The 224,925-nt window shown below is 66.6% G+C and carries 218 protein-coding genes and 2 tRNA genes (2 of these 220 running past the window's edge); 104 read left to right on the top strand and 116 right to left on the bottom strand.

The genetic code is table 11. The features are described from left to right. Positions 1-1,380, bottom strand: the 5' portion of a protein-coding gene (locus WG901_RS16930) for a hypothetical protein (protein ID WP_339588267.1). It extends 30 nt beyond the left edge of the window; the window shows 1,380 of its 1,410 coding nt (coding positions 1-1,380); the start codon lies at positions 1,378-1,380; its stop codon lies beyond the left edge, outside the window. Between the two features lie 243 nt (positions 1,381-1,623). After that, on the bottom strand, positions 1,624-4,563 hold the full coding sequence (gene uvrA, locus WG901_RS16925) for an excinuclease ABC subunit UvrA (protein ID WP_339588266.1): 2,940 nt from the start codon (positions 4,561-4,563) through the stop codon (positions 1,624-1,626). 296 nt (positions 4,564-4,859) lie between these two features. Here uvrA and WG901_RS16920 point away from each other — a divergent pair, with 296 nt between their 5' ends. The 12 genes from WG901_RS16920 to WG901_RS16865 all read left to right on the top strand — a co-directional run bounded on the left by WG901_RS16920 (position 4,860) and on the right by WG901_RS16865 (position 21,417). Next, the gene (locus WG901_RS16920; protein ID WP_339588265.1) at positions 4,860-7,340 is read left to right on the top strand and encodes an esterase-like activity of phytase family protein; all 2,481 of its coding nucleotides are present in this window, start codon (positions 4,860-4,862) and stop codon (positions 7,338-7,340) included. A gap of 146 nt (positions 7,341-7,486) precedes the next feature. Further along, on the top strand, positions 7,487-7,648 hold the full coding sequence (locus tag WG901_RS16915) for a hypothetical protein (RefSeq protein ID WP_339588264.1): 162 nt from the start codon (positions 7,487-7,489) through the stop codon (positions 7,646-7,648). A 208-nt stretch (positions 7,649-7,856) separates the two neighbouring features. After that, entirely contained in the window at positions 7,857-9,023 is a 1,167-nt protein-coding gene (locus tag WG901_RS16910; RefSeq protein WP_339588263.1) for a cell wall hydrolase, read from the top strand. A gap of 196 nt (positions 9,024-9,219) precedes the next feature. Further along, positions 9,220-9,483: a hypothetical protein gene (locus WG901_RS16905; protein ID WP_339588262.1), complete on the top strand. Its 264-nt coding sequence runs from the start codon at positions 9,220-9,222 to the stop codon at positions 9,481-9,483. A 77-nt stretch (positions 9,484-9,560) separates the two neighbouring features. After that, positions 9,561-10,502 (top strand): Coq4 family protein, encoded by a 942-nt coding sequence (locus WG901_RS16900; RefSeq protein ID WP_339588261.1) that lies wholly within the window; start codon positions 9,561-9,563, stop codon positions 10,500-10,502. 228 nt (positions 10,503-10,730) lie between these two features. Continuing rightward, positions 10,731-12,578 (top strand): putative bifunctional diguanylate cyclase/phosphodiesterase, encoded by a 1,848-nt coding sequence (locus tag WG901_RS16895; RefSeq protein WP_339588260.1) that lies wholly within the window; start codon positions 10,731-10,733, stop codon positions 12,576-12,578. 347 nt (positions 12,579-12,925) lie between these two features. After that, positions 12,926-13,885, top strand: coding sequence for a malate dehydrogenase (mdh, locus tag WG901_RS16890; RefSeq protein ID WP_339588259.1), 960 nt, complete (start codon positions 12,926-12,928; stop codon positions 13,883-13,885). Between the two features lie 60 nt (positions 13,886-13,945). Further along, entirely contained in the window at positions 13,946-14,836 is an 891-nt protein-coding gene (sucD, locus tag WG901_RS16885) for a succinate--CoA ligase subunit alpha (protein ID WP_339588258.1), read from the top strand. A gap of 120 nt (positions 14,837-14,956) precedes the next feature. Next, a complete protein-coding gene (locus WG901_RS16880; RefSeq protein ID WP_339588257.1) occupies positions 14,957-17,779 on the top strand; it encodes a 2-oxoglutarate dehydrogenase E1 component in 2,823 nt (940 codons plus the stop codon). A gap of 32 nt (positions 17,780-17,811) precedes the next feature. Then, a complete protein-coding gene (odhB, locus tag WG901_RS16875; RefSeq protein WP_339588256.1) occupies positions 17,812-19,050 on the top strand; it encodes a 2-oxoglutarate dehydrogenase complex dihydrolipoyllysine-residue succinyltransferase in 1,239 nt (412 codons plus the stop codon). A 93-nt stretch (positions 19,051-19,143) separates the two neighbouring features. After that, complete coding sequence (gene lpdA / locus WG901_RS16870; RefSeq protein WP_339588255.1) at positions 19,144-20,544, top strand: dihydrolipoyl dehydrogenase; 1,401 nt, start codon at positions 19,144-19,146, stop codon at positions 20,542-20,544. A 243-nt stretch (positions 20,545-20,787) separates the two neighbouring features. After that, complete coding sequence (locus WG901_RS16865; RefSeq protein WP_339588254.1) at positions 20,788-21,417, top strand: trimeric intracellular cation channel family protein; 630 nt, start codon at positions 20,788-20,790, stop codon at positions 21,415-21,417. Here the strand turns inward: WG901_RS16865 and WG901_RS16860 are convergent. The 10 genes from WG901_RS16860 to rplO all read right to left on the bottom strand — a co-directional run bounded on the left by WG901_RS16860 (position 21,414) and on the right by rplO (position 30,500). Continuing rightward, on the bottom strand, positions 21,414-21,941 hold the full coding sequence (locus WG901_RS16860; protein WP_339588253.1) for a hypothetical protein: 528 nt from the start codon (positions 21,939-21,941) through the stop codon (positions 21,414-21,416). The genes WG901_RS16865 and WG901_RS16860 overlap by 4 nt on opposite strands. A gap of 71 nt (positions 21,942-22,012) precedes the next feature. After that, positions 22,013-24,172 carry a prolyl oligopeptidase family serine peptidase gene (locus tag WG901_RS16855; RefSeq protein ID WP_339588252.1) on the bottom strand — a complete coding sequence of 720 codons (2,160 nt, stop codon included), beginning with the start codon at positions 24,170-24,172 and terminating at the stop codon, positions 22,013-22,015. A gap of 89 nt (positions 24,173-24,261) precedes the next feature. Further along, positions 24,262-24,684, bottom strand: a complete 423-nt coding sequence (gene rplQ, locus WG901_RS16850) for a 50S ribosomal protein L17 (RefSeq protein ID WP_339588251.1) — start codon at positions 24,682-24,684, stop codon at positions 24,262-24,264. Positions 24,685-24,805: 121 nt separating this feature from the next. Then, positions 24,806-25,873, bottom strand: coding sequence for a DNA-directed RNA polymerase subunit alpha (locus WG901_RS16845; protein ID WP_339588250.1), 1,068 nt, complete (start codon positions 25,871-25,873; stop codon positions 24,806-24,808). A gap of 118 nt (positions 25,874-25,991) precedes the next feature. Then, positions 25,992-26,381, bottom strand: a complete 390-nt coding sequence (rpsK, locus tag WG901_RS16840; protein ID WP_007011846.1) for a 30S ribosomal protein S11 — start codon at positions 26,379-26,381, stop codon at positions 25,992-25,994. Between the two features lie 77 nt (positions 26,382-26,458). Beyond that, on the bottom strand, positions 26,459-26,827 hold the full coding sequence (gene rpsM / locus WG901_RS16835; RefSeq protein ID WP_264445395.1) for a 30S ribosomal protein S13: 369 nt from the start codon (positions 26,825-26,827) through the stop codon (positions 26,459-26,461). Between the two features lie 322 nt (positions 26,828-27,149). Then, positions 27,150-27,743, bottom strand: coding sequence for an SRPBCC family protein (locus WG901_RS16830; protein WP_339588249.1), 594 nt, complete (start codon positions 27,741-27,743; stop codon positions 27,150-27,152). 25 nt (positions 27,744-27,768) lie between these two features. Then, positions 27,769-28,413, bottom strand: a complete 645-nt coding sequence (locus tag WG901_RS16825; protein ID WP_339588248.1) for an adenylate kinase — start codon at positions 28,411-28,413, stop codon at positions 27,769-27,771. A 41-nt stretch (positions 28,414-28,454) separates the two neighbouring features. Beyond that, the gene (gene secY / locus WG901_RS16820; RefSeq protein WP_339588247.1) at positions 28,455-29,804 is read right to left on the bottom strand and encodes a preprotein translocase subunit SecY; all 1,350 of its coding nucleotides are present in this window, start codon (positions 29,802-29,804) and stop codon (positions 28,455-28,457) included. A gap of 147 nt (positions 29,805-29,951) precedes the next feature. Beyond that, entirely contained in the window at positions 29,952-30,500 is a 549-nt protein-coding gene (gene rplO / locus WG901_RS16815) for a 50S ribosomal protein L15 (RefSeq protein WP_339588246.1), read from the bottom strand. A gap of 161 nt (positions 30,501-30,661) precedes the next feature. Here rplO and WG901_RS16810 point away from each other — a divergent pair, with 161 nt between their 5' ends. Beyond that, on the top strand, positions 30,662-32,128 hold the full coding sequence (locus WG901_RS16810; RefSeq protein ID WP_339588245.1) for a hypothetical protein: 1,467 nt from the start codon (positions 30,662-30,664) through the stop codon (positions 32,126-32,128). A gap of 6 nt (positions 32,129-32,134) precedes the next feature. Here WG901_RS16810 and WG901_RS16805 read toward each other — a convergent pair whose 3' ends face one another. The 27 genes from WG901_RS16805 to WG901_RS16675 all read right to left on the bottom strand — a co-directional run bounded on the left by WG901_RS16805 (position 32,135) and on the right by WG901_RS16675 (position 49,383). Next, positions 32,135-34,306, bottom strand: coding sequence for a putative bifunctional diguanylate cyclase/phosphodiesterase (locus WG901_RS16805; protein WP_339588244.1), 2,172 nt, complete (start codon positions 34,304-34,306; stop codon positions 32,135-32,137). 140 nt (positions 34,307-34,446) lie between these two features. Further along, positions 34,447-34,623, bottom strand: a complete 177-nt coding sequence (rpmD, locus tag WG901_RS16800) for a 50S ribosomal protein L30 (RefSeq protein ID WP_339588243.1) — start codon at positions 34,621-34,623, stop codon at positions 34,447-34,449. Between the two features lie 5 nt (positions 34,624-34,628). Next, positions 34,629-35,441, bottom strand: a complete 813-nt coding sequence (rpsE, locus tag WG901_RS16795; RefSeq protein ID WP_339588242.1) for a 30S ribosomal protein S5 — start codon at positions 35,439-35,441, stop codon at positions 34,629-34,631. Positions 35,442-35,443: 2 nt separating this feature from the next. Continuing rightward, positions 35,444-35,794, bottom strand: coding sequence for a 50S ribosomal protein L18 (gene rplR, locus WG901_RS16790; RefSeq protein ID WP_339588241.1), 351 nt, complete (start codon positions 35,792-35,794; stop codon positions 35,444-35,446). Continuing rightward, the gene (rplF, locus tag WG901_RS16785) at positions 35,794-36,327 is read right to left on the bottom strand and encodes a 50S ribosomal protein L6 (RefSeq protein ID WP_339588240.1); all 534 of its coding nucleotides are present in this window, start codon (positions 36,325-36,327) and stop codon (positions 35,794-35,796) included. Before rplF ends, rplR begins: the two co-directional genes overlap by 1 nt. Further along, positions 36,327-36,722, bottom strand: coding sequence for a 30S ribosomal protein S8 (rpsH, locus tag WG901_RS16780; RefSeq protein WP_339588239.1), 396 nt, complete (start codon positions 36,720-36,722; stop codon positions 36,327-36,329). Before rpsH ends, rplF begins: the two co-directional genes overlap by 1 nt. Positions 36,723-36,731: 9 nt before the next feature. Further along, positions 36,732-37,037: a 30S ribosomal protein S14 gene (rpsN, locus tag WG901_RS16775; protein WP_339588238.1), complete on the bottom strand. Its 306-nt coding sequence runs from the start codon at positions 37,035-37,037 to the stop codon at positions 36,732-36,734. Positions 37,038-37,066: 29 nt separating this feature from the next. Then, complete coding sequence (gene rplE / locus WG901_RS16770) at positions 37,067-37,648, bottom strand: 50S ribosomal protein L5 (RefSeq protein ID WP_339588237.1); 582 nt, start codon at positions 37,646-37,648, stop codon at positions 37,067-37,069. Further along, the gene (rplX, locus tag WG901_RS16765) at positions 37,641-37,961 is read right to left on the bottom strand and encodes a 50S ribosomal protein L24 (protein ID WP_339588236.1); all 321 of its coding nucleotides are present in this window, start codon (positions 37,959-37,961) and stop codon (positions 37,641-37,643) included. The genes rplE and rplX overlap by 8 nt, the downstream gene beginning before the upstream one ends. After that, positions 37,961-38,329, bottom strand: a complete 369-nt coding sequence (gene rplN / locus WG901_RS16760; protein ID WP_217406959.1) for a 50S ribosomal protein L14 — start codon at positions 38,327-38,329, stop codon at positions 37,961-37,963. The genes rplX and rplN overlap by 1 nt, the downstream gene beginning before the upstream one ends. Positions 38,330-38,391: 62 nt before the next feature. Next, the gene (gene rpsQ / locus WG901_RS16755; RefSeq protein ID WP_339588235.1) at positions 38,392-38,661 is read right to left on the bottom strand and encodes a 30S ribosomal protein S17; all 270 of its coding nucleotides are present in this window, start codon (positions 38,659-38,661) and stop codon (positions 38,392-38,394) included. A 10-nt stretch (positions 38,662-38,671) separates the two neighbouring features. After that, positions 38,672-38,893 carry a 50S ribosomal protein L29 gene (gene rpmC / locus WG901_RS16750; RefSeq protein ID WP_339588234.1) on the bottom strand — a complete coding sequence of 74 codons (222 nt, stop codon included), beginning with the start codon at positions 38,891-38,893 and terminating at the stop codon, positions 38,672-38,674. Beyond that, positions 38,893-39,327 (bottom strand): 50S ribosomal protein L16, encoded by a 435-nt coding sequence (gene rplP / locus WG901_RS16745; RefSeq protein ID WP_339588233.1) that lies wholly within the window; start codon positions 39,325-39,327, stop codon positions 38,893-38,895. Before rplP ends, rpmC begins: the two co-directional genes overlap by 1 nt. 3 nt (positions 39,328-39,330) lie before the next feature. Then, on the bottom strand, positions 39,331-40,041 hold the full coding sequence (gene rpsC / locus WG901_RS16740) for a 30S ribosomal protein S3 (protein WP_339588232.1): 711 nt from the start codon (positions 40,039-40,041) through the stop codon (positions 39,331-39,333). A gap of 3 nt (positions 40,042-40,044) precedes the next feature. Further along, complete coding sequence (gene rplV / locus WG901_RS16735) at positions 40,045-40,422, bottom strand: 50S ribosomal protein L22 (RefSeq protein ID WP_264445378.1); 378 nt, start codon at positions 40,420-40,422, stop codon at positions 40,045-40,047. Then, positions 40,422-40,700, bottom strand: a complete 279-nt coding sequence (gene rpsS, locus WG901_RS16730; RefSeq protein WP_339588231.1) for a 30S ribosomal protein S19 — start codon at positions 40,698-40,700, stop codon at positions 40,422-40,424. The genes rplV and rpsS overlap by 1 nt, the downstream gene beginning before the upstream one ends. A 5-nt stretch (positions 40,701-40,705) precedes the next feature. After that, positions 40,706-41,542 carry a 50S ribosomal protein L2 gene (gene rplB / locus WG901_RS16725; RefSeq protein WP_339588230.1) on the bottom strand — a complete coding sequence of 279 codons (837 nt, stop codon included), beginning with the start codon at positions 41,540-41,542 and terminating at the stop codon, positions 40,706-40,708. Positions 41,543-41,552: 10 nt separating this feature from the next. Continuing rightward, positions 41,553-41,858 (bottom strand): 50S ribosomal protein L23, encoded by a 306-nt coding sequence (locus WG901_RS16720; RefSeq protein ID WP_339588229.1) that lies wholly within the window; start codon positions 41,856-41,858, stop codon positions 41,553-41,555. Further along, the gene (gene rplD / locus WG901_RS16715) at positions 41,851-42,477 is read right to left on the bottom strand and encodes a 50S ribosomal protein L4 (RefSeq protein ID WP_339588228.1); all 627 of its coding nucleotides are present in this window, start codon (positions 42,475-42,477) and stop codon (positions 41,851-41,853) included. The genes WG901_RS16720 and rplD overlap by 8 nt, the downstream gene beginning before the upstream one ends. 3 nt (positions 42,478-42,480) lie before the next feature. Continuing rightward, the gene (rplC, locus tag WG901_RS16710; protein WP_339588227.1) at positions 42,481-43,239 is read right to left on the bottom strand and encodes a 50S ribosomal protein L3; all 759 of its coding nucleotides are present in this window, start codon (positions 43,237-43,239) and stop codon (positions 42,481-42,483) included. A 270-nt stretch (positions 43,240-43,509) separates the two neighbouring features. After that, positions 43,510-43,821, bottom strand: coding sequence for a 30S ribosomal protein S10 (gene rpsJ, locus WG901_RS16705; RefSeq protein WP_091146544.1), 312 nt, complete (start codon positions 43,819-43,821; stop codon positions 43,510-43,512). Between the two features lie 275 nt (positions 43,822-44,096). Next, on the bottom strand, positions 44,097-45,287 hold the full coding sequence (gene tuf / locus WG901_RS16700) for an elongation factor Tu (RefSeq protein WP_339588226.1): 1,191 nt from the start codon (positions 45,285-45,287) through the stop codon (positions 44,097-44,099). A 90-nt stretch (positions 45,288-45,377) separates the two neighbouring features. Then, positions 45,378-47,471: an elongation factor G gene (fusA, locus tag WG901_RS16695; RefSeq protein WP_339588225.1), complete on the bottom strand. Its 2,094-nt coding sequence runs from the start codon at positions 47,469-47,471 to the stop codon at positions 45,378-45,380. Between the two features lie 90 nt (positions 47,472-47,561). Then, entirely contained in the window at positions 47,562-48,032 is a 471-nt protein-coding gene (rpsG, locus tag WG901_RS16690) for a 30S ribosomal protein S7 (RefSeq protein WP_339588224.1), read from the bottom strand. 91 nt (positions 48,033-48,123) lie between these two features. Beyond that, a complete protein-coding gene (gene rpsL, locus WG901_RS16685; protein ID WP_022675067.1) occupies positions 48,124-48,495 on the bottom strand; it encodes a 30S ribosomal protein S12 in 372 nt (123 codons plus the stop codon). Positions 48,496-48,778: 283 nt separating this feature from the next. Beyond that, a complete protein-coding gene (locus WG901_RS16680) occupies positions 48,779-49,246 on the bottom strand; it encodes a GFA family protein (RefSeq protein WP_339588223.1) in 468 nt (155 codons plus the stop codon). Beyond that, entirely contained in the window at positions 49,246-49,383 is a 138-nt protein-coding gene (locus WG901_RS16675) for an entericidin A/B family lipoprotein (protein WP_339588222.1), read from the bottom strand. The genes WG901_RS16680 and WG901_RS16675 overlap by 1 nt, the downstream gene beginning before the upstream one ends. A gap of 198 nt (positions 49,384-49,581) precedes the next feature. Between WG901_RS16675 and WG901_RS16670 the strand changes: the two genes are divergently transcribed. After that, the gene (locus tag WG901_RS16670; protein ID WP_339588221.1) at positions 49,582-49,767 is read left to right on the top strand and encodes a hypothetical protein; all 186 of its coding nucleotides are present in this window, start codon (positions 49,582-49,584) and stop codon (positions 49,765-49,767) included. A gap of 530 nt (positions 49,768-50,297) precedes the next feature. On the opposite strand, the gene WG901_RS16665 is transcribed toward WG901_RS16670, so the two are convergent. Further along, entirely contained in the window at positions 50,298-50,678 is a 381-nt protein-coding gene (locus WG901_RS16665; protein WP_339588220.1) for a winged helix-turn-helix domain-containing protein, read from the bottom strand. A 133-nt stretch (positions 50,679-50,811) separates the two neighbouring features. Here WG901_RS16665 and sthA point away from each other — a divergent pair, with 133 nt between their 5' ends. After that, positions 50,812-52,290, top strand: coding sequence for a Si-specific NAD(P)(+) transhydrogenase (gene sthA, locus WG901_RS16660; RefSeq protein ID WP_339588219.1), 1,479 nt, complete (start codon positions 50,812-50,814; stop codon positions 52,288-52,290). A 17-nt stretch (positions 52,291-52,307) separates the two neighbouring features. Here the strand turns inward: sthA and WG901_RS16655 are convergent, their stop codons facing one another. Further along, complete coding sequence (locus tag WG901_RS16655; RefSeq protein WP_339588218.1) at positions 52,308-53,219, bottom strand: LysR family transcriptional regulator; 912 nt, start codon at positions 53,217-53,219, stop codon at positions 52,308-52,310. 119 nt (positions 53,220-53,338) lie between these two features. Here WG901_RS16655 and WG901_RS16650 point away from each other — a divergent pair, with 119 nt between their 5' ends. Together WG901_RS16650 and WG901_RS16645 are read left to right on the top strand one after the other, a co-directional pair. Next, a complete protein-coding gene (locus tag WG901_RS16650; protein ID WP_339588217.1) occupies positions 53,339-53,668 on the top strand; it encodes a nuclear transport factor 2 family protein in 330 nt (109 codons plus the stop codon). Next, the gene (locus WG901_RS16645; RefSeq protein WP_339588216.1) at positions 53,665-54,444 is read left to right on the top strand and encodes an SDR family oxidoreductase; all 780 of its coding nucleotides are present in this window, start codon (positions 53,665-53,667) and stop codon (positions 54,442-54,444) included. The genes WG901_RS16650 and WG901_RS16645 overlap by 4 nt, the downstream gene beginning before the upstream one ends. A 46-nt stretch (positions 54,445-54,490) precedes the next feature. Here WG901_RS16645 and WG901_RS16640 read toward each other — a convergent pair whose 3' ends face one another. After that, positions 54,491-54,826 carry a hypothetical protein gene (locus tag WG901_RS16640; protein WP_339588215.1) on the bottom strand — a complete coding sequence of 112 codons (336 nt, stop codon included), beginning with the start codon at positions 54,824-54,826 and terminating at the stop codon, positions 54,491-54,493. 448 nt (positions 54,827-55,274) lie between these two features. On the opposite strand from WG901_RS16640, the gene WG901_RS16635 reads away from it, so the two are divergent. The 3 genes from WG901_RS16635 to WG901_RS16625 are packed head-to-tail and all read left to right on the top strand — an operon-like array spanning position 55,275 to position 58,099. Beyond that, entirely contained in the window at positions 55,275-56,600 is a 1,326-nt protein-coding gene (locus WG901_RS16635; RefSeq protein ID WP_339588214.1) for a peroxidase family protein, read from the top strand. 8 nt (positions 56,601-56,608) lie between these two features. Then, positions 56,609-57,907 carry a ribosome small subunit-dependent GTPase A gene (gene rsgA / locus WG901_RS16630; RefSeq protein WP_339588213.1) on the top strand — a complete coding sequence of 433 codons (1,299 nt, stop codon included), beginning with the start codon at positions 56,609-56,611 and terminating at the stop codon, positions 57,905-57,907. 36 nt (positions 57,908-57,943) lie between these two features. After that, positions 57,944-58,099, top strand: a complete 156-nt coding sequence (locus WG901_RS16625) for a hypothetical protein (protein ID WP_339588212.1) — start codon at positions 57,944-57,946, stop codon at positions 58,097-58,099. A gap of 76 nt (positions 58,100-58,175) precedes the next feature. Here the strand turns inward: WG901_RS16625 and WG901_RS16620 are convergent, their stop codons facing one another. The 4 genes from WG901_RS16620 to WG901_RS16605 form a co-directional block, all read right to left on the bottom strand. Then, entirely contained in the window at positions 58,176-59,918 is a 1,743-nt protein-coding gene (locus WG901_RS16620) for a B12-binding domain-containing radical SAM protein (RefSeq protein ID WP_339588211.1), read from the bottom strand. 91 nt (positions 59,919-60,009) lie between these two features. Then, positions 60,010-61,260, bottom strand: a complete 1,251-nt coding sequence (locus WG901_RS16615) for a DUF3526 domain-containing protein (protein ID WP_339588210.1) — start codon at positions 61,258-61,260, stop codon at positions 60,010-60,012. Then, a complete protein-coding gene (locus tag WG901_RS16610) occupies positions 61,260-62,696 on the bottom strand; it encodes an ABC transporter permease (protein ID WP_339588209.1) in 1,437 nt (478 codons plus the stop codon). The genes WG901_RS16615 and WG901_RS16610 overlap by 1 nt, the downstream gene beginning before the upstream one ends. Next, positions 62,693-63,427, bottom strand: coding sequence for an ABC transporter ATP-binding protein (locus WG901_RS16605; RefSeq protein WP_339588208.1), 735 nt, complete (start codon positions 63,425-63,427; stop codon positions 62,693-62,695). Before WG901_RS16605 ends, WG901_RS16610 begins: the two co-directional genes overlap by 4 nt. Before the next feature lie 138 nt (positions 63,428-63,565). Here WG901_RS16605 and WG901_RS16600 point away from each other — a divergent pair, with 138 nt between their 5' ends. From WG901_RS16600 to WG901_RS16580, 5 genes are all read left to right on the top strand, one after another. Continuing rightward, a complete protein-coding gene (locus tag WG901_RS16600) occupies positions 63,566-65,647 on the top strand; it encodes a TonB-dependent siderophore receptor (RefSeq protein ID WP_339588207.1) in 2,082 nt (693 codons plus the stop codon). Further along, complete coding sequence (locus WG901_RS16595) at positions 65,644-67,557, top strand: TonB-dependent receptor domain-containing protein (RefSeq protein ID WP_339588206.1); 1,914 nt, start codon at positions 65,644-65,646, stop codon at positions 67,555-67,557. The genes WG901_RS16600 and WG901_RS16595 overlap by 4 nt, the downstream gene beginning before the upstream one ends. Before the next feature lie 78 nt (positions 67,558-67,635). Beyond that, the gene (gene ku, locus WG901_RS16590; RefSeq protein ID WP_339588205.1) at positions 67,636-68,550 is read left to right on the top strand and encodes a non-homologous end joining protein Ku; all 915 of its coding nucleotides are present in this window, start codon (positions 67,636-67,638) and stop codon (positions 68,548-68,550) included. A gap of 1 nt (position 68,551) precedes the next feature. Further along, a complete protein-coding gene (ligD, locus tag WG901_RS16585; RefSeq protein WP_339588204.1) occupies positions 68,552-71,086 on the top strand; it encodes a DNA ligase D in 2,535 nt (844 codons plus the stop codon). Positions 71,087-71,235: 149 nt separating this feature from the next. Next, positions 71,236-71,583: a hypothetical protein gene (locus tag WG901_RS16580; protein ID WP_339588203.1), complete on the top strand. Its 348-nt coding sequence runs from the start codon at positions 71,236-71,238 to the stop codon at positions 71,581-71,583. A gap of 76 nt (positions 71,584-71,659) precedes the next feature. Here WG901_RS16580 and WG901_RS16575 read toward each other — a convergent pair whose 3' ends face one another. Further along, a complete protein-coding gene (locus WG901_RS16575; protein ID WP_339588202.1) occupies positions 71,660-72,544 on the bottom strand; it encodes a TIGR03620 family F420-dependent LLM class oxidoreductase in 885 nt (294 codons plus the stop codon). 53 nt (positions 72,545-72,597) lie between these two features. Here WG901_RS16575 and WG901_RS16570 point away from each other — a divergent pair, with 53 nt between their 5' ends. After that, positions 72,598-73,047 (top strand): nuclear transport factor 2 family protein, encoded by a 450-nt coding sequence (locus WG901_RS16570; protein ID WP_339588201.1) that lies wholly within the window; start codon positions 72,598-72,600, stop codon positions 73,045-73,047. Then, the gene (locus WG901_RS16565; RefSeq protein WP_339588200.1) at positions 73,047-73,526 is read left to right on the top strand and encodes a nuclear transport factor 2 family protein; all 480 of its coding nucleotides are present in this window, start codon (positions 73,047-73,049) and stop codon (positions 73,524-73,526) included. The genes WG901_RS16570 and WG901_RS16565 overlap by 1 nt, the downstream gene beginning before the upstream one ends. A 38-nt stretch (positions 73,527-73,564) precedes the next feature. Here the strand turns inward: WG901_RS16565 and WG901_RS16560 are convergent, their stop codons facing one another. After that, a complete protein-coding gene (locus WG901_RS16560) occupies positions 73,565-75,946 on the bottom strand; it encodes a TonB-dependent receptor (RefSeq protein WP_339588199.1) in 2,382 nt (793 codons plus the stop codon). Between the two features lie 213 nt (positions 75,947-76,159). Here WG901_RS16560 and WG901_RS16555 point away from each other — a divergent pair, with 213 nt between their 5' ends. Further along, positions 76,160-76,888 (top strand): SDR family oxidoreductase, encoded by a 729-nt coding sequence (locus WG901_RS16555; protein WP_339588198.1) that lies wholly within the window; start codon positions 76,160-76,162, stop codon positions 76,886-76,888. Here WG901_RS16555 and WG901_RS16550 read toward each other — a convergent pair whose 3' ends face one another. The 4 genes from WG901_RS16550 to WG901_RS16535 all read right to left on the bottom strand — a co-directional run bounded on the left by WG901_RS16550 (position 76,889) and on the right by WG901_RS16535 (position 83,521). After that, complete coding sequence (locus WG901_RS16550) at positions 76,889-78,382, bottom strand: alpha/beta hydrolase domain-containing protein (protein WP_339588197.1); 1,494 nt, start codon at positions 78,380-78,382, stop codon at positions 76,889-76,891. 2 nt (positions 78,383-78,384) lie between these two features. Then, positions 78,385-80,148: a CocE/NonD family hydrolase gene (locus tag WG901_RS16545; RefSeq protein ID WP_339588196.1), complete on the bottom strand. Its 1,764-nt coding sequence runs from the start codon at positions 80,146-80,148 to the stop codon at positions 78,385-78,387. Further along, positions 80,148-82,811, bottom strand: coding sequence for a TonB-dependent receptor plug domain-containing protein (locus WG901_RS16540; RefSeq protein ID WP_339588195.1), 2,664 nt, complete (start codon positions 82,809-82,811; stop codon positions 80,148-80,150). The genes WG901_RS16545 and WG901_RS16540 overlap by 1 nt, the downstream gene beginning before the upstream one ends. Positions 82,812-83,026: 215 nt before the next feature. Next, entirely contained in the window at positions 83,027-83,521 is a 495-nt protein-coding gene (locus WG901_RS16535; RefSeq protein WP_339588194.1) for a MarR family winged helix-turn-helix transcriptional regulator, read from the bottom strand. Between the two features lie 141 nt (positions 83,522-83,662). Here WG901_RS16535 and WG901_RS16530 point away from each other — a divergent pair, with 141 nt between their 5' ends. The 9 genes from WG901_RS16530 (at position 83,663) to WG901_RS16490 (ending at position 95,106) form a co-directional block, all read left to right on the top strand. Continuing rightward, positions 83,663-84,199 (top strand): TRAP transporter small permease, encoded by a 537-nt coding sequence (locus WG901_RS16530; RefSeq protein WP_339588193.1) that lies wholly within the window; start codon positions 83,663-83,665, stop codon positions 84,197-84,199. Further along, the gene (locus tag WG901_RS16525) at positions 84,196-85,503 is read left to right on the top strand and encodes a TRAP transporter large permease (RefSeq protein WP_339588192.1); all 1,308 of its coding nucleotides are present in this window, start codon (positions 84,196-84,198) and stop codon (positions 85,501-85,503) included. Before WG901_RS16530 ends, WG901_RS16525 begins: the two co-directional genes overlap by 4 nt. Before the next feature lie 5 nt (positions 85,504-85,508). Continuing rightward, positions 85,509-86,555: a TRAP transporter substrate-binding protein gene (locus tag WG901_RS16520; protein ID WP_339588191.1), complete on the top strand. Its 1,047-nt coding sequence runs from the start codon at positions 85,509-85,511 to the stop codon at positions 86,553-86,555. Next, a complete protein-coding gene (locus tag WG901_RS16515) occupies positions 86,552-87,805 on the top strand; it encodes a CaiB/BaiF CoA transferase family protein (protein WP_339588190.1) in 1,254 nt (417 codons plus the stop codon). The genes WG901_RS16520 and WG901_RS16515 overlap by 4 nt, the downstream gene beginning before the upstream one ends. A 1-nt stretch (position 87,806) precedes the next feature. Then, positions 87,807-90,278 (top strand): 2-hydroxyacyl-CoA dehydratase family protein, encoded by a 2,472-nt coding sequence (locus tag WG901_RS16510; RefSeq protein WP_339588189.1) that lies wholly within the window; start codon positions 87,807-87,809, stop codon positions 90,276-90,278. Continuing rightward, positions 90,265-91,449 (top strand): CaiB/BaiF CoA transferase family protein, encoded by a 1,185-nt coding sequence (locus WG901_RS16505; RefSeq protein ID WP_339588188.1) that lies wholly within the window; start codon positions 90,265-90,267, stop codon positions 91,447-91,449. Before WG901_RS16510 ends, WG901_RS16505 begins: the two co-directional genes overlap by 14 nt. Then, the gene (locus WG901_RS16500) at positions 91,446-92,630 is read left to right on the top strand and encodes a CaiB/BaiF CoA transferase family protein (protein ID WP_339588187.1); all 1,185 of its coding nucleotides are present in this window, start codon (positions 91,446-91,448) and stop codon (positions 92,628-92,630) included. The genes WG901_RS16505 and WG901_RS16500 overlap by 4 nt, the downstream gene beginning before the upstream one ends. Further along, positions 92,630-93,748: a CapA family protein gene (locus WG901_RS16495; protein WP_339588186.1), complete on the top strand. Its 1,119-nt coding sequence runs from the start codon at positions 92,630-92,632 to the stop codon at positions 93,746-93,748. The genes WG901_RS16500 and WG901_RS16495 overlap by 1 nt, the downstream gene beginning before the upstream one ends. 68 nt (positions 93,749-93,816) lie before the next feature. Further along, on the top strand, positions 93,817-95,106 hold the full coding sequence (locus WG901_RS16490) for a glycoside hydrolase family 130 protein (RefSeq protein ID WP_339588185.1): 1,290 nt from the start codon (positions 93,817-93,819) through the stop codon (positions 95,104-95,106). 9 nt (positions 95,107-95,115) lie between these two features. Here the strand turns inward: WG901_RS16490 and WG901_RS16485 are convergent, their stop codons facing one another. Next, complete coding sequence (locus WG901_RS16485; RefSeq protein ID WP_339588431.1) at positions 95,116-95,337, bottom strand: winged helix-turn-helix transcriptional regulator; 222 nt, start codon at positions 95,335-95,337, stop codon at positions 95,116-95,118. After that, positions 95,319-95,501, bottom strand: coding sequence for a hypothetical protein (locus tag WG901_RS16480; RefSeq protein WP_339588438.1), 183 nt, complete (start codon positions 95,499-95,501; stop codon positions 95,319-95,321). The genes WG901_RS16485 and WG901_RS16480 overlap by 19 nt, the downstream gene beginning before the upstream one ends. A gap of 90 nt (positions 95,502-95,591) precedes the next feature. On the opposite strand from WG901_RS16480, the gene WG901_RS16475 reads away from it, so the two are divergent. After that, positions 95,592-96,170, top strand: coding sequence for an FMN-dependent NADH-azoreductase (locus tag WG901_RS16475; RefSeq protein ID WP_339588184.1), 579 nt, complete (start codon positions 95,592-95,594; stop codon positions 96,168-96,170). 49 nt (positions 96,171-96,219) lie between these two features. Here the strand turns inward: WG901_RS16475 and WG901_RS16470 are convergent, their stop codons facing one another. Next, on the bottom strand, positions 96,220-98,700 hold the full coding sequence (locus WG901_RS16470) for a TonB-dependent receptor domain-containing protein (RefSeq protein WP_339588183.1): 2,481 nt from the start codon (positions 98,698-98,700) through the stop codon (positions 96,220-96,222). A 216-nt stretch (positions 98,701-98,916) separates the two neighbouring features. Between WG901_RS16470 and WG901_RS16465 the strand changes: the two genes are divergently transcribed. Next, positions 98,917-99,264 (top strand): DUF6481 family protein, encoded by a 348-nt coding sequence (locus WG901_RS16465; protein WP_339588182.1) that lies wholly within the window; start codon positions 98,917-98,919, stop codon positions 99,262-99,264. Positions 99,265-99,294: 30 nt separating this feature from the next. On the opposite strand, the gene WG901_RS16460 is transcribed toward WG901_RS16465, so the two are convergent. Together WG901_RS16460 and WG901_RS16455 are read right to left on the bottom strand one after the other, a co-directional pair. Further along, the gene (locus WG901_RS16460; RefSeq protein WP_339588181.1) at positions 99,295-99,966 is read right to left on the bottom strand and encodes a hypothetical protein; all 672 of its coding nucleotides are present in this window, start codon (positions 99,964-99,966) and stop codon (positions 99,295-99,297) included. A gap of 33 nt (positions 99,967-99,999) precedes the next feature. After that, a tRNA-Arg gene (locus tag WG901_RS16455) sits at positions 100,000-100,076 on the bottom strand. 86 nt (positions 100,077-100,162) lie between these two features. Here WG901_RS16455 and WG901_RS16450 point away from each other — a divergent pair. Genes WG901_RS16450 through recF form a run of 3 tightly spaced genes read left to right on the top strand, consistent with a single transcriptional unit; the run spans position 100,163 to position 103,191 of the window. Further along, a complete protein-coding gene (locus WG901_RS16450; protein WP_339588180.1) occupies positions 100,163-101,287 on the top strand; it encodes an epoxide hydrolase family protein in 1,125 nt (374 codons plus the stop codon). Positions 101,288-101,296: 9 nt separating this feature from the next. Continuing rightward, the gene (locus tag WG901_RS16445; protein WP_339588179.1) at positions 101,297-102,076 is read left to right on the top strand and encodes a queuosine precursor transporter; all 780 of its coding nucleotides are present in this window, start codon (positions 101,297-101,299) and stop codon (positions 102,074-102,076) included. A gap of 17 nt (positions 102,077-102,093) precedes the next feature. Beyond that, positions 102,094-103,191 carry a DNA replication/repair protein RecF gene (gene recF / locus WG901_RS16440; RefSeq protein ID WP_339588178.1) on the top strand — a complete coding sequence of 366 codons (1,098 nt, stop codon included), beginning with the start codon at positions 102,094-102,096 and terminating at the stop codon, positions 103,189-103,191. Here the strand turns inward: recF and WG901_RS16435 are convergent. Then, on the bottom strand, positions 103,160-103,882 hold the full coding sequence (locus tag WG901_RS16435; RefSeq protein ID WP_339588177.1) for an arylesterase: 723 nt from the start codon (positions 103,880-103,882) through the stop codon (positions 103,160-103,162). The genes recF and WG901_RS16435 overlap by 32 nt on opposite strands. A 48-nt stretch (positions 103,883-103,930) precedes the next feature. On the opposite strand from WG901_RS16435, the gene WG901_RS16430 reads away from it, so the two are divergent. Together WG901_RS16430 and WG901_RS16425 are read left to right on the top strand one after the other, a co-directional pair. Beyond that, positions 103,931-104,620 (top strand): ABC transporter ATP-binding protein, encoded by a 690-nt coding sequence (locus WG901_RS16430; RefSeq protein ID WP_339588176.1) that lies wholly within the window; start codon positions 103,931-103,933, stop codon positions 104,618-104,620. Then, positions 104,617-107,142 carry an ABC transporter permease gene (locus WG901_RS16425; RefSeq protein ID WP_339588175.1) on the top strand — a complete coding sequence of 842 codons (2,526 nt, stop codon included), beginning with the start codon at positions 104,617-104,619 and terminating at the stop codon, positions 107,140-107,142. Before WG901_RS16430 ends, WG901_RS16425 begins: the two co-directional genes overlap by 4 nt. On the opposite strand, the gene WG901_RS16420 is transcribed toward WG901_RS16425, so the two are convergent. From WG901_RS16420 to WG901_RS16410, 3 genes are all read right to left on the bottom strand, one after another. Beyond that, complete coding sequence (locus WG901_RS16420; RefSeq protein WP_339588174.1) at positions 107,139-107,597, bottom strand: DUF805 domain-containing protein; 459 nt, start codon at positions 107,595-107,597, stop codon at positions 107,139-107,141. The genes WG901_RS16425 and WG901_RS16420 overlap by 4 nt on opposite strands. 65 nt (positions 107,598-107,662) lie before the next feature. Continuing rightward, positions 107,663-108,124, bottom strand: a complete 462-nt coding sequence (locus WG901_RS16415) for a DUF805 domain-containing protein (protein WP_339588430.1) — start codon at positions 108,122-108,124, stop codon at positions 107,663-107,665. 135 nt (positions 108,125-108,259) lie between these two features. Then, a complete protein-coding gene (locus WG901_RS16410; protein WP_339588173.1) occupies positions 108,260-110,851 on the bottom strand; it encodes a TonB-dependent receptor in 2,592 nt (863 codons plus the stop codon). Positions 110,852-111,206: 355 nt separating this feature from the next. Here WG901_RS16410 and typA point away from each other — a divergent pair, with 355 nt between their 5' ends. The 3 genes from typA (at position 111,207) to WG901_RS16395 (ending at position 114,134) form a co-directional block, all read left to right on the top strand. Beyond that, entirely contained in the window at positions 111,207-113,039 is a 1,833-nt protein-coding gene (gene typA, locus WG901_RS16405) for a translational GTPase TypA (RefSeq protein WP_339588172.1), read from the top strand. Between the two features lie 129 nt (positions 113,040-113,168). Next, positions 113,169-113,627, top strand: coding sequence for a hypothetical protein (locus tag WG901_RS16400; protein ID WP_339588171.1), 459 nt, complete (start codon positions 113,169-113,171; stop codon positions 113,625-113,627). Positions 113,628-113,786: 159 nt separating this feature from the next. Next, positions 113,787-114,134, top strand: coding sequence for a hypothetical protein (locus WG901_RS16395; protein WP_339588170.1), 348 nt, complete (start codon positions 113,787-113,789; stop codon positions 114,132-114,134). 145 nt (positions 114,135-114,279) lie between these two features. Here WG901_RS16395 and WG901_RS16390 read toward each other — a convergent pair whose 3' ends face one another. Next, on the bottom strand, positions 114,280-115,125 hold the full coding sequence (locus tag WG901_RS16390; RefSeq protein WP_339588169.1) for an outer membrane protein: 846 nt from the start codon (positions 115,123-115,125) through the stop codon (positions 114,280-114,282). A 251-nt stretch (positions 115,126-115,376) separates the two neighbouring features. Here WG901_RS16390 and WG901_RS16385 point away from each other — a divergent pair, with 251 nt between their 5' ends. Then, the gene (locus WG901_RS16385) at positions 115,377-115,697 is read left to right on the top strand and encodes a hypothetical protein (RefSeq protein ID WP_339588168.1); all 321 of its coding nucleotides are present in this window, start codon (positions 115,377-115,379) and stop codon (positions 115,695-115,697) included. Positions 115,698-115,706: 9 nt separating this feature from the next. On the opposite strand, the gene WG901_RS16380 is transcribed toward WG901_RS16385, so the two are convergent. The 4 genes from WG901_RS16380 to WG901_RS16365 form a co-directional block, all read right to left on the bottom strand. Continuing rightward, the gene (locus tag WG901_RS16380) at positions 115,707-116,246 is read right to left on the bottom strand and encodes a winged helix DNA-binding protein (RefSeq protein ID WP_339588167.1); all 540 of its coding nucleotides are present in this window, start codon (positions 116,244-116,246) and stop codon (positions 115,707-115,709) included. Further along, on the bottom strand, positions 116,236-116,574 hold the full coding sequence (locus WG901_RS16375; RefSeq protein WP_339588166.1) for a hypothetical protein: 339 nt from the start codon (positions 116,572-116,574) through the stop codon (positions 116,236-116,238). Before WG901_RS16375 ends, WG901_RS16380 begins: the two co-directional genes overlap by 11 nt. A gap of 332 nt (positions 116,575-116,906) precedes the next feature. Then, positions 116,907-117,620, bottom strand: a complete 714-nt coding sequence (locus WG901_RS16370; protein ID WP_339588165.1) for a CbtA family protein — start codon at positions 117,618-117,620, stop codon at positions 116,907-116,909. A gap of 9 nt (positions 117,621-117,629) precedes the next feature. Then, the gene (locus WG901_RS16365) at positions 117,630-117,857 is read right to left on the bottom strand and encodes a CbtB domain-containing protein (protein ID WP_339588164.1); all 228 of its coding nucleotides are present in this window, start codon (positions 117,855-117,857) and stop codon (positions 117,630-117,632) included. Between the two features lie 183 nt (positions 117,858-118,040). Between WG901_RS16365 and WG901_RS16360 the strand changes: the two genes are divergently transcribed. The 8 genes from WG901_RS16360 to WG901_RS16325 all read left to right on the top strand — a co-directional run bounded on the left by WG901_RS16360 (position 118,041) and on the right by WG901_RS16325 (position 126,891). Continuing rightward, a complete protein-coding gene (locus WG901_RS16360; RefSeq protein WP_339588163.1) occupies positions 118,041-118,619 on the top strand; it encodes a histidine phosphatase family protein in 579 nt (192 codons plus the stop codon). A 107-nt stretch (positions 118,620-118,726) separates the two neighbouring features. Further along, the gene (locus WG901_RS16355; RefSeq protein WP_339588162.1) at positions 118,727-118,987 is read left to right on the top strand and encodes a hypothetical protein; all 261 of its coding nucleotides are present in this window, start codon (positions 118,727-118,729) and stop codon (positions 118,985-118,987) included. A gap of 104 nt (positions 118,988-119,091) precedes the next feature. Continuing rightward, entirely contained in the window at positions 119,092-119,181 is a 90-nt protein-coding gene (kdpF, locus tag WG901_RS16350) for a K(+)-transporting ATPase subunit F (RefSeq protein ID WP_339588161.1), read from the top strand. Between the two features lie 13 nt (positions 119,182-119,194). Then, the gene (gene kdpA / locus WG901_RS16345; protein WP_339588160.1) at positions 119,195-120,895 is read left to right on the top strand and encodes a potassium-transporting ATPase subunit KdpA; all 1,701 of its coding nucleotides are present in this window, start codon (positions 119,195-119,197) and stop codon (positions 120,893-120,895) included. A gap of 27 nt (positions 120,896-120,922) precedes the next feature. After that, positions 120,923-122,935, top strand: coding sequence for a potassium-transporting ATPase subunit KdpB (kdpB, locus tag WG901_RS16340; protein WP_339588159.1), 2,013 nt, complete (start codon positions 120,923-120,925; stop codon positions 122,933-122,935). 10 nt (positions 122,936-122,945) lie between these two features. Beyond that, entirely contained in the window at positions 122,946-123,545 is a 600-nt protein-coding gene (gene kdpC, locus WG901_RS16335; protein ID WP_339588158.1) for a potassium-transporting ATPase subunit KdpC, read from the top strand. Next, a complete protein-coding gene (locus WG901_RS16330) occupies positions 123,542-126,205 on the top strand; it encodes a sensor histidine kinase (RefSeq protein WP_339588157.1) in 2,664 nt (887 codons plus the stop codon). The genes kdpC and WG901_RS16330 overlap by 4 nt, the downstream gene beginning before the upstream one ends. Continuing rightward, positions 126,202-126,891 carry a response regulator gene (locus tag WG901_RS16325; protein WP_339588156.1) on the top strand — a complete coding sequence of 230 codons (690 nt, stop codon included), beginning with the start codon at positions 126,202-126,204 and terminating at the stop codon, positions 126,889-126,891. Before WG901_RS16330 ends, WG901_RS16325 begins: the two co-directional genes overlap by 4 nt. A 19-nt stretch (positions 126,892-126,910) precedes the next feature. Here WG901_RS16325 and WG901_RS16320 read toward each other — a convergent pair. From WG901_RS16320 to WG901_RS16310, 3 genes are all read right to left on the bottom strand, one after another. Then, a tRNA-Thr gene (locus WG901_RS16320) sits at positions 126,911-126,986 on the bottom strand. A 62-nt stretch (positions 126,987-127,048) separates the two neighbouring features. Next, the gene (locus WG901_RS16315) at positions 127,049-128,203 is read right to left on the bottom strand and encodes a glycosyltransferase family 4 protein (RefSeq protein WP_339588155.1); all 1,155 of its coding nucleotides are present in this window, start codon (positions 128,201-128,203) and stop codon (positions 127,049-127,051) included. Positions 128,204-128,274: 71 nt separating this feature from the next. Continuing rightward, positions 128,275-128,649, bottom strand: coding sequence for a hypothetical protein (locus WG901_RS16310; protein ID WP_339588154.1), 375 nt, complete (start codon positions 128,647-128,649; stop codon positions 128,275-128,277). Between the two features lie 380 nt (positions 128,650-129,029). Here WG901_RS16310 and WG901_RS16305 point away from each other — a divergent pair, with 380 nt between their 5' ends. After that, a complete protein-coding gene (locus WG901_RS16305) occupies positions 129,030-129,482 on the top strand; it encodes a helix-turn-helix domain-containing protein (protein ID WP_339588153.1) in 453 nt (150 codons plus the stop codon). A 3-nt stretch (positions 129,483-129,485) separates the two neighbouring features. On the opposite strand, the gene WG901_RS16300 is transcribed toward WG901_RS16305, so the two are convergent. From WG901_RS16300 to WG901_RS16285, 4 genes are all read right to left on the bottom strand, one after another. Next, positions 129,486-131,030, bottom strand: coding sequence for an AMP-binding protein (locus tag WG901_RS16300; RefSeq protein WP_339588152.1), 1,545 nt, complete (start codon positions 131,028-131,030; stop codon positions 129,486-129,488). Between the two features lie 40 nt (positions 131,031-131,070). Next, positions 131,071-131,865, bottom strand: a complete 795-nt coding sequence (locus WG901_RS16295) for an enoyl-CoA hydratase-related protein (protein ID WP_339588151.1) — start codon at positions 131,863-131,865, stop codon at positions 131,071-131,073. Between the two features lie 82 nt (positions 131,866-131,947). Then, on the bottom strand, positions 131,948-132,721 hold the full coding sequence (locus WG901_RS16290; protein WP_339588150.1) for an ABC transporter ATP-binding protein: 774 nt from the start codon (positions 132,719-132,721) through the stop codon (positions 131,948-131,950). Then, complete coding sequence (locus WG901_RS16285; RefSeq protein ID WP_339588429.1) at positions 132,715-133,725, bottom strand: FecCD family ABC transporter permease; 1,011 nt, start codon at positions 133,723-133,725, stop codon at positions 132,715-132,717. Before WG901_RS16285 ends, WG901_RS16290 begins: the two co-directional genes overlap by 7 nt. A gap of 94 nt (positions 133,726-133,819) precedes the next feature. Between WG901_RS16285 and WG901_RS16280 the strand changes: the two genes are divergently transcribed. The 3 genes from WG901_RS16280 (at position 133,820) to WG901_RS16270 (ending at position 138,077) form a co-directional block, all read left to right on the top strand. Beyond that, positions 133,820-134,221, top strand: coding sequence for a DUF2946 family protein (locus tag WG901_RS16280; RefSeq protein WP_339588149.1), 402 nt, complete (start codon positions 133,820-133,822; stop codon positions 134,219-134,221). Between the two features lie 91 nt (positions 134,222-134,312). Beyond that, positions 134,313-136,664 (top strand): TonB-dependent receptor, encoded by a 2,352-nt coding sequence (locus WG901_RS16275; RefSeq protein ID WP_339588148.1) that lies wholly within the window; start codon positions 134,313-134,315, stop codon positions 136,662-136,664. 3 nt (positions 136,665-136,667) lie between these two features. Beyond that, positions 136,668-138,077, top strand: a complete 1,410-nt coding sequence (locus WG901_RS16270) for a PepSY-associated TM helix domain-containing protein (protein WP_339588147.1) — start codon at positions 136,668-136,670, stop codon at positions 138,075-138,077. Here the strand turns inward: WG901_RS16270 and WG901_RS16265 are convergent. The 7 genes from WG901_RS16265 to WG901_RS16235 all read right to left on the bottom strand — a co-directional run bounded on the left by WG901_RS16265 (position 138,063) and on the right by WG901_RS16235 (position 145,029). Beyond that, entirely contained in the window at positions 138,063-138,716 is a 654-nt protein-coding gene (locus WG901_RS16265) for a cytochrome b/b6 domain-containing protein (protein WP_339588146.1), read from the bottom strand. The genes WG901_RS16270 and WG901_RS16265 overlap by 15 nt on opposite strands. A gap of 76 nt (positions 138,717-138,792) precedes the next feature. Then, a complete protein-coding gene (locus WG901_RS16260; RefSeq protein WP_339588145.1) occupies positions 138,793-140,136 on the bottom strand; it encodes a DUF1552 domain-containing protein in 1,344 nt (447 codons plus the stop codon). 23 nt (positions 140,137-140,159) lie between these two features. Further along, positions 140,160-141,854, bottom strand: a complete 1,695-nt coding sequence (locus WG901_RS16255) for a DUF1592 domain-containing protein (protein WP_339588144.1) — start codon at positions 141,852-141,854, stop codon at positions 140,160-140,162. Between the two features lie 2 nt (positions 141,855-141,856). Then, the gene (locus WG901_RS16250; protein WP_339588143.1) at positions 141,857-143,050 is read right to left on the bottom strand and encodes a hypothetical protein; all 1,194 of its coding nucleotides are present in this window, start codon (positions 143,048-143,050) and stop codon (positions 141,857-141,859) included. A gap of 17 nt (positions 143,051-143,067) precedes the next feature. After that, positions 143,068-143,784, bottom strand: coding sequence for a COG4315 family predicted lipoprotein (locus WG901_RS16245; RefSeq protein WP_339588142.1), 717 nt, complete (start codon positions 143,782-143,784; stop codon positions 143,068-143,070). Positions 143,785-144,052: 268 nt separating this feature from the next. Next, complete coding sequence (locus WG901_RS16240) at positions 144,053-144,544, bottom strand: VOC family protein (protein ID WP_339588141.1); 492 nt, start codon at positions 144,542-144,544, stop codon at positions 144,053-144,055. Positions 144,545-144,567: 23 nt separating this feature from the next. Next, on the bottom strand, positions 144,568-145,029 hold the full coding sequence (locus WG901_RS16235) for a c-type cytochrome (RefSeq protein ID WP_339588140.1): 462 nt from the start codon (positions 145,027-145,029) through the stop codon (positions 144,568-144,570). A 144-nt stretch (positions 145,030-145,173) separates the two neighbouring features. Here WG901_RS16235 and WG901_RS16230 point away from each other — a divergent pair, with 144 nt between their 5' ends. Next, positions 145,174-146,061, top strand: coding sequence for an amidohydrolase family protein (locus tag WG901_RS16230; RefSeq protein WP_339588139.1), 888 nt, complete (start codon positions 145,174-145,176; stop codon positions 146,059-146,061). A 68-nt stretch (positions 146,062-146,129) separates the two neighbouring features. Here WG901_RS16230 and WG901_RS16225 read toward each other — a convergent pair whose 3' ends face one another. Then, positions 146,130-146,570, bottom strand: a complete 441-nt coding sequence (locus WG901_RS16225) for a phasin family protein (protein ID WP_339588138.1) — start codon at positions 146,568-146,570, stop codon at positions 146,130-146,132. A 367-nt stretch (positions 146,571-146,937) separates the two neighbouring features. Between WG901_RS16225 and WG901_RS16220 the strand changes: the two genes are divergently transcribed. Then, the gene (locus tag WG901_RS16220) at positions 146,938-148,590 is read left to right on the top strand and encodes a PHA/PHB synthase family protein (protein WP_339588137.1); all 1,653 of its coding nucleotides are present in this window, start codon (positions 146,938-146,940) and stop codon (positions 148,588-148,590) included. A gap of 92 nt (positions 148,591-148,682) precedes the next feature. Next, entirely contained in the window at positions 148,683-149,993 is a 1,311-nt protein-coding gene (gene phaZ / locus WG901_RS16215) for a polyhydroxyalkanoate depolymerase (RefSeq protein ID WP_339588136.1), read from the top strand. A gap of 34 nt (positions 149,994-150,027) precedes the next feature. Here phaZ and WG901_RS16210 read toward each other — a convergent pair whose 3' ends face one another. Together WG901_RS16210 and WG901_RS16205 are read right to left on the bottom strand one after the other, a co-directional pair. Further along, positions 150,028-150,570 carry a DUF2478 domain-containing protein gene (locus WG901_RS16210; protein ID WP_339588135.1) on the bottom strand — a complete coding sequence of 181 codons (543 nt, stop codon included), beginning with the start codon at positions 150,568-150,570 and terminating at the stop codon, positions 150,028-150,030. Positions 150,571-150,774: 204 nt separating this feature from the next. Further along, on the bottom strand, positions 150,775-151,317 hold the full coding sequence (locus WG901_RS16205; RefSeq protein WP_339588134.1) for a hypothetical protein: 543 nt from the start codon (positions 151,315-151,317) through the stop codon (positions 150,775-150,777). A gap of 121 nt (positions 151,318-151,438) precedes the next feature. Here WG901_RS16205 and WG901_RS16200 point away from each other — a divergent pair, with 121 nt between their 5' ends. The 4 genes from WG901_RS16200 (at position 151,439) to WG901_RS16185 (ending at position 157,080) form a co-directional block, all read left to right on the top strand. Further along, on the top strand, positions 151,439-153,544 hold the full coding sequence (locus tag WG901_RS16200; protein ID WP_339588133.1) for a TonB-dependent receptor plug domain-containing protein: 2,106 nt from the start codon (positions 151,439-151,441) through the stop codon (positions 153,542-153,544). 139 nt (positions 153,545-153,683) lie between these two features. Next, the gene (locus WG901_RS16195) at positions 153,684-154,628 is read left to right on the top strand and encodes an aldo/keto reductase (RefSeq protein ID WP_339588132.1); all 945 of its coding nucleotides are present in this window, start codon (positions 153,684-153,686) and stop codon (positions 154,626-154,628) included. A gap of 39 nt (positions 154,629-154,667) precedes the next feature. Beyond that, on the top strand, positions 154,668-155,720 hold the full coding sequence (locus WG901_RS16190) for a phosphotransferase family protein (protein WP_339588131.1): 1,053 nt from the start codon (positions 154,668-154,670) through the stop codon (positions 155,718-155,720). A 103-nt stretch (positions 155,721-155,823) separates the two neighbouring features. After that, positions 155,824-157,080, top strand: a complete 1,257-nt coding sequence (locus WG901_RS16185; protein WP_339588130.1) for a cytochrome P450 — start codon at positions 155,824-155,826, stop codon at positions 157,078-157,080. 19 nt (positions 157,081-157,099) lie between these two features. On the opposite strand, the gene WG901_RS16180 is transcribed toward WG901_RS16185, so the two are convergent. From WG901_RS16180 to WG901_RS16155, 6 genes are all read right to left on the bottom strand, one after another. Beyond that, positions 157,100-160,186: a xanthine dehydrogenase family protein molybdopterin-binding subunit gene (locus WG901_RS16180; protein ID WP_339588129.1), complete on the bottom strand. Its 3,087-nt coding sequence runs from the start codon at positions 160,184-160,186 to the stop codon at positions 157,100-157,102. Next, positions 160,183-160,686: a (2Fe-2S)-binding protein gene (locus WG901_RS16175; RefSeq protein ID WP_339588128.1), complete on the bottom strand. Its 504-nt coding sequence runs from the start codon at positions 160,684-160,686 to the stop codon at positions 160,183-160,185. Before WG901_RS16175 ends, WG901_RS16180 begins: the two co-directional genes overlap by 4 nt. Further along, positions 160,683-161,558 (bottom strand): FAD binding domain-containing protein, encoded by an 876-nt coding sequence (locus tag WG901_RS16170; RefSeq protein WP_339588127.1) that lies wholly within the window; start codon positions 161,556-161,558, stop codon positions 160,683-160,685. Before WG901_RS16170 ends, WG901_RS16175 begins: the two co-directional genes overlap by 4 nt. Continuing rightward, on the bottom strand, positions 161,555-162,283 hold the full coding sequence (locus tag WG901_RS16165) for a CoxG family protein (protein WP_339588126.1): 729 nt from the start codon (positions 162,281-162,283) through the stop codon (positions 161,555-161,557). The genes WG901_RS16170 and WG901_RS16165 overlap by 4 nt, the downstream gene beginning before the upstream one ends. Before the next feature lie 373 nt (positions 162,284-162,656). Next, entirely contained in the window at positions 162,657-163,433 is a 777-nt protein-coding gene (locus WG901_RS16160; protein ID WP_339588125.1) for an isocitrate lyase/PEP mutase family protein, read from the bottom strand. Positions 163,434-163,557: 124 nt separating this feature from the next. After that, positions 163,558-163,977, bottom strand: coding sequence for a UrcA family protein (locus tag WG901_RS16155; RefSeq protein ID WP_339588124.1), 420 nt, complete (start codon positions 163,975-163,977; stop codon positions 163,558-163,560). A 192-nt stretch (positions 163,978-164,169) separates the two neighbouring features. On the opposite strand from WG901_RS16155, the gene WG901_RS16150 reads away from it, so the two are divergent. The 4 genes from WG901_RS16150 (at position 164,170) to WG901_RS16135 (ending at position 167,250) form a co-directional block, all read left to right on the top strand. Then, positions 164,170-164,814 (top strand): PepSY-associated TM helix domain-containing protein, encoded by a 645-nt coding sequence (locus WG901_RS16150; protein WP_339588123.1) that lies wholly within the window; start codon positions 164,170-164,172, stop codon positions 164,812-164,814. An 11-nt stretch (positions 164,815-164,825) separates the two neighbouring features. Next, entirely contained in the window at positions 164,826-165,347 is a 522-nt protein-coding gene (locus WG901_RS16145; protein ID WP_339588122.1) for a DUF2271 domain-containing protein, read from the top strand. Between the two features lie 17 nt (positions 165,348-165,364). Then, complete coding sequence (locus tag WG901_RS16140; RefSeq protein ID WP_339588121.1) at positions 165,365-166,273, top strand: DUF4198 domain-containing protein; 909 nt, start codon at positions 165,365-165,367, stop codon at positions 166,271-166,273. A 68-nt stretch (positions 166,274-166,341) separates the two neighbouring features. Next, on the top strand, positions 166,342-167,250 hold the full coding sequence (locus tag WG901_RS16135) for an FAD:protein FMN transferase (protein WP_339588120.1): 909 nt from the start codon (positions 166,342-166,344) through the stop codon (positions 167,248-167,250). 7 nt (positions 167,251-167,257) lie between these two features. On the opposite strand, the gene WG901_RS16130 is transcribed toward WG901_RS16135, so the two are convergent. From WG901_RS16130 to WG901_RS16080, 11 genes are all read right to left on the bottom strand, one after another. Beyond that, on the bottom strand, positions 167,258-167,854 hold the full coding sequence (locus WG901_RS16130; protein WP_339588119.1) for a hypothetical protein: 597 nt from the start codon (positions 167,852-167,854) through the stop codon (positions 167,258-167,260). Positions 167,855-167,966: 112 nt separating this feature from the next. Next, on the bottom strand, positions 167,967-168,650 hold the full coding sequence (locus WG901_RS16125; RefSeq protein ID WP_339588118.1) for a Fe2+-dependent dioxygenase: 684 nt from the start codon (positions 168,648-168,650) through the stop codon (positions 167,967-167,969). A gap of 11 nt (positions 168,651-168,661) precedes the next feature. Further along, positions 168,662-169,408, bottom strand: a complete 747-nt coding sequence (locus WG901_RS16120) for an energy transducer TonB (RefSeq protein ID WP_339588117.1) — start codon at positions 169,406-169,408, stop codon at positions 168,662-168,664. A 123-nt stretch (positions 169,409-169,531) separates the two neighbouring features. Then, positions 169,532-172,060, bottom strand: a complete 2,529-nt coding sequence (locus WG901_RS16115) for a TonB-dependent receptor (RefSeq protein WP_339588116.1) — start codon at positions 172,058-172,060, stop codon at positions 169,532-169,534. A gap of 160 nt (positions 172,061-172,220) precedes the next feature. Then, entirely contained in the window at positions 172,221-173,675 is a 1,455-nt protein-coding gene (locus tag WG901_RS16110) for an efflux transporter outer membrane subunit (RefSeq protein WP_339588115.1), read from the bottom strand. Continuing rightward, positions 173,672-176,854, bottom strand: coding sequence for an efflux RND transporter permease subunit (locus WG901_RS16105; RefSeq protein ID WP_339588114.1), 3,183 nt, complete (start codon positions 176,852-176,854; stop codon positions 173,672-173,674). The genes WG901_RS16110 and WG901_RS16105 overlap by 4 nt, the downstream gene beginning before the upstream one ends. Positions 176,855-176,860: 6 nt before the next feature. After that, on the bottom strand, positions 176,861-178,066 hold the full coding sequence (locus tag WG901_RS16100; RefSeq protein WP_417603299.1) for an efflux RND transporter periplasmic adaptor subunit: 1,206 nt from the start codon (positions 178,064-178,066) through the stop codon (positions 176,861-176,863). Positions 178,067-178,179: 113 nt separating this feature from the next. Continuing rightward, positions 178,180-179,883 (bottom strand): pilus assembly protein TadG-related protein, encoded by a 1,704-nt coding sequence (locus WG901_RS16095; protein WP_339588112.1) that lies wholly within the window; start codon positions 179,881-179,883, stop codon positions 178,180-178,182. Further along, complete coding sequence (locus tag WG901_RS16090; protein WP_339588111.1) at positions 179,880-180,422, bottom strand: TadE/TadG family type IV pilus assembly protein; 543 nt, start codon at positions 180,420-180,422, stop codon at positions 179,880-179,882. The genes WG901_RS16095 and WG901_RS16090 overlap by 4 nt, the downstream gene beginning before the upstream one ends. Then, on the bottom strand, positions 180,422-180,946 hold the full coding sequence (locus WG901_RS16085) for a TadE/TadG family type IV pilus assembly protein (RefSeq protein ID WP_339588110.1): 525 nt from the start codon (positions 180,944-180,946) through the stop codon (positions 180,422-180,424). Before WG901_RS16085 ends, WG901_RS16090 begins: the two co-directional genes overlap by 1 nt. Before the next feature lie 100 nt (positions 180,947-181,046). Beyond that, positions 181,047-181,700, bottom strand: coding sequence for a PilZ domain-containing protein (locus WG901_RS16080; protein ID WP_339588109.1), 654 nt, complete (start codon positions 181,698-181,700; stop codon positions 181,047-181,049). Between the two features lie 136 nt (positions 181,701-181,836). Between WG901_RS16080 and WG901_RS16075 the strand changes: the two genes are divergently transcribed. The 3 genes from WG901_RS16075 (at position 181,837) to WG901_RS16065 (ending at position 184,248) form a co-directional block, all read left to right on the top strand. Continuing rightward, positions 181,837-182,460: a hypothetical protein gene (locus WG901_RS16075; protein WP_339588108.1), complete on the top strand. Its 624-nt coding sequence runs from the start codon at positions 181,837-181,839 to the stop codon at positions 182,458-182,460. A 127-nt stretch (positions 182,461-182,587) separates the two neighbouring features. Continuing rightward, positions 182,588-183,835, top strand: coding sequence for a thiolase family protein (locus WG901_RS16070; RefSeq protein WP_339588107.1), 1,248 nt, complete (start codon positions 182,588-182,590; stop codon positions 183,833-183,835). Next, positions 183,835-184,248: a Zn-ribbon domain-containing OB-fold protein gene (locus WG901_RS16065; RefSeq protein ID WP_339588106.1), complete on the top strand. Its 414-nt coding sequence runs from the start codon at positions 183,835-183,837 to the stop codon at positions 184,246-184,248. Before WG901_RS16070 ends, WG901_RS16065 begins: the two co-directional genes overlap by 1 nt. 1 nt (position 184,249) lies before the next feature. Here WG901_RS16065 and WG901_RS16060 read toward each other — a convergent pair whose 3' ends face one another. Continuing rightward, entirely contained in the window at positions 184,250-185,644 is a 1,395-nt protein-coding gene (locus WG901_RS16060) for an MFS transporter (protein ID WP_339588105.1), read from the bottom strand. Between the two features lie 194 nt (positions 185,645-185,838). Here WG901_RS16060 and gntA point away from each other — a divergent pair, with 194 nt between their 5' ends. The 7 genes from gntA to WG901_RS16025 all read left to right on the top strand — a co-directional run bounded on the left by gntA (position 185,839) and on the right by WG901_RS16025 (position 192,579). After that, complete coding sequence (gene gntA / locus WG901_RS16055) at positions 185,839-186,525, top strand: guanitoxin biosynthesis heme-dependent pre-guanitoxin N-hydroxylase GntA (RefSeq protein ID WP_339588104.1); 687 nt, start codon at positions 185,839-185,841, stop codon at positions 186,523-186,525. Then, positions 186,522-187,109 carry an urea carboxylase-associated family protein gene (locus WG901_RS16050; protein WP_339588103.1) on the top strand — a complete coding sequence of 196 codons (588 nt, stop codon included), beginning with the start codon at positions 186,522-186,524 and terminating at the stop codon, positions 187,107-187,109. The genes gntA and WG901_RS16050 overlap by 4 nt, the downstream gene beginning before the upstream one ends. Before the next feature lie 114 nt (positions 187,110-187,223). Next, positions 187,224-189,377 (top strand): RNA degradosome polyphosphate kinase, encoded by a 2,154-nt coding sequence (locus tag WG901_RS16045; RefSeq protein ID WP_339588102.1) that lies wholly within the window; start codon positions 187,224-187,226, stop codon positions 189,375-189,377. Positions 189,378-189,390: 13 nt separating this feature from the next. Continuing rightward, positions 189,391-190,890: a Ppx/GppA family phosphatase gene (locus WG901_RS16040; RefSeq protein ID WP_339588101.1), complete on the top strand. Its 1,500-nt coding sequence runs from the start codon at positions 189,391-189,393 to the stop codon at positions 190,888-190,890. A 9-nt stretch (positions 190,891-190,899) separates the two neighbouring features. Then, on the top strand, positions 190,900-191,214 hold the full coding sequence (locus WG901_RS16035; RefSeq protein ID WP_339588100.1) for a hypothetical protein: 315 nt from the start codon (positions 190,900-190,902) through the stop codon (positions 191,212-191,214). 107 nt (positions 191,215-191,321) lie between these two features. Further along, the gene (locus WG901_RS16030; protein ID WP_339588099.1) at positions 191,322-191,825 is read left to right on the top strand and encodes a nitroreductase/quinone reductase family protein; all 504 of its coding nucleotides are present in this window, start codon (positions 191,322-191,324) and stop codon (positions 191,823-191,825) included. Positions 191,826-191,868: 43 nt separating this feature from the next. Beyond that, positions 191,869-192,579 carry an EthD domain-containing protein gene (locus tag WG901_RS16025; protein ID WP_339588098.1) on the top strand — a complete coding sequence of 237 codons (711 nt, stop codon included), beginning with the start codon at positions 191,869-191,871 and terminating at the stop codon, positions 192,577-192,579. On the opposite strand, the gene WG901_RS16020 is transcribed toward WG901_RS16025, so the two are convergent. Beyond that, a complete protein-coding gene (locus WG901_RS16020) occupies positions 192,576-193,388 on the bottom strand; it encodes an AraC family transcriptional regulator (RefSeq protein WP_339588097.1) in 813 nt (270 codons plus the stop codon). The two genes, WG901_RS16025 and WG901_RS16020, sit on opposite strands and share 4 nt — an antisense overlap. 121 nt (positions 193,389-193,509) lie before the next feature. Here WG901_RS16020 and WG901_RS16015 point away from each other — a divergent pair, with 121 nt between their 5' ends. Further along, entirely contained in the window at positions 193,510-193,902 is a 393-nt protein-coding gene (locus WG901_RS16015; protein ID WP_339588096.1) for a cupin domain-containing protein, read from the top strand. An 81-nt stretch (positions 193,903-193,983) separates the two neighbouring features. Then, a complete protein-coding gene (locus tag WG901_RS16010; RefSeq protein WP_339588095.1) occupies positions 193,984-194,772 on the top strand; it encodes a DUF4198 domain-containing protein in 789 nt (262 codons plus the stop codon). Positions 194,773-194,775: 3 nt separating this feature from the next. Here WG901_RS16010 and virB11 read toward each other — a convergent pair whose 3' ends face one another. The 3 genes from virB11 to WG901_RS15995 form a co-directional block, all read right to left on the bottom strand. Further along, positions 194,776-195,801 carry a P-type DNA transfer ATPase VirB11 gene (gene virB11 / locus WG901_RS16005; RefSeq protein ID WP_339588094.1) on the bottom strand — a complete coding sequence of 342 codons (1,026 nt, stop codon included), beginning with the start codon at positions 195,799-195,801 and terminating at the stop codon, positions 194,776-194,778. Further along, positions 195,801-196,079: a TrbC/VirB2 family protein gene (locus WG901_RS16000; protein WP_417603491.1), complete on the bottom strand. Its 279-nt coding sequence runs from the start codon at positions 196,077-196,079 to the stop codon at positions 195,801-195,803. Before WG901_RS16000 ends, virB11 begins: the two co-directional genes overlap by 1 nt. Positions 196,080-196,234: 155 nt before the next feature. Continuing rightward, positions 196,235-196,591 carry a hypothetical protein gene (locus tag WG901_RS15995; RefSeq protein WP_339588093.1) on the bottom strand — a complete coding sequence of 119 codons (357 nt, stop codon included), beginning with the start codon at positions 196,589-196,591 and terminating at the stop codon, positions 196,235-196,237. A 508-nt stretch (positions 196,592-197,099) separates the two neighbouring features. On the opposite strand from WG901_RS15995, the gene WG901_RS15990 reads away from it, so the two are divergent. Continuing rightward, a complete protein-coding gene (locus WG901_RS15990) occupies positions 197,100-198,734 on the top strand; it encodes a hypothetical protein (RefSeq protein WP_339588092.1) in 1,635 nt (544 codons plus the stop codon). 80 nt (positions 198,735-198,814) lie between these two features. Then, complete coding sequence (locus tag WG901_RS15985; protein ID WP_339588091.1) at positions 198,815-201,532, top strand: TonB-dependent receptor domain-containing protein; 2,718 nt, start codon at positions 198,815-198,817, stop codon at positions 201,530-201,532. Between the two features lie 94 nt (positions 201,533-201,626). On the opposite strand, the gene WG901_RS15980 is transcribed toward WG901_RS15985, so the two are convergent. Beyond that, positions 201,627-202,559 carry a TauD/TfdA dioxygenase family protein gene (locus WG901_RS15980; RefSeq protein WP_339588090.1) on the bottom strand — a complete coding sequence of 311 codons (933 nt, stop codon included), beginning with the start codon at positions 202,557-202,559 and terminating at the stop codon, positions 201,627-201,629. Between the two features lie 134 nt (positions 202,560-202,693). Between WG901_RS15980 and WG901_RS15975 the strand changes: the two genes are divergently transcribed. Both WG901_RS15975 and WG901_RS15970 read left to right on the top strand, forming a co-directional pair. Continuing rightward, positions 202,694-203,350, top strand: a complete 657-nt coding sequence (locus WG901_RS15975) for a glutathione S-transferase family protein (protein ID WP_339588089.1) — start codon at positions 202,694-202,696, stop codon at positions 203,348-203,350. A gap of 80 nt (positions 203,351-203,430) precedes the next feature. Continuing rightward, complete coding sequence (locus tag WG901_RS15970) at positions 203,431-203,619, top strand: hypothetical protein (protein ID WP_339588088.1); 189 nt, start codon at positions 203,431-203,433, stop codon at positions 203,617-203,619. A gap of 15 nt (positions 203,620-203,634) precedes the next feature. Here the strand turns inward: WG901_RS15970 and WG901_RS15965 are convergent, their stop codons facing one another. Further along, positions 203,635-204,195: a GNAT family N-acetyltransferase gene (locus WG901_RS15965; protein WP_339588087.1), complete on the bottom strand. Its 561-nt coding sequence runs from the start codon at positions 204,193-204,195 to the stop codon at positions 203,635-203,637. A gap of 280 nt (positions 204,196-204,475) precedes the next feature. After that, a complete protein-coding gene (locus WG901_RS15960) occupies positions 204,476-205,150 on the bottom strand; it encodes a response regulator transcription factor (RefSeq protein ID WP_339588086.1) in 675 nt (224 codons plus the stop codon). Between the two features lie 294 nt (positions 205,151-205,444). On the opposite strand from WG901_RS15960, the gene WG901_RS15955 reads away from it, so the two are divergent. The 5 genes from WG901_RS15955 (at position 205,445) to WG901_RS15935 (ending at position 209,218) form a co-directional block, all read left to right on the top strand. Beyond that, positions 205,445-206,338: a UDP-2,3-diacylglucosamine diphosphatase gene (locus WG901_RS15955; RefSeq protein ID WP_339588085.1), complete on the top strand. Its 894-nt coding sequence runs from the start codon at positions 205,445-205,447 to the stop codon at positions 206,336-206,338. Further along, complete coding sequence (locus tag WG901_RS15950; RefSeq protein WP_339588084.1) at positions 206,335-207,408, top strand: glycosyltransferase family 4 protein; 1,074 nt, start codon at positions 206,335-206,337, stop codon at positions 207,406-207,408. The genes WG901_RS15955 and WG901_RS15950 overlap by 4 nt, the downstream gene beginning before the upstream one ends. A gap of 148 nt (positions 207,409-207,556) precedes the next feature. Next, entirely contained in the window at positions 207,557-208,171 is a 615-nt protein-coding gene (locus tag WG901_RS15945) for a PadR family transcriptional regulator (RefSeq protein ID WP_339588083.1), read from the top strand. Further along, complete coding sequence (locus tag WG901_RS15940; protein ID WP_339588082.1) at positions 208,152-208,436, top strand: DUF2218 domain-containing protein; 285 nt, start codon at positions 208,152-208,154, stop codon at positions 208,434-208,436. The genes WG901_RS15945 and WG901_RS15940 overlap by 20 nt, the downstream gene beginning before the upstream one ends. A gap of 77 nt (positions 208,437-208,513) precedes the next feature. Next, positions 208,514-209,218: an HPP family protein gene (locus WG901_RS15935; RefSeq protein WP_339588081.1), complete on the top strand. Its 705-nt coding sequence runs from the start codon at positions 208,514-208,516 to the stop codon at positions 209,216-209,218. On the opposite strand, the gene WG901_RS15930 is transcribed toward WG901_RS15935, so the two are convergent. Continuing rightward, positions 209,215-209,730 carry a YybH family protein gene (locus tag WG901_RS15930; protein ID WP_339588080.1) on the bottom strand — a complete coding sequence of 172 codons (516 nt, stop codon included), beginning with the start codon at positions 209,728-209,730 and terminating at the stop codon, positions 209,215-209,217. The genes WG901_RS15935 and WG901_RS15930 overlap by 4 nt on opposite strands. 113 nt (positions 209,731-209,843) lie before the next feature. On the opposite strand from WG901_RS15930, the gene WG901_RS15925 reads away from it, so the two are divergent. The 6 genes from WG901_RS15925 (at position 209,844) to ribA (ending at position 215,032) form a co-directional block, all read left to right on the top strand. Beyond that, positions 209,844-210,605 (top strand): HpcH/HpaI aldolase family protein, encoded by a 762-nt coding sequence (locus WG901_RS15925; protein ID WP_339588079.1) that lies wholly within the window; start codon positions 209,844-209,846, stop codon positions 210,603-210,605. Between the two features lie 106 nt (positions 210,606-210,711). Then, a complete protein-coding gene (locus WG901_RS15920) occupies positions 210,712-211,839 on the top strand; it encodes a GGDEF domain-containing protein (protein ID WP_339588078.1) in 1,128 nt (375 codons plus the stop codon). Between the two features lie 144 nt (positions 211,840-211,983). Beyond that, on the top strand, positions 211,984-212,151 hold the full coding sequence (gene rpmG / locus WG901_RS15915) for a 50S ribosomal protein L33 (protein ID WP_086490179.1): 168 nt from the start codon (positions 211,984-211,986) through the stop codon (positions 212,149-212,151). 42 nt (positions 212,152-212,193) lie between these two features. Continuing rightward, entirely contained in the window at positions 212,194-212,847 is a 654-nt protein-coding gene (locus WG901_RS15910; protein ID WP_339588077.1) for a LolA family protein, read from the top strand. Positions 212,848-213,173: 326 nt separating this feature from the next. After that, a complete protein-coding gene (locus tag WG901_RS15905; RefSeq protein ID WP_339588076.1) occupies positions 213,174-213,965 on the top strand; it encodes an exodeoxyribonuclease III in 792 nt (263 codons plus the stop codon). 29 nt (positions 213,966-213,994) lie between these two features. Further along, on the top strand, positions 213,995-215,032 hold the full coding sequence (gene ribA / locus WG901_RS15900; RefSeq protein ID WP_339588075.1) for a GTP cyclohydrolase II: 1,038 nt from the start codon (positions 213,995-213,997) through the stop codon (positions 215,030-215,032). Positions 215,033-215,219: 187 nt separating this feature from the next. Here the strand turns inward: ribA and WG901_RS15895 are convergent, their stop codons facing one another. The 3 genes from WG901_RS15895 to WG901_RS15885 are packed head-to-tail and all read right to left on the bottom strand — an operon-like array spanning position 215,220 to position 216,933. Continuing rightward, positions 215,220-215,519 carry a hypothetical protein gene (locus tag WG901_RS15895; RefSeq protein WP_339588074.1) on the bottom strand — a complete coding sequence of 100 codons (300 nt, stop codon included), beginning with the start codon at positions 215,517-215,519 and terminating at the stop codon, positions 215,220-215,222. Between the two features lie 57 nt (positions 215,520-215,576). Then, positions 215,577-215,930: a hypothetical protein gene (locus WG901_RS15890; protein ID WP_339588073.1), complete on the bottom strand. Its 354-nt coding sequence runs from the start codon at positions 215,928-215,930 to the stop codon at positions 215,577-215,579. Between the two features lie 46 nt (positions 215,931-215,976). Then, complete coding sequence (locus WG901_RS15885) at positions 215,977-216,933, bottom strand: right-handed parallel beta-helix repeat-containing protein (RefSeq protein ID WP_339588072.1); 957 nt, start codon at positions 216,931-216,933, stop codon at positions 215,977-215,979. A 127-nt stretch (positions 216,934-217,060) separates the two neighbouring features. Here WG901_RS15885 and WG901_RS15880 point away from each other — a divergent pair, with 127 nt between their 5' ends. Continuing rightward, positions 217,061-217,954: a DMT family transporter gene (locus tag WG901_RS15880; RefSeq protein WP_339588071.1), complete on the top strand. Its 894-nt coding sequence runs from the start codon at positions 217,061-217,063 to the stop codon at positions 217,952-217,954. Here the strand turns inward: WG901_RS15880 and WG901_RS15875 are convergent. Genes WG901_RS15875 through WG901_RS15865 form a run of 3 tightly spaced genes read right to left on the bottom strand, consistent with a single transcriptional unit; the run spans position 217,951 to position 221,188 of the window. Beyond that, positions 217,951-218,349: a nuclear transport factor 2 family protein gene (locus tag WG901_RS15875; RefSeq protein ID WP_339588070.1), complete on the bottom strand. Its 399-nt coding sequence runs from the start codon at positions 218,347-218,349 to the stop codon at positions 217,951-217,953. The genes WG901_RS15880 and WG901_RS15875 overlap by 4 nt on opposite strands. Next, positions 218,346-220,685 (bottom strand): xanthine dehydrogenase family protein molybdopterin-binding subunit, encoded by a 2,340-nt coding sequence (locus WG901_RS15870; protein WP_339588069.1) that lies wholly within the window; start codon positions 220,683-220,685, stop codon positions 218,346-218,348. Before WG901_RS15870 ends, WG901_RS15875 begins: the two co-directional genes overlap by 4 nt. Beyond that, positions 220,682-221,188 (bottom strand): (2Fe-2S)-binding protein, encoded by a 507-nt coding sequence (locus WG901_RS15865; protein ID WP_339588068.1) that lies wholly within the window; start codon positions 221,186-221,188, stop codon positions 220,682-220,684. The genes WG901_RS15870 and WG901_RS15865 overlap by 4 nt, the downstream gene beginning before the upstream one ends. Before the next feature lie 146 nt (positions 221,189-221,334). On the opposite strand from WG901_RS15865, the gene WG901_RS15860 reads away from it, so the two are divergent. Continuing rightward, a complete protein-coding gene (locus WG901_RS15860; protein ID WP_339588067.1) occupies positions 221,335-221,973 on the top strand; it encodes a LysE family translocator in 639 nt (212 codons plus the stop codon). Here the strand turns inward: WG901_RS15860 and WG901_RS15855 are convergent. Further along, positions 221,970-222,176 carry a hypothetical protein gene (locus tag WG901_RS15855; RefSeq protein ID WP_339588066.1) on the bottom strand — a complete coding sequence of 69 codons (207 nt, stop codon included), beginning with the start codon at positions 222,174-222,176 and terminating at the stop codon, positions 221,970-221,972. The two genes, WG901_RS15860 and WG901_RS15855, sit on opposite strands and share 4 nt — an antisense overlap. A 197-nt stretch (positions 222,177-222,373) precedes the next feature. Here WG901_RS15855 and WG901_RS15850 point away from each other — a divergent pair, with 197 nt between their 5' ends. The 4 genes in view from WG901_RS15850 to WG901_RS15835 are tightly spaced (at most 14 nt apart) and all read left to right on the top strand, a layout consistent with a single transcriptional unit that may run on beyond the window. Further along, positions 222,374-224,149: a DEAD/DEAH box helicase gene (locus tag WG901_RS15850; RefSeq protein ID WP_339588065.1), complete on the top strand. Its 1,776-nt coding sequence runs from the start codon at positions 222,374-222,376 to the stop codon at positions 224,147-224,149. A 14-nt stretch (positions 224,150-224,163) separates the two neighbouring features. Then, positions 224,164-224,625 carry a YaiI/YqxD family protein gene (locus tag WG901_RS15845; protein WP_339588427.1) on the top strand — a complete coding sequence of 154 codons (462 nt, stop codon included), beginning with the start codon at positions 224,164-224,166 and terminating at the stop codon, positions 224,623-224,625. A gap of 10 nt (positions 224,626-224,635) precedes the next feature. Continuing rightward, entirely contained in the window at positions 224,636-224,815 is a 180-nt protein-coding gene (locus WG901_RS15840) for a hypothetical protein (protein ID WP_339588064.1), read from the top strand. A 1-nt stretch (position 224,816) separates the two neighbouring features. Next, positions 224,817-224,925 carry the beginning of an NAD(P)/FAD-dependent oxidoreductase gene (locus WG901_RS15835; protein ID WP_339588063.1) on the top strand. It continues 1,514 nt past the right edge of the window, so the window shows 109 of its 1,623 coding nt (coding positions 1-109); the start codon lies at positions 224,817-224,819; the stop codon falls past the right edge of the window.

Below are 224,925 nucleotides of genomic sequence, written 5' to 3'. Positions count from 1 at the left end.
GCGCGCCGCCAACTGCCGGCGGCGCTGCGCGGGGGTGAGCCTCGGCAGACCGGCAATCGTGGCGATCTCGCTCGCCTTGATCACCTTGACCTCGCGGATCAGGCCCTCGCCCTTGAGGTCCGCAGGGATCGCCTGCCAACGCAGGATGCCGATGCCGTCGAGCAGCCCCGTGGTGTCGAGCCAGTTGGCCGCGCCCGGGTCCTTCGGCGCGATGACGTAGGTCACGCTGCCGTCGGCATTGGGCGTGACCTGGCTGCCGTTAAGGCAGACCTGGTTTGCCCTCGCGTCGGGCGCGATCATCCAGGGGTCGTTGAGCTGGAAACCCGTGTACCTGGCCCCACCCGTCGTGGTGGTGACCACCATCGCCTCGTCGGGCGCGAGGTGGAAGTTGAGGCCGGCGACGAAACCCCAGCCGCCGGGGCGCTGCTGCGGCGCCGAATGCTTGTTCGGCCCGAGCCCGCCGAACCAGATGTCGGGGAACTTCGACCAGAAATCGACATAGGCCTCGAGATCGCGCAGCGCGAGTTCGCGGACCTGGGCGAGGCCGAACGCGGGCGCATCGGCCACCGGGTCAAGCCGCCTCACGGTGAGACCCGAAGCGCGCTGCTTCCAGTCCGACAGGATGTCGCGCACGCCGATCGCCACCGGGCCCGAGGCGGGGATGACCAGGTGATTGGGGCTCGCCCAATTTTCGTTTCCTGGGCCCGCGCCCGCGTCGCTCGCCAGAGTGATGCGGAAGCGGCCCTGGGCGTCGACGACGAAGGCGTCCTGGTTGATCTGCGACTGCGCCTGCGGATCCGGCGCCTTCGTGCCGCCCTTGGCCGTGGGCGTCATCATCGTGCTGGGCCGCGCCTTGTCCGCGGTGTGGATCTCGATCAGCACCTGGGTCGGGCGGCTGTCGGGGTGGTACTGGCCGAGGATCTCGTAGCGACCGCCGCCGGCGATCGAAGCGGTGCGGTAGATCGCGTCGGGATTGTCGCCCGAGGTGCCGACGCCGCCGAGCCGGTAGCCGTTCCACTCGCGCGGGGTGTCGTCGGTGCCCCAGAGGAAGCCCGGCCGCGCGAGGTCCTTGTCGAGCTCGCCGAAGATCAGCGAATTGGTCCACTGCGCGAGCGCGTGATCGACCAGCCGCGCGGCATCGGGCAGCGTCTGGGCGCGCGGGCTGGCGGCGAGCTTGGCGCGGATCGTCGCCTGGAGCGCCTTGAGCGCGGGGTCCTGCAGAAGCTGGCGCAGGATCGCCTCGGCCCGGAGCTGCGGCGGGGTGGCGAGCCAGGGGCGTGCGGCGGTGGCGGCCAGTGCGATGTTGGGTGCGAGGCCGGCGGCGGTCGTGGCGCCGAATGCGGCGAGCGCAGAACGACGGGTCAGGTGGAATGGATTCACGGCGATGCTCTCCCTGCGGTGGCGAACGCCTGCGGTTATCCGCTCGTCGTTATTCGCCGCGAGGATGCGCAATCGGCAAGGCAGAGGCAAGAGGGATAGTGCACGCTATCCTCCCCGGTACGGGGAGGGGGACCGCGACGCGAAGCGGCGTGGTGGAGGGGGCCGTCGGCAAACCCGGCGGTTGGAGGCGAGCCCCCTCCACCAGCCTGCGGCTGGTCCCCCTCCCCGTGCCGGGGAGGATCCCTACTCCGCCGCGACGCTCTCCTTCGCGCGCTCGAGCAGCGGTGCCAGATAATGCCCGGTGAACGAGCGCGGGTTGGCCGCGACCTGCTCGGGGGTGCCCTCGGCGACGATCTCGCCGCCGCGCACGCCGCCCTCGGGGCCAAGATCGACGAGCCAGTCGGCGGTCTTGATGACGTCGAGGTTGTGCTCGATCACCACCACTGAATTGCCCTGATCGACCAGCCGGTGGAGCACTTCGAGCAGCTTGCGCACGTCCTCGAAGTGGAGACCCGTGGTCGGCTCGTCGAGGATGTAGAGCGTCTGCCCCGTCGAGCGACGGCTGAGCTCCTTGGCGAGCTTGACCCGCTGCGCCTCGCCGCCCGACAGGGTCGTCGCCTGCTGGCCGACCTTGACGTAACCGAGGCCGACTTCGACGAGCATCGCCATCTTGTCGCGGATCGGCGGCACGGCCTTGAAGAACGCCTCGGCATCCTCGACCGTCATGTCGAGCACGTCGGCGATCGACAGGCCCTTGAACTTCACCTCGAGCGTCTCGCGGTTGTAGCGCTTGCCGTGGCACTCCTCGCAGGTGACGTAGACGTCGGGCAGGAAGTGCATCTCGATCTTGATCAGGCCGTCACCCTGGCACACCTCGCAACGGCCGCCCTTGACGTTGAAGCTGAAGCGCCCGGGCTTGTAGCCGCGCGCCAGGCTCTCGGGGAGCCCCGCGAACCAGTCGCGAATCTGGGTGAAGGCGCCCGTGTAAGTGGCGGGGTTCGAACGCGGGGTCCGGCCGATCGGCGACTGGTCGATCTCGATCACCTTGTCGCAATGCTCGAGCCCGGTGATCCGGTCGTGCGCCCCCGCGATCACGCGCGCGCCGTTGAGCGTGCGCGCGGCGCCGGCGTAGAGCGTGTCGATCGTGAAGCTCGACTTGCCCGAGCCCGAAACGCCCGTGATGCAGCAGAAGGTGCCGAGTGGAATGCTCGCGGTCACGTTCTTGAGGTTGTTGGCGCGCGCGCCCTCGACCGTGATCTTCTTCTTGTTGCCCTTGCGGCGCTTTTCGGGAACCTCGATCCGCCGCGCACCGGTCAGGTACTGGCCGGTGAGGCTGTTGGGGTTGTTCAGGATATCGTCGAGCGTGCCTTCGGCGACGATCTCGCCGCCGTGGACGCCCGCGCCGGGGCCGAGGTCGACGACGTGATCGGCCATGCGGATCGCGTCCTCGTCATGCTCGACGACGATCACCGTATTGCCGAGATCGCGCAGGCGCTTGAGCGTTTCGAGCAGGCGATCGTTGTCGCGCTGGTGCAGACCGATCGACGGCTCGTCGAGAACGTAGAGCACGCCCGAAAGGCCCGAACCGATCTGGCTGGCGAGGCGGATACGCTGGCTCTCACCGCCCGACAGCGTACCTGAAGTCCGGTCGAGGTTCAGATAGTCGAGCCCGACATTGTTCAGGAATCCAAGGCGTTCGTTGATTTCCTTGAGGATGGCCTTGGCGATCTGCTGCTGGGTCGGGTTGAGCTTGGCTTCGAGCTCGGAGAACCAGCCATAGGCATCGGACACCGACAGCCGCGTGCCGAAGGCGATGTCCTCGCCCGCGACCTTGACCGACAATGCCTCAGGCTTGAGACGCTTGCCGTCGCAGGTCTCGCAGGGCTGCGCGGTCTGGTACTTGCTCAGTTCCTCGCGCATCCAGGCGCTCTCGGTCTGGAGCAGGCGGCGGTTGAGATTGCCGATCACGCCCTCGAAGGCCTTGTCGACCGTATAGCTCTTCTTGCCGTCGACGAAGGTCAGCGGGACCTTCTTGCCGCCCGTGCCGTGGAGGATGATCAGCTTCACCTCGCCCGGCAGGTCCTGCCAGGGCGTGGTCAGGTCGAAGCCATAGGCCTTGGCCAGGCTGGAGAGCACCTGCATGTAATAGGGGCTCGGCGGGTTCGACTTGGCCCAGGGCACGACCGCGCCCTGCTTGAGCGTCAGCGCCTCGTTCGGCACGACGAGTTGCGGATCGAACAGCAGCTTTTCGCCGAGGCCGTCGCAGGCCGGACAGGCGCCCATCGGCGCGTTGAACGAGAACAGCCGCGGCTCGACCGATTCCAGGGTGAAGCCCGAGACCGGGCAAGCGAACTTTTCGGAGAAGACGATGCGGTTCGCGGCGAGGCCTGCGCCTTTCATCGCCCCTCCAGTCACATTTGGGCCCTGCTGTGCCGCTTCCTCCTCGCGACCGGGCACGACACCGTCAGCCAGATCGACATAGGCGAGCCCGTCGGCCAGCTTGAGCGCCTGCTCGAAGCTGTCGGCCAGCCGCGTCTCGATGCCCTCGCGCACGGCGAGGCGATCGATCACCACCTCGATGTCGTGCTTGTACTTCTTGTCGAGCGCCGGTGCCGCGTCGATCTCGACCATCTCGCCGTCGATGCGCACGCGCGTGTAGCCGGCCTTCTGCCACTCGAGCAGCTCCTTGCGGTACTCGCCCTTGCGCTGGCGGACGACGGGCGCGAGCAGATAGAGCCGCGTGCCCTCGGGCAGGGCCATGACGCGATCGACCATGTGCGACACGGTCTGCGCCTCGATCGGCAGGCCGGTGGCGGGCGAATAGGGCACGCCGACGCGCGCCCAGAGCAGGCGCATGTAGTCGTAGATCTCGGTCACCGTCGCCACGGTCGAGCGCGGGTTGCGGCTCGTGGTCTTCTGCTCGATCGAGATCGCCGGGCTCAGCCCGTCGATATGCTCGACGTCGGGCTTCTGCATCATCTCGAGGAACTGGCGCGCATAGGCGCTCAGGCTCTCGACGTAGCGGCGCTGCCCCTCGGCATAGATCGTATCGAAGGCGAGGCTCGACTTGCCCGAGCCCGAGAGCCCGGTGATGACGATCAGCTTCTCGCGCGGGAGCGATACGTCCACGCCCTTGAGATTATGCTCGCGCGCGCCGCGCACGGTGATGTGGGTCAGACTCATGGGAGCGGTTTGTTCCAGATTTGTTCGAGCAAGGCAAGCGGGCGGCGGGACCTTCGCGGCCGGTCATGGCGAATGTGGGAAGCGTTCGGAAGGATGCAACCGGTTCCGCTTGCCGACGGCGCCACCGGGGATCTTCACCCGAACGCGCGACGACACCGCGCCTGGAACGTCGCCAGTCACACCACGGTCAACTTTCCGACCCGAGACCGCAACATCGCTCCCCTAGCCGCACGGACGGCGTTTAACAGGGGGACTCCATCATGAAACTTTTCGCGTTCAGAACGCAGGCATCGCTCGTGGCCATCGGACTCGGGCTGGCAACCACCTCGCCGGCCCTGGCGCAGTCGCGCCAGTCGACGACGGCCAACGTGACCAGCGCCGCGGGCCAGGTCGACGTCGTGCTCGGCGGCGTGACCTTCTCGAACAAGGGGCTGCAGGGCGCGGGCCGTCTCGATGCCAACACGCGCGACTTCCGCAACGAGACGCTGGGCAGCTTCTCGGGCATGGCGATCGACCTCAAGTCCTGGCGGCGCAATGCCGACGGCTCCTATGCCGGCGGCATCTACACCCTGCCCGACCGCGGACCGTTCGACGGCGCGATCGACTATCGCAACCGCGTCCACACCTCGAACATCACCTTCAAGCCGCTCGCCGCCGGCTCGGCCGCGCTGCCGCAGTCGACCGCGTCGCAGAGCCAGGTGACGATCACGCCGACCGGCGGCTTCGTGCTGACCGACACGACGGGCTCCTACATGACCGGCCGCGATCCGGGCGCGAATACCGTCACGCGCGGCGGCATCGTCTACCCGCTCGCGACCGACGGCACCGCCGCCGGCCACATCGCACTCGATGCCGAGGCGATCGCCTTCCGGCCCGACGGCACCTTCTACGTCTCGGACGAATATGCCGATGGCATCTATTACTTCGATGCGACCGGCAAGCAGATCGGCGCGATCCAGACGGTCAACGCGATGCTGCCGCGCAACGCGGCCGGAGCGATCGACTTCAACAGCACCAATCCGGGCGTGACCGGCCGCCGCAACAACCAGGGCCTCGAGGCCATGGCGCTGACCCCGGACAACAAGAAGCTGGCCGTGATCCAGCAGTCGGCGACGGTGCAGGACACCAACGGCGCGAACCAGCAGACGCGCAACAACACGCGCATCCTGGTCTACGATGTCAGCACCAACGCCACCCCGACCCAGCCGATCGGCCACTACGTCCTGCAGCTGCCCATTTTCAACAACAACGGCTCGGGCGGCGCTGCGGACCGAACGGCCGCGCAGTCGGAAATGCTGGCGCTCAACGACAGCCAGTTCCTCGTCCTCGCGCGCGACGGCCTGGGCCGCGGCGTGGCGGCGAACGCCTCGACCTCGACGACGCCGGTCTACAAGTCGATCCTGCTGGTCGACACCAAGGGCGCGACCAATCTCGCGGGCACGACCTACGAGACCGGCACCACCCCCGTCGCGACCAACGGCACGCTGGTGCCCTCGATCGTCTCCGTGCAGCAGGTCGAGCTGATCAACATGCTCAACCCCGTGCAGCTCTCGCGCGTCGGCATGAACATCACGCGCCTGCCCGTCTCGACCCCGACGACCATCAGCGAGAAGATCGAGGCGATGGCGCTTGCGCCCGTGCTCGAAGAGAACGCGCCGCAGGACTTCTTCCTGTTCGTCGGCAACGACAACGACTTCCAGGGCACGAACATCCAGTTCAACGGCACGCCCGGAACATCGGGCGCGCTCGACGGCTCGGGCAACAACGACAGCGTCATGCTCGTCTATCGCCTGACCCTGCCGACCTATGTCGATCCGATGGCGCTGGCGGCGCTCAACGCCACGGCCCCCGCGGTGCTCTACGGCACGCGCGCGGCGCTGACGGGGCTCGGCGCCAGCACCACGGGCCCGGCCATGCGCTTCCTCAACGCCCAGCGCGGCTGGGCGCCCGAGAACGGGCGCAAGCTGCAGCTCTGGGCCGACGCCAACTGGAGCCGGGTCGGCTCGGGCCTGGCGCCGCTCACCGGCATCAAGGGCGACGTGCTGGGCATGACCTTCGGCCTCGACCTGCCCGTGGGCGACAGCTTCCGGTTCGGCGTGACCGCGGGCTATCGCGATCTCCAGGGTTCGTTCGCGCCGGGCGTGCCGCTCGACGTCAAGGCCTGGACCGTCGGCGGCTATGCCGCGCTCGAACTGCCCTCGGGCCTCTATGCCCAGGCCTCGGGCGCCTGGCTCGGCGACGCCAAGTTCAAGCTCCGCCGCGCCTCTGCCTATGGCCAGACCGCCGAAGGCCGCAGCAAGGGCCGGGGCTGGGCCGCGAGCGGCGAGCTTGGCTGGACCTTCGCGCTCGGCGGTGCGGCCAGCTTCGCGCCGTTCGGCACGGTCGACTACGTCGACGTCGACCTGCCCGGCTACACCGAGAGCGGCGCCTCGGTCTCGAATCTCGCCTTCCAGGCGCGCAGCTTCCACAAGCTGACCGCGAGTGTCGGCGGCGAGCTCGCGGTCAAGTTCGGCGCGCTGCGCCCGGCGATCCGCGCGGGCTATGCCTTCGAGGACGAGCGGCGCGACGAGACCACCACGGTGCGGCTCGCTTCGGCGCAGCACACGATGGGCAGCGTGACCTTGCCGCTGGTCAATACCGAACGCGATGCCGCCTTCGGCGAATTGCGCGTCTCGATGCAGCAGGGGCCGTGGTCGGCCTTCTTTTCGGGCCGCGGCAAGTGGGGCCGCGGCGAAGACGAAGCTCAGGTTTCCATCGGCGCAGCGTTCGCCTTCTGAGACTGACCGAAGGCGCGGAGTGGGGTTCTCCGGAACCCTTCTCCCATCCCGACGTTATATATCCGACGGCCCCTTCTCCGGCGCATCCCCACCCCACCCCCCGCCGCGCCGAGAAGGGGTCGCAGCGACGAAACAGGAGTGAGACCATGTCCTTTGGCAAGCTTGCACCCTATCGCCGCCGCACGTTCGGCCGCGAGGGCGAATTCGCCACCGGTTCCCTGTTGTTCGACCTGCATCGCAAGATGCGCAAGGCGATGGGCCTGGAGCCGACCGAGCCGCACAAGACCAGACTTTTCCCCGATCTCTGACGTCCGTCAGCGGTCGTCGGGTCGCGCCCCTCCCCGCTTTGGCGGCGGAGGGGCTTTCTTTTGTCGGACGGCAGCGGCCGAGACCTGTTCCTTAAGGGATTAAGAGTAAGCGCCGAAGCTGTGCCGCTTCGGCACGGCCGGGATTCGCCGGCTGCGGAGCGCGGCGCGACACGGTACGGGCAGGATGCGCGTAGCGACAGCGAGGCCGATGACCGCGATTTCCATCCCCAACACCCTGTTCACCGGAGAGCCCGCGCCGCGCGACTTCTCCGCGCGGATACGGCGTGCTCGGGTGCGCAGCCTGCGCGCGGCCAAGGCACCGCGGCACTATGGCCGGCGGGCGCTGATTCTTCTGGCCGCAGTCGCGCTTCCCGCCTTCGCCGCCCCGCCCGAATGGAGCCCCGCCAACTGGGGCAGCGAGATCGGCGCCACCGGCCAAGTCGGAAACCAGGTCGCACCGATGCCCTTCGAGCGCCCCGGCGACAGCTTCCCCGGCGCGGCTTTCTATTACCTGGCGAACGATGCCGCGCCGCCGGCGCTGGGCGAAGGCGTGCACTCCGATGCCGAACCGGCACCGACCGAAGTGGCCGTGGGCCCCGCGGCCCGTGCGATGCGCATCGACAACAGCGGCGTCGATCGCAGCCGCGCGCTGCAGTGCCTGAGCGCGGCGATCTACTACGAAGCGGCGAGCGAGCCCGACGCCGGTCAGCGCGCCGTGGCCCAAGTCGTGCTTAACCGCGTCGCCCATCCGTCCTATCCCAAGACCGTCTGCGGGGTGGTCTTCCAGGGCTCGGAGCGCAACACCGGCTGCCAGTTCTCCTTCACCTGCGACGGCGCCCTGGCGCGCGTGCCCAACCGGATGTTCTGGCTGCGCGCCGAGAACGTGGCACGCGCGGCGCTGTCGGGCTTCGTCTATGCGCCCGTCGGCCTGGCCACGCATTACCATACGGTCGCCGTACATCCCTATTGGGCGCCCAGCCTCAACTATCTCGGCACGATCGGCGCGCATCGCTTCTATCGCTTCGGTGGCGCCGCCGGCGCGCCGGCGACCTTCCGCTTCACCTATCTGGGCGGCGAGCCGGTGGCTGCGCCGCATGCGCGGGCCGCCACGCCCGGCGCGGTCGAAGCGGCGCCGGACCCCGTCGCGATCCAGCGCGCCTACGATGCCGGCCTCAAGGCCGCGCAGAGCAATGCCTACCTGCCGGGCGGCACGATCGCCGCCGCGACCAAGGCGGCCCCGCCGCCGGTCTATTCGGCCGAACTGCAGCGCCGTGGCGGCGATGCCCTCTATCGCGGCGACGACCTGCCCACCTCGACCGGCGTGCTTCCCGAATACCAGCAGAGCGGCCGCTGGATCGCTCAGCCGGGCGCCTGACCGCCCCCCGCGCAGCCTATCGTGCGGGCGATCCGGCTCGTCCCGGCAAGTGCCCAGATAATATGGCAAACGCTTTGGCAACCATAGGCCAACACCAAGGCTTAGGCGCTGGGGACTAGAACGACGGCAAGAGTTTTCCGGAGTTCGCGCCCTAATGACCATTCGTTTCGCAGCAGCCCGTCGCGGGGATAGCTGCGTGGACCACGTCCTGGGTCGTGCCGCGCTTCTGCCGGCGGCCAACGACAACGTCCGCACCCCCAACGACGATCGCATGCTGCGCGCCGCGCTGCACCACTTTGCCGCGCATGGCCTCGGTGCCGCCGAGGCGGCGCGCGAAAATGCCGAAACCGCCTTCTTCGCCGGCGACCGCGAGCAATATCGCTGGTGGCTCGGCATCTGCCGCATGCTCGATCGCCGCATGGCCGATGCCGTGCGGGTCCGTCGCGAGGCGGCCCAGTAAGATCCGGCCGGGGCGCGGCCGCGCTTCGACCTTAGGATGATTGACGGCAAATTAACCATGGTGCAGTGTTTCGCGCTATGGGATCGGCCACGACTGTATCGGACATCGCGCAAGCAGGCTTTGCCGTTCAGGACGGCGAGCGCCCTTTCGTGCTGCGCGATACGGGCACCGGCGAAGGCGGAACGCTCGCATCGGACATGCTCCGGCCCAACATGCTCGTGCGCCGACATGCCGAGGGCACCGATGTCTTTCCGATCAGCCATCCGGACCGGCCGAAGGCGGTGTTTCGCTTCGCCAAAGCCTGGCATCATTTCCGCATCCTGATCAAGGACAAGGAGCAGACCGAGCAGATCGTCGCGGTCGTCGACGCGCTGCCCTGGCGCAAGCTCGCGGAAGAGGCGAGCGCCTTTCTCGCCACCGAGCGGGGGCGCGCCATTTTCCAGGCGGAGCCCTATCTGCCCGATTTCCTCGACGATCATGCCGCCCTGCGGCGCACCCCCAAGGGCAGCTTCGCCCATGCCTATTGCGATTTCATGGAGCGCGAAGGCCTGTCGGCGGCCGGAATGGTCGAAGCGACGAGCGCGCGGGACAAGGATCAGCGCAAGTTCGGCGATGGCGTCGCCTGGTACATCGACCGGCTGCGCGATTTCCACGACCTCGTTCATATCATGACCGGCTATGGCCGCGATCTTTTGGGTGAACAGTGCGTGCTCGCCTTCACCTATCACCAGCGCCCCTGCCCCGGGAACCTGTTCCTGGCCTGGGCCGGCAACGTGATGATGCGGACCAAGATGCGGACCAAGGCGCCCATCGTCCGCGCCCTGCTCGAGGCCCGTCGCAACGGCAAGCAATGCCCGCGCATCGTGGAACAGCCGATCCAGGAGCTGTTCGCGATGCCGCTCGATACGGTGCGCGAAATGTTCAACGTTCCCGAACCGCATTGGTATCGGAAAGTCCACGAGGTGCTGCGCGCGGATGGCATCGACGCTTACGCCTTCATGGCCAAGCAGGCCGGATAGGTGAGGCGGATTTCTGGCCGGAAATTCAAGATCGCCTCACGTCCGTGATCACGGGCGCTGCACCAGGTTCTAAGTCGTTGTTAACCATTTGGGGTTATCGCGAGCAACGGAACTAGCAGGAAAACGCCCATTCTTCGCGCACGCGCTCTCTTTTCTGGCCTCGGGGTGAGAAGCTCGATTGATCAGCAGGTTCGCAAGACCCTGGTGGCGTCGCTCTATTCCAATCCCATGAGTCTGGTCATCGGCGCGGTCTGCGGCAGCGTGATCTGCCTTGCGGCTGCGCTGTCGACCGACGATCTCGCGATGGAGATCACCGCCTGGTGCGTCGCGGTGATCGCCGCCATTCGAACGGTGATCGTGGTGGCCGCCAAGCGCTTCAAGCGCGCGACGTCCAACGCGCTGGAACTGCACTTCGAGCTCGGCGCCTTCGCCTATGCCGGCGCCGTGGGCGCGCTGGCCGCGCTGGCGACCGCGCACAACGTCCTGTTCGAAGCCCAGATGGTGATCGTCGGCTTTGCGGTGAGCTATGCCACCGCGATCGCGCCGCGCAATGCCGGGCGCCCCGTCATCGCAGTCGGCCAGTTGCTTCTTGTCCTTGCGCCACTGAGCGTGGCGCAATTGTCCAGCGACGAGCCTCTCATCCGCCTGTTTGGCGTCGCGACGCTTTTGCATATCCCCTCGGTCATCTCGATCGCGCTCAACGTCTACCGCTCGCTGCGGGATTCGATCTCGGCCGCCGAGACCAGTTCGCGGCTGGCGGAAAAGATGCAGGTCCTGGCCCGCTCGGACGTGGTCACCGGCCTGCTCAACCGCGCCGGCCTCAATCACCACTTGCTCGATCGCATGCCGACGCTCGATCCGGCGCGGACCTTTGCCCTGTTCTGGATGGATCTCGACCGGTTCAAGGAAGTCAACGACTCGCTCGGTCACCAGATCGGCGACAAGCTGCTCGCCGAAGTGGCCAGTCGCCTCAAGGCCGTCGCCCCCGCCGATGCCACGGTCGCGCGCTTCGGCGGCGACGAGTTCATCGTCGCCTGCGAGACCGGCGACCGCAATCAGACCGAACAACTTGCCAAGCGCATGATGGAAGAGATCGGTCGCCCGATCCGCATCGACGGTGACCGGCTGGAGATCGCGGCTTCGATGGGCATTGCGCTCTATCCCGAAGACGGCCAGGACTTCGACACGCTGATGCAGGGCGCCGACCTCGCGCTCTATCGTTCGAAGGTCAACGGCCGCCAGCAGATCACCTTCTTCGACCCGTCGATGACGCGCAACCTCGTCCGTCGCCGCGAGATCGAGAGCGAACTGCGCCTCGCGCTCCAGCGCGACGAACTGTCGATCTTCTTCCAGCCGCTGATCGATCTCGAAACCGGCCGCATCCGCAGCTTCGAGGCGCTGGTACGCTGGTTCCACCCCGAGAAGGGCGAACTGCGGCCCGACGAATTCATCCCCGTCGCCGAAGAGACCGGCGCGATCATCACCTTGGGCAACTGGATCACCGCCCAGGCCGCCAAGGCCGCAGCGCAATGGCCCGAGGACGTGACCATCGCGGTCAATCTCTCGCCGCTGCAGATCAAGGCGCCCGGCGCCGCCATGGCGATCCTTTCGGCGCTGCGCGAGGCCCGGCTCGATCCCTCGCGGCTCGAGCTCGAGATCACCGAGACCGTGCTGCTCGATCACAGCCAGAACACCGAGACCTTCATCAACGAGCTGGCCGAAGCAGGCGTCCGCTTCGCGCTCGACGATTTCGGCACCGGCTATTCCTCGCTCGGCTATCTCAACAAGTATCCGTTCTCGAAGATCAAGGTCGACCGCAGCTTCATCTCGGGCATCAACCAGGGCAAGAAGAGCGACGCGATCATCCGTGCCGTTTCCGGCATGGGCCAGACCTTGGGCATGGAGATCGTCGCCGAGGGTCTCGAGACGATCGAACAGGTCCGCGCAGTGTCCGAAGCCGGCTGCACGCTCGGCCAGGGCTACTACTTCAGCCGCCCGGTGCCCGACTATCTCGCGGCCATGCTACTCGCCAAGGAACGCGAAAAGCATACCGGCAAGGTTCGCAAACGCGCCTGAACGCTGGCCGGCGGCATCGTGCCGCGTCCGTGCATCGCCGACATGCCACCGACATCTGCATGACGCGGCGCTGAACCCGCAGGATGGCCTTTGTCCTAACATCGACGGACTGGTGCCCAGCAACGGCAAAACGATCGCGGAAACTAGGCTTCCTTAGCATCTATTGCTATTGCGAACCATTATACGATAAACCTTCGGGATTCCTCGATTTGCGGCCTTTTCGCGGTTGCAATGGCCGCAGCACGCGCCTAGGGCACCACTCGAAACCTCCGGCGCCTGCCTTCGAGAGGGGCATGCAGGCGCCTATGCCCGCTGCATGTCGCCCCGACTGAAGGACTTCCCCCATCATGGCTCGCAAGAAGATCGCCCTCATCGGTGCCGGCAACATCGGCGGCACGCTGGCTCACCTCGCCGCGCAGAAGGAACTGGGCGACGTCGTCCTGTTCGACATCGTCGAGGGCGTCCCCCAGGGCAAGGCGCTCGACCTGCAGCAGTGCGGTCCGGTCGAAGGCTTCGACGCCAAGGTCACCGGCACCAACGATTACAAGGACATCGCGGGCGCGGACGTCATCATCGTCACCGCCGGCGTGCCGCGCAAGCCGGGCATGAGCCGCGATGATCTGCTGGGCATCAACCTCAAGGTCATGAAGGCCGTCGGCGAAGGCATCAAGGCCAACGCACCCGACGCTTTCGTCATCTGCATCACCAACCCGCTCGACGCGATGGTCTGGGCGCTGCGCGAATTCTCGGGCCTGCCGCACAACAAGGTCGTCGGCATGGCCGGCGTGCTCGACTCGGCACGCTTCTCGACCTTCCTCGCCGAGGAATTCGGCGTCTCGGTGCGCGACGTCTCGAGCTTCGTGCTCGGCGGCCACGGCGACACGATGGTCCCCGTCGCCGAATATTCGACGATCAAGGGCATCCCCATCCCCGACCTGATCAAGCTGGGCCGTTCGACCCAGGAGCGCATCGACGCGATCGTCAAGCGCACCGCCGTCGGCGGCGGCGAGATCGTCGGCCTGCTCGGCACCTCGGCGTTCTACGCCCCGGCCGCTTCGGCGATCGCGATGGCCGAAAGCTACCTCGGTGACCAGAAGCGCATCCTGCCTTCGGCCGCCTATGTCGACGGCAAGTACGGCCTCGACGGCCTCTACGTCGGCGTGCCGGTTGTGATCGGCGCCGGCGGCGTCGAGGAGATCGTCGAGATCACGCTCGACGACACCGCCAAGGCCGGCCTCCAGGTCTCGATCGACGCGGTCAAGGAACTGCTCGTTGCCTGCAAGGGCATCGATCCCTCGCTGGCTTGATTTCCCGGGGGCGATGGACTTCGCCCCACGGACCTGAAACTTCCTCCCCAGGAGCACTGAATGTCCATTCTCGTCGACAAGAACACGAAGGTCATCACCCAGGGCATGACCGGCAAGACCGGCAGCTTCCACACCCAGGCGGCGCTCGACTACGGCACGCAGATGGTTGCGGGCGTGACCCCCGGCAAAGGCGGCACCGACCACATCGGCCTGCCCCAGTACGACACCGTCGCCGAGGCGAAGGCCGCGACCGGCGCCACCGCCAGCTGCATCTACGTGCCGCCCGCGGGCTGTGCCGACGCGATCCTCGAAGCGATCGACGCCGAGATCGAGCTGATCGTCGCGATCACCGAGGGCGCCCCGGTGCTGGACATGGTCCGCGTCAAGCGCGCGCTGTCGGGTTCCAAGTCGCGCCTGATCGGCCCGAACTGCCCCGGCGTCCTGACCCCCGGCGAGTGCAAGATCGGCATCATGCCCGGCAACATCTTCTCGAAGGGTTCGGTCGGCGTGGTCTCGCGTTCGGGCACGCTCACCTATGAGGCCGTGTTCCAGACGACCAACGCCGGCCTTGGCCAGACCACCGCAGTCGGCATCGGCGGCGACCCGGTCAACGGCACCAACTTCATCGACGTGCTCGAGCTGTTCCTGGCCGACGACGCGACCAAGTCGATCATCATGATCGGCGAGATCGGCGGCAGCGCCGAAGAAGAAGCGGCGCAGTTCCTCAAGGACGAAGCCAAGCGTGGCCGCAAGAAGCCGATGGTCGGCTTCATCGCCGGCCGCACGGCGCCTCCGGGCCGCCGCATGGGCCACGCCGGTGCGATCGTCTCGGGCGGCCAGGGCGGCGCGGACGACAAGATCGCGGCGATGGAAGAGGCCGGTATCCGCGTCTCGCCCTCACCTTCCGAGCTCGGCACCACGCTGTCGGGGCTGCTGAAGGAACTGGCATAAGCCGCCGAGGGTTTCCGGGGGGAAACGTCTTCGGGAGGAACATTCGCGGAGCGTCGCAAGATGCTCCCTCGCTAAAACCTAAGGCCCCGGCGCAAGCCGGGGCACGTGAGGCTGCGCGCCATGGGTAACGAAAACCACGACTTCCTTCCCGACGATCCTCAACCGGGTCCTAGCTGGCAAAAGACGAACTGGCCGCTGGTCGGCGGTGGGGACGAGGACGATCTCACCCAGGCGCTCGATCCGACGGTGATGAAGGCGGCGATCAAGGCCGCCACCGCCAAGTCGGCCGCCCCGCTCGACGAGAGCGCGATCGAGGCCGCGGCGATGGACTCGATCCGCGCCATGATGCTGATCCGCACCTACCGCGTGCGCGGTCACCTGGCTGCCGATCTCGATCCGCTGGGGCTTTCCAAGCGCGATCTGCCTGCCGACCTCACCCCCGAATATCATGGCTTCACCGGCGCCGCGCTCGATCGCCAGATCTTCATCGGCGGTTTCCTCGGCAAGCAGTGGGCGACGATCCGCGAGCTCGTGGGCATCCTGCAGGCGAACTATTGCGGCAAGGTCGGCCTCGAATACATGCACATCTCGGACGTGGAGGAGCGCCGCTTCCTTCAGGACCGGATGGAAGGCGCCGACAAGTCGATCGACTTCAGCGTGCTGGGCAAGAAAGCGATCCTCCAGGCCGTCGTCCGCGGCGAGCAGTACGAGAAGTTCCTCGGCAAGAAGTACGTCGGCACGAAACGCTTCGGCCTCGACGGCGGTGAATCGATGATCCCGGCGCTCGAAGCCGTGATCAAGCGCGGCGGCCAGATGGGCGTGCGCGAGATCGTCGTCGGCATGGCCCACCGCGGCCGCCTGAACGTGCTCGCGAACGTCATGGCCAAGCCTTACAAGGTCATCTTCCACGAATTCTCGGGCGGCACCGCCAATCCCGAGGACGTCGGCGGATCGGGCGACGTCAAGTATCACCTGGGCACCTCGACCGACCGCGAGTTCGACGGGATCAAGGTGCACATGAGCCTGGTACCCAACCCCTCGCACCTCGAAACCGTGGACCCCGTCGTGCTCGGCAAGGTCCGCGCGACCTTGACCATGCGCGACGACCTCGAGGAGATGGACCAGGTCCTGCCCGTGCTGCTGCACGGCGACGCGGCCTTCGCCGGCCAGGGCATCGTCTGGGAATGCCTGGGCTTCCAGGGCATCCGCGGCTACGCCACCGGCGGCTGCCTGCACTTCATCATCAACAACCAGATCGGCTTCACGACGAGCCCGCAGTTCGCGCGCAACTCGCCCTACCCCTCGGACGTCGCCAAGGGCGTCCAGGCCCCGATCTTCCACGTAAACGGCGACGATCCCGAAGCCGTGACCTTCGCCTGCAAGATGGCCGTCGACTTCCGCCAGAAGTTCGACAAGGACGTCGTGATCGACATGTGGTGCTATCGCCGCTTCGGTCACAACGAAGGTGACGAGCCGAGCTTCACGCAGCCGCTGATGTATTCGCAGATCCGCCAGCATCCGCCGGTGTCCGAGATCTATGCCAAGCGGCTGGTCGAGGAAGGCGTGGTCGAAGGCGGCTATCTCGGCGAATATGCCGAAGGTTTCGTCGCCAATCTCGAGGAAGAATTCGAAGCTTCCAAGACCTACAAGGCCAACGAGGCCGACTGGTTCGCCGGTCGCTGGAGCGGCTTCAACCGCCCCAACGATCCCGAAGGCGCGCGCCGCAACGCGCCGACCGGCATCGAGAACAAGCTGTTCGAGAGCCTCGGTCGCACCTTGACCACGGTTCCCGACGACCTGACGATCCACAAGACGCTGAACCGCGTGCTCGACGCCAAGCGCGCCGCGTTCAAGTCGGGTGAAGGCTTCGACTGGGCGACCGGCGAGGCCCTGGCCTTCGGCAGCCTGGTATCCGAAGGCTACGGCGTACGCCTGTCCGGCCAGGATTCGGGCCGCGGCACCTTCAGCCAGCGTCATGCCGTCTGGGTCGACCAGACCGACGAGCGCAAGTACGTGCCGCTCTCGACCGTGCCCCACGGCCGCTTCGAAGTGCTCGACAGCCCGCTCAGCGAATATGGCGTGCTCGGCTTCGAATACGGCTATGCGATGACCGATCCCAAGACCCTGGTCCTGTGGGAAGCGCAGTTCGGCGATTTCGCGAACGGCGCGCAGATCATCATCGACCAGTACATCGCCGCGGCCGAAGCCAAGTGGCTGCGCGCCAACGGCCTCGTCCTGCTGCTGCCGCACGGTTACGAGGGCCAGGGGCCCGAGCACTCTTCGGCGCGCCTGGAACGCTTCCTGCAGCTCTGCGCACAGGACAACATCCAGGTCTGCAACATCACGACGCCGTCGAACTACTTCCACGTTCTGCGCCGCCAGATGCACCGCTCGTTCCGCAAGCCGCTGGTGATCATGACGCCGAAGTCGCTGCTGCGGCATCCGCTGGCCAAGTCCGAACTCGAGGACTTCGTCGGCAACAGCCACTTCCGCCGCCTGATGGCCGATCGCACGCCGCCCGCGGACAAGGACGTCAAGAAGATCGTCCTCTGCTCGGGCAAGGTCGGCTACGACCTGATGGAGGCGCGCGACGCCGCCGAGCTCAAGGACACCACGGTGGTTCGCGTCGAGCAGCTCTATCCGTTCCCCGGCGAGCCGCTGACCGCGCGCATCGAGCGCCTGACCAACCTCGAAGAGGTCGTCTGGTGCCAGGAAGAACCCAAGAACCAGGGCGCCTGGTCGTTCGTCGAGCCCTTCATCGAGGAAGCGCTCGCCGCGGCCAAGTGCAAGATCGCGCGTCCGCGCTATGCCGGCCGCTCGGCCAGCGCCTCGCCCGCTACCGGTCTCGCCAAGCGGCATGAGAACGAACAGGGCGCGCTCGTTGCCGATGCCCTGGGCCTCTCGGTCCGCTCCGAAATTCGCCGCCGCACCGGCAAGAAGTGATCGCAGGCCCATAGGTCTCAGGAAGGTCCAGCATGTCCAGCGAAGTCAAAGTTCCCGTTCTGGGTGAATCGGTCTCCGAAGCGACGATCGGCCAGTGGCTCAAGCAGCCCGGCGAGGCCGTCGTGCTCGACGAGCCGATCGCCAGCCTCGAAACCGACAAGGTCGCGATCGACGTCATGGCCCCCGCGGCCGGCGTCATGGGCGCGCATATCGCCAAGGAAGGCGATACCGTCGCGGTCGGCGCGCTGATCGCCACGATCGAGGATTCGACCGCGGTCGCGGGCGCCGCTCCGGTTGCCCCGCGCGCCGAGAAGGCGATCCCGCCGGCCTCCGACACGCTGCCGCCCAAGGGCGAGGATGCCGGCGATGCCGCGCTCTCCCCCTCGGTGCGCCGCGCGGTGCTGGAGCACGGCATCGATCCTTCGAGCGTCAAGGGCACCGGCAAGGACGGCCGCCTGACCAAGGAGGACATCGTTCACGCCGCGCAGGCCAAGCAGGCCACGCCCGCTCCCGCCGCGACGGCTGCTGCTTCGCCGGCTCCGGCCTCGGTGCCCGCAGCTCCCGCCGGTGAGCGTCGCGAAGAGCGCGTCAAGATGACGCGCCTGCGCCAGACCATCGCCAAGCGGCTCAAGGATGCGCAGAATACCGCAGCGCTGCTGACCACGTTCAACGACGTCGACATGACCGAAGTGATCGCCGCGCGCGATCGCTACAAGGACCTTTTCGTCAAGAAGCATGGCGTGAAGCTCGGCTTCATGTCCTTCTTCGCCAAGGCCTCGGTCCTGGCGCTCAAGGACATTCCGGCGGTCAACGCCCAGATCCAGGGCGATGAGATCGTCTATCACGACTACATCGATCTCTCGGTCGCGGTCTCGGCCCCCAACGGCCTGGTCGTGCCGGTGGTCCGCAACGTCGACCAGCTTTCCTTCGCCGACATCGAGAAGGCGATCGCCGAATACGGCAAGAAGGCCAAGGACGGCACCCTGACGCTCGACGACATGAAGGGCGGCACCTTCACGATCTCCAACGGCGGCGTGTTCGGCGGCCTGATGTCGACGCCGATCATCAACCCGCCGCAGTCGGCCGTGCTCGGCCTGCACCGCATCGAGGACCGCGCCGTGGTCCGCAACGGCGAGATCGTCATCCGCCCGATGATGTATATCGCGCTGTCGTACGACCACCGCCTGATCGACGGCCGCGAGGCTGTGACCGCGCTCAAGACGATCAAGGAAGCGATCGAGGATCCGACGCGCCTGCTGATCGACCTGTAAGGCCGAGGCGTTTGCGCGACTTTTCTTCTGCCCAATAATTGCCAGACCCGCTCAGGCTGAGCTTGTCGAAGCCCGCGCGCCACGGAGGCCCAAATGGCTGAATACGACTACGACGTCCTCGTCATCGGTGCCGGCCCCGGCGGCTATGTCGCCGCGGTGCGCGCGGCCCAGCTCGGGCTCAAGACCGCCTGCGCCGAAAGTCGCGAGACGTTGGGCGGCACCTGCCTCAACGTCGGCTGCATCCCTTCCAAGGCGCTGCTCCACGGCTCCGAGCTGTTCGAGGAAGCCGCGCACGGCACGCTCGCCAAGTTCGGCGTCAAGACCGGCAAGGTCGAACTCGACCTGCCCGTGCTCCAGGGCGAGAAGGCCGCCGCGGTCAAGGAACTGACCGGCGGCATCGAATACCTGTTCAAGAAGAACAAGATCGACTGGCTCAAGGGCCGCGCCAGCTTCCAGGACGCGCACACCGTCGACGTCGCCGGCAAGACCGTGACCGCCAAGAACGTGATCGTGGCGACCGGTTCGTCGGTCACCCCGCTCCCCGGCGTCGCAGTCGACAACGAAAAAGGCCTGATCGTCGACAGCACGGGCGCGCTCGCGCTCGACCGCGTGCCCGACCACCTCGTGGTCATCGGCGGCGGCGTGATCGGGCTCGAGCTCGGTTCGGTCTGGCGCCGCCTCGGCGCCAAGGTCACCGTCGTCGAATTCCTCGACCAGTTGCTGCCCGGCATGGACGGCGAGGTCCGCAGGGAAGCGGGCAAGCTGTTCAAGAAGCAGGGCATGGAGCTCAAGCTCTCGACCAAGGTCACTCAGGCGACGGTCAAGGGCAAGAAGGTCACGCTGTCGCTCGAACCCGCGGCGGGCGGCGACACCGAGACGCTCGAGGCCGATGCCGTCCTCGTTTCGATCGGCCGCCGGCCGAACACCGAAGGCCTCGGCCTCGACAAGATCGGCCTCGAACTCAACAAGCGCGGCCAGATCGAAACCGACCACGACTTCCGCACAAAGGTCGCCGGCGTCTGGGCGATCGGCGACGTCATCCCCGGCCCGATGCTCGCGCACAAGGCCGAGGACGAAGGCATTGCCGTGGCCGAGAACATCGCCGGCCAGATCGGCATCGTGAACCACGCCGTGATCCCCTCGGTGGTCTATACCTTCCCCGAGATCGCCGGCGTCGGCCTGACCGAGGAACAGGCGAAGGAACGCGGCGAGATCAAGGTCGGCAAGTTCCCGATGCTCGCCAACAGCCGCGCCAAGACCAACCGCGAGACCGACGGCTTCGTCAAGGTCATCGCCGATGCCGAGACCGATCGCGTGCTCGGCGTCTGGTGCATTGCCTCGGTCGCCGGCACGATGATTGCCCAGGCCGCGCAGGCCATGGAATTCGGTGCGACCAGCGAGGACATCGCCTATACCTGCCACGCGCACCCGACCCATTCGGAAGCGATCAAGGAAGCGGCGATGGCCGTGCGCGGAAAGCCCATTCACATCTGATCGATGCGGCGGGCAAGTCCCGCCCTTTGATCTCGATCAAGGAAGCCCTCCCCGATGGACCGCACAAGGATGCGGTTCCGTCAGGGAGGGTTTTTCATGTTCGGCTTCGTAGGTGCGCATTTCGAAGTGCTGGTTCTGGTCGCATTCGGATCCTTTGCCGTCGTGCTCGGCGCTGCTTCGCTGCGCGATGCGCTGAAGCGCTAGAGATTGTCCTGCATGGGCGGGTCCGGTTATAGCCGCGCGATGCCGCTTGCCGACCTGCCCGCGATCATCCGTTTCCTCGACGTTGCCGGCATCGCCGTCTTCGCGCTGTCGGGCGCGCTGCTCGCGGCACGTCTGCGGCAGGACTTCGTGACCATGGCCTTCTTCGCGCTGGTCACCGGCGTCGGCGGCGGTTCGGTGCGCGACCTGCTGATCGGCGCGCCGGTGTTCTGGATCCGCGATCCGCTGGTCGCGCCGACCTGCCTCGCCGTCGCCGTGCTGGCCTGGCTCACCCCGCACCGCTGGTGGCAGGGCCAATTGCTCGAATGGGCCGATGCCGTGGGCCTCAGCGCCTATGCCGTGCTCGGCACGGTCAAGGCGCTCGGCTATGGCACGCCGCCGGTTCCGGCAGCGCTGATGGGCGTGATAACCGGCTGCGTCGGCGGCATCATCCGCGACGTGCTCGCCGGCCAGCCCTCGATCCTGATGCGGCGCGAACTCTACGTGACCGCGGCGGCGCTGAGCTCGGCGCTCGCCGTGGCGGGCGCGCTGCTGTCTCTGCCCAACGAAATCGTCTGGCCGGTCGCCGCGCTCGCGGGCTTCACGCTGCGCGGTGCCTCGATCCACTGGTCGCTGGCGATCCCCGCCTACAACCGCATCGCGGAAAGCTAGAGCCCGGCGACGTTCCGCACGCGACCGCTGCCATCGACCGAGCACGAGAAGTCGCCACCGTCGCGCACGCGGCCCGAGACGCGCCAGCCATCGCTCTCGCGGTTGACCGCATCGACGCTGTCGATCGATCGGTCGCGCTCGACCTCGCCAACGCAGGCATCGACCGCGGCGTCCACACTCACGCCCGAGCGCCACGAACTCGCCGGCGGTGCGCGATAGTCGTCGCGGCCGTAGTCGGCCCCTTCGTCACCGCGCGCGTCGCGATAATATTGATCGTCGTAGCGCGCCTGGTCGGGATAGTTCGCGTTATCGCGGACCTGACGATCCTTGTTCGACTTCGACACGGCGCTGGCGATGGCGGCGACGCCGCCGATGATCAGCAGGCCGCCGAACACGTCGCCGGCGTCGAGACCCCCGCGATCATGATGACGATTCCAGCCCCGCGCCATGGCGGGCGTGGCCGAGAGCGCAAGCGCGGCCGCGGCGGCGAGCGCGGCGGCGGTACGGGAACGGAAAAGCGTCATGGCCAGCAAACCCCTGATAGCCCAATCTGAAGGTCCATAGGCCAGGCGTGCTTTCGCAGGGCTGAACCGCTTCAGGGCAGCTTGAGGCCGGTCCACTGCGCCAGGAAGGCCAGGACGTCGGCCCCTTCCTCGATCGCCTTGTCGGTCGGCTTGCCCGAACCGTGCCCGGCGCGCGTCTCGACCCGGATCAGCTGCGGCCGGTTCCCGAGCTTCGCCGCCTGGAGCGCCGCCGTATATTTGAAGCTGTGCCCAGGCACAACGCGATCGTCGGTGTCAGCCGTGGTCACCAGCATGGCCGGGTAATCCTTGCCGGGGCGGATGTTGTGGTAGGGCGAATAGGCGCGCAGCACGCGGAAGTCCTTCTCGCGGTCGGGGTAGCCGTAGTCGTCGACCCAATAGCGCCCGGCGGTGAAGCGGTCGAAGCGCAGCATGTCCATGACCCCGACCGCGGCATTGCCTGCGGCGAACAGATCGGGACGCTGGTTGACCGCGGCGCCGACGAGCAGGCCCCCGTTCGAACCGCCCTGGATCGCGAGGCCGTCCCTGGGCGTGATCCCTTCGGCGATCAGGTATTCGCCCGCGGCGATGAAATCGTCGAACACGTTCTGCTTGTTCTCGCGACGGCCGCCGTCGTGCCAGGCGCGGCCATATTCGCCGCCGCCGCGCAGGTTGGCCAGCGCGAAGGCGCCGCCCGCCTCGAGCCAGGCCATGCGGATCGCCGAGAAACCCGGGGTCAGCGAGACGTCGAAGCCACCGTAGCCATAGAGGATCGTCGGGACCGGCTTGCCCGCACCGACCACGCTCTTCTTGCGGACGATGAACATCGGCACCCGCGTCCCGTCTTTCGACGCGTAGAAGCGCTGCTCGATCGCGAAGTCGCGCGGATCGAACAGCAGCTTGGGGCTGGCGAAAGGCGTGGACTGACCCGTCGCCAGGTTCATCCGATATATCGTCTGCGGACGGTTGAAGCTGGTGAAGGCATAGAACGTCTCGGGATCGCCGGGCTTGCCGCCGAAGCCGCCCGCCGTGCCGATGCCGTTGAGCGCGATCGAGCGCACCGACTTGCCGTCGAGTCCGAACACCAGCGCCCGGCTCGAGGCATCCTTCAGATACTGCAGGACAAGCTGATTGCCGATGATCGTCGCCTGTTCGAGCGTCTCTTCGGTCTGCGCGACGAGTTGGCGCCACTGCGGTGCGCGCTGGGCGAGATCGATCGCGACCAGGCGGTAACGCGGCGCGTCCTGGTTGGTCACGAACCAGAGCACCTGGCCCATGCCGTCGACCAGACGCCAATCGTGCTCGAAGCCCTTGACCAGCGCGCGCGGTTTCCAGCCATCCTTGCTCCGGCGGGTCAGGTCGACGGTGTGAACCTCGTAGCGCGCGTCGGTGCCGATCTGGCTGTGGATCACGACCAGGCGCCCGTCCTGGGTCACCTGGGCCGTATGGCCATAGTCGGGATGATCGGGCGTCGCGTAGACCAGCTCGTCAGCGGACTGCGGCGTGCCGAGCCGGTGGAAGTAGATCGCCTGGTTGTAATTGCGCGCCTGGAAGGTCTCGCCTTCCTTGGGCTCGGGAAAGCGCGAGTAGAGAAAGCCTTCGTCGCCCACCCAGGCGAGACCGGTGAACTTGGCCCAGCGGATCTCGTCGGCCAGCGGCGCGCCGGTCTTGACGTCGAGCACGCGCAGGATGCGCCAGTCGCTGCCACCGTCCTGAACCGAGTAGAGCAGCAGCTTGCCGTCGTCCGAGGGTTTCCAGGAATCGAGTGCAGTCGCCGCATCCTTGGCCCAGGCATTGGGATCGAGCAGCAATCGTGGCTTGCCGCGCAGCCCTTGGCGCACGAACAGCTGCGCCTGGTTCTGCAGCCCCGAATTGCGCAGGTAGAAATAGCGTCCGCCGGCCTTGGTCGGCAGGCCGAAGCGCTCGTAGTCCATCAACCCGCGGATGCGATCCTTGAACCAGGCGCGCTGCGGCAAGGTCTCGAGATAGGCATCGGTGACCTTGTTCTCGCGTTCGACCCAGTCGGCGACTTCGGGATCGTTACGAACGTCGTTCTCGAGCCAGCGGTAGGGATCGGCGATCGTCTCGCCGAACAGCGTCTCGGAGACGTCGCCACGGCGGGTTTCGGGATAGGGGATCAGCGTCGTGTCCTTGGCTGTCTGTTGGCTAGCCGGGGCTTGCGAGGAAAAGGTCAGCCACGCTGCGGCGAGCAGCGCGAGCGGGAACCGGGGCATCCTCTTCTCCAAAAGCAAAAGCGGCCGCGAGCCTAGCACTCGCGACCGCCTTTGCAATCTCGTGGCCGGGCCGAAGCCCGGTGCAGGACTTACGCCTCGGCGAAGTCCTCTTCCTCGCTGTAGACCGGACCCGAATCCTGGCCCTTGGCCGAGGTGTCGCGGTCGACCAGTTCGATCACCGCGATCGGGGCGGCGTCCGACTGGCGGAAGCCGGCCTTGATGATGCGGGTGTAGCCACCGTCGCGACCGGCGTAGCGCGTCGCCAGCGTGTCGAACAGCTTCACCAGCTGCGCGTCGTCGAGCAGACGGGCGTGGGCCAGACGGCGGTTCGACAGGCCGCCGCGCTTGCCGAGCGTGATCAGCTTCTCGACGTAGGGACGCAGTTCGCGCGCCTTCGAGGTCGTGGTGGTGATCTGCTCGTGCTTGATCAGTGCGGCTGCCATGTTGCGTAGCAGAGCGGCGCGGTGCGACGAGGTGCGCTGAAGCTTACGATGACCGTGTTTGTGACGCATGTTCTATACTCCGTTCGTTAGGGGCCCGTGTGAGGTAGCCCAGACCAGGCAGCGCTTGGGGCCGCCGCCGTCACCCTTCAGGTTCCCACCCCGACCGTCGCCGGGGTGAGACCTTGCGGCCTTAGCCGAGCAGTTCCTGCTCGAGCTTCTTGGCCATTTCTTCGATGTTCTCGGGCGGCCAGCCAGGGATGTCCATGCCGAGGCGCAGACCCATCGAGCTCAGGACTTCCTTGATCTCGTTGAGCGACTTGCGGCCGAAGTTCGGCGTGCGGAGCATCTCGGCCTCGGTCTTCTGGACCAGGTCGCCGATGTAGATGATGTTGTCGTTCTTGAGGCAGTTGGCCGAACGCACCGACAGCTCGAGCTCGTCGACCTTCTTGAGAAGGTAACGGTTGAGCTGGTTGGTATCGCCCTCGTCCGCAGCGGCGGCGCCGCCGGCAGCGATGCCGATCATCGGCGAAGCGCCGATCGGAGCCACGTCCTCGAAGTGGACGAACAGCGCGAGCTGGTCCTGCAGGATGCGCGCGGCATAGGCCACGGCGTCCTCGGGCGTCACCGTACCGTCGGTCTCGACGGTGAGGTTCAGCTTATCGAAGTCCAGCTCCTGCCCGATACGCGCGTTGTCGACCTTGTACGACACCTGACGGACCGGCGAGTAGAGCGAGTCGATCGGGATCAGGCCGATCGGCGCGTCGACCGGGCGGTTGCCCACGGCGGGGACGTAACCCTTACCCACGTCGGCGGTCAGCTCCATGTTGAGCGTCGCACCCTCGTCGAGGTGGCAGATCACGAGGTCCTTGTTCATGACCTCGATGTCGCCGGTCACGGCGATGTCACCGGCGGTGACTTCGGCCGGGCCGGTGGCCGAAAGCTGAAGACGCTTCGGACCTTCGCCCTGCATCTTGAGGGCGATCTGCTTCACGTTGAGGACGATGTCGGTCACGTCCTCGCGCACGCCGGCGAGGCTCGAGAACTCGTGCAGAACGTTCTCGATCTTGATCGAGGTGATCGCCGCACCCTGCAGCGACGAGAGCAACACGCGGCGCAGCGCGTTACCGAGCGTCAGACCGAAGCCGCGCTCGAGAGGCTCCGCGACGAAGGTCGCGCGGCGCTTGGGGTCGTTGCCCGCCTTCACTTCGAGGTTGTTGGGCTTCTTCAGTTCCTGCCAGTTCTTGATGTTGACAGTCATGGGTGTCCCCTAATGAATTTTGGCCCTAGGGCTTGTTCTTGCGGCTGCGGCCGCGGGCCCATTGCGGGCCGCGGCCGATCCGAAAAGTGGCGGAGACGAGCTCCGCCAAAAGACTCGATCAGACGCGGCGACGCTTGGACGGCCGGACCCCGTTGTGCGGGATCGGCGTCACGTCGCGGATCGAGGTGATGGTGAAGCCCACCGCCTGCAGAGCGCGCAGCGCGCTTTCACGGCCCGAACCCGGGCCCTTAACTTCGACCTCGAGGGTGCGGACGCCGTGTTCGGCGGCCTTCTTGCCGGCGTCGTCCGCGGCCACCTGAGCGGCATACGGGGTCGACTTGCGGCTGCCCTTGAAGCCCATCATGCCGGCCGAGGACCAGCTGATCGCATTGCCCTGGGCGTCGGTGATGGTGACCATCGTGTTGTTGAAGCTCGCATTCACGTGCGCGATGCCGCTCGTGATGTTCTTGCGCTCGCGGCGCTTAATGCGCTGAGGTTCGCGTGCCATGATCGGTTATCCTGTCGTGTCTCGGAAGGAAAAGAGGTTCGCTTCGATCCGCTCGTACTGAGCTTCTCGAAGTGAGCTTACTTCTTCTTGCCGGCGATGGGCTTGGCCTTGCCCTTGCGGGTGCGGGCGTTCGTGTGCGTGCGCTGGCCGCGGACCGGGAGGCCCTTGCGGTGACGCAGGCCGCGATAGCAGGCCAGGTCCATCAGACGCTTGATGTTCATCGCGGTTTCGCGGCGAAGGTCACCCTCGACCGTGTGCTCGGCGTCGATCGCTTCGCGGATGTGGAGGACTTCCTGATCGCTCAGGTCCTGCACGCGGCGGGCATGATCGATGCCCAGCTTGTCGACGATCTGGCGGGCCTTGAACGAGCCGATACCGTGAATGTAGGTCAGCGCGATGATCACGCGCTTGTTGGTGGGGATGTTCACCCCGGCAATACGAGCCACTTAATTCTCCTGCTCCACAGGGACAGCGGGTCCGCGATCCCTATCTCAACGCGTCATTCCACGGAAAACACAGGCAAAAGCCCGGTCGGCGTGCATCATGCAGTCGCCTGCCGGACTCAACCATTTCTGTCGAATGAAGGGCGCGCTTACGGCGATTCGCCGATACTGTCAACGCCGCGCGAGGAAAAACCCCAGCTCAACGCAGGGTTCCGGCGGCATCGCGCTTGGTGCATTCGCCATACAGGATCGGCCCCGCGAGGTCAAAGCGAGATCACCGTCGCCCCGCCCCATCCGCAGCCTTGTCCACCATATTCGAGGACGGTCAGCGGCCCGCTTCCATCCCCGGCTGCGGCTTCGGCGCCTCGGTCGAAACCTTGCGACCGAGCTTGTCGGCCAGGCGCGAGAGCTGATCGCCGAGCACCTTGTCTACCGCGGGCACGATCTGCTCGGGCTTGTAGCGCATGTAGCCGCCGACGACATATTCCCAGGTCAGCCGGGTGCCGCCCTCGACGGGCTTGAGCGTGATCGTCAGCGCGCCCCTGAGCGCTTCGGACTGCAGGGGACCGAGCGCGCCGCTCATGCGCAGCGCCTTGCCCTTGTCGACGAAGACCACGCGCATGTGCTCGACGCCACCGCGCGGATTGAGCCAGCCCTTCTCGCCTTCACCGGGCAGCGCTTCGCAGAAGCAGCCACCGGCGCGCGCATCGAGCGAGAGGTTCTTGGCGTCGCCCGAGAAGCTGTGCTCGCCGTTCCACCATTCGGCAGGATCGACGAGGACCTTCCAGGCTTCTTCGGGGCTGGCCGTGACTTCCGCGACCTGGCGCGAGACGAAACCGGCATCGGTCCTGGCAACGACCTCCGCCTGGGCGGGGACGGCAAGGGTCAGCGAGAGCAGCGCAAGAACCAGACCACGCATCTTCCCGTCTCCCCCTGCCCGGCCGCTAGCCGAGGATCTTCTCGATCGCTCCGGTGACATCGTCCATCGGCGCCATGCCGTCCACCCGCGAGACGATGCCGCGCGCTTCGTAGATCGGCAGGATCGGCGCGGTCTTGGCGCGATACTCGGCCATGCGCGTGCGCACGGTGTCCTCGTTGTCGTCGGGCCGGCGCTTGAACTCGTGACCACCGCACTTGTCGCAGGTGTTCTCGACCTTGGGCTGCTCGAACGTGTCGTGATAGCCCTTGCCGCAGCTCGCGCAGGTGTAGCGACCGGTGATGCGCTCGACGAGCGCGTCCTCGTTGACGTCGAGTTCGATCACGCTGTCGAGCTTGCGACCGCGGCCGGCCAGGATGTCGTCGAGCGAGTGAGCCTGGGCGGCGGTGCGCGGATAGCCGTCGAAGATCACGCCGGTCTCGGCCGGCAGGCCCGCGAGCTTCTCGTCGATCATGGCCGAGACGATCTCGTCCGAGACGAGCGCGCCCGAATCCATGACTTCGGCAACCTGGCGGCCCAGCGGGGTGTCGGCCTTGCGCGTCTCGCGCAGCATGTCGCCGGTGGAGAGCTGGACCATGCCGCGGCTTTCGACCAGGCGCTGCGCCTGCGTGCCCTTGCCCGCCCCCGGCGGTCCCAGCAGGATGATATTCACGTCATCGCCCCTTTTATCTTTTCAATCCGCACGCGCCCCGATCAGCGCATGCGTCCCTTGAGTTTGGCCTTCTTGATCAGGTCGCCGTACTGGTGCGCCAGCAGGTGCGACTGGATCTGGGTGATCGTGTCGACCGTGACGTTGACCACGATCAGCAGGCTCGTGCCGCCGGCGACGAGGAAGTGCACCCCCGTCTGCGCGATAACCCATTCGGGCAGCACGCAGACCAGGGTCAGGTAGCCGGCACCGATCACGGTGATGCGCGTCAGCACGTAGTCGAGATACTTCTCGGTGTTCTTGCCCGGACGGATGCCGGGGATGAAACCGCCGTTCTTCTTGAGGTTCTCCGACGTTTCCTCGGGATTGAAGACCACGGCGGTGTAGAAGAAGCTGAAGAAGATGATGCCTGCGGCGTAGAGCACCATGTAGATGGGCTGGCCGTGCTGCAGGTACTGGTTCACGCGCTGGACGATCGAACCGAAGGTGGTGTCGGGCGACAGCGAGGAACCGGCGAACTGGCTGATCGTCAGCGGCAGCAGCAGCAGCGAGCTGGCGAAGATCGGCGGAATGACGCCGGCGGTGTTGAGCTTGAGCGGCAGGTGACTGCGATCGGCCTGCATCATGCCGCGCTGGGTCGCGCGCTTGGGATACTGGATCAGCAGGCGGCGCTGGGCACGCTCCATGAAGCAGATCAGCAAGACCATGGCCACGAGCAGCAACAGCATGCCGGCGATGAGGAAGCCGTTGACCGAACCGGTGCGGCCACCTTCGAACATGTTGACGATCGCCGTCGGCATCTGCGCGACGATACCGGCCATGATGATCAGCGAGGTGCCGTTGCCGATGCCGCGCGAGGTGATCTGCTCACCGATCCACAGCAGGAACATCGTGCCGCCAACGAGCGAAATCAGGCCGGCGACGTAGAACAGCGTGCCCGGATTGACCGCGAAGCCCTGGACTTCGGCGTTCTTGAGAATCGCGAAGCCCTGGATCACCGCGAGCAGCACGGCGCCGTAGCGCGAATACTGGTTGAGCTTCTTGCGCCCCGAATCGCCTTCCTTCTTGAGCGCGGCGAGCGAGGGATGCAGCGAGGCTGCAAGCTGCACCACGATCGAAGCGGTGATGTAGGGCATCACGCCGAGACTGATCAGGCTGTAGTTCGACAGCGCGCCGCCCGAGAACATGTTGAAGAAGTCGAGGATGCCGCCAGCGCTGCGATCCAGGAACTGCTTCAGCGCCACGGGGTTGATACCCGGCAGCGGCACGAACGTGAGGAAACGGAAGACGATCAGCGCGCCGACCGTGAACCAGATGCGCTTCTTGAGCTCGGTGGCTTTCGAGAAGTTGGCGAGGTTCAGGTTGCTCGCGATGTTGTCGGCGCGTGATGCCATTTAGGGATTAGCCTTGCTTTGGGCGCCGGAGCCGAGTCTCGAAGCTTCGAGTCTCGGCAGGGCCGGTCATCCTCAGTCCATATGGGAAAGGCCCATATAGGGCGCGGGCGGGGATGCAAGAACCCCGCCCGGCTTTGTCCTGATAATTTAGGCCTTGGCGGCCTTCGGAGCGGCCTTGGCAGCCTTGTTGGCTTCGCGGCGCGCCGTCTTCTTCTCGTGCTCGCTCGGGCCGGCCTCGGGCACGGTCACCGAACCGCCGAGCTTCTCGACCGCCTCGCGCGCGCCCTTCGACACGCCGTCGACCTTGAAGCTGACCTTGGCGGTGAACTCGCCCTTGCCCAGCAGGCGGACGCCGTCCTTGCCGCCACGGGCAAGACCGGCCGCCTTCAGAGCGGCGTGATCGATGTCGGCCTTGGCGTCGAGCTTGCCGGCGTCGATCGCCTTCTGGATCAGGCCCAGGTTCACCTCGGCATAGTCCTTGGCGAAGATGTTGTTGAAGCCACGCTTCGGGATGCGCATGTGGAGCGGCATCTGGCCACCCTCGAACCCGTTGATGCTGACGCCCGAGCGTGCCTTGGCACCCTTCTGGCCGCGGCCGGCAGTCTTGCCCTTGCCCGAGCCGATACCACGGCCGACACGCATGCGGCTCTTGCGGGCACCGGCATTGTCACGGAGATCGTTGAGTTTGAAAGTCATGGGTCTGCACTCGCTTTCGCTTTGGTCGCGCTTGGTTGGAAAGGCGGCCCCTTAGGCGAAGCGGGGCGTCCTGTCACCCCTTTTCGGCAAGCCCGACATCCACGCCCTTTCCAGGCCCGGCCGACTGAGGCAAGACGGGGCACCAGGGGGAACCGTCGACAATGCCCAGTCCATCGATCTGGCCCGATCGATTCTCGCCGCTCGTGCGCTTCGCAATCCTCTTGCTGGTCGCGCTGGTCCTGCGCTGCGACACCTTCGGCGATCCCAATCTCCACGGCGACGAGGTGTTCTATCACACCGTCGGCATCGCCATGCATCATGGCGCCCTGCCCTATGTCGACCTGTGGGATCGCAAGCCTTTCGGGCTTTTCGCGATCTACTACCTGATCACCGCGATCTCGACCGCACCACTGGCCTATCAGCTCGTGGCGACGCTGTTCGCGGCTGCCACCGCCTCCACCATCGACAGCATCGCCACCCGCCTTCGTCCCGAGGCCGGGCGGGAAGTCGGGGGGCTTCTGGCCGGAATCTGCTACCTGTTGTGGCTCGCCCCTCTGCAAGGCTTCGGCGGCCAGAGCCCGGTGTTCTACAACCTGTTCATCGCCCTGGCCGCGCTGCTCGTGCTGCGCGCCATGCCCGCACTTCGCGAAGGCCGCGCACCGGCGGTCGCAGCGCTGGCGATGCTGCTTGCCGGGCTCGGAATCGCGATCAAGACGACGGCGCTGTTCGAAGGCGCCTTCCTCGGCCTGGTCTGCGGCTGGACTCTCTGGCGCTCGTCCGCCCCGCGCGGGCGCGTGGTCTGTGCCGTGCTGCTGTGGATGGCGCTCGGCGCGGTCCCCACTCTGCTGATCGCGGGCGGCTATGCGGCAAGCGGGCACTGGCCCGAATTCTGGCACGCGATGGTCGTCTCGAACCTCGCCAAGACACCGCACGCGCTGACCTCGCTCATCCGCCTCGGCATCATGGCCGTGATGCTCCTGCCGTTCCTGGCCATCGCGAGCTTCGGCTTGCGGCTGACCGCACCGGAACCACGACGCTTCGTGCTGCTCTGGCTCATCGCGGCTTTCGCGGGGCTCTGCGCCGTGCCCAATTTCTACCTGCACTACGGCATGCCGCTGCTCGTGCCGCTCTGCATCGCCGCCGCGCCCTTCCTGGCGCTGCGCGGGCGGCTGTGGATGGTGGTGATCGCCGCGCTGTCCTTCGTCCTCGCACCGCCTTTCGACTTCGCACATACGCGCCAGTCGCGCGCCGCGATCGCCGAGCTCGTCGCGACCGTGCGGGCCCACGTCGGCCGCGGGCCACTGCTCAGCTACGACGGCCCGCCGCAAATCTATCGCCTGACCGGGCAGCCGCTGATCACGCCGCTGGTGTTCCCCACCCACCTGAGTCACCTGATCGAGAAGAACGTCAGCCAGTTCTCGACCCTGGATGAAACGCGGCGCCTGCTGGCGCTGCGGCCGGGCGCGGTGGTCATGGCCGAACCGATCCGCAACGCGCCGGTCAACGAAGAAACGCACCGCCTGGTGCTCGACTACGTCGGACGGCACTGCCGGCTGATCAAAGCCGTGCGAGTGCCTGAGCGGCTGGGCACGGACGCCATCGTCGTCTGGGGCGATTGTCGAGGCTGACGCGCCTCAGGCGCTGCGCAGGTCGTCGCGGCGCGGGCAGAAGCACTCGGCAAAAAGCGCCGCGGGCACGGGCTTGCCGAAGGCATAGCCCTGCCCCTTCTCGCAGCCGTGCGCGCTCAGGAACTCGGCGTCAGCGCGATTCTCGATGCCCTCGGCCACGACCGTGAGGCCAAGCTGGTGCGCCATGTTGATCAATCCGACGACGATGACCTGGTCCTTGGGCGAGGTCTGCATGAGCTGGGTGAAACCCTTGTCGATCTTGATCTGAGTCACCGGGAAGTTGCGCAGCAGATTGAGCGATGCGAAACCCGTGCCGAAATCGTCGAACGAGAGCACGACGCCGAGCGCGCGCAACTGCTCGAGCTGGCCGAGCAGCGTGTCCTGCTGATCGAGGATGATGTTCTCGGTGATCTCGAGTTCGAGCGCCTCGGGCGGCAGTCCGTGCGCGGCAAGCGCAGAAGCGACCTTGCCGGGCAGATCGCCCTCGCGGAACTGCGCCGCGGACAGATTCACGCTCATGCGGAAGTTCGGTTGCGACTTGCGCCAGAGCGCTGCCTGGGCACAGGCGGTCTCGATCACCCATTGCCCGACGGGCGCGGCCAGCACGCCGGCCTCGAGCGCGGGCAGGAACGCGGCGGGCGGCAACAGGCCGCGCACCGGATGGCGCCAGCGGATCAGCGCCTCGGCGCCAGTCACCGTGCCGTCCGCGAGCCGCACCTGCGGCTGGTAGAACAGGACGAATTCCTTGCGCTCCCAGGCCCGGTGGAGTTCGGCATCGTACATGCGCCTGGCGACGGCCTCGGCCCGCAGGCTGGGCATGTAGAGCACGGTCGCGCCGCGGCCGGTGCTGTGGGCGTGGAACAATGCGAGCTCGGCACTGCCCATCAGGGCCTCGGCGGTCTGGCCGTGCTCGGGCGCGATCGCCATGCCCGAACTGCCGACGAGGCGGACCTCGTGCCCATCGACCAGGATCGGACGCGCCGCCGCGGCATTGATCGTGCGCGCTATCGCGCCGATGGTCCCCGGGTCGCAATCGGCCAGCAGGGTCGCGAACTCGGCATCGCCGACCCGCGCCAGAACCGCGCTGGCGGGCAAGGCGGCGCGAATCTGCTCGGCGGCCAGCGCCAGCACGCGGTCGCCGGCGCCATGGCCGAGCGTGTTGTTGATGTCGGTCAGCCCGTCGAGATCGGTGAAGATCACCGCCGCCGTGCCACCCTCGACAAGGGTTTCCTCCATCCGGCGATGGAGCAGATTCCGGTTCGGCAGGTCGGTCAGCGCGTCGTAGTTGGCGAGGTGGTAGAGCGCGTCGTGCTCGCGCCGCTTCTCGGTCATGTCCTCGACGATCACGCCGAAATGCATGTCGTCGCCTTCGTACCAACGCGACCAGTGGAGTTCGCCCGGAAACTGCGAGCCGTCGCGGCGCAGCCCGATCATCGGCGTGCCCACGTTGAGCGGCAGACCGCCGCTGCGAACGCGGGCAATGGCCGAATGGGCGAGCGCGCGGTCGCCGGAATCTATCAGAACGTCGATGGACTGCCCGACCATTTCGTCGAGGCTGCGATCGAACATCAGGCAGGCGGCGGTGTTGCAGGTGCTGATCAGCCCGCTTTCGTCGAAACAGAGGATCGCCTTGGGCGAAGTCGCCGCGCTCGCCTCGAAACGGTTCGGGCTCATCTCGGCCAGCGCTCCGATGCGGCGCAGTTCGAGCTTGTCGGAGACCAGCCCCGCAAGTTCGCGCAGCTGCGTACGATCGCGCTGCGAAAAGCCGGCACGCGGCTTGTCGTCTAGCACGCAGAGCGCGCCGAGCGCATGGCCCGAGGGCGACCGCAGCGCGACACCGGCGTAGAAGCGGATCATGCCGGCGGCGACGATCGGATTGTCGTGGAAGCGCGGATCGAGCGTGGCGTCCTCGACCACCATGACCTCGTCCTGATTGATCGCATGGGCGCAGAACGAGACGTCCCGGCGCAGGTCGCATTCGCCGATGCCGTGATTGGCGGCGAGGAACACGTGGTCGTCACCGATCATGTTGACCGCCGCAGCCGGGCAGTCGAACAGGCGCGCGGCGAGGTCGACGATGGGATCGAGGCTGGGCAAGCCCGCCTGCGGATCCAGGCCGTATTCGGCCAGGGCACGAAGCCTCTCGGCTTCGTTTTCCGCTCTATCAGGACACCGCACGATCGCCTCGCATGTCGGTGTTTTTGACAAAACTTGCCTAACAAAATCCTGAAATCGCCCTTTCGGAGAGAACGTAAGACAAACAAAAAGCCCCGACTTTCGTCGGAGCTTCCTGTTGTTTCGCTATGTCGGCGAAGCGATCAGTCGACCACGGCCACCATGTGCGGCAGCTTAGCGATCGCGCCACGAACCTCAGCGGTGTCCTCGAGCTCGACGACACGATTCATCTTGCCGAGGCCGAGGCCGATGAGGATCTTCTTCTGGCTTTCCGGCCGACGGATCGGCGAACCGATCTGCTTGATCTTGATCTTGGCCATCGCGCTTACTCCGTAATCGCTTCGGCGGCGGCTTCAGCCTCCACCGTGGTGGCACCACCGCGACCGAGCAGGTCGGCGACCTTCTTGCCGCGACGCTGCGCGACCGACTTCGGCGAGGTCTGCTCGACCAGAGCGTCGAAGGTGGCGCGGATCATGTTGTAGGGGTTCGAAGTGCCGACCGACTTGGTCACCACGTCGGCAACGCCCAGGCTCTCGAAGACGGCGCGCATCGGGCCACCGGCGATGATGCCCGTACCGGCCGGAGCCGAGCGCAGGTTGACCTTGCCGGCGCCGAAACGGCCCTTGCCGTCATGGTGCAGGGTGCGGCCTTCCTTGAGCGGAACGCGAACCATCTTCTTCTTGGCCGAAGCCGTCGCCTTGGTGATGGCTTCCGGCACTTCGCGCGCCTTGCCATGACCGAAGCCGACACGGCCCTTGCCGTCGCCCACGACGACCAGCGCTGCAAAGCCGAAGCGCTTGCCGCCCTTGACCGTCTTCGAGACGCGGTTGATGTGAACCAGCTTCTCGATCAGCTCTTCGCCGCCCTCGTCGTCGCCGCCACGGCCGCCACGACGATCGTCGCGACCACCACGGCCACGGTTGCCGTCACGGCCACCGCCGCCACGATCGTTGCCGCCACGGCCACGACCGCCGCCCGGACCACGGTTGCCGCCGGGGCCACCAGGACCACGACCGCCCGAAGGCGCGCTGCCCGCGCTGGTTTCGCGCGTTTCGCCAGCGTTGTCGGCACCCTGCGGGTTTTCCGCAGCGATCGGCGTGTCGACGGCCGGCGCTTCGTTGTTGTTTTCGTCTGCCATCATCAGAACTCCAGCCCGCCTTCACGCGCGGCGTCGGCCAGCGCCTTGACGCGGCCATGGAACAGGAAGCCGCCGCGATCGAACACGACGGTGGTCACGCCAGCCTTCTTGGCGGCCTCGGCGAGCTCCTTGCCCACCTTGGCAGCCGCCTCGGTCGTGGCGCCGGGACCCTTGCTGCCCTTGGTCAGCGTCGAGGCAGCGGCGACCGTACGGCCCTCGGCGTCGTCGATGATCTGGGCATAGATGTGCCGGCCCGAGCGATGCACGGACAGACGGGGACGCCCACCGGCGCGAGCCTTCAGGGCGGTGCGGACACGCCGCTTGCGGCGATCGAAAAGCGAAAGCTTGGCCATTACTTCTTCTTCCCTTCCTTGCGGAAGATGAACTCGCCGCGGTACTTGATACCCTTGCCCTTGTAAGGCTCGGGCTTGCGCCAGCGACGGATCTCGGCCGCAACCTGCCCGACCTTCTGCTTGTCGATGCCGATGATCTCGACCGTGGTGTTATCCGGGGTCTTGATCTCGATCCCCTCGGGGATCGCGAAGTCGACGTCGTGGCTGTAGCCGAGCTGCAGCTTCAGGTTCTTGCCCTGCGAATTGGCACGATAGCCGACACCGGTGATCAGCAGGGTCTTCGAGTAACCGTCGGTGACGCCCGTCACCAGGTTGCTGACCAGAGTACGCTGCATGCCCCAGAAGGCACGTGCCTGCTTGGTGTCGTTGGCCGGCTTGACCAGGATCTTGCCGTCTTCGACCGAATAGCTGATCTCGTCGCGCAGAGCGAGCGTGAGAGTGCCCTTGGGGCCCTTCACGGTGAGGACGCCGTTGGCGATGTCCGCGGTTACACCCGCGGGCACCGTGACCGGCACTTTACCAATGCGGCTCATCAGAACACCTCCGCGAGCACTTCGCCGCCGACGTTCTGGGCGCGTGCTTCGGCATCCGAAAGCACGCCCTTGGGCGTCGAGACGATGGTGATGCCAAGACCGTTGCGGATCACCGGAAGTTCCTTGGAACCCGAGTAGACGCGGCGGCCCGGCTTGGAGACGCGAGCGACGTGCTTGATCGCCGGCTCGCCTTCGAAATACTTGAGCTCGATGCGCAGCTGCGGGTGGGCGCCGGTGGCGTCCTCGCTGTAGCCGCGGATGTAGCCCTCACGCTGGAGGACCTCGAGCACGTTCGCACGCAGCTTCGACGCCGGCGAAAGGACTGCGTCCTTCTTCGCCCGCTGGCCGTTGCGGATGCGGGTGAGCATATCACCCAGGGGATCGGTCAGTGCCATCGCTATTCCTTACCAGCTCGACTTCGTCAGGCCGGGGATAAGGCCCTTGTTGCCCTTGTCCCGCAGCTCGATACGGCAAAGGCCGAACTTGCGATAATAGCCGCGCGGGCGGCCGGTGGTGGCGCAGCGGTTGCGCACCCGGGTCGGATTGCCGTTCCGCGGGATCTCGGCCAGCTTCAGGCGGGCAATGAGGCGCTCGGTTTCGTCGAGCGATTCATCGTTGGCCTGGGCCTTGAGCGCAGCGTACTTCGCGGCATACTTCTGAACGAGCTTCTTGCGCTTCTCGTTCTTGTTCACGGAACTCAGTTTCGCCATGGACTTAAGCTCTCTTCTTCAAATCTGGATCACGCGGCCTGCTGCTGTTCAGCAGCATCCTGCGGGAACGGGAAACCGAACAGGCGAAGCAGCTCGCGCGCTTCCTCGTCGGTCTTCGCGGTGGTGGTGACGATGATGTCCATGCCACGCACCTTCTCGATCTGGTCGTAGCTGATCTCGGGGAAGATGATCTGTTCCTTGAGACCCATCGCGTAGTTGCCGCGACCGTCAAAGCTCTTCGGGTTCAGGCCACGGAAGTCGCGGATGCGGGGCATCGCGACCGTGATCAGACGGTCGAGGAACTCGTACATGCGCTCCCGACGCAAGGTGACCTTGCAGCCGATCGCCATGCCTTCGCGCAGCTTGAACTGGGCGATCGACTTCTTGGCCTTGGTGACCACGGCCTTCTGGCCGGCGATCTTTTCCATTTCCTCGACGGCAGTCGTGACCTTCTTGCGGTCCTGCGTGCCCTCGCCCACGCCCATGTTGAGCGTGATCTTCTCGATCTTGGGGATCTCCATGGCGTTCTTGTAACCGAACTTCTCGGTCATAGCCTTGGCGATCTGCTCATCGTACTTGGTACGAAGGCGCGGCGTGTACTTATCAGCCATCGATCGTCTCCCCGGACTTCACGGCCACACGGACCTTCTTGCCGTCCTTGGTTTCGAAACGGACGCGGGTCGCCTTGCCATCCTTGGGATCGGCCAGGCTCACCTTCGAAATGTGCATCGGCGCCTCACGACGGTCGATGCCGCCGTTGGGGTCACCCTGCGTGGGCTTCTTGTGACGCGTCGCGACGTTGATGCCCGAAACGAGCACCTTTTCGTCCTTCGGCAGCACCTGAAGGACGGTACCGGTACGGCCCTTGTCCTTGCCCGAGCGGACGACGACGGAGTCGCCCTTCTTGATCTTAGCGGCGGCCATTACAGCACCTCCGGCGCGAGCGAGATGATCTTCATGAAGCCACGGCCGCGCAGTTCGCGCACCACGGGGCCGAAGATACGGGTGCCGATGGGCTCCTCGTTCTTGTTGATCAGCACGGCAGCGTTGCTGTCGAAGCGGATCACCGAACCGTCGGCACGGCGTACGTCCTTGCGGGTACGCACGATAACCGCACGGTGAACGTCGCCCTTCTTCACGCGTGCGCGCGGCTGGGCTTCCTTGATCGACACCACGATGATGTCGCCGACGCCGGCAAAACGACGCTTAGACCCGCCCAGCACCTTGATGCACTGGACGCGCTTTGCGCCGCTGTTGTCCGCGACGTCGAGATTGGACTGCATCTGGATCATTGATCCGGTTCCTTCTCAACTGGCTTACCGAGACATGCCCGGCAGTTCCGAAATAGTCTGACTTAGACGTCCGCTTCGATCGCGGTGCCCTTGCCGGCCTGGACGCGGTCGATGACCTTCCACGTCTTCAGCTTCGACAGCGGCCGAGTTTCCTCGATGCGCACGGTCTCGCCGGCCTTGTAGGCATTGTCTTCGTCGTGGGCGTGATACTTCTTCGAACGGCGGATGATCTTCCCGTAGAGCGGGTGCTTCACCTTACGCTCGACCTTCACGACCACGGTCTTGTCGGTCTTATCGGAAACAACGGTCCCGACGAGGATACGCTTGGGCATCGTTGGCTCCTTACGCCTTGGGCGACTGAGTACGCTCAGTCTGCAGCGTCTTGATACGGGCGATATCGCGGCGCACTTCCTTGATGCGCGCCGGACGCTCCAGCTGGTTCGTCGCGGCCTGGAAGCGCAGGTTGAACGCCTCGCGCTTCAGATCGCCGAGGTCAGCCGAAAGCTGGTCGTCGGTCTTGGCGCGGAAGTCACCGACCTTGTTCGAGTTCTTAGCGGCGGCCATCATTCGCCTCCCAGGTGCGAGGTGTCGCCGAGACGGGCGACGACCTTGGTCTTGATCGGCAGCTTCATCGCCGCGCGGCTGAAGGCCTCGGCGGCCAGCGGGCCGGCAACGCCGTCGAGCTCGAACAGGATGCGACCCGGCTTCACGCGGGCTGCCCAGTATTCGATCGAACCCTTGCCCTTGCCCTGGCGGACTTCGGCGGGCTTCTTCGTCACCGGCACGTCCGGGAAGATGCGGATCCAGAGACGACCCTGGCGCTTGATGTGACGCGTGATCGCACGACGAGCCGCTTCGATCTGGCGCGCGGTGATCCGCTCGGGCTCCAGGGCCTTGAGGCCGTAGGAACCGAAGTTCAGATCGGTGCCGCCCTTGGCGTCGCCCTTGATCCGGCCCTTGAAGGCCTTGCGGAACTTGGTTTTCTTAGGTTGCAGCATGGCTTAGTTCCTGCGGTCTTCGCGCGCCGGGCGCACGCCGGAGGTCTGAGCCTCCATCATCAGCCGTTCCTGCGCCAACGGATCGTGGCCCAGGATCTCACCCTTGAAGATCCAGCACTTGATGCCGATGATGCCATAGGCGGTCAGCGCCTCGGCTTCGGCATAGTCGATGTGCGCGCGCAGCGTGTGGAGCGGCACGCGACCTTCGCGATACCATTCGACGCGAGCGATCTCGGCGCCGCCGAGACGGCCACCGCAGGTGATCTTGATGCCTTCGGCACCGAGACGCAGAGCCGACTGCACGGCACGCTTCATCGCACGGCGGAAGGCCACGCGGCGAACGAGCTGGTCGGCGATGCCCTGGGCAACGAGCTTGGCATCGACTTCCGGCTTGCGGATCTCGACGATGTTCAGCTTCACTTCGCTGCTGGTCAGCTTGGCCAGCGCGGAGCGCAGCTTCTCGATGTCGGCGCCCTTCTTGCCGATGATGACGCCCGGACGAGCGGCATAGATCGACACGCGGCACAGCTTGGCGGGACGCTCGATCACGACCTTGGAGATCGCGGCCTGCGGCAGCGAGGTCATGATGAACTTGCGCATCTTGAGGTCTTCCTCAAGCATCGACGCATAGCTCTTGCCTTCGGCGTACCAGCGGCTGTCCCAGGTCCGGTTGATCTGCAGACGCAGGCCGATCGGGTTGCTCTTATGACCCATGGATCAGGCCTCCTCGACTTCGCGGACCACGATGCGCAGCCGGCTGAACGGCTTCAGGATGCGCGTGGACTTGCCACGGCCGCGCGTGTGGAAACGCTTCATGGTGATCGACTTGCCCACGCTGGCTTCGGCGACCACGAGGGCGTCGACGTCCAGGTTGTGGTTGTTCTCGGCATTGGCGATCGCCGATGCGAGAACCTTCTTCGCGTCAACCGCCATGGCCTTCTTCGAGAAGGACAGGATGTTGAGTGCGTCCTCGGCCTTGCGGCCACGGATCAGCGCAGCGACCAGGTTCAGCTTCTGGGCCGAACCGCGGATCTGCGTGCCGACCGACAGGGCTTCCTTGTCGCCGACGCGACGGGGAGCTTTTTCCTTGCCCATTAGCGCTTGCCCTTCTTGTCGGCGGCGTGACCGGGGAACGTGCGCGTGGGCGCGAATTCACCGAGCTTGTGGCCGACCATGTCTTCGTTGACCGAGACCGGGATGAACTTGTGACCGTTGTAGACGGTGAACGTCAGACCAACGAACTGCGGCAGGATCGTCGAGCGGCGCGACCAGGTTTTGATCGGACCAGCGCGGCTGCCGGCATCCTGCGCGGCTTCCGCCTTCTTGAGCAGGTGCAGGTCGACGAAGGGGCCTTTCCAGACGGAACGTGCCATGGCGGTTACCTCTTCTTCTTCGCGTGACGCGAACGGATAATCATCTTGTCCGTCTGCTTGTTGTTGCGGGTGCGCGCACCCTTGGTCGGCTTGCCCCAAGGCGTGACCGGGTGACGGCCGCCCGAGGTCCGGCCTTCACCACCGCCGTGCGGGTGGTCGACCGGGTTCTTGGCGACGCCGCGGGTCAGCGGGCGGATGCCCTTCCAGCGATTGCGACCGGCCTTGGCGAGGTTCTGGTTCGAGTTGTCGGGGTTCGAGACCGCGCCAACCGTTCCCATGCAATCGCCGCGCAGGTAGCGCTGCTCACCCGAGTTCAGACGGACGATGACCATGCCGCGGTCACGACCGACGAGCTGGACATAGGTGCCTGCCGAACGGGCGATCTGCCCGCCCTTGCCCGGCTTCATCTCCACGTTGTGGATGATGGTGCCGACCGGGATCTGCGACAGAAGCATGGCATTGCCCGGCTTCACGTCGGTCTTCTCGCCGGCGACGATCGTGTCACCGACCGCGAGACGCTGCGGCGCGATGATGTAGGTCTGCTCGCCGTCCTCGTACTTGACGAGGGCGATGAAGGCCGTGCGGTTGGGATCGTATTCCAGACGCTCGACGGTGGCCGGCTGGTCCCACTTGCGACGCTTGAAGTCGATGAAGCGGTACTTCTGCTTGTGGCCGCCGGCGATGCCGCGCGAGGTCACGTGGCCCTTGTTGTTGCGGCCACCGGTCTTGCTCTGGCCTTCGGTCAGCGCCTTGAGGGGCTTGCCCTTCCAAAGCGACGACTTGTCGACGAGGATCAGACCGCGGCGCGCGGGGCTGGTCGGGTTATAGTTCTTGAGTGCCATGATCCGCGCCTCAGATTCCGCTGGTGACGTCGATCGACTGGCCTGCAGCCAGCGTCACGACAGCCTTCTTGACGTCCGAACGGCGATAGGGCTTGCCCTTCCACCGCTTGGTCTTGCCCTTCTGGGTCAGCGTGTTCACGCTCACCACCTTGACATCGAACAGCGCCTCGACGGCAGCCTTGATCTCGGGCTTGGTGGCCTTGTCGGCAACCTTGAAGACCACGGCGTTGTGTTCGCTGAGCAGCGTCGACTTCTCGGTGATGTGGGGAGCCACGATCACGTCGTAGTGACGCGTGTCGATTGCGTCCTTAGCCATTGAAACGCGCCTCCAGCTTTTCGACCGCGGCGCGCGTCAGCACCAGCGTATCATGCTTCAGGATGTCGTAGACGTTGGCGCCCACGGCCGGGAGCACGTTCACGCCGATGAGGTTGCCGGCAGCGCGGGCGAAGCCTGCGTCAACCTGCTCGCCATCGATGATCAGGACCTTCTTGCCGAAGCCCGCCTTGGCGAGCTGCAGCGAAAGTGCCTTGGTCTTGGCGTCCTTGAGCTCGAGCGTGTCGACCACGATCAGACCCGACTGAGCCTTGGCCGAAAGCGCCATCTTGAGACCGAGCGCGCGGATCTTCTTGTTCAGCGAGATGTCGAACTCGCGGCGACGGGCGCCGTGAGCCTTACCACCGCCGATGAAGACCGGAGCGGCACGATCGCCGTGACGGGCGGTACCGCCACCCTTCTGGCGACCGAACTTCTTGCCCGTGCGGGCAACGTCCGAACGCTCGCGGGTCGCGCGGGCGATGCCACGACGATTTTCGAGCTGCCAGGTGACGACGCGGTGCAGGATGTCGGCGCGCGGTTCGAGACCGAACACGGCATCCGAAAGCTCGATGTCGCCCTTGCCGGCCGAACCATCGATGTTGGAAAGCTTGACCTTCACGACTTAGCCCTCCTGGCCTTCGGCCGTTTCGACAGCGACGGTCTCTTCGGCCGGCGTGTCGGCGGGAGCCGAATCATTGCTGTTGGCGGCGCTCTTCAGGCCGGCGGGATAGGGAGCCTCGGCGTGGCGTGCGACCTTCACCGAGTCGACCACGGTCAGCCAGGTGTTCTTCGAACCGGGGACCGAGCCCTTGACGAAGATCAGGCCGCGCTCGTCATCGACGCGCACGATCTCGAGGTTCTGCTGGGTACGCTCGCGATCACCCATGTGACCGGCCATCTTCTTGTTCTTGAAGACGCGACCCGGATCCTGGCGGTTACCCGTCGAACCGTGAGCACGGTGGCTGATCGAGACGCCGTGGGTGGCGCGCATACCGCCGAAGCCCCAGCGCTTCATCGCACCGGCAAAGCCCTTGCCCTGCGTGTGACCGGCGACATCGACCAGCTGACCCGGCACGAAGTGCGAGGCGGCGATCGTCGCGCCGACTTCGAGAACGGCGTCGTCTGCGACGCGGAACTCGACCAGACGCTGCTTGAGCGGCACCTGCGCCTTGGCGAAGTGCTCGCGCTGCGGCTTGGCGACGTTCTTCTGCTTGGCCTCGCCAGCACCGAGCTGGACGGCGACGTAACCGTCGCGCTCCGTGGTGCGGACCTGGACAACCTGGTTATCCTCCAGCGCCAAGACGGTTACCGGCACGTGCCGACCGTCCTCCTGGAAAAGGCGGGTCATCCCCACCTTCTTGGCGATCACGCCTGTGCGCATGATCCATTCTCCATACAGAGGCCTACGAGGACCATCCCCGCAGGCGTGTTCAGCCCTAGATGTGAAGCGAGCCCCGTCCGGGCTGAGTGCCATCCGCTGCCCTGGGGCTCTGGATGACGAGACGGGGGACGCTTGCCCGGCCAAGTGCCCCGAGGGGCGAGGCCGGAGGTATCCCTATGTCCCGGCAGACACATCCACTTGGGAGGTCCGCCTAACCGGCCGAAGCCGGAAGGAAGGTGGTCCGAAGACCGAAAACTTGTTCAGCACGCCTTAGGCGAGCTTGATCTCGACGTTCACGCCGGCAGCCAGGTCGAGCTTCATCAGCGCATCGACGGTGGCAGCGTTCGGCTGCACGATGTCGAGCAGCCGCTTGTAGGTACGAACCTCGAACTGCTCACGCGACTTCTTGTCGATGTGCGGACCGCGGTTGACGCAGAACTTCTCGATCTTGGTCGGCAGAGGAATGGGGCCCCGGATCAGCGCGCCGGTACGACGAGCGGTGTCCGCGATTTCGCCAGTCGCCTGGTCCAGCACGCGATGATCGAATGCCTTGAGGCGAATGCGGATATTCTGAGCTTCCATGTCCAACTACCGATGAGAAAGAGCCTTGGGCGCATGCGCCCGATCAATTGCGAAGCGCGCCCCTACTAAGCTTCGGGGATTCGCGCAAGGGCTTTTGCCTCAGAAAATCCGCGGATCTCGGGAGATTCGCGACCAGAGGCCGTCGGCGGCAGATGCAAGCCGCGAATCACCACCAGGATCGCCGCGAAACACTGCGGACAGGCCCCGCCAGAACGGGCAAAGGCCCGGCCTCCCCAAGGAAGACCGGGCCTTCAGAACCCATCAGATCGCGAAACTTACTTCGTGATCTTGGCAACGACGCCCGAACCGACGGTACGGCCGCCTTCGCGAATTGCGAAGCGGAGACCCTCGTCCATGGCGATCGGCGCGATCAGCTTGACCGACAGCGCGATGTTGTCGCCCGGCATGACCATCTCGGTGCCCTCGGGGAGGATGACCTCGCCGGTGACGTCCGTGGTGCGGAAGTAGAACTGCGGGCGGTAGTTGGCGAAGAACGGCGTGTGACGGCCACCTTCGTCCTTCGACAGCACGTAGACCTCAGCCGAGAACTCGGTGTGCGGCGTGACCGAACCGGGCTTGGCCAGAACCTGGCCACGCTCGACGTCGTCGCGCTTCAGACCGCGAACCAGCGCGCCGATGTTGTCGCCGGCTTCACCCTGATCGAGCAGCTTGCGGAACATTTCGACGCCGGTGACCGTGGTCTTCTGCGTGTCGCGGATGCCGATGACTTCGACTTCCTCGCCAACCTTGACGATGCCGGTCTCGACGCGACCGGTGACGACCGTACCACGACCCGAGATCGAGAACACGTCCTCGACGGGCATCAGGAACGGCTTGTCGGTCGGGCGCGGCGGCTGCGGGATCGCGGTGTCGACGGCGTTCATCAGGGCAATGATCGATTCCTTGCCGATGTTCTCGTCGCGGCCTTCGAGAGCGGCAAGAGCCGAACCCGGGATCACGGGGATGTTGTCGCCGTCGAAGCCGTACGAGCTGAGCAGCTCGCGGATTTCGAGCTCGACGAGCTCGAGGATCTCGGCGTCGTCGACCTGGTCGACCTTGTTCATGTAAACGACCAGAGCCGGCACGCCGACCTGGCGGGCGAGCAGGATGTGCTCGCGGGTCTGCGGCATCGGGCCGTCAGCAGCATTCACGACCAGGATCGCGCCGTCCATCTGGGCGGCACCGGTGATCATGTTCTTCACGTAGTCGGCGTGACCCGGGCAGTCGACGTGCGCGTAGTGACGGGCAGCGGTCTCGTACTCGACGTGAGCCGTCGAGATCGTGATGCCGCGCTCGCGCTCTTCCGGAGCCTTGTCGATGTTCGCGAAGTCAACGGCTTCACCGCCATTGATTTCAGCCATAACCTTGGTGATCGCTGCGGTCAGCGTGGTCTTGCCGTGGTCAACGTGACCGATGGTGCCGATGTTGCAGTGCGGCTTATTCCGCTCAAACTTTGCCTTGGCCATTGTTCCAACCTTCTTTTCGCTTGAATTGAATCTGCGGGACGGAGTCGGCACCCGCTGAAACAGGCGCCGCCCCTAATCTGATCTTGCCGCTTAGGCAAGCTTCTCCTTGACCTCGGCCGCGACGTTCGCCGGGACCTCGTCGTAGTGGGAGAAGAACATCGAGTAGTTCGCTCGGCCCTGGGTGAACGAGCGAAGCTGGTTCACGTAACCGAACATGTTTGCCAGCGGCACCATGGCCTCGACAACCTGGGCATTGCCGCGGCTGTCGGTGCCCTGGATCTGGCCACGACGGCTGTTCATGTCGCCGATGACGTCGCCGAGATATTCCTCGGGGGTGACGACTTCGACCTTCATGATCGGCTCGAGCAGCTTGATGCCGGCTTTCTGGGCGACTTCGCGCATGGCGCCACGGCCGGCGATTTCGAAGGCCAGAGCCGAAGAGTCGACGTCGTGGTAAGCACCGTCGTAAAGGACGACGTCGAAGTCGATGATCGGGAAGCCGACCAGCGAGCCCGAGGCTGCCGTCTCGCGGAAGCCCTTTTCGATCGCAGGGATATATTCCTTCGGAATGTTACCGCCCTTGATCTCGTCCTTGAAGGTAATGCCCGAACCGCGCTCGCCCGGCGTGACCTTGACCTTCACGCGGCCGAACTGGCCCGTGCCGCCCGACTGCTTCTTGTGGGTGTAGTCGACGTCCACCGGCTTGCCGAGGTATTCGCGGTAGGCCACCTGCGGCGCGCCGACGTTGGCCTCGACCTTGAACTCGCGACGCATGCGGTCGACGATGATGTCGAGGTGAAGCTCGCCCATGCCCTTGATGATCGTCTGGCCCGATTCGTGATCGGTCGAGACGCGGAACGAGGGATCCTCGGCCGAGAGACGGTTGAGCGCGACGCCCATCTTCTCCTGGTCGGCCTTGGTCTTGGGCTCCACCGACAGCTCGATGACCGGCTCGGGGAATTCCATGCGCTCGAGCACGATCGGCGCCTTTTCAGCGCAGAGCGTGTCGCCCGTCGTGGTTTCCTTCATGCCGGCGAGAGCAACGATGTCACCCGCGAAGGCTTCGTCGATGTCCTTACGGTCGTTGGCGTGCATCTCGAGGATACGGCCGACCTTTTCCTTCTTGTCCTTCACCGAGTTCAGGTAGCTGCCCTTGGTCAGCGTGCCCGAGTAGATGCGGATGAAGGTGAGCGAGCCGACGAACGGATCGTTCATGACCTTGAAAGCCAGGGCCGAGAACGGCGCGCCGTCTTCGGGCGGACGGCTGTCCTTCTCGTCGCTGTCCATCTTGACGCCCTGGACGTCTTCGATGTCGAGCGGCGAAGGCAGATAGTCGACGACGGCGTCGAGCAGGGGCTGAACGCCCTTGTTCTTGAACGCCGAGCCGCAGACGACGGGCACGAAAGCGTGGCCGAGCGTACCCTTGCGGATCAGCTTCTTGAGCGTCGCCACGTCGGGCTCGTTGCCTTCGAGATAGGCTTCCATCGCATCGTCGTCCTGCTCGACGGCGAGTTCGATCAGTTCGGCGCGATAGACAGCGGCTTCGTCGGCCAGGTCGGCCGGGATCTCTTCATAGAAGAAATCGGCGCCCAGGCTCTCATCCTTCCAGATGATCGCACGGTTGTGGACGAGGTCGACGAGGCCCTTCAGGTCGGCTTCGAGGCCGATCGGAATGTAGAGCACGGCGGGCTTGGCACCGAGGCGGTCGATGATCGACTGCACGCAATACTTGAAGTTCGCGCCGGTGCGGTCGAGCTTGTTGATGAAGCACATGCGCGGCACGCCGTACTTGTCGGCCTGGCGCCACACGGTTTCCGACTGCGGCTCAACGCCGGCAACGCCGTCGAAGCAAGCCACGGCACCGTCGAGCACGCGCAGCGAACGCTCGACTTCGATGGTGAAGTCGACGTGCCCGGGGGTGTCGATGATGTTGATGCGATACTCGTCGCCCTGGCCGCTGTCGGCCTTCCAGAAACAGGTCGTCGCGGCCGACGTGATCGTGATGCCGCGCTCCTGCTCCTGCTCCATCCAGTCCATGGTCGCGGCGCCGTCGTGCACTTCGCCGATCTTGTAGGACTTGCCGGTGTAGTACAGGATACGCTCGGTGGTCGTCGTCTTACCGGCGTCGATGTGCGCCATGATACCGATATTGCGGTATTTCTCGAGCGGATGGCCGCGTGCCATGATGAGTTCCTCGGAGATGTGGGGGAGCCGTTGTGCGGCTCCGCCCATATGGTGATTAACGTTGCAGTTTGAAGACTGCCCCCGCCGATATTACCAGCGGTAGTGGCTGAACGCGCGGTTGGCGTCGGCCATGCGGTGGGTGTCTTCGCGCTTCTTCACCGCGTTGCCGCGGTTGTTGGCGGCGTCGAGCAGCTCGGCCGAAAGACGCGCCGACATCGTCGTTTCCGAACGGTTGCGCGCAGCCGTGATGAGCCAGCGGATGGCAAGAGCCTGAGCACGCTCGGGGCGAACCTCGACCGGAACCTGATAGGTGGCACCACCGACACGGCGCGAACGCACTTCGATCTGCGGCTTCACGTTCTCGAGCGCGTTGTGGAACAGGCCGACCGGATCGGCCTTGGCGCGCGTTTCCATGGTCTCGAGCGCACCGTAGACGATGCTTTCCGCGACCGACTTCTTACCGTCGAGCATGAGGTTGTTCATGAACTTCGACAGGATCTGATCCCCGAACTTGGGATCCGGCAGGATTTCCCGCTTCTCGGGACGACGACGACGTGACATCGCTTGAATTCCTTAAATCTCGGGGCGCCATGCAAATGGCCAGCCCGTTAAACCAACGTGAGGCAGCGGCGGCGCGGGGCGCCGCGCGCCATCACTTCGGACGCTTGGCGCCGTACTTCGAGCGCGACTGCTTGCGATCCTTGACGCCCTGCGTATCGAGCACGCCGCGCAGGACGTGGTAGCGAACGCCGGGAAGATCGCGAACACGGCCGCCGCGGATCAGCACAACCGAGTGCTCCTGCAGGTTGTGGCCTTCGCCCGGAATGTACGAGATGACTTCGCGGCTGTTGGTCAGACGGATCTTGGCCACCTTGCGAAGTGCCGAGTTCGGCTTCTTCGGGGTCGTCGTGTAGACGCGGGTGCAGACGCCGCGCTTCTGCGGGTTCTGCTCCATCGCAGGGACCTTCGACTTGGCCTTCTGCGGAACGCGACCCTTGCGGATCAGCTGGTTGATAGTGGGCATGAAGTGCTCTTCACCTGTGTTGCCCGAACGACGGAATTGCCGTCCGGAAATGACGTTTCGATAGCCGATGGAAGGTGAGGCATCACGAATGCGCGGCACGCCCCCTGGGAGCATTGCCTGCATCGTGAGCCGAAACCCTCCACCCGGTCGAACCGCCGGGTTACTTTGACGACTGACACGAGGTCATCCCTCGCGCGCACCGCCAATGTTCAGCTCTATAGTCCTGGGCAGAAGGATATCCTGCTCCGGAAGCCGGCGCCCTTAAGAGGATTCGGCCGGCGGGTCAAGCGATGCCGCGTTCAGCCCGGTAGGCCGCGATCAGGCTTTCATAGTCTTCCATGCCGGGAAAACGATCGAAGCTGCGGACCGCGCCGGTTTCGGCCCATGGCAGCTTCTCGGCAACCTGCGTTTCGGCCCAAGGCACGAACCAGGTCGCATCGTCGAGCATCGTCGCGCGCACGTTCACGAAGCCCACCGCACCTCGCGGCTTGGTGAACACCCAGGACTTGCACCAATCGCAGTGATGGTGGTCGGCCTCGTCACCGTGCAGACCGCCGACGACGGTATCACCCGCGATCACCGCAAAGCCCGCCTCGGGCATGATCACGGTGGTCGAGAAGGCGCTTGCCGTCATCCGCTGACAGCCGCGGCAGTGGCAGACGGTTTCCATCCACGGCGCTGCGGTCAGGCGAAAGCGCACCCGGCCGCAGCGGCACCCGCCTTCGATCGGGACTTCGGGCAGATCGGCCATCACTTGAGCGCGCGGGCACCGGCCTCGCCGACGGACTCGATGTCGCGACCCACGCCCTTGACCGTGTTGCACGCGCCGAGCGGGGCGAGCAGACCGCCCAGCAGCGCAGCGATCAGTAGCTTACGAGCAGTGTTCATGCGTCTTCCCGCCATATCCTTCGGACCCGCTCGCGTTCCTAGGCAGCGCCGCGACGCACGGCAAGCCGGCCGGGCCCTGGAAATGACCGCGCCGCATTTCACGGCAGCCGGGCGCTGCCAGACGACGAAACGATTCGGCGGGACTCGGAGGCCGTGTTAGCCTGAGGCCCCACCATGGCACGCGAGAGGAGAACGGCCATGACGGAGCTGACCCTGTGCCTCAAGCGCGCACGCGAAGAGGTTCTGCTGGCACTCGGCGCCGACAGTCCCGAGGACGAACGCCTGCATCGCAAGAGGGCCGACCTGCTGACCGCGGAGGCGGTACGCGACATCGATCGCGAACCGGACGCACCGCACGACTGGTCCTTGCTCGCCACGACCTGAACCGGGCAGCCCCCGCCCGACGACGCGAGAACCCGCCGGCCTCAAAGCTGGAAGGGAAGCGGCCGGTGCGGATCGACCGCTTCCCCCTGTCCCCCGGCGATCGTACGGGGGCCAGTTTCGAAAATTCACAGAAGACGCAAAGAAAAGCGCTGGCAGGCAGCAAGACCCGCAGCTGTCGCTTGCCCTTACTACTGCCTTCGATCCTCTAACTCGCCTGAACTCGTCCGCCATCCGGCGCGATGCACGACGGCATCACGCGCGCCGAGCGGCGTTGCAACCTGCTTGATCTGGCGAAATTCCCTTCATCGCCTCCATCCCGTTCCCTGGTCCGATCTCAGCGCTTTTAAGGTGCTTGAGCCGGCCGGTTCTTATGTAACGAATTGTTCAGAATCGGATGCAAAGGTCAAGCAGAAACCCGACCTAGCCTTCGGTAATCCCGGGGAATATTTTACTAAGCAGGCTTAGTATTTCTTGGCGATTACTGTGTGCCGCGCCGGTCGAGCAGTAAAACGCCGGCCTATTCGTAAGGATCACGCCTTCTGGCTGGCGCGCGGGGCGGGCAGGATCGCTTCGCGCAGTGCCACGAAGTCGCGGCATTCTGCGGCGCCGTCGATCCGCGCCTGGAGCGCGCGGTAATGCGCGAGCACCTCGCGCCCCGACGCGCTCAACCGCGCGCCGCCACCATGGGCCATGCCCGGCGAGGTCTCGACCAGCGGCTGCTGCCAGCAGCGATTCATCGCATCGACCAGCAGCCAGGCGCGACGATAGGACATGCCCATCGCCCGCCCGGCGGCGGAGATCGAGCCGTGCTGCGCGATCGCATCGAGCAGGTCGGCCTTGCCCGGCCCCATCGCGATCTCGTCACCGCAATAGAGCTGGATCTTGAGCTTGAGTATCGCCTCGCCGGTCATGGCATCTGTCTAGCGCCGGTTCGCACAAGGGGGAAGCGGCTGCCGCGTCTGCCTCCGGGCTGAAAAATATGGCTAATATGCCGTTATTGCTGCTTGGACCGAACCGTGTCCCGGGCAGCGAAAGACACAGGCGATGCAGCATTTCCCCTTCCCCAAGTCGAAGGCCGGGCTCGAAAGCGCCGAAGTCCCCGTCGAATTGATCCGGCAGCAGCGCACAGCCGCCCAATACGACTTCATCGTCATCGGCAGCGGCCCCTCTGGGCGCCGCGCCGCGATCCAGGCCGCCAAGCTCGGCAAGTCGGTGCTCGTCGTCGAAGGCCGCAAGAAAGTCGGCGGCGTTTCGGTCCACACCGGCACGATTCCCTCGAAGACGCTGCGCGAGACCGCGCTCAATCTCACGGGCTGGCGCGAGCGCGGCTTCTACGGCCGCTCGTACCGCGTGAAGAAGGAGATCGGCAGCGAGGACCTGTCGATGCGGCTGGGCAAGACGCTCGAGCATGAGGTCGACGTTCTCGAACACCAGTTCCTGCGCAACGGCGTCCACACGATGGAAGGCTTCGCGCGCTTCGAGGACGCACACCGCCTGGTCGTCACATCGCCCGACGGCAGCGAACTCGTCGTCGCGGGCGAGCGCATCCTCATCGCCGTCGGCACCGTGCCGTTCCGCCCCGACAATATCGACTTCTCCTGCGACCAGATCCTCGACAGCGACGAGGTGATCGACCTGCCCAAGCTGCCGCGTTCGATCACCGTGGTGGGCGCCGGCGTGATCGGCATCGAATATGCGACGATCTTCTCGGCGCTCGACGTTCAGGTGACGATCGTCGAGCCACGCGAAACCTTCCTGGACTTCATCGACCGCGAGATCCTCGACGAATTCGTCCACCAGTTGCGCGATCGCGGCGTCGCCTTCCGCCTCGGCGCACCGGTGGTTTCGGTGACGAAGGACGCGCAGGGCAAGGTCGTGACCAAGACCGGTGACGGCCGCACCGTGCGCACCGACATGCTGCTCTATTGCGCGGGCCGCCTCGGCGCGACCGGGCAACTCGGGCTCGACGCCTGCGGCCTTGCGACCGACAACCGCGGCCGGCTCAAGGTCGATCCCGACACCTTCCAGACCGAGGTCCCGCACGTCTATGCCACGGGCGACGTCATCGGCTTCCCCAGCCTGGCCTCGACCTCGATGGAACAGGGCCGGATCGCCGCCTGCCACGCCTTCGGCCTGCCGCTGCCCCCCGCCCCGGCCTATTTCCCTTACGGCATCTACGCCGTGCCCGAGATCAGCACCGTGGGCATGAGCGAACAGGAAGTGCGCGACAAGAAGATCAACTACGAATGCGGCATCGCGCGCATGCGCGAGACCAGCCGCGGCCACATCATGGGTCTCGACCAGGGCATGATGAAGATGATCTTCTCGATCAAGACGCGCCGCCTGCTCGGCGTGCAGATCCTCGGCGAAGGCGCGACCGAGCTGATCCACATCGGCCAGGCCGTGCTCAACCTCAAGGGCACGGTCGACTACTTCATCGAGAACACGTTCAACTATCCGACGCTCGCGGAGGCCTACAAGATCGCAGCGCTCGACGCCTGGAACCGCATGCCGCGCGATTGATCACCGCGGCCCCGGCGTTAGCGCCTGCCGCCAGATCGTTTTGAAAACGCGCGGGCAAGATCGACAAAGGCCTTGAACGCCGCCGAAGGATGCCTTCTTCCTGGGTAGTAGAGCGACAGGGGCGCTAGTGGCGGCGTCCAGTCTTCCAAGACTGCCTCCAGCCGACCGGCCTCGACGTCCTCCTTCACCTCGGATTCCATCGTGTAACAGATGCCGATCCCTGCCAACGCCGCCCGTCGTGACAGGCTCGCTTCATCGAGCGTGATGGGACCCACGACGTCGATCTGCAGGGATTGACCATCTTTCGCGAACTGCCAGCGATAGGGAGCCCCGTTCGGAAGGCGCACCTTGAGGCAAGCGTGACGCAAGAGGTCGGGCGGGACCAATGGCTTGCCGTGCGCCTGGAAATAGGCTGGCGAGGCGACCACCACGTTACGCCGCGGCGGCCCCAATGGCAGGGCGATCATGTCGCTGGGCACGAGATCTCCGGCGCGTATTCCGAAGTCGAAACCTTCGGCCACGACGTCGACGAGCCGCCCCTCCGTGACCAGGTCGATGTGCACCTGCGGATAGGCCCGCAGGAACTCGAATATCAACGGTGAGAGGATTTCTCGCGCCGCCGTTGCGAACGCGTTGATCCGCAAGGTTCCCGAAGGGGTTTCCTGCTGTGATTGGGCCGCATGTATCGCATCGTGGATGTCCTGCATCGCCGGCCCTACCTGCCCGACGAAATTGCGACCGGCATCGGTCAGCGAGACGCTACGGGTGGTGCGATGGAACAAGCGCACACCCAGCTGACGTTCCAGCTTGCCGATCGCGTTGCTGAGCGCGGTCGTGGACATTTCGAGCTCGAGCGCAGCGCCACGGAACGAACCGCGTCGCACGATCGCGAGCACCGCATCGAGTTCGACAAGGCTAGGCCGCGACATTATCCCTCCAATCGGAATACTTCGTCCAGTTTTATCCCGATTATCGACATCAATGTCCATAGCTAGATTGCTCAGGGCCAGGAACAGGAACCTGGCTCATTCCATCCCAGGAGCAGCAAATGGCTATCGTTTTACCCCAACCCATCGCCGACTATTTTTCGGCCGACGCAGGCTCGAGTGCCGATGCCATTGCGCAATGCTTCACCCCTACGGCCGTCGTGAAAGACGAAGGGCGCACCTACACCGGGCGCGCGGCCATCCATCGGTGGAAGGTCGAGTCCTCTGCGAAATACACCTACACGTCAGAACCGCGCACGATCGCCGAGGAAAACGGCCGGATGGCCGTCACCAACCATCTCGTCGGGGACTTTCCGGGCAGCCCAGCCGACCTGCGCTACTTCTTCGTCCTGGATGGCCAGAAGATCGCCGAACTGGAGGTGATCCCATGAAGCCGTTCATCAGCCTCGAAGGCAGGCGCGCCCTGATCACCTCGGGCACCCGCGGCGCAGGAGCCGCCACCGTGGCGCTGTTCCAGGAACTGGGCGCCCACGTGCTGACGACCGCCCGCACGCCGCCCCCCACACCGAGCGCGTTCGAGTTCGTCGCAGCCGATCTCACGCGTCCCGAGGACTGCGCGGTCCTCGCCAAAGCCGTGCGGGAACGCCTGGGCGGCGTGGACATCATCGTCCACATGCTGGGCGGCTCGTCGGCGCCGGCCGGCGGCTTCGCGGCGCTTGGAGATGCAGAATGGAATCGGGAACTCGACCTCAACCTCATGCCTGCGGTACGGCTTGATCGCGAACTGGTGCCCGATATGGCGGCGCGCGGCCGCGGCGTCGTGATCCACGTCACGTCCATCCAGCGCGCGCTGCCTCTTCCCGAGGCGACCACGGCTTACGCGGCTGCCAAGGCCGCGCTCTCGACCTACAGCAAGAGCCTCTCGAAAGAGGTTTCGCCCCAAGGCGTTCGCGTCGTGCGCGTGTCACCTGGCTGGATCGAGACCGAGGCGTCCGTCGACCTCGCGGTGCGCCTGGCGGCGGAACACGGCGCCGATGTCGCAGAAGGCAAGCGCATGATCATGGCCTCTCTGGGTGGCATCCCGATCGGCCGGCCTTCCACGCCGGACGAAGTCGCCAGCCTGATCGCCTTCCTCGCGTCGGACCGGGCAGGAACGATCACCGGCACAGAATATGTCATCGATGGTGGCACGGTGCCGACAGCCTGATCACTATCATCCCAATTGTCGATCAGCCTGACCCGCCCGTGCCGCCTCATCCCGACAGGGGACCCGGATCGATGTCGTCCGCATCCTCCTTGCGAAGGTAACGCAAGGTCCAACGCGGCTCACCGCCGGGTCCCAACTCTATGTCGGGAATCGCCACGGGATCATCTCCGGTCTCAAGCCAGCCTGCGCCGTTGCAACGATCGCAGATCGCGCGACGGCAGCGGAACGTCACGAGATCGATCTGGGCGTTCCAGCTGCCATGGCCTCGACACCGAGGGCACAGCGCGTCAAGCGCGCCGTTTCGTGGCTGAAGAGCGATCATGTCGAATGCGTGCGGACAGTCCGGGCCGTCGCAGTAAACGACATTGCTGGCGTGTGGCATGGCTACTCCTTCAGTGCCTCAACCCTTCAGGGGTGCCTGGGATCCAAACCGATCCAACCCGATTTCACTCGTCGGTGAACCTTCCAGCCGACAACGCCCGCATCAAATCGGATCGACGTCACGACTGGCAACACATGATTTCATCCCCGCAAAACCACGACTTGCCGCGTATAGGACAGCTAATCATCAGTTAACTCGAAACTTACGCCTTCTTGCAATGACGATGTCGCACTCCACTCCTCGGTCGCATCCCAAAAAAATAACAATCGATTGACAGGAGGATGAGATGGCTCGTCACGGTATTTATCCGCACGATATAGTTCCGCCAAAATCAAAGTATTTCGATTCCGGAAGATTCGGGAGACTCTTCCCGCAGCTGCCTGCATTTTCATCGGACACACCCGAAATTCGCGAAGCCCTGATCGACATCGGCAAGCCCGGCGGGATCATGGATGCCAAGGACAAACTGTCCGAAGGCCCTATCAAACTGATCACCGAACCGGCCCTGTCGGCCAAGAACCCGAACAACCCGCAGCTCACTGCCGGCTTTACCTTTCTGGGGCAGTTCCTCGATCACGACATGACGTTCGACCCGACCTCCAGCCTCGAGCGACAGGCGGATCCCGAGCACATCTCCAACTTCCGCACGCCGTCGCTCGCGCTCGACAACGTGTACGGCTCCGGCCCCGGCGGCAGTCCGCATCTGTACGATCAGGGTGCCGGGAAAGGGATCAAGTTCCTGCTCGAGGAAACCGGTACGCCGGGCAAGTTCGACGTGCCGCGCAACAGCCAGAACGTCGCCCTCATCGGCGATCCGCGCGATGACGAGAACCTGATCATCTCGCAGCTCCAGGTGGCATTCCTCAAGTTCCACAATGCGGCGATCGATCACGTCAAGACGAAGGTCAAACTGACCAACCCCGACGAGATCTTCAGCGAGGCGCAACGCCTGGTGCGCTGGCACTACCAATGGATCGTGATCCACGAATTCCTGAAGAAGACCTGCGGCGCCGCGGTCGTCGAAGACATTCTCGCCAACGGCCGCAAGCATTACAAGTGGCACAACGAGCCGTTCGTCCCGGTGGAATTCTCGGTCGCGGCCTACCGCTTCGGCCACAGCCAGGTGCGCCCTTCCTATCGCGCCAATTTCACGGGCAATCCTGGCGGACAACCGTTTTTCGGGATGATCTTCACGCCCACCCCGTCGAACCCGAACGATCCGGACGATCTGTCCGGCGGTCACCGCGCACCGCGACGCTTCATCGACTGGCCGACGTTCTTCGACTTCGGCGACGGCAACGTTCGACCCAACAAGGCGATAGACAGCATCCTGTCGACGGCCATGTTCCGGCTGCCCGGATCGGTGGTGCCGAACGCGGCGGCGAAATCCAACCCGGCTTCGCTCGCCCAGCGCAACCTGCTGCGCCACCTCACCTTCTCCTTGCCCTCGGGTCAGCGCGTGGCGAAGGCGATGGAACTGCCGATCCTATCCAAGGGGGACTTGGCCGACCTGAAACCCTATGGTCTCGATGACCGAACCCCGCTTTGGTTCTACATCCTGCGGGAGGCGGCAGTGCTGGCCGAAGGAAAGACGCTCGGCCCGGTCGGCGGCAGGATCATCGCAGAGGTGTTCATTGGCCTGATGCAGGGCGATGGCACGTCGTATCTGTCCCAGGATCCCGAATGGCAGCCGTCACTGCCGACGATCGATGCAGGACGGACCGGCGACGACTTCCTGATAATCGACCTGCTGCGATTTGCCGGCGTCGCCTGAGCGACGACATGACGGACTTCATCCGGCTCGGATCCTTCGAGCCGAATGAAGTCCAGTCGCGCCTGCGCACCCGGAATGGTGATCAGCGCCATAGGCAAGCGGGCATTTGCTCTGTACGGGCTCTTATCGAGAGACCGAGCGCTCGTATTTACAATGCGCTCTTCTCCCGCTGCGACCCATCGATCGATCCCGCACCGTTCGGCAGTCAAGGCACCCCTGCTCGCGAAAGCCCACAACCAAAGCTCATGGCCTTATTCGATCCCCGACTGGCTGAACTGGGCTGGAAACCCTTCTTCAGCGCACAGATCTCCAGCGAGGAGGAAACAGACTGCCTGCCCGTTCGCGTCATGGCGGTTCATCGCGGGAAGATCGCGGTAGCGGGCGCGGGGATGGAAGCACTCATCGAACCACGCATCCCCGGGGCCGATGCGGAAGAACATCGCCCCGCCACCGGCGACTGGTTGCTGCTCCACCGCGAAAACCTCCAGCCGGTGCGGCTCCTGCGCCGGGCCAGTCTGTTCAAGCGCATCGCCGCGGGAGGCCGCCAGAAGCTGCAAGTGATCGCCGCGAACGTGGATACCGTGTTCATCGTCGCAAGCTGCAATCAGGACTTCAACATCGCGCGGATCGAGCGCTATCTCGTCCTCGCGCAGGAGGTGCAAGTGCCTGCGGTCGTCGTCCTCACCAAGATGGACTTGGCCGACGAGCCCGAGCGGTTTGCCGAAGAGGTACGGCGCTTTCGACCGGACCTTGCCGTGGAAACCGTCAATGCGCGCGATGCTGCCAGCGTCGCGAGGCTTGCCGATTGGTGCGGTGAAGGCCAGACCGTCGCCTTGGTGGGCTCATCCGGCGTCGGCAAATCGACCTTGGTCAACACGCTGCGCGGCTCCGACAACATCGCAACGCAAGCGGTCCGCGAGGAGGACGGCAAAGGTCGCCATACGACCACCGTGCGAGAGATGCATCGCCTGGAGCGGGGCGGATGGCTGCTCGACACTCCGGGAATGCGAGAACTGCAACTGGCGGATACGGCCGCGGGCCTGGCCGAGGTCTTCGACGATATCGTCGCCATTACCCGGCAGTGCCGCTTTTCGAACTGTTCTCACGGAGCCGAGCCCGGCTGCAGCGTGCGGCCCGCTTTGGCGACCGGGCAGATCAATCGCGATCGCTTCGATCGTTGGTGCAAGCTGGCATCGGAAGACACCGCGAATTCCGGGCGAAGCACAACGCGGCGAGATCGCGCCGATGCTGCCGAAAGACGGGCGCAGTCTCATGCGAAGAAACCTGGCAAGGGACCGCGTCGATAGCGACCTGGCGACACCACCCGACATCAAGGAAAGCAAATGGCCGATCTCTATTTGAAAGCGCTCGAATCCGAACGCAGGAGCCTATGGGCGGCCTGCCGGCTCAAGGGGCTCGCCAAGGACACCCCCGAACGCATACGCATAGCAGAGCTCGACCGCCTTCTGAGCGAACACAAGGCCAGGAAGGACGTCTGAGGACCAGCCGCTGCGACGATCTTCGGCGCGGCGACCTGGGTCGATACTCGCCCTGCCCGTTTGTGACTGTCCGCTCTCAAGCGCTCATCAGGGTTCCCGTGCTTCCGACATAGCTCAGTTGCGTTGCGCCATGGCCGCGCATCAGGGCCAGGGCGACGAACTCGTCGTAGTCCTGGCCCAGCGTGATGCCGAAGCGGTCGAAATAACCGGCCCAGAGCGGGTCGGCCCGGCCGATGCGCACCGCTTCCGCCCAATGGCGCGCGGCGGCTTCGGGCTGGTTCAGCTGGCCCTTGGTCAGCGCCAGGCAATAGTGGCCGAAGGCGTGGTTCTGATAGGTTCGCGTGACATATTCGAAGTAGGAATCGGCCGCGGCGTAGTCGCCGTTCTGCAAGCGGTATGAATTGACGAAATTGACGTCGAGATTCATCACATAGGCCGCATCGGAGATGTATTCGGCAGAGAACTCCTTCGTGTTGATGACGTTCTCGCCATAGAGGAAGCCGGACACGAGGAATTCCGCGTTGGGGTCGATATAGCCTTCCTCGAGGCACTGCTCATAGAGCAGCGAGCCCTTGATCGGACTCGCCACCGATATGCTGCAGAGGTCGATGCCCCATTCGAGGATCTTGTCGCGCGTTGTCTGGCGATGCTGGTCGGTCTCGCCGGGCAGGCCGACCACGATGAAGGCCACGATCCAGATGTTGTGCCTGCGCAGGGCATCGACGACTGGCTGGACATGGGCGATCTTCATCGGCTTGTTGACGAGGTTGCGAATGACCCATTCGTCGCCCGATTCCACCGCGATGCGGACCGATCGGACCCCGGCCTTGTACATCAGCTCGATCAGCTCCTCGTCCATGTAGGTGGGCGAAAGGCCGTTCGGCAATTCGATGCGAAGGTTGAAGGGCGCGAGCCGGCGGAAGATTTCCTTGGCGCGATCGCGCGCCAGCAGCAGCATGTCGTCGTAGAAGATCAGGCAGTTGGCGCCATAGCGCGCCACGATGTTCTCGACATGGGCGATCAGTTCGTCGACGCCCGAATAGCGCATCGACTTGTCGTTTTCACCCGAATGCCAGCAGAACGAGCACTTGAACGGGCAACCGCGCGAGGTGACGATCGGAAACGCGCGCAGACTGTCGAGATAGCGGTCGTCGAGCGGATTGAACGACACCCGGCGATCGTAGCTGGCCACGTCGATCAGCGAATAGTCGATGTCGATGACCTCGCTGATGTCGGTCAGCAGCTTCTTCTGCGGGCCCTTGGGGCTGGCGATATCCTTGCGCGACACCCAGGTGGCGTGATCCTCGACCTCCTGGAGCAGGTTCTCGGCCATCAGCAGATCGTGGAACGGCAGTTCGCCTTCGGAGAAGCAGATCGCGTCAAGGTCGGGCTGGTTCTGCAGGATCTTCTTGGCGACGGGGGAAACCGCCGGCCCGCCGCACACCGTCAGGATGTCCGGCGACACCTGCTTGGCGACCTTCAGGACCGGCGCGATGGCGAAATAGGCATTGTCGAACATGACCGATACCCCGAGGATATCGGGCTGAAACGCTTCGAGCTTGGCGCGCAGATCGCCCTCGAGCCGCGCGATGCCATCGTGATCGATGGCCACGTCCATGATGTCGAAATCAGCAAGCCCCTGATTATGCTTGATGATCGACAGGACGCCATAGGGATAGTCCTGGATGTTCCCCGCATTGCCTTCCGAGCGCAGATGCGTGACGACGACGAAGAGAACCTTCCGGCGCGGCGAGCCGGCCGCCACCCGCGAACCTTCGAGGCCTTCGCGAAGCGCCGGCGCTGACAAGACTTTGTCCATGTTCCCCTATCAGAAAATCAATCGATACCTCCCGACATGATCGACCATGCGCGAAAGCCTGTCCACCGCTCAATGGCGGCGAGCCGGCCATTCACGATCCTTCGAACCTGGGCGCCTTCGCGAAGTCTGCCTTGGCAAAGGGGCGATCGGTGAAAAGGTAGCCATAGTAGAACTCGCGCAGGTCGCGGTGGAAGGCGCGGATGCGCTCCTGGTAGGCCAGTTGCGCGGCGAGATCGGTACCGGCGAGCCCGGTCAGCAACGCCTGCAGACCGACGGGCGGCAAGGCCCATCCCACCGTCCGCGCCGCGGCATCGCGCTTCTTCAGGCCGGCCTTGTAGGCCTGCACCTGCCGCGCCACGCTTTCGTCGCCGACCTGATGGAAGGCCAGGTACCATTTGTAGTGGAAATCCGGGCCGAGCGGTGGAGAGCCGGACCACTGCGGATGGCTTGCGTAGAACTGGCGCATGGTTTCCTCGCGCGGGATTTCCCATGCTGCGTTGACCTTCTCGCGCTGCGCCAGCGCGATTTCCGAGCCCTGATCGATCGGCACGGCCTGATTGATCGCCACATGTGCCAGAGTGGGCAGAACGAGCGTCAGCACCAGCCAAGCGCCCGCGAGAGTCGCGGCATTGGCGGTCGAGCTCGCGCCGAGCCGGCCCACCAGCAGCGCGAGCGCGATCCAGAACAGCAGATAGGCGGCGGCGGCCAGCACGATCAGCGCTACCGACTCTACGGAAACGGCCGACCAGATGGCAGCGACGAGAAACGGCGCCATGATCACCGCGAAGACCAGGCCGAAGCGCAGCAGCGCGCGCCGGAACCAGAGCCGTCGCGCGCCCGGCAGGGCGGAAAGCATGCGGGCACGGCCGGCCTCTCGCTCGCCCGAAATGAGATCGTGGAACAGCGCGATCACGAAAAGCGGCGCGAGGAACACGAGCAGGAACGAGAAGTCGAACCTCCCCGGCAAGGCCAGTTCGGGATTGAACACGTCGCCGTCGTAGATCTGCGCTTCCAGGCCCAACGCCCGCACGCGCAGGATGTAGGGCGAGACGTCGCGCATGCCGATCGCGGCGAAAGCGAGCGGCGACGGCGCGTCCCAGGTCGGATGGAACGTGTAATAGGCAGCGCTGCCGGCATCCTTGTCTTTGTCCACCCAGGCGGCGATCGCGGCGATGTCCTGCTTCTGCGGTTCGGTGATCGCCGCGATGGCCCCGTGCTGGCGCGCCACTTCGGCCAGCCCTGCGCCGACCGCGGCCAGGCTCAGGACCGCGAGCAATGCCAGGGCGCCGACCGCGAGCGGCGCGCGGAACAGCAGCCGCGCTTCGTGCATCCAGATGCGCATCAGCGGCCTCCCAGACGGCGCGTGGCGAAGACGAGCGCGGCGGCTGCCACGAGAAGCCACGCCGCCAGCACGCCGAGCCACGGCAGCGCCGCTAGGGCGAGCGTGGAACCGGCGGGCTGGCGGAACCGGAAATCGGGCATGGCCTGCCAGGTCTGTTCCGAAACGCGCTTGCGCCGGTCGGCGTCGGCATCCCGGGCCGTGTCGTCGGCATAGCTCACGGCATTGGCCTGGAGGCGATTGAGGCGCTGGACCAGATCGAAGCGATAGGCTTCGGCCTGCTCGAGAAAGCGGCGATGGCCCGCAAAGTCGGTTCCCGCCGCCGCCATCGACAGCGTACGCAGCGCGATGGCCGGGCTCAGCAGGCCGAGCGAATGGACCACGTCGTTCTGCCGAACCTGCGCGTCGAAGCTCCGCGCCGCGTAGCGGTCGAACAGGTCCGAGGTCAGCCTTTCGCCCTCCACGGCGAGGATGCCCTTGTAGTTCACGGGAAGCTCTTCGACACGGGTGACGCCGTAGCGGTCGAGCACCGACTGCTTGAACCGCGCGAAGTGCGGATCGGCGGGATCGTGGCTATCGCCCAGGCCGCGCAGGTCGCGCGCGATGGCGATATCGGTCTGAAGGCGGTTGCTCAGCGGCACCATGGCGCCGGCCGCGTCCGGCGCCACGCGCGGCAGCAGCACGACGAGCACGGCCCACAGCGCGAGCAAGGCGATCAGCGCGTCGCGGCTGCGCCGCATCAGCGCCGACAGGAACAGGATCAGCGCCGACCACAGCGCGAGGTAGACACCGTAGCCGATCGCGATCAGCGCCATCGGCGCGGACTGGGCGCCCGGCTGGCCCGCGATCAGCGCGAAGCCGAGCATCGCCGGAAGACCGGCCAGAAGCGCCACCAGCCCGAGCGCGACGAGCTTGCCGGCAACGATCTGGCCGCTCGACGCCCCCTGCAGCATCAGGGGCCGCAGCGTGCCCCTTTCGCGCTCGCGCGCGATCGCGCCATAGCCAAGGAAGATGAGCAGCAGCGGCGCGACCGCCTGCAGGACGAAGGCCGGAGTGAGCTGGCCGAAGCGGATCAGCAGCGAGCTCTGGCGCACGTCGCCGAAATTGGCGGTGTTCTGCCGGTGACCTTCGAGAAACATGGAATTGCCGGTGAAGGCGTCCACCCCCGGATCGAACGCCGCGAGCGGACCGAGCGGGCGGAAGATGAAGGTGCCGTAGTGGACGACGCGGTGTGGGTGACGATCGGGTTGCGCGTCGAAGGCGCGATCGGCCGCGGCCTGGTGACGCGTGCGCAGAGCGTCGATGCCCTGGCGGTGGCTCCAGGCGGTGACCACCGCGGTCAAGGTCAGGAGCACGAGCAGGGCGAAGGCGACGACGGCGACGCGATTGCGCCGCATCAGGCGCAGTTCGTCGCGGGCCACGAGCAGCGCCGGGTTCATGCCGCGGCCCTCTCGCCCGCGAAGCGCGCGTGCAATGCGCGCAGATCGAACCGCTCGCGGCCCGCAGCCGCCACCTCGTCGGCGATCCGGCCGGCAGCGATGAAACCGATGCGATCGGCGACGTCGGCGGCGCTCATCAGGTCGTGCGTCACCATCAGCACCGCGGTACCGCGCGCGCGAACCGAGGCGAGCAGCGTGTTGAAGTCGGCCGTCGCGCGCGGATCGAGGCCGGAGGTCGGCTCGTCGAGCAGCAGCACGGGCACTTCGCGCAGCAGCGCCACGGCGATCGCCACCTTCTGACGCATACCCTTCGAAAAACCGCCGAGCCGCTGGTCCCAGGCCCGCTCCTGCAGGCCCGCGGCGGCGAAAGCGCCGAGGACGGCATCGCGCGACTGGCGCTCGCCCGAGAGCGCCAGCAGGTAGTCGGCGTTCTCGAAGGCGGAGAGATGCTCATAGAGCGCCACGTTCTCGGGAAGATAGGCGATCCTGCGACGCGCTGCATCCGCATCGGCACCCGGATCGATCCCAGCGATCTGCACCCTGCCCGCTTCGGGCTTCGCGAAGCCGAGCAGCACCGAGAGCGTGGTCGACTTACCGGCGCCGTTGCCGCCGAGCAGCGCATAGATGCTGCCGCGGGCGACCTGGAGCGTGAGGCCGTCGAGCACACGGTGCGATCCATAGGAGAGCGCGACAGCGGACAGGTCGATTGGAGCCGAAACGGGCTCGGGCATGGGATTCTCCTTCGTCAGGAGCCCACATTTCGCGGCCAAGCGCACTCCGGTCAAGAGATATATTATATCATAACATTGACGGCCGCATTGGAGCGCCCTACCCCAATGATACATCATATCATTACGGGGGTTTCGAACATGAGTGGATGGAAGCACTGGCTGCTACCGAGCGTATTGCTGATGCCTGTCCCGGCTTTTGCCGAGGAGAGCGAAGACGCCGATGAAGAGCGCGATCAGATCGTCGTCACCGGGTCGCGAGAGGCCAACGCCAGCATCAACGGCCTCTCGATCGCGCCGATCCTGCTGCCGCAGAACGTGCGCGTCCTCGACAAGGAGCTCGTCGAACAGACCGGCTACACCGACCTTTCGCAACTGTTCGATCTCGCCGGCGGCATGGCGCGGCAGAACAGCTTCGGCGGCGCCTGGGACGCCTATGCGATCCGCGGATTCTCGGGCGACATCAACCAGGGGCCCGATCTCCTAATCAACCGCTTCACCGCGAACCGCGGCTTCAACGCCCGGCGCGACGTCGCCACGCTCGAGAGCTTTCAGGTGCTCAAGGGTCCGGCCTCGGCGCTATCGGGCAAAGGCGAGCCGGGTGGATCGATCAACGTCGTCACCAAGGCCCCGCAAGATCGGTTCCACGCATCCGGGGAGCTGTCCTATGGCAGCTTCGATACGCGCCGCGGCGTCTTCGATCTGGGCGGGCCGGCCAGCGACGGCCTCTCGGCGCGAGTCATCGGCGTCTACCAGCAGGGCGACAGCTTCCGCGATTTCAACAAGGCCGACCGGCTGCTCCTCGCCCCGTCGATCGCGTGGAAGCCAAGCGAAGCGGTGCGGCTGCTCTATCAGCTCGAATACAACCTCGTGCACTTCACCCACGATCGCGGCCTCGTTGCGGTGAACGGCGATCCCAAGGCGCTGCCGCGCAGCCGCTTTTTCGGCGAGCCAAACGACGGGCAGATCACCCAGCGCACCGTGCAGCATCAGGGCACGATTTATGTCGACCTGGCGCCCGGCGTCGCGCTGGAGGCCGGCGTGCAATATCGCGACGGGCAGATGTCGGGCCAATCGACGCACAACGCGGCGCTCGTCGGCACCACGTTGCGCCGGCAGTTGCGGATACACGATTACGAATGGCAGGACCTGTCGGGCCGCGTCGAGCTCAGCGCCAACGGCGATCTGTTCGGGCTCGAGCACCAGTTCCGCCTCGGCGGCGACGCTTTCGACTATGATCAGCGCCGGATCTTCTACCGCTTCAGCCCGACCGCGACGACGCCTTACGGCATCGACATCTTCAACCCCGTCTACGGCCAGCCGAAGCCGGTCGCTCCGCTCAACCAGGACCTGCTCGAACAGCTTCACGGCGAAAGCGTCTACGCGCAGGATCTCGTCACGCTCGGCAAGCGCTTCTCGCTGCTGCTCGGCATTCGCCACGACTGGATCCGCCAGGCCAACGTCAACTACCGCACGAACCGCACCGACCGGCAGGCCCCCTCGGTCACCTCGCCGCGCGCGGCCTTCACTTTCGCGCCGACCGAGAACCTCTCGGCCTATGTCAGCTGGGGCAAGTCGTTCCGGTTCAATCAGGGCATAGACGCCGCCTCGAACCCCTTCACCCCCGAACGCGGCGAGGCGCTCGAAGCCGGCATCAAGTTCGCCCTGGCGGAGCAGAGGCTGACCGGAACCGTCTCGCTGTTCCGCATCACCAAGGACAATGTCCTCGTCACCGATCCGGCCAATGCCGGCTTCTCGATCGCCGCCGGTCGCGCGCGCAGCAAGGGCGTCGAGGCCGACCTCAACTTCCGCCCCGATGACCGGTTCTCGCTGACCGCGGTCTATGCCTATACCGACGCCAGGGTCGTCGAGGACACGCGCCCCGCGCTTCTGAACAGTGGTCTTTCGAACGTGCCCCGGCATAGCGGCGCCGTTCAGGCATTCTGGCAATCAAATGGGAAGGAGCCCGGCTCGCTCGGCCTCGGCCTGGGGCTGACCTATGTCGGCGGGCGGCCGGGCGACGACGTCGCCAGCGGCTTTCGTCTGCCCGACTACGTCACGGCGCGCCTCAACCTCTCCTATCAGCTGACCCGGGGTTTGAAGGCGCATCTCGACGTCGATAACCTGTTCGACGCCTATTATATCGAGAGCTCCTACAGCGACGTCTGGATCACGCCGGGCGCGCCGCGCACGGTCCGCGCACGGCTCGTGTTCGCACTATGAGAAAGCTGGTTTCCGCAGCGCTGCTTGCCTGGGGCTCGGGCGAGACTCCGGCCCTGGCCCAGCGGACCGCGGACAATGCCGCGCGCACGGCCGAGGACGGCTTCGGCTCGAGCGTCGGCAACGAATCGATCGGCATCTATGCGAGCGGCCAGGTCCGCGGCTTCAGCGCGTCCGACGCGGGCAACAACCGGATCGAGGGGCTCTATTTCGACAAGCAGGGCGCGGTCACCGACGTGATCGTGCGCGGCTCCAACGTTCGTGTCGGCCTCTCGGCTTTCGGCTATCCGCTGCCCGCGCCGACCGGCATCGTCGACATCGATCTGCGCCGTGTCGGCAAGGACGCCGTGGCGAGCCTGCAGCTGAGCAGCGGCGAATATCTCGGTACCGACTTCACCGCCGATCTCGCTCTGCCGGTCAGCGAGCGCTTCAGCGTCAATCTCGACCTCGGCCTGTTCGACGACCAGTACGTGAACGGCGCGGGCGGCTGGTTCGTCAGCTATGGCGGCGTCGCGCGCTGGCAGCCGGTCGACCGGGTCGAACTGACCGGCTTTTTCGGGCGCTACGACTTCGGCGACGAGGAACAGGGTCCGACGATCTACACGGCCGGCGCCTACCTGCCCCCACGCATCGAACGCCGACGCTTCTTCGGCCAGGACTGGGGGCAATGGGCAGGGCACGCGCAGAACTACGGCGCCATGCTCAAGGCCGATCTCGGCGCCTGGCAGATCGCCGCGGGCGCGTTCAACAGCCGCTTCGCGCGCGACGACTATGCCTCCGCCTATTTCGAAGGCGTCGATCGCCAGGGCCTCGGCCGATCGTTCGTGATCCGCGGCCGCGACCAGCGCGCCGCCTCGACCTCGGGCGAAATCCGGGTCAGCCGGACCTTTGCCGAGGGACCGCGCCGCCATCGCCTGCTCGCCTCGGCGCGCGGCCGCAGCGTCGCGACCGACTATGGCGGCTATGCGGTCGCCGATCTCGGCATCGGCCGGGTCGGCGTGCCGGCGCCTGTGCCCGAACCCGCTCTCGGCTATGGTCCGCCGACCCACGACCGCGTGCGGCACCTGAGCTACGCGCTCGCCTACGAGTTGCGCTGGCCGCGCGTTGCTGAGTTGAATCTCGGGGTCACCCGCACCGACTACCGCAAGCGCATCGACCAGCCCGGCCTACCCCGGACCGACCAGCACGACCGGCCCTGGCTGTGGAATGCCGCGCTCGCACTCATGCCGACCGATCGCCTCACGCTCTATGCCGCGACGACGCGCGGGCTCGAGGAAAGCGGCATCGCGCCGAGCAATGCGGCCAACCGAGGCGAAGCCCTTCCCGCGCTGCGCACCCGGCAATACGAGTTCGGCGCGCGCTATGCGCTCGGCACCTGGCGCATCGTCTTGGCCGCTTTCGACATTGCCAAACCCTATTTCGAGATCGACCGGAGCGACGGCGCCTATCGTCAGCTCGGATCGGTGACCCATCGCGGCCTAGAAGGCTCTCTCTCGGCCAGGCCCGTTCCGAACCTAAACCTCATCGTCGGCGCGGTTCTTTTGCGCCCGCGGGTCAGCGGCCAGGCCGTTGCCGATGGCAGGCTCGGTGCGAAGCCGATCGGCCGGACCGGTATGCTCATCGACGCGGCGGTCGACTACCAACTGTCCTCGCTGCCCGGTTTTTCGCTCGATGCCCGGCTCGTTCACGAAGGCCGTCGCGTTGCCAATGCCGCCGACACACTGGCCATTCCGGCAAGAACGATCGTCGACCTTGGCGCACGCTATCGCACGCGCGTCGGCAAGGTCCCCACGATGTTCCGCGTGCAGGTTCGCAACCTCGGTGACGTCTACGGCTGGCAGGTTTCGGGAGGCGGCGGGTTTACCTTGGCGAAAGGGCGCCGGGCGGTGGCCTCGGTGACGGCGGACTTCTGAGGCGAAAGGAACCCCCTGCCCCGCGCGCCGCCCTGGAACCAATCCCCCCGCCGCAGCTTGACTCGGCCGGAGGTTCGCATGGCCGCTCGCGCATATTGGAAGGGACAGATCCGCCTCGCCCTCGTCTCGATCCCGGTGGAGATCTACAAGGCCACCAAGTCGGGCGCCTCGATCTCGTTCCGTCAGATCCACGAGCCCTCGGGCAAGCCGATCAAGTACGAGAAGGTCGTGCCCGGGGTCGGCCCGGTCGATCGCGACGAGATCATCAAGGGCTACGAGGTCTCGAAGGGCAATTTCGTGCTGCTCGAGGATGCCGAGATCGAAGCGGTCAAGCTCGAGTCCAAGCGCACGCTCGATCTCGTCCAGTTCGTCGATGCCGATGCGATCGACGTGCTCTATTTCGACCAGCCCTATTACGTCGTCCCCGCCGACGAGCTGGCCGAAGAGGCTTATGTCGTGCTGCGCGAGGCACTGCGGAAGGCGCGCAAGGTCGGGCTCGGCCAGTTGGCGATCCGCGGCCAGGAATACCTGATCAGCCTCAAGCCCTGCGGGCGCGGGCTGGTGCTCGAGACCTTGCGCTATGCCGACGAGGTGAACAAGGCCGCGAACTATTTCCGCGACATCCACGACAAGAAGCCGGACGCGGACCTGCTCGACCTGGCCACGACCTTGATCGACAAGAAGTCGGGCCAGTTCGACGCGGGCGAATACCACAACCGCTATATCGACGCGCTGCATCGGCTGATCGAAAAGAAGGCCAAGTCCAAGGGCAAGCGCGTGATCGAGGACACCGACGAGCCCGGCGCGGTCAGCGGCAAGTCGAACGTCATCGATCTGATGGCCGCGCTCAAGGCCTCGGTCGAGGGCAAGAAGAAACCGCCGGCCGACGCGGAGGAGAAGAAAGCGCCGGCCAAGAAGACCGCCGCTGCGGCGAAGAAGCCGGCCGCGCGCAAGCCCGCCGCCAAGGCGCCGATCGCCCGCAAGCGCGCCTGACATGGCGGCCGGCGCGCGGAAGGACCCGCTGGCGACCTACAACGCCAAGCGCGATTTCAAGAAGACCGCAGAGCCTGCGGGCAAGCGCCAGTCGAGCCCCGAGGGCAACCGCTTCATCGTCCAAAAGCACGCGGCGACGCGGCTGCACTGGGACTTCCGGCTCGAGGTCGACGGTGTGCTCAAAAGCTGGGCCGTGACCAAGGGCCCGAGCCTCGATCCCGAGGACAAGCGGCTGGCGGTGCGCACCGAGGACCACCCGATGTCCTATGCCGAGTTCGAGGGGACGATCCCCAAGGGCGAGTACGGCGGCGGCACGGTCATGCTCTGGGACAAGGGTACCTGGGACCCGATCCCCGGCAAGAGCGCCAAGGATATCGAGGACGGGCACCTGCACTTCGTGCTCCACGGCGAGCGGATGAAGGGTGAATGGCTGCTCGTCCGCATGAAGCCGCGGCCCGGCGAGAAGCGCGAGAATTGGCTGCTGCGCAAGATCGACGACAAACATGCCGGTGGTGCGGGCGATCTCGTCGAACGCGCGTTGTCGAGCGTGCTCACCGGCCGCTCGATGGCCGAGATCGCCGCCGACAAGAAGGCCAGCCACTCGCTCAAGGGAAAGAAGGGCGAGGTGTTCGCGGCAGAGATGGAAAAGGCTGCCGCGCACAACAAGCGCGCCACCAAGCCCGCCGCCAAAAGGTCCGCGGGCAAGCCCCCGAAGTTCGCCGCGCCGCAGCTCGCGACCTTGGTCGATGCCGTGCCCGCGGGCAACGACTGGCTCCACGAGATCAAGTTCGACGGATACCGCGCGCTGGTCGCAGTCGCGGGGACCGAGGTGCGCGTCTATACGCGCAAGGGCCTAGACTGGACCGACAAGTTCGGCCCGCTGGTCCAGGCGGTGACCGCGCTCGATCTGCCGCCCGCGCTGATCGATGGCGAGATCACCGCGCCGGGCAAGGACGGCAACCCGAGCTTCTCGGCGCTGCAGGCCGAACTCAAGCGTGGCCACGGCAGCCAGAAATCGCACATGGATTTCCATGCCTTCGATCTGCTCTCGCTCAACGGCGAGGACCTCAAGGCCCTTCCCCAGATCGAGCGCAAGGAGCGGCTCGAAGCGCTGCTTGCCCAAGCCGAGCCGCCGATCCGCGTCGCCGACCACGTCATCGGCGCGGGCGAGAAGCTCTACGCGGCGATGTGCCAGGCGGGCATGGAAGGGATCATCTCGAAGCGCATCGACACGCCCTATCGCGGCACGCGCACCAAGTCCTGGGTCAAGGTCAAATGCACGCGGCGACAGGAGTTCGTCGTGATCGGCTGGACCCAGTCGAGCGCCAAGGCGCGGCCCTTTGCCTCGCTGTTCCTCGCGCAGCACGAGGGCAACACGCTGGTCTACAAGGGCAAGGTCGGCACGGGCTTCGATACTGAAACGCTCGCCGATCTCGCCGCGCGGATGAAGCCGCTGGCGCGCGACACGCCCGCCGCCGAGGTGCCTCGGATCGAGGCGCGCGGCGGCCATTGGATCGAACCCGAACTCGTCGCCGAGATCGCCTTCGCCGAGATGACCGCCGCCAATGAACCTGGGGGGGGCCGTGTGCGCCACGGCTCGTTCCTCGGGCTGCGCAGCGACAAGCCGGCCAAGGCGGTGAAACCCGAGAAGGCCCAGCCCGCGCCGGCGCCCGAACCCACGGTCAGGATCAGCAACCGCGACCGCGTGATCTTCCCCGAGAGCGGCCAGACCAAGGGGCAGCTCGCCGACTACTACGCCGCCGTCGTGCCGCTGATGCTGCCGCACATGGCCGGTCGGCCGATCAGCCTGGTTCGATGTCCGCAGGGGCGCGCCAAGAAGTGCTTCTTCCAGAAGCACGATTCCGGAATGTTCGGAAAGGACGTCCACCAGGTGCCGATCCGCGAGAAGGACGGCGGCCACGAGGACTACATCTACGTCGAGGACAGCGCCGGTATCCTGGCCTGCGTGCAGATGGGCACGATCGAGTTCCACGGCTGGGGCTCGCACGCCATCGAGGTGGAGGCACCGGATCGGATGGTATTCGATCTTGACCCTGACGAGGGGCTCGACTGGACCCATGTCAAGCAGGCCGCCTTCGACCTGCGCGACCGGTTGACCGAACTCGGCCTGACGAGCTTCGCAATGGTCTCGGGCGGCAAGGGCGTGCACGTCGTCGTGCCGCTGACGCCGGGGCATGATTGGGAGGCGCACAAGGACTTCTCGAAGCGCTTTGCCGAGGCGATGAGCCTGGCCGAGCCCGACCGCTTCGTCGCGACGCTGTCCAAGGCCAAGCGTAAGGGTAAGATATTCATCGATTATCTGCGCAACCAGCGCGGCTCCACGGCGGTGATGCCCTATTCAGCACGCGCCCGCGACGGCGCCCCGGTCGCCGTGCCCATCACCTGGGACGAACTCGAGAACGTCGAGAGCGCGCACGAATGGTCGATCGCCGATTCCACCGAATTGATCGCGCGCGCGCGCCGCAAGGACCTCAAGGGATGGGGATTCGCGGCGCAGAATCTGCCCGCCGCCTAGCCGGCTCAGCCTGCCGCAGCGCCGATTCTCACCGGGTCGATCCATCGCCGCGAGCGCGCCACTGATCGCATTTGGCCTCGCCTGACGGCATCTTTGCGCCACCTTGGTCGTTGGAAGTTCGCAAGTTCACAACAGCTGGAGATACACGCATGAAGAAGATCCTCACCGCAGTCCTTTCGGTTTCCGCCATCGCCATGGCCGCCCCTGCCGCTTTCGCGCAGGACGCAGCCGCTCCGCAGGCAGAGGCACCCGCCGCCACGGCTGCAACGGCCAAGGCCGGCGACACGGTCTACGATTCGGCCGGTGAAGTCGTCGCGACGATCGAAAGCGTCGAGGGCACCAACGCCGTGATCTCGACGGGCGCCAACAAGGCCACGGTTCCGCTGAGTTCGTTCGCCAGCGGTCCCAAGGGTCCGACGATCGGCATGACCAAGTCGCAGCTCGAGGCAGCGATCGCGGGTGCCGGCGCTAGCGCGGCCCCGGCTGCAAGCCAGTAAACGCCTCAGGACATAACGTCCGAATATCGACCGGCAGCCCCGCAACGGGCTGCCGGTCTTGCTTTGACGTTTCAGATCATAGACCCGTCGCGAGCGCTTCGAGCACCTTCTCGTCGTCGGGTGTCAGCAGGCCGCCGTCCCGGGGCATGACCTGCACCGCGACCTGATCGGCGCCGGCATCCCAGTGCGCCTCGATCCGCTGGCGGATCGCCACGGCATCGCCCCAAGCAACGAGGGCATCGGCGGCGCGATCCGAAACCTCGGGTCCCAGCTCCGCCTCGGTGAAACCCATGCGCAACAGGCTGTTGCGATAATTGGGAATTCCCGCGAGCCCCGCGACCAGCCCCCGCCCGACGGTGCGCGCCTGCTCGGCATTGGTTTCGAGCAGGATCTTCTGCTCGACCAGCAGCAGCTTGCCCGGCCCGAGAATGCCGCGCGCCATGGCCGTATGCTCGGGCGTGGTCGCGAAGGGATGCGCGCCGTCGGCATGATCGCGCGCGAGTTCGAGCATCTTCGGCCCGAGCGCGGCGATCACCGTCGTGGGCGTCTCGGGCGGCGGCGGGCCAGCATAGGTCAGGCCGGCCATCGCCTCTAGATAGGCGCGCATCGTCGCCACCGGCTTGCCCCAGGCTTCGTGTCCGCGCATCCCCTCGACGATGAACTGGTGGCTGGCGCCGAGGCCAAGCAGGAATCTGCCGCCCCACTGCTCGTTGAGCCCGTACTGCGCGCCCTGCATCATCGTCGGATCGCGCGAATAGATGTTGGCGACGCCGAGCGCGACCTGCAGACGCTCGGTCCCCGCCAGGATCTTGGCGGCGAGCACCATCGGATCGCTGCCCATGCCATCGTTGATCCACAAGGTGCCGTAGCCCCAGCCCTCGAGCCGCCGCGCGAAAGCGACGAGGGCATCCGAAGGGTAGCCGATCGTGTTGATCCAGACCGCCAGCTTGTCGATTCTCATGCGCTTGACCTTTCCCGTCTTTCCATCCCCAATAAGGCCGGGAGAGACAAGACATGACCGAAATCGAACGGCTGCTCGCGATCGAGGCGATCAAGCAGGTCAAGGCGAAGTACTTCTATGGCTTCGACCACAAGGACTGGGACCTGTGGCGCCGCGAGGTCTGGGCGCCGGAGGGGCGGCTCGAGGTCCCCGAATTCCGGCCCGAACCCTTCGCGCCCTTCGAGGAAGTGCTGAAATATGCCTCCGAAGCCGCGGCGGACCAGGTCTCGGTGCACCACGGCCATACGCCGATCATCGACTTCGTCTCGGACGACGAGGCCAAGGTGATCTGGGCGATGGAGGACCGGCTGTTCCGCACGCCCGAAAATCCGCTCTACGATGGCTCGACCTGGCTCCACGGCTGGGGCCACTACCACGAGACCTATGTCCGGCTGCCGCAGGGCTGGCGCCTGCTCGCGAGCCGGCTGACGCGGCTGCGCGTCGAGATGAAGCGGGTGCTGTGATGGGCCAGCCCAAGACACAGTGGTCGGACCACATGACGCCGGTCGAGTACCTGACCGCGGTGCACGAGATCGAGCAGCTCAAGGCGCGCTACTTCTACGGCTACGACCACAAGGACTGGACCTTCTGGCGCAACGAGGTCTGGGCGCCCGACGGCCGGCTCGAAGTGCCCGAAATGGGCATGACCCTCGAGCCGCGCGACGCTATGATCGCCTGGGTCGCCGAACAGGCGGCCGATCAGGTCTCGGTCCACCACGGGCACACGCCGATCATCGAGATCGTCTCGCCCACCGAAGCCACGGGCATCTGGGCGATGGAGGACCGGCTCTACCGCTCGAAGGAGCATCCGCTCAACGGCGACACCCATTTCGTGCTCGGCTTCGGCCATTATCACGAGCGCTACGTGAAGCTCGCCGTGGGCTGGCGAATCCTGTCGACGCGACTGACCCGGCTGCGGACGGTCTACGAGAAGGTAATGTGACGATCGGCCCTCCCCCGGCGAGGGGGAGGGCCGTGGATTCAGAACTTCACCGTCGCCTCGACCCCGACAATCCGCGGGTCGCCCCAGGCGAGGATGTTGCCGTAGCTCGAGCTCGAATTGCCGAAGGTCGTGTAGCCGGCGTTGAACAGGTTCTTGGCATAGACCGCGAGCTCGAGGGCATCGTCGGCGGTGCGCAGACCCAGCCGCGCGTTGACCAGCCAGTAGGACGGTCCCGTCGAGTCCGGCAGGACGCCGGGCAGGCCCGACTGCTGCCAGATGATCTCGTCGGTGTAGGACGCCAGCGCATTGCCGACGATCTTCCAGTGATCGCCGACCGGCTGCTGCAGGTCGGCGCCGAAGGAGACCTGCCACTCGGGCGAGTTAATCATTCGCGTGCCCGACAGGTCGAAGGGATCGAGCACCGGATTGCCGGCCAGGCGGAAGGTCTTGTACTTGGCGTTGAGATAGCCGGCCGAGGCGGTCAAGGTCAGCGGCTCGGCGACTCTCGCTGTCAGGCCCAATTCTGCGCCGTAGGTCCGCGCCGAACCGGCGTTGACCACCGAGATCGAGACCAGGGGCGCGAAAGCGAAGGTCGGCGAGACGTGCGCGGCGACCTGGACGTCGCGGTAGTCGTTGTAGAACAGCGCCGCGGTCAGCTGGACCTTGCGGTCGAACAGCGGCGTGCGCAGGCCGACTTCATAGGAGTCGACGGTCTCGCCGCGGAAGGCGCCGCCCTGGTTGATCGGATCGGGGAAGAAGCTCGTCGGCACCACCGGCACGATGCCGCCTGCCTTGAAGCCGCGCGCCCAGCGCGCATAGACGTTGCCGCCGCCGTCGAGACCGTACTTGAGCGTGGCCGAGGGCAGGAACTTCGTCTGCTTGAGCACGAAGGGATCCTGGGTATTGGCGATCGGGTTGAACGAGATCGCATCGTTCTTCTCGTTCACGTAGCGGCCCGAGACCGTGAGGTTGATCTTGTCGGTGAAGTCGTAACCGAGCTGGGCATAGGCCGACCAGTTGGTCACCGTATAGCGACCCGAGCCCGAGGGCAGGTTTGCAAGGTAGGGAATGCCGCGGAAGATCGTGGTCTCAAGCCCGCCGTCGAACTTGGCCTGGAGATAGGATCCGCCCAGGATCCAGCTCAGCGGCCCCGCCCCGGTCGAGGCGGCGCGCAGCTCTTGGTAGAAGGTCGACTTGTCGATGTTCACGCGCGCGGCGAGGAAGTTGAACGGCAGGAAGCCGAGCTCGGTCAGGAACTTGGAGTGGTTCTCGCGGTAGGCGGTGATCGAGGTCAGGTCGATCGCGTCGAGGCTCAGCACGGCCGTGCCCGAGACGCCGTAGTCCTTGAGCTTGACGTAGCCCTCGCCGCGCTGGGCCGTGGTGAACTTGCGCGTGGCCTGCGGCTGGCCGATCGCGAAGAGCCCGGCCGGCGTGGTGTTGGCCCCGGCATTGGCGTTGAACAGGCTCGAGGCCACCGCGACGGCATAGCCGGGCGTCAGGTTGTAGAGGCCATTGCCGTTGTCGTCGTTCTTCTCGCTGTAGTCGCCGGCCACCGTGATCTTGAAGCGGTCGCTCGGGCGGAACAGCAGCTTGCCGCCGACCGCGGTGAAGTCCTCGGTGACGTAGCTGTCCTTGGCCGAGAGGCCCGCGTTGAGCTGCGCCGCGAACTGCGCCGCGGTGCCCAGGATCGGCGCGCCCGTCGCGCTGAAGCCGAGGATGCCCGCCGCCCCGCCGAGCGCCGGATTGGCCGGGAACATCGCCGGGGTATAGGCCTGGGCGTTGGGGGTGATGTTGTCGATGTAGCCATCGTGGCTGCGCCGCTCGAAGGTCATCGACACGGCGAGCTGCTCGCTGAGCGGCAGGCTGACGTAGGTCGAGGCCTGGAAGGTGTTCTTCTCGCCATAGCTGGCACGGAACAGCGCCGCGGGCGTCTCGGTGCTCGGCTGGCGGGTGATGATGTTGACCGCGCCGCCCGTGGCGTTACGGCCGTAGAGCGCGCCCGGCGCGCCCTTGATCACCTCGACGCGCTCGACGTCGACGAAGTTGTTGACCATCGACCCGAACACGCGCGGCACTTCGTCGATGAAGGTCGCGACCGAAGGATCGGCGCCGACGAAGATCGAATTGCCGATGCCCCGGATGAACATCTGGTTGTAGCCCGAGGCGTTCGACGTCGCGAAGCCCGGGGTGGTGAGCTGGAGGTCGCTCATCTGCTTGATGCCGGCATTGGCGAGCTGGTCGGCGCTGGTCGCCTGGATCGACAGCGGCACGTCGAGCACGGACTGCTGCTTGCGCTGCGCGGTGACGATGATCTCGTTGACGCCGCGGCTGTCGGCGCTGTCCTGCGCATAGGCGGGGACCGACAATACGGCCAGCATCGCGGTTGCCAGACGGAGTCCGGGCTTGACGGCGTTCCTCATCACATCCTCCCACGTTGGCCCGGTGTTTTACCGACGCCCGTTTTCCCAAGCCGACGCCGCGCGTCTTCAACAGTACGCCACGGTTCTATTTCACCACGTCTATGACATTTGGCACTCTGGTTCCAGCACGATGTCTGGAACGAAAACCATCGGTGGACTTGGTTTGTCGATAGTGGGAGCTATCTTCGCGAAAAACGAATCCAGGAGATGCGGATGGGCAAGGTGGTGGTGATTACGGGCGCGGGTTCGGGCCTCGGGCGGGCGATGGCGCGCAGGCTCGCGCGCGAGGGGCACCAGCTCGTGCTCCTCGGGCGCTCGCTGGCCAAGGTCGAGGCCGTGGCCGAGGAGATCGGTGGCGGCGCGTTTGCCCTGTCCTGCGATGTCGGCGCGGTCGAGAGCGTGCGTTCGGCCTTCGCCGCAATCGCCGAGCGCGAGCCGCGCATCGACGTGCTGATCAACAACGCCGCGGTCTACGAGCCTTTCATGATCGACGAAGGCAGCGACGAACAGATCGCGCAGGCGCTCGACACCAATCTCGCCGGCACGATCCACGTCACCCGCGCGGCGCTCGCGCAGATGGGCGAAGGCAGCCACGTCATCAACATCAGCACGCGCACGGTTGCCGAACCGGCGGTGATGCTCGCGCTCTACCAGACCAGCAAGGCCGGGCTCGAGCGCTTCACCAAGACCTTGCGCGAGGAAGTGGCCGAGCGCGGCATCCGCGTGTCGATGCTGCGCGCGGCGGGCATGATGGAGGAGGGCATGACGATGAACATGTCGCCCGAGGTCTTCGCCCGCTTCCGCGAGGAGCGCGCCAAGCGCAAGATCGGCTACAACGCGGTCAGCCAGTTTGCCTCGGTCGCGGACATGCTGCCTTGGCTGATCGACCTGCCTGCCGACGTCGCGGTGACCGAATTGATGCTGGAAGCGCGCGCGACCTGATTACTTGCCGGGAAAGGCCGCCGCGGCGTAGCGCTCGACCGTCGCGGTCTCGGCGCGGGCGTCCTCGGCGGCCAGCCAGCCCTGCGCAACGAGCTCGGCCTGGCGCGCGCGGAATTTCGCGAGGTATTCGGCGCGCCCGCCGGGATAGGCCTGGCGCAGCAGCGCGGGATCGACCGGCAGGCGGCGCAGGCTGCGGCGCGGGATCTTGCCGCCGCAAAGGTCGGCCGGCGGCTCGGCATAGCGGACCAGCGGCAGGTCGAGCTGCGCCGCCCTTACGCCACCCACGGGATTGCCGAAGCCGTCGCGGACATAGTCCTTGCCGCCCGCCGCCACCTGCAACCGCGATGCGCGCGGCGGCGCCTGACCGGTCTCGACCCAGCGGTTGAGATTGACCAGCGCCGCCTGCGCGACGTCGCGCATCGGCACGTCGGTCTCCGCCACGCTGCAAGTGACGGGCGCCTCGACCGCGGGATGGTCGCGCGCCTTGAGTTGGAGCGAGACCGCCCGCACCTGCCCCGCGACGCCGGAATCGCCGTGGCTGACCCCGCCGAGCTCGTAAATGCGATGACCGCCCGCCACAGCGTCGCTTTCAGCGCGCTGCGGATTGACGTTGGTGATCGCCTCCATCTCGCTGGTCAGTTCGATCACGGGTCGGTCGATCACACGTAGCAGATCGCGCCGGCGGTCCTTCTCGGGATCGGTCGAATTGAGCGGGGTGTGGCCCTGCGGGACCGATCCGGCCGAAATGCCGATCAGGTAGCCGTCGATCGCTGGGCTGCCGTCGGCCCGGCGGTAACGCTCGTGGAAGCCGAAATTGATCCACGAGCGAATGGTCGAGCCGAGGAACGACCAGCCCGACATGTAGACGTGGCGCACCGGCCAACCCGCGAGCGGCCCCGAGGCGCCCGGATCGCGCAACAGGGCCGCGGTCTGGCCCATGACGTCCCAGCGGATGCCGTCATCCTCGGGCCAGCGGAACGCCGCGTAGCGTGCAGGATCGTACCAGGCGAAGAGCTTGGGCGTGGTCACCGGCCATTGCGCGGTCGAACGCGCGCGCGTGCCCGCGTCGCCGCCGATCACCAGCAGGGCATAGGCGCTGCCGCTGCGCAGGACATGGCTGTCGATCCGCCCCCATTGCACGCCGGCGAGCTGCGGGTGATTGAAGCCGAGCTGGACCACGCCGTTGAACTTGCTGCGATCGCGCGGGCGCAGGATCACCAGGCGGGTGGTATAGGGTACCTCGGCCTGGCGCACAGACAGACTGCCGTCGGGGTTCTCGCCATAGATGTTGGCCTCGCCCGCAAGCAGCCATTCCTCCTGGACATAGCCCGCGGCCTTGAGCGCCGCGTCCTCGCGCGTGCCGGCGAGCACGGCGGGGGCGAAGATGCGCGAGGCCGAGGTTTCGGCGATCGGCCCGGTCCAGCGCGGCTCGGCGGCCCGGGCGGTCGATCCGAGCGCGGCAAGCCCGAGCGCGAGGCTGGCGATCAAGCGCATGTCTATCTCTCCGAAGCGATGGGCAGACTGACCGCCGACGGATGCGCCTTGTCGCTGATCAAGGTGATCCGCGCGGGCTGCGCCTGCGGGTCGCGCGCGCGTTCGCGGTGGTCGGAGCCGGTGAACGTGAACTGGATGCGGTGGCCCTTGGCGAAGACGTAGGACGTGGGCAGCAGATCGAACTGCAGCCGCACGGGCACGCCGGGCTGGAGCGGCTGAACGTCCGCGGCGAAGGCGCGGTGCCAGGGCAGGCCCGGCAGCGCCCAGGGCGCCTGATCGAGCTTGCGCAGCGAGGCCTTGAGCCGGCCCTCGGTGACGACCTTGATCGTGCCGTCTGGCGCGACATCCTCGAGCAGCAGGAACAGGTTGGCGTCCGGCGTGTCGGCCGCGATCCACAGGTCGGCGAGGCCGTGCCCGGTGACTTCGACCGGCGCCGCCAGCACCTTGCCCGCGAGCGACAGGCCCTGGCCGGACAGATGGCAGGGCTGGACGCGCGAACCCGATCCCGCCTCGGCGCAAGGCTGAACGGTGTAGTCGACGTCGAACGTCTGGCGCAGCGCGGCGCCGCGTGCCGCGCCCTGCACCAGTCCGCCCTTAGCCAGCGCGAAAGGCACCTGCGGGGCCTGTGGCAGCGGCCAATCGCTGGTCGCGCGCCATTCGTCCGCGCCCGTGACGAAATAGTGGATCGGCGGATCGCGATCGATGCCAGTATCGATCTGCTTGAGGTGGCGATCGAAGAAGCGGTGCGCCTCCTCGACGAGCGCGAAGCCCTCGTTCTCGCAGTGCAGCCAGTCGCCGATCAGGATCCGCGCGCCGGGAATGTTCATCCGCGCGATCAGGCCCTGGTCGCGCAATTCGTCGCGCCAGCCGCCGACGATGTAGAGCGCCGCCCCGCCCTGGAGGATCTGCGGTTTGTAGCTCGAAGCGCTGCCCTCGGCCCAGAAGGTGCTCTGCACCGACGGCGCGAAGCTGTCGCGATAGGGCAGGCTCTTCCACAGCTCGAACAGCGGCACGCCGCGCATGTGTTCCTCGGCCGCCTGGCGCAGCAGGACCTTTTCCTCGTCGCCCGCGACGGGCGGCACGGCCATGTCCTGCTCGATCGTGCGCGTGGGCCCGGTGCCCCACTGCGCGAAGATGCCGCCGCGGCGCATCGCGTCGTACTTGTTCCATGAAAAGCAGCCGGCGAAGACCGCCTTGAGGTGCGGCGCGTTGACCGTCATCGCGTGCATCGCCGCGTCGCCGGTGTTCGAGCAGCCGTATTGGCCGATGGCGCCGCTCGACCAGGGCTGGCGCGCCAGCCATTCGATCAGCTCGTAGGCGTCGTGCGCCTCGTTGCGATCGTGATAGCCGCGCATCGTACCGAACGACTGGCCGTTGCCGCGCCGCGCCACCTGCACCACGACATAGCCATAGGCAGTGAGCATGGGCATCGAAGCGAACCCGCCCTTGCGCGGGCCGACGCCGTCGCCGTCCTGCTGGGTCGCGCTCAGCGAGTGGTGCCAGATGACCGGGAAGCGGCCGTCAACGGGCTTGCCGTCCCTGGCCGGCCGGGCGACGAGCACGGCCAGGCGCGTGCCGTCGCGCAGCGGCAGATATTGCGTCGTCGTGACCTGCTCGGTGAAGGTCGGGGGCGGCTGGTAATGCCCGAAGCTCGACGGCACAGCCGCTGGTGTCAGCGTCTGCTCCGCCGCCACCGCTGCGGCCAAGGCGCCCACCACGAGGGCGACGAGCACGCTCAGCATCAGGGTGACGAGCGGCCGTTGCATCAGTATTTCACGCGGACGCTGGCTGCGATCAAACGGCCGATCGGATCGGTCGTCGTCGCGTCATAGCCGCCGCTGCCGTTCGAGCTCGGCGCGATGTTGACGTAGGGCGGCTTGGTGTCGAACAGGTTGCGCGCCTCGAGCCCGAAGGTCAGCCGCTTGTCCTCGCCGATCGCCCAGGCCAGGTTGAGATCGACCGGGGTATAGCTGGCGACCGACTGGTTCGGCGTCACGCCGATGTTCTTGTAGCCGTTGATGTGGGTGGCGCGCAGGCTCGCGCTGACCGGCCCCATTTCCCAGTTCAGCGCGGCCCGCATCTTGAAGCGCAGCGGCTGGAAGATCTGGTTGAGCTGGCTGATGATCGGCGCGGTCGGCGTCTGGCTGGTCTTGTAGTCGGTCAGGTAGGTGCCGCTGACGTTAAGGTTGAAGGTGCCTGCGCTGTCGGTCGGGATCGTGTAGTTGGCGGTGAAGTCGATGCCGCGCGTGATCGAGCGGCCCAGGTTCTGGCTCCGGCCATCGACGAACAGCGTGATCGGATTGGGCAGCGCGCCCGACACCGCCATGCCGCCGGCGACAAGGCCGTTGACGATCGGCGCGGCACCGGCGCCCTGTACGATCAGGCCCGTCCCGGCATATTGCGACAGCCGCGTCAGCACGGCGAGATCGGACAGCAGCGCGATCACCTGGTTCTTGTAGTCGACGCTGAAATAGGTGGCCGAGAGCTTGAGGTTGCGTACCGGCTCGAGATCGATGCCGACCGACCAGGTCGTCGCGGTCTCGGGCGAGAGGTTGAGGTTGCCGCCCGACTGAGCGACGCCGACGATCGGCGCGCCGCCGGCCGGGTTCTGGTATGACTGGACGAAGAGCTGGTTCGAATTGCCGTAGATCTGCGGCAGGGTCGGCGCGCGGAACGAGGTCCCGTAGGACCCGCGCAGCTTCACCCCGTCGAACGGCACCCAGGACACGCCGAACTTGGGATTGGTCGTGGAGCCGACGTCCGAATACCGGTCATAGCGCACGGCCGCGTTGAGCTCGAGCTTCTGGAAGCCCGTCGTCGCGTTCTCGGGTCCGAAGATCGGGATCAGCACTTCGGCATAGCCCGAGTCGACGCGGCGGCTGCGGTAGGTGTAGGTCACCGGCGTGGTCGGTCCGCCACGGGCGATGCCCAGATCGACGGTGAACTCCTGGCCTTCATAGCCGGCCGCAAGCTTCACGGTGCCGCCGGGCAGATCGAACAGCGCGCCGTTCACGCGCGCTTCGTAGCCGGTGAAGTGGCCGATGGTGGGGTTGATCGAGATCTGGTTGAAGATGCCGGCGATGACCGAGGCCTGAGTCCGGCCGAGGCCATAGGGATCGAGGGCCGTGGCCGGGTTGCTGCTGGCCAGGGCAGCGTTCAGCGCAGCGTTGTTGATGCCCAGGAACGAGCTCGAATTGTCGCTGGTCTTGCCCTTGCCGATCAGCGCCTCGAACTGCCAGTCGTGCGGCAGCTTGATCCGCACGCCGGGGGTGATCTGCCAGGATTCGCCGTAGCCGCGCGAGGTGTTGGGGGCGACGTCGCGGATGAAGTTGTAGTCTAGCGCATAGCTCGTGCCGGTGAAGCCCGCGGGGCGCACGAAGAAGGCGTTGGTCTGCGGCACGGTCAGCGAGGCGTTGATCGCCGCCGGCTGCCGCTCGAACACGCGCTTGCTGTAGAAGCCGTCGGCGAAGACGGTCAGCCAGTCGGTCAGGTCGTAGGTGAAAGTGCCGTTGACTGAATCGTACTTCTGCCGCGGCGCCAGGTCCTGACCCTGGAGATCGTCGCAGCGGTTGCTGGTGCCCGCGACGAGCTGGCCGGGCGAGGTCAGCCCGCCTGCCGGAATCGCATAGTTGGTGGTGACGCCGCCCTGGGTCGCACGGATCGTGCCGGGGGCACAGCGCAGCACCGAATAGTCGTTGCCGCCCGAAGACGTCTGGTTCGAGCGGAAGAAGCTGCGATCGCGGCCGTTCAGGCTGGACTTCTCGACGTGCTCGTAAGCGATCATCACCTGGCCGCGTTCGAACTTCTTGCCGATCGCCGCGCCCATCGAATATTCGTGATAGTCGCCATCGCCCGAAATGCCGGCACGGGCGAAAGCCTCGACCCCGTCGAGGCTGCGGCGCGGGATCAGGTTGACCACGCCCGCGACCGCGTCCGAGCCGTAGATCGCCGAGGCGCCGTCGGCGACGATCTCGACGCGCTCGACGCCCAGGGTCGGCAGGACCGAGGGATCGGTCGAGCGGCTGTTGTTGGTGACGCGGTGGCCGTCGATCAGGATCAGGGTCGCGTTGGGGCCGATGCCGCGCAGGTTGATCGAGTTGCCATAGGTGATGTTGCCCGAGCCGCCCGACTGGCCGCGCGAATTCTCCGAGACGCCGAGGTCGAAGACCAGCGGCAGCTCCTTGAGCGCGCGGTCGATCGTGACGCGGCCCGAAGCCGCCAGGTCCTGCGTGCCGAGCACGGTGACGGTCGAGCCGACGGGCGCCTCGCCGCGCACTCGGCTACCGGTGACAACGATGCCCTCATCGGCGAGTTGGTCGGCCGGCGTACCCGCGGGGGCATCCTGTGCCGCCGCCTGAACGGGTGAAAGCAATGCCACGGCGAGCGCCAGGCTCGAGCCGTAAATCGTGAAGTTCCGCGAAGTCGCCATGTCTTCCTCCCGCTGAAAAGCGTCACCCTGACCTGCGCCGGGCATGGAAGATGGACCGGGGGCATCGCGCCCCGCCTTAAAGCATCCAGTCTCCACGCCGCACGGTCGTCGATTTCGACGTACCGCCAAGAGCCGGGTGGCTCTCAGGCAGGATCACTTTCCGGCAATTGGTGGAATTAGTCAACTATCCTTCTATTAGACTTTTGATCAGGTCATTAGATATCGTCGCGGACGATTGCCTCGTACATGCGATCGAGCAGCTCGCTGAGTACGCGCATTTCGTCGCCAGTAAGCTGGTGCAGCGCGGCCGCCTCGGTCTTTTCCATCAGCGCGAACAGGCCTTCGAGCTTGGCCTCGCCCGCGGGCGTGACGAACAGCGCATGCCGCCTTCGATCGCTCGGCGAACGACGCCTCTCGGCCCAGCCGTACTTCTCGAGCTCGTCGACGATCGTCACCGTCACGGACTTGTCGAGCCCCACTTCGCGGGACAATTCGCTCTGCGATATGCCGGGATTGGCCGAGACGATCGCCAGCGACGAGAACAGGCCCGACCGCAGCCCCTCGTTGGCCGAGACGACCGCGAAATTGCGTGAGAGCTGGTTCTGCACGCGACGCAGGCGGAAGCCGATGAAGTCGCCCAGCCGGCCCAGGCTGACACGCGCCTCCCCGCTGTCGTTCGCGCGCTTCGGGATCCCGGTCCTGGCATTCATTTGGTGCGAACTCTCTCGGTATGGTTGACAGAAAAAATAGTTGAAATATTCTACAGTCTCGATGACCAGCTCATTAGACGGCCGGGATCGGAACCTGTCAACCGCTAGCCCGGTTGGAAACAGCGTGGAGAGGCGACCATAATGGATCATTCGGCCGGCCCCGGCCCGGCGCAGACGCCGCCCGAAGACAGTCTATCGGACCTGCCGAGCGAAGGCGCGCCCGTCGCGCACGGACTGCTGGCGCGGCTGGCCTATGGCCTCGGCGGCCTGGGCCTGCTTGGCGCCACCGCTGCCGATTCGATCGCGGTCGCCGGCCGGCATACGGGGCTTCACCTGCTCGGTTCGATCGAACTCGTGCAGACCGCGGTGGTCCTGCTCGGCGCCTCGGCCATGCTGATCGCGACGATCGTCGGCGGCCATGCCAGCGTTCACATCGTCACCGAGCGGCTGCCCCGGCCCACCGCCGCCCGGCTCGCGCGCGCCTGCGCTTTCGTCAGCGGCCTGGTGTTCCTCGTGCTCGCCGCCGGCTCGATCTGGGTCGCGAGCGACCTCTGCCACGGCTTCGAGCAGACCGAACTGCTGCACATTCCGCTGCGCTGGCTGCGCCTGGTCTGGATCGCCTTCGCCCTGCTGATCGCGATCACCTTCTTCCGTCACACCTTGAGGAAGCCCGCATGATCGCGCCCGAGCTGATCGGCCTCGCCGGCATCCTCATCCTGCTGCTCTTCCTCTCCTCCGGCGTGCCGATTGGCGTCAGCCTCCTGCTCGTCGGGCTCGGCGGCCTGGCGCTGATGATCTCGCCCGAAGCGGCGCTGATCAAGGGCGGCGTGGTTTCGTTCGAGGTGATCTCGAAGTACGAGCTCGGCGTGCTGCCGCTGTTCCTGCTGATGGCGCACATCTGCTTCGCCGCGGGCGCCAGCCGCGACTTCTTCGACGTCGCCGCCAAATTCGTCGGCCACCGTCGCGGCGGCCTGGCGCTCGCCTCGATCGGCGGTTGTGCGGGCTTCGGCGCGATCAGCGGCTCGAGCCTCGCAACGGTCGCCACGGTCTCCTCGGTCGCGCTGCCCGAGATGCGCAAGGCCGGCTATCATCCGGGCTTCGCTTCGGGCGCACTTGCCGCCGGCGGCACGCTCGGCTCGCTGATCCCGCCATCGGGCGCGCTGATCGTCTTCGGCATCATCGCCGAACAGTCGATCGGCAAGCTCTTTGCCGCCGCCATCGTCCCCGGGCTCAGCCAGGCGGTGTTCTACCTGATCACGATCATGGTGCTCTGCGCCTTCCGCCCCGAGCTCGGCCCCGCCACCGCGCGCGTGCCCTGGCGCGAGCGTCTGCCGGCGCTGCGCAAGGTGGCCGACATCTTCGCGCTGATCCTCTTCGTCATCGGCGGCCTGATGATCGGCTGGTTCACCCCGACCGAGGCCGCCTCGGTCGGGGTCATCGGCGCGCTCGTGCTGCTGACCGTGCGCGGCGGCTTTTCGCTCGCTACGGTCGCCGATGCCATCAAGGCCACCCTGCGCACCGCGGGCATGATCTATGTCGTGATCATCGGCGCGCTAACCTTCGCCAATTTCGTCGGCGTCACCGGGATCACCGAGGCGATGTCCGCCGCGGTGACCGACTGGCACGCGAGCCCGGTCGTGGCGATCATCGTCATGACCTTGCTGCTGCTGCTGCTCGGCTCGTTCCTCGACGGCGTCGCGCTGATGCTGCTGACCACGCCGATCTTCCTGCCGATCGCGGTGCAGCTCGGCTACAGCCCGATCTGGTTCGGCATCTTCCTGGTCCGCACGATGGAGATAGGCTTCGTCCACCCACCGCTGGGCCTCAACATTTACGTCATCCAGGGCATCGCCAAGGACCTGTCGCTCGGCACGATCTTCCGCGGCGTGATTCCTTTCCTGGTGGCGGACTTCCTGCATCTGGCCATGCTGATCGCCCTGCCGGTGATCACGCTGTGGCTGCCCAGCGTAGTGGCGGGGTGATCGACATGCGTAAACTCCTGACCCTCGCCCTCGGCGCCCTGATCGCCGCCTGTTCACCGCATCAGAAGCCGGCGGAATACACGCTGACCTATGCCAGCCCCTATCCGCCGGCGCATCCGTTCAGCCAGGCCGACATCGCCTGGATGAAGCACGTCGAGACCGCCAGCCACGGCCGCATCGCCTTCAAGCCCTTCTGGTCGGGCGCGCTGCTGAGCTCGGACATGTCGATGGTCGAGATCCGCCACGGGCTCGCCGACATCGGCCTGATCACGCCGATCTACGCACGTGGCGGCGCGCATATGCTGCGCGTCCAGTCGGGCTTCTACAGCGGCGTGCAGACGATCGCCGACCAGGTGACGGTCTACGACTGCCTGGCCGCGCGCTTCCCCGAATTCGGCAAGGAACTCGCAGGGCTCCACGTGCTCGCGGTCCAGGGCGGCAATTTCCCCGGCGTGCTGACGCGCAGCAAGCCCGTGCGCAGCCTCGCCGATCTCAAGGGGCTTCGTTTGCGCGCGCAGAGCGACGCGATCGACGTGCTGCGCGCGCTCGGCGCCGATCCGGTCAACATGCCGATGGGCGAGGTCTATTCGGCCCTGGCCAAAGGCGTGATCGACGGCGTCGTCGCCCCGGCCGATACGATCAAGAGCCTGCACTTCGCCGAAGTCGCGCACCACTTCTCGACGATCCGCTTCAGCCGCGGCGCCTATCCGGCGCGCGCCATGTCTGACGCCGCCTGGCGCCGGCTGCCGCCCGACCTGCAGCAGCTCGTGGCCGCTTCGAAGACCGTCTGGGAGGCCGCGCTCGACGATCAGATCCTCAAGGCCGAGAAGGCCGGCATCGACTACGCCGCCGGCCACGGCGTCGAGATGCTGTCCCTCCCCGCGGCCGACCAGGCGCGCTTCGACGCGCTCTACAACCGCTTCGCGCTCGACCAGGCCCGCCGTCTCGCGGATTTCGGCCTGAAGGGCGAACCCGTGTTCCACGAGGCCCAGCGCCTCATCGCCGGCGGCGCCAAGGCCTGCCCGGCTTCCCAATCAGGAGTATCCCCGTGAGCAATGGCAGCGACCTCACCCAAAGGCCGCTCGAGGGCCTGACGGTCATCGACCTCACCCGCGCGCTGGCCGGGCCCTATTGCACGCTGCTGCTCGCGGGCCTCGGCGCCAAGGTGATCAAGGTCGAGGAGCCCAAGGGCGGCGATCTCGCGCGCGAGAACAGCCCTTATCTGGGCCGCGACGGCATCCAGGTCGAGCGGCGCCACGACGACGATCTCTCGCTCTCGCACCTGACCCGCGCGCGCGGCAAGTACGGCGTCTCGCTCGACCTCAAGACCACCGAAGGCCGCGAGGTCTATTTCGATCTCGTCCGCCAGGCCGACATCGTCGTCGAGAACTTCACCGCGGGCACGGCCGACCGGCTCGGCGTCGGCTACCAGGCCTGCCACGCGATCAACCCGCGCGTGGTCTTCGCCTCGCTTTCAGGCTTCGGCGCGACCGACCGCGACGGCGGCAAGGCGATGGACGTGATCGTCCAGGCGCTGTCGGGCGCGATGTTCACCAGCGGCGAGCCCGGCCACCCGCCCGTGCGCATCGGCATCCCCGTGGCCGACATGCTCGCCCCGGTGTTCACCGTGATCGGCATCCTTGCCGCGATCGAGCAGCGCCACCGCACAGGCACGGGCCAGCACGTCGACGTCTCGATGCTCGGCGCGCTGACCTCCTTCGTCGCGATCGAGAACTGGTCGGCCATGGCCGCCGCGGGCATGCCCTCGCGCACGGGTCTGACCGTCCAGCGGCTCTCGCCGTTCGGCGTGTTCGAATGCGCCGACGGCTACGTCTCGGTGGTCGCGGTGCACGAACCGCTCGCGCGCGGGCTCTTCGCGGCGATGGGCGAGCCCGAGCTGGCCGAGGATCCGCGCTTCGCCAACCGCGACGCGCGCGTCGCCAATGCGACCGAGCTCGAAGCGAAGATCAACGCCTGGTCGCGCCAGCTGCCGCTGGTCGAGGTGGTCCGCGCGCTTGAGGCCAAGGGCGTGCCCGTCGCGCCCGTGCGCCACCCGGAGGACGCGCTGGTCGATCCGCGCGTCGTCGCGCGCAAGGAGACCATGGCGGTCGAGCATCCGACCTATGGCTCAAGCATCGACCTGCGCACGGCCGGCGTGCCGATCCAGTTCTCGGGCGCGACCACGGGCTTCGACGACGCCCTGCCCGTGCGCATCGGCGAGCACAACGAGAGCGTGTTCAAGGACCTGCTCGGCTACGACGACGATCGCATCGCCGCGCTCAAGGCGGCCGGGGCGATCTGACATGCTGGCCGCGCTGCTCTCGGCCTATGCCGATCCCGACGCCGAAGTCGCCGCGGCGCTCGCCGCGGGTCGCCGGCCGGTCCGCACGCTGGGCTTCGACGCCCCGCGCACGCGGCTGATCGCCGCGGGCTTCCAGCCGGTACGCCTGGTCGCGCCGCGGCTGGCCGCGACGCCGCGCGCCGACACGATCATGGGCGCCGCCGAGATCGGCCCGCGCGGTCGCCGGCTGCTCGAAGCGCTGGTGGCGCCGGTGCGGCCCGAGGTACCGGTGCTGATCACCCAAGCCGACAGCGAGCAGCCGCAGATCTTTGCGGCGCTGCGCGAACTCGGCCGGCTGGGCGAGCCGGTGCCGGAGCAGGTGCACTTCTGCGACCTGCTGCACATCGATCGCGCATCGTCGCGCGCCTACAATGCCACGCGCCTGGCGCAGCTCGACGACTGGCTGGTTTCGCTCGGTGGGCGCCGGCCCACGGTCGAGAGCCTGGCCGAGGCCGAGGCGCTGCTCGCGGAACAGGCCGCGCTGCTGGAGCGGTGTGACGCACTGCGCCGTGAAGGCCGGATCGCGGGTTCGGACATGCTCGCGCTGATCGGCGCCTGCGCGATCCTGCCCGTCGACCGGGCCAATGCAGCGCTCGTGGCCCTGCTCGAAGCACCCGTCGAAATTGCGGCTCACCACCCAACCCCAACCCCGCTCACCCTGAGCTTGTCGAAGGGTGCTGGCGCGACCGTCGCGCCTGGTGCTTCGACAAGCTCAGCACGAGCGGAGTCTGGTTTGGTAGCCCGGCGCGTGCTGGTCTGCGGCACGCCCCACGAGGGCGCCGAGCTCTACCAGGCGATCGAAGCCGCGGGCGCACAGGTCGTCGGCGAAGCCCACGCCTGGGGGCTCGCACACGCCGTCCCGCCGCGCGTTGCCTCGCCGAGCGCCGAAGCCCGACGCGTGGCCGAAGCCGCCCTCGCCGCCGAGGCCGATCTCGTGCTCCACCTGACGCTCGACGGCGACGAAGCCGCGCCCTGGGATGTCGCGCGGCTCAAACGCGCCTTGCCCGAGAACCTGCGCTTCGCCGCGCTCCGCTGCAGCTCGATACCCGACGCGGCTTTCGCCGAAACCCTGACCGCGCTCCTCACCGGCCAAGCGATCGAGAAACCCGCGGCTGCTCCCAAACCCGCCACCGGCAAACCCCGCCCCAGCCCGTCGCGCAGCCGCAAGTCGCTGTCCTCGGTGGCCGACGTCAACGCCTACCAGCGCGAGTGGTTCGCTTCGGTCCGCCAGCAGGTGGCCGAAGGCGCGCCTTTCGCGATGGTCAATGCCAATGCCCCGCAGGAGATCCTGCGCGCGCTCGACATTCCCTTCGTGGTCAACCAGTGGTGGGCCTCAATCGTCGCTGCCAAGCAGCAGAGCCGCCGCTACCAGGGACTGCTGCGCGCGCACGACTATCCGGCCGACGTCGAGGCCTATAGCGCGCAAGGCTTGGCCGCCGCGTTCGACGACGATGCCGACCACGCGCCCTGGGGCGGCCTGCCCCGGCCCGACTTCGTTCACGCGGTCGCCTCGTCGGACCCGACGCTCAAGCTGTTCGAGCAATGGGGCGAGGATGTCGGCGCCGAGAGCTACGTTTACGAACGCACAACCGATCCGCGCGCCGACCTGTTCGCCGACTGGTGGGCGCAATTGCCCGCGCACTGGGACTCGGTGCTCGAGGACGAGCGCGTCGACCTCATGCTCGCCGAGATCCGCGAGGTCATCGCGCGGCTCGAGGCCAGGACCGGCCGCACCTTCTCGGCCGAGCGTTTCGCCGAGGTCATGACCCTGGTGAACGAGCAGGAGGAATACTACCGCAAGACCCGCGATCTCGTCGCGCGCACGGTCCCCGCGCCGATCGGCGTGGTCGACTCGATGCCTGCGACGATGGTGCCGCAATGGCATCGCGGCACGGTCTGGGCGCGCGACGCGGCCAAGGACTTCTACGAGGAGGTCCAGGCCCGCGTCGACGCCGGGCTCGCCGCTGTACCGAACGAGCGCGTGCGGCTCATGTGGGTCGGCCGCGGATTGTGGAGCGAGATGGGCTTCTACCAGAAGTGGGAGGAGAGCCACGGCGCGGTCTTCGTCTGGTCGATGTACCTCGCGCTCGCCGCCGACGGCTATATCCGCGATCTCTCGGGCGGCCGCGATCCGCTGCGCGCGCTGGCCAGCCGCGTGATCTGCATGGGCGACGAGCTGCGCATGCCGACCTGGGCCGGGCCCTGGCACGTCCACGAGGCGCAGACGCACAGCATCGACGGCGTGGTGGCCTTGCAGGATGCCGATCCCTTCGTCGTGCGGGCGCTGCGCGCGGCGGGCTTCCCCGTGCTCGAACTGACCGCCGACAACTTCAACCGCGAGAGCGAGGACGGCGCCGCGATCGACGCGGCGATCACGGCTTTCGTCGAAGGCCCGGCGCGCGAACGTGCGGAGCAGCGCCATGCCGGCACTTGATGGCCTCAAGATCGTCGACTTCTCGCGCTTCCTGCCCGGCGCCTATGCCAGCTGGATCGCCGCCGACATGGGCGCCGATGTGGTGCGGATCGAGCATCCGCGGGAACTGGCCAAGCAGCAGGCCATGTTCGGCAAGGACGAGGATACGGCAGCGGCGGCCCGCCGCCGTGCCCGCCCGAGCTACACGCGCAACAAGCGCAGCCTGCTGATCAACCCCGGCGCCGAGGCCTCGCGCTCGGTGCTCGAGAAGCTGATCGCCGAAGCCGACGTGCTGATCGAGGACTACCGCCCCGGGGTCATGGCCAGCATGGGCTTCGGCTACGAGGCGATGGCCGCGCTCAATCCGCGGCTGGTCTACCTCTCGGTCAGCTTCGCCGGCCAGACCGGGCCGCTGGCAGGCCGCGCCGGGCATGATCCGCTCGCGCTGGCTTTGGCGGGAACGCTGTCGCGGCTCAACGGCACGCCCGTGCCCTCGCTGCCCGGCCTGCAGGTCGCCGACGTGCTGACCGGCGCCCATGCGACGATCGCGCTGCTGCTGGCCTTGCAGGGCCGGACGCGCAGCGGGCGCGGCGAGCATGTCGACGTCGCCATGTCCGATGCCGCGATGCCGCTGCTGCTCGTCGGCATGGGGCGGCACGACGATCTCGCCGAGCTGCCCGAGCTCGGCGCCTGGCATCCCAAGGGCGGCGTCTGGCGCTGCGCCGACGGCGAGTACCTGTGCACCACCGATATGGAGCCCGCCTACTGGCGCCGCTTCTGCGTCGCGATCGGCAAGCCCGAATTCGCCGAGCGCCAGCACGATCCGGCGGGCCATGCGGCGATGCAGTTGGAGATCGCCGCGGTCCTGCTGACCAAGAGCCGCGACGAATGGTTCGCGCTGCTCTCCGAAGCCGAGACCCAGGCGATGCCCGTCTACAGCCCGGCCGAAGCGCTCGCCCACCCGCACAACCGCGCGCGCGGCATGGTGCTCGACGTCCCGCTCGCCGGCCAGGCCGAACCGCTGGTGCAACTGGCGCTGCCTTTCACCTTTTCCGAGACGCAGACCATGCCGCCCCAGGCCGCCGGCGCGGCGGGCGCGGACAATGCCGCGATCCTCGCCGAACTCGGCTTCGATGCCGACGCGCTGGCGGCGGCCGGGGCGTTTTCAGCAGAGAGGGACAGCCGCGCATGACACCGCTCGCCGGGATTCGGGTGCTCGATTTCACCCATGCCATCGCCGGGCCGACCTGCACGCAGATGCTCCAGCAGCTCGGCGCCGAGGTCGTGAAGGTCGAGCCGCCGGTCAAGGGCGACGACTTCCGCCATTATACCGAGCACGCCGGCCTGCCCGGCATGAGCGTACCCTTCGCCGCGGCCAATTTCGGCAAGCGCTCGGTCACGCTCAACCTCAAGTCGGAGGACGGCGTCGCGCTGGCGCTGCGGCTGGCCGAACAGGCCGACATCGTCGTCGAGAACTACCGCCCCGGCGTGATCGACCGGCTCGGCCTCGGCTACGAGACCTTGAGCGCCGCCAATCCGCGGCTGATCATGCTCTCGTTGAGCGGCTTCGGCCAGTCGGGCCCCTGGCGCGACTGGGGCGCCTACGACCACATCGCCCAGGCCGTCTCGGGCATGGCGGTGATGAACGGGACCGAGGCCGGGCCGTTCAAGATCGGCATTCCCGTGGTCGACTGCTTCACCGGCTACCTCGGCGCGATCGCGCTGCTCGCGGCCTTGCGCGAGCGCGATGCCAGCGGGTGCGGCAAGCGGCTCGACGTCGCGATGGTCGACGCCGCGCTCAAGATCATGGGATCGGCGGCGAGCGTCTGGGACTACACCGGCCAGGCGCCCAAGGGCACGGGCAACCGCGGCTTCCGGCTCGTCGCCACGGCCGAATATTACGCCACGGCCGCGGGCTGGATCGCGCTCGGCGCCAACCACCAGCACCAGATCGAGGCGATGTTCCGCGCCTTCGGCAGGCCTGAGATGCTGACCGATCCGCGCTTCGCCGATCACGCCGCGCGGGTGGAGAACTATGCCGCGCTCAAGGGCTGGCTGACCGAATATCTGCTGACCCGCGAGGCGGCCGAGCTCGAGACCGAACTGACCCAGGCCGGCGTGCCCGCGGCGATGTTGCGCGACATCGGCGAGGTCCTCCAGCATCCCCACATGGCGCAGCGCGGGCTGCTGGAGGAGGCGTTGCTCCCCGGGCACGACAAGCCGCTCGGCGTGCTCGGACCGGGCTTCGCGGTGGAGACCGCTGCGGCGACGCCCGCGGTGCCCGCGCTCGGCGCCGACACCGATGCGGTGCTCGGCGAGCTCGGCCTGTCGGGCGCCGAGATCGCCGACCTGCGCGAACGGAAAGCGATCTGATGGCCGCGACCGAGATCCTGCTGCTGGGCGACCTGATCCTCGACGTGCCCGAGCCCGACCACTGGCTCTCGGGAATCGCACCACTGACCCGCGCGGCCGAGGTCGTGATCGGCCACCTCGAAGTGCCCTACACCACCAGCGAGGAGGAGATGCCCGGCGACGTCCCCGCGCCCGGTGCCGACCCCGCGCATCTCGACGCGCTCGCCCGTGCGGGCTTCACCGCCGTATCGATGGCGGGCAACCACATGATGGACTGCGGGGTGTCGGGCCTGACCGAGACGATCGCCGGGCTCGACCGCAACCATATCGCCCACGCCGGCGCGGGTATGAGCCTGGCCGAAGCGCGCGCGCCGGCGCTGATCGAGACCGGCGGTCGCACGATCGCGCTGCTCAGCTACAACTGCGTCGGACCCGAGCTGTGCTGGGCGGCCGAAGACAAGCCCGGCTGCGCCTATGTCAAAGTGCTGGCGGTCGACGGCGGCCCCAGCCGACCGCAGGCCGAGCTGCGCGAGATCGATCCCGCCTCGCTGGCCGAAATGGCGGCCGACATCGCCGGGGCACGCGCCAAGGCCGATCTCGTCGTCGTCGCGCTGCACAAGGGCATCACCCACAGGCCGGCCGAGCTCGCCGCCTACGAGCGCCCGCTCGCCGAGGCGGCGATCCGCGCGGGGGCGGACGTCGTCGCAGGTCACCACGCGCATATCGCCCGCGGTATCGAGTTTATCGACGGCAAGCCCGTGTTCCACGGCCTGGGCAACGGCGTCGTCGTCACCCATGCTCTCGCCCCCGCGCAGGATCATCCCGCCCGCGCCGATTGGGCTGAGCGACGCCAGCGCCTCTTCGGATTTGCGCCGCTGCCCGACTATCCGCTCGCGCCGTTCCACCCTGAGGCGCGCAACGGCCTGATCGGACGATTGCTCTGGCACGAAGACGGTCGGCTCGAAACGGGCTTCATTCCGATCTGGTTCGAGCCGCCGGGCCGTCCGATCGTGGCCGGGGAGAGAAGCGGAGAAATCGCGGCCTATGTCGATGCGATCGGGCGCCAGGCCGGCCTGCCCGGCCTGAGCCTTGCCGCCGATGTGGCGGGGCGTTTCGACCTGACGCAGGACTTCTCCTAGAACCCAAACGCTCGCGATGCGTTGAGCCTGTCTGATCGCGCGGCTCCCGCGCCGGGGAGAGAACAGGCATGGAAGCTGCGGACGTGTTCACCAAGCTCAACTGCGAGCTGCATCCCGACCCCGCGCGCACCGTCATCCGGCCTTTCCACTTCGGCTATCCCGATGCTTTCGCCGAAGATCGCCCGACGCGGCTGCAGCAGGTGGCGCAGCGCGTCCTTGCGCTCGACGAGGACGTGCGTGAGCGCATGCTCGACTTTCTGCATGGGCCGATGCGCGAGCGGCACCGCAATGCCGATGCGATGTTCCTGCGCCAAGTCGATTGCCTGGCCGATGAGTTGGGCGAACTGCCTGCGCTCGACGACCGCGAAAAGCTGCTGCTCGGCGCCTATCTGAGCCAGGAATATGCCTTCGAATCCGCCGCGCTGTTCAATCCGAGCATCGTCCGCATTCCCGGCGCCGACGGCACCAGCGAGGGCCATCCGCACTTCCTGCTCTCGCTGCGCGGGATCGGCGAAGGGCACGTCTCATCGGTCACCTTTCGCACCGGCACCTGGGACGGTGACCGCGCCCTGACGATCGACCCGCCGAGCCCGCATTGCATCCCGCCGCGGATCGAGAGCGACAGCGAAGGCTGGGTCCGGCTGCAATGCGACGAGAGCCAGGACGTTTCCGAAACCGTGATCTTCCCCGTCCTGCCCTCGCAGCGCCAGGGGATCGAGGACCTGCGCCTCGTCGGCTTCCGAGACGACGACGGCCGCGAGCAGATCATGGGCACCTATACCGCCTACGACGGCCGGAACGTGCAGCAGGAAATGCTGCGCGGCATCGACCTGCGCACCTTCGAGATGCGGCCGCTGGCCGGGGCGATGACCGGCTACAAGGGCATGGCGCTGTTCCCCCGCCGCATCGACGGCGACTATGTCATGCTCGGCCGGCAGGACAGCGAGAACATCTGGCTGCTGCGCTCGAAGGACCTCTACACTTGGGAGACCGGCAAACCGATCGTGACACCGCGCTATCCCTGGGAATTCGTCCAGATGGGCAATTGCGGATCGCCCCTGGAGATCGCCGAGGGCTGGCTCGTCTTCACCCACGGCGTCGGTCTGGTGCGCGGCTATGCGATCGGCGCCTGCCTGCTCGACAAGGAAGATCCCTCACGGGTGCTGGCGAGAACCCGCGCGCCGGTGGTCTTCCCCAGTGCCGAGCAGCGCGGCGGCTATGTACCCAACGTCACCTATAGCTGCGGCGCACTCGTCTACGAGCGGCGTGTCCTGCTGCCCTTCGGCGTCGCCGACGAGTTCACCGCCTTCGCCGTGGCCGATCTCGACGATCTGCTTTCGGTAATGGTCGCGGAATAGGACGCTGTCCTAATCCACCTGTCGCGCGTCGAACGACTGGCGCGCGTTCTCGATGTTGGCGATGTTGCTCTCGATCCAGTTGCCGATCTGGAGTGCCTGGTCGCCCAGCGAATTGCCCAGCGCGGTCAGCGCGTAGACCACCTGCGGCGGCACCGTCGGGTGGACCGTGCGTTCGACCATGCCGTCGCGCTCGAGCGCGCGCAGCGTTCGCGTCAGCATTTGCTGCGAAATGCCCGCGACGTCTCGGCGGAGCTGGTTGAAGCGCGAAGGGCCTCGCGCAAGGTCACCACCACGGGTAGCGTCCAGCGATCGCCGATGCGCGACAGATGCTCGGCCAGCTTGCCGCACTTCTGATGACCGAGATCGAAAGCGCGCGACGAGACGGTCATATCCATGTGACTAGGCCCTCAAAAAATGCGTTCTTGGCGCGTCCGCTGGCGCCCCATAGCTAGCTGGGGTCTCCGCACCAATTTGGACAGCCCCCGATGAAGATCCTCCATATCGATTCCTCGATCCAGGCAGAAGCTTCCGCCAGCCGCCTGCTTTCCGCCGCTATCGTCGCGCAGCTCAAGACGCACGCGCCCGCCGCCGCGGTCACCTATCGCGATCTCGCCGCCGATCCGCTGCCGCACCTGACGCTCGCCCGCTTCGGCAGCGCCGAGGGCGAAGCCGTGCTGGAAGAATTTCTGTCGGCCGACGTCGTCGTGATCGGCGTGCCGATGTACAATTTCGGCATTCCCAGCCAGCTCAAGGCCTGGTTCGACCACATCCTGATCGCTGGCCGGACCTTCCGCTACACCGAAACCGGGCCCGAAGGCTTGGCCGGCGACAAGCGCGTCATCGTCGCCGCTTCGCGCGGCGGGTATTATGGCAAGGCGAGCCCGGGCGAGGCGAACGAGCACGCCGAAAGCCACCTGCGCGCCATGCTCGGCTTCGCGGGGATCACCGCTCCTGAAATCGTGATCGCCGAAGGCGTGGCCATCGGTCCAGAGCATCGCCAGCAGGCTCTGGACGCTGCCCTGGCTTGGATCGACGACGTGGCGCCGATCGCAGCCACGGCCTGATAGGCCACCTTCCCGCATGGGGCCGGCAACACCGGCCCCATGCGTTACATCAGAAGTCGTAGCGCAGTGCGGCCGAGATCGTCCGGCCGTTGATCGCCCGGCCCGTGCCGATGCCGTTGGCGGGCACGGTGCTCTGCGAGATCTCGAAGAAGCCGATCTTGTCGAACAGGTTGTAGGCGTTGACCATCAATTGCACGCGCTCGACCGGACGGATCTGGACGAAGGCGTTGACCACGGTGAAGCCCGGCATCTTGAGCAGGTTGCTGTCCTGCGCATAGGAGCTGGTGATCGTCACCACGTTCGCACCGACGGTGAACAGTTCGGTCTCGTACTGCGGCGTCGCCTGCAGAGTCCAGGCCGGCTGGTGACGCGGTTCCTTGCCGGTCAAGGTCGGATCGAGCTTGTCCTCGGTGATCTTGGCCTTGGTATAGGTCGCCCCTGCGGTCACGCTGAACGGGCCGGTGCGATAGCCGCCCTCCAGCTCCAGACCGTAGGCGCGATAGGAGCGGAAGGTCCGGTTGGCCGAACCGTTGAGCACGTTGTGATCGTCGGCATGGGCCAGGAAGGCCGTGCCGTTCAGGGTCGCGTTAGAGGTGCGGAACTTGAAGCCGCCTTCGAGCTGGCGAACCTCGTCGTACTTGTCCTTGCTGTCGGCGACGCTTCCGTCGACCGTGCTGACGATCGGCGTGAACAGGATCTTGTCGGCATTGGCACGGCCGCCGCGGCTGTAGCGCGCGAAGGCCGAAAGCTGTTCGGCGATACGATAGTTCACGCCCGCCGAATAGCTGAGGTAGCCGTAGTTGTAGTTCACCGGCGCGGGCTGGGTCAGCGGCAGGAAGGCGACGCTGCGCTCGGGCGCGGTGATCACGCCGTCGCCGTTCATGTCCTGCGTGACGAGGCCGACACGGCCGCCTTCGAGGTCGGCGCCGAACAGCTGGCCGCGCACGCGACCGCTGTCGTAGCGCAGGCTGCCGCCGATCGCGACCTTGCCGACGTGGTAGTTCACCGAGGCATAGGGCGCGGTGATGTTGTACTTCACGTCGAAGATGCGGCGGAACTTGCTCGTCCGACCGCGGCCGTAGGCATAGTAGCCGTCGACCGTCTGCGGCACGCCGGCGACGCTGGTCACGTTGACCATCGCCGTCTGGGCGTCGCCCGCGACGTCGGCGTCGAAGGCCGAATGCAGCCATTCCGACTTGAGCGTCTGGATCGCCTTGTAGAGGCCGGCGGTGACGGTGAGGTTGCCCTCGCCCACGCGCCAGACGCGCGTCGCGCGGAAGTCGTTGGTGAAGTTGTCGAGGCTGCGCGCGCGCGTCTCGGCCATGTAGAACAGCGCGAGCAGGCCGTTGCCGTTGGCATTAGTCGGGACGAGCTGGCCCGCATTCGGCCCGCTGGCATAGCGCGCGATCGCGCCAGCGCCGGCCTGCGAGGCGGCGAAGGCGGTGACCGTGTCGGCGGTGTTCGGGAACACGCGCAGGAAATCGCCCTTGTTCGCCGAATAGCGCGCACGGTCGGTCAGGGTGAAACCGGCCACTTCGAACTGCGCCTCGATACCCACCGATTTCGACACGGGGTGCATGCCGTACTTGAGCGGGAACTTCTGCAGCTTGTTCTCGCCGTCGAGCGTGACCACCGGGCCGATGTAGGGCGAGAGCACCGAATCCTTGCGGATGTCGAAGCCCGGCAGGTTGGCGATCGTCGGATCGCTGTCGGTGCCCGTCAGCTTGAAGAAATAGGGCGCGAAGGTCGGCGAGCGGTCGTCGAGGTACTTGCCGTGCAGGCGGATGTAGCCGTTGCTGAACTGCTTGGTGATGTTCGCGCGGATCTGGCCGCCCTTGTAGCCGGTGAAGCCGATGGTCCGCGGCCCCTCGCCCCAGCGATAGAAGCCGCCAACGTGGAAGCGCAGGCTCTCGCTCAGCTTGCCGCCATAGTCGGCGTCGAAGCGGTTCTCGCCATAGTCGAGGCCCTTGGTGAACTGGATCGAACCACCTTGGGTCTCACCGGTCTTGGAGATCAGATTGATCAGGCCGCCCGGCGAATCCGATGCGAAGGTCGAGGCCGAACCTCCGCGGATCGACTCGATCTGCGCGAGGTTGAAATCAGCGCGCGAGAAGACGTCGGCACCGAAGTTAAAGAAGTCGCCGAACTCGATGACCGGCAGGCCGTCTTCCTGGATCTGCATGTACTTCGAGCCGCCGGCCGCCAGCGGCAGGCCGCGGACGGTATAATTGGCATTGCCCTCGCCGATGCCCGACTCGACGCGTAGGCCCGGCATCGTGCGCAAGATGTCGGCGAGCGGGCGCGGGCCGAGCTTTTCGGCCTCGCTGCCACGCAGCGCGCTGGTGGAGGTGGCACTGTCGAGCCGGTCGCGGCCCTTGGCGACGCCGGTGGAGAACACCTCCTGGTGGGCATTCTCCGCCTGAGGCTTGGCGGTGACGACAGGTGCGGTCTGGGTGGGCGTCGACTGAGCGAGCGCCGGCAGGGCGTGGAGCAGCGAGGCTCCCGCGAGCAGATAAACGGCCTTCTTCATGTAAAAATGAATCCCGGTTGCCGCCATCCGCACTTGGCGTGGTTTCCCGGGGATTTACCTAGTTGCAGTATGGTGGACGTCGCCCTTTCACCGCCCTCCGTAGAAACACCTGGGTCGCGCAACGTTCGCCGGCGCGGTGGGCGAACACCGCCAAGATGATGCGAACGATCGATCCCCGCTTCACAATTGCCGCAAAATCGTGGAAAGGCGCGCGCGATGGCAGGATATAGAGAACCTGGATTCCAGGATAGAGTAGCGGCCGCAGCCCAGGCGCGAGCCAAGGCACTGGCGAAATTGAAGGCGAAGCCCGCGGTCGATCCGGCCGAGCAGGCCGAACGCGTGGCCAAGGCGCGCCAGCGCGAGGCCGAGCGCGTGGAAAAGGCCCAGGCCGCCAAGGCCGAGCGCGAAGCGAAGCTCGAGGCCCGTCGCGCTGAAGCCGAGGCTCAGGCCCAGGCTGAAGCCGAGGCCGAGGCCAACGAGGCGGCGAAGCCTGAAAAGACCGAAGCAGAGCGCAAGGCCGCCCGCGACGCGCGCTATGCCGCCCGGAAGGCGCGCAAGAAGTAGCACGCCAGATCGGGTTCGATCAGGCCTTAGCTAGAACGCGAACAACGCCGCGATGACGAAGGTGAAGACGATCGATTCGATCAGCCCGATCGACGCGATCAACATCGCCTTTGCAAGCGACTGTTCGAGCTTGATCGCAAACCAGCGCACCTGCAGCAGGCCGTAGAACAGGAAGGCCGCCGCAACGATGCCGAGGCCGATCGCGGGTGCCGTCGCGATCGGCAGGTGCGTGATGCTCGCGCCGATGCTCAGCATCAGCGCGAAAGGCGCCACCGCATAGCATTGCGCGTAGAACGGAGCCTTCAGCGTCTCGCGGTCGAGGTCCAGCGCGCTCTTGCGCACCATGCGGGTGGCCAGCACCAGCGGAAACATCCCGAACAGCATAAGACGCAGCAGCAGAAGCGTGGTGTTGTCGTTGACCAGCGCAGCCAGGCCATGCTTGCTCGCCACTACGGGATTGACGCCGAATACGGTCAGTTCGAGTGCCTGGCAGACCATCAAGGTCAGGATCAGGAACACCGGCGGACTGACCGCGGCGCGATACTGGTCGTCCTGCGCCAAAGAGAGCTGCGCTTCGGCATATTCCATCGTCTGCAGCGGGTGGCGCAGGATCTTGCCCATCGTGACCGGGAAGAACACGATCCAGCTCATCAGCTCGTAGAGGAACTCATCGAGCGAATTCAGCCACTGAACGAAATTCATGCGGCGACGCAGTCCTTCAGCGAGTGCCCGGAATGGCGCGCCCGGCAGGGTTCGAACCTGCAACAACCCGCTTAGAAGGCGGGGACTCTATCCAGTTGAGCTACGGGCGCGTCACCGCATCTCATAGCGGCCTTCGCCTATCGCGCAAACCGGGATAGGGTCCATCGCGGGGCATAACGAGCGGAGGGGGCAAGCGGTGCGAGCGTTCACGGTTCGGGTCGAGGAGACGGCGCTCGCCGACCTGCAACGGCGGCTGACGGCCACGCGCTGGCTGGACGATCCCACCGGCGGCGCGTCCGGCTATGGCGCCGAACTGGCCTTCGTCCAAGCGCTCTGCGCTCATTGGGCGGAGCGCTTCGACTGGCGCGCGGTCGAGGCGCGGCTCAATGTCGAGCCGCAGATTCTCGCCGACATCGACGGGCTGGAGATCCACGCGATCCACCGCCGCTCGTCGCGCGCCGATGCCGTGCCGCTGCTTCTGCTCCACGGCTGGCCGAGTTCCGTGCTCGAATTCCTGCCGCTCTGCGAGCCGCTGGCCGAGCCCGCGGGTGACGCGCCGGCCTTCCACGTGATCGTGCCCTCGCTGCCCGGCTACGGTTGGTCGACCACGCGTCCCGGCGTCTCGCCGCGCCGCATCGCCGTACAGCTGGCAGAGTTGATGACGCGGCTCGGCTACGAGCGTTTCCTGATCCAGGGCGGCAACTGGGGTAGCGGGATCGGCACCGAGATCGCGCGCGACTGGCCAGAGCGGGTGATCGGCCTGCACCTCAACTCGGTCAACGGCAGCCCGCCGCCGGCCGAGGCCGGCGTGGTGCTCTCGCCCGCGGACCAGGCGCTCGCCGACATCTATGCCGGCCTGCTGCGCGCGCCGCATTTCAACCTGGTGGCGCAAGCCCCGCTATCGATCGCGCATGGTCTCAACGATTCCCCCGCCGGCCTGCTCGCCTGGCTCGGCGAGCGGCTGCGCGACTGGGCGGACCCGTCCTTGCCAGGGAATCCCGGCCTGGCACCCGACTGGATCGTCGCGACCACCGCGCTCTACTGGTTCACCGGCACCACGGCTTCGTCGCAGATGCTCTACCGCGAAGCCGTGCACGATCCCGTGCCCGAGCGCTTCGTCAGCGTGCCGACCGCGATCGCGCATTTCACCGCCGAGCTGGTGATGATCCCGCGGCCCTGGGCCGAGCGGCACTACAACATCGTCCGCTGGACCGCGCTCGCCCAGGGCGGACACTATCCGGCGATCGAAGTGCCCCAACTCTTTCTCGAAGATGTGCGCAGTTTCGCGCAGATGCTTTGCGAGGTCGAAAAGACAGGTTAGGCAAGCGCCATGGATCAGCCGCTTTCCCGCATCGAGGGCAGTTCCGGCGCGCGCCGGCACTTCCGCTACTTCGAATATGCCATGGCGGCCTTCGTCGCGATCCTGCTGCTGTCGAACCTGATCGGCGCGGCCAAGCTCGCGACCGTCTGGGGCTTCACCTTCGGCGCAGGCATCCTGTTCTTCCCCGTATCCTATGTGCTCGGCGACGTGCTGACCGAGGTCTACGGCTATGCCAACGCGCGTCGCTGCGTCTGGGCGGGCACCGCCGCGCTGATCTTCATGGCCTTCATGAGCTACGTCGTCGTCGCCATGCCGCCCGCGCCGAGCTGGGGCTGCGCCTCGAGCGGCGATCCGGTCTTCGCCGCATTGGGGCTCGAGCCGGGCACGGTCTGCCAGTCGACCTACGTCTCGGTCTTCGGCTCGACCTGGCGCATCGTCCTCGCCTCGGTCATCGCCTTCTGGGCGGGCGAATTCGTCAACGCCTTCGTCATGGCCAAGATGAAGGTCTTCACCCAGGGCAAGCACCTCTGGAGCCGCACGATCGGCTCGACCGTGTTCGGCCAGGCGGTGGACTCCGTGCTGTTCTACCCGATCGCCTTCCTCGGCATCTGGGAAACGCACGACGTGGTCATGGTGATGGTCACCAACTGGGCGATGAAGGTCGCCTGGGAAGTGATCCTGACCCCCGCGACCTATGCCGTCGTCGGCTGGCTCAAGAACCGCGAAGGCGTCGACGTGTTCGATACCGACACCGAGTTCTCGCCTTTCGCCAAGACGGAATCGGTCTAGCACCCCATATCGCCACGATGGCGCTCGATCGCATCCTGCTGTCCGACTTCCGCAACCACCACGAAACGCGGATCGAGGGCACCCATGCGTTCAACCTGCTCGTCGGCGAGAACGGCGCGGGCAAGACCAATGTGCTCGAGGCAATCTCGCTGTTCGCGCCGGGCCGCGGCCTGCGCCGCGCGCAGCTCGCCGACATGCCATCGCAGAACGGCGCAGGCGGCTTCGCGATCAGCGCCGAGCTGGACACGCCGACCGGCCCCGTGCGGCTCGGCACGGGCACCACGGCCGAGCGGCCGGGGCGTCGGCTGGTCCAGGTCAATCAGGCCGAGGCGCCGGCGGTGCGGCTCGGCGAATGGCTGGCGATCGGCTGGCTGACCCCGGCAATGGACCGGCTCTTCGCCGAAGGCGCAGGCGCGCGGCGGCGCTTCCTCGACCGGCTGGTGCTCGCGCTCGAACCCGCGCACGCACGCAACGCCGCGCGGCTCGAGGCGGCATTGCGCGAACGCAACCGGCTGCTGTCCGACGATGCCGAACCCGATCCGACCTGGCTCGACGCGATCGAGGCGCAGGTCGCCGAGACCGGCGCAGCCGTGGCCCAGGCGCGCGCGCGGCTGGTCGAACGGCTGCAGGCGGCGCTGCTCGCCCTGCCCGAGGCGCCTTTCGCGCGGCCCTCGCTGACCTATGTCCCCGGCGGCCCGCTCGACCAGGCCGCGCTCGCGCGCGCGCTCGCTGAAGGCCGCCGCCGCGACCGCGCAGCACAGCGCACTCTGGTGGGCCCGCACCGCGACGAACTGGCCGTGACCATGGCGGGAAAGGACCAGCCCGCCGCCGACTGCTCGACCGGCGAGCAGAAGGCCATGCTGATCGCGATCACCCTCGCCCACGCCGGGCTCGATCTCGATATATCGAATGATGCCGCGCGCCCGCGCCTGCTGCTGCTCGACGAGGTCGCCGCGCATCTCGACCCCGTCCGCCGCGAGGCGCTGTTCGACCGGCTGCGCGCGGGCGGCGCGCAGGTCTGGCTGACCGGGACCGAACTGCCACCCTTCGCCGCGATCGCCGCCGAAGCGGCGGTCTGGCGCGTCAGCGAGGGGGCGGTGGAGCGGCTGTCGTAGCGGGCAAGGCACCGGCCACCTGCTCGACCGTCGCCGCGACGATCGCTTCGAGGCCCTGCGCGGTCGGGTGGATGTGGTCCTGCTGGACCAGGTCGGGCCGGTCGATCACCGCCTGGAGGAAGAAGGGCACGAGCACGGCCTCGTGCTTTTTCGCCAACGCCGGATAGATCGGATCGAACTTGGCGCGATAGTCGGCGCCCATGTTCGGCGGCGCCAGCAGCCCCATGATGACCGCCTTGATCCCGCGCTTGTCGAGCTCGCTCAGGATCGCGTCGAGGTTGTCGCGCGTCTGCTCGGGTGGCAGGCCGCGCAGCAGATCGTTGCCCCCGAGGCTGATGATGACGAGGTCGGGCTTGCGCTCCTGGTTGTCGAGCGCGAAGGCCAGCCGCGCGCGGCCCTCGGCCGTGGTGTTGCCCGAAACCCCCGAATTGGCGATCCGCGCGTTTACGCCCCGCGCGCGCAGCGCGGCTTCGAGCTTGACCGGGTAGGCCTGGTTCGAGGCGAGGCCGTAGCCCGCGAACAGGCTGTCGCCGAGCGCGAGTATCCGCACTTCCTGCCCCATCACCGGGATCTCGGGCCGGGCATCGACGCTCTGCTCCTCGCTGGGCGACGGTACCGGCTTGGGCTCGCTCGATCCGCATCCCGCCAGGAGCAGCGCGGTTGTAAAGAGCGAAGCCGCGTACAATTTCATACAGATGTCTCCTTGCCCGACGCCGCATAGCTATGCCATCTCCCCGTGGTGACAAGCCCCCAGCCCGCCATTTCGGCGCAGAACCTGACCCTCACTCTCGGTAGCGGCGAGAGCGCGGTCGCCATCCTCAAGGGGCTCGATCTCACCGTGCCGCAGGGGCAGACCCTCGCGCTGCTCGGGCCCTCGGGCTCGGGCAAGAGTTCGCTGATGGCCGTGCTCTCGGGGCTCGAACGCGCCAGCTCGGGGCACCTGGCGGTCGCCGGCGAGGATTTTGGCAAGCTAGACGAAGACGGCCTGGCCCGTGCGCGCCGCGGCCGCATCGGGATCGTGCTCCAGGCCTTCCACCTGCTGCCGACGATGACCGCGCTCGAGAACGTCGCCACGCCGATGGAACTGGCCGGCATGCCCGACGCACAGGAACGCGCCGCGGCCGAGCTGACCGCGGTCGGCCTAGGCCACCGGCTCACGCACTATCCGGCGCAGCTTTCGGGCGGCGAGCAGCAGCGCGTCGCCATCGCCCGCGCCATCGCCCCGCGCCCCACCCTGATCTTCGCCGACGAACCCACGGGCAACCTCGACGCCGCGACCGGGGCGGACATCATCGACCTGCTCTTCGCCCGCCGCGCCGAGACCCAGGCGACCTTGGTCATCATCACCCACGACACCGCGCTCGCCGACCACTGCGAGCGCGTGGTGACGATAGGCGACGGCAGAATCGCGAGCGATACCGCCGCGTGAACGCAGTTCCCCTCCCCTGGTCGACGGCCTGGCGGATCGCCCGGCGCGATCTCAATGCGCGGTTTCGAGGCCTGCGGCTGCTGCTCGTCTGCCTGTTCCTCGGCGTCGGCGCGATCGCCGCGATCGGCACCCTGACGGGCTCGATCGAGCGCGAGCTGGCGACGCGCGGGCGCGCAATCCTGGGCGGCGACATCGAGGTCCAAGTCTGGCAGCGCGGCCTGAATCGCGGCGAGCGACAGGCGCTGGCCGCGCTCGGTCGCGTGTCGAGCGGCACGCGCATGCAGGCGATGGCATCGGCCAACGACAGCTTCGCCCCCGTCGAGCTCAAGGCCGTCGACGAACGCTGGCCGCTGGTCGGCAAGCTGCGGCTCAAGGACGGGCGCGAGGTCGGCGCCCCCAGCGACACCGGCACTTGGCTCGCCGAGGGTGCGGCCGAGCGGCTCGGGGTCAAGGTCGGCGATCGCGTCACGATCGGCGGCCAGAGCCTGACCGTGGAGGGCGTGATCGACGACGAGCCCGACCGGCTCAGCGAAGGCCTGTCGCTCGGCACCGTCGCGATCGTCCGTGATAAAGTGCCCGAGCAGGCGGGGCTGACGGCGCCCGGCGCGATGTTCCGCAGCAAGGTCCGCGTGGCTCTGCCGACCGACCGCGATCCCCAGACCACGGTCGATGATCTCCAGAAGCGTTTCCCCGACGCCGGCTTCAACTTCCGCACGCGCGACCGCGCCTCGCCGGGGGCCGAGCGTTTCGTCTCGCGCATGGGCGAGTTCCTCGTGCTCGTCGGCCTCGCCGCGCTGGCGATCGCCGGCATCGGCATCGGCGGCGGCGTCTCGTCCTATCTCGAAGCCCGCCGTACGAGCATCGCCACGCTCAAGGTGCTCGGCGCGACGAGCGGCGACATCGCGCGGATCTACGTGCTGCAGATCGGCGCCGCAGCGCTGGCGGGCAGTGTCGCGGGCCTGATCGCCGGGGTGCTGGTGACGCCGCTGCTCGCCGGCGCGCTGGGCACCCTGCTGCCGGTGACCGCAGGATTCGTCTTCGCGCCGGGTGCGCTGATCACCGCTGCGCTTTACGGCCTGCTCGTCGCGCTGATCTTCGCCGCGCCGCCTCTGGCCCGCGCGCGCGCCTTCCCCCCCATGGCGCTGATGCGCGCGCGCGTCTCGCCGCTGGCCCTGCCGCGCAAGGCCGTGCTGCTGCCCGTCGGGCTTGGCCTCGCCGCGATCGTCGCCCTGGCGCTCGTCAGCGCCGCGCAAATCAAGATCACCGCGCTGTTCCTCGCGGGCACCGCCGGCGTATTGATCCTGCTCGGCGGGCTCGGCTGGGCGATCCGTCGCCTGGCCGCGCGCCTGCCGCGACCGCGCGGGCCGCTGCTGCGCGCGGGCCTGGCCAACCTGCACCGTCCCGGCGCGCAGACCGGCGCACTCGTCACCGCGCTCGGCTTCGGGCTCTCGGCCTTCGTCCTGCTCGCGGCGATCCAGACGAGCCTCGAGGCAAACATCGCCAAGCGCATCCCGCAGCGCGCGCCCGACTACTTCGTGCTCGACGTGCCCAAGGACCGAGTCGGGGCTTTCGAGCAGGCCGTGCACGAGGTGCTGCCGCGCGCGAAGATCCGCACGGTACCGGCGCTGCGCGGCGCGATCATCGCCTATGGTCCCGAGGGCCGGATGACGCGCGTCGCCGATCTCAAGACGATCCCCGAAAAGGGCTGGGCCCTGCGCGGCGAGCGCGGCCTGACCTATGCGGAGGAGGTGCCCGAGGGCAATTCGCTGGTCGCCGGCAAGTGGTGGCCCAAGGCCTATGCCGGCCCGCCGCTGGTCTCGGTCGACGAGGAACTGGCGACCGCGGTGGGCCTCAAGCTCGGCGACCGGATCACGATCGCCGTGCTCGGCGTCGAGCGCACCGCGACGATCGCCTCGTTCCGCCGGCTCGACTGGGAGAACATGGGCTTCAACTACGTGCTGGTGTTCTCGCCCAACACGCTGGCCGACGCGCCGCACAACCTTGCCGCGACGATCGACGTGCCCGCCGGCGAGAGCAAGGCCGGGTTGCTGCGCAAGCTGGCCCAGGCCTTCCCCGCAACCTCGGTGGTCGAGACCGGCGGCATCCTGCGCGAGGCGCGCGCGCTGCTGGGCCAGATGTCGACCGCGATCCTCGCAGCGGCTTCGGTCGCGGTGCTCGCGGGCCTGGCCGTGCTGCTCGGCGCGATCGCCGCGGCGCGCGCGAGCCGGACCTACGACAACGTGATCCTGCGCGTGCTCGGCGCGAGCCGGAAGCAATTGCTGCTGCTGCAGATGGCCGAATACGGCCTGCTCGCCGGCACGCTCGCGCTTGTCGCGCTGGCGCTCGGCAGCGGCGTGGCCTGGGCGATCGTCACCCAGATGTTCGAGTTCGACTGGCTGCCCGACTGGACCTGGATCCTCGCGGTGCTCGGCACGGGCCTCGTCCTGGTCCTGGGCTTCGCGCTGGCCGGCTCGCTACCGCTGTTGCGGGCGAAACCGGCGCAGGCGCTGCGCGAGCTTTAGGCGAAGACCGCCGCGCTCGTCGGATCCTTGGGATCGGGTCCGAAGCGGTTGGGGCCGCGCGTGCCGTCGAGGAACATGAGTACGATCAGGGCGATACCCGAGATCATGTTCACGAAGGGAATGAACCCGGCGATGAAGAAGCCGAGGTACCACCAGCCCGACATGTCGCGATCATGCAGGCGGCGCACGGTGACCGCGATATTCGGGATGAAGGTCGCCAGGCCCCAGATCAGCAGCAACACGCCGGTGCCACTGAACAGCGAACCATAGACCGCGAGCGGATTACCCGGATCGGCCAAGATCGCCGCGGTCGAGAAACCCGTTCCGAAGACGATCGCCATCAGTACGATCAGCACGATGACATTGAACAGAATCCAGCTCCAGAACTCCTTGCGACGCGAGCGTCCCTTGAAGTCGGCGTAGCGCTTGAGCGGCAGAATCATCCATTCCAGCATAAGTCCCCCTTATGTCGTAGAAGCCTCGACGGGCGGTGAAGATATCGTATCGCGACCCGACGCGGTCAGGCGAAGACCGCCGCGCTGGTCGGCTGGGTCGGATCATCGCCATACCTGTTCGGGCCACTCGTGCCCTTGAGGCACATGACCACGATCAGCGCGATCCAGACGAGGAAGTTGAGCAGCGGCACGGCGCCGAGGATGACGAAGGGCAGGTAGACCCAGCCCGAGAGATTGAGGTCGTGGAACCGCCGGATCGTCACCGCGAAGGAAGCGACCGCGGTCAGCAGTACCCAGACGTACATCGGTACGAGCAGCAGGATCATCGTCACGAAACCGACGCCCGCGAAGGCTGCGCCGAGATCGCTGAGATTGCCGCCGCTGCTCGCGAAGGCCGCGCCGCCGATCATGGTCGCGAACAGCCCGATGAAGACCACCGCCACGATCAGGTTGAGCAGCACGAACATCCAGAATTCCTGCCGCGAAGATCGCCCCTCGATAAGGCGATACAACTTGCGATACGGCATCAGCATCCATTCCATGGTGTCGTCCCCTTTCCTCCGAACCCAGAATAGACCTTCAAGCCACCACACATCCGCTTCCGTCGCAACGAAAAAGGGGGCCGCGAGGCCCCCTTCCCGTTTCACGATCCGCGCCGCACCCTACCAGCGGAAGCGCGCCGCGACGCCATAGGTGCGCGGCTGGTTGGTATAGGCCGAGACCGAGCCCGACTGCGCCACCGAATCGAAGATCACGTTGAGATAGCGGTTGTCGAGCAGGTTGCGGCCCCAGACCGACAGTTCGAGCCCGTTCTGCATCGCATAGGTGATCGAACTGTTGAGATCGCTGACCTCGCGCTTGAACGGACGCGCCGCGTCGAGGCCCGGCTGGTAGTTGGCCGCGCCCGTCACCGGATCGCGCACGATGAAGGCGGGCAGGCCCTCGACCGTCTGCACTTCGCTCTCGTAGTGGTAGTCGCCGTAGAGGATCAGGTGATCGCCGTTGTTGAACTCGTGATCGTAGGTGACGGTGAAGGTCGAAGAGATCGGCGGGATATCAGCGGGGGTAATGCCCGTGGCATCGCCGAAGGCCGAGTTCTTGAAGTCGTTGTACTTGGGATCGAGGTAGGTCATTGACAGGCCCAGCGTCAGGCCCTTGGCGGGCTTGACCGTGCCTTCGAACTCGATGCCGAAGACCGACTGCTTGCCGGCATTGCCGAGGAAGAAGCCGGTGCCGGTGAAGATGTTCGATTGGAAGCCGCGGATCGACTGCTTGAACACCGCCACGTTCGCCGTCGCCAGGCCCCAGTTGGCCTTGATGCCGGCCTCATAGGACGTCGCCTTCTCGGGGCTCGCAAAGCGGCTGCCATAGGTCTGGTTGACCACGCCGATGCCCGCCGCCTGGATCCCCGCCTGCGCCGAAAGCGGTGGGCGGCTGTCGCGCGAGAGGTTGACCGAGCTGGCCTTGAAGCCCGTCGCGACGCCGGCATAGACGTTCATCGTGTCGGTCAGATCATAGGATGCACGCGCGGTCCAGGAGACGTTGTTGTCGCGCGCACGGCCGTTCTCGACCGAATTGGGCAGGTTGAGAAACGGCGGCAGGAACTGCAGCGCGCGCAGGTTGAGCAGCGCCGCGGTCTGGGTGTTCGCGCCGGTCGAGATCGCGTTGAACGCGGTGGGATTGCCCGCGGCGAAAGCGCCGATCTGCGCGGCCGAAGCGAAGCCCCCGGGCGCGCCGATCAGGCCGCCGACGGTCTGCGCGATCGCCGCATTGGTCGCCGCGGTGCGCAGCGCCGGAAGGTTGAGCCCGGCGAAGACGTCGTTCGAGGTAACGTTCGTCGCGAAGTTCTTCTTGTCGTGCGTGTAGTTGACGCCGGCGGTCAGGGTCAGGCGGTCACCCAGCTTGACGTCGAACTGGCCGAAGATCGAGATCGCCTCGTTCTTGAGACGGTAGGACTCGGCCAGCCCCTGCCCGGCGGTGAAGAAGCGATTGGTGTAGAGCGCGGGATTGCCCTGCAGGGTGCCGAACAGGTTCTCGAGCCCGGCGATAGTGAAGGCATTGTTCGACTGACCGCGCACCAGCAGGTCGAGATAGGGCCGCGCCTGGGTCCCCCACTGGATTGCGCCGTCCTGGGCGATCTTCTCGTTGAAGTAATAGGCGCCGACCAGCGCGGTCAGCTTGTCGGCGATCGAGGCCGAGGCGCGGAATTCCTGGGTGAACGTCTTGATCCGCGTGTCCGAGGCATTGGTCCGCACGATGTCGGCGCTGGTGAAGTCGGCGTCGTAGTCGCTGAACGAGTCGGTGTTGCGGTAGGACGTGATCGAGGTCAGAGTCATCGGGCCGACTTCGTAGTCGATCTGGCCCGAGAAGCCGTAGTTCTCAATCTTGTTGACCGGAATGATGTTGTTGTAGACCTCGTTCGAGAAGCGATCGGCCGGCGCGTTGACGTTGCCGCCCACGGCGCGGATCGCATTGGTCGCCGCCGACTGGCGGACATTGACCACGCCGCAGCAGACCTCGTCGATCTTGCCGTAGTCGGCGATCAGGCGGACCGAGAGCTGGCTGTCGGGCTGGAACAGCAGCTGCCCGCGCGCGAACCAGCGATCGCGGTCGCCCAGCTTGGCGCCGGTATTGAGGTCCTTGTTGTAGCCGTCGCGGCGGTTGTAGCCGCCCGAGAGGCTCGCCGCGATCGTGTCGGACAGCGGCCCGGTGACCACGCCTTTGACCACCACCGCATTGTAGTTGCCGTAAGACGCCTCGACGTTGCCGCCGAATTCGAACTTGGGCTTCTGCGTCGAGATCGAGATCACGCCGGCCGAGGCGTTCTTGCCGAACAGCGTCGATTGCGGCCCGCGCAGCACCTCGATCCGCTCGAGGTCGGGAAGGTCCGAAATCTGCGCCGCGGTGCGCGAGCGGTAGACGCCATCGATGAACACGCCGACCGAGGGTTCGATGCCGGCATTGTTCGCGCCGTTGCCGAAGCCGCGAATGAAGAAGTTGGTGTTGGCTGAGCTCTGCCGCTCACCGACGCGCAGCGAGGGGACGATCGAGCCCAGGTCCTTGAGGTCGCGGATGAATTCGCGCTCGATCTGCGCCGCCGTGGCGACCGTGACCGCCACCGGCACTTCCTGCAGCGTCTGTTCGCGCTTGGTCGCGGTGACGACGATCTCGTTGGCATTGCCGAAGTCATCGGAGGGTAAATCGCCGGCCGGCTGTGCTTCTTCGGCTCCTTGCGCGTCTTGCGCCAAAGCCACGCTGGGAAGACCAAAGGTTAACACCGCTACCGTGGAAAAAAACGCGGCGCGAGCGGAAGCGGTAAAGCCAACCGAGGATGACGTCATAAGCGAGCCCTCTCTCCAAGGGGAGCCGCGCCGGCACTGTGCCTTGCGCGTACACGAGCTCCCTTAGTCAGGACTTTAATCATAAGATTCCTAATTTTTCGATAGGTAGAGCGCATCCCTGCCACGGTTTTTGCACATTAGTGTCACCCAATGCCCACATGCGCATAAGCAATCCGCGACTTGCCGTGGAGGGTCATTTCGGATAGGGGCGCGCCGTGTTGCAGCGCAACAGGCGCTCGCCTTAGCTCCCATAACTGGAAACCTCCGCATGTCCGCCCCGCTTCCCCTGCGCAATATTGCGATTATCGCGCACGTCGACCACGGCAAGACCACCCTCGTCGACCAGCTTTTCCGCCAGTCCGGCACCTTCCGCGACAACCAGCGCGTCGAAGAGCGCGCGATGGACTCGAACGACCTCGAGAAAGAGCGCGGCATCACGATTCTCGCGAAGCCGACCTCGATCGAGTGGAACGGCACGCGCATCAACATCGTCGACACTCCGGGCCACGCCGATTTCGGCGGCGAGGTGGAGCGCATCCTCTCGATGGTCGACGGCGTGATCCTGCTGGTCGACAGCTCCGAAGGCGCGATGCCGCAGACCAAGTTCGTGACCGGCAAGGCTCTGGCGCTTGGCCTCAAGCCGATCGTCGTCGTCAACAAGGTCGACCGTCCCGACGAGCGCATCCAGGAAGTGCTCGACGAGGTGTTCGATCTGTTCGTCACGCTCGAAGCCACCGACGAGCAGCTCGACTTCCCCGTGCTCTACGCCTCGGGCCGCAACGGCTATTGCAGCGACGACCCGCAGCGCCGCGAAGGCACGCTCGAGCCGATGTTCCAGAAGATCGTCGACCACGTGCCGCCGCCGGCGCTCGATGCCGACGCGCCGTTCAGCTTCCTCGTGACGCTGCTCGATCGCGACAACTTCCTGGGCCGCGTGCTCACCGGCCGCGTCCAGTCGGGCACGGTCAAGGCCAACCAGCCGATCCACGCGCTCGACATGGACGGCAAGGTGATCGAGACCGGTCGCGCCTCCAAGATCATGACCTTCCGCGGCCTCGACCGCGTCCCGGTCGACGAAGCCAAGGCGGGCGACATCATCTCGCTGGCCGGTCTGACCGTCGCCACCGTGTCGAACACGATCGCCGACACTTCGGTGACCGAAGCGATCCAGGCGCAGCCTATCGATCCGCCGACCCTGTCGATGCGCTTCGCGGTGAACGACAGCCCGATGGCGGGTCGCGAGGGTGACAAGGTCACCAGCCGCATGATCCGCGATCGTCTGAATCGCGAAGCCGAATCGAACGTCGCGATCAAGGTCACCGAGAGCGCCGACAAGGACAGCTTCGAAGTCGCCGGCCGCGGCGAGCTTCAGCTCGGCGTGCTGATCGAGACAATGCGCCGCGAGGGCTTCGAGCTCGGCATCAGCCGCCCGCGCGTGCTGTTCGGCACCGACGAAGACGGCAAGCGCACCGAGCCTTACGAAATCGTCGTCATCGACGTGGACGACGAGCACTCGGGCACGGTCGTTGACAAGATGAACCAGCGCAAGGCCGAGATGACCGACATGCGTCCCTCGGGCGGCGGCAAGACCCGCATCACCTTCTCGGCGCCCAGCCGCGGCCTGATCGGCTACCACGGCGAGTTCCTCTCGGACACGCGCGGCACCGGCATCATGAACCGCCTGTTCGAGAAGTACGGCCCGCACAAGGGCAAGATCGAAGGCCGCAAGAACGGCGTTCTGATCTCGAACGGCAACGGTGAAGCCGTGGCCTATGCCCTGGGCCCGCTCGAAGAGCGCGGCATCCTGTTCGTCGGCGTCGGCGAGGCGCTCTACGAGGGCATGATCATCGGCGAGAACGCCAAGGTCGAGGACCTCGAGGTCAACCCGATGAAGTCCAAGCAGCTGACGAACTTCCGTTCGACCGGCAAGGACGACGCGATCCGCCTCACCCCGCCCAAGGTCATGACGCTCGAGCAGGCGATCGCCTACATCGACGACGACGAGATGGTCGAGGTCACGCCCAAGAACATCCGTCTGCGCAAGGCGATCCTCGATCCCAACGAGCGCAAGAAGGCCGGCCGCAAGAAGGAAGCGGCCTGACATTAGAAAAGGCGGCGCGGGAAACCGGGCCGCCTTTTTCTTTGGCCGCGCCGCGCGATGTCACATCGCGACGCTCCGCTTCGTCAAGCTGACGAGGGCCGCCAGCCAGCGGCAGCAAGGAGCATCCCGATGACGAACGCCACGCCCCCGCTCGACACACTTGAAACCCCCACCCTGGCGCTGGCCGGCATGATACCGGCCTTCGCGGCACTGTTCGGCGCCGGACTGGCGGCAAACGGCACCTATATGCTCGCCGATCCGATCGCGTGGTATTTCGCGGTTCCCGGTGTCACCACGACCGGCCCGTTCAACCAGCATTTCGTGCGCGACATCGGCCTGATCTTCGCACTGATCGGCCTTGCCTTCATCGCCGGATCGGCCCGGCCCGCCTGGCGCGCTTCGCTTTGGGGTGCCGCGGCCTTCTGGCTCGCCGGACATGCGCTGTTCCATATCTGGGAAGTGGCGGTCGGCATCTGCGGCGCATCGGCCCTCCTCCGGGACTTCCCGGCGGTGACCTTGCCCGCGCTGATCGCGATCGCCTTGGCGATCTGGGCGGCCTGCGACTCCACGGCACCAGCCCGAGACTAACGCGATCTCGCCTGAAATTCATTCATACAATTGTCTACAAATCTGAACGAAACCTGCCAGCGTCATCCCGCGCCCGTTCAGCGAGGGTCGCCTAAAAGCAGTCCTGTAGCGGCGATCACCAGGCAATCCTGCCCCGGACCGCCGCCAGGAGTTTTCGAGATGAACCTGTTCAAGAAGGCCACGCTCGCCACCGTCCTCGCCGCCACGGCGCTCACCGCTGCCAGCCCGGCCATGGCGCGCGACCACTATCGCGGCCGCGGCAATGACACCGCCGCCATCGCCATCGGTGTGGGCATCGTCGGCCTGGCGATCGGCGCGATCGCCGCTTCGAGCAACAACAACCGCCGTGATCGTGATTACGATTATCGCCGCAACGGCTACGAGTATCGCGATGGCTATTACTGGGATCGTGATGGCCGCCGTTACGATCGTGACGGACGCCGCTATGACGATCGCTACTACGATCGCCGCGGCTACGGCGAATACGGCTCTTATCGCGGGTACTGAGGCTCGCGTCCCCTTTCTCCTTTGCGGAGAAATACGGGATGGAGCACCCCTTCTCTCGGTCTGCTCGGCCGGAACTCCGTCCCCGAAAAACTGCCCCTCCCGGTTGGCCGGGAGGGGCTTCTTTTTTGCGCGTAGCGCGCGGTCGTCAGAACTGGAAGCTGAGCGACGCGCGGAGCGAGTGGTAGTCGAAGTTGGTGTCCGAAGGACGCAGGTTGGTTCCGCCACCGCCCAGCAGGAACGGATTGGTCGCGGGCGCGGTGCCCTGGCCGACCGCGACGTAGTACTTGTTGTCGCGATGACGGTTGTAGAGATACTCGAGCCCGAGGCTGACGTTGTTCGTCACCATGATCTCGGCACCACCACCGGCCTGCCAGCCCCAAACGCGCTTGCCGTTATCAACCTGGGTGAAGCTGTTGGCCGTGTTGGTCGTGGCGAAATCGTGGTCGATCTTCGCCCAGCTCGCACCGCCCGTGGCATAGAACAGTGCGCCGCCGCCCGGGGTATAGCCCGCGCGCAGACGCGCGGCGATCGTGTGGTCGATCTTGCGCGCGACCGTGTAGCTTGCCGGGGTCGACGAGTAGCCGGTGGTATAATCGATCGAATTGTTCTTCGACACTTCGACCAGGCCACCGAGAACGAAATTCCCGCCACCCAGGCGCTTGTCGTAGCCGATCCGGCCGCCGTACTCGATGCGATCGCGATCGCCAGTGCAGCCCGCGGCGAGCGTGGCGCCCGTGGCATTGCCGCGGCAGAACCCGGTGAAGGCGTTGGCGCCGGCGGCGGTGGTCACCGTATCGCCGAAGGCACCGTCACGGTTGGTGTCGAACACCAGGGTATCGGCGCGGTCGTTGCCCTGAGCGGCCAGACCGATCGTTGCGGAGATGTAGGGTCCGTCGAAATGAGTGTCGCGTTCGCTCTGCGCCCAGGCGGGGCTGGCCACCGCCGCTGCGGCAACGATCGCGGCGAGAGATGCGGACCGGGATAGATTCATGACATAATCCTTGGAAATACTTCAGAAATAATGGCTTGAGCCATCACCCCCTAGAAACCGCGACACTGTCCAAGGTTGCGCGTCCATGTCGTGCAACCGCCACAGTTCGCAGCATTTGTGGGAATTATGTCACACTGGCATCTGGTCTTCTGCACGCTATCGCCAGGGCGTTGGGCATGGAGCGGAGGAGCCCGGTGATTGCCCGAGGGCATCGCTGGCGTTATCGTCGACCGCCCAATGTGGTGCTTTCCGTGAACCCAGGCGCTCCCCGCCCCGACAGGCCCAGCGCGTACCCGCGATCGGCCGTGGCGATGGTCAACATCGGCCTGCTGGCTTTCGTCACCGGTCTGTCTTTCGTCTATTGGCTGGTATCGGGCACGGCCGTTTACTGGCCCACGCTGGTCTTCGCGGTCTGGTGCTGCGTCGTCCAGTTCGTGCTGCGCCGGCGACCGAGCGCGCAGGCACAGCGGCAACGCCGTGTGCGGCTGGAGAATGCCGCGATCGGCACGCTCAGCGCGCTGGTGCTGATCGCGGCGGTGGCAATCCCGCTGACGAAATTGTTTCCGCTCTGACCCCGGCGCTCAGAGCAGCTTGCGCCGTTCCAGTTCGACGAAATAGGTCCTCAGCAAACCGCGAGCCTTGCGCGTCAGCTTGAGGAAGGTGCGCCGCGCGTCCATCTCGTCTTCCTCGCGCTCGACCAAGCCCTTGTTCTCGAGCACCGTTATCCAGCGTAGCGCCGTGGTCAGCGGCACGTTCGAGGCGAGGCAGGCACTTGTCACCGATATGCGCTTGTTCGTCCCCTGCGCCGCCAACAGATCGAGAAGCATGTCCCAGGCGGGTTCGCCGAAAAGGGTAGGATCGGCAAAAACCGCATCACGCACGCGGCGCGCGCCGTAGACCCGGCTCGCCGCACGCTGCTGCATCGCAGACACCAGATAGAGCGGACCGTTCGATACGCTCTCCCCCTCTGACGCGCCCGCACCGATTTCGCCCGCGGCGGAGAGCAGGCTCTCGGCAGCCTCGAGCAAGAGCGCGGCGGCCGACACGGGATCCTCGCCGTTCAGCGCCGTGCGCTTCACGTCATCGAGCAGGTGGCCGAGTGCTTCCTGGCTATCGATCAAGGTCTTTCTCCGCATCGTTTGAATCGTCGTCGTCGGGCCGCGTGATGTTCTCGTGCTTGGCGAACAAATCCAAGATCAGCCGCACACGTTCTTCACGGTAGAGATCCATCTGCGAGATTTCGTCGACCGACAGGGCCTCTTCGGTAAGCGCGTCGATCGCCGCGGACACGTTGGCCGCGGTCGCGTGATAGCCAAGACGGTCGAGAAGTCGCAGGCAGAGCTGCAGATGCCACAGCACGGCCCGATTCAAGAGACCAACCTTGTTCGGCTTGTTGAACAAGCGACCCGCCCATCCCGAGCTTTCGGATTCGGAAACGATCCGTCTCACCGCTCCGGAATAGCAACGAATGGGAGCTTGGGCTAGAAACCAAGCGCAGGGAGCCTCCGAAGCTAAACCACGAGGCTGAAACGGTAAAAATGCACATAGGGACAGGTCGACAGGCCCGCCGAGAAGCACATCGGAAGGTCGATCGATCCAGGCCTCTGGCCATCCAAAAGATACCCCCGCCGAAGCGGGGGCCGAGTTGGACTAGCGCCGGGGGGTCGCTTTCCCGGCAGGTCCCGCGAATAAATGAGCCAGTCGGTCGGTCAATTCGGTTGCGGTGAGTCGCGGGCCAAACCTGTTCGAGATCGGACAGAGTTTGGCCGGCACGCCTCACCTTACCGGTCCTGCTCGAGCGTCGCCGCCGCCCAACGGCCGAACAGGACGCCGATCGTCGTCCAGAGCAGCAACTGGCTGCCGAGCGATGCAAGGCGGAAATTCCACAGTATAGCCGCCGGAAAGTCTGCGGGCACTTCGTCGATCGTCGGCAACAGCAGGGCGCCAAGCGCAACCACCACGACGTAGCCGGCAATGGCCAGCAGACCGGCGTCGAAGCCGCGTAGCGTCCGAGCGAGGACCGCGCGCATCCGCGCTGCGACCAGCGCCGCGCAGACCGACAGCGCGATCATCGCGAAATAGGCGGCCGTGCGCAGGCCCACGGTTTCGTGTTGTCCCACCGCAGGCGGGGTCTGCGGATACTTGATGCCGGGCACGAGCACGATCAATAGAAAGGCGAGCGCCGCCAGCACCAAGGCCAAGCTACGCGGCCCGATCTGCGCAATCCGGCCATAGCCATAGGCGAAGACCAAGGCAAAAATGCCGCCGACGGCCGCGCCATAGAGCGCGAGCGCGGTCAGCAGGCCGAAGCCCTTCTGCGTCTCGCGGCTGACGAGTTCGGCCTCCTGCGCGCCGGCATGATGCGCCGCGTGCGCAGCCTCATAAGCGATCGCGAGGTCGATCTGCGGCTCGGCAAAGGCGCGCGCGAACAGCGTGGCGAGCAGGGCGGCGAGAATGCCGGCCAGCATTCCCCGCCACAGCAGGTTTCCCGTCATGACGGGCGATCAGTGGCAGGGAAAGCCGAGCAGATGCCGGCCGTCGTGGACGAATTCGTGGACGTAAGCGCCCTCGAATAGCGCATAGGCGCCCTGTTCGGTGCTGACGAAATAGAGGAAGATCATCGCGATCAGCGCGCCGAAGACGGCCCATGGCAGCAGTTCGTCGAGCGGGATCGCGGCCTGTCCGCGGACGGGGATGAAGCGGTCGTCGAGCAGCGCGGCAGTTGTCTGCATGCATATTCTCCTTCGCGGGATTGCGCGTCCCGAAGGTTGACAGATCCACGGAGAAGGTCTGACTCTCGACGATCCGGCTGGATATCGATTACAGTGGCGCGACCGTGCCGGAGTTGAACCGGCTTCTTCGTCCATGAGGCTGCGGCGATCTAGGCCGCCGCGTCCCCCGCCGTCAATCGGCACTTGGAGATTCCCCTGGCCACGACCCTCGATCTGATCTGCGCCGCCGCCACGCGGTCGGGCCGGACGGGCGGCTTCGCCGGTCCGGACGAACCGCTCGACGAAGCCGGGCTCAAGGCAGCCGAAGCATGCCAGCCCTCCGCACGGTCCCGCACCGAGGTCTTTCGCAGCCCCGCGCGCGCGGCTGCCGAAACGGCCCAGGCGCTCCGTGTCGCTGCGGCCATTGCGCCCGCGCTTAATGATATTGCCCATGGCGACTGGTCGGGACGCAGCTTCGCCGAGGTCCACGCTGACAATCCCGAGCGCCTGGCCGCATGGCTCGCAGATCCGCTTGCCGGTGCGCCCGGTGGCGAGACCCTGGCCGCGGTCCAGGCGCGCATCGGCGCATGGCTCGACGAGATCGCGCCGCATGACCGCCCCATCTGGGCGATCACCCATCCGATGGTCATACGCGCGGCGCTCAATCATGCGCTCACGCTCCCCCTGGCCACGACCCTGGCGATCGACCTCGCGCCGCTGTCGCGCGTTCGACTGTCGTTCAACCGCAGTTGGCGACTGCAAATCCTCGCGCCGCTCGGCTGACGACCCCCAACTTTACGCTTTCCTTATGCCCGGGCGCTGAACTCCCCGTGGAACCTTAACGCGGCTTGCGCCCACATCGGCTGCACTTCGAACCCGCGAGGATCCTAGTGCAGTTCAACACCCTCTCAACCAAGCTGCGCCGCGGCGAACGCTGCTGGCCGGCCGAATTCGCGCTCCGTCTGGCCGGCATCACAGCGCTGGGCGCCTGCCTCGCTTTGGCCCGGCTACTCATCCGGCAGGTCGAGCAACCGGCGACACCCGCCGATTTCGCGCTCGGCCTCTGCCTGGTCGCCTGCCTCTGGGCCGGGCTCGCGTTCGTCGTCGCCGGGCCCGAGCTGTTCCACGTGCTGCCGCGGCCTTTCCCATGAGGACAATACCATGACCGATCTGACCTGGCTCGCCGCACTCGGCGGACTTTTCCTGCTGACGCTCGCCTACGTGCGGCTCTGCGACCGCGCCTGAGAGCCTTGCCATGACGCTTTCGCTCACCCTCGCCGGCCTGACTGCGCTCGGCCTGCTCATCTACCTCGTGGCCGTGCTCGTGCGGCCCGAGCGCTTCTGACGGAGCCTATCCCATGACCGTCCAGGGCTGGACCTTGATCCTCGTCTTCACCGCGCTCGTCGTGGCCATGGCCAAACCCATCGGCCTGTGGCTTTTCGTGCTTTACGAAGGGCGTACAACGCCACTGCATCGCCTGTTCGGCTCGCTCGAACGCGGTTTCTACAAGCTCGCCGGCGTCGATCCCAACGTCGAACAGACCTGGCGCCGCTACGCGCTGCACATGCTGGCGTTCAATCTGGCCTTGGCGCTGTTCACCTATGCGATCCTGCGCACGCAAGCCCTGCTGCCGCTCGACCCGCGCGGGCTCGCCGGTCAGGACGCGCACCTCGCGTTCAACACCGCGATCAGCTTCACGGCCAACACCAACTGGCAGTCCTATTCGGGCGAGAGCCTGTCGATCCTGGCCCAGATGCTGGGCCTGACGATCCACAACTTCCTCTCGGCCGCGACGGGTATCGCCGTGGCCTTCGCGCTGTTCCGCGGCTTCGCGCGGACCGGCAGCAAGACCGTCGGCAATTTCTGGGCCGACTGCACGCGCGTCACGCTCTACCTGCTGCTGCCGATCTGCCTGGCCTATGCGCTGTTCCTGATCGCCAGCGGCGTGCCGCAGACCTTCGCGAGTCTGGTCGACGCGACGACGCTCGAGGGCGCCAAGCAGACGCTGCTGCTCGGCCCCGTCGCCAGCCAAGAGGCGATCAAGATGCTCGGCACCAACGGCGGCGGCTTCTTCAACGCCAATTCGGCGCATCCCTTCGAGAACCCGACCGCGCTGACCAACTTCGTGCAGATGCTGTCGATCTTCGCCGGCGGTGCCGGGCTGACCTGGTGCTTCGGCAAGGCCGTGGGCGACACCCGCCAGGGCTGGGCGATCCTTTCGGCGATGATGGTCCTGTTCCTCGCAGGCACCACGGTCGTCTACTGGCAGGAGGCCGCAGGCAACCCGATCCTCCACCAGGCCGGCGTTCTCGGCGGCAACATGGAGGGCAAGGAGACGCGCTTCGGCATCGCCGCTTCCGCGCTGTTCTCGGTCGTGACCACGGCCGCCTCCTGCGGCGCGGTCAATGCCATGCACGACAGCTTCACCCCGCTTGGCGGGCTGGTCCCGCTGTTCAACATGCAGCTCGGCGAAGTCGTCGTCGGCGGCGTCGGCGCGGGCGTCTACGGCTTCCTGCTGTTCGCTCTGCTCGCGGTCTTCGTCGCCGGGCTGATGGTCGGCCGCACGCCCGAATATGTCGGCAAGAAGATCGAGGCGCGCGAGGTCAAGCTCGCAGTCCTGGCGATCGCCGTGCTGCCGCTCTGCATCCTGGGCCTGACCGCGCTCGCCGCGGTCCTGCCCGCCGGCCTCGCCGGGCCGCTCAACCAGGGCCCGCACGGCTTCTCGGAGATCCTCTATGCCTTCACCTCGGCCACGGGCAACAACGGCTCGGCCTTCGCCGGCCTGACCGCCAACACGCCGTTCTACAACGGCCTGCTCGGCGTCGCGATGTGGATCGGCCGCTTCTTCATGATCGTGCCGGTCATGGCGATCGCCGGCAGCCTCGCCGTCAAGCGCCACACGCCCGCAACCGCCGGCTCGTTTCCGACCACGGGGCCGCTGTGGGTCGGACTGCTCGTCGGCATCATCCTGATCGTCGGCGGCCTCACCTTCCTGCCCGGCCTCGCGCTCGGCCCGATCGCCGATCATCTCGCGATGATCAGCGGGCAAACCTTCTGATCTTGGCCTTCTGACGGACATCCCATCATGACCACTGCAACCATGTTCTCGGCAAAGCTGATCGGCCCGGCCGTCGGCGACGCCTTCAAGAAGCTGAAACCGCGCGAGCTGGTGCGCAATCCGGTGCTGTTCACCACCGCCGTCGTCGCGCTGCTGCTCACCGTGCTGCTGGCGCTGGGAAGCGAGCCGCTGCCCTTCGGTTTCCAGATCCAGCTGATCGTCTGGCTCTGGCTGACCGTGCTGTTCGGCACTTTCGCCGAGGCGCTGGCCGAAGGGCGCGGCCGCGCCCAGGCCGCGTCGCTGCGCGCGGCCAAGGCCGACCTCGTCGCCAAGCTGCCCGACGGGCGCACGCTGCCGGCGGCGCAACTCAAGCGCGGGGATGTCGTGCTCGTCGAAACCGGCGACCTGATCCCCGCCGACGGCGAGGTGATCGAGGGCGTCGCCTCGGTCAACGAGGCGGCGATCACCGGCGAGAGTGCGCCGGTGATCCGCGAGGGCGGTGGCGACCGTTCGGCCGTGACCGCGGGCACGCGGGTGATCTCGGACTGGATCAAGGTCCGCGTCACCCAGGAGCCCGGCCAGGGCTTCCTCGACCGCATGATAGCGCTGGTCGAAGGCGCCGAGCGCCAGAAGACGCCCAACGAGATCGCGCTGACGATCCTGCTCGTCGGCCTGACGATCATCTTCCTGATCGCGGTGGCGACGATCCCCGGCTTCGCCTCCTATGCTAAGGGCGGCGTGCCCGTGGCGATCCTGGCGGCGCTGCTGATCACCCTGATCCCGACGACGATCGCAGCGCTGCTCTCGGCGATCGGTATCGCCGGCATGGACCGCCTCGTGCGCTTCAACGTGCTCGCCAAGTCGGGCCGCGCGGTCGAGGCGGCGGGCGACATCGACGTGCTGCTGCTCGACAAGACCGGCACGATCACGATCGGCGACCGCGCCGCGAGCGAGTTCCGTCCGCTGTCGGGCGTGGCCGTGGCCGATCTTGCCCAAGCGGCGGTGCTCGCCAGCCTCGCCGACGAAACGCCCGAGGGCCGCTCGGTACTGGTCCTGGCGCGCGAGAAGCACGGCCTGCGTGACCAGACGCTGCCCGCCGATGCCGAAGTGATCCCCTTCACCGCGCAGACCCGGATTTCGGGCGTCCGCTCGGCCGCCGGGCTCGTCCAGAAGGGTGCGGTCGACGCGATACTGCGCGCCAATCCCGAAGCCGCCGCCAGCCCCGCCGCGGCCGAGCTGCGCCGCATGACCGAGGAGATCGCGCGCTCGGGCCAGACCCCGCTCGCGGTGGCGCAGGACGGCCGCCTGCTCGGCATGATCGCGCTCAAGGACGTGATCAAGGCCGGCGTGCGCGAGCGCTTCGCAGAGCTGCGCCGCATGGGCATCCGCACGGTGATGATCACCGGCGACAACCCGCTCACCGCAGCGGCGATCGCCGCCGAGGCCGGGGTCGACGACTTCCTCGCCGAAGCCACGCCCGAGGACAAGCTCGCGCTGATCCGCCGCGAGCAGGAGGGCGGCAAGCTTGTCGCGATGTGCGGCGACGGCACCAACGACGCCCCGGCCCTCGCCCAGGCCGACGTCGGCGTGGCGATGAACACGGGCACCCAGGCGGCGCGCGAGGCGGGCAACATGGTCGACCTCGACAGCGACCCGACCAAGCTCATCGAGATCGTCGGCCTCGGCAAGCAGATGCTGATGACGCGCGGCGCGCTGACCACCTTCTCTGTGGCAAACGACGTGGCCAAGTATTTCGCGATCATCCCGGCCATGTTCGTCGCGCTCTATCCGGGGCTCGGCGTGCTCAACATCATGGGCCTGGCGAGCCCACAGAGCGCGATCCTCTCGGCGATCGTGTTCAACGCGCTGATCATCCCCGCGCTCGTGCCGCTGGCGCTGCGCGGCGTCACCTACCGCCCGCTCGGCGCCGGCCAGCTGCTGGCGCGCAATCTCGCGGTCTACGGCCTCGGCGGCCTGATCGCGCCCTTCATCGGCATCAAGGCGATCGACCTGCTGGTCGGCGGCCTCGGCCTCGCCTGAGGACAGGACAATGCTCAAGGACCTCATTTCCGCCATTCGCCCCGCGCTCGTGCTGACCGCGCTGTTCGCCGCGCTGCTCGGGCTCGCCTATCCGGCCGCGATCACGGGCCTCGGCCAGGTGCTGTTCCCCGCACAGGCAAACGGCAGCCTGATCCGCGTGAACGGCACGGTCGTCGGCTCCGAGCTGATCGGCCAGGCCTTCACCGGCGCCGCCTATTTCCACGGTCGCCCCTCGGCCGCAGGCAAGGACGGCTACGACGCGACCGCCTCGAGCGGCTCGAACCTCGGTCCGACCAGCCAGGCGCTCGTCGACCGCGTTCGCACAGAAATCGCCGCGCTTTCCGGGACACCAGAGAAAAACGTTCCTCCTGATCTGGTGACTACGTCCGCCTCGGGGCTCGACCCCCATATCAGCCCCGAGGCGGCGGCTTTTCAGGCCGAGCGCGTCGCCACGGCGCGGCACCTGCCCGCGGCCACGGTGCAAGACCTGATCGCGCGTCACACCGAACGGCCATTGCTGGGCTTCCTCGGCGAGCCGCGGGTCAACGTGCTCGCACTCAATCTCGCTCTCGACAGGGCGGGGGCGCCGGGCGCACAAGCAGCGCGGTGAACGAGCAGCCGGCCCGCCCCGATCCCGAAGCCCTTCTGCGCGAGGCCGCGCAGGAGGGCTTCGGCCGTCTCAAGGTCTTTCTCGGCGCCGCCCCCGGCGTCGGCAAGACCTACGAGATGCTCAGCGACGGCATGGCCCGCCGCCAGGCCGGAATCGACGTGGTCGTCGGCGTGGTCGAGACCCACGGCCGCACCGAGACCGCGGCCAAGCTCCAGGGCTTCGAGGTGATCGCGCGCCAGAGCGTCGCCTATCAGGGACGCAGGCTCGAAGAGCTCGACATTGACGCCGTGCTGGCGCGGCGGCCGCAGCTCGTGCTGGTCGACGAGCTCGCGCATACCAATGCTCCCGGCAGCCGCCACGACAAGCGCTACCAGGACGTCGAGGAACTGCTCGCTGCGGGGATCGACGTCTATTCGACGCTCAACGTCCAGCACCTCGAAAGCCTCAACGATGTCGTCGCCTCGTTCACCAAGGTGCGCGTGCGCGAGACCCTGCCCGACCGCGTGCTCGACAAGGCGGAGGTCGAGATCGTCGACATTCCCCCCGACGAGCTGATCGAACGCCTCAAGGACGGCAAGGTCTACGTGCCCGAGGAAGCCTCGCGCGCGCTCGGCCACTTCTTCTCGAAATCGAACCTCTCGGCCCTGCGCGAGCTATCGCTGCGCCGCGCCGCCCAGACGGTCGACGCGCAGATGCTCGACTATGTCCGCGCCCATGCCATGGCCGGGTCTTTCGCGGCCGCCGAGCGCCTGGTCGTCGCGGTGAGCGAGCAGCCGGGCTCGGCCGAGCTCGTGCGCGCGGCCAAGCGCGTCGCCGACGCGCTGCGCGCGCCCTGGACCGCGGTGCACATCGAGACCCCGCGCGACGGCACGTTCACCGATGCCGAGAACGCCCAGCTCGCCGAAACCATGCGCCTCGCCGTCCAGCTCGGCGCGCAGGTCGCGACGGTACCCGCCGAAAGCGCGCTCGAAGGGCTCAAGCGCTTCGTTACCGACGCCCGCGCCACCCAGCTCATCGTCGGCAAGTCCAACCGCTCGCGCTGGTTCGAGCTGCGCCACGGCTCGGTCGTCGATCGGCTGGTGCGCGAGACGCCCGACATCGCGGTCCACGTCCTGCCGATGCGCGAGGGCGCAGCGCCGCAGCCCGCGTCACCGCGCAGTCGCGCTGCCTGGGGGCAGCCCCAAGGCTATCTGGCCGCGCTTGCGCTGGTCGTGATGGTCACACTGTTCGGCACACTCATCACCGGCCACGGTCGCACGACCAACATCGGCCTGCTCTACCTCGTGCCGGTCATGGTCGCGGCAACGCGCTATGGCCTGCGCACGGGCGTGGTCACAGGACTGGTCTCGTCGCTCGCCTACAACTTCTTCTTCATTCCGCCGACCCACACCTTCACGATCCAGGACCCGCAGAACATCATCACCGTGCTGGTGTTGCTGGGCGTGGCCGTGGTCTCCAGCCAGCTCGCCGCGCGCGTGCGCGAGCAGGCGCTGCTCGCACAGCGCAGCGCCATGCAGAACTCGGCGCTCGCCGGCTTTGCCCAGCTGCTCACCGGCATCGGCCAGCGCGAGGAGCTCGCGCGCGTGCTCAGCGCCGAGGTCGGCCGCCTGCTCGACGCCGACACCGTTCTGCTGATGCCTGGCGAGGACGGCCTTTCGCTGAGCGCGGGGTGGCCGCCGGATGCCCATCTCGAAATGCTCGATCTCGCCGCCGCGCGCTGGGCTTTCGAGCAGAACCAGCCTGCCGGGCGCGGCTCGGACACCCTGACCGCGAGCGAGTGGCTGTTCCACCCGATCGCCGCCGGCGACAAGGCCCAGGCTGTCTTCGGTCTCTCGCGCAGCGATGCGCGCGCGCCGCTGCGCTCGGACCAGCTGCCGCTGCTGCTCAGCCTGCTCGGCCAGGCCGGGCTGGCCCTCGAACGCATCGGTCTAGAAGAGCGCATGTCGAGCCTGTCGCAGGTCCAGGAGCGCGATCGGCTGCGCCATGCGCTGCTGTCCTCGGTCAGCCACGATCTGCGCACGCCCCTGACCACCGTGCTCGGCATGCTGCGCGAGCTGCAGGCGACGACGCCCGAGCAGGTCGAACAGCTTGCCGTCGCGCGCAGCGAGGCCGAGCGGCTGCATCGCTTCGTCGGCAACCTGCTCGACATGGTGCGGATCGAGGCCGGCGCCCTCGACCGCACGATCGAGCCGGTCGACCTCGCCGAGGCCGTGGCCAGCGCGACGCACGACCTGCGCGGCGTGCTGCGCGATCATCCGATCCGCCTCGACGTCGCCCCCGACCTTCCCTTCGTCCTCGTCGATCCGCAGCTGTTCCACCACTGCCTGATCAACCTGATCGAGAACGCCGCGAAATACGGCCGCGCCGGCGCGCCGATCGTCGTCGCGGCACGGCGCGATCCGCAAGGCCTGACCCTGACCGTCACCGACGAAGGCCCCGGTCTTCCCGCCGGCGCCGAGACGCGGATCTTCGAGACCTTCACCAGGCTCGAAGGATCGGACCGCAAGGGCGGCACCGGGCTCGGCCTGGCCATCGTCAAGGGCTTTGCCGAAGCCATGGGGCTGAGCGTCTCGGCCGCCAACCGCGCCGACGGCGAAGGCGCGAGCTTCGCGATCCGTTTCGACGCCGCCCACCTCAAGATCCTGACGGACCCCGCATGAGCAAGCCGCCGACGATCCTCATCGTCGACGACGAGCCCGCGATACGGCGCCTCCTCCACGTCGGCCTGGCGCGCGCCGGCTATCGCCTCGTCGAGGCGGCGACCGCGCGCGAGGCTCTTTCGGCGATGAACATCGACAAGCCCGAGCTCGTCCTGCTCGACCTCGGCCTGCCCGATCGCGACGGGCTCGAACTGATCGGCCTGATCAAGACCGCCGGCGCGGCCGTGCTGGTCGTCTCGGCGCGCGACGCGACCGCAGAGAAGGTCGCCGCGCTCGATCTCGGCGCCGACGACTACGTGACCAAACCCTTCGACACCGAGGAAGTGCTCGCGCGGATCCGCGCCGCCTTGCGTCATCGCCTCACGGCCGCGGTGGCCACGCCGCTGGTTTCGATCGGCGAGGTCGAGATCGATCTTGCCGCACGCATCGTCCGCCGCGGCGCCACGGAGGTGCATCTGACGCCCAAGGAGTATGGCTTCCTCGCCGAGCTCGCGCGCAGCCCGGGCAAGGTCGTCACCCACAGCCAGCTGCTGCGCACGGTCTGGGGCGCCGGTCACGAGGGTGACGTCGAATACCTGCGCGTCGCCGCACGCGGCATCCGCCGCAAGCTCGAGGATGACCCGTCGCAACCGCGGCTCCTGCGCAACGAACCTGGCGTGGGCTATCGCCTGATGACGGGCGACTAAAAAGAACGGCGCTGGGGAATGGTGCCGGCTACAGGATTCGAACCCGTGGCCCCCTGATTACAAATCAGGTGCTCTACCAACTGAGCTAAGCCGGCTTGCCGTGCCCGGGCTGCCTAGCTTGCCCGGCGGAACCTGTCAAAGCACCGCGTGGCGATCCTCAGCCCTGTGTGGAGCGCTGGCGGATCAGCCGCAGATAGGTGTCGGCGACCTCCTGGTTGATCGCGTCCCACGAGAAGTCGCGGCTGCGCGCTTCGCCGGCGGCGCCGTGGGCGGCCCGGCGGTCGGGCTGCTCGACATAGGCCTTGAGCGCCTCGGCGAACTGGTGGATCGCGCCGGGACGGACGAGCTGGCCCGAGCGGCCGTCGTCGACCAGGCTCTCGCTGCCCGTCGCGATCGCCGCGACCACGGGCAGTCCGCAAGCCATGGCTTCGAGCGTGACATTGCCGAAAGTCTCGGTGACCGAGGGATTGAATAGCATGTCCATGCTCGCGACCGCGCGGGCGAGATCGGCGCCGCCCTGGAAGCCGACGAAACAGGCCCCCGGCAACCGCGCCTCGAACCAGGCGCGCGCCGGCCCCTCGCCAACGACCAGGACCTTGTGCGGCACGCCGCGACGCTTGAGCTCGTCGATCGTGTCGGAAATGACGTCGAGCCCCTTTTCCATCACCAGCCGTCCGAGGAAACCGATCACGACTTCATCATCAGCAATGCCGAGCGAACGACGCCATTCGAGCGACCGCGCCGCCGGATCGAAGATCTCGCGATCGACCCCGCGCGACCAGATGCCGATGTCATAGTTCATCCGCTGGTCGCGCAGGCACTGCGCCATCGATTCGGACGGCGCGACGAGCGCGTCGCAGCGGCGGTAGAAGCGGCGCAGCAGGGCTTCGACCAGCGGCTCGCCCCAGGCCATGTTGTAATAGCGCAGATAGGTCTCGAACCGCGTGTGGACCGAAGCCAGCACGGGCAGCTTGCGCGACCGCGCCCAGGACACCATGCGGTGACCGCTGACGTCGGGCGAGGAAACGTGGACGACGTTCGGCGCAAAGGCCTTGAGATCGCGCTTGAGCCGCGGCGACAGGCCCAGCGAGAAGCGGTACTCGCCGCGGCCGGGGATCGGCGTCGCGGGCACGTCGACGAGATCGCCCGTCGGCGGGAAGGCCGGGGTGTCTGTGGTCGGCGAATAGACGCGCACCGAAGCGCCCTGCCGCAGCAGGTAGCCGACGAGGCGGTTCAGTGCCTGGTTGGCGCCGTCGCGGACGTAGTTGTAATTGCCGCTATAAAGCGCGATGCGAAGGTCGGCGGTCTGCATATCGAGCGCGCCTTAGCGGCTTCGCACGCGCCTGACGAGAGGCGGCGGACCACCTCTCCGCATCCCCGGACTCACCAGCCGCGATAGCGCGGGCCATCCCAGCCCCTGCCATTCCAGCCGCGATCATTGCGATAGAAGCGGCGTGGTGCGCGATCGTAGTAGTAACCGCGCGGATAGGCCGGGTAGTAGCTGCGCGGGTAGCCATAGGCCGCATAGCCACGCCGCGGGCCATAGTAGCCGCCATCATGATAACGGTCGTAGCCGCGGTCGCGGTCCGAGGCGATCGCCGCGCCGACGGCGAGGCCGATGATGCCCGCACCGATCGCCAGAGCGGCATCGTCGCCGCGGTCGCGGTAACGGTCGCGCGCCTCGGCCGTGGTCGCCAGCGTCGTGGCACCGAGAGCGAGCGCCGCGACGAACGCTGCGTTTCGGAAATTCCTGATCATGACCCTCTCCTTCGACACGCGCATCCCGGCGCACGGATCGCAACATGGCAAGGAAACATTCCGCGGCTGAACTCGTGGTTAATGCCGCACTGGCCCCCGCCGAGCCCGATTGCGACGAACCGCTGATCGCAAGACCCTGCACCGCGAGCGCGGCGAAGTCACAGGAGGACCGCCAGAAAGTTAACCATGTAATTTTTGGAAGAACAGATATTTACAAAAATTTCGCTGAATAAAATTAATCTATTCTTACCGACACCGCTCCAGCAATAACTCCATTTCCGATGCAAACGCGGAACTTTTCGGAACCAATTGCCGGGTTCATGAGTAGACTGGCGGTCGGGCGCAACCTTACCCTAGCTGTTCTCCAGAGCGAGTAGCGCATGAAACTCATGGACCAGATGGAGATATCCCCGCGCCTTTTCGACCGGCGCGACGCCGAGGATACGGGACCCCGAACGCTGATCGCCGAGTGGCTCTATCGCAGCCGCCAGGAACGTCCCGGGGCCGAAGACACCCGGCTGTTCGGCGAACCGGCCTGGGACATGTTGCTCGACCTTTACGTCCATCAGGCGAAGGGCCTTTCGACCAGCATCACCGGCGCCTGCATCGGCTCGCACGCTCCGCCCACCACTGCACTGCGCTATGTCGAGTTGCTGCACGACCAGGGTTGGATCGAGAAGATCCCCGACGAGAGCGACCGTCGCCGCTCGTTCCTGGCGCTGACACCGACCGCGACCCGTCGGCTCGATCGTCACTTCGACCAGTTGCTCGAACGTCTCGCGCAGATCACCCCGGACCTGTTCGCCTCGCTGAGCCTCGAAAAGGCCAGCTGAGGCTCAGGCGTAGCGGTTGCGCAGCGCCTTCTTGTCGGGTTTGCCCAGCGGCGTCACCGGCAGGGCCTCGACGAAATCCACGCTTTTGGGCGCCTGTACCGATCCTTTGCGTTCGCGCACCTGAGCGATCAGCACCTCTGCGTTCACCTCGACACCAGGTTCGAGCACGACCACGGCCTTGACCGCCTCGCCCCACTTGGGATCGGGCACGCCGATCACCGCCGCCTGACGCACGGCCGGATGCTCGACCAGCACGTCCTCGACCTCGCGCGCGAACACGTTGAAGCCGCCCGTCACGATCATGTCCTTCTTGCGGTCGACGATGCGCAGGTAGCCGTCGGCGCTGCGCACCGCGACGTCGCCCGTGTGCAGCCAGCCGCCGGCGAAGGCCTGGGCGGTCTCCTCGGGCTTGTTGAGGTAGCCGAGGTTCACGAGCGGGCCGCGCACGCAGATCTCGCCCGGCGTGCCGTCGGGCACCTCGTTCATATCATCGTCCATCAGCGCGACGCGGACCAGCGGCGTCGGCCGGCCGCAGCTCGCCAGCCGTTCGGGATCGTCGACCTTGTGCTCGTCGCGGCGCAGGACGGTGATCGACATCGGCGCCTCGGCCTGGCCGTAGAATTGGAAGAACACCGGCCCCATCCGCTCGATCGCATCCTTGAGCCGTGCCGCCGGGAAGGCCGACGCGCCGTAGAACACGACCTCGAGGCTCGACAGGTCGAACTCGCCGAAGCGCGGGTGGTCGATCAGCGCCAGGACCATCGTCGGCACGAGCAGGATCGAGGTGATCCGGTGCTCCTCGATCGCCTGCATTACCGCCACCGGCTCGAAGCCCGGGACCACGACCATGTGCCCGCCGCGCACGAGCACCGAGGTCAGCACGGCCGCGCCAGAATGGCTGAGCGGCGCGCAGATCAGGTGGCGGATCTCGTTAGGCCATTCCCAGCTCATCAGCTGGATCAGCGCCGAAGTGGCCGAAGCGCCCTGCGAGCACATGATGCCCTTGGGCTTGCCCGTGGTTCCGCCCGAATAGGCGATCCGCATCAGCGCGTCGGGTGCAAAGGCCGGCGCGACCAGCGGTCGAGGCGTGTAGCCGCGCGCGGCTTCGGTCAGGTTGCGGCCGGTGCCTTCTACCCCCATCGCGAAAACATGTCGTAGCCGCGGCGCGCGCTCGGACAGAGCCGCGGCGATCGGCTCGTAGTGGCCGGGATCATAGATAAGGAGATCGACCTCGGCATCCTCGAGCACGTAGAGATAGTCCTCGACCGAGCCCATCGGATGGAGCGCGGTCGCCACCACGCCGGCGAAACCGAGCGCACTGTTGACCGCAAGGATTTCGAGCCGGTTGCGCGAGAGCATGGCCGCGCGCCGTGGCCTGGATTCAAGCCCTTCGAACACCTGCTGGATCCGGCTGATGTCCTCGGCAAGACCCCGCGCAGTCAGCCGCTCGCCGTCCTGGCCGATCGCGACGAGCCGGTCGAGATCGCGCGATAGCGCCTGAGCCACGAGATCGCTGACGCTGATAGGGAGATGGAGAAGATCGGTCACGCGCGGCTCCTTGCAGATTCTATATTGCAATAGACGCGGTTCATTCTCCCGTAAACACCGGCCTGCGCTTCTCCTTGAAGGCATTGATCCCTTCGCGGTAATCGCGCGTCAGCGAGACCATGACCTGATTGTCGCGCTCGGCGTCGAGCGAGGCCTCGAAGCCCTGATCGATCGCGACCTGGACCTGCGAGCGGATCGCCGCGAGCGTCTTGGTCGGCATGGCGGCGAGACGGGTGGCGATCTCCTCGGCGCGGGCGAGGACCAGGTCATCGTCGACCACTTCACTGACGAGCCCTGCGGCCAGTGCCTCGGGCGCGAACATCTTCTCTGCAAGCAGCGCCATCTTCAGCGCACGCAGCCGACCGACCGCGCTCGCTACCAGCCAAGTCGCGCCGACATCAGGCACCAGCCCCCGCAGCGCAAAGGCGAGCATGACATAAGCCGAGCGTCCGACGACGACGATATCGCCCGACAGCGCGAGCGATGCCCCGCCCCCCGCGGCCGCGCCCTTGACCGCGGTGATCAGCGGCACCGGCAGCGCCGCGAAGAAGCGCGCCAGCGGGTTGTAACAGTCGTCCATCTGTCCGCGCACGTCTACTGCGCCACCGGTGGCGGGCGCCTGTCCGGTCGGAGCGATGTTCGCGCCCGCGCAGAAGTTGTCGCCCGCGCCGGTCAGGATTACCGCGCGTGCGCCGCTGTCGATCTCGGCCTGGATGAGTCCGGGCAGGTCGAGCATCATCTGCGGCGTGAACGCGTTCATCTGCGCCGGCCGGTTGAGCGTCACCCGCGCCACGGCACCGATCCGTTCGACGAGAATGTCCTGTTCGCCGGTCATAGGCCTCCCCTTTGTCAGGGCGCCAATGACGGCCCGATGGGCCGGCTTGTCCAGCAGTGCCCTGCTTTATCGGCGGGACGATTTAGACCCGGCCGAGCGGCACGACCATCGGCGTCTCGCCCGACAGATCGACCTTGGCGCTGATGCCATAGACCCGTCGCAAGGTTTCCGCGGTCAGCACCGCGGCCGGTGCGCCTTCGGCGACGACGCGGCCCTGATCCATCAGGATCAGCCGATCGCAGTAGCGCGCGGCCATGGTCAGATCGTGGAGCACGGTCACGACGAGCGCCCCCTCGCGGGCCTCGCGCGCCAGCAGTTCCATGACGTCGATCTGGTGCCCGGGATCGAGCGCTGCCAGTGGCTCGTCGACCACCAGCCCCTGCGCGCCGACGGCCAGCGCGCGTGCCAGCATGACGCGCGCGCGCTCGCCACCCGACAGTTCGGTGGCGATCCGGTGCGACAGATGGCCGACGTCGGCGCGTGCCATCGCCTCGGCCACGGCGGCACGGTCTTCGGCGCCGATCCTCGACAGCGGCGCCAGATGCGGCAAGCGGCCCAAGGCGACCAACCGCTCGACGTCGAGCGGCCAGTGCAGTGTCTGTCCCTGGGGCAGATAGGCCAGTGCCCGTGCCCGATCGCGCGCGGCCATCCGGCCGACGGCCACGCCGTCGATCGCGACGCTCCCCGCATGCGCGGGCACGAGCCCGAGCATGGCGCGGACCAGGGTGGATTTGCCCGCACCGTTGGGGCCGATGATGCCCACGAGTTCGCCGCTGTCGAACCGCGCCGTGACACCGGCGACCACCTCGCGCCGGCCGAGCGCAACCGACAGGCCCTCGACGCTGACCGTCACCATAGCCGCCGCTCCCGCAGGAGATGGACAAGGAAGACCGGCACGCCGAGGAAGGCCGTGACGACGCCGAGCTTGAGTTCGCTCGAGGTCGGGATCAGCCGCACGAGCACGTCGGCGAAGGTCAGCAGCGCCGCGCCGCCGAGCATCGAGGGCAGCAGGATAGACGAAGGGCTGCGATCGGTCAGCGGACGCACGAGGTGCGGCACGATCAGGCCGATGAAACCGATCGAACCCGAGACCGCGACCGCGCCGCCGACGCCGATCGCCACGCCGAGCAGGACGCGCATCCGTACCCTGCCGAGATCGAAACCCAGCGAGCGCGCACCGTCCTCGCCGAGCGCGAGAGCATCGAGCGCGCGGCCGTCGATCAGAAGCAGCGCGATGCCCGCGGCGATGCAGGGCAGCGCGATCATCACGTGCTGGCTGGAGCGGTTCTCGATCGAGCCGAGCAACCAGGTGGTGATCTCCATCGCCGCGAACGGATTGGGCGAGAGGTTCAGCGAGAGACTGATCCCCGCGCCGGCTAGCGTCGAAACCGCGATACCTGCAAGGATCAGGGTCAGCGGGCTCTCCGAACGGCCGGCGAGCGCAAAAAGCAGCAACAGCGCGCCGAGCCCGGTCAGGATCGCCAGCGCCGGCAAAGCCGCGGCGTGCCATTCGGCGAACCCGAAATATATCGCCGCGACCGCGCCGAGCGCGGCCGAATTCGACGCGCCGAGCGCCGACGGCTCGGCCAGCGGGTTGCGCAGGTAGCCTTGCAACACCGCCCCCGCGAGCCCGAGCATGGCCCCGACCAGCAGGCCGACCACGGCGCGCGGCAGGCGCAGGTCGAACAGGATCGTGCGGGTGATCGCATCGCCATCGCCCAGCGCCGCGGCGAGGATCCGCGTCGGCGGCAAAGGCACGGCACCGAGGCCGAGCGAGGCCAGGCCGGCGATCACCACCAGACCGATCAGCAGCGGCAGCAGTGCCGGGTGACGGGCGCGATGGACTTCGATTGACGCGATGCTCACGGTCCCCCCTGGCTCTGTCCGGCGCATCGGCCGGCGGCTGCGGTTACCGGCATTGCCGCGGCGCGACAAGCGGACTATGGGCAGGGCCATGCATGCCCTGCGCGCCCTCGTCCATCGCCACCGCCTTCTGGCAGCGATGCTCGTGTGCTGCGTGCTCGCGCTGAAGATCGCAGTGCCGGCCGGTTACATGCTGGGCCAGCACGGCAAGCTCCTGACGATCGAGATCTGCGCGGACGCCAGCGGCGGCACGGTCACCAAGCAGATCACGGTGCCCAGCACGCACGACGGCAAGGACGCGCAAGCCAAGAGCTCCGACACCTGTCCCTATGCCGCGCTGGGCTTCCCCGCGCTCGGCGGCGCCGACCTGGCGCTGCTCGCGCTGGCCCTGGCCTTCATCCTCGCGCTGGGCCTCGCGCCCGCGCCGTCGGTGCCGCTGCGCCGTGTTTCGTTCCTCCGGCCGCCGCTGCGCGGACCGCCGACGCTCGCCTGATCCGCAACCATCCGCGCCGTGGCGCGGGTTTCCTGCCGATCGGCTGCGGTGCGCACGACGCGCCCGTCCAGCGTTTCCGGAACAGACATCGATGAAGACTTCGCTCTCTGCGCTCAGCCTCGCGCTGTGCCTAGCTTCTCCCGCTTTTGCCGAAGAAGCGGCCGAGGCCCCCTCGGACAACAACATCCTCGTGGTCGGTCAGAAGGATGCGCCGGTCGAGATCGCGCCGCGTGGCCTGACCGTCAGCCTCGGCGCCGAACAATTCGCCGCGGTCAACGCCTTCAACACCGAAGACCTGATCAAGTACGCGCCCAATTTCTTCGTGCGCAAGCGCTACGCCGGTGACAGCAACGGCGTGCCGGGCTTCCGCGGCACCCATTCGAGCCAGAGCGCGCGCACCCTGGTGATGGTCGACGGCTTCGTTGTCTCCAATTTCCTCGGCAACAGCTTCGGCTTCGCGCCCAAGTGGGGAGTCGTCGGACCCGGCGAGGTCGAGCAGTTCGACATCGTCTATGGCCCCTACTCCTCACGCTACCTCGGCAATTCGATGGGGGGCATAGTCAACGTCACGACGCGCGATCCGAAGGAAACCGAAGCTTTCGCGACGGCCCAAGGCTTCGTCCAGCCGTACGGCCAGTTCGCCACAAAGCACGATTACTATGGCTATGCAGCCGAGGGCGGCTTTGGCTGGAAGCAGAAGGACGGGCCGTTCTCACTGCGCGTGACCGGCCGCTTCTTCCGCAACGAGGGCCAGCCGATGATGTGGTACGGCTTGGTGCCCACCACCGGCGCGGCCGGCACGGCGGTGACCGGCGCCGTCGTCGATCCGAAGCAGGTCGAAGCCATCGCTGCCGGAACCGGTCTCGCGAACCTGCCCCCCACGCTGCCCGGCCAGCCCGCGCAGGCCCTGCCGGCGGTGCCCGGCTCGCCCACCAATCCGATCTTCGCCGCGCAGTCGCCCGCGCGGATCACCCAGGCGCAGACCAAGCTCAAGCTCGGCTACGACGACGGCGCGGTGACGGGCCAGTTCCTGTTCGCCTACTGGCACAACGAGGACCGCCAGACCGCGCCCGACTGCTATCTGCGCGACGCCGCGGGCAACACGGTCTGCGAAGGCCGCGTGACGATTGGCGGGCAAACCTACACGGCCGCGGGTGCGGTCTTCTCGAAGACCCTGCGCGACGAGTTCCTCGCGGGCGTGAAACTCGCCGCGCCGATCGCCGAGAACACCACCGCACGCATCGCGGTCTCGACCTACCAGATCGCGCGCTCTGACGGCTTCACTTCGAACGGTTACGTCACGGGCCGCAACAACGGCGCCGGCACGCTGGCATCGCAGGGGCCGACCGGCTGGTGGACCGCCGATCTCGCGATCGAGAACAAGACCGACCGCCGCGAACTGGCGGTGGGCGTGACGGGTAACGCCTACCGCACCGACCAGACGCGCTACACCTTGGCGAACTGGACGAGCGACGCCGGCAAGGCCTTCTCCACCCGCACCTTCGGCAAGACCCGCCAGCTTTCGGCCTGGGCCGAGGCGCGGCTGCTGCTCGATCCGCTTACCGTGACCCTGGGCGCGCGCTACGACGACTGGCGCGCCTATGACGGCGGGCTGACGCGCTTGAACACGGCCGGCGCGCCGGTGGGCAATGCCTATGCCGCGCGCGGGGCGAACTCGCTCGATCCCAGCCTGTCGTTCGAATACCGGATCGACGACGCCACGCGGCTGCAACTGAGCCTGGCCATGGCAACGCGCTATCCGACCGTCGGCGAGCTGTTCCAGGGCAGCCTCAACGGCGACGGCAGCTTCAATGCGAACAGCTTCGACATCGCTCTCAAGCCCGAGCGCAGCAAGGACGCCAACCTGCTGATCGCGCACGACTTCGGCGCGATCAAGCTGACCGGTTCGGCCTTCTGGCAGCGCGTGCGCAACACGATCTTCCAGTTCTACGGCTTCAACCAGTTCGGCGTGTCGAGTTCGACCTACAAGAACATCGACCTGACCCGCCAGTTCGGCTTCGAACTGATCGCCCAGACCCAGGACTGGCCGCTGCCGGGCCTGAACATCGACGCCAACGCCGCCTACATCGATTCGAAGACGGTGCGGAACGCAGCCAATCCCGCCGCACAAGGGGTGCAGTTCCCGCGCATTCCGAAATGGCGGGTCAACGCCAACTTGCGCTATGCCCTGACCCAAGCGGTCGAGGGATCGATCGGCATGCGCTATGCCAGCCGGCCCAACACCGATCTGTTCGGCCTGCAGCGCGGGAATACCTATGGTTTCACGTCGGAACTCTTCGCGCTCGACGCGCGGATCAACTGGCGGATGACCGAGCAGCTGCGCGTGTCGGCTGGCGTCGACAACCTCACCAACAACCGTGCCTGGGTGTTCCACCCCTATCCGCAACGCACCTTCCTGGTCGAAGCCGGCTGGAGGCTCTGAGCCATGGCCGATATCGCTCTCGAACGTACCGCACTCTACCGCACGATCTGGCGCTGGCATTTCTACGCCGGGCTTTTCGTCATGCCGATGATGGTGATCCTGGCGCTCACCGGCGCCCTCTACCTGTTCAAGCCCCAGGTCGAACGCTGGGAGGAGCGCACCTTCCGAGGTCTTGCCGTCGAAAGCCCGGTGTCGGTCAAGGATCAGGTCGGGGCGGCCCTCGCCGCCCTGCCCGGCGCGCGCTTCCATTCGTATCGCGTTCCCGAAGCGCGCGGCGACGCCGCGCTGATCCATGTCGGACTGCCCGGCGGGGCGATGCGCGACGTCTTCGTCGCGCCGCAGGGCAAGGTGGTCGGGATCGTCGATCCCGAATGGCGGATCATGCAACTGGCCCACGACATCCACGGCCAGCTGCTGATCGGCCAGCGCGGCAGTTGGGTCGTCGAACTCGCGGCGAGTTGGGCGATCGTCATGCTGCTGAGCGGGCTCTACCTGTGGTGGCCCGCAGGGCGCGGCGCAGCGGGAGTGGTCTGGCCGCGGCTGGCATCGGGCAAGCGGGTATTCTGGCGCGATCTTCACGCGGTGACGGGGTTCTGGGTCGCTGGCCTCGCCCTGATCCTACTCGTTACAGGCCTGCCCTGGGCCGATGTCTGGGGCAGCGCCTTCAAGGCCGTCCGCGCCGAAATGGGTTGGGTCAAGGGACGCCAGGACTGGACCGTGGGCGGCAAGTCGGCCGATGACATGGGCGAACATGCCGGGCACGATCACGCAGCGATGATGGCGGAAAACACGGGCGAGCCGGTGGCGATGCCCGCTGGCCACAATCATGCGCACGGCCATACGATGACGATGTCACCGGTCACACTCGACGAAATCGTCGCGCGCGCCCAGAGCGAACACCTGCCCTTTCCCGTCATCATTACCCCGCCCGGCGCGCCGCAGCGCTTCGGCGCGAAGGCCGGCGGCGACTGGTCGGTGCGATCGGACACGCAGAACCGGCCGCTGCGCGTTACGCTGACCTATGATGCGATGACCGGCCGGATCGCCTCGCGCGAGACTTTCGCGGACAAGCACCCGATCGACCGCGTGGTCGGTTTCGGCGTCGCCTGGCACGAGGGCCAGCTCTTCGGCCTGATCAACCAAGTCGTCGGCGTGGTCACGGCGGCTATGCTGGTGACCCTGGCGGTCAGCGGTTTCGTGATGTGGCGCCGGCGCAGGCCCGCGGACAGGCTCGGTGCGCCGCCGCTACCGCCGGTACCGGCGCGCATCCGCGGCGTCGTGGCGATCGTGCTGATACTGGCGGCGCTGCTGCCGCTGCTCGCGCTGTCGCTGATCGTGCTCTGGCTGGTCGAGCGGCTCGTGCTTAGCCGGCTTCCCGCGACGTCGCGCTGGCTGGGCCTAGCTACCGCCTAGCGGCGCGCCGAGGCTGACCCACCAGCCGATGCCCAGTGCGATCGCCAGGACGACCACAGCGCGCAAGGCACCGCCGCCGGTGACTTCCGCCGCACCGGTGGAAAGCTGGCGGTCGCGGCCCGTGATCATGGGCACGATCAGCCGGCGCCCGCGCAGGCGGTAATAGACGATCGCAACCAGGTGCAGCACGACGAGGATCTGCACGAGCGTGAAGGCCAGGTGATGCACGTCGGCCGCGACGCGGCCCTGGTCGAAGTCGACGAGGTAGGAGAGCGGCCCCGATTCGATGCCGTCGACGTCAACCGCGAAAAGCCCGGTACCGACCTGCACCACCAGCGCCAGCAGCATCGCGATCACGCTGTAACCGCCGAGCGGATTGTGCCCGCCCTGCTTGGGCGCGTCCTTGGGCCGGCGCAGATAGGCCGCGGCTGCCATCGGCGACTTGAGGAAATGGGCGAAGCGCGCGGTGCTGCCGCCGACGAAGCCCCAGAGAATCCGGAAGACCAACAGGATCAGCGCGGTGAGCCCGGACTTGTAGTGCCAGTCCATCTGGCCGGTCTCGGCACTCCACCAGGAGAAGCCGACCAGCAGGACGATGGACCAGTGAAACAGACGCGTCGGTAGATCCCAGACTTTCACGGTGCCTCCCTCATTGGTTCCGCAGATCGACCATATCGCGCATCGTCGCGGAAACGAAGCGGCCAGATGCCTGGGCTCAGGCGATCAGTTCGCTGATGGTCTTGTTGGTTTCCATCGACTTGGAGCCCCACTTGTCGATCGAGACGCCCATGATCTGCTGGAGGCTGAGGCCGACGCGACTGACCGGCGTACCGGCGCCGTCGACGTAGAGGCCCGACTTGACGCGGCCGCCGGCGCGGCCGGCGAGCATCATCGGGATATTGTCGATCGTATGGAACTTGGCGAACTCGGTCTCCGAGTGCGCGAGGATCAGCGTGTTGTCGAGCAGGGTACGATCGCCCTCCTGAACCTTGTCGAGCGCGGCGATGAAGTAGACCCAAGCTTCCATGATCTTGGTCAGGAAGAAGGTGGCCTCGGGCTGATAGCCCAGGCGGTTGTCGAGCACTTCCTCGTGGGTGAGCTGGTGGTGGGTGATCGTCGAACCGATCCGCGTCAGCGAGGAGGCACCGTTGTTGAACATCATGTTGAACACGCGAGTCTGGTCGCAGGCGAGCGCCATGACCATCATGTCGGCCATCATCTCGTGGTTCTTGATCACCGCCTCGATGTCGCCGCTCGCGGTCATCTCGGGGGGCTTGGCACCGGGAACGACGCAGGCCTGCAGCGGTTCGGGCTTGGTCAGCTCGACGTCGAGGCGCTTCTCGAGTTGGCGCAGCGAGGTGAAGTATTGGTCGAGCTTCTGCTTGTCGGCCGCGCCGACCGCGGCTTCGAGCGCCTGGCGCTGTTCGGTCACGCCTGAGAGCACCGAGCGCCGCGCCATGACCTGCGGGTCGGGGGTGAAACTCGCGCTGTTCGGGTCCTTGAAGCCCGGGCCGAAGATGCGCGTGTAGAGCGACGCGGCGGAGGTCTCCGACGGGTTGAGATTGCCGCCGCCGCGGCCCGACAGCGAATTGCGCGGATCACCGATCGCCGAAGCGTCGAGCGAGCGGAATCGCGTGCGTGTGCCGATCTGGTCGCCGATCGTCACATCGAAGCTCTCGCCGGGCAGACCGCGCTCGGCGGTCAGCGCGCGGCCCGTGCGGATCGCGGGACCGCCACTCGCATGCGGCAGGTTCGGCGCACCGTCGAGGATCACGTTGAAATTGCCGAGCACGCTGATCTTCGACTGATAGTCCTTGATCGGCGCGAGCTCGGGCTTGAGGTCGTAGTTCGCGCCCGCCGTGTCGGGAAACCAGCGGCTGGGATTGACGCCCAGGCCCCAGAACCAGGTGCCGAAACGCACCGGCACCTGCGCGCCGGTGGCGGCTAGGGCCGTACCGTTGCCGTCGAGGAATGCGTCGAGCAGCGGCACGCCCACGGCGACGGCGGCGCCGTTCATCATGCCCTTGAGCGCGGTGCGGCGGCTGAGATCGAATGCCATGTCGGTCGTCCTTCGGGCTTGTCTTACTGGGTCAGCATCGAGACGTGGGTCGGTGCCGCGAGCGGCTTGGTCACCACCTGATAGGCCTCGGGCATCGTCGCGATCTGGCTGAACAGCGCGCGGATGCCGTAGCCGCCCGCGGCGAACTTGCGTTCGAGTCCCTCGACGTAGTTCGAGACGTCCTCGCCCGAACGGCCGGTGGCGTAGGACAGCGCGCGCATCGACAGGCACTGCGTGGTCGAGGAGCTTTCGGCCATCGTCTTGCCGAGGCCGATCGCGCCTTGGAACAGCTTGCCGTCCATCTCGCCGCTGGCGTCGATCAGCGCCGCGTTCTCGGTCTTGCGCGCCATGCCGAGGCCATCGAAGCGCTCGAGGCTGAGCCCGATCGGATCGGTGATCTTGTGGCAGCCCGAGCACGAGGGATCGGTGGCATGGGCGAGCAGGCGGATACGCGCAGTCGGCTTGGCCTTGTTGCCCGTCTCCTGGACCGCGGTGAAGTTGACGTTGCCCGGCGGGTTGGGCACCGGCTCGCACATCAGCAACTCGCGCACTGCACGCCCACGCAGAGTCGGCGAACTGCGCCCCGAATGCGAATAGAGCGCGAGGAAGCCGGCCTGGCCGAGCAGCCCGGCGCGATCGTCGCCCGGTGCGAACTCGTACGGTACCCAGCCCGCCGAACGGCCCACCGGGACCTGGTAGAGCCCGCCCAGCGAGCGCGTCATGAAGGTGCGCTGGGTGGTGAACAGGTCGCGATAGTCGCCGCGGCGCGCGACCAGGTGATCGGTGATCGTGCGCAACATCTGCTCGGGCAGCGCCTTGACGACGTCCTGATTGAAATAGGGATAGATCACCGGGTCCTTCGAGAGCTCGTCGAACTTCTCGAACAGCAGCATGTCGGCAAAGAAGGCGCGCACGCCCTGCTCGAAACGTGGCGAAGCGACCATCGTCTCGGCCAAGGTCGAAAGCTGCGCCTGGTCGGTGAGCTTGCCGGCTTCGGCTGCCTTGAGCAGGGTTTCGTTGGGCGTCGTGTTCCACAGCAGGAACGAGAGCCGCGCCGCGCGCGACCAGGCGTCGAGCCGCAGTTCGCCGGGCTTGGCCGGATCGGGCTCGGCAGTCTCGACGATATAGAGGAAGCGCGGCGAGGTCAGCATCGCCGCGAGCGCGAGTTCGAGGCCTTTGTGGAACGAGCCCGTCGGCCCGGCGCCGTCACCGGCTAGCTTGACGAAGAAGGCCTGCTCGGCCGGGCTCATCGGCCGGCGGAACAGATAACGGCCCAGCGGCGTCAGCACCTTGGCGGCGCAGGCCGCGTCGGCGACCTTCTGGTCCTTGGGCGCGCAGGGCACGAATTGCGCGCGGCGCTGTTCACCGAAGACCTGGGCGGCGATGTTGCGCCCCATGGCATCGAACTGGTCGAGCCCGGCGGGCGAAATCGAGGCTTCGGCCGCGCCGCTCGCGATCATCTCGTGGACCGGTCGCACGATCGGCTCGATGCGGCCGGCGACGACCACGTCGGGTCCGAAGACGTCGGCGATGACGTTGCGGTACTGCGCCTCGGTCAGGCGCCGCATCGCCACGATCTGCTGGCCGGGCAGCGTCCGCGCCAGCGCTGGCGCCGCGTCCTGCACCGCCGCGGTCTTCGGCGCCTCGCTCGCCGCACAGCCCATCAGGACCAGCGGCAAGGTCGCGACGCTCCAGGCCATTCGCTTGATAGGGTTCATCATCATCTCGCAGCCGTCCGGGGCGCCGGAACATCGTTGACGAAAGCCGGGATCGCCGTGATCGCCTGGGCCGCGGAAACGCCCTCGCACTTGCCGGTCTTCGGGTTCTTGAGGCCGTCGGCATAGTGGCGCAGCGTCGCCAGGTTCTGCGCACAATCGATCCCCGCGACGACGGCCGAACCGGCGCCGCCGATCGCCGGGCTGACGATCACGTCGAAGATCGGGCGATAGCCACCCATGACGCCACGCAGCGAACCGTCGGGCTGGAAGGCGAGCCGCAGGCGGCCCTTGGCATAGTGCCACTTGGTGCGGTTGCCGCGGATGTCGCGCGCGCCGCCCTGACCCCAGGTCTGTGTCAGGACGATGTCGGCCGGATCGGTGGTCAGTACGCCGTTCTTGATCCGCCCGCGCAGCACGTTGCGGTTGCGCGGCGCCTTGTCGCTGATCGTGAAGGTCGTGCCGCGCAGGAACTGTCCCTTGCTGTCGGCCAGCGGCCGGTCCGGCGTATTGGCGTAGATCACCTCGACCTCGTCGTCGTTCTGCAGGCTGTCGACGCCGCGCAGCAGGATCACCTGGGTCCACTCGCCCGAAGCCATGAATTGCTTCATGCCGCTCTGGTTGTCTCCGGCGATGCCATCGACCCCGCGCCATTCGAGGGTGCAACCCATCGCGCGGTACTCCTGGTTGTCGATGCCCTGTTCGCCCGTGGGCGTGGCGAAGCTCTCGTGCGCGCAGGTATCCTCGGTCTTTCCCTCATCGAGGTCGAGACCCCAGGCCTTCTTGCTCTGCACCGTGCGCATGACCGGCCGCTCGAACATGTCGGGCTGCGAGCAGACGTTGGTGTTGTTCGGACCGAAGGCATAGGCGTGCCAGCGTTGGGTCAGCTGCGCCTCGTTCTCCTTGCGCTCGAGCTGCGCGCGCTCTTCTGCCGGCAGGGTCGCGAGATAGGCGTCGCGCAGTTTGAGTGCGGTCCCCTGCGGGCAGGCGTCCTTGCCCTGGATCACCGGCTGGACGAAGCTGTCGACGACGAAGCCCAGGACCCCGCCCGGCGGCGGTGCGGGCAGTGGCTGCGGGCGCGGCGCGGCGGCATCGGCCGGCGCGCGCAGCCAGGTCGGTGCTACCGCACCGAGCGCGAAGACCGCGGCCACGGCCGATCCGAACAGACCGAGGCGCACGAAACGCGCGGAGTTTTCCATGGCTCTTTCCCTGTTTGTCATGGCCGCAGCACCGCCGCGCCCGCAGGCAGATCGGCCGGGCTCGTGCCCTCGGCGACAAAGGCCGGCTTGCCGTGGTAGAGCCACTGGGGACTGTCGGCTTCACGGCTGACCGTCCAGTCGTTGCCCAGGCCGCGGCTCGCCATGCCCGCCGCCAGCGGGCGCCAGCCAGCGCAGTCTTCGGCGCAGTTGCCGGTGAACAGCAAGCGTCCCTCATGGCCGACGAGCGCATAGGCGCCATCGACGAAGGCCAGCGAAACGTCGACCGGCGTGGTAAGCTTGGGCGCGGGCGGCACGTGCTTGAGCGTGTTCCACACCATGCGGTCCTCGCCTTCGTGCTCGGCCGAACCGGGCGCCTCGCCCTTGCGGGTGAAGACCAAGTGCCAGCCCTTGTAGACCCATTGCGGTCCCTGCGGCCCGGCGATCACCGTCCAGTCGGGGGCCTTGGCGTTCTGCACGTATTCGCTCTGCGCCGCGGGGCGGCCACGCTCACCGAAGCCCATCGGGAAGATGATGTTCGGCTTGACATCGGCGGGCGCCAGCAGCGGCTCCCAGGCCTCAGCACAAGCCTCACGGCAATGTTGCGAAGGATCGGCACCATCGCGCAGCAGGGTGCGCATGTCCATGCCGTAGAGCGTGCGCCCGCCCGGCCCCGCATAGACCGCGACTCCGCCAGCCTTGCCGAGCGTCACGCCCGGCGGAAAATTGGTGGTCATGGCAGCCGGGATCGGCAGGTCGACCGGCTGCGCGAACGCCACACCGCTCGAAAAACATGCCGTTGCCATCGCCGCCAAGGCTAGCCCCTTCATCGCATCGCTCTCCTATCGGGCCGCCGCTTTGCGACGTTCGCCCCACTCCCGCGAGCGCGATCGAGGATCGCACCGCCGAGCCGTTTTGATGTCGTGACTATAATTCAAGTTTTGAATCAGTCAACGCGATGCGCGGCGAAAAGTGTCGCAGCTTGTCGCAGACCGCCGCTGCGGATCAGGGAGTCGGCTTGCGCTGCGCCATCTGGACCAGTTCGTACCGATAGCCATCGGGATCGGTCGCCATCATGATGCGATACCCCATGGCGGCATCGCGGATCTCGCCGGGCACGAAGCCCGCAGCGCGCAGCCGCTCGGCGGTCGCAGCGAGGTCCTCGATGCGCAATACAGTGCGATCGTAACCGTTGCTCTGGAGGATCTGCGGCGGCGCTTTTGCGGTCTTGTCCGAAAGCAGGATGATCCCCGGCTGGCGCGGATCGCCGCCGAAGGTCAGGATCGTCTCGTGACGCGTCGACGGCCCCATTTCGAGACCGACCTTCATCCCCAGCCCGTCGACATAGAACTTGAGCGCGCGCGCCACGTCGCTGACATGGAGTGCCGGGCCGATCAGCGAACCCGAAGCCGCCGGATTCGGGGTGTCCGCCGCGGCTGGAATCGAGGCGCCAAGAACCGATGCCGCTATCGCGGCGAGGACGACCTTGCCTGCCATGTTCTCTCCCCTTGTGTCGTAACTTATGGTTTCTCGACGCGGAACTGGTCGTGGCAGGCTTTGCAAGTCCCGCCGAGGCTGCGCGCCGCCGTGCGCATCGCCGCAGCATCGCCGCCCGCGACCGCGCGCTGGAAAGCCGTCGCCTGCGCTGCGAAACCGTCCTGCAACTGGCGGAAGCGCGCGCCTTGGGCCCAGATCTCGGGCTTGGCCGCGGTCTTGATCCCGGGCTGCGGCCCGCTGCCGGCGGGATACCAGTTGTACTGCTGCGTGGCCGCGTTGCGGATCTGCCGCGCCGACATCTGGATCAGCACCGTCTGCGGCGAAGGTCCACGCAGTCCATCGTTGACCGCCTTGAAGGCAGCGCCGAGTTCACGATAGCCGTCGACCCGCGTGCGCACCTGGTCGGCCGGAGCGGCGAGCAGGGGCGCGGCGAGACCGGCGAGAACGAAGGGAGCGAGAAAGCGGAAACGCGAAGGCGGCAACATGGATTCTCCAATCTGGCTTACGCAGAAATTAGTTCAATTTTTGACCGATGTAAACGCCACCGGGTTCTTTGGCCTAAGCGCCCTTCCCGACGCGCCCCGGTCCGTGCCACGATATCGCGAACAACGAGCGGCGGGGAGAGCGCCATGGATATCGTCGACAGTCAGGTACATCTGGGACCGGGCGGCGCCGCGGAAATGGTCGCTGCGCTCGATGCGCTGGGGATCGCCGCAGCGCTGATCGACGAATACTGGTTGGGCACCCCGGGCGAGCCCTATTATCGCCTCGCCAATGGCGGCACGCGCACAACCTCCCCCACGGCCGAGCTCGCCGCCTGGACCTATCCGGGGCGGTTCTCCTATCTCGTACGGCTGGACCCGCGCGATCCCGAGCTTCGCGCGGTGATCCGCCTGGCACGCGACGCGGCGCACGTCCGCGCGCTGCGCGTCTCGCCGGGCATGACCCGCGGCGAGATCGCCGACTTCGCGGCCGGCGTCTACGACGAGATCTTCGCGCTGGCCTGTGAAAACGGATTGCCGGTCTTCGTCCAACTCGCCGGCCAGACCCAACTGCTCGAACGCGTGGTGCGCGCCTATCCCGACAGCCGCATCGTCATCTGCCATTGCGGGATGCCGCCAGGCGCGCGGCTTTGGCCGATCGTCGCGCAGATGGAAGGTCTTCCCGACAGCGAAACCTATTGGCGGGCAGCCGCAGCAGAGCCACACGACCGTGCCTTCGCCCGCGTGCTGCAGGCCGCCGAATGGCCGCAGGTGGCCCTGAAATGGGCGCATGCACCGGTCAGCTTCGATGCTGCGGGCTATCCCAATCTTGCTGCGAGGCCTTACCTGCGCGCCGCGGTCGATGCCTTCGGCGCGGATCGCGTGATGTGGGCGAGCGACATATCGGTCAATCAGACCGGCGAGAGCTGGGCCGAGCTGCTTTTCGCCATTGCCGACAATCCCGAGCTCAGCGCCGCGGAGCGGTCCTGCGTCCTCGGCGGCACTGCGCGACGCTGGCTTGACTGGCCGGCCTGAATCCGAACGCACAAAGGCCCCCTCTCCCGATCGGGAAAGGAGGCCTCTGTAACGCAATCTGACAGGTGTCAGGCGACGGCGCGCAGCTTGGCGACGTTGGCCTTGGCCTGTCCCGCGAGCGGCGCAGCGACATCGCTGGCCAGCTTGCCGAAAGCCTTGCCGTTCTTGCCGCCGAGCGCGACCGCGGTGTCGATGTTGCGCTTGGCGACCTGGAACTGCAGCTCGAAGAATTCCTTGGGCGACTTCACCGCAGCGAACGCCTTGAGATCGGCGACGAAGCTGTCGACGGCCTGCTTGCCATCGGCGACCGAGTCATCACCCAGCGTCTTGAGGCCGGCGCCGAGGATCTTGCCCGAGACGACGAGCGCCGCGACGTTGCCCTTGGTGATCGTGCCCAGTTCGCCGGCGACGGCCGAACCCTTGGCATAGGCGGCCTTGGCCTTGTCCTGCACGTCGGCCTTGATCGACTGGACGGTGGCCTTCTTGGCCTTGGCGGTACGGGTCGTCATCTGGGCAGTCCTTCTCGAAACGGATTGAGCGATGAAACGTCGGTAAAGAAGCAAAGGCGCCGCCCGCGCTAGTCCGAAAACCATCACGACGGCACTCATGTTGCAGTGCACAATAATCGTTTTGCGCGCGCCGTCAAGCATTTTTGTGCAGCGCAACATAATTCCCGCAACCCGCAGGGCCGCAGCATTGATGCGGAAGTCCGTTCGATCGGTGCAGAACCTGCCTTGCCGGCTCGTCCTGCCGCAGCAATCGTCATGGAACTGACGCTTTCACAAGGGGTTCCCCATCGGCCCCGCTCTGCTAGCATGAGAGGGTCCAAGCGGCGCGGTCACACGGGCAAGCGCGCGCAGAGGGAAAGGGTAGAGCATGGCCGACTCATCGCAGCGCAACGAAGATACCGGTGCGACCTGGGGCCTGCCTTCGTCGCTGTTCGGCCTCGACGGCCCCTTCGCCACCTACATGCGCTCGGCCAACCCCTTCGCGCTGTTCCAGCAGAACATGGCGCTCTACCAGCAGTTCGTGGACATCGCGCTGGGCACGTCGAAGATCGCTCCCGATGCGCGCGACTGGCGCTTCCAGGATGAGACCTGGGCCAAGAATCCGTTCTATCGCCGACTGAGCCAGGCCTATCTCGCGATGACCGAGGCAGTCCAGAACATGATCCCCGACGATCTTGCGGACGACGACAAGGCCCGGGCCCAGCTCGCCGCCGACATCGTTACCAGCGCCTTTGCGCCGACGAACACGCTGCTCGGCAATCCCGCCGCGGCGCTGCGCGCGATCGAAACCAAGGGCGACAGCGTCGCCAAGGGCTTTCGCAATTTCGTCGACGACTGGCTCAACAACGATGGCATGCCTTCGCAGGTCGATGCCTCGAAGTTCCAGGTCGGCAAGAACCTCGGCGTGACGCCGGGCAAGGTCGTGCACAAGACCGAGATGTTCGAGCTGATCCAGTACGCGCCGCAGGGCGACACGGTCTACGAGATCCCCGTGCTGCTGATCCCGCCGCAGATCGGTCGCTTCTATTTCACCGACCTCGCGCCCGGGCGCTCCTTCGCCGAATATGCCGTGAGCCAGGGCCTCAACCACTTCGTCGTCTCGTGGCGCAACCCGCAGCCCGAGCATCGCGACTGGGGCCTCGAGGATTACATCGAGTCCGCGCTCGAGGCGGTCGAGACCGTGGCGCTGATCTCGGGCACGCCCAAGATCAACCTGATCTCGTTCTGCGCAGGCGGCATCCTCTCCTCGATCGTCGCCGGCTACCTCGCGCAGAAGGGCCGCGGCGACATGATCAACACGCTCGCGCTCTGCGTGACCATGCTCAACTGGAAGGTCGACGCCTCGATAGGAGCCTTCCGCTTCCCCGCCGCGCTGACCATGGCCAAGGCGCAGACCGAGATGAAGGGCGTGCTGCCCGGCAGCGACCTCCACAAGGTGTTCACCTGGCTGCGCCCCAACGACCTCGTCTGGAACTACTGGGTCAACAACTACCTGATGGGCGATATGCCTTCGGCATTCGACATCCTCGCCTGGAACAAGGACAACACCAACCTCCCCGCCAAGCTGCACAGCGACTTCCTGCGCATCTTCGAGGAGAACCTGCTGATCGAGCCCGGCGCCTTCGAGGCGATGGGCACGCCGATCGATCTCGGCGACATCACCTGCGACAATTTCATCGTCGGCGCGGTGACCGATCACCTGACGCCGTGGAAGGCCTGCTACCAGGCCTGCAACTTCCTCGGCGGCGACAGCACTTTCGCGCTGTCCAACGGCGGCCATGTCGCCGCGCTGGTCAATCCGCCGAGCAATCCCAAAGCGCACCACTTCATCGCCCCGGGCACCGCGCCCAACGCCGATGCCTGGATGGAAACCGCCAGCCGCGAGAAGGGTTCGTGGTGGGAAGGTTGGGCAAAGTGGGTGATCGCACGCAGCGGCAAACGCGTTCCGGCGCCAAAACAGCTCGGTTCGAAGGCATTTCCCGCCGGAATCGGCGCGCCTGGCGAATATGTGACACAGTAGCTCACTGCCTTGCTTGCGCTGCAGTGCAGCATATATTAGCAATCCTGTAAGTAGATGACCTTGGCCCTGAGCGCAGGTTCCGAAAGGAAGGAATGTTACCTTCCGGTGGGGCTTGCTGGGAGCAGTGCCCGGCAGAACTAGGGGTTAGTGGTTTGATCTATCTTGCCTATGAAACGCTGCGGCGCAGCACGCGACCGATGGCCTGGCTGCTCGACAAGGGCCAGCAGCTCGCGCGCGACGAGCGCAATCCGCTGCGCGACACGATCGGCATGCGCGCGCTCGCCACGGCCTGGGAACTGCCTGCCCGCGCACTCAAGGACTATCCGAAGCAGGCCTACCAGGTCTGGGAAGATCTCGACGATGCAGACGTCGTGGTCGATGCCGAAGTCGTCCACAGCCTGCCCTTCGCCGACCTGCTGCGCTTCAACCGCGAGGACGGCACCAAGAAGCCCAAGGTGCTGATCGCCGCCGCGCTCTCGGGCCATCACGCGACTCTGCTCGAGGACACGATCCGCGGCTTCACGCGCGATTTCGACACCTACATCACCGACTGGAAGGACGCGAAGCAGGTCCCGCTGGCCGCCGGCGAATTCGACTTCGACGGCTATGTCGAGCACCTGATGACCTTCCTCGAAGTGCTCGGCCCCGACACCCACGTCGTCGCCACCTGCCAGGCGGCGCCGCCGGCGATGGTCGCCGCGGCCGTGCTCGAAGCGCGCAAGGCCAAGCACAAGCCGGCCACGCTGACCCTGATGGGCGGCCCGATCGACACGCGCGTCAGCCCCAACGTGCTGACCAAGCTGACCGAGAAGGTGCCGTTCAAGCTGTTCAAGACGCTGAACATCCACACGGTGCCGCCGGGTTATCCGGGCTCGGGCCGCCGCGTCTATCCGGGCTTCTACCAGCTCAGCGGCTTCATCGCGCTCAATCCCAAGCCGCACATCCGCCAGTATGGTCAGTTCCCCAAGAACTCGATCAAGGGCGACGAGGTCGCGCTGCAGAAGTTCCGCGACTTCTACGACGAATACTTCGCGGTGCTCGACATGGCCGAGGGCTTCTATCTCGACACGCTCAAGAAGGTGTTCTTCGAGCACCACATCCCCAAAGGGATCATGGAACACCGCGGCAAGCTGGTCGACTTCGCCAGCGTCAAGGACCTGCCGCTGCTGACCGTCGAGGGCGAGAACGACAACTTCTGCCCGCCGGGCCAGACCGAAGCCGCGCACGACGTGTTCAGCGGCATCCCCGCGAGCAAGCGCAAGAACTACATCCAGCCCGGCGTCGGCCACTATGGCGTGTTCTCGGGCTCGAAGTTCCAGAGCAGCATCTATCCGGTAATCCGCGACTTCATCCACGAGGCCGTCGGCATCGAGGCCAAGGAAGAGATTCCCGTCACGCAGTGATCCGCGCGTCCTCCCCGCAAGGGGAGGACCACCGCTAGACGCGGGCGCGCTGCTCCTGCCACCAGATGTCGAGCGCGGCCGCCTCGGGCGCCAGCGTGGTGTAGAACGGCGCGGCGAAGGCATCCCAGGCCGCAGCCTGCCGGGGCGAGACCGAGGTCAGCACCGGCACCTCGGCGACGATCGCCGCCTGGAAGGCCGAGACGAGGCCCGACCGGTTTTCCGCCTCGTACTTGCCGAACTTGTTGAGCACGACGAGATCGCAGCCTTGCGCGATCTGCCGCGCCACCGATTCGGCGGCGAAGACGACGCCTTCGGGATCGAAGGCGCAGGCGGCCGACCCGGCGCCGAGGTCCTGGAACATCGCATAGCGGTTGCCGTCGGCGAGGCTGAGCAGGGTGCCCGGCCCGCACTGGCGATCGCGACCCTCGCCGCCGTCCTCGATCAGTCCGACGATTCGCGCGCCCTCGCGATGACGCGCGACGAATTCGGCGAGCAGGCGCTGGATGTCCTCGCTGCCCGCACCCTGGACGATCGCTATCGGCTTGATGGTTTCGTCCATCTCGAGTCCTTCGGTCACATCCAGCCTTCCACCGACAGCCATCGACGCAGTAAAGTCGTCGCGCGTCACGAACCCGCGATCGGTCTGCGCTTGGAGAAAGGCAAGCGACGACGCCTTTTCTTCTCGATCATAGCGCTAGCTTTCGTGATGATCGAGCACAGCTTCGAGCCTCGGCCCCGAACCGTCGGGCGAGCAGCCGCCGGTCGGGTAACGCTGCAAGCCTCAGGGCAGACGCACGACCAGCACCGTCATCTGCGGCGCGCCGTTGGCACCGAGCTGCAGCGTATAGTTACCCGGCGTCAGCGGAAAATCGACCATCTTGCGCACGCCGCTACAGTCCGGGCCATGGCCGTGCGCGATCGAAGTCACGGCCTTGCCGCCTTGGACGAGATCAATCCAGGCGCCCGAACTGATCGCGACGCGATAGGTGCCACCCTCCGCCACGTTGAGCGCGATGAGCCCGCCGAAGCTCGCCGAGCCGCCGGGCTTCTCGGGGCGCAGCGCATAGCGCACCTGCGGCGTCGACTTGAGCGTCAGGTTCGCCGCCTGGCCGATCGCCAGCCCCGGCGCGATCTGCGCGGCAACACCGGCCTCGAGCACGATCGGCCTGGCCCAAGCTGCGAGTTCACCGGGAAGCGGGGCCTGCACCCGGCATTGGAGATCGGCCGCCTTGACCGCACTCGCAGGCGCGACCGGCGCCTCTCCATGATCATGCGCCTGTGCAGAGACCGCAGTCCCGCCAGTCAGCACCAACACGATTGCCACAGAGTTCACGAAAGTCGTCCGCATCACCGTCCTGCCTTGCATAGCTATATCTCTGTGAATATAGGCCCGCGCCAAGAACCACAATGCCCGTAACCACAATATAGATTTCAGGGGGTTTTTCGTGCGCCATCTCGCCACTCTCGCGTCCGTGCTTGCGCTCGGGCTGTCCAGCCAGGCCTTCGCCCAGGATGAAGCCCAACCCGCCGAAGACACGGGCAACGGCACTTTCACGCTCGGCCAGATTGTCGTCACCGGCGCCCGGCCAGAGGGCATCGCCATCGGCGGCGAGACGCTGACCGCCGAGGCGATCTACGCCTTCAACCGCAACACGCTCGACGATGCGGCGAACCTGATACCCGGCGTCACAGCCGGCAACAGCGGCGGCTCGCGCAACGAGCGCCTGCTGTTCGTGCGCGGCTTCGACCGGTTCCAGGTGCCGCTGTCGATCGACGGCATCCGCGTCTATCTGCCCGCCGACAACCGCCTCGACTTCGGCCGCTTCCTGACCCCCGACATCGCCGAGCTGCAGGTCGCCAAGGGCTATGCCTCGGTGCTCGACGGCCCCGGCGGCATGGGCGGCGCGGTCAACCTCGTCACGCGCAAGCCGACCAAGGAAATCGAAGCCGAAGTCCGCGGCACGCTGAACCTCGATCGCGATGCCGACTATGCCGGCTACAACGTCTTCGCGCTGCTCGGCACCAAGCACGACCAGTGGTACGCCCAGGCCTCCTACGCGCGCAATTTCCAGGATCACTGGACGCTCGCGGGCGGCTTCCGCCCCACCGTCGTCGCCAACGAGGACGGCGGCGAGCGCGACTTCAGCCGCACCAGCGACTGGCGCGTCAACGTCAAGGCGGGCTTCACGCCCAATGCCACCGACGAATATGCGATCAGCTACACGCGCCAGGAAGGTTCGAAGAACGCACCGCTGCACGTCAGCGACACGAACAACGTCTCGCTGCGCAACTGGGAATGGCCCTACTGGAACATCGAGGGCGTCTATTTCCTCTCGACCACCGCGCTCGGCGACCAGGCGACGCTCAAGACCCGCGCCTACTGGAACAAGTACGAAAACCTGCTGCGTTCGTGGGACAACCGCAACCAGAACAGCCAGACGCTGGCGCGTTCGTTCGACAGCCCCTATGACGACACCGCCTATGGCGGTTCGGCCGAACTCGCGGTCGCCCTCGCGCCGCGCGACACGCTGACCCTGGCCTTCCACTATCGCCACGACGAGCACACCGAGACCCAGACCAGCCGCCCGGGCTTCACCACCCCGACCGTCGAACCGGTCCAGGTCAGCGCCGAGCGCACCTGGAGCGCGGCGATCGAGAACCGCCTGGCCTTCACCGAGGCGCTGAGCCTGACCCTGGGCGGCAGCTTCGACTGGCGCGATACCGACCGCGCCGAGGAATTCGGCGTGCCGCTCAGCCAGACCGGCGCCAGCCGCCTGTACTCGTTCGCGCTGCGCAACGCCTCTGCCTGGAACGCGCAGGGTCGGCTCGACTGGGCGCAGGACGGCACCGCGCTGCACCTCAGCGTTTCGTCGCGCGCGCGCTTCCCGACGCTGTTCGAGCGCTTCTCGAGCCAGTTCGGCACGGCCGAGGCCAACCCGAACCTCAAGCCCGAGCGCGCCACCAACGTCGAGTTCGGCGGCAGCCGCGCGTTCGGCCCGATCCGCGTCGAGGGCGCGATCTTCTACAGTCACCTGACCGACGCGCTGGTCTCGGTCCGCACCGCCGCCAACCTCAACCGCCGCGAGAATTACGGCAGCGCCGACTACTATGGCGGCGAGCTGTCGCTGAGCGCGCAGCTGACCTCGGTGTTCCAGGCCGGCGTCAACTACAGCTACATCAAGCGCGACTTCGACGTCGGCACCCCGCCCACCGGCGGGTTGATCCGTCCGTTCGAGCTGACCGACGTGCCCGGCCACAAGGGCTTCGTCTGGATCTCGTACCGGCCGGTGCCCGCGATCAACGTGCTGCCGAGCCTCGAATTCGCCTCGGGCCGCACCACGGTCACGCCCGCTTCGGCCAACGGCCTGGTGCCCGTCTATTACCAGACCGGCGGCTATGTCACCGCGGCGCTGCGCGTGGACTGGGACGTGACCGACTTCCTCACCGTCGGCGTCGGCGGGCGCAACCTGTTCGATCGCAACTACACGCTGACCGACGGCTTCCCCGAGCCGGGCCGCAGCTTCTTCGCGAGCATCCGCGCGAAGTACTGACCGCCGTCTCGGACACAAACCGCAACAATACATACGGGCCGGAGCATTTCCGGCCCGTTTTGCGTTCGGATCGCGCGACTCCGCTTGAAACGGGGCGCGGGTCGCCTAAGGCTGCGCGCAAAGCAGATGGGAGATTCTGATGCAGATGCGCAAGCTGGGTAGCACCGGCGTGGCAATCGCGCCGCTCGTGCTCGGCGGCAACGTGTTCGGCTGGACCGCGGATCGCGAGACGAGTTTCGCAATCCTCGACGCCTTTCTCGAGGCCGGGTTCAATGCGATCGACACCGCCGATTTCTACATGCGCCACCTGCCCGGCTTCGAGGGCGGCGAGTCCGAGACCGTGATCGGCGAATGGCTCAAGGACCGCGGCGTGCGCGACAAGGTCGTGCTGATTACCAAGGGCGGCCTGCCGATGGGCGAAGGCCTGGAAGGCCTGGGCCGCGACTACCTGCCCCGCGCCTGCGAGGCCTCGCTGCGCCGGCTGCAGACCGACCACATCGACGTCTACATGGCGCACCAGCCCGACGTGAACACGCCGATCGCCGAGACGCTCGAAGCCTTCCAGGCGCTGATCGACGCGGGCAAGGTCGGCCACGCCGCCGCCTCGAACTATTCGGCCGAACAATTGCGCGAGGCCGTCGCCGCCGAGCGTCCGGGCCGTGCGCGCTATGCCGTGCTCGAACAGCACTACAACCTCGCCGCGCGCGAGGAGTTCGAAGGCCCGCTTGAAGATGTCTGCCTGGCCGAGAATATCGGCACGATTCCTTATTTCTCGCTCGCCGGCGGTTTCCTCACCGGCAAGTACCGCTCCAAGGACGACGCCGAGGGCCGCGCGCGCGGCGGTACGGTCCAGCGCTATCTGACACCGAAGAATTTCGCGCTGCTCGACGTGCTCGACGTCGTTGCCGCGCGCCACGATGCGACGCTCGCGCAGGTCTCGCTGGCGTGGCTGCTAACGCGCAAGTCGGTCTCGGCGCCGATCGTCAGCGCGACCAGCCTCGGCCAGCTCGCCGACATTCTCAAGTCGGTCGAGCTTCAGCTCACCGCCGAAGACCTCGCCGCGCTCGACGCCGCATCGGCGTAACAGTTTCAGGCGCACAAGCATTCCCCAGGAGAGAAATAGATGTCCGACCAGATCGTCGCCCCGCGCACCCGTGACCTGTCCGAAATGGCCGAGCAGGTCATACCCTGGCTCGAAAGCAAGCTGCCCGGCGCCACCAACCTCAAGATCGCCAATATGGACTATCCGCGCGGCGCCGGGCGCAGCCACGAGACGATCCTGTTCGACGCGAGCTGGAGCGCGGGTGGCAAGGACCACAGCGAAGGCTACGTCATCCGCGTGAAGCCCGACGCCAACCAGGTCTATCCCGACGACCTGTTCGAGGAGCAGTATAGGGTCATGCGCGTGCTCCACGAGGAGCGGATCGTGCCCGTTGCCGAAACAATTGGCTTCGAGGAAGATCCCGCGCTCGTCGGCGCGCCGTTCTTCGTGATGAAGAAGCTCACTGGCCGCGTCGCCGTGACTTTCCCGCCCTACCGCGAGACCGGCTGGGTCGCAGAGGCGACGCCGGCGCAGCGCCGCCGCTTCTGGGAAGGCGGGGTGCGCAACCTGGCGCTGACGCAGAAGACCCCGCTCGACAAGGTTCAGTTCCTTGCCGGCCTGCCCGGGCAGGAAAGCGGCCTGACCGGGCTCGATCAGGAGTGGGACAAATACGATCGCTTCGTCGAATGGATCAGCCCCGAGAAGCGCTGGCCCGTGCTCGACGCCGCGCGCGAAGCGCTCAAGGCGCGCTGGCCGAAGAACCAGCCCGAGGGCCTGGTCTGGGGCGACGCGCGCATCGGCAACATGATGTTCGACGACAATTTCGACGTCGTCGCGGTGATGGACTGGGAGCAGGCCTCGCTCGGCGGCGCGCTGCACGACCTCGCCTGGTGGCTGCAGATGTCGGCCTTCGCGCACGAGGCCACGGCCGACAAGCCGCTGCTCGACGGCATGGGCACACGCGAGGAGACGATCGCGCTGTGGCGGGAGATCACCGGCATCGCGGTCGACGACCTAGACTGGTATCTCGACTTCACCCTGTTCAAGACGAGCTGCCTCTCGGTCAGCACGAGCAAGATCTGGGGCTGGCCCGAGCCCGATCATGCCGCGCTGAAGGACCGGCTGGGTCTCTGAGCCGCTGAGGATAGTGCGGCGCAAATCTGGTACGAAGCGCCGCATCCCTCCATCCTCACCTCTCCCTTTGCCCGCCCAACAATGCTAAGGGTTCGGCAAAACAATGGGAGAGGACGCCGTGCAGACCCTGGCCGACCTGACACTCCACAGCCTGCCGATGGCGGCGCCCGCCTTCTCGGCGAACCCCTGGCCCGAACTCGAAAAGGCGCGCGCAAGCCACCCCTGGCTCGCCGCCTGCGAGTTCGGCCACGTCGTCCACCAGTACGATGCCATGCGCGACCTGCTCTGGCTCGATCACAGCCTGACCGGCTCCTACGAGGACATGCTGCAGATCATGGAGGCCGAGGGCACGCCCTGGGGCCGCTTCCAGCAGGAGAGCCTGCTGGCCCAGACCGGCGAGGCGCACAGGCGCATCCGCGCGGTGCTCGCCCCCGCCTTCACCCCGCAGCAGGCCAACAAGCACCGCCCGCTGATGCGCAAGGTCATCGCCGAACTGCTCGACGAATGGGTGCCCAAGGGCGAGTTCGATTTCGAGGACTTCGCCTCCTATTTCCCGATCACCGTTATGTGCAGCCTGATCGGCGCGCCGACCGGAGCGATCGCCTCCCTGCGCGCCTCGATGGAAGCGCTCGGCCTGTCGATGAGCATGGACAAGGCCTTCCTGCCCCAGCTCAACCAGGCGACCGACGTGCTCGACGCTTTCGCTCAGGACATAGTCGCGCAGCGCCGCAAGGCGCGGCTGGCGCCGGGCGAGGACATGCTCGAGGTGCTGCTGGCCACGCTCGACGAGGGCAAGGTCACCGAACGCGAGCTCTACGACCTGCTGATCTTCCTCTTCGTCGCGGGCTACGACACCTCGAAGAACGCGCTCACGCTGATGATGGATGCGCTGATCGACCGTCCCGAAATGTACCAGCGCTGCGCCGAGGACCTGGCCTGGTGCAAGAAGGTCAGCGAGGAGAACTTCCGCTACCTGACCACTTCGACGATCCCGCGCATCGTTACCAAGGACATCGCCTACAAGGACGTGCTGATCCCCGCGGGCACCCTGCTGTTCTTCCCCGTCTCGATCTCGGGCCGCGATCCCGTGATCGAGGACGCCGCCAACTTCGACCCCGAGCGCGACCAGGCGAAGAAGCGCCCGATCACCTTCGGCATGGGCGTGCACATCTGCCTGGGGCAGTTCATCGCCCGCGCGCAGATCGAGGAAGGCCTGCACCAGATCGCCCAGCGCATCCGCCAGCCGCGCCGCACCGGGCCTTCGACCTGGCGGCCGTTCTACGGCGTCTGGGGGCTCAAGGGCCTGCCGATCGCTTTCGAAGCGGTGCGCGATTCGGCCGAGGCCGAACCCGCACTCTGAAAGCGCAACGCGGCGTTCCTCAGCCCGCTCTGGTCCCCTGGACCTTGGCCTTGCCGAACATGCCGAGCTTCGCCGTGCCCGAGAGCGTGTCGCCCTCGACGGTCAGATCGTACTTGAGCGTGATCGGCATCGGCTGGGTGACCTTCATCTCCCACTTGAGCCGGTTGCCGTCTACCGTGCCGGCGAACTCCTGAGCGCCTTCGGGCGCGTCGAGCTTGCCGGTCAGCGTGCCGCCATCGGTGTGGAACGTGGCCACCATCGTCTGCTCGGGGCCGACCGGCGGCTTCATCACCACGTTCCAATTGCCGTCGACCGCAACCGCCGCGGGCGGCTCGCTGGCGGGCGCGCGCGCCACCTCCGCCGCGACCGGTGCCGCGTCCGGCGTACCACCGAGGCGCTCGCCCGAAACCTTGGCCTTGCCGAACATGCCCAGCTTGGCCGTGCCGGCAAGCGTATCGCCCTCGAGCGTCAGGTCGTATTTGAGCGTGATCGGCATCGGCTGGGTGACCTTCATCTCCCACTTGAGCCGATTACCTTCGACCGTGCCGGAGAACTCCTGCGTGCCCTCAGGCGCCGCGAGCTGTCCGGTCAGTATCCCCCCCTCGGTGCGGAAGGTCGCAACCATCTCCTGCTTCGGCCCGACCGGCGGCTGCATGGTCACCTGCCATTCGCCGTCGACACTCTGCGGCAGCGCTCCGGACAGCACGGCGGAAGCGCCGGGCGCCTCGGCATCGAACGCCGGCTCGGGCGTGCCGGCCACGGGCGGCGGCGTCGCTTCGGCGTCTTCGCTGCGGCCTTCGACCAGATCGAGGATTTTCGACGGGGTCACCGGCAGCGAGACGGGCAGTTCGCCGAAAGGCGAAAGCGCATCGGCGATGGCGTTGAACAAGGTCGGCGGGCCGACGATCGCGCCGCCCTCGCCCACGCCGCGAAAACCGCCTTCGTTGTTCGCGGGGATGTTCGCGTGAATATACTCGAAGTCCGGCACGTCGGTGATCGCCGGCAGCATGTAATCCTTGAACGTTGCCGCCGTGGGATTGCCGCGCTCGTCGTAGTGGACTTCCTCGAGCAGGACCTGGCCGATCGCCTGGGCGAGCCCGCCCGCGACCTGGCCCTCGACCACGGCCGGGTTGATCACCGTGCCGCAGTCCTCGCTGCACAGCCAGCGCAGGATCTTGACGAAGCCCGTGTCGACATCGACCTCGACCACGCAGGCATGCGCGGCGCTGGTCAAGGTCATCGGCGGCGGCAGATAGCGGTACTGCGCCTCGAGCCCCGATTCCATGCCCTGCGGCAGGCGCATCGGCTCGCCATAGGCAATCTCGGCGACCTCCCTGAGGCTGCGCGTCATCTCCTCGGCGCCGGCGATCTTGACCATGCCGTTCTCGATGGAGACGCTCTCGGGATTGGCGTTGTAGAGATGTGCGGCGACCGCCTGGATCTTCTCTTTGAGCAGCTTCGACGCCTTGATCGAGGCACCGCCGCCGAGCACCGCCTGACGGCTTCCCGCCGCGCCCGGCGCGAAGCCGCCGCGCGAGGAGTCGCCTTCGAACACGGTGACGTCCTCGTAAGGCACGCCGAGTTGGTCGGCGATGACCTGGGCCATCGTCGTCTGGGTGCCGTGGCCCTGGCTGTGCGTCGACATCATCGCCGTGACCTTGCCGGTCGGCTCGATGCGCAACTGCGCGAGTTCGCCGGTCATCGGCGCCATCTGCCCCGCCGAGCCGGTCGGCTCGACATAGGCCGAAAGGCCGAGGCCCAGGTAACGGCCCTGCTTGCGCGCTTCGGCCTGCTCGCGCCGGAACTTGGCGACGTCGAAGCTCTGCATCAGCTTCTCGAAGCATTCGGCCGGGCTCATGTCGTCGACCGGGATGCCGGCAGCGGTGCTGTAAGGCAGCGCACTGCGCGGGATCAGGTTCTTGCGGCGAATCTCGACCGGATCGATCTTCATCTGCCGCGCGGCCTTGTCGAGCATCGTCTCGCGCGCCAGCGATTCCATCGCCCAGGGGCCGCGATAGGCTGCCAGGCCCGGCGTGTTCGAATACCAGGCGCGGGTGATGAAGCCCGGCACGGGCACACGATAGGCCACCCACATGAACATGTGCACGGCGACATTGGCGTCGGCGCCCTGCGGATAGCAGCCGTTGTTGCTCGAATAGTCGGCGTGCGCGGCGAGGATCTTGCCGTCCTTGTCGAAGGCAACCCGCGTCGTCATCTCCTGCTCGCGCGCTTGGTTGCACGCGGTCAGCGCCTCGAGCCGGTCCTCGGTCCACTTGACCGGGCGCGCGAGCAGCAGCGAAGCGACGATCGCTGCTACTTCCTCGCGCCAGGGATGGTTCTTGAGCCCGAACGAGCCGCCGACGTCCTTGGCGATCACGCGGATCGACGTGTTGGGCAGGCCGAGCGCGAGCGACAGCCACCGCGCCACGAGCTGCGGGCTCTGACAAGTGATGTAGACGATCAGCTCGTCCTCGCCGTGCGGATCGGAAACCACGCCGCGCGTTTCCATCGGCGACTGGGCGATGCGCTGGTGCAGCACCGTATGGGTCACGAGATGCGCGCCCTTGGCGAGCTCCTCCTCGATATCCTCGTCGTCCTCGATCCCCATGACCTGGGCAACGTTGGATTCGGTTGTCGGATGGACCACCGCGCCGGTTCGCGCATCGGCGATCGTGACGACGGGGTCTTCCTCGGCGTATTCGACCACGACCAAGCCCGCGGCATCCTCGGCGATATAGCGGTCCTGCGCGACGATAAGGACGACCGGATCGCCGACATAGCGCACGTCGCCCTCGGCGAGCGGTCCCATCGGCACTTCGGCGGGGGTCAGGTAGAAGGTCATCAGCTCGACCGGACGCTTCTTGAGGTCCTCGGCGGTGTAGACCGCGACCACGCCGGGCAGGTTGCGCGCTTCCTCGACGTCGATCGACAGGATCTTTCCGCGTGCGATCGGGCTGCGGTAGAACGCGCTGTGCAGCATGCCTGGCAGCGCCACGTCGTCGACGAAAGTACCCTTGCCCGTCAGCAGGCGGCCGTCTTCCTTGCGCGTTACGCGCTTGCCGATCAGGCGCTGTGCGCCTGTACCGAGACCCGCGGGCGCGTTCATGCGTGCTCTCCGTGATCGGCAGCAACGCCGGTCGGCTGGCCAGTGAGCTGGCGGATCGCGCGGCGGATGCCCTGATAGCCTGTGCAACGGCACAGGTGGCCCGACATCGCGGCGATCAATTGGTCCTCGCTGGGTTTGGCCTCGTCGGCGGTCAACGCGGCCATCGTGCAGACCACGCCCGGCGTGCAGAAGCCGCACTGCAGCGCGTGATTGTCGCGCATCGCCGTCTGGACCGGGTGGAAGGTGCCGTCGGGCTCGGCCAGGCCTTCGATCGTCGTGACCTGCGCGCCGTCGGCCTGGACCGCGAGCATCAGGCACGAGCGTACGGCCAGCCCGTCGACGATGACCGTGCAGGCGCCGCAGACGCCGTGCTCGCAGCCGAGATGCGTGCCGGTGAAGCCCGCGTCGACGCGCAGGAAATCGCCGAGCGTCTTGCGCGCCTCGACCCGGCCCTTGACCGCCTGGCCGTTGATGGTGACCTCGATAGCGTGCTCGCTCATGCTGCTGCCTGCTGGATATTGAGGGCTTCGCCCAAGGTGCGCCCGAAGATGCGGCGGCCGACCGTACGGCGATAATGCGCCGTCGCGTGGTGATCGGTGAAGGGGTCGGTGTCGGCCACCGCCAGCTCGGCGATGGCGCGCGTGTCGATGTCGGACACGGAGGCGCCGATCAGCGCGGCTTCGGCCTGACGCGCCTTGATCGGCGTCGGGCCCATGCCAAACCAGGCGAGCCCGGCCTCGGCGATCTTGCCCTGCGCCACGCGCACCCGGCCGACGAGGCCGACCAGCGCGAAGTCGCCCGGACGCTGCGCCACTTCGCGGAACACGGTGATCGCGTCCGACCCCCAACGCGGATAGTGGATCGCGGTGACGAGCTCGTCGGGCTCGAGCACGGTCATGTAGGGGCCGAGGTAGAATTCCTCGGCCTTGACCCGGCGCACGCCGCGGTCGCGCGAATGGATCTCGACCTCGGCGCCGAGCGCCACGGCGGTCGCGGGCATTTCGGCTGCGGGCTCACCCAGCGAGACCGAGCCGCCGATCGTGCCGCGGTTGCGCGTCTGATGATGGCCAACATGGCTCAGCGCCAGGTTGAACACCGGCTGCGCGCCCTTGAGCTCGGCATCGGCCAAGGCCACGGCCTGGCGCGTGCCGGCGGCGATCCGCGTGGTCTCGGCCGTATGACTGACTCCGCGAATACCCTCGATCTTGTTGACGTCGACGAGGATGAACGGCTGGCTCATGCGCAACGCGAGCAGCGGCATAAGCGTCTGCCCGCCGGCGAGCAGCGTGGCGCCGCCGCCGGCTTCTGCCAGCACGTCGAGCGTCTCGGCGACCGAACCGGGCGCGACATAGTCGAAGGGGGCGGGCTTCATCGGCCGGCTCCGCTGCGCTTGCCGGCCTGGAAGCCCGCGACGCCGGTGACCAACAGCGCGAGCAGGCCGACGATCATCCAGACCTCGCCGGCATTGCTGCGACCGATGAGGAAGCCGGAAATCAAGGCCAGGGCCGTCGCGACGATCCAGATCCACGGCGTGCCCGCGGGGGCGAGCGGTGCGGTCGCGGCGACATATTGCGGAGCAGCTATCGGCGCTGCGGCAGGTGCGGCGCCGGGTGCGACGGGAGCCGCGGTTGCGGTCGGCGCGGTGGTTGCCGGCGCGACGGCAGGAGCCCCGACGACTTCGCCGAACTTGGTGAAGAACTTGCCCGCGAGTTGCTTGGCCGTGGCGTCGATGATCGGTCCGCCCAGCTGCGCCAGACGGCCACCGACCTGCGCCTCGACCTCATAGGAGAGCAAGGTGCCGCCATCGACCTCGGTCAGATGGACCTTGGCCCCGCCCTTGGCATTGCCGACGGTCCCACCCTGGCCTTCGCCGCTGATCCGATAGCTCTCGGGCGGCTTGGAGTCGGAGATCGTCACCGCGCCTTTGAAGCGCGCGCCGATCGGCCCGATCTTGATCTCGACGATGGCCTCCAGCCGATCGTCGCCGACCTTGTCGAGCGTCTGGCAGCCCGGGATACATTGCCGCAGGACATTGGGATCGTTGAGTGCTTCCCAAACGCGCGTGCGTGGCGCCGCGATCCTCTGTTCGCCCTTCATTTCCATGAGATAGTCTGCCTCCGCCGTCCGCTGCCAAGCTGCCCGCAAAAGCAGGCGCCGACAGCGCTTATCGCTGGCCTAGATGGCCGGGCGCGGCGACGGTGTCAAAGGGATAAGAGCTATTGTGTCTCGCAACTGGCGATGTGGACCAGCCCTGCATAAGGCGGGCGATCGGCTACATATTCCATAACGCGTGCATGGCAGGCCGCACAATCGCATCGGGGATCTGTCGGGATGACGTTGCCGTTTTTCGGCACCCTCTCCCATTGTCTTATTATGCCCGACGACGCCGCGCCGATGGAATCGCGCGACCTGCCCGCACAATGTTGGCCGAGCATTTCTTTGGGTCAACCGCCATCTGTGCAACCGGCGCTCATTGCCAAAGACCTGTGTCATTCATGTTCGCCATGGCCTCGGCTGCATGTTGGAAGCGAGCGATCATCGCGCGGTGAAGCAGCGGCCCGACACTGATCCGCGCCACGCCAAGCGCGGCCATGTCGGCCAGCGCCGGTCCACCCGGATGCGCGAGCAGGTTCACGGGCCCCAGTGCGACATGCTCGCGCACGACGGCCGGGTCGGCCAGGAAGATGGGGTAGATACAATCCGCACCGGCCACACGATAGCGCCGCGCGCGTTCGAGCCCTTCGGTCGCCTCGCCCTGCTGCATGTGCACGTCGACACGCGCATTGATCACGATCGGCACGCCCAGGTCCGCACCCGCCTGCCGGATCGCGGCGATGCGATCGGCCTGCTCAGCCGCGTCGACCAGGCCTCCGCCGCGATGATCGCTGTCCTCGATGTTGAGCCCGCAGGCACCGGCCGCGAGCAGCCGCTCGACCAGCGCGTGCGCGGGCAGGCCATAACCATCCTCGAGATCAGCGGTCACGGGGCAAGAGACCGCGGCAGCGATCCGCGCGACCGCGGCGAAGGCCACGTCAGGCGGCATGTGCCCGTGATCCTCATAGCCGGCGATTGGCGCCATCACGGCGCTGGCGGTTGCCACAACCGGCAACCCCGCCGCCTCGACCGCCTCCGCCACGGTCGGATCCCAAGCATTGGCCAGCAGCAGGGGGCTGCCCGGCACATGAAGGGCGCGCAGCCTCTCGGCGTCGGCGGCGAGATCGCGCGATGGGTTTGCGTTGGTCGTCATGGTCGGGCTCCCTGGATCGATCGTCTGTCACCGTCAGACGATCGGCCAGTCCCTTTCGTGACATCGAGGCGAGAAAAAGGGAGAGCCCGCACGAGCCCTCCCTTTGAATCCTTGCAGAGCCGGATCACTCGCCGTCGTAGGCGGCCATATAGGCATCGTAATAGGCTGCGCGCTGCACGCTGTCGCGGACCTGCGCCTGGGCCATGTTGACCGCGCTGTTGCGACATTCGCGCGGAGTATTGAGAGGCTCGCTCATCGGATAGTGCTGCTCGAGGAAACCGCAGGCTTCTTCGGCCGCGGCCTCGACGCGCAGGTCGAGCTCGCGGCGACCCGCCCGCGTCCGCAGATCGAGATCGCCATGATAGACGACCGAGTCGGTTTCGACCGTACGGATCGGCGCGCCGCTGGCGCTGCGCCCCTCATTGCGCATGCGTGGAGCGGTCACGGTGATGGAGGGTTCGGAAAAGCCCGGCTGCGCGCTGGCCGGAGCCAAGGGCAGAACGGCAGCCAGGGCCACGGCGCTGGCAATCAACAAGCGAGACATAAGAGCGTCCTTTCGTCGGTTCTTCTGTCCCCACTCCCGGCCAGACAACGCCACTCCGCGCGGCCGGGTTCCCCGTTGCGACCAGCCGAGCTGTATCAGCGTTGATACACGGTGACGTATTGTAAATGAGAATCGTTCGCGATATGCGATTCGGCGTTTCCAGCCCAGATTTCACAGGATTGTACGGCGCCGATGCCCAACCCGACGCCGAGCCCGAAGCCCCGCGGCAAGAGCCGCAAGTCCTTTTGGCTGAAACAGATCATCATGTGGCACTGGATGAGCTCGGCACTCAGCCTCATCGGCCTCGTGCTCTTTGCCGTGACCGGCTTCACCCTGAATCACGCCGCCGACATCGAGGGCAAGGCGCAGATCGTAGAGCACGCCGCGCAGGTGCCCGCGCCTCTGCAGTCGTTGATCGCGCCCGACGACAAGCCCGACACCAAGAAGCCGCTGCCACCAAAGATCGCGGCCTGGGTCGCCAAGGAGTTCAAGGTCCAGGCCGGCGGCGAGGCCGAATGGTCGTTCGACACCGTCTACCTGCCATTGCCGCGCCCTGGTGGCGACGCCTGGGTCTCGCTCGACCGCGAGACCGGCGAGGCGACCAGCGAGGACAGCGATCGTGGCGTGATCGCCTACCTCAACGACCTCCACAAGGGCCGCAATTCGGGCGGCGAATGGTCGTGGTTCCTCGACGTCTTCGCTTTCGCCTGCCTGGTCTTCGCGCTGACCGGCCTCGTCCTGCTTTGGCTCCACGCGCACAACCGCAAGACCACCTGGCCGCTGGTCGCGGGCGGTTTCGTCATTCCCGCGGCCATCGCCGTCATTTTCATTCACTGAGGGGTCCACCGATGCAGCTTTCCCATCGTATTGCACTGACCGGCGTCACCGCGCTGGGCGCCGTCGCCGGGCCCGCCTGGGCGCAGACCCTGGACGTCACCGTCACGATCCCGCGGCTTAGCGTCGCCGAATATCACAAGCCCTATGTGGCGATCTGGGTCGAGGGTACCGGCACGCCGAAAACGCTTTCGGTCTGGTACGATTTCGACATGCGCAACGGCGAAGGCACCAAATGGCTGCGCGACATCCGCCAGTGGTGGCGTGCCTCGGGCCGGACGATGCAGTTTCCCGCCGATGGCGTGACCGGCGCCACCCGTGCACCCGGCCCGCAGCGCGTGAGCTTCGCGCAAGGCCGCGGCCCGCTCGGCAACCTCGCCCCGGGGCAATACACGCTGGTGGTCGAGGCCGCGCGCGAAGTCGGCGGGCGCGAGCTCGTTCGCGTGCCCTTCGCCTGGCCGCCCAAGCCGGGTCAGTCCGCGCGCGCCGCGGGCAGTGCCGAGCTCGGCGCCGTCACCGTCACTTTCGGCCGTTGATCAGGGAGGATCAGACCATGAAGACGCTTATCGCCAAGGCTCTCGGAGCCGCCGCGCTCGCCGCCGTTCTCGCCACTCCGGCCCTCGCGCACCGTCAGTGGCTGCTGCCCTCGCAGACCAATTTCTCGGGCCAGGACAACTGGGTGACGGTCGACGCCGCCGTCTCGAACGACCTGTTCTACTTCGAGCACCAACCCGGCAACATCACCAACGTCAAGGCAACCGCGCCCGACGGTGCCGACGTGGCGATCGAGAATGCCGCCAAGGGCCGCTTCCGCAACACCTTCGACGTGCACCTGCTGCAGAAGGGCACCTATCGCATCGGCTCGGCAACGACCTCGGTCAACGGCAGCTACGATCTGGCCGGCAAGACCGAGCGCCTGCCGCGCGGCACCACGCCCGAGACGCTGGCCAAGGCGATCCCGGCGGGTGCGACCAACGTCCAGACGGCCGAGAGCAGCAACCGGAACGAGATCTACGTCTCGGTCGGCGCGCCCGACACGGCCGTGTTCAAGCCCACGGGCAAGGGCATCGAGCTGGTGCCGGTGACGCACCCGAACGATCTCGTGGCGGGCGAGGCGGCGACCTTCCAGTTCCTGCTCGACGGCAAGCCGGCGACAGACCTCAAGGTCACCGTGATCCCCGGCGGCATCCGCTATCGCGACAACCTCAACCAGATCGACGCCAAGACCGGCGCCGATGGAAAGGTCTCGGTGACCTATCCGACGCCGGGCATGTATTGGATCAACGTCTCGACGCCCGGCGGCGGTCGTGAGGGTGGCTTCGGTGGCCCGGGCGGACCCGGTGGTCCCGGCGCTGGCGCACCGCCGGCCGAGGGCGCCGCGCCGCCTGCGCCGCGCGCGCCGGCCGGCCCGCCGCAGCGCCGCGCCAGCTACATCACCACGGTCGAGGTAATGGCCCCCTGACCGGGGCTCTCGCACCGCGCATCCTGATCCCCGCCACGCTTTCGCCCGCCGCTTTCGCGGCGCGCGACGTGGCGGGCCACGTCGTGCAATTTTCGGGCGCGACGATGGGTACGGGCTGGACGCTAAGCGCCGTCTCGCCCCCCCCGGGCACTGCCGAGCTGGTCCAGGCCGCGCTCGACCGCGTGGTCGCGCAGATGAGCCAGTGGGAACGGGACTCCGACATCTCGCGCTTCAACCGCGCCGCGCCCGGCACCTGGCAACGGCTGCCCCCCGAATTCGCCCGCGTGCTCAAGGCGGCGCTCACGGTAGCCGAACTGAGCCAAGGCGCCTTCGATCCGGCGCTCGGCACCGCGGTCGATCTCTGGGGCTTCGGCCCGGCTCCGGCGCCCGATGATGCACCGGCCGAGGCCATGACCACGGCGGCGATCGCCGGCGGCATCGACTTCGATGGCCCGGGCCTGCGCGCGCGGCGCAACGCCTCCGCGCGGCTCGACCTCTCGGGCATAGCCAAAGGTTTCGGCGCCGATCTTGCCGCCGAGCATCTGCTGGCCGGCGGACTCCGGCACTTCCTGCTCGAAGTCGGCGGCGAATTGCGCGGGCACGGGATCACGCCGGCCGGCCAACCCTGGTGGGTCGACATCGAGCGGCCGCCGCAGGCGCGAACCGCGCCGCTGCGCGTGGCGCTGCACGATTTGTCGGTCGCAACGTCGGGTGACTATCGCCGTTGGCTCGACACCGGTGGCCAGCGCCATATTCATACGCTCGATCCACGCACCGGCCGGCCCGTGACGAATGCCGTGCGTTCGGTGACGGTGCTTCACGAAAGCTGCATGATGGCCGATGCCTGGGCGACCGCGCTGACCGTGCTGGGGCCGGCCGAAGGCATGGCACGCGCCGCCAGACAGGATCTCGCGGTTCACATGATCGCGGGCGAAGAGGAATACCTCTCCCCCGCGCTGCGGGCGATGCTGGACTAGACGTCGGTCAGATCTGGTCGAACAGCGACGGCATGGCGAAATTGGTGGCGAAGTCGGCATTGGTGTCGCGAAACTGCTCGCTCCAGCCACGCGCCTGGCGTTCTTCGGGACTCATCGAATCATACTGCGCCGCGAGTTGTTTGCTGTAGTTCGCCATCATGCTGTAGGCGTCGCCGCTGCCCATGGCGCTGACGAAGCTCTGACGGGTATCCTCGCGCAGGGCCGCCTTGGCCGCGCGGCTCTCGGCGGCGCTGAACTGGCCGTCCTTGTTCAGCGCGACGATCGCGAGCGCGCGGCCGGACAGGTCGCCGAGGTCGGCCGATCCCTTGGCGGTGCCCCCGGCATACTGCGCGTCGAGCGCAGCGCGGACCTCCTTGAGGAGGACCGAAGAATCCTTTTCGTTGTCTTCCTTGGCGTTCGCGGCAGCCAAGGCTGCTGCGGAAATGCTGACCTGGGTTCCAGAAGTGCTCTGGGTCGTGGTCGCGCTTTCGGCTTTTGCAAGCTTCGCCATCGCCGCGGTCACGGCGGCGCTCGCGTCGGTCTTGGTGGTGCTGGTGCTGTTGTAGCCGTAGCTCGACAAGACGGAGCTGAGCGACACGGTCATGACTTGGCCTCCCGATCGGAAAAATCCCGAAACGCGGGAAGCAGCGGTAAACGAGCGTGGTTAGCGAAAGGTTACCGGCTACCTGCGGCGACGATGCGGCCCGCCAGAACCCTTAGCTGTCAGCCCAGCGGCGCAGCAGGTTATGGTAAACGCCGGTGAGTTGGATGATCGCGGGATCGTCCTGACCGCGATCCTGAGCGACCGTCTGGATTGCCGTATCCATCTCGAACAGGGTGCGCCGCGCCTCGCTATCGCGGACCATCGACTGGATCCAGAAGAAGCTGCCCAGACGCCGCCCGCGCGTCACCGGTTCGACGCGGTGGAGGCTCGACGAGGGATAGAGGATCATATGCCCGGCCGGCAATTTGACCTGCTGCGCGCCGAACTGGCCCTCGATCGTCAGTTCGCCGCCGTCGTAGGCCTCGGGATCTTCGAGGAACAGCGTCGCCGACAGGTCCGTGCGCACGCGGAAATCGGTGCCGCGGCGGATGCGGATGGCGCTGTCGATGTGCACGCCGAAGGTCTCGCCGCCCTCGTAGGAGTTGAACAGCGGCGGGTAGATCTTGAGCGGCAGCGCAGCGGCGATGAACAGTGGATTGCGGCCGAGCGCGTCGAGCACCAGCGCCCCGGCCTCCTGCGCGGCCGGGCTTTCCTCGGGAAGCTGATGGTTCCGCTTGGCGAGAGCCGACTGATAGCCCGAGGTGGCATTGCCATCGACCCAGTCGGCCGTATCGATGACGGCGCGGACACGGGCGAGCGCCTCTGCGTCGAGGACGTCGGGAATGGCGATCAGCATGGCGTGCGGCTTCAGCCCTGGAGGACGAAGGGGATTTCGACGACGCCGCGAACCATGACCGGCTGGCCATCGCGGATCGTCGGCGCCCAGCGCCACTGGCGCACGGCGTCGCGCGCGGCATTGTCGAGGCTGGCGAAACCGCTCGAGCGCGACACGGTGACGGTGGCGACCTTGCCGTCGGGGCCGAGCGTCACGGTGAGCACGACGGTGCCCTGCTCGTGCTTGCGGCGCGAATCCATCGGATAGCGCGGCGGCTTGGCCGAGATCATCTGCGTGCCGATATTGCCGCCCTGGACCACGCTGGGCGGGGACGGCGGGGTGGGCGGTGCCGGTGGTGCGGGCGGTGCCGGCGGCGCGACCGCGATCGGCGGCGGCGTGGGATCGACCGCGATCGTCACCGACGAGACCAGCGGGATCGGCGGCGGCGGGCTGTAGGGCGTGACCTCCAGCTTGACCGTCTCGGCCTGCTTCTGCTTGGGCGCTTCGGGCGGCGGCGGCGGATTGTCGAGCCGCATCTCGACCATCTTCAGGCGATGTTCGATCGGCTTGTGGAAGTGCGGCTGCAGGTACATGCCGATGGCGAAGGCCCCGACATGCGCGGCGATGACCCCGACGATCGTGCGAGCGCTGAACTTGCGATCGTCGCCATAGCGCCCGCTGCGGACGAAGGGCGTCTCCGGCGCTGGACCCGCAGACGCGAAAGCAGCGTCGGACGCGTCCGACATCTGGAAGTCTTCCGTTTCAGCCAACCGAAGCATGATTGCCGCACCGCCCCTGAGAAGTCCGCGCTCTATCGCAAATCGTAATGCGAATCAATTGCACTATCTTTGATGCCGGTCAAAGCTGGCGCCCCGGCACCCGCAGGCGCCGGGGCGGACCGATCAGAACGAGTAGTTGAGGCTGAACACGGCCGAGCGGTCCTGCGACGGGGTGGCCCAGGAACCCGCAACCGAGTTGCGCACCGTGGTCACGTACTTCTCGTTGGTGAGGTTCTGGACGTTGATCTGCGCCTTGAGGTTGTCGGTCACGGTGTAACCGATCATCAGGCGGTGGATCGTGTAGCTCGGCACCTCGTAGATGATCGTGTTCGGCACCGAGACCGTCGGCTGGTTCAGCACGAAGCTGCCCTGATAGGTAATGCCGTAACCGACCTCGAGACCGAACGGGAAGCGATAGGACGTGAACAGGCTGCCCGAGTGCTTGGGCGCATTGGTCAGGCGCGCACCGGGCAAGATGATCGTGGCCGAGCAACCGACCGCCGTAGGATTGGCGAAGCAGCGATCCGAACCGCCCTGGAGCAGCTTGGCGTCGAGATACATGTAGTTCGCCGAGATCGTCCAGTTCGGGGTGATGTTGCCCGAAGCGCCGAGAGAGACGCCCTCGACGCGCTGGCGACCGTCGAGCTGCTGGTCGGGGATCGACGGATCGCCCGAAGCCACGCGCACCGAGTCGCGATCGTTGCGGAACAGCGCGGCGGTGAGCAGCAGGCCCTTGTTGAACAGGTCCGCCTTGACGCCGATCTCGTAGTTCTTGGTCGTCTCGGGACGCAGGTTGCAGCTGTCGGCGGCGCAGGAGGCGTCGACCGAAGCCTGCGAGGGGTTCTTCGACGAACCGTGCGCGACGTAGAGGCTGATATCCGGCGTCGGCTTGAACACCAGGCCCACGCGATAGGAGAACAGGCTGTCGCTGTTGGTGAACGGCCCGGTCTGCGTGGTCGGATTGCCCAGCGTGGCACCCGGCGTGGTCGAGTAGGACTGAGTGCGGTTTTCGCCCGCGGCCTTCTCGTAACGGATGCCGCCGTTGAATTCGAACATCTGGCCGAACTTGATCGTGTCGAACAGGTAGGCCGCGTAGGCGTGGCGGTTGCCCTTGTTGCGGCTGCCGAGGATGAAGTTCACGGGACCGACGTAGCTGTTGCTGCCGTAGGCGCGCGCCAGACCGGCCGTCGCGGCAGGGCCAACGATCGTCGCGCCCGGATCGCCGATGTTCACCAGCGGCAGGTAGAAGCCGAGGCTGGCCCCTGCATTGTAGAGCGGGTTGGCGGCGATCGTGGTCACGCCGTTGGTCGTCGTCGAGGTGAACGGCGCGGCATAGGGATCGTAGCCCTGCGCCGTGCGGTTGATGTTGCCCTGACGCTGCTCGAAGCCTTCCCACAGCGCCGAGGCGCCGACCACGAGCGAGTGGTGCAGGCCGCCGGTGTCGAACTCGGCCGAGAGGTCAAGCTGGGTGTAGGCGGTGTCGTTCTCGATCAGACGGTTCACGCCGCGGCCGCCGGTGGGCAGATAGTAGCCCGCGGGAATGTTCAGCGTCGCCGACGCACCCGTGGCCGCGGTCTGGATGGCCGCCGTACAGGCCGTCCCGGCCGGGATCGCCTGGCCGATGGTCGTCGGGATCGCCGGCGGCTGCAGGGCGTTGGCGAGGCAGAAGGTGCCGTTCGGCTGGCTGGTGACCGTATCCTGGCGAATGTTCTCGTAGCGCGTCAGGCTACGGATCTTCACGCCCTCGCCCAGCTCGTGGCTGAAGATCGCCTGGAAGGCGTTGGTGATCGAATTCTGGCGATCGAGGTTGGCGAAGCCGTAGTAACCCTCGCGGTCGAACTCGGGCAGGAAGCCGCCGAGGTGCGGATAATAGCGCAGGCCGTACTGCGGCATCGCCTCGTCATTCAGGTGCTCGTACTGCACCGTCAGGTTGGTCGGGCTGTCGATGCCGATCGTGATGGCCGGCGCCACGCCCCAGCGCTCGAAGTTCTCGACCTTGCGGCCGGGCACGTCGTTCTTGTGGTAGACCGCGTTGAGGCGGACGGCGATCAGGTCGCTGACGCGCTTGTTGATGTCGACCGTACCGCGATAGTAGTTGTCGGTGCCGATGCCGGCGCTGATCAGGCTCTGGTCCTCGGCCAGCGGGCGCTTGGTCACCAGGTTGATCGTGCCCGCGACCGAACCGCCGCCGTTGTAGACCGAATTGGCACCGTTGGTCACTTCGACCTGCTCGATGTTGTAGGTCTCGTTGCGGTTGAGGAAGGCCGAGCTGCGCACGCCGTCGATCGTGACGTCGTTCTTGGCGTCCTGGCCGCGCAGGATGATGCGATCGCCGTAGCCGAAGCCACCCTCGCCCGCACCGAAGGTGATGCCGGGAACGGTCTGCAGCACGTCGCGCAGGGTCAGCAGGTTCTGCTGCTGGATCGAAGCCTTCGAGATCACCGTGATCGTCTGCGGCGTGTCGAGCAGCGGCGCGGTGTACTTCGGCGATTCCGCCTTTTCGACCTTGACCGCGTTCTCGTCGATCGCCGTGTCGGTGACGGTCACGCCGCCGATCTTCTGCTCCTGGCCGTGGGCGACCGAAGCCGTGGCGATGGCGCCGACGCAGGACAAGGCGAGAAAGGCCGGCTTGGCGGCTGAAGGCTTGATCATCGTGCTGTACCCCTCATGATTGTGGGGGCCTGCTATTGCGAGTCTTTCGCAGTGTCAACTAAACTGAGAATGATTCTCAGAGTCACTAGCGAATGATGCAAAAATGCAACGAGATCATCGATCGCTGGTTCATTTTTTGCGCAGGGACGCGACGCAGGAGTTATCGCGACGTCGCGACCGGTCCCGGCGCATCGGCGATGGGATCGCCCCCGAGCGAACGGTATAGCGCAACCAGATTGCTCGCGCGCACGCGCTGGATGTTCGCCAGGGTGCGCTCGGCACCGTAGAGCGATTGCCGCGCCGACAGCTGTTCTAGATAGGACTGGACCCCGCCGCGATAGCGCAGTTCGGCCAGATGCTGGTTGTCCGCCGCGGCATCGCGTCCCGCGCGCACGGCGCGCAATTGCTCGTCGATCGTCCCGCGCCGCGCGAGCGTGTCGGCCACGTCGGCGAAAGCGCTCTGCACCGCCTTGCGATAGGCGGCGAGCGCCGCGTCGCGCTGCGCTTCGCTCTGGTCGACGCCCGCGCGCAGAGCCCCCGCACGGAAGATCGAATAGCTGGCGTTGCCGCCGGCCTGCCAGTTGAAGTTGCCGCCATCGAACAGGCTGCCCAGCGCGTCCGAGGCGAAGCCGAGCACCCCCGTCAGGGTGATCCGCGGGAACATCGCCGCGCGCGCCGCGCCGATCTCGGCATTGGCGGCGCGCAGCTGGTATTCGGCCTGGATCACGTCGGGCCGGCGCAGCAGCACGGTCGAATCGAGACCCGCAGGGACCTCGCGCAACCGGCTGCCGGCATCCTCGACGCTTGCCGGAAGGTTCGCCGCATCGACCGGCGCGCCGACGAGCAGTTGCAGCGCGTTGATATCCTGCGCGACCAGGGTGGTCTGATTGGCGACATCGGCCTGCGCGGTTTCGAGCACGATCTGCGCCTGGCGCAGGTCGCTGCGCGGCGCGACGCCGCCGTCGAGCCGGCGCTGGGTCAATCGCACGGACTCGCGAGCGGCCTCGGCGGTCTTCTGGGCGACCTGCAGCAGGCTGCGGTCGAGCCCATAGGCGATCCAGGCTTCGGCGACGTCCGACACCAAGGTCAGCCGCGTCGCGCGCGCGGCTTCCTCGCTCGCAAAATAGCGCTGTCGCGCCGCGCCGGTCAGCGACGCGATGCGGCCGAACACGTCGATTTCCCAGTTGGTGATCGAAGCCTGGGCGGTGATCGTCTCGCGCACCCCCGCGCCACCATTGCCGACGGCGGTACCGCCCTGGACGTTCGCCCCCTTGATCGCGCGATAGGATCCCGTCGCCGCGATCTGCGGAAACAGGTCGGCACGCTGGATGCGATACTGCGCGCGCGCCGACTCGATGTTGGCGATCGCCGCGGCGACGTCCTGGTTGTTCGCCAGCGCCTGGTCGAGCACGGCGCGCAGCCGCGGATCGGGGAAGACGTCACGGTAGGAATAGGACGGCAGCGCCGCCTCGCTCTGCCGCAGATAGGCGTCGCCGGCCGGCCAGGTCGGCGGCACGGGCAGATCGGGCGTGGCATATTTGGGCGCCATCGAGCAGCCCGCGAGCGCTGCGACGCCCAGCAGAAGAGCAAGCTTGTGGATCGGCGCGCGCCTCATACCAGCGGCTCCTCTTCGGGCGTCGGGCCGGTCGCCGGGTGATAATGATCGTGCAGCTTCTTCATGCCGTCGCGCACGCCGCGGCGCACGAGGACGAAGAACAGCGGGATGTAGAACACCGCGAGCAAGGTCGCGGTCAGCATGCCGCCGATCACCGCCGTACCGATGGCGATGCGGCTGTTGGCTCCGGCGCCGTTGGCAATGGCCAGAGGCAACACGCCGAAGATGAAGGCGCAGCTCGTCATCAGGATCGGCCGCAGACGGGTCTTGGCGGCGTCGAGTGCCGCATCGATGATCCGCGCGCCCTTGCGCTCGGCCTGCTCGGCGAACTCGATCATCAGGATCGCGTTCTTGGCGGCCAGCCCCATCGTCGTCAGCAGGCCGATCTGCAGATAGATGTCGTTCTCCAGGCCCCGCAAGGTCACCGCGAAGACCGCGCCGATCAGCCCGAGCGGGATGATGAGGAGCACGGCGACCGGGATCGACCAGGACTCGTAGAGCGCCGCGAGGCAGAGGAACACGACCAGCAGCGACAGCACGTAGAGGAACGGCGCCTGGCCCGAGGACAGGCGCTCCTCATAGGAGGCGCCAGCCCAGGCAATCGACACGCCCTGATACTTGGCGACGATCGCGGCGATCGCATCCATCGCTTCGCCCGAACTGGTCCCCGGCGCCGCCTGGCCGTTGAGCTCGTAGTTCGACACGCCGTTGAAACGCGAGAGGTTGATCGGCGCATTGCTCCATCCGAGCGCGGCGATCGCAGAGATCGGCACCATCTGGCCATTCGAGCCGCGCACCTGCCAGAGACCAAGATCCTCGGGATGCGAGCGGAACGCCGCGTCGCCCTGGACGAAGACGCGCTTGACGCGGCCGCGATCGTTGAAGTCGTTGACGTAGCGGCCGCCCCAGGCGGTAGACATCGTCGCGTTCACGTCGGCCTGGTTCAGCCCCAGCACCGAGAGCTTCTGCGGATCGGCATCGACCTTGAGCGTCGGTTGATCGGGAAGCGAGGACAGGCGCACGTTGGCGAGCGACGCTTCGCCGCGCGCTTCGGCCAGGATGTTCTCCTGCACACGGCGGAAAGCCTCGCGGCTCATCCCGCTGGAATTGAGCAGTTCGGCGGTGAAACCCGTCGACTGGCCGAGCCCGCGCACCGACGGCGGTACGATCGCGTAGAACTCCACGTCACGCAAAGAAGACAGCGCAAGCGTGGCCCGCCGCGCGATCGCTTCGGCCGAATTCTCCTTGCCCGGACGTTCGTCCCAGTTCTTGAGCCCGAGGAAGCCGCGGCCGGAGCTCTGGCCGCCACCCCCACCACCACCGCCCGCGACGGTCTGGAGCGAGTAGATGTTCTTGGCCTCGTTCTTCTGGAAATAGTCCTCGATCCGCCGCGCGGCCTCGGCCGTGCGCTCGAGCGTGGCGCCGGGCGGAAGCTGATACTGGAGCGCCGCGACGCCCTGGTCCTCGTTGGGCACGAAGCCGGTGGGCAGGCGCAGGAACAGCACCGCCAGCAGCACCACGACGATGCCGTAGAGCACGAGATAGCGGCGTTTGTGATCGATCACGTGGACCGTACGCGCCTGGTGCCATTCGATCAGCCGCGAGAAGTGCCGATCGAACCAAACGCGCATCCGCATCGAATTGCGCCCGACGAAGCCCTCGTGATCCTCTTCCTCGTGACGCTTGAGCAAGGTTGCGGTCAGAGCCGGGCTGAGGATCAGCGCCACCAGCACCGACAGCACCATGGCCGAGACGATCGTCAGCGAGAACTGCTTGTAGATGACGCCGGTCGAACCGCCGAAGAAGGCCATCGGCAGGAACACGGCCGACAGCACCAGCGCGATCGCGACGAGCGCGACCTGAATCTCTTCCATCGACTGGATCGTCGCTTCGCGCGGGGTCATCCCCGGGTTCTCGGCCATCAGGCGCTCGACGTTCTCGACCACGACGATGGCGTCGTCGACGAGCAGGCCGATCGCCAGGACCATGCCGAACAGGGTCAGCGTGTTTATGCTGAAATCGGCCACGCCGAACACCGCGATCGTGCCGAGCAGCACGACCGGCACGGCGATGGCCGGGATCAGGGTCGCACGCCACGACTGCAGGAAGATGAACATGACGATGACGACGAGCACGATCGCCTCGCCCAGGGTAACGACGACGTCCTCGACCGATTTCTCGATGAAGATCGTCGAATCGTTCGGATAGGCGACCTTGTAACCGGCGGGAAAACTGTTCGATCGATCGGCGATCATCGCCTTGACGCGCTCGGCCGTGAGCAGCGCATCGGCGCCCGGCGACAGGCTGATCGCCATGCCCGCCGCAGGATGCCCGTTGATCCGCCCGATGACACCGTAGTTCTCGGCGCCGAGCTCGATCCGCGCGACGTCCTTGAGTTGCACGATCGCGCCGCTGGGCAGCGTCTTGAGGACGATCTTGGCGAACTCTTCGGGCTTGGACAGGCGCGACTGCGCCGTGACCGTAGCGTTGAGCATCTGCCCCGCCGGGCTCGGCACGGCACCGATCTCGCCCGCGGCGACTTCGGTGTTCTGCGCCTGGACCGCGCTGACGACGTCGCCCGGCACCAGCGAGAAGCCAGCGAGCCGCGCGGGATCGAGCCAGATCCGCATGGCATATTGCGATCCGAACACGTCGGTCTCGCCGACGCCCTCGATACGGCCGAGCGTATCCTGGAGGTTCGAAACCATGAAGTCCGCCACGTCGAGGTTGGAGGACTTGTCGGTGGTGTCGTAGATGCCCATCACCATCAGGAAGTCGGGGTTCGACTTGGTGACCGTGACGCCCTGCTGCTGGACCTGCTGCGGCAGGCGGCTCAGCGCCTGCTGGACGCGGTTCTGCACCTGGACCTGGGCGATGTCGGGATCGGTGCCCTTTTCGAAGGTGGCGCTGATCGTCGCGCGCCCGCGCGAGGACGACTGCGAGTTGAAATAGAGCAGGCCGTCGATGCCGGTCAGTTGCTGCTCGATCACCTGGGTGACGCTGTTCTCCAGCGTTTCGGCCGAGGCGCCCGGATAGCTGGCGCGGATATTGACCTGCGGCGGGGCGATGTCGGGATATTGCTCTACCGGCAGCGACCGCAGGGTGATGAGCCCCAGCAGCATCGTGATGATGGCGATCACCCAGGCAAAGATGGGCCTGTCGATGAAGATCCGCGACATGCGGGGTCAGCCCGCCTTGCCGGCCGCGGAAGACTTCGAATCCCCCGTCCGCGGCACCTGCGGCGCGGTCTCGGGCACCGGCTTCACCGGCTGGTTCGCCCGCACCTTGCCCAGGCCCTGAACGATCACGCGATCACCGGCCTTGAGCCCCTGGGTGACGATCCAGTCGTTGCCCTGCGTGTGGACGGCCGTCACCGTGCGCATGATCGCCTTGTTGTCGGGGCCGACGACGAAGACCTCGGCATTGCCCTTGGGATCACGCGTCAGCGCGGCCTGCGGAACCAGGAAGGCACCGTTGACGCGCGACTGGGCAAAACGCGCGCGCACGAACATGCCCGGCATCAGCAGCCCCTGCGGGTTGGGGAAACGTGCGCGCAAGGTAACCGTGCCGGTGCCCGGATCGGCGGTAACTTCGGAAAATTCGACCGTGCCGGGCAATTCGTAGTCGCTGCTGTCGTCGAGCTTCAGGCGCACCTCGGCGACCACGGGCGCGACGCCGCCGGAAGCGAGCTGGCGACGCAGTTGGAGCAGTTCGGCCGAACTCTGCTGGATGTCGACGAAGATCGGATCGAGCACCGAAATCACCGCCAGCGGATCTGCCTGACCGGTGGTCACCAGCGCGCCTTCGGTGAACAGCGATCGGCCGATGCGACCGGTGATCGGCGCGGGAACCGTGGCGAAGCGCAGATTGATCTGTGCGGTATTGAGCGCGGCACGATTTTGCGCGACCGCGGCATTGGCGGCGCGCGACGCGGCCAGGGCATCGGTGTAGTCCTGCTGCGCGATGGCCTGCTCCTGTGCGAGCGGCCGGAAGCGGTTCGCCTTGGCCCGCGCCGCCTCGGCCTGGGCCTGAGCACTCGCGAGATTGGCAGAAGCCTGCTGCGCTGCAGCACGATAGAGACTGGGATCGATCTGATAGAGGGGCTGCCCCTGGCGAACAAGCGCACCTTCGGCATAGAGCCGCTTGAGGATGACCCCGGCGATCTGCGGCCGGACTTCGGCAGTGCGCAAGGCGGTGATCCGCGCCGGCAGCTCGGTGACAATCGGCACGGACGTCGCCGTCATGACGCGGAAGCCCACCTCGGGAGCACCCTTGTCGCGCTGGTCGCCGCCACTTTTGCTGCAAGCGCACACAGCCAGGACCAGCAGAATCGCGCCAACTTGCTGTAAGAGCGCAGATTGGCGCCGCGGCTGCCGGGGAGTGGTTCGCATGTGCAACCAAATCCGGAACGGCAGCCGTACTGTCAAGTATCAGTTTGTCGCGACAATCGTCGCAGGAGCGCGACGAGCTGGGGATTACCCGCCCCGCCGCTTATCGCCTTCGCTTATTTCGTCAGGCGTGCGGTCTGCACGGTCAAGGCAAACAGCGTCGAGAGCGCCTGCGGAATGCTCTCGTCGGTGCTTACCTGATAGAACAGCGGCGTGCCGTCGAGGCGCGACGAAGCGCACTTCCTCAGCTGGATCGGAACCTTGCTGAGGTGCGGCTGGACGTTGTCCTTCGACCAGGTATCGCTCTCCAGCGCGGCCGAGGAATACTCGGTGTAGAGAATGGCGATTCGGATGCCGCGGTTCTTGATCGCCGTGCAGTCGGCGATGTTGACACCGTCGCTCCATTCGCGGTGGCGACGTCCGCTCTGGTTTTCGTCGACCACGCCATCGGTGATGATGAAAAGCACCTTCTGCGGATTGGCGGCTGTCGAACCGTCACCAACGGTGCCCGCCGGCGTGATGACCTTGTTCATCTCTACCAATGCGTTGTGCGCCTCGGTCCCCATGTCGTTGATGCAATAGTTCTGCGTGGGGCAGCTTTGCTGGAACCAGTTCGTCTGTGCCGCATAGAAGTCGGGGATCGTATAGCTCGTCATGTTCTTGACGTCGTTCAGCGCATTGGTGATCGTCTCAACCGGCTTGTTGCCGCCCTCCGGAGTGAAATCGAACGAAAACAACTGAAGGCGATAGGTCACCTTATTGTTATTCGCTGTCGTGTTCGCGAAGGGAATCAGTTGCTGAGCGGCAGCTTGCTCATCATCGATACGCAGGCGGATCGAGGGATTGACGCCATAGACCGCGTTGTAATTTCGCACGAGCCAATAGGTATCCGCGATCTGGCCGTTACCCGTGTTGAACTTGGTGGTGCCGTTCTGGCAGGTGATCGTGCTATTGCTCGTCTTGTACTGCTTGACCGGACAAAACGCGCCCGAATTGTCCACCCAGATGGCATTTTCGAACATGCCTTCCCTAGTCTGATAGGTCGTCCCATTCTGACAGGTGACATTGGACGAGTTATAACCGGCGCCGTCCTTTCTGAGGGTGCAGGAATTGCCGGACTTGTCGAGCCAGACGTTGTTGGCGCCATCCCCGTCGTCGAAAGCATTGCGAATGACGATGTTGTCGTAAGTCGGCTTCTGCGTATGGCAGGCAAAGGCGCAGCCGCTGGGCTTCGCCTGACCGTGCGTGGTCGCTCTGACCAGCGCGTCAATGCCCGTCTGCGTCGTTGGCAGCAGCATCGACGGTGAGGTGTCCATCAGCAGGTAGAAGTCGATGTGCGGCGCGCGCGTGGCCGTGGCCGTGGCCGAGCCTTCGACCGGCAGGGTCGGGCTACCGAGCACGCCGGAGAAGATGTTGCTCGACTGCGCCGTGTAGCTAACCTTGACGGTTCGGCCGCTGTTGACGCCGCCATCGCTGGTGATGACGATCTCGGGATTGTTCGCGCCCGAGGTGTAGAGCAGGCCGTTCAAACCCGCGACCTGGGCGTTGAACATCTTGCGCGCCGCTTCCTTGGCGGTCGCATCGTCTTTCTGCATGGCCGTGACGTTCACGGCCGCCAGCGCCGCCGCGTCGGCCGCGGCATCCATGCGCGTCTTGAGCTTCATGGCACGGGTATAGTCGACGCCGAAGCCCACGCCGAAGGTCATCGGAATCATTGCGAAACCAAGGATCATCATGACATTGCCGCGCCGATCGTGACGAAGGCGGCGCAACAGGCTGCGACCCTTTCGGGCCAGGCGAAGGAGCACGGTCTGGGTCATGAGATGGGCACCTGATCGGAAACGCGGGGAAGCATCACGATGGAATCCCGGAGCGTCAAGTCTCCTCCGAAGGAGGCGAGCTTCACGGGCGGGGTATAGTCATAGCTGACCTGGCCGATGATCATGTAGGTGTTGACCGGCGCCATGTCGGTCGGGATGGTCACGACCTGGTTGTTCGTGAGCTGGGTGCCGTTCAGCGCGCGGCTCCAGATGACCTTGGCCTGAGTCGTGCTCGTGACCTGCACCTCGCTCAGGGTGATCATCGCCTTGCTCGAATCGAACGGCGACAGGGCCTGGGCGCTGGCATTGAGGATCTTCAGCGCCTCGGCCTCGGTCAACGCGGGATAGCGGGTCGCGAGGTCGGTCAGGGCGCGCGCGGTCACGGTGACCTTGCGGTTGCAGGCGATCGCATCCGACATCGCATAGGTCCCGAGGTAGAGCAGGATCAATACGGGAAAGGCCATGGCGAATTCGATCAGGACGGTGCCGCCACGATCGACCGCAAGCTTGCGCAGTGCCGTGAGGAATCGGTCGATCATCACCAGGTCTCTGACTTGAGGACGGACGTCGCCATCAGTCGACGCTTGCTGCCAGGCTCGTTGGCGAGGCTGAAACCCTGGGGCGCGGGCATGACCGGCCAGAGGTACATGAGCCGGACCACGACGATAGCGCCGCCGGTGCCCGGCGAAAACGTGAAGCTGTTGCTGACATTGCCATTGTTGTAGGTCAGCGTGGGCGGCGTCATCGTCGCGCCCGAATAGCTGTTGACCGTTTGGACATCGATCATGAGGCCGTCGCACTTGAGATAGGGCGGCAGCGCTTTGCAGGTCTCGTTCTTGAAGGTGGCGGCGTTCCAGCTGGCCTGCTGCGACTGGCCGGTCATCAGCAGACGGCCCGAGGCTTCGGCTGCGGTCTCAAGACCGTCCTGCGCGAGATAGAGCAGCGCGGTCTGCAGGATCGAAACCAGCATGGCCATCAGCATCGGCGCGATGAACGCGAATTCGAGGACCGAAGTGCCCTTCGTATCCCGCAGCAACTGTCGAAATATCTTCAGCTTGCGCATGCAACGACTCGGCCAGACAAAGTTCGAGAAGCCGCAAAAATGCGGGAAACAGGTATATATTTTGTTAACTCCATCGCCCGGACGCACCGGGCCTGGCGGCTCACGCGTAGCGCAGGGCCACGGGCGACGGCGCATTGGGATCGGTCGCCCCGAAAGGTTGGAGCGCGAGCGCGAAGTTCGCCAGTTCGTCGAGCTTGAACGTCTGCTGCAGCACGACGCCGTGGGTATAGCCGCTGCGCCAGCGGACGCAGCCGAGGCGCGAAGACTGGCCTTCGATCGCGATGCGCACCTTCTGCTCAAGCGCGAACTTGCGGCCCGCCTCGATGCGGGCACCCTGCTGCGAAATGTCGAGAAGGACCGCAGGGCTGGCGATGCCCTCGGCGACGACGTCGACCGGGCGCTGCAGCTTCAGACGGATCGGGCGGCGCGAATAGAGGCTGGGCTCAGCGATGAAGTGATCGACGTCGATCGTGCACGAGAAGCGGAAGCCCATGTGGTCGTCGCGGTGCCACATCCGCTCCACCCCGTAGCGATCGCCGTTGGCGAGTTCGAGAAACAGGTGGGTATCGGGCGGCGGCGCATGGAACAGGCGGACGCGCGCGCCTGTCGCGGAGATGTCGCGCACGACGCAGACGTACTCGCCGCTCTCGCAGAGGAGCTTGGCCGTGCGGAACATCAGCGACGAGCGCGGTGCCTCGCGCATTTCGACGAACGTGCGGCCCTGAACCGCCGCGTCCTGTGCTGCCTGCCTCATGTTTTTCCTTCTACCAAGGGCCATGGGCGGTTCCCGCCTCACTTGGTAAACCGACTATGACCAGCGGCGCTTTAAAATCGGTTAATCATGGCCCAGTATGTTCAATCCTGTACGCAGATAGGTTCAAGCCTTGCCTATGACCCTCACGCTTCCTGAACTCGCGATCGCCGCGTTCGTCGTGGTCCTGATCATCGCGCTGGTCTTCATGGCCAGGCGCAAGCGGCGATCGACGGGTCCTGTAGTCCAAGACCCTCCCGGCGAGACCGAGGCTGCGCCGGCCGTGCCCGCCCGCCGACGGCAGTTGCAGTCGTTCGTCGACACCGAATGGGACACGCCGCCCGAGCCGCTGCCCGAAGCCGCCCCCACCCAGCAATCGGCTTTCGAGCCAGAGATGGAGTTCCGCCCGCCTGCGCCGCTCGCTGCGGACTTCGCGCCCGACGAAGCCGAGCCGATCGTCGAGTCGAGCGCGCGCTCGTCGCCCGAGGCGGAGCCCGAAGACGCCTATACGTCACTGCCCGACTACGATCAGGCGGTGCTCGGTCGGCTCGAAGAGGCCTTCGAGGCGTTGCAGGCCGGCGAGATCACCATCGAAACCTATCGTCAGCATATTCTGGCCGAAGCGGCCACGGTCGATGCTCGGGTCGCGATGCTCGAAGCGGAGGGCGACAGTGCCGATTTGCAAGCCGCTCTCGTTGCACAGGAATCCGTGCGCTGGTGCCTCGACTGGGCCAACGACCAGGATGAAACGCCCTCGGCGTGAGCGCCCATTCGTCCATTGGGCGAACGAAGTGTCACAATAGCGATTGCACCACTTCCCTCCGTGGCCCACACTGGCCTCTCAAAGCGAGGCTCCGGCCATCGCCGAACCGGAGAGGAAGAAATCCATCATGGCGGACTATGGCGCCATTACCATGCCCCCGTCGGACCGCGCGCTCAGCCGCAAGACCGCGATCGTCGGCATCGGTGAGACGGACTATGGAGCGGACTATCAGGCCGAGCGGACGCGAGCCGAAGGCTGGGTCCCGCCCACCGAGGAAACGCTGCTCACCACGGCCTTCGAACGCGCGCTCGCCGATTCCGGGCTGAAGCGCGAAGACATCGACGGCATCACCACCTCGTTCACCTATGGCGGCCCGCCCGCGGATGAGGTGGCCAAGATGCTCGGCGTCAAGGCCCGCTTCGCCCAGGCCAACGGCAATATCATGGCCGGCCCTCTGCCCGTCGCCTGCGCCGCGATCGCAGAGGGCAAGGCCGATACGATCGCCATGCTGTTCGCCGTCGCCTCGCGCAGCGCCGGCCGGCTGTTCGGCGGCATGACCCATTCGACCGGCGGCACGCCCGATCCCGACGAGGAAAACCGCACGCCTTCGTCCTACTACTATTACCACCCCTGGGGCTGGTCCTCGCAGGCGGCGCACTGGGCGTTGATCTTCGGGCACTACCAGTGGAAGTACGGCGTCGGCGAGGAAGACCTGTTCCACGTCGCGCGCCAGGTTCGCGAGCACGCGATGGCGCAGCCCAACGCGGTCATGCGCAAGGAACTTACGCTCGAAGCCTACATGGGCTCGCGCTACATCACGCGGCCACTGCACCTGTTCGACATCTGCATCGTCAACGACGGCGCGGTCTGTCTGATCGTCCGCCGCGCCGACCTGGCACGCGACCTGGCCCACACGCCGGTCGACGTCGCGGGCTGGGGCCATGCCAAGGTCAAGAAGAACAAGATGCACGTCATGGTGCGCGAGCAACTGCGCCCGCAGTTGCAGGAGGCGAGTGCCCAGGCGCTCGCCATGGCCGGAGTGAGCCTGGCCGAGGTCCAGCATTTCGAAGGCTACGACGCCTCCTCGTTCCACCTGATCAACCAGGTCGAGGGGATCGGCTTCACCGAGCCGGGCACGGGCCTCGCCTTCTGCCGCGACGGTCAGATGACCGTGGGCGGCCGCATCCCGACCAACACCTCGGGCGGCAACCTCAGCCAGGCCTACATGCAGGGCTGGAGCCAGGTCGCCGAAGCGGTGCGCCAGCTCCGCGGCGAGGCCGGGCAGTACCAGGTACCCGGCGCGCAGGTGTCGATGACCAACCTCGCGCAGACCGACCAGACCCATCCCATCGTTTTCGTCCGGGGAGACCGCTGATGGCCGAGAAAAGACCGGACCGCACGCTCGGCCGCCACCACGACACCTTCTGGGAGTTCTGCGGCCAGGGCGAACTGCGGCTGCAGAAGTGCGAAAGCTGCGATCATCTCCACTGGCCGGTGGTGCAGAAGTGCGAGAACTGCGGCGAGCGCGATTTCGCCTGGGATCGCATGTCGGGCCGCGGCAAGGTGATGAGCTGGACCAGCTTCGAGCGCGACTACTACCGCGGCCTGCTGCCCGTGCCCTACGACACGATCCTCGTCGAGCTCGAGGAAGGCCCGCTGTTCATGAGCAATCCGCAGGGCTTCGGCTGGCAGGAACTTTCGCCCGACATGCCCGTCAAACTGACTTTCGTTGCGGCGGAGGATACGGCCGGGGAATTCAGTCTGCCGGTGTTCGAACGCGAGACCTGACTCAGGCCCTGGGCCGCAAGCCCAGCAGCACCAGGCAGCTGACCCCGCTGATAGAGAACAGCGCCGCCGCGACCAGCGACGGCGTCGCGCCCGAACCCAGACTCAGCGCCAGCAGTCCGGCGGTGATGGTAGAGCCCATCACCTGACCGGTCATCCGCGTCGTCTGCGTCAGCCCGCCCGCGGCGGCGGCGCGCGTCATCGGCGCGGCGAAGATGATCTGGCGGGCATTGGGCGCGAAGAAAATGCCCGAACCCGCCGAGATCACCACCAGCCGCCACATGATGTCGACGTGCTCCGGATGCGCGGGAAGGAAGGCGAGCAAGACCATGCCCGTCACGCCCAGGACCGTGCCGACGATACCGAGCAGGCCGGGTCGGAAGCGGTCGGACAGGATGCCCGAGACCGGCGCGAACAGCACCAGCGCCATCGGCCAGGCGGCATAGACCAGCCCCGCCTCGGTCGGCGTGTAGTGGAATTCCTGCTGTAGCCGGAACGGCAGCGTGATCATCACGATCATCGTCGCGATCGATCCCGCGAGACCGGCCAGCGAGGAAAGGGCGATCTGCCGATCGCGCAGGAGATCGACCGGCAGGACGGGATGCTCCTGCTCGGCCTCGCGCCTAACGAAGGCCGTGCCGATGACGATCGCCGCCACCAGTAGCAGCCCGGTCAGCAGCGGCGGCACGCCGTGCACCGCGCTTTCCATTCCCACGACGGCCAAGCCGAAGGTCGCCGCGCAAAGCAGTGCCGCAAGCAGATCGTAGCGCCCTGCCCGACGCACCGGATCGGGCAGGGCCTTGCTGCCCGCGAGCAGCGAGACCGCGCCGAGCGGCAGACAGATCGCGAAAAGCCAGGGCCAGCGAGCGTGCGACAGGATCAGGCCACCCAGGCTCGGCGCGATCGTCGAGGCCAGGGTCGCCAGCATCGTGTTGAGCGCCATGCCGCGTCCCAGCCGCGCCTGCGGATAGATCTGCCGGATCATAGCCGAAGCCACGCTCGCGGTCGCCGCCGCGCCGAGCGCCTGGGCGACGCGGATCGCGACCAGCGCCGCGAGACTGTGCGCGACGAAGCACAGCAAGGTCGCGACGAGGTAGAGCGCCTGGCCGTATTGGTAGAGCGTGCGGTGGCCGAGCCGGTCGCCGAGCGCCGACAACGGCAGCACGGTCATGATCAGCACGAGCTGATAGGCCGTGACAAGCGTCACCACTGACGAAGGCGCGACGTTCAGTTCCTGCGCCAGGGTCGGTAGCGCGATGTTGAGACTGCCCGTGTCGATGACACCGATCATCGTGCCGAGCGAGACCGCGACGATCGCCGCATAACGGCGCGGAGTGGCCAGACCATCCGCGAATGGTGGCACGGCGGCGGTGTGCTCCGCTGAAGGCCTGTCGTGCATGTCCTGCCCCAATCTTTCGCTCGGCCTTGGGGCAAAAGCGAAGCGCGCGTCAACGCCACGCCGGCAGGTTTGGACGATCGATCAAGTGGCACCCGCGACACCACGCCCTGCCCGGCGCGCGGGAACCATTCATGCCCCCCGTCATTGGGAAAGTGCCGCCGCATAGATCCCTGATTTTCCCGGAGATACCACCCATGCTTGCTGACGAGCTGGAAGACCAGCGTCTGAAGGATGCCTTCGAGCATTTCGTCCGCGACCCCGCTTTTCCCTGTGTCGGCGCCAAGTCTGCGCTGTCGCGCGGGACGCTCAAGACGGTCGCCTGCTGGTCGATGACCAGCGGCTGGGATGACGTGCGCATCCATCGCGAACTGCTGGCCTGGGCCCAGGACTATCGCAAGAATCCCGGCCTGTTCCGGTCGATCGCCTTCGTCTTCGCCGGGCCCGACAATCTCTCCGAGCGCGAGTTCGAGAAAGTCCTGTGGGAACGCGTGCAGTCGCTCGCCGACAAGGATGCATGGCTGTCCCAGCCTTACGACGAGCGCGTCAGCGGGGATCCCGAGGACACGCATTTCTCATTGAGCTTCGGGGGCGAGGCCTTCTTCGTCGTCGGCCTGCACCCGAACGCCAGCCGCCCGGCGCGGCGGTTCGAGCGGCCCGTCTTGGTATTCAACCTCCATGACCAGTTCGAGCAACTGCGCAGCGAGGGCCGCTACGAAAAAATCCGCGAGACGATCATAGGCCGCGATGTTGACCTGGCAGGAACGGTCAATCCCATGCTCGCGCGCCATGGCGAGACGAGCGAGGCGGCGCAGTACAGTGGGCGCATGGTCGAGGACGGCTGGCGCTGCCCGTTCCGCGATCCGCGGACCGAAGACGCATGAGCGAAGCCAGTCGCATTCCACCGCGTTCGGGTGTGGCGTTCGAACTGGCGAAAGGCGAACGGCTGGTGGTGATCGATCCTGATGGCTGCCAGGTCTCGGACCTGCTCGCGTTCAACCGCCACGACCTGCGCGAGGTGCTGAGCAACGGCCGCACGCTCGACTACGAGGAGACGATCCGGCTGACCACGGGCAACCGCCTCTGGTCGAACCGCAGCCGCGTGCTGCTGACGATCGAGGCGGATGACGTGGGCAGCCACGACTTCCTGCTGACGCCCTGCAGCGAGCACACCTTCCGCCACTTCTATCCCGACAAGCCCGTCCATCGCGGCTGTTTTGGCAACCTGGCCGAGGCGCTCGCGCCCTGGGGCGTCGAGCCGGACTCCATCCCGGTAGCGTTCAACTGCTTCATGAACGTGCCCGTCGCTGCCGATGGGAAGATTGCGGTCCTGCCGCCGCCCAGCAAGGCCGGCGACAGCGTGACCTTCCGCGCCGAGGAAGACCTCGTGATCGGGCTTACCGCCTGCTCCGCCTATGCGAGCAACGGCGGCAGTTTCAAGCCGATCGACTATCGCATCGTACGCTGAGCCCGGCTACACTCCCGCCCTTCTCGCGGTCGAATTTTGCCGCAAGACTGTCATGCCGCTGTAACACATTCAGCGCATTGCGGAGCCGATCGGATGCTTGCTGTCGGGGAAATGATGACTACGGAGGCGGTTCAGACGGGTAGCGGCCCGCTGGCGGTGGGCGAACCGCGTTTCTTCAATCGCGAACTCTCCTGGCTCTCGTTCAACCAGCGCGTGCTCGCCGAGGCGGGCAATCCCGACTATCCGGTGCTCGAGCGGCTGCGCTTCCTGTCGATCTCGGGCAGCAATCTCGACGAATTCCTCATGGTCCGTGTCGCCGGTCTCGCCGGCCAGGTACGCCGCAAGATCGAGGAGACCTCGATCGACGGCCTGACCCCGTCGCAGCAGCTCGCGGCGATCCGCGAGGCGGTGACCGCGATCGAGCTTGGCCAGCAGGCAGCCTGGGAGGTGCTCCAGGGCCAGCTCGCCGAATGCGGGATCACGATCGTCGGCGAAGGCAAGAGACGCGACCACGGCCACGCGCGATGGCTCAAGGACTATTTCCTCGAACACATCATGCCGGTGATCACGCCGCAGGCGATCGACCCGGCGCACCCCTTCCCCTTCGTCGCCAACCAGGGGATGGGCATCCTCTTCGCGCTCAACCGCGTGGCCGATGGCGAAGAGCTGATGGAAATGGTGCTGATCCCCTCGGCCCTGCCGCGCTTCATCCGGCTTCCGGGCGAGGAAGCCGCCTATATCAGCGTCGAGGACATCATCTGCCAGAACGCCGAGGTGCTGTTCCCCGGCTTCCGCGCGCTGGGCCACGGCGTATTCCGCGTGCTGCGCGACAGCGACATCGAGCTAGAGGAGGACGCCGAGGATCTCGTCCGCTACTATCGCACCGCGATCCAGCGGCGCCGGCGCGGCCTCGTCATCATGCTCCACCTCCAAGGCGACTTCGACCCTGCCGCCGAAGCGCTGCTGCGCAACCAGCTCGGGCTCGACAAGGCGATCGTCATCAAGACCGACGGGCTGATCGGCTTCAGCGGCCTGTCCAAGATCGTCGACGAAGACCGGCCCGAGCTCAAGTTCGAGCCCTATTCCTCACGCTATCCCGAGCGCGTGCTCGAGCACGACGGCGATTGCTTCGCCTCGATCCGCGAGAAGGACATCGTCGTCCACCACCCCTACGAGAGCTTCGAGGTGGTGGTCGACTTCCTGCGCCAGGCGGCTTCGGACCCCGATGTCGTGGCGATCAAGCAGACCCTCTACCGCGCGGGCAACCAGTCCTCGGTGATCGCAGCGCTGATCGCCGCGGCCGAGGCAGGCAAGTCGGTCACCGCCGTGGTCGAATTGAAGGCGCGCTTCGACGAGGAGCAGAACCTGTTCTGGGCCAGCCAGCTCGAACGCGCCGGGGTCCAGGTGATCTACGGCTTCGTCGACTGGAAGACCCACGCCAAGGTCTCGATGGTCGTGCGCCGCGAGAACGGCGCCTACCGCACCTATTGCCACTTCGGCACGGGCAACTACCACCCGATCACCGCGCGCATCTATACCGACCTGTCGTTCTTCACTGCCGATCCCAAGTTCGGCCGCGATGCGGGCAAGCTGTTCAACTTCATCACCGGCTATGTCGAACCGCAGAAACTGGAAATGCTGGCGATCTCGCCGATCTTCCTGCGCGAACGGCTCTACGACTGCATCGACCGCGAGATCGCCAATGCCCAGGCCGGCAAGGCCGCGGCGATATGGGCCAAGCTCAATTCGCTGACCGATTCGAAGCTGATCAATCGGCTCTACGACGCCAGCCAGGCCGGGGTGAAGATCACCCTCGTGGTGCGCGGCATCTGCTGCCTGCGCCCGGGCATCCTCGGCCTGTCGGAGAACATCACGGTCAAGTCGATCATCGGCCGCTTCCTCGAGCACAGCCGCATCTGGGTCTTCGGTAACGGCGCCGACCTGCCCAACCGCCGCGCGCAGGTGTTCATCACCTCGGCCGACGGCATGAGCCGCAATCTCGACCGCCGCGTCGAGCTGCTCGTGCCGATCCGCAACCGCACCGTCCACGACCAGGTGCTCAGCCAAGTCATGCTGGCCAACCTGCTCGACACCGAGCAATCGTGGCTGCTCGCGCCCGACGGATCGTGGCGCCGGATGGAAAAGGGCGAAACTCCGTTCAATCTGCATCGTTACTTCATGACCAACCCCTCGCTGTCCGGCCGGGGTGCCGCACTTACCAGTGGACGCAAGGTGCCGAAGCTTGCCTTGCGCCGGGGGAACGTGTGACGAGGCCGGCGCAATGTTCGAGTCAAAGCGGATCACCGGCAAGTCCATGAACGATCGTCACGCCATCATCGATATCGGCTCGAACTCGGTGCGCGTCGTCGTCTACGGCGGGCCGCCGCGCGCGCCCGCCGTGCTGCTCAACGAAAAGGTCACGGCCAAGCTCGGCAAGGCCATGGGCGAGACCGGCGAGCTTTCGGACAAGGCGATGAAGAGCGCGCTCTCGGCGCTTGGCCGCTATGCCGCGCTGCTCAAGCTAATGGGCGTTACCGACGTCGAGACCGTCGCCACGGCCGCAGCGCGCGATGCCAGCAACGGACCCGAGTTCCTCGCCGCAGTCGAAGCGCTGGGCCTCAGCCCGCGCCTGCTCTCGGGCGAGGAGGAGGCCACGGCCAGCGCCCACGGGGTCATGGCCGCCTTCCCCGGCGCTAAAGGCGTAGTCGCCGATCTCGGTGGGGGCAGCCTCGAACTGACCGAGATCGACGGCAAGACCGCGCGCCACGGCATCACCATGCCCTTCGGGACGCTGCGGCTCGAAGCCTTTCGCGCCGCCGGCGCACAGAAATTCGCGGCGCGCGTGCGCAAGGCGCTACACGCGGCCGACTGGTCCGAGGGCGCCGGACTGCCGATGTACCTCGTCGGTGGTTCGTGGCGCGCGCTGGCACGCTATGCCATGGCCAAGCTCGACTGGCCGCTCGACGATCCGCACGGTTGGGAGCTCGACACCGAGACCGCGATCCGCATCTTCCGCGAGGTCACCGCCGCCAGGATCAAGGGCGGCGATGTCCCGCGCATCTCGGCCTCGCGCCTCGCCTCACTGCCCGATGCCGCCGCGCTGCTCTGCGTCCTGGCCGAGGAGATCAAGCCCGCCAGCCTCGTGTTCTCGGCCTGGGGTCTGCGCGAAGGCCTGCTCTACGGCCGCATGAGCCCGACCGTCCAGGCACAGGACCCGATGCTCGCGGGCGTCACCGCCTTTGCCGAAACGCTCGATGTTTCGGCCGCCTCGGGTACGATGGTCGCGGACTGGACCGCCGGTGTCTGCGCCACCGATGCGCCGGCCAAGCAGCGCCTGCGCCTTGCCGCAACCCTGCTCGCACTCGCCGCTCAGCGAATCGAACCCAATCTGCGCATGGAGCAGGCGATGGACTGGGCGCTGCGCAAGCGCTGGATCGGTATCGGTGACCGCGAGCGTGCGATCCTGGCGATGACCGCGATCGCCAACGCCGGCCGCACCGCCATTCCCGACGAATACCTGCGCCTTGCCTCCGCCACCGAACTGCGCGAAGCCGTGACCTGGGGCCTGGCCACGCGCCTGTGCCGCCGGTTCAGCGGCTGCCTTGCCCAACCGCTGGCGCACAGCACGCTGAGCTTCGACAAGGGCAAGCTGACCCTCGCGGTCGAAGGCCCGGCGCGGCCGCTCTACACCGAAGGCGTCGAGAAGGACCTGCGCCAGCTCGCGACCTGGCTCGAAGCCGAGCCCGCGGCCAAACTGGCGGACGCCATCGCGGCTGGCTAGTACGGTCCAATGACCAGACCACTGCAAGCCGCGCTGATCGCGACCGCCCTCGTATCGAGCGGTACCGCAATCGCGCAGGATCGGACCGCCCAGGCGCGTATCAACTACGAGGCCGTGCTCGCGGGCGCCAAGCAGATCGGCCAACTCACCGCGCAGGAACAGGCGGACCTCGTCGAATTCGATCGTCGGCTGCGTGAGCGGATGTTCGACGATCGCCGCCCCAGCAGTCGCTGCGTCGACGCGGAGATCGCCCGCGAGGGCGGCTCGGTCAGCGCGCTCGCACGCCGGCTGATCGACATGAAGTGCCGCGAAGCCGGCGGCTAGCGCCTCCTTCCGCCTGCCTTGCCGTCAGCGACTAGCCGCTTTGCCTCGCCGTGTTCTCGTTCCGCGCCATCATGCTGCATAGTCCCCACGCCGAGGGAGACAGCAAGGTGAGCGAACAACTACCCGAAATCACGCGCCCGGCGGGCACCTTCGACTGGGTCAAGGAGCATCGCCGGCTCTATCTGCGCTCGGGCGGGCGCCAAGGCCACATCATGGACCTGACCGGCGCCGGCGGCCATCCGTTCGGCACCCATTGCCTGATCCGCTACAAGGGTCGCAAAAGCGGCAAGACGATGATCCAGGGCCTGTCCTATGGCGACATAGGCGGTGAAGTGGTGATCTGCGCCTCGAAGGGTGGCGCCGACGAAAGCCCGCACTGGTACCACAACATCCTGGCCGCCGAGACGGTCGACTTCCAGATCGCCACCCAGGCCTTCCGCGCCACCTGGCGCGAGCCCGCGGGAGCCGATCGCGACAAGGTCTGGGCCTTCATGGTCGACTCCTATCCGTTCTACGGCGTCTACCAGACGCGCACCGAACGCGTGATCCCGCTGATCGCCATGAAGCCGATCGAACCGATCGCGGTGTTCAGCGAGGCCGATCTGGACTGACACGAAGCGGGCTCGGACCCGCATGAATCGAGAGGAAGAACCGATGCCCTACAAGATGCTCTACCTGGCGCGACGCGCCAAGAACGTCGCCTGGGAAGACTGGCCGCGCACGTGGAAGAGCCACGCGGTCTTCGCCAGCCAGTTCCCCGCGATGGACGGCACGATCGACTGGATGCGCTACACCACGCGCGTCGACGATCCGCGCGTCGCCCAACTGCCCGTCTCGACCGAGCACGACGGAGTCAGCGTCGCCGAGGCGCCGGTGCTCGACACCTTCTACGGCAAGGGCTTCTCGAAGGAACAGCGCGCGCTGATCGACGAGGACGAACTGCGCGTGTTCGATCGCTACACGCCCGAGTTCAGCTTCTGGGCGCAGGAAACGCGCTTCGTCGACGGCAAGGTCGGTGAGGCCGCGATCTTTCGTTTCCTCAAGCGCAAGCAGGGCGTCTCGCGCGAACGGTTCGACGGCTTCCTTCAGGGCGAATACGGCCAGCTTGCCGCCGAACTCGCGCCCGCGCTCGGGGTCCAGCGCTGGGCGCTGAACTCCACGGTCGACGGCCCGCCAGTCGAGTTCCCCTTCGAGGCGATCGACGAAAGCTGGTTTCCCAGCATCGACGCCGCGATCGAGGCTTTCGCCAAGCCCGAGATCACCAGACTACCCCAAAAGCTGGCCGAAGTCTGCGATCTCGACGCCGGTATCACGATGCTCACACGCCCGACGCACCGCTGGCCGCGCGAGCCCAAACCGGCCTAACCCCGCCGCCGCGCCTTCGCGCGAAAGGCCTGCGGCGCCTCGCCGGTGAGCCGGCGGAAAGCCCGAGCGAAGGCGCTCTGACTCTCGAAGCCGACATCGGCGGCGACTTGGGCGATCGAACGCTCGCTTTCGGTCAGCGCCTCGACCGAGGCGAGCAGCCGTGCCCGCCGGCGGTATTCGTCCCAGCCCATGCCGAGCTGCGCCTGGCAGCGCCGGCGCAGCGAACGCTCGGACAGGCCGGCGGCCGTTGCCGCATCGTCCATCCGACAACCGGCGGGATCGGCGCGGACCGCCGCGAGGGCGACGCCGAGTACGGGATCGGGCGTGGTCGGCAAGGTCAAAGGCGCGCGATCGGCGATCCATTCGCCGCAAAGCCGCGCGAAGGCGGCGAAGAAGACCTCCCCTGTCGCGTCGGGGCGCGTGCCGAGCGGCCAGCGCGCAGCCTCGGCGATCATCTCGCGCATCAGCGGCGAGACCCGCAGGATACGCACGCCCTCGCCCGGTTCGGGCACGCAGTCAGGCGCAAGCAGCACCGAGACCGACGAGATCCGGTGCAGGCTGTTACGATGGCGCGTGCCCGCCGGGATCCAGCCGGCCAGGCTGCGTGGCAACAGGTGCCGCCCGTCATCGTCCTCGAGTTCCATCGAGCCTTCGAAGGCATATTGCAGCTGGTGCATGTCGTGGTGGTGCCACGGGCTGTCGATGTCGAACTCGTCCTGGATCAGCGCCCCGGCGAAAGCGCGCGAGGCCGGATCGACCAGCGTAACCAGCCCGCATTCGAGATCCGGATCGATGTCGAACCGCGCCACGTCTTGCTCCTCTGCCCGATCGCCGCGGCGATGGCCGTTTGAGGGGCAACATTGGCCGATGACCGCGAGACAGTCAAAGCTCGGGCATGGCATTCCGCGATCGACAAAAGGGAGAACGATCATGACGATCCGCGTGCACCACCCCGATCATCTCGTCTGGCGCAAGATCGGCGACATCCCGATGGGCTGGATGCGCGACCACATCGACGCGACCGAGCTCGAGGGCCAGCTCTCGTTCCACGAAGGCGGCGACGAGAAGACCATGCAGCTGATGGAGATGCGGCTGAACCCGCAGACCTTGATCGCGCCACACGCCCACGACGAGGACGAGATCTTCTATGTCGCCGAAGGCTCGCTGCACTGGCAGGACAAGTCGCTCGCTGCGGGTGGTTCGATCTACATCCCCGCGGGTGTGACCTATTCGTTCCGTACCGGCGAGGCTCCCGCGCGGCTGCTCAACTTCCGCGCGCGTGTTGATCACAGCTTCCGGCCTGCGCCGCTCGACGGCGATTGAGCGCAGTTCTCCGATGGATCTTGCTATTGCGAATCGTTCGCGTATTTACGCGTAATCAGCGAGGTTCGGGGGATGACGATCATGACTATCGCAAAGCGTGTTACCACGGCGCTCATGGCGCTGGCCGCAAGCGCCCCTGCCTGGGCACACATGCCCTATGTTGAGCCTGGCTTGTTCGACCTTGGCCCGCGCGACAAGGTGTCGATCGAGGCGTCCTTCAGCGAGGACGCCTTCCGCCCCGACATCGCCATGAAGGACGCGCCTTTCGACATCACCGCACCCGACGGCAAGGTGACCAGGCTCGGCGCGCCGCTGTTCACCGCCGATCGCACCTTGGTCGAGGCAGCGGTGCCTGCCGACGGCGTCTATCGCCTCTCGTCGGGACAGCGGCTCGGACGCATGGGCAAGATGTTTCGCAGCGGTACCGAATGGAAGATGGCCGGCGAGGACGGCGCGCCGCCGGCCGGGGCCGAGACCGCCGCGGTACAGAGCACGACCTTGGCCGACGCCTATGTCCTGCGCGGCAAGCCCACCGGCCTCGGCGCGCTGGCTCCGCGCGGCAAGGCGCTCGAACTCCACCCTTTGATCGACCCGACCGCCTATGCCGCGGGTGCGCCCGCACAGTTCGAAGCGCTGTTCGACGGCAAGCCACTCGCGGCCACCAATGTGACGCTGTGGCGCGAGGCCGGGCTCTACGACGGCCGCAAGCAGGTGGCCGAGGTCAAGACCGACGCGGCCGGCCGGTTTACCGTGACGGCTCCCGACGCCGGCCGCTATCTCCTTCTTGTCCGCCACCGCGCCGCTGCGCCGAGCGGGGCGGCGGCGCCGTTCTATAGCTATACCGTGACAGTGGCCTTCGAGGCCGGCTGATCGCTAGCCCAGCAAGGCCTGCGATTCGGCGATCGCGGCAATGCCGCGCTTGCCCTCGCGCCGGTCGAGCTGAACCACGACGTCGATCACCGAGGCCGCATATTCGAGCGTTTCTGCGCGGGTGAGACCGATGCCGGTCTGCATCGACATCAGCGCGATCTGCTCGAGCGCGCCGCGCGGGGTGTTGGCATGGACCGTGGAGAACGAGCCCGGATGGCCGGTGTTGATCGCGCGCAGGAAGCTGACGGTCTCGGTGCCGCGCAGCTCGCCCAGGACGATGCGATCGGGGCGCAGGCGCAGCGCGGCTTGGAGCAGGTCGTTGGCCGAGACCTTGGCCTCGCCCAGCTCGCCCTTGACCGCGATCAGGCCGACGCCATTGGCGCCCGGCAGCCGGAGCTCGGCCGTGTCCTCGACGAGGACCACACGCTCATCGCCTGGGATTTCGCTGAGCATGGCGTTGAGGAAGGTGGTCTTGCCGGTCGAGGTGCCGCCCGAGATCAGGATCGTGCGACGTCGGCGGATCGCCTCGCGCAGAAAGGCGATCGGCTCGTCTTGCGCATCGGGCATCGGCGCCTCGATAGGCGCGGCGATCGGGCCGCGGTCATAGGCGTCGAGCGGCAGCTCGAGCAGGCGGTGGCGGCGGATCGCCATGGCCCAGTTGCGGCGCGTCGCCGGCGGGCCGACGATCTGGATACGTCCGCCGTCGGGTAGCGTAGCGGCGAGCAGCGGATGCTCGCGGTTGATGCCCTGGTGGCTGATCCGTGCGACCTGTTCGGCCAGCCGCTTGAGCAATTCGTCGTCTACTTCGGCGAGCTCGATGCGCTGCATGCCCGGATGCATGGCATCCTCGACCCAGAGCTCGCCCGGGCGATTGACCAGGATCTCGGTCACGCTCTCGCGCTCGAGCCAGGGGCGCAAGGGGGCGAGATAGGCATCGAGATAGACGCTGCGCGGCACGGTCGCCTTCTGCCCGCTGGCGGCGGCGGCGTGAAGAGGGCCATCGTGAAGGGGCACGATCTCGCCGCCCATCAGCCCGCGGCCGACTGGATGCCCGTGACGATCGCTCCGGCGCCGAACAGGATGAAACAGCCGATGATCACGGTCGCACCGAAGCGCCAGTTCATCCGGCCCGTCAGCATCATGAAGCCGACCGCGGCGACGGCCATGACCGCGACCGCCGTGGCGACGTTGCCGAGCAGCGTGCCCTGGAGCCAGCCCATGGCAGCGACGATCGGTCCGGAGCCTGCGGGATCAGCGCCGCCGACTGCCTGCGCGAAGGCCGGCACAGGAACGAGGAGCAAGAGAATGGAAAGGATAGAGGCCGCACGCAGCGGCGAAGACTTCGGGAATCGGTGTGTCACAGGGCCCTCCTGCGGGCCCGTTGCGCCAGTAAAATGACGGCAATGTGACGAAGCGTCACCGCAGGCTGCGGAAAAGGACCTGCGGCGACGCCTCAAACCGGTCAGCGCGAGGCGAGCGTGCTCGCCCGATCGAGCCGCGCGGCAGCGATGCGAGCGGCGCGGCGCGAGTCCATCCAGCTTCCGTCGGCAAGTTGCAGTTCATAGCGATCGGCAGCCATCGCAGCGTTGAAACATTCGAGGGCCTCGGCGCGCTGACCCTTGCGGGCATAGGCGGTGCCGAGATTGATCAGCGTAGCGGCATCGCGTTCGGCGTTGTCGCGAAGCTGGGTGATCGCGGCATCGGTGCGACCGTGGGCCATCGCTTCGTAAGCGACATCGGTCCGTTCGATCGCGCTCGGATCGACGAACCAGGCGGACTGGGCAAGCAGGAGGCCTGCGAGCGTCAGAGTAGCGGACATTGGCAAACTCCCCATCAATGCAATGGCACGAGTAAACCGCATTCATCGCGATCTGGAAACAAAATGACGCAGCTGTCATAAAACTGCAATCGACGTGTGCATCCGCCAATTTCCGCCGATTCGCCGCGATCGCCGCCCCCGCCCGCAGGCGCTGCGAGCGCAAGAATGACGTGAGTGTCATAAGACTGCAATCGCCATATGCCGGCAATCGCACACCGATTCGGGAAAAGCAGCCGACTCGACCAGCACCCACCTGCGCGCGTCGCTCACTGCCGGACTTTCACCGGCATCTTCATCCGCAATCTAATACTCAGGCCGAATTACTCGAGGCCCGGAAAAAGCCGAAACCGCCTGTAAGCAAGCACTGACACAATTGTCACGAAAACGTCATGAACAACAATACCGATACTGTCATGATACCGAAAACAAACTGTCATTTACCTCCTCTAATTGGCGATTCGCCGCGGCCAGAGGGCTCGCGCCGCTCGACCATGAGGGGGAATTTACCGTGAAGAATATCCATGGCTTGTTGCTTGTCGGCTGCAGCGCCGTTGCGCTTGCTGGTTGCGGACCGAGCGACATCGCTTCGCCCGGCACCGGCGGCAACGTCATCATCAACAATCCCGCTCCGACGCCCAGCCCGAGCCCGACCCCGACCCCGGGTGCCGGCAATGTCGTCGCGGCCTCTTCGTGCCCGACGATCACCGCCACCACGCAGCTCAAGGACGACGGCGTCATCTCGGGCCCGACCGGTTCGTACCGCGTCTGCACCCTGCCGCGTAACATCGACCGCAGCTCCACGCTCCCCAAGATCGCCGGCCTCGTCTACCAGATGAACGGTCGCGTCGACGTCGGCTGCGATGGTGGCTTCAAGGCGCCGACCAGCGCGGCTGCCATCACGTCCTCGACGGTCGGTTGCCCGACGACCGCTCTCCCCACAACCATTGTCAACGGCAGCGGTCAGCTCATTGCCGACACGAACGTCACGCTGACGATCGACGCCGGTGCGATCCTGATCGGCGCTCCGGGCGCCTCCTGGCTCGCGGTCAACCGCGGCAACAAGATCAACGCTGTCGGCACGGCCACCAACCCGATCATCTTCACGAGCAAGGACAACGTCGCTGGCCAGGTCGGCGAGACCTCGCAGGGCCAGTGGGGCGGAGTCGTGCTGATGGGCCGCGCGCCCACCACCGACTGCGCCACCGGCAGCGTCGCCTCGAACACCTGCGAGCGACCGACGGAAGGCTCTGCCGACCCCGCAGTGTTTGGCGGCACCGACAGCACCTATAACGCCGGCCGCATGAGCTACGTGCAGATCCGCTACTCGGGCTTCATCCTCGGCTCGAACGTCGAACTGCAGTCGCTGACCGGCGAAGGCGTCGGCACCGGCACCGTGCTCGACCACATCCAGTCGTACAACAGCTCGGACGACGGTTCGGAATGGTTCGGCGGCAGCCCGAACCTCAAGTACTATGTTTCGGTCGGCGCAGACGACGACAGCCTCGACGTCGACACCGGTGCGCAAATGAACGTCCAGTATGCGCTGATCGTCCAGCGTGACGGCGCCGGTGACGCCCTGTTCGAGATCGACTCGAACGGCTTCGAAACCGATACCCCGCGCACCAAGCTGGCCGTCGCCAACTTCACGGCGATCCAGCGCCAGACCAGCACCAACAACGAGTCCAACGATCAGGCTTCGGGGTTGTTCCGCGGCAACTCGGACACGACGCTGATCAACGGCATCATCTTCAGCCCCAACAACGAGTGCGTTCGCCTGAACGGCACAGGCACCACGCCTGCGACGATCACCGCCCGCTCGGTCGTACTGAGCTGCAACGCCGCGAAGTTCCTCGGCTCGGGCTCGTACACCCCCGCCCAAACCACAACGGCCTTCGGCTCGGGTGCGAACAACAACAACGACGCCTTCACGAGCACGCTCAGCAGCCTGTTCATCAACGGCGCGAACGAAACGGCGGTCACGGCCACCGATCCCAAGGCGACGTCGAGCTTCTTCGACACCACCACTTGGATCGGCGCGGTGCGCAACGCCACCGACACCTGGTACGCGGGCTGGACCTGCAACAGCGCGGCAGCGAACCTCGGCGCGACGAACACGTCGTGCACCTCGCTGCCCACCACCTGAACGGCGGCTGCCTGACCTGAATACGGGGGCAGCCGGTCGTGGCTGCCCCCGTCCTTGCATCTGATTTTAGGGGATTTCCGATGTCGAAGACGTCGCGGCTCGCCGGCGCTTTGCTGCTCACCTCAGCCCTCGTTGCGCCATCCATCGCCCATGCGCAGGACGCTGCGCCGCCCGCCGATACGCCGCCGACTGGCGAAACCGTGGCCCAGCCCGCTCCCGCGGCGCCCGAAGAGGAAGAGGTCGAGGTTTCGGTGCCCGGCGGCGAGATTGTCGTCACCGGCAACCGCGAACGCAACATCGCCAAGGCATCGGACCAGGTCATTTCGGTCCTCTCGACCGCCGAAATCGCGCGCACGGGCGAAGGCAACATAGCCGGCGCGCTCGGCCGCGTCACCGGCCTCAGCGTCGTCGGCAATGGCCTGGTCTACGTCCGCGGCCTCGGCGATCGCTATTCGCTGGCTCTACTCAACGGTTCACCGCTGCCCAGCCCCGAACCGCTGCGCCGCGTGGTGCCGCTCGACATCTTCCCGAGCGGCGTCATCGCCTCGTCGCTCGTGCAGAAGAGCTACTCGGTGAACTATCCGGGCGAGTTCGGCGGCGGCGTGATCAACCTCACGACCAAGTCGACCCCGCGCGACCCGTTCATCACCATCGGCGTCGGCGGCACGGTCGACACCGAGACTACCGGCCGCAACGGCTACAGCTATTTCGGCGCCAAGTCCGATTGGACCGGCTTCGACAACGGCAGCCGCGACCTGCCGCCCGCACTGCAGTCCTATTTCGACAGCGGCGCGCTGGTGAACGGCAATCCCACGCTCGGCCGCGCGATCGGCAGCGAACTGGTTCGCTTCAGCCGCGCCACCTTGCAGCGCGTGCACGATCTGCCGCCCGCCTATTCGATCTCGTTCTCGGCCGGCAAGACCTTCGATCTCGGTGGTGTCGACCTCGGCGTGATCGCCGCGGCCGGCTTCAGCAACAAGTGGCGCAACCGCCAGGCGCTACAGCAGACGCCGGCGGCCAATCCCGACCTGTCCACGCTGGAAAAGGACTTCACCCGGACCACCACCGACAACCGCATCGTCGCCAACGGCATGCTCGGCTTCGGTCTCGAATGGGGGGAGAACAAGGTCCGCTGGACCAATCTCTATATCCGCGACACGATCAAGCAGGCGCGTCTGGGCGTCGGCCGCAACCCGGCGCAGAACCCCGACACCGATCGCATGAAGCAGGACACTGCCTGGTACGAGCGTCAACTGATCGACACCCAACTCGTCGGCGAGTTCAAGCCCGTTGATGGCCTCTCGGTCGACGTTCGTGCCGGCTATGCGAATTCGCAGCGCGAGGCGCCCTACGAGTTCTCGTTCGAATATGTTCGCACCAACGCAGCGGCCGATCCCTTCGGCTCGCTCTATGTCAACCGCCTGAACGGCAACCAGGGCGAAGCCAGCGTCACCTTCTCGAACCTCAACGAGGATCTGTGGTCGGGTGGCATCGACGTTACCTACGAGGTCATGCCCTCTCTCAAGGCCACGATCGGCGGCACGTTCAGCGACACAAACCGCGTCAGCTCGCGCCGCCAGTTCCTGTTCCGCGCTTCGAGCAATTTCCCGAATCAGGCCGCCGTTCTGCGCCCCGACTTGCTGCTCTCGCCCGGCCTGATCAACGGCATCACCAAGGACTCGAACGGCAACGCGTTGGCGACGCCCGTCGGCGGGGTAGACCTGATCGAATCCGACACCTCGACCCCTTCATTCCGCGGCAAGCTGCGCAACTATGCCGGCTATGCCAAGGTGAACTGGGAGCTCAACGAGCAGTTCAGCCTCGACGCAGGTGTCCGCTTCGAAAAGGCGAAGCAGTCGGTCGAGGCTGTCCAGGTGTTCGCCACGCCGCCGACCTTTGCCAATCCGGCCCCGCTGAACAACGACTATTGGCTACCCGCCGCGACGCTGACCTATCAGGTCCGTCCCGACCTGCAGATCCGCCTCAGCGCCTCGAAGACGATCGCCCGCCCGCAGTTCCGCGAGCTGATCTATCAACCGTTCTTCGATCCCGAGAGCAACCGCCAGTATCTGGGTAACCCGCTGCTGATCGACAGCCAGCTCTACAACGGCGAGGCCCGCGTCGAGTGGTACTTCGCCCCCGAGCAGCGTCTGTCGATTTCGGGCTTCTACAAGAAGATCAACAACCCGATCGAATCGTTCGTCTTCCCGCTCGCCGGCGATGCCGTCACGAGCTATGCGAATGCGCCCAAGGCCCAGCTCTACGGTGCCGAGTTCGAACTGCAGAAATACTTCGACCTGTCGGAAGCCGGTGGCTGGCTCACGGGCCGCCGCGCGGTGATCGTTGCCAATTACACCTATTCGAAGTCCACGCTGCAGGTGAAGGATACCGACACCGTGGCTGTCTACGCCGCGGCTTCGACCAAGGCGACCGACTACTTCCGCGACGATGCACCGCTGACCGGTCAGTCCGATCACCTCGTCAACCTGCAACTCGGCCTGGAGAACACCGAGCGCCTGTCGCAGCAGACGATCCTGCTGAGCTATGCAAGCCCGCGTGCCGTCAGCCGCGGCTTCACCGGCCAGCCCGACGTGATCGAGCGTCCCGGCATCAACCTCGACCTGGTCCTTCGCGAAGGTGTCACGTTCCTCGGCCAGGAGTTCGAGCTGAAGGCCGAAGGCCGCAACCTGCTGCACACGCGTCATCGCGAATACCAGCAGGCGGGCGCCAACGTCGTCGAGTTCAACACCTACGACGTCGGCACGACCTTCACGCTATCGGCCGCGATCAAGTTCTAGTCGCAAGTTCCAACCAGTCACCCTGACGGGGACCGATCCCTCCTCCCGTCAACCAACTCAGCCCGGCTCTTCAGGAGCCGGGCTTTCTTTTTGGTCAGGCGGCGCCGCTGAGCTCGGGCGTCGTCTCGAACCGGCCGAGACCATAGTCGCCCTTGATCGTCGTGCGGTGGACTATGCGCTCCTCGGCGGGATTGCAGCCGCAGGCCTCGTGCAGCACGCGCCAGTTGTCCCAGATCACCATGTCGGTCGCGTGCCACTGGTGATAGTAGGGCTTGATCACGCGCATCGCCTCGTCCCAGATCTCGGACAGCAGCGCGAAGGCCGCGGGGCTCTCGTCGCCGACCACGCCCTGGCAGCCGTAGGGCGTCATGTGGAACACCTTCTCGCCGCTGGCGCGAGTCCAGACCGCCGGATGGATCGAACGCGGCTTGGACGCGATCATCGCTTCCATGTCGATGTCGTGCGGGCGCAGTTCGCGGAAGGTCTTCGGCAGTCCGAACTTCTGATGCGTGTAGCGCAGGTCGAGGTTGTAGAGCACTTCGAGCCCTTCGGCCTTGGCGCGGATCGCCGGATCCATGTCGCGCCAGATCTGCGCGCCATCGGCAAAACCAGTGCGACCGCCCTCCTTGGCGATCTTGATCGAACGCAGCACGCCCGCGCGGTTAAGTTCGTCGTTGTAGGCATGGTCGAAGTGCCACGGCTGCCAAGTGATCAACGGTTTTCCGTCGATCTCGACCACGCATTTCTCGTCGCCTGTGGCGATCTCGATCACGCCGGTGAGCGTCGCATCCTCGCGGTCCGCGCGTGCCACCGTGTTGACCGGATGATCCTTGAGCGGACCGAAGACGGTGCTGACGTCGACCTGCATCTGCGCGCTGGGTTCGACGTCCTCGAAGACGATGACGCCGCAGTCCTCGAACAGCTGGTTGAGCTCGGCGCGCACATTCGCGTCATTGAGCTGGCTGGCCGTCAGGCCGCCGACCCGCGCCCCGAACGACAGGCCTTCATCGAGCGCACGAATATCCATGACATCCTCCTTCGCAGCTTCCGACGTGCGATTGTTTGCGGCATTCTATGCCCAGTCGCCTCGACTGCACAGGCCCTGCGCATGTCTGTGGCGGAAGCGGCGCCCCCGTGCGCGCCGTCAGCGGGAGCCCGAAGATGACCATCACGATCACCGCTTTCGAAAGTTCGCCCGACCAGGGCCGCGGTCTCGCGCGCGACATGCGCGTACGCTGGGCGCTCGAGGAAGTGGGTCAGCCCTACGTCACGCGGCTCGTTTCCTTCGCGGCGATGAAGGAGCCGCCGCATCTGGCGCTCCATCCCTTCGGACAGATCCCGACCTATGAACAAGACGATCTCGTGCTGTTCGAATCGGGCGCGATCGTGCTGCACGTCGCGGAGCGCAACGTCGGCCTGCTGCCCGCGGACGCAGACGCGCGGGCGCGTGCGATCGGCTGGATGTTCGCGGCGCTGAACACATTGGAACCGCCGATCGTCGACAGCGAGATGGCGCGGCTCTTCGATCGCGACAAACCTTGGTACGATGATCGCCGCGCGGTTCTGGACGAGCGCGTCCACACGCGGTTGCGCGAGCTTTCGGCGCGGCTCGGCGCGGCCGAATGGCTCGACGGTGACTTCAGCGCCGGCGATCTGCTCACGGTAACGGTGCTGCGCCGCCTCGAGCGATCGGGTATGATCGAGGGCTATCGCAACCTCGCCAACTACGTCGCGCGCGGCGTAGCGCGACCGGCTTACCAGAGGGCCTTCGCTGCGCAATTGGCGGTGTTCGAGAGCAGCCAGGCGGCGAACGGCTAGAGGCCGCGGTCTGCTGCCGTGTCATGACACTGACTTGCACATCCGCGAAAATGGCGGGTGCGGGGAGAGGAGCAGATCACATGCTCGATGCACAGATGACGAGTTTCGAACGGCGTATCGCGCAGGAAGAGCGCTTGGCGCGCGAGGCTTCCTCGCGGGATGTTGCTACTGCCCACGACCAGTTGGCCATGCTCTACAAGGCCGAGCTCGCGGTCGAACGCAAGCGGCGCGCCCGCGCGGTCAGCCAGACGCTCGCCGAGATCTGGTGACCGCCGGACATCGGTTCAGTGCAAGGCCGCTGACCGGCTCGGCGCGTGATAGAACCGGGTCATGCCTCTGACCCGACTCCGCTCGAAGATCACCATTTCCTGGTTGCCACAGGACTGCAGGTCACGCGCCTCGTAGCCGAGCTTGATCGCCAGATTCAGCGAGGGCGTATTGGTGCTGTCGACGATGCAATAGGTCCGGCGGCCGGAGAAACGCGCCCCGTACCACCCATGCAGGGCCTGCGCCGCCTCGAATCCCAAGCCGCGCCGGCGTGCCTGCGCGGTCAGATACCAGCCTGCCTCGTCGCATCCGGCAAAGCGCTCGCCGATGTCGCGCTGCATGGTCATGAGCCCGGTCTCGCCGGCATAGACGCCCGTAGCCTTTTCGATGGCAGCAAGCACGCCATAGCCGAACAACGTCCAATGCCCCGCCGCGGCCAGCATGCGCTGCCAGGCGTCTTCCTGCGACAGCATCTGACGCGACGGAAAGCGATCGACCGGCTCGCACAGCATCGCCCAGTAAGCGGCGAAGTCCTCGGTCGTGTAGGGCCGGAGAATCAGACGTTCGGTTTCGATCACGGGCAGTACCGCAGTCCAGAGTGAAAGGCTGGGGGCGAAAGCTCCCGGGAAAACGCCACCGTGCCCCACGAAGATCGCAAGATACCCTCCCAGTCGGATGGATCCGGCAGGCTCGATCGCGAATTTCGTTGCAGTAGCGAGGCGCGAATTATGCCGGATCGCGCGCCGAGTCCATGGCTCGGGCGCCCCGCTCAGACCATCGTCTAGGGGCTTGTGGACAAGTCATCGCACGCCGTTTCCAGAGCGCGCCAACGACCGTTTTCGGCCGTTTCGGCACGATCTACAGCGAATCGAACACGTAGCCCAACGAACGCACCGTGCGCAGCGGGTTGCCCGCACCGGCGGCACGCAGCGCGCGGCGCAGACGGCCGATCCAGACGTCGACCGTACGCTCGTCCACCGGCGGTTCCTGCTTGCCCAACGCGGCAATCAGCTGCGAGCGCGTAAACACACGCCCCGGATGCTCGACGAAATAGCGCAGCAAGCGGAACTCGTTGGGCATCAGCGGGATCGGCTTGCCCTGCCAGCGCGCCTGGAAAGCGGCCAGGTCAATCGTCAGGTGGCCGAGTGTGACCGCGCGCAATGCACCGGCATCGTGATCGCGCATCTGCAAGGACAGCACGCGATCAAGCAGCGCCGCGCGGTCGACCGGGCCGACCATATAGTCGTCCGCGCCGGTACGCAGCGCGCGGCGGCGCGATTCCTGATCATCCTCATCGAGGATCATCGTGATGTGCGCCTGAGCGGTCAGCGGATCGCAGCGCAGCCGCCGGCACAGCTCGAGCCCTGAAATCTCCGGCAGGACCCAGTCCACGAAAGCCCACAGCGCGCCTTCGAGCAGCGGCAGCTCGCCGAGGTTCGTCCAGCGGTGGAACACCGCCTCGAGCTCGCCATGGCGAAAGGGCGCAATTCCGCCGTCGATGTCGTTGGTAAGTAAGATATCGATATGACGCATCCGCACGCCCCTGCCGTTCACGGGCGGGTCATGCCCAAGTCATGTGACGCATACATGACGGTTCGATGACGCAGCTAAGAAAGCGCGCGTGCGAGCGTCGCCGCAGCAAATAATAGCGTAACCGCAGGTAAAGACGATCGACGCAGTATTTATAAAGCAAGCGGTCACCCACCCTTCGACCAATCGCGTTCGCGACACAGTTCGACCGCGGCTGTAATTGAAGTGCCACCGTCCCGTCATTCTCGCGCAACGTGCTGCGACTATCCGCAAGCCAGATTTGGCAAAGGATATCCGATGCTATTTGATGAAGGCGGCCTGGTCGAAACCAAGGATCGCAAGACTGGAGCTTCAGGGAACATTCCCAAGTGGCTCGATCTCCCCGATCCCCGCTCGTTTCGCCCCAAGCGCAAGCATCGCACCGTGTGGATTTCGGACGTCCACCTCGGCACGCGCGGCTGCAATGCGACGATGCTCGTCGATTTCCTGCGCTCGATAGAATGCGAGACGCTTTATCTCGTCGGCGACATCGTCGACGGCTGGCGGCTGCGCAAGGGCTGGTACTGGCCCGACGCGCACAGCGAGGTCGTGCGTCGCGTGCTCAAGATGGCGCACCGTGGCACCCGCGTGGTCTTCATCGCCGGCAACCACGACGAGATGCTGCGATCTTACGCCGGCATGACCTTCGGCGGCGTCGAGCTCGCACTCGAGGCGGTGCATGAGACCGCCGACGGCCGCAGGCTGCTCGTCACCCACGGGGACAGCTTCGATGGCGTCGTACTCTATGCCAAGTGGCTCGCCTTCCTCGGCGACAAAGCCTACTCACTGCTGCTGCGTTCGAACATCTGGGTCAATGCGATCCGCCGCCGGCTCAAGCTGCCCTACTGGTCGCTGTCGTCCTACATGAAGAAACGCGTAAAGAACGCGGTCCAGTATATCGGCTCTTACGAAGAGGCGGTCGCGCACGAGGCGATCACGCGCGGGCTCGACGGCATCGTCTGCGGACACATCCACTGCGCCGAAATCCGCCAGATCGGCGGGATCACCTATTACAACGACGGCGACTGGGTCGAGAGCTGCACGGCTCTGGCCGAAGATTTCGCCGGCCACATCACGATCATCGACTGGGCGCGCGAGACCGCGGCCGCCAGCGCCGAGAGCGCCGGCCAAAACATGGAGATTCCGGCATGAGACTCGCGATCGCCACCGATGCCTGGTACCCGCAAGTCAACGGCGTGGTCCGCACCCTCTCGGCCACGGTGGTCGAGCTCGACCGTCGCGGCCACGAGGTCGAACTGATCACGCCGCAGCGCTTCCTGACCGTGCCGATGCCCGGCTATTCGTCGATCCGCCTGGCCATGGCACCGCGCTTCGGCGTGCGCCGCATGCTCGACGCCTTCCAGCCCGAAGTCGTCCACATCTCGACCGAAGGCCCGATCGGCTGGTCGGCGCGCGGCTGGTGCCTGGCGCGCGGCATACCCTTCACCACCGCCTTCCACACGCGCTTTCCCGAATATGCGGCGGTGCGCACGGGCATCAGCGCCGAGCGCTTCTGGCCGATCATGCAGCGCTTCCATGCGCCGAGCCGCGCGGTGATGGTCGCGACCGAGCGCCTCGGCGAGGAACTCGCCACGCGCGGCATCACCCAGACCCGCCCCTGGACGCGCGGGATCGACCACTGGCTGTTCCGCCCGACTGGCGATCACCATCCGGCCTTCGCCGATCTGCCTCGCCCGATCATGCTCAACGTCGGCCGGGTCGCGCCCGAGAAGAACCTCGAGGCCTTCCTCGACGCCAAGGTCGCGGGGACCAAGGTGGTGGTCGGTGACGGCCCCTCGCTCGAAGAGCTGCGCCAGCGCTATCCCGAGGTCGTCTTCCTCGGCGCGCTGTCGGGCGAAGCGCTGGCCGCCGCCTATCGCAGCGCCGACTGCTTCGTATTCCCGAGCATGACCGACACCTTCGGCATGGTCGTGATCGAAGCGCTTGCCTCGGGCCTGCCCGTGGCTGCGCTGCCCGTGGCCGGACCACTCGACATCCTCGGCTACAATGGCCGCGGCGTCGACGACGACATGCCCTTCACGATCGCCGCGGTCGAGCAGGATATGACGCTCGCCATCGAGAAGGCGCTACGCCTCGACCGCACCTCGGCCGCCGTGTTCGGCGCACGCTATTCGTGGGAACGCGCGACCGACCAGTTCCTCAGCGCCGTACAGAGCGCGACGCGCCGGTCCGAGCCAGAACGCGCGCTCGAACCCGCCTAACACTCGATACCACATCTTCGATCCGCACGGCCCGGAGCTCCCCCGCGAGCTTCGGGCCGTTCCCATTTTCACGCCAACAAAAAGCGCTGGAAAATATTCCCGATATATCTTGATTTCCGATATATCGCGATATAGATAGCAATCCATGATGAAGTACAGACATCGCAACCCCGGCGGCATGGACCGCCATTCCCACCACAATCACCCCTTCTGCGAAATGCGCGGCAGCTTCGGCCGCCACGGCGGCGAGCACCACGAAGGACGCGGTCGCCGCAGCGGCGGTCGCCTGTTCGACTATGGCGAGCTACGGCTGCTGGTGCTGGCGCTGATCGCCCAGGCCCCGGCACACGGCTACGAGCTGATCAAGACGATCGAGGACCGTTTCGGCGGCGCCTATACGCCCAGCCCGGGCGTGATCTACCCGACGCTCTCCTGGCTCGAGGACTCGGGCTACGCCAGCGTCTCGGCCGAAGGCGGGCGCAAATCCTTCTCGATCACCGCGGAGGGCCAGGCCTTCCTCGATGCCAACCGGGAGGCCGCCGACGCGCTGTTCCGTCGCGGCGGGCACGACGGCGAAGGCCGCCGCGGCCGCAGCCTTCAGGTCATGCGCGCCATGCACAACCTGAAGACCGCGCTGCGCCTGCGCCTGGCCTCCGGCCCGGCCGACGAAGCCACGATAGAGGCGATAGCCGCGGCGATCGACGAAGCCGCCCAAAAAATCGGAAAGCTCCAAGGACCCGACCATGACCAACAGCCAGGCTGAAATCGTAACCCCGCGTGCGAGCCGCTATCTCCAGCAGCTTTGCAAGCACTTCGCCCACAAGCTGCCGGTGACCTTCGATCCGGCAGCGGGCAAGATCAGCTTCTCGATCGGCGACTGCGACCTGCGCGCCGACGACGAGCGTCTGCAATTGAAGCTCAGCGCGCCCGACGGGTCCCAGCTGACCCAGCTCAAGGATGTGGTGATCCGCCACCTCGTCCGCTTCGCCTTCCGCGAGGATCTCGCGGTCGTGTGGAAGGAAGCCTGAAAGAGAAGCTTGCTTGAGATCGCCCGTACCGCCGCCTAGGGGCGGGTCAGTTCGGGCAATCGCGGGTGTTTTCGCAGATGCAGATCTTTAGGCCGCTCCTCGCCGGCGCCAACTGGCGCGACCGCGTGGTGGCCTGCATCGGCGCGCTGATCGGCATCCTGCTGACCAGCATCCTTTGCGCCCAGATCCCCCTTCCCGTGGCGGACCTGCCACTGCTCGTCGCGCCGATCGGCGCCTCGGCGGTCCTCGCCTTCGCCGTGCCGGCCAGTCCGCTGGCCCAGCCCTGGCCGATCGTCGGCGGCAATACCGTCTCGGCGCTCGTCGGGGTCGCGGTCTATCGCCACGTTCCCGATCCCGCGCTGGCCGCGGGCCTTGCGGTCGGTGGCGCGATCCTCGTGATGTCGCTGCTGCGCTGCCTGCATCCGCCGGGCGGCGCGGCGGCGCTGACCGTGGTGATCGGCAGTCCGGGCATCCACGCCGCAGGCTACGGCTTCGCTTTCGCGCCGGTGGCGATCAACTCGATCGCGCTGGTCTCGCTGGCGATGTTCTTTCACCGCCTCAGCGGCCATTCCTATCCGCACCAGGCGGCAGTGCCGGCTGACGATCGCGACACGTTGCGCGTCGCCGCCGGTTTTCACGCCGAGGACATCGACCGCGCACTCGAGGATCTGCACGAGAACTTCGACATCAGCCGCGAGGACCTCGACCTGCTGCTCTCGACAGCCGAGATCTATGCGCGTGAGCGCGAAGCCGCGCCCGATCGCGGGGCGATCTCGGTCTAGGGCTTGGCAATACCCCATCGCGCCGTGGCCGTATCCTCCGGCAAGGCGTCGCGCGGCGGCATGGCCGGGGGCGGTCCGTAGTCGGGAAAATCGTAGAAGGTTCCCGTCAGATCGGGATCGCCGCGATAGAGCATCTGGAACAGCCGCCAGTCGAACAGCCAGCGGCCGTCCTGCTCGACGAAGTGCTCGTAGTAGAGTCCCATCGAGATGTTGGTGTCGCCGTTCTTCCAGGCGCAGCGCTCGTCGATATAGGTGCGCGCCGAGGCGACGCCTTCGCCGACATGAAGGATCGGCGTGCGGAAAGAGATCAGCACGCGGGTGAACCGCGCCAGGATTGCAGCGATCGTCTCGCGAATCTGCGCGCGACCCTGGAGCACCATGCCCGAGATGCGCCATTCGCCCGTCTCGGTGAAGCAATCGGCGAAGGCATCGAAGTCCTGGCGATACACCGCGTCGGTATAGCGCTCGTGCAACTGACGGATGCCGGCTTCCGCCGCGACGAAATCGCTCATGTGTCCGCTCCCGATTATAGCGCGACTATCCCCGTGCGCACCACAGGCCGCAAGGAGAGATTGATCGCGCCGTCGCGAGACGCCAAGGCGGTCCCAGCAAAGAAAGGCCTCCGATGACCGGCGATTCCCTCAAGCAGCGCCTGCTCCGCGGCGACAAGCAGCTCGGCCTCGTCGTGCTGCTGCCCTCGCCCGATCTGGCCGAGATCCTGGGGCACGCTGGGCTCGACATGGTGATGATCGACCACGAGCATGGCGGCGGCGGCCTCGCCGACTTCGTCGCGCAGGATCGCGCGCTGACGGGCAGCAGGACCCGGTCGATGGTGCGCGTGCCGCACGGCGAGCTCGCCTATGCACAGCGCCTGCTCGACAATGGCGCGCAGGCCATCGTCTATCCCGGCGTGGATAGCGCCGACCAGGCCGATGCCTTCGTACGCGCCTGTAGATATCCGCCGAAAGGCCACCGCGGCGCCGGCGCGGGACTGCGTGCGGCGCGCTATGGCATCGATGGTGGTTACTACGACCCGTCGGTCGAGTCCGGCCGCCTGCTCGTCGCCCAGATCGAATCCGCGACGGCGGTCGAGAATGTCGACGCCATCTGCGCGGTCGAGGGCGTCGACATGCTGCTGCTCGGCCCGCGCGACCTGTCAGCCTCGATCGGCAAGCTAAACCGCTTCGACGACACCGAGTTGCAGAGCCTGATCGAACACGCCGCCGCACGCATCCGCGCTTCGGGCAAGCTGCTCGCCTCGACTCTGCTGCCGGGGCTGACCGTGGCGCAGATGTTCGCTCAAGGCTATGACTTGATCCTCGCGGGGAAGGACACCGACTTCCTCGTCGCGGGTGCGCAGCGACTGGTAGAGACGCCCCGCGCCTGACGCACGGCCAGCCGCACGTTCAGTCTTTATAAACACGGCGCCCTGTACCGCGTCGGACAGCGTTGGGGTCGCATCCGGCGTAACTATCTGGTGCCGTGAAACCGCTATGTCACAACAAGTCCAGCAGGATGCGCTCAAGGTTGAGCTGATCCGAAGCCTGTTCGAAGAAACCGCTCCTTCCGTCATCATGTCGGCGGGCTTCCTGGCCGTCGGCAGCCTGATCGCTTGGGAAACGCGCGATCTGCTGCTCTCGTTGCTGGTCGTCGCCGGCACGATCGCCACGGCGGCGCGGCTCGTGTACGTCTTCCGGTTCAAGAGCGAAGCCAAAGCGCCAGATCTCGCGGTCGGCCGCGCGCGCGGCCTACAGCGGCGCTTCGCCACGTTCTACTTCGCTTTCGCCGCGACGCTCGGCATGTTCGGCTTCCAGGCGATGAGCCTGCCCCATCCGGCGATCCACATGCTCGTGATCTGCATGCTCGTCGGCTATGCCGCAGGGGTCGCCACCGCGATCTCGCTGCGGCCGCGCATTGCGGTGCCCAGCATGCTGATGGCGATCGTACCGGCACTGGTCGCCGCGCTGATGCAGCCCGACAAATTCTACTGGGCCACCGCCTTCCTCGCCAGCGGCTTCCTGGCCGGGGGCATTCACAGTGTGAACCGCCGCCACATGCGAGCATCGCAGAGCATCAGCCGACGCCTCGCCTTCTCTACCCTGGCGCGCCAAGACGGGCTCACCGCGCTGCCCAACCGCCTGGCCCTGCGCGAATGGTTCGACGAACGCGTGGCCTTCGCCAACGACCCCGGCATCGTCGCGGTCCACTTCCTCGATCTCGACGGCTTCAAACCGGTCAACGACAGCTTCGGCCATTCGGCGGGCGACGCCCTGCTGGTCGCCGTGGGCAAGCGAATCGTCCGCACGATCCGCGCGAGCGACACCGCGGCACGGCTTGGAGGCGACGAATTCGCGATCGTTCAGTGCGGTCTGGCGAACGTCGCGGAAGCCGAGTTGCTCGCCAACCGCCTGGCCGAGGCGATCGCCCGGCCCTATCGAATCGAGCGGCAGCACGTCGAAATCTCGAGCAGCGTCGGCTATGTCGTCGCCGAACATGGTGCGGAGGACCTCGAATGCCTGTTGAGCCTGGCTGACGAGGCGCTCTACGCCAGCAAGCGGCGCGGCGGCGGCGTGACCCAGTGGACGCCCGATCTCGAGCTGCCACACCGCGTCGCCGCATAGTTTTTCGCGCCGGCAGGCACCGCCAACGCTTGACTCGGGGGCCTCATTGCCGCAAGGGCGCTGCCTTCTGGGGCGGCGAGCTTTCGCCGCTCTGATCGTTTTTGTGCCGCCTGGTGCGGCTGGATGAAAGTTTAGGAACGCGCCATGGCGAAGCCCGCAACCGTCAAGATCCGTCTGGTCTCGACCGCCGACACCGGTTTCTTCTATGTCACCAAGAAGAACCCGCGGAACACCACCGAGAAGATGACGTTCCGCAAGTACGATCCCGTCGTGCGCAAGCACGTCGAGTTCAAGGAAGCCAAGATCAAGTAAGGTTCAGCGCGAGTTCAAGGCGCTGACCATAGAGGGCAGTGCATGAACAGCATGATCCATGTCTTGAAGAACACCGCTTGCGCCGCCGCTTTGGCGGCGCTCGTCGTTTCTATCACTCCGGTTTCGCAGCCTGCGCAGGCACAGCAGGCGCAACCCAATCAGCTCGACCAGGCCGTCGTGGCTTTGCGCGGCATCTCGACGATGCGCGCGGATTTCGTCCAGACCGACCGCAACGGCCAGCGCGTCTCGGGTGTGATGACGCTGAAGCGTCCGGGTCGTATCCGCTTCCAGTATCAGCAGGGCGTGCCGCTGCTCATCGTCTCCGACGGCAAGGCGTTGACGATGATCGACTACGAAGTTCGCCAGGTTCAGCGCTGGCCGATAAGCAGCACTCCACTCGGCGCACTGCTCGATCCCAATCGCGACGTCGCGCGCTACGGCACCGTGCAGCCGACCGGCGACCCGAGCGTCGTCTCCGTCGAAGTCCGCGACCGTTCTCATCCCGAATACGGCGTCATCACCCTGATCTTCCTGCGCAAGGCCTCGGCCCCCGGCGGGCTCGAACTGGTGAACTGGGTCGCGCTCGATTCGCAGAACAAACGGACCACGATCCGGCTCTCGAACCATCAGTACGGCCAGCCGGTTTCTGACAACACGTTCAAGTGGAACGATCCCCGTTCCCCGTCTCGTCGATGAACGGCAACGCGTCGCCGCACGCCGTGCCGTCGGTGCGACAAACTGCGACACATTTCCGGGAGTCGTTCACTTGGCAGAAAGCACGGAGACCCTAAATATACAGGTGTCAGCGCGGCCTGAGGCGGGTTTCCCCCCTGTTGCCCGCGCCTCCTGGTAGGCCGCTCTGACAAGCGTGACGAACGCACAAAGGAACCCTCGTCCCTCTTGCCCCCGGGACGAGGGTTTTCTTTTGGCTCCCCCCGAAGCCGCCCCATAGAACGACGCGGCCTGGCCGACTTTCAGCCGGTGGGCTGGAAATCCGGCGGCGGGCTCCCTAAAGCCCCTGCATGGTCAAGATCGCCACGTGGAATATCAACTCCGTCCGCCTGCGCGCGCCGCAGGTCGAGCGCTTCCTCGCCGAGCAGGCGCCCGACGTTCTGTGCCTGCAGGAGATCAAGTGCGCCGAGCACCTGTTCCCGCACGACGTGTTCGAAAAGGCCGGCTACACCCACCGAGCGGTCCACGGCCAGAAGGGCTATCACGGCGTCGCCACGGTCAGCAAAATCCCGCTGCGCGAATTCGGTCGTCACGACTGGCAGGACAATGGCGAAGCCCGCCACGTGGGCGTGGAACTGCTCGGCCCCGGTCAGGGTCTATTGCTCGAGAACGTCTACATTCCCGCGGGCGGCGACGTCCCCGATCGCACGGTCAATCCCAAGTTCGGCCAGAAGCTCGACTTCCTCGAGCGCATGACGCGCTGGGCCGACACGCTCGACCGGCCGACCCTCATCGTCGGCGACTTCAACATCGCCCCGCTCGAAAGCGACGTCTACGACCACAAGGCGCTGATGAAGGTCGTCAGCCACACCGCGATCGAGATTGAAACGCTCCAGCGCTTCGCCGACGCGCATGGTTGGGTCGATCTCGGCCGCAAGCATATCCCCTCGCCCGAACGCAACTGGACCTGGTGGTCCTATCGCACCTTCTGGCAAGAGAAGGACCGTGGTCGCCGGCTCGATCACATGTGGGCCTCGCCCGATCTCGCCGCGCAGTCGGTCGGCCATCGCTTCGTCGAGGAGACGCGGCGCTGGGAACAGCCGTCGGACCACGTGCCGCTGATCACGGAGTTCGATCTCTGAGCACGGGCGAACCATCGGGCGCGCGGCGCGTGGCGCTGGCGATCGACGCGCTTCGCCATGGCTGGCCGATCGCCCTGGAAGGCGCGTTCACGCTGCTGCCCGCCGAAACCGGCTTCGACACGGGCGTCACGGCGGCGCGTATGCTGATTTCCTCGGCGCGCGCGGTGACGCTCAAGCTCGCCAACCAGCGCGAAGCCGCGGCGCCCGAAGCACCCGTGCTGATCCGCGCAGCCGAACCTTTTGACCTGGCCGGCGCGCGCGCTGTCGCCGATCCCGCACTCGACTTGCGCTATCCGATGAAGGGGCCCTTCGCTGCCGATCATCTCGATCACGCCGAGGCGGCACAGGCGGCGATGGAACTGGCGCGGCTGGCCGGCGTGCTTCCCGCGTTCCTTGTCGACCCAACCCCGGCCGGCGAGGCTCAGGCAGTCTCGGCGGCCGATCTTGCCGAATGGAAGGACACCGCGCGGCTCTCGATCGCCGCGCGCGCGCGGCTGCCCGTTGCCGCCGCCGAAGATGCCGAGATCGTCGCCTTTCGTTCGGCCGACGACCTGCGCGAGCACGTCGCGCTGGTGATCGGCAAGCAGGATGGCGATCGCGCGCCGCTCGTCCGACTCCATTCGGAATGCCTGACCGGCGACATCCTCGGCAGCCTCAAGTGCGATTGCGGCCCACAACTCGACGCCGCGCTCGCGGCCATGGCGGACGAGGCACGCAACGGGGGCTGGGGCGTGCTGCTCTACATGCGCCAGGAAGGCCGGGGCATCGGCCTGATCAACAAGCTTCGCGCCTATGGCCTGCAGGACCAGGGCTTCGACACGGTCGACGCCAACAACCGCCTGGGCCTGCCCAGCGAAGCGCGCGATTTTCCGGTCGCCGCGCGGATGCTCGAACTGCTCGGCGTTCACGCGATCCGGCTTATGACCAACAATCCCGAGAAGGTCCGCGCGCTCGAGGCCGAGGGCGTGACCGTGGCCGAGCGGGTCCCGCATCAATTGCCGGCAAACCCGCACAACGCGCGCTATCTCGATACCAAGCGCGACCGCACCGGACATCTGCTGACCTGAAAAGACCCTCCCGGAATGGGAACGGAGGCTGCGGCGCGGACGCGCGCCGGAGGGCGAGAAGGCGCTTAGGGGATGCGCCAGGGGGATCGGTACTCGCCACTCTCCAAAGGACAGCCCCCTTCCCCATTCCGGGAAGGAGTTGGGACGGAGCCCGGGGGTCCAAACCGGCTCCGCCCGCGTCAGACGGTCAGAAAGCCCGCCAGACGATCACCAGGACGAGCAGTCCGGCCAAGCCCGCGATCAGCAGGCCTTTGATCCAGTCCTTGCCCGAGATCGGATCGATGTGTTCGGCGCGGAAACGGCGATAGGGCTCGACGATGTCGGGATTGCTGGCGACCATCGCCACGTCGAGCGCCGTCGCCTCCTTGCGGAACCAGCCGAGGAGCGCGGCGAGGCGCTCTTCACTGAGATGCGGATAGTCGGCGAGCGCCGCTTCCATATGGATGCGACGCTTGGCGCGCGCCGCATCGGTCTGCGTATCTTCCATGGGAAACTTCCTGATCTTGCATGCGAAGCGTGCGCGAAAGCGCACGGGCGGCAGAGATCAGGCGCGCGGTGGTGCGCGCGGGGCAGCGTTCCAGGATCGGAATTCGAAAGCCGGCGGTCCGGTCGAATCGGGGCGCGGCGCCGGCAGCACGGCCAGTTCGGCCGTTCGCGCGGGCGTCACCGCAACGGGCGTGGAGAACGGTACGATCGGCTGCGGTGCGACCGCCTGCCGCTGCACCCTCTCGCCGCGCTGCACGTAGAGCGCGACTTCCTGCGTGCTGGCCGAGAAGGCCGAGCCGCTGCGCCGTTCGAGCGACGGCGGTGCCGCGTCGAGCGCCTGCAGGCCGATCGTCGCCAACAGCACGGCCGCCCACAGGCGAACGAGAGTCAGGGAAGGCAGGCTGCGCAGCATGACCCACAGGTAGGCGGCGAAGACTGAATGCGCAATGAAAGAGCGTTCAGCGCCGGTCGTTGCGCAGGATGCCCGCGGCGAGCGCGTTGGCCCCGATCACGAGCTGGTCACCCGACCAGTCTGCAACGAAGGTGCTCTCACGCTGCACGCCCGGTGCAAATCGCGCGTCGTTGCGCTCGACCGTCAGGCCGTTCGAGCTGTGCTCCCGCGCTTCGGCACCGACGGCGATGAAGGCGGAGTAGTTCTCCTTGTTCTCGCCCTGGACGAACAGGTTGTCGGCGATCCGCCCGGTCGATCCGGCGGGCAGATCGATCATGTAGTTGGTACCCTGGCCCTGGCTGTCGTCGAAGCTGGAATTGAGCACCGCGACACGCCGCGCACGGCTCTTGACGTAGTGCCCGCCGCGGCCCGTCTCGAAACGGCTGCGCGTGACGGTCAGGGCGCCATAGTCGCCGATGTAGAGCGAATGCGCGCAGCCGCCCGAGCCTTCGCAGGTACCGAGCCCCGAGAAGGTCGACTTGTCGATCGTCACCGTCGAGCGCGGGTCGTCGGCCGAGAGGATGCCCTGCTGGCTGTCGCGGAACCACGACTGCGAGACCGTCAGGTTGCCGCGCTCGAGCCGGATGCCCGCGCCGTTCATGTCGCCGACGTGGATATTGGCGAAGACAAGCCCTTCGATCCGCGCCGCGCGGCCGCGCAGCACCAATGCGGCCTTGCCCTCGCAGGCGACGCCTTCGATCACCGACTGGCCGGGTTCCTGCGCGACATAGGTGATGTCGCCCGCCTCCTGGACCGCACAATCCTGGAAACGCGCGGTCATGAAGCGGATCGTGCCGATGCGCCCGCCGATCGCGTTCACCGCGTCCTGCAGCCGCTTGTAGGTCTTGCCCGTCTCGACCACGGTATAGGGCGCGGCCGGCTGCGGTTGCGGCTGCGCATCGGCCGGAAAGGCAGCGAGAAGCACCGCAAGCGGCGCGAATCCGAGGCGCAGTGAAGCTTTCATCAATCGTCTCCCTATCGCGCATCGGCCCGCGCGCCACGCGCAATTCCGCGCGCGTCCAGCCACGGCACACCATGATCTCAAAGGATTAACGGTTGACATCGGGCGCCCGGACCGGCTTGCCGCCGCCATGACCGAACGCTCCGCCACTCCACGATACGATTGGACCTGGCGGCACCTCGCGGCGCTGCTCGGCGGCAATTTCGCGCTGGCTCTGGGGCCTTGGTCGGTGCGGTTGTCCGATGCCGGGCCGGTTGCGACTGGGTTCTGGCGGCTGACCCTGGCGCTCCCCGTGCTGCTGCTGCTCGCCATGGCCAACCGCCAGAAGATCGTCGGATTCAGCCGCCGCACCTGGATAGCGGTCGCCGGTGCGGGCCTGTTCTTCGCCGCCGATCTCGCCGCCTGGCATATCGGCATTCACGGCACGCGGCTGGGGAACGCCTCGCTGTTCGGCAATTCGGGCAGCCTGATCCTGATGGTCTGGGGCGTGATCGCACTGCGCCGCGCGCCCCATCGCGGCGAGTGGCTGGCGCTCGGCGCCGCCAGCGCGGGCGCCGCGATCCTGTTCGGGCGCAGCCTCGAGATCAGCACCGCGACCTTGGTGGGCGACCTGCTCTGCCTGCTCGCGGGGTTCTTCTACGCCTTCTACATCCTGCTGCTGCAAAGCGAGCGCGCGCATCTGGGCGCCTGGGCGCTCCTGTTCTGGTCGAGCCTGGCCGGCGCGCCCTTCCTGCTCGCCGCGGCGTTGTGGACGGGCGAGACGGTCCTCCCGCACAACTGGTGGCCGCTGCTCGCGCTGGCCTTGGGCAGCCAGATCATCGGCCAGGGATTGCTCGTCTATGCGCTGCGCCACTTCCCGCCGCTGATCATCGGCCTGACCCTGCTGACCCAGCCTTCGGTCTCGATCGTCGCCGGCTGGTTCGCCTTCGACGAGACGCTGGGCTTTTGGGACCTGGCGGGCATGATCCTCGTCGCCGCCGCTCTGGTGCTCGCCCGCGCGGGCGAAAAGCCGGCCGCGACCTAGCGCTTCGCCAGCAGGTCCACGATCGGGAGCGGGTTGAAATACTCGGTGTGCTCGATCACCTGGCCGTCGCGCACCCGCGTCAGCATCACATAGTCGTTGGCATAGGGATCGCCGTTGGCCATCACCACCTGCGAGCGCGCGATGGTGACGAAGAGCTCGGGATCCTCGGTGGCGCGGATAGTGACGTCGACCCAGTCGAAGCTGCGCTTGGTTCCCCAGTGATGCCCGAGCGTGTCGCGCGCCTCGTCGAAGCCCGTCATCACCGGCATGACCCCCGGCGGTGCATAGGGCAGGCGGACCACCACGTCGGATGAGACGCGTTCGTCCCAAGCCTCGGCCGGGCCCATCGCGGTGATCTCCATCCAGTGGCGGATCAATGCTTTGGGATCGCTCATATCGCTTCCTCCAGCCTGACCGCGGCCTCGGCGCGCTCGATGTGTTCGAGCACGCGATGCGGCGACAGCGGCAGCGCGACGTCGAGCGGACCGAAGGGCGCCAGCGCATCGGCGATCGCATTGACGAGGGTCGGCGGGCCGATGATCGCCCCTCCTTCGCCCACGCCGCGCATGCCGCCGATCGTCTGCGAAGGCGTGTTGGCATGGAGATATTCAAAGTCGGGAATGTCGGTGTAGGCCGGCATCAGATAGTCCTTGAACGTCGCGGCCAGAGGATTGCCATGCGCGTCGTAGGGCATCTCCTCGAGCAGCACCTGGCCGATCGCCTGGGCGAGCCCGCCGGCGATCTGGCCTTCGACGATACCGGGATTGATGATCGTGCCGCAGTCCTCGGACGAGACCCAGCGCTTGATCGACACGAACCCCGTTTCAGGATCGACCTCGACCATGCAGGCGTGCGCGGCGCTGGTGAAGGTCATCGGCGGCGGCTGATAGCGGTATTGCGCCTCGAGCCCGGTCTCCATGCCCTCGGGCAGGCGGAACGGCTCGCCGTGCGCGATCTCGGCGACTTCGCGCAGCGGCCGGCTCATCTCGGGAGCGCCGGCGATGTGGATCATGCCGTCCTCGATCGTGATCGTCTCGGGGCTGGCGTTGTAGAGATGCGCGGCGATGCGCTTGACCTTGTCCGCCAGCAGTTCGGCCGCGCGCCACGACGCGCCACCGGCAATCACCCCCTGGCGGCTACCCGCTGCGCCTGGCGAATAGGAACCGATCGCGGAATCGCTGTCGAACACGGTTACGTCGTCATAGGCCACGCCGAGCCGGTCGGCGATAACCTGCGCCATCGTCGTCGCCATGCCGTGGCCCTGCGAATGGGTTGAAAGCATCGCCGTAACCTTGCCCGTCGCCTCGATGCGGACCTGTGCGGTCTCTCCGGTCAGCGGCGTCATGATGCCCGCGACCGCGGTCGGCTCGACATAGGTGGTCACGCCGAGCCCCAGATAGCGCCCCGACTTGCGCGCCGCAGCCTGCTCCTTGCGAAACGCGGCGACGTCGACCTCGGACAGCAGTTTTTCCAGGCATTCGTAGGGCGTGATGTCGGTGACGGTGATGTCCATGCCCGTGGTCATCGGCTGATCTTCCCGGCGCACGAGGTTGCGCCGGCGCAGTTCGATCGGATCGATGCCGATCTGCCGCGCGGCATCGTCGAGCAGGGTCTCGCGGATCAGCGATTCGAGCGCCCAGGGGCCGCGATAGCCGCCGAGCCCCATCGTGTTGGTGTACCAGCCGCGCGTGTGGAACGAATAGGCGGGCAGCTTGTAGGCCGGCCACATGAACATGTGCACGGCGATGTTGCAGTCCTCGCCCATCGGCCAGGCGCCGTTGTTGATCGAGCAGTCGCCGTGCGCCGCGAGCAAGTGCCCTTCGGCATCGAAGCCTGCGGTCAGGGTAATCTCCTGCTCGCGCGCGTGGCTCGAGGCGGTCAAAGATTCGAACCGGTCCTCGATCCACTTCAAGGGCCGGCGGAACAGCTTGGCGGCAACGATCACCGCCATCTCCTCGCGCCAGGGCATGTTCTTGAGCCCGAAGGCGCCGCCGACGTCCTTGGCGACGACGCGGATCGCTTCCTGCGGTACGCCGAGCACGGTCGAGACATAGCGCGCGACGAAGTGCGGGCTCTGGCACGAGATATGGATCGTCAGCTCTTCGGCGCCGTCGAACGAGGCGACGCAGGCGCGCGCTTCCATCGGCGACTGGGCGATGCGCTGGTGGCGGATCGTCTTGGTGACGCGGTGCGCGGCCTTGTCGAGGATAGCCTGGACCGCTTCGGGGATCTCGGCCGCCCCCATTTCCTGCGAGCAGTTCGATTCCGTTCCCGGATGCACGAGCGCGCCGCGCGCGGCGTCGGCGATCGTGACGACGGGCACCTCTTCGTCGATCTCGAGCTCGACCAGCGCCGCGGCGTCTTCGGCGATTGCGCGGCTCCCGGCGATGACCAGCGCCACCGGATCGCCGACGCAGGCGACGCGGCCGTTCGCGAGCAGCGAGATCGGCGCGGCGACCGGCGTGAAGAAGAAGGTCATGAGTTGGATCGGCACCTGACCGATGTCGGCATGGGTGTAGATCGCGTGGACCCCGGGCAGTTCGCGCGCGGCCTCGAGGTTGAGCGCGGTGATCGTCCCGCGCGCGACGGGCGAGCGGACGAAGACGCAGTGGAGCATGCCCGGCATGCGCACGTCGTCGGTATATTGCCCACGTCCGGTGAGCAGCCGCGCGTCCTCCTTGCGCGGCGCGCGCTTGCCGACCATGCGGCGGAACGGAACGCCCGCATTCATGCGTGCTCTCCGGCGGGTTGCGCCGTGCCGGTGAGTTGGCGGATAGCGCGGCGGATGCCCTGATAGCCGGTGCAGCGGCAGATATGCCCAGACATCGCCGCCTCGAGATCCTCGACCTCGGGTCTGGCACCGTCGGCGGTCAGCGCGGCGAGCGTAATCGCAACGCCGGGGGTGCAGAAGCCGCATTGCAGCCCGTAGTTGTCGCGCAACGCCTGCTGGACCGGATGGAGGCTACCGTCGGCCTCGGCGAGCCCCTCGATCGTGGTCACCTCGGCGCCGTCGGCCTGGACCGCGAGCATCAGGCAGGACCGCACCGCCTGGCCGCCTTTTCCATTTTCGGCGAGCATGACCGTACAGGCGCCGCAAACGCCGTGCTCGCAAGCGAGATGCGTGCCCGTATAGCCGAGTTCCTCGCGCAGGAATTCGCCGAGGCTCGTACGCGCCTCGACAGTGGCGCCGTGACGGCGCCCATTGACGGTCAGTTCGATCCGATGCTCGCTCACGCGGCGTCCCTCTCTCAATTGCCTCTGGGGCTTTGCCGGAGCATCCCGCGCGCCGGCCGCCGCCGTCAACCGCAATAGTCAGCACGAAGCGCCCGCGCGTGCCAAACCACGTGCCCCGAGCGGCAGATTGTCCTAAGGGCCTCGGCATGCTCGATCCCGCGCGCCTTGCCGCCTTCACGCTCGTCACCGGCGCGACCAGTCTCGTACCCGGACCGCAGATGCTTTTCGTGATGACCCAGGCTGCCTGGCGCGGCCCCCGCGCGGGCATGGGCGCCCTGGCGGGGCTGCAACTCGGGAATCTATGCTGGTTCATCATGGCCGGGCTCGGCCTCGGCGCGCTCGCGACCGCCTCGCGTCACGCCTTCACCGGTCTGGCCGTGATAGGCGCGCTCTATCTCGCCTGGCTCGGCATCCAGGCGATACGCGATGCCGGAAAGGGCGGACACGTCGAAACCGCCCCGCCACGCCGCGCGCAGTCGGCCAGTCTGCGCGACAGCCTGGCGATCGCGCTGAGCAATCCCAAGTCGCTGGTCTACGTGCTGGCGCTGCTGCCGCCTTTCGTCGATCCGCGCCAGCCGGTTGCGCCGCAGCTGGCCGTGCTCGCGGCGATCGCCGTCACCTGCGATTTCCTGATCGGCACCGTCTATGTCGTGGCGGGTAGCAAGCTCGCGGCGGCGATGCAGCGCCCCGCCCTGCGCGCGCGGCTCGAATGGGGCGTGGGTGCCGTCTTCCTGCTGATCGCGGCCGGCGTGATCGCCGGCCTCGTCCGGAGCGGCGGCCTCTAACTATCCAGTTTGAACGTCCCGTCGGGGAACTGCATCGTGCGGTTGAGCCGGTCGATCACCTCTTCCATCGGTTCAATCACGGTCACGCTGCGGCCTTCGCCAAAGCGGATGCGCGTACCTTCGCTTACCGAAGAAATGAAGGTAACCTGGGAGGCATTCACGGCCGTCACAACGCGATCGACGCTGGTGAACTTCACGAACATGCCTGGCTCCTCGTTGTTGTTTGGAGAGCGATGGTAGCCGTTTACACTCGCATGGCCAGCCGAATTGCGCCGCATACCTTGGTATGAAGGCCGCATTTTCGTTGTGTTGCGATTGCGAAGAGCCTATCGCGCGCCACATATGCGGACCCGCGGCCCGACCGCAGGCCAAGCGGCGTCGCCCTTACAAGCAAGAGAACATGACCTTTCAAAACCTTCCCACGCTTCTGTCCGAAGCGCTCGCAGCGCGTGGCTATGCCGCACCCACACCCGTCCAGGCGGCGGTGCTCGAGGCCGAGGCCGAAGGGCGCGACCTGATCGTTTCGGCGCAGACCGGCTCGGGCAAGACCGTCGCCTTCGGCCTCGCCATGGCGCCGCAGCTGCTCGACGAGGCCGGCCGGCCGCGCATGGCGCAGAGCCCGCTGGCCCTCGTGATCGCGCCGACGCGCGAACTGGCGCTCCAGGTCAGCCGCGAGCTCACCTGGCTCTACGAAGGCGCCGGCGTGAAGGTCGCCACCTGTGTCGGCGGCATGAACCCGTCGCAGGAACGCCGCGCGCTGTCCTATGGCCCGCAGATCGTCGTCGGCACCCCGGGCCGCCTGCGCGACCACCTCGAACGCGGCGCGCTGCACCTGCAGGAGCTGGCCGCGGTCGTGCTCGACGAGGCCGACGAGATGCTCGACATGGGCTTCCGCGAGGATCTGGAAGAGCTGCTCGACGCGACGCCCGAGGGCCGCCGCACGCTGCTGTTCTCGGCGACCATGCCGCAGCCGATCGTCGCGCTCGCGCGCCGCTACCAGCGCGACGCGCTGCGCATCTCGACCACCAGCGAGAACCGCGGCCACGGCGACATCGCCTACCAGGCAATCGCCATCGCCCCGGCGGACATCGAACGCGCCGTGGTCAACCTGCTGCGCCTGCACGAGGCCGAGACGGCGATCCTGTTCTGCGCGACGCGCGACAACGTCCGCCACCTGCATTCGAGCCTGACCGAACGCGGCTTCGCCGTGGTCGCGCTGTCGGGCGAGCACAGCCAGAACGAGCGCAACCACGCGCTGCAGGCACTGCGCGACCAGCGCGCACGCGTCTGCGTCGCCACCGACGTCGCCGCGCGTGGCATCGATCTGCCGAGCCTGACGCTCGTCGTTCACGTCGAGATCCCGCGTGACGCCGAAACGCTCCAGCACCGCTCGGGCCGCACCGGCCGCGCCGGCAAGAAGGGCACGGCGATCCTGCTCGTGCCCTATCCGCGCCGCCGCCGCGTCGAAGGCATGCTGCGCGGCGCGCGCATCGCCGCCGAATGGGTCAATGCCCCCTCGGCCGCAGACATCCGCGCCGCCGACAGCGAGCGCATGCTCTCGGCGCTGCTCGCGCCGGTCGAGATCGAGGACGAGGACCGCGAGCTCGCCGCCAAGCTGATGGCCGAGCGCAGCCCCGAGGAGATCGCTGCTGCGCTGATCCAGGCGCACCGCGCGAAGATGCCCGCGCCCGAGGAACTGCTCGCCACCGATGCGCCGCCGCCGCGGGGTCCGCGCGAAGGGTTCGAGGGTTCTTCGTGGTTCCGCATGAACGTCGGCCGTCGCCACAACGCCGATCCGCGCTGGATCCTGCCGCTGATCTGCCGGCGCGGCCATGTCAGCCGCAGCGACATCGGCGCGATCCGCCTCGCCGCCAACGAGACGCTGTTCGAGATCGCCAGCCCCGTCGCCGCGCGCTTCCTCGATGCCGTCCAGCGCACGGCCGGCGAGGATGACGGCGTCGAGATCGTCGCCGCCGACGGCGCACCGCGCGAAGAGGCCCGCCGCAACCGTCGCGACCATCCGGGCGCCGGTGCACGTCCGCACGCTGGCCCCGGCGGCCACCCCGGGCCGCACAAGCCCAAGCCCTATAGCCGCGAACACGGCAACGGCGGCCGTCCGGACAAGCCGTTCCACAAGAAGGCAGTCTGGAAGAAGCGGCCAGAGCAGGCGCGCTGATGACCGGCGCGGGGATTCGCATCCTCGTCGATGCCGACGCCTGCCCGGTCAAGGAGGAGATCTACAAGGTCGCCTTCCGCCTGCAGGTGCCGGTGACGATCGTCTCCAACAGTCCGATACGCGTGCCGCAGCACGCGTTGATCGACCGCGTGGTGGTCAGCGACGGCTTCGATGCGGCCGACGACTGGATCGCCGAGCGCGCCGCGCCGGGGGCGGTCTGCGTGACCGCCGACATCCTGCTGGCCGATCGCTGCCTCAAGGCCGGTGCCACGGTGATCGCGCCCAACGGCAAGCCGTTCACCACGGCCTCGATCGGCTCGGCCATCGCCACCCGCGCGATCATGGCCGACCTGCGCGCCGGCGGCGATTCGATCGGCACGCAGATCGGCGGGCCGCCGCCCTTTTCCAAGACCGACCGCTCGCGGTTCCTCTCGGCGCTGGACGAGGCGCTGGTGAAGGCGATGCGCGGGCGCTAAGGGACCCGACATGGCCGAAAAATTCGAACGACATCGCCAGCCCTGGACCGCGGACGAGATCCAGAAGCTGCACACGCTCGCCAAGAAGGGCATGGCGCTGAAGGCGATCGCCAAGGCGCTCAAGCGCAGCGAGGAATCGACCAAGGACCGCGCCAAGGCCGATGGGCTGAGCATCGCCAAGCTGCGCTAAGATGATCCGCCTGTCCGACCTCAAACTGCCGCTCGACCACCCGGCCGAAGCGCTGCCCGAAGCGATCTGCGCGCGGCTGGGCATCGCGCCGGAGGCTTTGCAGTCGTTCA

The sequence above is a fragment of the Novosphingobium anseongense genome, from assembly GCF_037482895.1.
Lineage (GTDB): Bacteria > Pseudomonadota > Alphaproteobacteria > Sphingomonadales > Sphingomonadaceae > Novosphingobium > Novosphingobium anseongense.
Note: the sequence above shows the minus strand (reverse complement) of the source record. Positions and strands in the feature narration are given on the sequence as shown.

What these genes read in the sequence shown, in the direction of transcription:
- uvrA (WP_339588266.1), bottom strand. Translation starts at nt 4,563, where the DNA reads ATGAGTCTGACCCACATCACCGTGCGCGGCGCGCGCGAGCATAATCTC.
- WG901_RS16915 (WP_339588264.1), top strand. Translation starts at nt 7,487, where the DNA reads ATGTCCTTTGGCAAGCTTGCACCCTATCGCCGCCGCACGTTCGGCCGC.
- WG901_RS16910 (WP_339588263.1), top strand. Translation starts at nt 7,857, where the DNA reads ATGACCGCGATTTCCATCCCCAACACCCTGTTCACCGGAGAGCCCGCG.
- WG901_RS16900 (WP_339588261.1), top strand. Translation starts at nt 9,561, where the DNA reads ATGGGATCGGCCACGACTGTATCGGACATCGCGCAAGCAGGCTTTGCC.
- WG901_RS16895 (WP_339588260.1), top strand. Translation starts at nt 10,731, where the DNA reads ATGAGTCTGGTCATCGGCGCGGTCTGCGGCAGCGTGATCTGCCTTGCG.
- mdh (WP_339588259.1), top strand. Translation starts at nt 12,926, where the DNA reads ATGGCTCGCAAGAAGATCGCCCTCATCGGTGCCGGCAACATCGGCGGC.
- sucD (WP_339588258.1), top strand. Translation starts at nt 13,946, where the DNA reads ATGTCCATTCTCGTCGACAAGAACACGAAGGTCATCACCCAGGGCATG.
- WG901_RS16880 (WP_339588257.1), top strand. Translation starts at nt 14,957, where the DNA reads ATGGGTAACGAAAACCACGACTTCCTTCCCGACGATCCTCAACCGGGT.
- odhB (WP_339588256.1), top strand. Translation starts at nt 17,812, where the DNA reads ATGTCCAGCGAAGTCAAAGTTCCCGTTCTGGGTGAATCGGTCTCCGAA.
- lpdA (WP_339588255.1), top strand. Translation starts at nt 19,144, where the DNA reads ATGGCTGAATACGACTACGACGTCCTCGTCATCGGTGCCGGCCCCGGC.
- WG901_RS16865 (WP_339588254.1), top strand. Translation starts at nt 20,788, where the DNA reads ATGCCGCTTGCCGACCTGCCCGCGATCATCCGTTTCCTCGACGTTGCC.
- WG901_RS16860 (WP_339588253.1), bottom strand. Translation starts at nt 21,941, where the DNA reads ATGACGCTTTTCCGTTCCCGTACCGCCGCCGCGCTCGCCGCCGCGGCC.
- WG901_RS16855 (WP_339588252.1), bottom strand. Translation starts at nt 24,172, where the DNA reads ATGCCCCGGTTCCCGCTCGCGCTGCTCGCCGCAGCGTGGCTGACCTTT.
- rplQ (WP_339588251.1), bottom strand. Translation starts at nt 24,684, where the DNA reads ATGCGTCACAAACACGGTCATCGTAAGCTTCAGCGCACCTCGTCGCAC.
- WG901_RS16845 (WP_339588250.1), bottom strand. Translation starts at nt 25,873, where the DNA reads ATGACTGTCAACATCAAGAACTGGCAGGAACTGAAGAAGCCCAACAAC.
- rpsK (WP_007011846.1), bottom strand. Translation starts at nt 26,381, where the DNA reads ATGGCACGCGAACCTCAGCGCATTAAGCGCCGCGAGCGCAAGAACATC.
- WG901_RS16830 (WP_339588249.1), bottom strand. Translation starts at nt 27,743, where the DNA reads ATGCGTGGTCTGGTTCTTGCGCTGCTCTCGCTGACCCTTGCCGTCCCC.
- secY (WP_339588247.1), bottom strand. Translation starts at nt 29,804, where the DNA reads ATGGCATCACGCGCCGACAACATCGCGAGCAACCTGAACCTCGCCAAC.
- rplO (WP_339588246.1), bottom strand. Translation starts at nt 30,500, where the DNA reads ATGACTTTCAAACTCAACGATCTCCGTGACAATGCCGGTGCCCGCAAG.
- WG901_RS16810 (WP_339588245.1), top strand. Translation starts at nt 30,662, where the DNA reads ATGCCCAGTCCATCGATCTGGCCCGATCGATTCTCGCCGCTCGTGCGC.
- rpmD (WP_339588243.1), bottom strand. Translation starts at nt 34,623, where the DNA reads ATGGCCAAGATCAAGATCAAGCAGATCGGTTCGCCGATCCGTCGGCCG.
- rpsE (WP_339588242.1), bottom strand. Translation starts at nt 35,441, where the DNA reads ATGGCAGACGAAAACAACAACGAAGCGCCGGCCGTCGACACGCCGATC.
- rplR (WP_339588241.1), bottom strand. Translation starts at nt 35,794, where the DNA reads ATGGCCAAGCTTTCGCTTTTCGATCGCCGCAAGCGGCGTGTCCGCACC.
- rplF (WP_339588240.1), bottom strand. Translation starts at nt 36,327, where the DNA reads ATGAGCCGCATTGGTAAAGTGCCGGTCACGGTGCCCGCGGGTGTAACC.
- rpsH (WP_339588239.1), bottom strand. Translation starts at nt 36,722, where the DNA reads ATGGCACTGACCGATCCCCTGGGTGATATGCTCACCCGCATCCGCAAC.
- rpsN (WP_339588238.1), bottom strand. Translation starts at nt 37,037, where the DNA reads ATGGCGAAACTGAGTTCCGTGAACAAGAACGAGAAGCGCAAGAAGCTC.
- rplE (WP_339588237.1), bottom strand. Translation starts at nt 37,648, where the DNA reads ATGGCTGATAAGTACACGCCGCGCCTTCGTACCAAGTACGATGAGCAG.
- rplX (WP_339588236.1), bottom strand. Translation starts at nt 37,961, where the DNA reads ATGGCCGCCGCTAAGATCAAGAAGGGCGACTCCGTCGTCGTCCGCTCG.
- rplN (WP_217406959.1), bottom strand. Translation starts at nt 38,329, where the DNA reads ATGATCCAGATGCAGTCCAATCTCGACGTCGCGGACAACAGCGGCGCA.
- rpsQ (WP_339588235.1), bottom strand. Translation starts at nt 38,661, where the DNA reads ATGCCCAAGCGTATCCTCGTCGGGACCGTTGTTTCCGATAAGACCGAC.
- rpmC (WP_339588234.1), bottom strand. Translation starts at nt 38,893, where the DNA reads ATGGCCGCCGCTAAGAACTCGAACAAGGTCGGTGACTTCCGCGCCAAG.
- rplP (WP_339588233.1), bottom strand. Translation starts at nt 39,327, where the DNA reads ATGCTGCAACCTAAGAAAACCAAGTTCCGCAAGGCCTTCAAGGGCCGG.
- rpsC (WP_339588232.1), bottom strand. Translation starts at nt 40,041, where the DNA reads ATGGGTCATAAGAGCAACCCGATCGGCCTGCGTCTGCAGATCAACCGG.
- rplV (WP_264445378.1), bottom strand. Translation starts at nt 40,422, where the DNA reads ATGGGCAAGGAAAAAGCTCCCCGTCGCGTCGGCGACAAGGAAGCCCTG.
- rpsS (WP_339588231.1), bottom strand. Translation starts at nt 40,700, where the DNA reads ATGGCACGTTCCGTCTGGAAAGGCCCCTTCGTCGACCTGCACCTGCTC.
- rplB (WP_339588230.1), bottom strand. Translation starts at nt 41,542, where the DNA reads ATGGCACTCAAGAACTATAACCCGACCAGCCCCGCGCGCCGCGGTCTG.
- WG901_RS16720 (WP_339588229.1), bottom strand. Translation starts at nt 41,858, where the DNA reads ATGGCTAAGGACGCAATCGACACGCGTCACTACGACGTGATCGTGGCT.
- rplC (WP_339588227.1), bottom strand. Translation starts at nt 43,239, where the DNA reads ATGCGCACAGGCGTGATCGCCAAGAAGGTGGGGATGACCCGCCTTTTC.
- rpsJ (WP_091146544.1), bottom strand. Translation starts at nt 43,821, where the DNA reads ATGGAAGCTCAGAATATCCGCATTCGCCTCAAGGCATTCGATCATCGC.
- tuf (WP_339588226.1), bottom strand. Translation starts at nt 45,287, where the DNA reads ATGGCCAAGGCAAAGTTTGAGCGGAATAAGCCGCACTGCAACATCGGC.
- fusA (WP_339588225.1), bottom strand. Translation starts at nt 47,471, where the DNA reads ATGGCACGCGGCCATCCGCTCGAGAAATACCGCAATATCGGTATCATG.
- rpsG (WP_339588224.1), bottom strand. Translation starts at nt 48,032, where the DNA reads ATGTCACGTCGTCGTCGTCCCGAGAAGCGGGAAATCCTGCCGGATCCC.
- rpsL (WP_022675067.1), bottom strand. Translation starts at nt 48,495, where the DNA reads ATGCCCACTATCAACCAGCTGATCCGCAAGGGTCGCGTTCCGCAGAAG.
- WG901_RS16680 (WP_339588223.1), bottom strand. Translation starts at nt 49,246, where the DNA reads ATGGCCGATCTGCCCGAAGTCCCGATCGAAGGCGGGTGCCGCTGCGGC.
- WG901_RS16675 (WP_339588222.1), bottom strand. Translation starts at nt 49,383, where the DNA reads ATGAACACTGCTCGTAAGCTACTGATCGCTGCGCTGCTGGGCGGTCTG.
- WG901_RS16670 (WP_339588221.1), top strand. Translation starts at nt 49,582, where the DNA reads ATGACGGAGCTGACCCTGTGCCTCAAGCGCGCACGCGAAGAGGTTCTG.
- WG901_RS16665 (WP_339588220.1), bottom strand. Translation starts at nt 50,678, where the DNA reads ATGACCGGCGAGGCGATACTCAAGCTCAAGATCCAGCTCTATTGCGGT.
- sthA (WP_339588219.1), top strand. Translation starts at nt 50,812, where the DNA reads ATGCAGCATTTCCCCTTCCCCAAGTCGAAGGCCGGGCTCGAAAGCGCC.
- WG901_RS16655 (WP_339588218.1), bottom strand. Translation starts at nt 53,219, where the DNA reads ATGTCGCGGCCTAGCCTTGTCGAACTCGATGCGGTGCTCGCGATCGTG.
- WG901_RS16650 (WP_339588217.1), top strand. Translation starts at nt 53,339, where the DNA reads ATGGCTATCGTTTTACCCCAACCCATCGCCGACTATTTTTCGGCCGAC.
- WG901_RS16645 (WP_339588216.1), top strand. Translation starts at nt 53,665, where the DNA reads ATGAAGCCGTTCATCAGCCTCGAAGGCAGGCGCGCCCTGATCACCTCG.
- WG901_RS16640 (WP_339588215.1), bottom strand. Translation starts at nt 54,826, where the DNA reads ATGCCACACGCCAGCAATGTCGTTTACTGCGACGGCCCGGACTGTCCG.
- WG901_RS16635 (WP_339588214.1), top strand. Translation starts at nt 55,275, where the DNA reads ATGGATGCCAAGGACAAACTGTCCGAAGGCCCTATCAAACTGATCACC.
- rsgA (WP_339588213.1), top strand. Translation starts at nt 56,609, where the DNA reads ATGACGGACTTCATCCGGCTCGGATCCTTCGAGCCGAATGAAGTCCAG.
- WG901_RS16625 (WP_339588212.1), top strand. Translation starts at nt 57,944, where the DNA reads ATGGCCGATCTCTATTTGAAAGCGCTCGAATCCGAACGCAGGAGCCTA.
- WG901_RS16620 (WP_339588211.1), bottom strand. Translation starts at nt 59,918, where the DNA reads ATGGACAAAGTCTTGTCAGCGCCGGCGCTTCGCGAAGGCCTCGAAGGT.
- WG901_RS16615 (WP_339588210.1), bottom strand. Translation starts at nt 61,260, where the DNA reads ATGCGCATCTGGATGCACGAAGCGCGGCTGCTGTTCCGCGCGCCGCTC.
- WG901_RS16610 (WP_339588209.1), bottom strand. Translation starts at nt 62,696, where the DNA reads ATGAACCCGGCGCTGCTCGTGGCCCGCGACGAACTGCGCCTGATGCGG.
- WG901_RS16605 (WP_339588208.1), bottom strand. Translation starts at nt 63,427, where the DNA reads ATGCCCGAGCCCGTTTCGGCTCCAATCGACCTGTCCGCTGTCGCGCTC.
- WG901_RS16600 (WP_339588207.1), top strand. Translation starts at nt 63,566, where the DNA reads ATGAGTGGATGGAAGCACTGGCTGCTACCGAGCGTATTGCTGATGCCT.
- WG901_RS16595 (WP_339588206.1), top strand. Translation starts at nt 65,644, where the DNA reads ATGAGAAAGCTGGTTTCCGCAGCGCTGCTTGCCTGGGGCTCGGGCGAG.
- ku (WP_339588205.1), top strand. Translation starts at nt 67,636, where the DNA reads ATGGCCGCTCGCGCATATTGGAAGGGACAGATCCGCCTCGCCCTCGTC.
- ligD (WP_339588204.1), top strand. Translation starts at nt 68,552, where the DNA reads ATGGCGGCCGGCGCGCGGAAGGACCCGCTGGCGACCTACAACGCCAAG.
- WG901_RS16580 (WP_339588203.1), top strand. Translation starts at nt 71,236, where the DNA reads ATGAAGAAGATCCTCACCGCAGTCCTTTCGGTTTCCGCCATCGCCATG.
- WG901_RS16575 (WP_339588202.1), bottom strand. Translation starts at nt 72,544, where the DNA reads ATGAGAATCGACAAGCTGGCGGTCTGGATCAACACGATCGGCTACCCT.
- WG901_RS16570 (WP_339588201.1), top strand. Translation starts at nt 72,598, where the DNA reads ATGACCGAAATCGAACGGCTGCTCGCGATCGAGGCGATCAAGCAGGTC.
- WG901_RS16565 (WP_339588200.1), top strand. Translation starts at nt 73,047, where the DNA reads ATGGGCCAGCCCAAGACACAGTGGTCGGACCACATGACGCCGGTCGAG.
- WG901_RS16560 (WP_339588199.1), bottom strand. Translation starts at nt 75,946, where the DNA reads ATGAGGAACGCCGTCAAGCCCGGACTCCGTCTGGCAACCGCGATGCTG.
- WG901_RS16555 (WP_339588198.1), top strand. Translation starts at nt 76,160, where the DNA reads ATGGGCAAGGTGGTGGTGATTACGGGCGCGGGTTCGGGCCTCGGGCGG.
- WG901_RS16550 (WP_339588197.1), bottom strand. Translation starts at nt 78,382, where the DNA reads ATGCGCTTGATCGCCAGCCTCGCGCTCGGGCTTGCCGCGCTCGGATCG.
- WG901_RS16545 (WP_339588196.1), bottom strand. Translation starts at nt 80,148, where the DNA reads ATGCAACGGCCGCTCGTCACCCTGATGCTGAGCGTGCTCGTCGCCCTC.
- WG901_RS16540 (WP_339588195.1), bottom strand. Translation starts at nt 82,811, where the DNA reads ATGGCGACTTCGCGGAACTTCACGATTTACGGCTCGAGCCTGGCGCTC.
- WG901_RS16535 (WP_339588194.1), bottom strand. Translation starts at nt 83,521, where the DNA reads ATGAATGCCAGGACCGGGATCCCGAAGCGCGCGAACGACAGCGGGGAG.
- WG901_RS16530 (WP_339588193.1), top strand. Translation starts at nt 83,663, where the DNA reads ATGGATCATTCGGCCGGCCCCGGCCCGGCGCAGACGCCGCCCGAAGAC.
- WG901_RS16525 (WP_339588192.1), top strand. Translation starts at nt 84,196, where the DNA reads ATGATCGCGCCCGAGCTGATCGGCCTCGCCGGCATCCTCATCCTGCTG.
- WG901_RS16520 (WP_339588191.1), top strand. Translation starts at nt 85,509, where the DNA reads ATGCGTAAACTCCTGACCCTCGCCCTCGGCGCCCTGATCGCCGCCTGT.
- WG901_RS16510 (WP_339588189.1), top strand. Translation starts at nt 87,807, where the DNA reads ATGCTGGCCGCGCTGCTCTCGGCCTATGCCGATCCCGACGCCGAAGTC.
- WG901_RS16505 (WP_339588188.1), top strand. Translation starts at nt 90,265, where the DNA reads ATGCCGGCACTTGATGGCCTCAAGATCGTCGACTTCTCGCGCTTCCTG.
- WG901_RS16500 (WP_339588187.1), top strand. Translation starts at nt 91,446, where the DNA reads ATGACACCGCTCGCCGGGATTCGGGTGCTCGATTTCACCCATGCCATC.
- WG901_RS16495 (WP_339588186.1), top strand. Translation starts at nt 92,630, where the DNA reads ATGGCCGCGACCGAGATCCTGCTGCTGGGCGACCTGATCCTCGACGTG.
- WG901_RS16490 (WP_339588185.1), top strand. Translation starts at nt 93,817, where the DNA reads ATGGAAGCTGCGGACGTGTTCACCAAGCTCAACTGCGAGCTGCATCCC.
- WG901_RS16480 (WP_339588438.1), bottom strand. Translation starts at nt 95,501, where the DNA reads ATGGATATGACCGTCTCGTCGCGCGCTTTCGATCTCGGTCATCAGAAG.
- WG901_RS16475 (WP_339588184.1), top strand. Translation starts at nt 95,592, where the DNA reads ATGAAGATCCTCCATATCGATTCCTCGATCCAGGCAGAAGCTTCCGCC.
- WG901_RS16470 (WP_339588183.1), bottom strand. Translation starts at nt 98,700, where the DNA reads ATGAAGAAGGCCGTTTATCTGCTCGCGGGAGCCTCGCTGCTCCACGCC.
- WG901_RS16465 (WP_339588182.1), top strand. Translation starts at nt 98,917, where the DNA reads ATGGCAGGATATAGAGAACCTGGATTCCAGGATAGAGTAGCGGCCGCA.
- WG901_RS16460 (WP_339588181.1), bottom strand. Translation starts at nt 99,966, where the DNA reads ATGAATTTCGTTCAGTGGCTGAATTCGCTCGATGAGTTCCTCTACGAG.
- WG901_RS16445 (WP_339588179.1), top strand. Translation starts at nt 101,297, where the DNA reads ATGGATCAGCCGCTTTCCCGCATCGAGGGCAGTTCCGGCGCGCGCCGG.
- recF (WP_339588178.1), top strand. Translation starts at nt 102,094, where the DNA reads ATGGCGCTCGATCGCATCCTGCTGTCCGACTTCCGCAACCACCACGAA.
- WG901_RS16435 (WP_339588177.1), bottom strand. Translation starts at nt 103,882, where the DNA reads ATGAAATTGTACGCGGCTTCGCTCTTTACAACCGCGCTGCTCCTGGCG.
- WG901_RS16420 (WP_339588174.1), bottom strand. Translation starts at nt 107,597, where the DNA reads ATGCTGGAATGGATGATTCTGCCGCTCAAGCGCTACGCCGACTTCAAG.
- WG901_RS16415 (WP_339588430.1), bottom strand. Translation starts at nt 108,124, where the DNA reads ATGCCGTATCGCAAGTTGTATCGCCTTATCGAGGGGCGATCTTCGCGG.
- typA (WP_339588172.1), top strand. Translation starts at nt 111,207, where the DNA reads ATGTCCGCCCCGCTTCCCCTGCGCAATATTGCGATTATCGCGCACGTC.
- WG901_RS16400 (WP_339588171.1), top strand. Translation starts at nt 113,169, where the DNA reads ATGACGAACGCCACGCCCCCGCTCGACACACTTGAAACCCCCACCCTG.
- WG901_RS16395 (WP_339588170.1), top strand. Translation starts at nt 113,787, where the DNA reads ATGAACCTGTTCAAGAAGGCCACGCTCGCCACCGTCCTCGCCGCCACG.
- WG901_RS16390 (WP_339588169.1), bottom strand. Translation starts at nt 115,125, where the DNA reads ATGAATCTATCCCGGTCCGCATCTCTCGCCGCGATCGTTGCCGCAGCG.
- WG901_RS16370 (WP_339588165.1), bottom strand. Translation starts at nt 117,620, where the DNA reads ATGACGGGAAACCTGCTGTGGCGGGGAATGCTGGCCGGCATTCTCGCC.
- WG901_RS16365 (WP_339588164.1), bottom strand. Translation starts at nt 117,857, where the DNA reads ATGCAGACAACTGCCGCGCTGCTCGACGACCGCTTCATCCCCGTCCGC.
- kdpF (WP_339588161.1), top strand. Translation starts at nt 119,092, where the DNA reads ATGACGCTTTCGCTCACCCTCGCCGGCCTGACTGCGCTCGGCCTGCTC.
- kdpA (WP_339588160.1), top strand. Translation starts at nt 119,195, where the DNA reads ATGACCGTCCAGGGCTGGACCTTGATCCTCGTCTTCACCGCGCTCGTC.
- kdpB (WP_339588159.1), top strand. Translation starts at nt 120,923, where the DNA reads ATGACCACTGCAACCATGTTCTCGGCAAAGCTGATCGGCCCGGCCGTC.
- kdpC (WP_339588158.1), top strand. Translation starts at nt 122,946, where the DNA reads ATGCTCAAGGACCTCATTTCCGCCATTCGCCCCGCGCTCGTGCTGACC.
- WG901_RS16325 (WP_339588156.1), top strand. Translation starts at nt 126,202, where the DNA reads ATGAGCAAGCCGCCGACGATCCTCATCGTCGACGACGAGCCCGCGATA.
- WG901_RS16315 (WP_339588155.1), bottom strand. Translation starts at nt 128,203, where the DNA reads ATGCAGACCGCCGACCTTCGCATCGCGCTTTATAGCGGCAATTACAAC.
- WG901_RS16310 (WP_339588154.1), bottom strand. Translation starts at nt 128,649, where the DNA reads ATGATCAGGAATTTCCGAAACGCAGCGTTCGTCGCGGCGCTCGCTCTC.
- WG901_RS16305 (WP_339588153.1), top strand. Translation starts at nt 129,030, where the DNA reads ATGAAACTCATGGACCAGATGGAGATATCCCCGCGCCTTTTCGACCGG.
- WG901_RS16295 (WP_339588151.1), bottom strand. Translation starts at nt 131,865, where the DNA reads ATGACCGGCGAACAGGACATTCTCGTCGAACGGATCGGTGCCGTGGCG.
- WG901_RS16290 (WP_339588150.1), bottom strand. Translation starts at nt 132,721, where the DNA reads ATGGTGACGGTCAGCGTCGAGGGCCTGTCGGTTGCGCTCGGCCGGCGC.
- WG901_RS16280 (WP_339588149.1), top strand. Translation starts at nt 133,820, where the DNA reads ATGCATGCCCTGCGCGCCCTCGTCCATCGCCACCGCCTTCTGGCAGCG.
- WG901_RS16275 (WP_339588148.1), top strand. Translation starts at nt 134,313, where the DNA reads ATGAAGACTTCGCTCTCTGCGCTCAGCCTCGCGCTGTGCCTAGCTTCT.
- WG901_RS16270 (WP_339588147.1), top strand. Translation starts at nt 136,668, where the DNA reads ATGGCCGATATCGCTCTCGAACGTACCGCACTCTACCGCACGATCTGG.
- WG901_RS16260 (WP_339588145.1), bottom strand. Translation starts at nt 140,136, where the DNA reads ATGGCATTCGATCTCAGCCGCCGCACCGCGCTCAAGGGCATGATGAAC.
- WG901_RS16255 (WP_339588144.1), bottom strand. Translation starts at nt 141,854, where the DNA reads ATGAACCCTATCAAGCGAATGGCCTGGAGCGTCGCGACCTTGCCGCTG.
- WG901_RS16250 (WP_339588143.1), bottom strand. Translation starts at nt 143,050, where the DNA reads ATGGAAAACTCCGCGCGTTTCGTGCGCCTCGGTCTGTTCGGATCGGCC.
- WG901_RS16245 (WP_339588142.1), bottom strand. Translation starts at nt 143,784, where the DNA reads ATGACCACCAATTTTCCGCCGGGCGTGACGCTCGGCAAGGCTGGCGGA.
- WG901_RS16240 (WP_339588141.1), bottom strand. Translation starts at nt 144,544, where the DNA reads ATGGCAGGCAAGGTCGTCCTCGCCGCGATAGCGGCATCGGTTCTTGGC.
- WG901_RS16235 (WP_339588140.1), bottom strand. Translation starts at nt 145,029, where the DNA reads ATGTTGCCGCCTTCGCGTTTCCGCTTTCTCGCTCCCTTCGTTCTCGCC.
- WG901_RS16230 (WP_339588139.1), top strand. Translation starts at nt 145,174, where the DNA reads ATGGATATCGTCGACAGTCAGGTACATCTGGGACCGGGCGGCGCCGCG.
- WG901_RS16225 (WP_339588138.1), bottom strand. Translation starts at nt 146,570, where the DNA reads ATGACGACCCGTACCGCCAAGGCCAAGAAGGCCACCGTCCAGTCGATC.
- WG901_RS16220 (WP_339588137.1), top strand. Translation starts at nt 146,938, where the DNA reads ATGGCCGACTCATCGCAGCGCAACGAAGATACCGGTGCGACCTGGGGC.
- phaZ (WP_339588136.1), top strand. Translation starts at nt 148,683, where the DNA reads ATGTTACCTTCCGGTGGGGCTTGCTGGGAGCAGTGCCCGGCAGAACTA.
- WG901_RS16195 (WP_339588132.1), top strand. Translation starts at nt 153,684, where the DNA reads ATGCAGATGCGCAAGCTGGGTAGCACCGGCGTGGCAATCGCGCCGCTC.
- WG901_RS16190 (WP_339588131.1), top strand. Translation starts at nt 154,668, where the DNA reads ATGTCCGACCAGATCGTCGCCCCGCGCACCCGTGACCTGTCCGAAATG.
- WG901_RS16185 (WP_339588130.1), top strand. Translation starts at nt 155,824, where the DNA reads ATGGGAGAGGACGCCGTGCAGACCCTGGCCGACCTGACACTCCACAGC.
- WG901_RS16180 (WP_339588129.1), bottom strand. Translation starts at nt 160,186, where the DNA reads ATGAACGCGCCCGCGGGTCTCGGTACAGGCGCACAGCGCCTGATCGGC.
- WG901_RS16175 (WP_339588128.1), bottom strand. Translation starts at nt 160,686, where the DNA reads ATGAGCGAGCACGCTATCGAGGTCACCATCAACGGCCAGGCGGTCAAG.
- WG901_RS16170 (WP_339588127.1), bottom strand. Translation starts at nt 161,558, where the DNA reads ATGAAGCCCGCCCCCTTCGACTATGTCGCGCCCGGTTCGGTCGCCGAG.
- WG901_RS16165 (WP_339588126.1), bottom strand. Translation starts at nt 162,283, where the DNA reads ATGAAGGGCGAACAGAGGATCGCGGCGCCACGCACGCGCGTTTGGGAA.
- WG901_RS16160 (WP_339588125.1), bottom strand. Translation starts at nt 163,433, where the DNA reads ATGACGACCAACGCAAACCCATCGCGCGATCTCGCCGCCGACGCCGAG.
- WG901_RS16155 (WP_339588124.1), bottom strand. Translation starts at nt 163,977, where the DNA reads ATGTCTCGCTTGTTGATTGCCAGCGCCGTGGCCCTGGCTGCCGTTCTG.
- WG901_RS16150 (WP_339588123.1), top strand. Translation starts at nt 164,170, where the DNA reads ATGCCCAACCCGACGCCGAGCCCGAAGCCCCGCGGCAAGAGCCGCAAG.
- WG901_RS16145 (WP_339588122.1), top strand. Translation starts at nt 164,826, where the DNA reads ATGCAGCTTTCCCATCGTATTGCACTGACCGGCGTCACCGCGCTGGGC.
- WG901_RS16140 (WP_339588121.1), top strand. Translation starts at nt 165,365, where the DNA reads ATGAAGACGCTTATCGCCAAGGCTCTCGGAGCCGCCGCGCTCGCCGCC.
- WG901_RS16130 (WP_339588119.1), bottom strand. Translation starts at nt 167,854, where the DNA reads ATGACCGTGTCGCTCAGCTCCGTCTTGTCGAGCTACGGCTACAACAGC.
- WG901_RS16125 (WP_339588118.1), bottom strand. Translation starts at nt 168,650, where the DNA reads ATGCTGATCGCCATTCCCGACGTCCTCGACGCAGAGGCGCTCGCCCGT.
- WG901_RS16120 (WP_339588117.1), bottom strand. Translation starts at nt 169,408, where the DNA reads ATGCTTCGGTTGGCTGAAACGGAAGACTTCCAGATGTCGGACGCGTCC.
- WG901_RS16115 (WP_339588116.1), bottom strand. Translation starts at nt 172,060, where the DNA reads ATGATCAAGCCTTCAGCCGCCAAGCCGGCCTTTCTCGCCTTGTCCTGC.
- WG901_RS16110 (WP_339588115.1), bottom strand. Translation starts at nt 173,675, where the DNA reads ATGAGGCGCGCGCCGATCCACAAGCTTGCTCTTCTGCTGGGCGTCGCA.
- WG901_RS16105 (WP_339588114.1), bottom strand. Translation starts at nt 176,854, where the DNA reads ATGTCGCGGATCTTCATCGACAGGCCCATCTTTGCCTGGGTGATCGCC.
- WG901_RS16100 (WP_417603299.1), bottom strand. Translation starts at nt 178,066, where the DNA reads ATGCGAACCACTCCCCGGCAGCCGCGGCGCCAATCTGCGCTCTTACAG.
- WG901_RS16095 (WP_339588112.1), bottom strand. Translation starts at nt 179,883, where the DNA reads ATGACCCAGACCGTGCTCCTTCGCCTGGCCCGAAAGGGTCGCAGCCTG.
- WG901_RS16090 (WP_339588111.1), bottom strand. Translation starts at nt 180,422, where the DNA reads ATGATCGACCGATTCCTCACGGCACTGCGCAAGCTTGCGGTCGATCGT.
- WG901_RS16085 (WP_339588110.1), bottom strand. Translation starts at nt 180,946, where the DNA reads ATGCGCAAGCTGAAGATATTTCGACAGTTGCTGCGGGATACGAAGGGC.
- WG901_RS16080 (WP_339588109.1), bottom strand. Translation starts at nt 181,700, where the DNA reads ATGAGGCAGGCAGCACAGGACGCGGCGGTTCAGGGCCGCACGTTCGTC.
- WG901_RS16075 (WP_339588108.1), top strand. Translation starts at nt 181,837, where the DNA reads ATGACCCTCACGCTTCCTGAACTCGCGATCGCCGCGTTCGTCGTGGTC.
- WG901_RS16070 (WP_339588107.1), top strand. Translation starts at nt 182,588, where the DNA reads ATGGCGGACTATGGCGCCATTACCATGCCCCCGTCGGACCGCGCGCTC.
- WG901_RS16065 (WP_339588106.1), top strand. Translation starts at nt 183,835, where the DNA reads ATGGCCGAGAAAAGACCGGACCGCACGCTCGGCCGCCACCACGACACC.
- WG901_RS16060 (WP_339588105.1), bottom strand. Translation starts at nt 185,644, where the DNA reads ATGCACGACAGGCCTTCAGCGGAGCACACCGCCGCCGTGCCACCATTC.
- gntA (WP_339588104.1), top strand. Translation starts at nt 185,839, where the DNA reads ATGCTTGCTGACGAGCTGGAAGACCAGCGTCTGAAGGATGCCTTCGAG.
- WG901_RS16050 (WP_339588103.1), top strand. Translation starts at nt 186,522, where the DNA reads ATGAGCGAAGCCAGTCGCATTCCACCGCGTTCGGGTGTGGCGTTCGAA.
- WG901_RS16045 (WP_339588102.1), top strand. Translation starts at nt 187,224, where the DNA reads ATGACTACGGAGGCGGTTCAGACGGGTAGCGGCCCGCTGGCGGTGGGC.
- WG901_RS16040 (WP_339588101.1), top strand. Translation starts at nt 189,391, where the DNA reads ATGTTCGAGTCAAAGCGGATCACCGGCAAGTCCATGAACGATCGTCAC.
- WG901_RS16035 (WP_339588100.1), top strand. Translation starts at nt 190,900, where the DNA reads ATGACCAGACCACTGCAAGCCGCGCTGATCGCGACCGCCCTCGTATCG.
- WG901_RS16025 (WP_339588098.1), top strand. Translation starts at nt 191,869, where the DNA reads ATGCCCTACAAGATGCTCTACCTGGCGCGACGCGCCAAGAACGTCGCC.
- WG901_RS16015 (WP_339588096.1), top strand. Translation starts at nt 193,510, where the DNA reads ATGACGATCCGCGTGCACCACCCCGATCATCTCGTCTGGCGCAAGATC.
- WG901_RS16010 (WP_339588095.1), top strand. Translation starts at nt 193,984, where the DNA reads ATGACTATCGCAAAGCGTGTTACCACGGCGCTCATGGCGCTGGCCGCA.
- virB11 (WP_339588094.1), bottom strand. Translation starts at nt 195,801, where the DNA reads ATGGGCGGCGAGATCGTGCCCCTTCACGATGGCCCTCTTCACGCCGCC.
- WG901_RS15995 (WP_339588093.1), bottom strand. Translation starts at nt 196,591, where the DNA reads ATGTCCGCTACTCTGACGCTCGCAGGCCTCCTGCTTGCCCAGTCCGCC.
- WG901_RS15985 (WP_339588091.1), top strand. Translation starts at nt 198,815, where the DNA reads ATGTCGAAGACGTCGCGGCTCGCCGGCGCTTTGCTGCTCACCTCAGCC.
- WG901_RS15980 (WP_339588090.1), bottom strand. Translation starts at nt 202,559, where the DNA reads ATGGATATTCGTGCGCTCGATGAAGGCCTGTCGTTCGGGGCGCGGGTC.
- WG901_RS15975 (WP_339588089.1), top strand. Translation starts at nt 202,694, where the DNA reads ATGACCATCACGATCACCGCTTTCGAAAGTTCGCCCGACCAGGGCCGC.
- WG901_RS15970 (WP_339588088.1), top strand. Translation starts at nt 203,431, where the DNA reads ATGCTCGATGCACAGATGACGAGTTTCGAACGGCGTATCGCGCAGGAA.
- WG901_RS15960 (WP_339588086.1), bottom strand. Translation starts at nt 205,150, where the DNA reads ATGCGTCATATCGATATCTTACTTACCAACGACATCGACGGCGGAATT.
- WG901_RS15955 (WP_339588085.1), top strand. Translation starts at nt 205,445, where the DNA reads ATGCTATTTGATGAAGGCGGCCTGGTCGAAACCAAGGATCGCAAGACT.
- WG901_RS15950 (WP_339588084.1), top strand. Translation starts at nt 206,335, where the DNA reads ATGAGACTCGCGATCGCCACCGATGCCTGGTACCCGCAAGTCAACGGC.
- WG901_RS15945 (WP_339588083.1), top strand. Translation starts at nt 207,557, where the DNA reads ATGAAGTACAGACATCGCAACCCCGGCGGCATGGACCGCCATTCCCAC.
- WG901_RS15940 (WP_339588082.1), top strand. Translation starts at nt 208,152, where the DNA reads ATGACCAACAGCCAGGCTGAAATCGTAACCCCGCGTGCGAGCCGCTAT.
- WG901_RS15935 (WP_339588081.1), top strand. Translation starts at nt 208,514, where the DNA reads ATGCAGATCTTTAGGCCGCTCCTCGCCGGCGCCAACTGGCGCGACCGC.
- WG901_RS15930 (WP_339588080.1), bottom strand. Translation starts at nt 209,730, where the DNA reads ATGAGCGATTTCGTCGCGGCGGAAGCCGGCATCCGTCAGTTGCACGAG.
- WG901_RS15925 (WP_339588079.1), top strand. Translation starts at nt 209,844, where the DNA reads ATGACCGGCGATTCCCTCAAGCAGCGCCTGCTCCGCGGCGACAAGCAG.
- WG901_RS15920 (WP_339588078.1), top strand. Translation starts at nt 210,712, where the DNA reads ATGTCACAACAAGTCCAGCAGGATGCGCTCAAGGTTGAGCTGATCCGA.
- rpmG (WP_086490179.1), top strand. Translation starts at nt 211,984, where the DNA reads ATGGCGAAGCCCGCAACCGTCAAGATCCGTCTGGTCTCGACCGCCGAC.
- WG901_RS15910 (WP_339588077.1), top strand. Translation starts at nt 212,194, where the DNA reads ATGAACAGCATGATCCATGTCTTGAAGAACACCGCTTGCGCCGCCGCT.
- WG901_RS15905 (WP_339588076.1), top strand. Translation starts at nt 213,174, where the DNA reads ATGGTCAAGATCGCCACGTGGAATATCAACTCCGTCCGCCTGCGCGCG.
- WG901_RS15895 (WP_339588074.1), bottom strand. Translation starts at nt 215,519, where the DNA reads ATGGAAGATACGCAGACCGATGCGGCGCGCGCCAAGCGTCGCATCCAT.
- WG901_RS15890 (WP_339588073.1), bottom strand. Translation starts at nt 215,930, where the DNA reads ATGCTGCGCAGCCTGCCTTCCCTGACTCTCGTTCGCCTGTGGGCGGCC.
- WG901_RS15885 (WP_339588072.1), bottom strand. Translation starts at nt 216,933, where the DNA reads ATGAAAGCTTCACTGCGCCTCGGATTCGCGCCGCTTGCGGTGCTTCTC.
- WG901_RS15880 (WP_339588071.1), top strand. Translation starts at nt 217,061, where the DNA reads ATGACCGAACGCTCCGCCACTCCACGATACGATTGGACCTGGCGGCAC.
- WG901_RS15875 (WP_339588070.1), bottom strand. Translation starts at nt 218,349, where the DNA reads ATGAGCGATCCCAAAGCATTGATCCGCCACTGGATGGAGATCACCGCG.
- WG901_RS15870 (WP_339588069.1), bottom strand. Translation starts at nt 220,685, where the DNA reads ATGAATGCGGGCGTTCCGTTCCGCCGCATGGTCGGCAAGCGCGCGCCG.
- WG901_RS15860 (WP_339588067.1), top strand. Translation starts at nt 221,335, where the DNA reads ATGCTCGATCCCGCGCGCCTTGCCGCCTTCACGCTCGTCACCGGCGCG.
- WG901_RS15855 (WP_339588066.1), bottom strand. Translation starts at nt 222,176, where the DNA reads ATGTTCGTGAAGTTCACCAGCGTCGATCGCGTTGTGACGGCCGTGAAT.
- WG901_RS15850 (WP_339588065.1), top strand. Translation starts at nt 222,374, where the DNA reads ATGACCTTTCAAAACCTTCCCACGCTTCTGTCCGAAGCGCTCGCAGCG.
- WG901_RS15840 (WP_339588064.1), top strand. Translation starts at nt 224,636, where the DNA reads ATGGCCGAAAAATTCGAACGACATCGCCAGCCCTGGACCGCGGACGAG.